Genomic DNA, 230,686 nt, shown 5'->3' with positions numbered 1-230,686 from the left:
AGAAATTAGGGGAAGGAAAAATAGTAGGTGTCTCAGCCCATACGCTTATGGAAGTAAAGAGGGCTATTGCTGATGGAGCCGATTATATCGGGGCTGGACCCATTTATCCGACATTTACAAAGACAGACGCTGAACCTGTAAAAGGAACCTCTCTGATCGAAGAAGTAAGGAAAAGCGGTTTAAGGATTCCAATTGTTGGAATTGGCGGAATTAATGAAGGCAATGCTAAAGCGGTAATAGAAGCAGGTGCAGATGGAGTATCTGTTATTACTGCAATCAGTCTTGCGGCAGATGTGTTTGAAAGTTCTTCTGTATTGAAGAAAGCAGTTGCTGGAATATCAGAGTAATAGAAAACGTGCAAATCATTCTCAAGATTTGCACGTTTTTTGTTTGTTAATTTTTTTAAACTTTGATGTTGACTAGAATGGTAAATCGTTTAAAAAGGATTAAAAGAAAAAGCATAGAATAAAGAGAGGAAGATTTTTTTAAAATATGCATCAATAATATTATTATGTAAAGTGGAGCGGATAAAATGATTAAGCACTTAAACCATAAAGAGTACAGCACAGCAGAAAAAATTCTGGGAATACAAATCCCTGCTTACCTAATTGAAGCAGAAATAATCGGGTTCAGAGATATCCCCCAGCTTAAAGAAACCTCAGATGACATTGCCGCTTCAACAGAAACCTTTATTGGCTGCATGATGGATAATGAAATTCGCGGAGTACTGTCTTATGAAAGGGAAGAAGAATCTCTCAATATTTGCAGACTAGTGGTTCATCCTGACTTTTTTCGATTAGGGATTGCTTCAACTCTGCTTGATTATCTATTAAAAAAGAATTTGAATAAAAGAGTGACAGTATCTACTGGATCAAAGAATCTCCCCGCAATAGCACTTTATCAATCTTTTGGTTTTGAAAAAACAAAAGAAATTGAAGTAGCTCCCGGAGTAAGGATAACATTGCTTCAAAACGGAAGAACAGATTAAATTCTGTTCTCTTTTTTTGTGAGAATATGTAAATAAACCATAGGTATGATGTTCTAGAATGAATGCTTTACTTTAAAGAATGCATAGGCAGGAATGACTGATTTTTCAGAAGTCATTGACATTGATAATCATTTTCAATTAAGATTCATGTGTATTCATAATAAACTAATGCAATCTAGATGATTGCTAATTTTTTTAAATGAGAATGAGAATTATTTTCAAATAAGAAAGGTGATTAATTATGCTAACGAATGAGTTTTACTTAAGCAGCCAGCGCAAGAGAGAATCGAATGCTAGGTCTTATCCGCGCAGAATTCCAATCGCGATCAGTGAGGCAGAAGGGATTTATGTGAAAGATGTTGAGAATAAAACCTACATAGATTGTTTGGCAGGGGCAGGCACTCTGGCACTTGGACACAATCATCCGGTTGTGATCGAAGCAATGGAAAATGTGATAAAAGGCAAGCGTCCGCTTCATACGCTCGATCTTACTACACCAATGAAAGAGGAGTTCGTTGAGGAACTGTTCGACGCTCTACCGAAAAAATTTGCAGAAAATGCGAAAATCCAATTTTGCGGTCCTTCAGGCTCTGATGCGATAGAAGCGGCAATGAAACTTGTAAAAACAGCAACTGGCAGAGGCGGCATGCTATCCTTCCAGGGCGGTTATCACGGAATGACAAATGGTTCGCTTAGTCTAATGGGCAATCTTGGACCGAAAAGTAAAATATCCAATTTAATGTCTGACGTTCACTTTCTGCCATATCCCTATTCGTACCGCTGTCCGTTTGGCATAGGAGGAGACGAGGGTGCAGCAATCGGTTCCACTTTTATAGACCGCACTCTGAACGATCCGGAATCGGGTATTGTGAAACCTGCGGGTATGGTCATGGAAATCGTGCAAGGGGAAGGCGGCACCATTCCAGCTCCTGATGAATGGGTAAGACAAGTACGAAAGATTTCAAATGAACAGCAAATTCCTCTCATCATCGATGAAGTCCAGACTGGCTTTGGCCGCACTGGAAAAATGTTTGCCTTTGAACATGCTGACATCAACCCTGATGTTGTTGTTCTTTCAAAAGCAATCGGAGGAACACTGCCTTTAGCGGTTGTTGTTTATCATAAAGATCTTGATCAATGGGAACCGGGAGCACATTCAGGCACTTTCCGCGGGAATCAGATTGCGATTGCTGCAGGAACAGCCACAATGAAATTTATTAAGCAGGAAAAGCTTGATGAACAGGCAGCACTGCTTGGCGATTTCTTAATGCTGCGCTTAAAACAAATGAAGCAAGAAGTATCGTCTATTGGAGATGTTCGGGGATTAGGACTGATGGTAGGCGCTGAAATTGTAGATAAAACCGCAGCTGCAGATGCCATTGGGAGTTATCCTGCGCATCCGAAGCTCGCGAAGCTTATCCAGCAAGAATGCTTTAAACGAGGGCTTATCCTTGAGCTTGGGGGGCGCTTTGGCAGTGTGGTCCGTTTCTTGCCGCCGCTGATCATTTCAAGAGAACAGCTTGACACGGTATGTGATATATTCTTCGAATCCGTTAAAGCGGCAGAAAGAACGCTCAGCCCAAGTTTAGTTTAGGATGTGGATCATATGATGTCAGCAGTCAAAGAAAAAACAGCTTTTGAACATCTATTTTTATCAAATCATCAATCAAGCTTGGAACATTATGAAAATCAAATGACGCATGCGATGAACTCCGTTAAAAGGATCATGGCATCCAAGGATCCATACAGCGGTTTGAGTCCTTTTGACATGAAGAAGGAATTAGATCAAGATTTTCCAGTCTTTCACCCTAAAACGAATCAAAATGAGCAAACGGTATATGAAAAACTTACGGATACCATCACTTCAAATACCATTCATGTCAGCCATCCATCAACTGCTGCACATCTTCACTGTCCGCCAATGATTCCGGGTTTAGCGGCTGAAGCCATTATTTCCGGCTTAAACCAATCCATGGATTCATGGGATCAAAGCGGCGCAGCTACTATGGTTGAGCAGTATGTAATGAATGGACTGTGCGGGATGTTCGGGCTTCCTGATGGAGATGGTGTGATGACAAGCGGCGGAACGCAGTCTAATTTAATGGGGCTGCTGCTTGCAAGAGAACGTGCTGCCTTAAAATTTTGGAATTGGAATAGTAAAAAGAAGGGTCTTCACCCTGAGCAGCATCGTCTGAAAATCCTCTGCTCAGAAGCAGCCCATTTTTCAGTACAGCAGGCAGCGTCAATATTAGGATTAGGTGAAGATTCTGTTGTTTTAGTAAAAGCGGATGAAAAATACCGAATGTGTATGGATGATTTAGCTTCATGCATTGACGAACTGAAACAAAAGGGCGATTTGCCTTTTGCTCTGATCGGCACAGCAGGAACAACAGACTTTGGCAGCATTGATCCGCTTGCGGAAATGAGCAGCGTCGCTATAGAACATGATCTGTGGTTTCATGCAGATGCTGCTTATGGTGGCGGACTTGTCTTAACAGATACCCATAAGCATAAACTTGCTGGTTTAGAGAAAGCAGATTCCATTACCGTAGATTTTCATAAAATGTTTTATCAGCCAATCAGCTGCGGAGCATTTCTGGTAAAGAACAGGGAGTCATTTTCATTTATCAGACATCATGCGGATTACTTGAATCCTATTGAAGACGAGGAAGATGATATCCCGAATTTAGTTTCAAAATCCATTCAGACAACAAGACGCTTTGATGCACTGAAACCGTTTCTGTCCTTTCAATTAGTTGGAAAAGAAGACTGGGAAGAGATGATTGATCACACGCTGCTTGTATCGCAGAAAACATATGAGCTGCTGAAAAAAGTGCGTGAATTCAGTGTCTATCATCAGCCTGAACTGAGCACGGTTGTTTTCAGATACATCGGGACAGGCTTTTTAACAAATGAGCAGCTCAATCAATTAAACTATCAAATCCGGGAAATTCTTCTGAAAAATGGAGAAGTGATCATAGCCCGGACGAAGGTGGACGGCAATGCTTGTCTGAAATTCACCTTTTTAAATCCATTAACAAAGATGAGTGATGTAGAAAAAATCATCAGAAGAATGAAAGAAATCGGAGAAGATGAAACAAGGAGGCTGCATGATGAACAAACTTGAAGCGATGGCTCTTGCTGAAAAAGCAACTCTGCAAAGCTATTTAAATTGCTTTCTGCGTGAAACAAACAGCGGGAATCTTAGTGAAGATGCACCTGTTGCATTAAGAAAGAAGCACAATGGAAAATGGATTCATGTTCGTTTACACAAGCAAAATTCTAACCTTTATATCCCTGCAGGCTATCTATCGGAGACAGGGCGCCACCTGTTAGAATATCCTGTTTACTGTGAAAATGAGGAAATCGATTACATAACATGCATTGTAAAAACGATGAAAGAATTGGATTTAAATTCAGCTGAAAAAAACGACGAACTGCTTTTACGAGTCAAACAAAGCTGTGAATCCATGGCTCAATTTCTAGAAGAGCGAGCTAAAGATGAGGAAGAGCTCTATCAAACCTCATTTGATTTTATTGCAGCTGAACAGTCCCTTTTGTTTGGCCATTTGCTTCATCCTACACCAAAAAGCAGACAGGGAATGACTGAATCGGATATGAAGACGTATTCACCAGAATTAAAAGGAGCATTTCCCCTGCATTATTTTAGAGCTCATGCAGAGTCCATTTATTCAAAGTCAACAATGCCAAAGTCAGCAATTGACCTTATAAAGCAGCTTGTCAAGGATGACCCGGAGATCGATGATGCGTTTAAAGAGAAGTATGCGGGCGAGGATGAGTACGCGCTTCTTCCCATCCATCCGTGGCAAGCAGAGTATTTGCTTAGAGACTCTTCTGTCCAAGAATTCATTCAAGCAGGGAAGCTTGAAAATCTTGGACAGCAGGGACGGTCATTTTATGCAACTTCATCTCTGCGAACAGTTTATCATCCGGATGTAGAGTTCATGCTCAAATTTTCACTTAACATCAAAATCACCAATTCTGTCCGGGCGAACCTGTTAAAAGAGCTTGAACGGGGAGTAGAAGTAAAAGAATTGATGGGCACACAGCTCGGAAGTGAGTTATCTGAGCATTATCCTGATTTTGAAATCATTCACGATCCTGCATTTATTACATTAAAGCTGCACGATCAAAAAGAATCAGGTTTTGAAGTCATACTCAGGGAAAATCCTTTTTATAAAAAACGGGCGGAACAAGCAACAGCTCTAGTTGCCCTTTGTCAAGACGGAATTTCGCCGCAATCATCAAGACTTGCGAGCATCATTCGGGACCAATCTAAAAAGGAAAATCGATCAACAAAAGAAATAAGCACAGACTGGCTGAAACGCTATTTGGCTATCTCCTTAAAACCGATTCTTTGGCTCTATTTTGAAAAGGGAATTGCCCTTGAAGCACATCAGCAAAACAGCGTTGTTAAGCTTGAAAATGGTTATCCATCGCGCTTTTTTTATAGAGACAATCAGGGCTTTTATTTTTGCGAATCAAAAAAGAAAGAATTGAATTCGCATCTCCCTGGAATCGGTTTGAAAAGTGAAACGGTTTGTTCTGACGCGGTAGCAGATGAACGATTGCGCTATTACTTCTTTTTCAATCATTTATTTGGACTTGTCAATGCATTTGGCACTGCAAATCTGGCAGACGAGAAGGATCTTCTTAATCTGATCAGGGAGGAATTGGAACAGCAGTCACTTCCGGCTAATCATCCATCTCTTTTGCTGAAAACCTTGCTTGAAAATGGGACTTTGCCCTGCAAAGCGAATTTATTAACGAGATTCCACGATCTAGATGAACTTGTTGGACCGCTTGAAACGCAGTCAGTTTATGTACAAGTGCGCAATCCTTTATTTACAAAAAAGGAGGCCTTTGCAACGAAATGAATCAGCTTGAGACCGGTCTATCCATAACATTTCGAAAAGCCGAATTTGAACATGACGCTGCCATGCTTCATAAGTGGCACCATGAACCTCACGTCATTCCATATTGGAATCAAGATTTCCCGTTCAGCAAATATAAGAAGCATCTAAAAAAGCTTTTGGCGGATGATCATCAAACGCTGTGGATCGGGCATCTGGACAGTGTGGCAATGAGCTATTGGGAAACGTATTGGGCAAAGGATGACATCATTGGAGATTATTATGAAGCAGAGTCTTATGATCAGGGTGTTCATTTGCTGATCGGTGATCCTTCTTATCTTGGTAAAGGTCTTTCTCTGCCAATGCTCCATGAAATCATGAAACAGATGTTTACAGACAAACGGACACAGAGGATCGTTGCTGAGCCTGACAGCCGAAATAAGAAAATGATACATGTTTTCAAGAAATGCGGATTCCTTCCGCAAAAGGAAATTCAGCTGCCTGATAAAAAAGCACTTTTCATGATTTGTGAAAGAGAAGATTTCGAACGGGGGCCAGAGAATGGTTTATGACGTAATTGGAGTAGGACTTGGACCGTTTAATCTCGGAATGGCAGCATTATTGGATGATGTTGAGGATACAGAGGCGCTCTTTTTTGATCAAAAGCCCGAATTTAATTGGCATGAAGGACTTTTGATCGAAGGGACAACCTTACAGGTGCCATTTTTGGCTGATGCGGTTTCCATGGTTAATCCGATAAGCAAATACAGCTTTCTGAATTATCTTCATCATCAAAAAAGACTTTATCATTTCTATTTTCTTGAATCGTTCCATATTCCGCGCAGAGAATATAATCACTATCTGCAGTGGGTAGCAGGCAGAGCTTGAAAGCTTGCAAATTCGGAAAACGGGTTGCAGATGTTTTGCATCATACTGAAGGATACGAAGTCCTTGTTGAAGATGTTTGCACCGGGGAAATGGAACGCTTTATTGCCCGTCATGTCGTTCTTGGAATGGGAAGTGCTCCGAATATTCCAGAATGGTCTGCAAGAGGGAAATCAGACAATCTTTTTCACTCGGCTGAATTTTTGCATAGGAAAAAAGAGAGTTTGCAGGCTGATACGATTTCCGTCATTGGTTCTGGTCAAAGTGCAGCAGAAATTTTTCTGGAGCTGCTGAAAGAACAAAATGAGTACGGCTATCAATTAAATTGGCTTACACGTACGGAAGGATTTTTCCCAATGGAGTATTCGAAGCTTGGGCTTGAGCATTTTTCGCCTGACTACACAGAATACTTTTACAAGCTTCCGCAGGAATTAAAGGATACGATCGTACCAAAACAGGATTCTCTTTATAAAGGAATCAGTGCAGATACCATTGCTGAAATCTATGATCTTTTATATGAAAGAACGATTGCGGGGCAAAAGCCCGATGTTCACTTATTGGCAAAAACAGCCGTCCTTGATATTGCGGCAACCAGTTCAGATTTAAATTTACAATGTCATCAATGGGAGCAGGGGGAAGCCTTTAACCTGCATTCAGATATCGTCATCGCAGCGACCGGCTATAAGACTGTATGGCCAAGCGCTTTTGGGAATCTATCAAACCTTTTGAAATGGGACACCAGGAACCGTCCAGTTGTCTCGAAAGATTATGAACTAGAGCTGCAAAATAAGAGGGAAAACAAAATCTTTATTCAAAACGGTGAAATGCATACTCACGGGGTAGGAGCACCCGATCTTGGATTAGGCGCTTACCGGAATGCTAAAATCATCAATCAGCTTGCATGCAGAGAAGTGTTTGATCTGCCCGAAAAAAATGTCTTTCAGCATTTTGGTCCAGGCCATCTTGTACGCAGCAAACAAACAGTATAGGAGAGTGAGAGAGATGTCAGCTGAACAAAAGTGGAATGCAGAAGATTGGAAGCAAGCGAGCAGACGGCTGCTTGCTAAAATGATATCTGAGTTTTTATACGAAGAAATGATCCAGGCGGAAAAAAAGGACGGCATATATATTGTGAACTTTGAGAGCGGAATATCCTACCGCTTTCTAGCTGAAAAAAGGCTGATGGACAGCTATTGGGTTAATGCTCATTCTATTGAAACAAATAAACAGGGTTCATGGGAAGAAGCTGTGAATCCCATAGAGTTTTTACTGGACCTGCAAAAGGAAATAAACATAAAACCTTTTACCGCTGCCTATTTAATAGAAGAATATAAACGCACTCTGCTTGCTGATGCCCACATTATCGCCAATCAGCAAGACCGTTCGACTGCAGATTTAACGGATCTGGACTATGCAGAGCTTGAAGGGGAGATGACAGGCCATCCCTGGATTACTTATAATAAAGGGCGCATCGGGTTTTCCTATTCAGATTACCTGCAATATGCCCCTGAACAAAAGCAGCAGACAACACTTGACTGGATTGCCGTCTCAAAGGAGTGGGGGACGTTCCATTCAACAAAAGAAGTTGAGTATGACAGGTTAATAGAAAGCGAGATCGGGCAATCTGCAATAAGAGAATTTAATGAGAAGCTAATTAATAAAGGACTGCAGCCTGAAAGATTTTTCTTTATGCCTGTCCATGAGTGGCAGTGGAATCACGTCATTGTTCCGTTGTTCTCAGAAGAGCTTTTTGAAAAGCGGATCATCTACCTTGGCAGAGGAGAAGATCAATACCTGCCGCAGCAGTCCATTCGGACATTTGTCAATATGGATCATAAAAAGAAGCATCACGTAAAGCTGCCAATGAGTATTTTAAATACATTAGTGTATAGGGGATTGCCGTCTGAACGTGTGGTGCTGGCACCAGAAATTACTGCTCATATTCAAGGGATCCGGGACAATGATTCATTTTTGAGAGATAAATGCAGGGTTATTCTCCCTGGAGAAGTGGCGAGCATGAATTACCATCATCCTGATTACGTAAAACTAGAAGGAGCTCCGTATCAATTTTTGGAGATGCTTGGAGTCATTTGGCGCGAAAGCATCTACTCATTCTTAGACGCGGGAGAACAGGCCATTACTCTTGCCGCCCTTTTATATGAAGGGGAGGACGGGAAATCATATACACTGGAATTGATAGAAAAGTCCGGCCTCAGCGTGGAAGAATGGACAGAGCAGCTGTTTGAAGTTCTCCTGCCGCCGCTTCTGCAGTACCTTTATCAATACGGAACGGTCTTTTCACCGCATGGACAAAATACGGTTGTCATTTTAAAAGACTATAAACCTCACAGACTAGCTGTAAAGGATTTTGTGGATGATGTCAATATCACTGATCAGCCGCTTCCTGAGCTTAATACCATTTCGGGAGAGCTTAAAACCGTCCTGAGGAGTGAAGCGCCTGAAGGATTGTGCCAATTCATTTTCACTGGATTATTTGTCTGCCATTTCAGGTATTTAGCCGATATCCTTCACAGAAGAACTGACTTTGATGAAAAGAGATTCTGGAATAAGCTGAGAGAATCAATCCTTTCCTATCAAGCTGACTTTCCGGAGCTGAAAGAACGCTTCGAACTCTTTGATCTCCTGAGGCCGACATTTAAAAAGCTTTGTCTCAACCGCAACCGGATGATCGAGTATGGCTATGGAGATGGCGATGACCGGCCTCATGCTTCAGAGTTTGGACAAGTGAAAAACCCGCTGGCAATTGAAGAACGTGTCATGGTATAGAAGAGACCATAATGGGTCTCTTCTTTTTTTATGCATAACACTTACAAAATTGCATATATTACTTACATATCATTATAAAAACTTGAATAATAGAATGATATCGATTATAATCACTTAAAAGAACTTATAATCTTTGTTATTGTAGAAACATTTCTGAAAGTTAGGTGGGCATTATGTACCAAGAAGAAAGGCTAATCTCCATTCTTGACTATTTAAAAGAAAATAAACGAATAACGGCCGATCAAATATGTTCGCTTTATGATGTTTCCAAAGACACCGCGAGGCGCGATCTCGTCAAACTGGAAGAGCAGAAACTGATTATCCGGACAAGAGGCGGGGCTATTTTGCCAAGCTCGCACACTGAAATTAAAGACTATCAAAACCGACTGCAGACAGTTTCTTATGAAAAAGAATTAATTGGAAGAAAAGCAGCAAGTCTGATTAGTGAAGGCGACAGAATCATTTTAGATGCCTCTACTACTGTCCAGGCATGTGCAGAATTTATTGATGTGAAACATGCGGCCATTATTACGAATTCCATTAATCAGGCCGATATATTATCAACAAAACCAGGCATTCAGATTCACCTTCTTGGAGGAGAACTTCAGAAAGAACACCGATTCTTATATGGATCCTCAGTGGTGGAAAAACTTTCAAAATATCAGGTTGATAAAGTATTTATAGGGGTTGTGGGCATTTCTGAGAGAGGGCTGTCCATTGCGCATGAAGAAGACGGAATGGTCAAACGGAAAATGATCAATCAGGCAAATCAGGTTATTGCGCTTGCAGATCATTCAAAGCTCGGTGTTACTGATTTTTTCCTTTATGCAGATCTTCACGAAATCGATTTGCTTATTACAGATAAAGAACCGGATAAAGCATTTAGAGACTTGCTTGATAAACATAACGTGGAATTGCTTGTGGCAGAGGAGGAAATGGAATGACAAAATTAATCGCTATAGACCTGGACGGAACATTATTAAACAGTGAGAATAAAATCAGCGCAGAAAATCTGAAAGCAATAAAAGCTGCACAAAAAGAGGGAATTGAAGTGGTTGTAGCTACTGGCAGAGCCCATTTTGATGTGAAGGAAATTTTTAAGGATACAGGCGTAAAAACATGGGTTATTGCTGCTAATGGAGCGACGATTCACAATCCAGAAGGGGCTTTGTTTCATTCACAGCCTATGGAAAAGGATACAGCTGCTGCGGCCCTTCAATTTTTGGAACACAATCATTATTATTATGAAGTGTTCGGCCGGGATGCTATTTATACTCCTCAAAGCGGAAGAGAGCTTTTGAATATTGAAATTGACCGGGTTGAAAGTGCCAATCCTGATACGGACCGCTCCCAGCTTCTTCAGGCGGCTGAAAAACAATACAGCCAGACAGGCTTTAGGTTTGTTGAATCGTACATGGACATTCTGAGTCAAACAGAGGAAATCTATAACATTCTCGCTTTTTCTTTTCACCAGGAAAAGCTGGATGCAGGCTGGGAGAAATTTAAAGACACAGAAAATATCACATTGGTTACATCAGCCGCGCATAACTTTGAAATAGAGCATAAGCTTGCTTCTAAAGGAATTGCCCTTCAAAAATTGTCTGCTCATCTTGCCATTGAACTGAAAGACACTGCAGCCATTGGTGACAGCATGAATGACAAATCAATGCTTGAAATAGCGGGGAAGAGCATTGCAATGGGTAATGCCCGCCCGGAAATTAAAGCGATCTGCAGGGATATTACTTTAACAAATGATCAGGACGGGGTAGAGCTCGCTATAAAAAGAATGATGGATGCTAAGCAGAAAGTCTGAAAGAAAAGGCCGGCCTCTTTATCAAGAGGCCGGCCTTTTCTAAACGTTGTAATGATCATTATTTATATAATAAACAAGATGATCTGTCCATTGGTTATTTTCATACAGAAACCCTTGGCGGATACACTCAAACTTCATCCCCACACTCTCGGCAAGCTTAACAGAAGGGTGGTTATCAAGATTGATATGAGCTTCAAGACGGTGGTATTTCAACTGGTCAAACGCAAGCTCGATAGCCGCTCTAACAGCTTCTTTGCCATAGCCCATTCTCCAAAATTGATTATGGATGGTATATCCCATCCGGGCCCATTGGAAGTCATCACGAATCAGGGTAGAGAAATCTACATACCCGACATGCATCCCGTCTGCTGCCCTGAAAATACCGAAGACATACGCTTTATCTTTATTCATGAGCTGATGGTGTTTCTCCGCGAATGCAGCAAACCACTCTGGGGTGCACACGCTCATATCCAGTCTGCCTTCATCATATTTGTGCTGTTTTGGTTTTCTATTTATATATGCTGATAGCCAAGTTAAATAGTCAGATGACTGATAAGGCCTTATGACTAGGCGGCTGGAATTTGTAGAATAATTTGCCAAAGCATATCCCTCTTTCTATTTCAGACAAAAATGTGTTAAATATGGATTGTTTTTCTGTATTAAGGGTATTAAGTACTATTAAATCTCTGAGGAGAATGGTATGAATCGTGATAATGTGCTGTTAACCCGAATACTTCAGAAAGAAGCTGCTGCCCTGGAATTATTGTACGATCAATATGAAGTCATGCTGCTGAGAGTAATTTATTCGTCCCGCAGCGACTCTATTTTTGCAGAGAAAGTTTTGAATGAGCTTTTTAGAGATATTTGGCATAATCCCCTGAAGTATACTCAAGGCAGATTTGCTGCTGCAGCCATCGTTTCTGCCTGCAAAGAGAAAGTGAAAGAACATTCTTCCCTCTGCAGGAAGTCAGTTGGGGAACCTACCCTTCATTTTTCAAATAAATTGGCAGAAAAATTGTGAATGAAGTACCGGCACCAGGCTCGCTATTTACATATATATGTCCCTTCATAGCTTTAACGATGCTGAAGGATACCATCATCCCAAGACCGGTTCCGTTTGATTTAGTAGAGAAATAAGGCTCCCCAAGCCTCAGCACCTGATCTTCTGTCATTCCTTTTCCGCAGTCAGAAATGACGATTTTGATGTGAGAGTGTTCCTTCGATGTCGAAACTTCGATTAATCCTCCAGCTGAATAAGACTCGATTCCATTTTTGAGAATATTAATCAGTGATTGCTTAAGTTTCAGCGGATCTCCAAGAACAAAAATGTTTTCAGAGCTGAAGCTTTCCTTAAACTGAACGTTTTCCATTTGTGCGAGAGGCGTCAATACGTTCATGCAGTTTCTGAGCTCTGAATGAATATCGATCGAATGATTATCTTCAGCTTCTGGTCTGGCGAAAGTCAAATAATCTTTGATTATGTTTGTGGCACGGTCTAACTCATTTAATGAGATTTCTATGTATTCTTCCTTTTTCTTTTGGCTGATATTTTCTTCCCGCAAAAGCTGCAGAAATCCTTTTGTTGTTGTCAGCGGATTGCGGACTTCATGAGAAATGCTTGCTGCCAGGTGACTGACTACTTCAAGTTTTTCGGCTTTAATGACTCTTTTCAGCAAATTGAAATTCTGGACAATCGTTTCAAACAGTATAGTCCCGATGATTGCGGCGAATATGTGCAGAACAAATAGTTCAGCGTACATTTGAGGCTCAAAGAATGATCCATAAACCATTTCAATATGCAGAATTGAAAATAATAAAGAAGCAAGGACAATGACAACGACAAGAATTAATTTTTTCCTCAATCTGCTTTTTAAATAATAGGATGAAAGCATCGGCACGATGAGAACCAGAATGCCTGCCATCACTAATGTCGGATAGATGCCGCTTCCCCCTAGTGCCAGCCTGGTCACGATCGTAACCGCAAATAAAAAGAAACCAAGAGGATAACCTCCGTACAACAACCCCATAACAAAGGGGATGCGCCTGAAGTCAAAGAAAAAATCATTTTTAATCATAAACGGATACAGCATGCTTAAAATGATCGCTAGTGCAGGCAATAAAGCAAAGAGCCATTTATTCATTTTTTTATTTGTTTCTTTTCTCATGTATAAGAGCTGTATAATCAGCAGCGGGGATAATACTAGTAAAAAATTCAGTAATACATCCTTCATTTCCATGCCGTCCTCACCTTATCAGCAAAAATATTAGTAAAGCTCAAGCAACTTGGCCTCGTCCGACAGTCGAATCCGTTATGACCGGTGAGTAAGGCGCTTGCGCTAGACAACTATATGCAAAATTTAATAATCTGCGAACTGAAAAACTTCTCTATTAAAATATATATCAAATTAACTAGAGAATGTTAGAATATTCTAAAAGACTTAAATTTTTTTTGTCAGGAGAAGAGAAATGAGCGATCAGCAAATGCAAATTAAATTAATAGATAAAAAAGAATACGGTCATGCAGCTGAATTTTTACGGACCGATTTCGAATTGAATGCATTGATTATCGAGGACTTGTCAGAAGAACATATGATGGTTTACGGAAGTTATCAGAATATGCATTTGAATGCCCTTTTAATGATCTATCCTGAAAAAATTTATTACTACAGTCCTATTATCAATCTCCCATTAACTGAATTTGCATCCATTATTCAGGAAACTGGCATCCGCAAAATTGTCGGGAAAAAAGAATTGATTGATGAGTTTAAACATCACTTTCAAATGGATCTTGAGAGTGATTCTTTCATGCTCAAGTATGGAGGAAGCAAAGATTTACAGCCAAGCGAGGATATAAAAGTGATTACCAGTCTCGAAGAATGCCGAAAACTTTACGATTTGTTCATGCAGGTCGATGAATATAAAATGGTTGTACCGAATGAAGACTTCTTTGCGAATGATCACTATCAAAACATAGAAGCAGGAAAATTGAAAGTTTTATACAAGGCTGAAGATGGAAAAATGGTTTCGACAGCAGGCGTATTTATTGAAAGCAGCCGCACTGCCATTATAGTTGGTGTAGCTACGCCCCCCGCGCATCGGCGGAAAGGATATGCCTCAGAAATGATACGTGCCATTTGCCATGAGCTTGCAGCTGAAGAAATGGACATTTATTTGTTTTATAACAATCCAGATGCGGGGAATCTTTATAAACAGCTTGGATTTTATGAAGCTGCCAAATGGAAAGTCCTTGGAATAGCTGCACAGACTTAATATAATACTTGCATGAAACCAAAACTTCAGCTATGCTTAAAAACAATTGTTGCTTAATTTAAAAAATTTAATATTTTTAAAAGCGATAGGTGCTAATGGCAAGAGTATTTTTCTGTCTTAGCTTAAAAGGGAAGCTCGGTGAAAATCCGACGCGGTCGCGCCACTGTAATGGGGAGAATTTTATAAAGACCCACTGTTTTTCAAATGAAAAATGGGAAGGGAATAGAATTCAATGAACCTGAGTCAGGAGACCTGCCTATTGTATGCACTTCATGCCTACGCGAAATAGGGAGGGTGATGCGATATGTTGAAACCTGTCTTGTGTCTCAACTCAAGTTAACTTTGTCCATCAAACTCTCTTTATGCAAGAGAGTTTTTTTCATGCACAGAAAGTTGAGAGATGATAAGAAACGGGGGAACAGCAATGACCATTAAAAATTCAAACTTAGGTTATCCGAGAATCGGAGAAAAAAGAGAGTGGAAAAAGACGCTGGAATCGTTTTGGAAAGGCGATATAACGGAACCGCAATTTAAACAGCAGATGAAACAGATCAGACTGTCTCATTTGCAGAAACAGCAGGAAAAAGGAATTGATCTAATACCGATTGGTGACTTCAGCTATTATGATCATATTTTGGATACAGCAGTTTTGTTTGGCCTGCTGCCGGAGAGGTTCCGGAAGCAGGATGCTAACTCCCTTCAGACCTATTTTGATATTGCAAGAGGCAGCAGAGATCAAGTGGCGGCTGAAATGACAAAATGGTTTAACACGAATTATCATTATCTTGTACCTGAACTGGGTCAAGCAGAGCCAAGACTGACTAAAAACCGGCCGTTGCATCTTTATCTTGAAGCAAAAGAAGAGCTGGGCATAAACGGCAAGCCTGTTCTTGTCGGTCCGCTTACCTTAGTTGCTTTATCAAAAGGGGAAAATAAAGACCAAGTTCTTCAGAAGTTAATTCCTTTATATGTTCAGGTCCTGCAGGAGCTTGCAGATGCAGGCGCTGAGTGGATACAGATTGATGAACCGGTGTTCGTGACATCGGATGCAGATGATGCATTATTTTTAAAGGCTCAAGAAATTTATGGAACAATCAAAAGAGAAACAGTAAATGCGAAGCTGCTGATACAAACTTATTTTGAAAGTGTTGAACAATACGATCACCTAGTCAGCCTTCCGGTTGATGGTATTGGACTAGATTTCGTATATGACAGCGGTCTATCCCTTCAAAAGCTGCAAACCGCAGGATTCCCAAAGGATAAAGTTCTCGCTGCAGGTGTCATTGATGGACGGAATGTGTGGAAGGCAAGTCTGCAAAAGACTGTAAAGCTTGTCAACACAATCCTAGAAGCTGTTGACCGGGACAGGCTGATCCTTCAGCCTTCATGCAGTCTCATTCATGTGCCGGTGACTGCAGAAAATGAAAATCAGTTAGATTCGCTTGTAAAAGGCGCACTATCTTTTGCGGATGAAAAGCTTGAAGAGCTTAGCCTGTTGACGAAATTTTTCAACTTTGAAGCTGAAGAAGGGGCGCTTAAAGAATATGATTCAGCAGCTGATCAATTATCATCTTCAAAGCTCAGAAATCAAAAAGCAGTTCACGATGCGATGAAGCAGCTGGATTCCTTTTCAACAGTGAGACCGGAAGCTGGTCTGCGGAGAAAGCTGCAAAACAAACGATTCAGCCTTCCATTGCTGCCTACAACAACCATCGGCAGCTTTCCGCAAACTAAAGAGGTTCGGGCACAGCGGCTTAAATGGAAAAAAGGCGAACTGTCAGAACAGCAATACACTTCTTATATAGAAGAAGAAATAAAAAAATGGATTGAAATCCAGGAAAGTCTGGAGCTTGATGTTCTCGTACATGGAGAATTTGAAAGAACGGACATGGTGGAATTCTTTGGGGATAAATTAACCGGAATTGCGATTACAACTTTTGGCTGGGTGCAATCCTACGGCTCGCGATGCGTCAGACCCCCGGTTATTTATGGAGATGTATTGCTTGAGCAACCAATGACAGTAAAAGAAACAGTTTTTGCCCAAAGTCTTTCTAAAAAACCTGTAAAAGGAATGCTCACAGGTCCTGTTACCATTTTAAACTGGTCATTCGTTCGAAATGATCTGCCAAAATCAACTGTCCTTCATCAATTATCACTCAGCATCCGCAAAGAAGTCGAAGCACTTGAACAGGCTGGCATTGCGATGATACAAGTAGATGAACCTGCACTGAGGGAAGGTCTCCCGCTGAAATCAGAGAAATGGAATGACTATTTAGCAGATGCGGTGACAGCATTTAAGCGGTCAACTGCTTCCGTGCAGCCGGATACACAAATTCATACGCATATGTGCTATTCGAATTTTGAAGATATTATCGAGGCTATTGATGCATTGGATGCAGATGTCATTTCAATTGAAACTTCAAGAAGTCACGGTGAACTCATCCGCTCTTTTGAGAAATATGCATATGAAAAGGGGATTGGATTAGGTGTATATGACATTCACAGCCCAAGAATCCCGACAGAAGCCGAGCTCGCTCTGAACATTGAAAGAGCCCTGCAAGTATTAGATCCCGACATCTTTTGGGTCAACCCTGACTGCGGGCTGAAAACAAGAGGAGTATCTGAAACGATTGAAGCATTAAAAGTGATGGTGGCAGCGGCTAAAAGCTGCAGAGAAAAAGCACGCCAAGAGACTTCCGTATAAGGATTTCCGGTTATACAAAAAACAAGCCTGTTCCTAAAAGGGAACAGGCTTGTTCGGCGTATTAGCGGACACCTTTCATGTAACTTTGAATTTTAGGAGAAAGAATGAGCATAAGAACTCCTAAAAGAACGGCAATACCGCCAATGATGCCAAAATAGAGAATTTCAGTTTCTGGTTTATAGAATCGGACAATTTGAGCATTGATTGCTTGAGCAGATGCACTTGTCAGGAACCAAAGACTCATGGTCTGGGCTGAGAATGCAGCTGGAGCAAGCTTTGTTGTTGTCGATAAACCGACAGGCGACAGGCAAAGCTCTCCAAGTACAACAAGGAAGAAGCTAAGGATCAGCCAAATCGGATTAGCAAGTGAATCCGTTCCATTTACGTAAGCAGGAATAATCATAATCAGGAATGATAAACCGGCAAAGAACAAACCAAATGCGAATTTTTTTGATGTAGATGGCTGTCTGTTGCCAAGTTTGACCCAAAGCCATGCAAACACAGGCGCCAAGAAGACAACAAATAATGGATTTAACGATTGAAATAATGATGAGGGAATTTCAAAACCGCCAAATGTCAGGTCTGTTCGTTTATCTGCATAAGCTCCAAGGATGGTCGCACCCTGTTCCTGGATTGCCCAGAAAACCATTGCCGCAATGAAAAGCGGAATATAGGCAATCAGTCGTGAACGTTCAACATCAGTTGACTTGGGACTGCGGTACATCACGGTGAAGTAAACAATTGGAATTAAGATACCTAAAATACTGATTAAGAAAGTAAATCTTGCAATCGTCAGATAGCCTGTTGTGATTGAAATAGCTCCTAATATTCCGATAACAGCTAAACCAATAGCCAATCTTCCGAAAACTTTATTTCTTTCAGCTGGAGTAAGAGGGTTTGGGACTGCTGTTCCCGCTAATCCAAGATTTTTCTTTTTTGTCAGTACGAAGACGATTAATCCTAAAGCCATACCGATTGCAGCAAGACCAAAACCTAAATGGAAATTGTATTTTTGACCTACAGTACCAACGATAATTGGTGCAAGCAAACCGCCTAAGTTGATTCCCATATAGAAAATACTGAATCCTGAATCACGGCGATTATCTTCTTTGCTGTATAGATCACCCACAATATTCGAAATATTTGGCTTGAGCAATCCAGTACCGATTACAATGAAGAACATCGATACGAAAAACGCTGCAATGCTTCCAGGGAAAGCAAGAATAATATGACCGAGCATAATAAGGACTCCGCCATAAAAAACGGTCCGTGCATTTCCAAGCAATCTGTCGGAAATCCAGCCTCCGATGATTCCGGACATATAAACGAGGGAACCATAGATGGACATAATGGAAAGAGCAGTAGTCTGATCAAGGCCAAGTCCGCCATCTTTCATGGAATAATACATATAATACAGAAGAATAGCTCTCATCCCATAATAAGAAAAACGCTCCCAGAATTCTGTGAAGAACAGGGTGAATAATCCTTTAGGATGACCGAAAAAACCGTGTTGCGGTACACTTTGTACAATTTTGTCTTTGTCAATTGATGACATGATACAAGAAGCCTCCTTTTTACCATGTATAATAATACTACTATTAAAATTGAATTGTCAAAAAAAAACGGAAAAAATACTATGTAAATTATTTTTTTAATATAATTTTACAAAAATGACATTAAAAAACAGATCTTGTGTTCAGCTCTGTTTTCCAGCATATTTCCTTAAATTCATAATAGGGAAATGCCATGCTTTTAATCGGTTAAGAAATCTGAAGTTAATAAACCGCTTCAATTTTACCGTTTTCGCTATTTTTAATAGGCTGTATTCGTATCCTTTGTTGCTATTAGACCCAGATGTTTAACATTATAAGTGGATTGGAGCGGAAGGAACGGACAATATTTATCAACAACACACAACAATCTATGTGAAAACAGCCTTTTAATAGATGTAGCTACGGTCCTCTGAAAGTTTTATTCAGACTTCTATCCACAAAAAAAGACATAAATCTACTTTACAAACCATCGGTCTGTTTTTAATATGTAGAAAGGAGGAGTCGAATGATGAAGCAATTTGAAAGAAGAGTGCGTTCAGAGAAAGCATTGCTTGAGGCTGCATCTGCATTGATAAAAGAAGTGGGCTGCGGCAAAACCACACTTGCGGAAATCATGGAGAGGACAGGTCTTTCAAAAGGGGCCATCTATCACTATATTAAAAGCAAGGATGAACTATTCGCTAAAGTACTTGAAGCGAGAATTCATCAAACAAATGATAAATTCTTTGAAAAAATGGGGCAGACCAAAGACGGCATGAAGGACCCGATCGATGTATTAACAGAGAGTTTCGAAGAAATTAATCATCCAAAAGATGTAGTCAATCAAATCCTGCTGTACTTTATTGGCAGGAATGAACAAAAAAATGCAAAGGAAGCTCTTCGTGAATTTGATCAATGGATGTTTGAGTTTTCAAAGCTATGGATTGTATCAGGTCAAAAAAACGGAGTGATCAGCGAGAAGATTGATGCCAATCAAACAGCTGAGCTTTTTGTTCTGATGTCTTCAGGGTTTAGAATGAGAAACGTTCACAGCGGATCAGATTATGAATTTCAAACCTCTCAGTTTACAAATTTGATGAAGAGTTTGTTCAGGGAAGACCCTGTACTTTTGAAATAGTCTTTATATTGAAATTATTTTTCCCTTTTGGAATGTAATAATCTGTTTGTCTATTTATTCTTTTAAAATCAAAAAAAGAGACCTAAAGTCTCTTTTTTTGATTCTATTAATCTAATACTTCGACTTTTACCGTTTTGCGGCCCCATTTTCTTGCTTCTGCGCTATTAGGCATCAAAACATCGATTTTATGATTTTTGATTGCTCCGCCTGTATCACCGGCAATCGCAACTCCATATCCTTCAACCCAGACTTTCTTGCCAAGTGGAATGATTTTTGGATCAACCGCAATTAATTTCATGTTAGCATTTTCTTTAATATTTATGCCAATGGCCGTAAAGTCACTGGCTGTATCTTCATGACTGTAAGCTGTCGCTGTTACATAAAAAATTTTGCTTTCATCTTTTTCTTCTTTTGGCGGTTCTTTAGCAGCTGGTTTTTCTGCAGAGACAGGTTTGGCCGGTGCAGCAGCTGCTGCTTTTACTGCTTTCTTTTCCGCAGCTGCAGCTTTGGCTTTTGCTGCTTCCTTAGCTCTTTCAGCTTCTGCACGGGCGTTAGTTTCAGCGAGAAGGGCAGCCTGCTCTTTCTTTTTCGCGGCGGCAATAGTTGCTGCGCGGGCTTTCGCTGCTTCCTGTTCTTTTATAATGGTTGCTTCGATCGATTTCATTTGAGCCTGAAGGGCTGATTTTTCCTGTTCAGCAAGCGTCACTTCAGTTGAAATCTTTTGATATTCAGCTTGAAGCGAAGTCATTTTCTGTTGTCTGTTCAGCATTGCTTCCTCGAGCCTCGCGCCGCTTTCAGCTAATGTTTGCTGCTGTTCAGTCAGAAGAACCTCTTGTCTGTCAATCTCTTTTTTATCTTCTTCAATTTTCTTCAAATCAGCCTGCTGCTGTTCAAGGATGTCATTATCTGCATTTAATAGAGTAGCAACAGCTCCGATTCTCTCAAAGAAGTTTGAAAAACTTTCTGCATTAACTAAAGTGTGAATGACAATATCAGCGTGATCATTCTCCTGAAGAGCGGTTAGCCTTGCATACATGATTTCCTCGCGGCTTAACACTTTGTCCTGAAGCGCTACAATTTCTATTTTCTTTTCCTCGATTAATTGCTTCGTCTTTTTTATCTCTGCTTGAATGGAAGCATATTCTTGTTCATTTTTTGCTACAAGAGCTTCCATGTTCTGAAGTTCGTTTTCCATTTTCTGAACTGCGGTATGTACTGCCTGCTTTTGTTTTTCTTTTAGATTCAGCACTTCCTGATTTTGGTCAAGCTGCTTCTCAGCTTTATGTAAGGTGTCCTGATTCGTTTCTGCTAAGACGGTATTATAGCTTGATAGAGCAACAAAACCGACAGAAAGCGCGGTAATCATACGCATTGAAAATCTCATAAAACAACCCCTCTCTTGTATTTCAGTTATACCACAAAAAAGGGGCCTTTTAGATTACAAATCTGTTAAATCATTCAATATGCGACAAATTAATGAAAAAACCCTCCGAAAAACCGCCAAATACTGTCGGTTATTGCTGCCACTCTTTTAAAGTCTGATCTGCAGGCAGGAGAAAAGCCAGGATTCCCAAAATTGGCAGCAAAGCAATGCCTGTCATAACAGCTGTTAATCCAAAAGCATCAATTAATGAGCCTAAAGCAACAGAACCAATTGCCCCCATTCCAAATGCCAGACCAACTGTCAGTCCCGACATTGTTCCAATCTTTCCGGGAATAAGCTCTTGGGCGTACACAACTGTGACCGAAAAGCTTGAACTTAATATAAAACCGATTGCTGCAATGAGCGGGTAAGCTGCAATGGGACCTGCGAACGGCAGAATAAGGGCAAAAGGAGCTGTAGCGAGCAGAGAATAAAGGATAATCGTGCGTTTGCCGAACCTGTCTGCCAAAGGTCCCCCTGCAAAGGTTCCAAGAGCCCCCATAACAAGGAAGATGAAGATATACACCTGTGACTGGGCAATACTTAAATGATATTTCTCAATCACATAGAACGTATAAGAGTTTGATATGGCACTTCCATACCATGAACGTGCAAAAACGAGAAAGACGATCACTGCCAATGCAGAGTAAATGGCTTTTGTCAGTTTGACTTCTTTTTTTATTTTGCCATTTTTCTTTTCTTCCTTTCGGATGGCTGAAAGTTTCAGAGTATACCAGTTTGCTATATAGATAAGGAACATGACAGCAAGCGCTGCCGCAATGGTGAACCAAATAGCCCCAAACTGTCCGAATGGAACGAGAATAAGCGCTGTAATCAGCGGTGCAGAAGATGATCCGGTATTGCCGCCAACTTGATAGATAGATTGCGCAAGGCCACGTCTTTCTCCGGCCGCTAAATAGGCTACTCTTGACCCTTCAGGATGAAAGACCGCTGAACCGAGTCCGATGAAAAAGACACTCAGTAAAATCAATGAAAAAGAAGGAGCGAACGAGAGACCCACAATCCCTGCTAAGCTGCTCGTAAGTCCGATTGGAAGGGCGTAGGGCATCGGTCTTTTATCCGTATACCAGCCGACAACCGGCTGAAGAACAGAAGACACCATATTCAGCGTAAAAGCAATGAAGCCAAGCTGTGTAAACGTAAGCCCCATCGTTTTTTCAAGAATCGGAAACATCGCAGGGATCACAGATTGTATCGAATCGTTTAATAAATGACATAAACCTATGATAAAAAGGATGTTGTACATTGTCGGAGACGGTTTTGAAACCGACTTTTTTAATGAAGCTGCATTTTCCATTTTATGAGTCCTTTCCCAGCATAATATTTCGATAGACGAAATGTATTTTACCACAAAATATGAGGTGCGAAATCGAAAAATTCAAATAAAAAAAGCTTTTGGGGAAGAAACCCTTGAATGTTCATGTAAAAAGAGTAAAATAGATTTTAAAATTTACCTGAAAATTTAAACATTAGGGGATGTTCGCATGAAAGTGGTGAAATTTGGAGGCAGTTCGTTAGCATCAGGAGATCAGGTCAAGAAGGTATTTGATATCGTCACATCTGATCCTGATCGAAAAGTGGTGGTTGTATCAGCGCCAGGCAAACGGTATCCGGAAGATCGCAAGGTGACAGATCTTTTAATTGAACTTGGCGAAAGAACACTGCGCGGGGAAGAAGCCCCCGAATATTTGTCAGCTGTTATTGACAGATATAGTCAAGTGGCAGAAGAACTGAAATTGCCAGCTGAAATCGTTTCCAAGATTGAAAAGAATTTGATTCAGCTGCTTAATGCAGATAAAACCCGGCAAGCCCGTTACATAGATGCAATAAAGGCAAGCGGTGAAGACAACAACGCAAGGCTGATTGCGGAATATTTCAAGAGCAGAGGCATTGAGGCCACTTATATAAATCCTAAAGAAGCAGGTCTCCTTGTTGAGGACAATGGCGGAACAGCACTAGTTCTGAAAAAATCGTACGAAAATCTCAAATCTCTGAGGAAACGTTCCGGCGTTCTCATTTTTCCTGGCTTCTTCGGCTACAATGAAGCTTCCGAAGTTGTTACGTTTTCCAGGAGCGGGTCAGATATTACAGGATCCATTCTTGCAAATGGCATCGAAGCAGACCTTTACGAAAATTTCACGGATGTGGATGCGGTTTATTCCGTTAATCCGAACGTTGTTTCAAATCCAAAAGAAATCCGCGAGCTTACATACCGTGAAATGCGTGAGCTTTCTTATGCGGGATTCTCTGTGTTTCACGATGAAGCGCTGATTCCTGCATTTGAAGCCGGCATTCCGGTTCATATTAAAAATACAAATAATCCTGAAGCGGCTGGCACAAGGATTGTGAACGAACGAAAAAATACGAATGGACCTGTGATCGGCATTGCCAGCGATGATGATTTCTGCAGTATTTATGTGAATAAATATTTAATGAATAAAGAAATCGGTTTCGGACGAAAATTGCTTTCTATATTAGAGGATTTCGGGTTAACCTATGAGCACAGTCCATCAGGAATCGATGATCTGAGCATTATTTTAAGGCAAAAACAAATGAATGCCGAGACTGAGGAGCTTATTTTAGAGCGAATCCGCACAGACCTGAAGCCTGATGAGGTGACCGTTGAACATAATCTGTCACTTATTATGATGGTAGGGGAAGGCATGCGGCATAATATCGGCACCGCAGCCCGTGCTTCCAAAGCTTTGGCAGAGGCGCGCGTCAATATTGAAATGATCAATCAGGGATCATCAGAGGTCAGCATGATGTTCGGCGTAAAAGAAGCACAGGAAAAAAAAGCCGTCCAGGCACTTTATGAAGAGTTTTTTGTTGGAGTTTATGTTTAATATTGGATAGAGAGGCTGGGAGAAAAGGTTTTCAGCTAAAGAAAAATCCGAACTAATATGTGAAATTCCAACTTGAATTTCGTTTTAGTTCGGATTTTTTTCTTTGGCTCTTTTCATAAATATTGTTGCTGCAGGCTAAATGATAGAAACCTTAAGTGGAGCGGAAAGGAACGGACATTATTTATCATGAAAAACAACAATCTATGCGAAAATAACCTTTTCACACTATTCAATGTTCGGCTTTAATTCAGGAGATGATCGTTACGTCCCATCCTCTTTTTTTATTTTCAGCTGAACCTCTCTCCCTGACTTTGTGAACTGAGCTTTGTTACCTGAATCTAAAAAGATCCTATCACTTATACCCTGACAATTATCCTGAAATTAGTCTATAATGATAGAATATATAGATAATTCAGAAATAAGGAGGAAGCTAAGTTTGATAAAGAAGGTTGCGGTTATTGGTTCTGGAACGATGGGGCACGGCATAGCCCAGGTGTTTGCTGCTGCTCAATGTCAGGTGAAAATTTATGATTTAAGAGAAGACCTATTATTGAAGGCTGAGCGAATGATCATTCAGAATTTAGAGATGATGAAAAAAGAATCCTACATAAACTGCGGTGAACAAAAAGAAACGCTTGCAATGCTCTCGTATTCAACGGACCTTTTTGAAACGGTTCATGACGCAGATCTGATCATAGAAGCAATTCCTGAGGTGCTGGAATTTAAGCACCAGTTATTTCAATTGCTTGAAACAATGATACGTTCAACTGCAATTATTGCATCCAATACTTCTACATTTCCGATTTCAAAGCTCGCTGAAGCATGCGCGTTTTCCGAGCGCTTGCTCATTACGCATTTTTTCAATCCTGCCCATTTAGTCAAATTGGTTGAAGTAGTCAAACATGAGGATACTCTTCCATGGGCAGTAGAAGAGGTTATCAATCTACTAAAAGCTGCCGGCAAAAAAGTTGTCATGCTGAATAAGGACATTCCCGGTTTTATCGCAAACCGTCTGCAGGCTGCTGTAGTCAGGGAGGCATTTTATCTGCTTGAAGAGGGTGTCGCAAATGCAGATGACATTGATCAGGTTATGTCTGAAGGACCTGGCATGAGATGGGCTCTAAACGGACCGCTCCGGATTGCGGACATGGGAGGACTTGATATATGGGAAAAGGTAACAGGAAATTTGTTCCCAGAACTCGACTGCAGCACAGAAGCTCCCCGGTTTATTGTGGAAAGCGTCAAACAGGGAAATTTGGGAGCAAAAACCGGCAAAGGCATATATGAATATAGCGGTACAGGAGACGGAGCTTCAGACATCAGGGATAAACAGCTGATTCACCTGCTTAAAATGTAAGCGTTTTATACAAAGGGGAGGAAGATCTGATTGAATTCATTTGCTGTCTTTAGAAGTCCGAAAACGTGTTTTTATGGAAATCACTCATTTCAGAAGCTGGGATCAATTACGGCTCAATATGGGAAGAACGCACTCATTATCAGTGATCGCGTGATGATGGATCTTGGGTATATAGAAAAGGCGCAGCATTTGATTACTGAGTGCGGCGGCAAAAGCAGTATTTACCTTGGCGTAGCCTCTGAACCGACGGATATTTATGTACAGGAAGCACTCCATCAGCTGCAATCAGAAAAATGCGATGTTGTGATCGCTCTTGGAGGTGGGAGCTGTATTGATACGGCTAAGGCAGTTGCGGTTCTTGCAGTAAACGGCGGGTATATAGGTGATTATATGGGAGGCAAAAAAATCGCAGCAAATCTTCCTGTGCCTCTGATTGCGATTCCGACAACGGCAGGTACAGGCTCTGAAGCAACAGATGTCACCATCATCACGAATACGAAAAATGATGTGAAAATGATGATTAAGCAGCCGGCATTCATGCCTGAAGCAGCAATCGTTGATCCTGTTTTATCCTACTCTTCGCCAAAAGAAATAACAGCGGCAACAGGAATAGATGCACTCAGCCATGCGCTTGAGGCATATCTGTCAAGAAAAGCCCAGCCAATGACAGATATGCTTGCTTTATCTTCCATGAATCATATTGTGCCAAACATCAGGAGTGTGTATGAAGATGGTTCAGACAGTGAAGCCAGAGAAGCGATGTCTTTAGGGTCTCTTCAAGGAGGCATGGCCTTCTCCAATGCATCTGTTTGTCTTGTTCATGGCATGTCACGTCCGATCGGCGCCCTGTTTCACGTTCCGCATGGTTTATCAAACGCCATGCTGCTGCCTGCTGTTCTTGAATTCAGCAAGGATTATTGTACAGGCAGGCTCGCGGATGTAGGACGGATTTTTTCAAAAGAGAAGATGTCAGACAGTGAAGCAGCACAACTTGCGATTGATGAAATAAAAGCTCTTTGCAGGGATTTACATATCCCGAATTTAAAGGGGTGGGGAATTGATCCGCAAGCGTTCGAAAAGGCCATTCCGAAAATGGCGGCAGATGCCCTGGAAAGCGGCAGCCCCGGTCATAATCCGAGAGTGCCTTCAATGGATGAAATAGCAGAGCTTTACCGATATTCTTATACCTATTCATATCAGTCTGACAAACAAACAGCGGGAGGGGAAAAATGATGAAAACAATTGAAAATTATCTAAACGGAAAATGGGTGCCTGCAAAAACCGGCAAATTTGATGAGGTGCCTAACCCTGCAACAGGAGAAATACTTGCGAAGGTTGCGATTTCTGGAAAAGAAGACGTAGATGCAGCGGTTGCTTCAGCCAAAGAAGCATTTGAATCCTGGAGCAAAACACCTGTCCCAAAACGGGCAAGAATTCTTTTCAGCTATCAGCAGCTTCTGATCAAGCACGCCGAGGAACTCGCTTCCTTGATTACAACGGAAAACGGCAAAAGTTTAGAAGAAGCACGCGGTGAGGTGCAAAGAGGAATTGAATGTGTGGAATTTGCTGCAGGAGCGCCAACTTTAATGATGGGGTCTGTCCTCCCGGATATTGCCACAGACATTGAGTCGGCTATGTACCGCTATCCTGTTGGAGTCGTAGGAGGAATCACTCCGTTTAACTTTCCGATGATGGTGCCTTGCTGGATGTTTCCACTGGCGATCGCGTGCGGGAATACGTTTGTATTGAAGCCTTCAGAACGTACGCCTATATTAGCTTCCAGATTGGCAGAGCTCTTTTCAGAAGCAGGACTGCCTGCAGGGGTGCTCAATATCGTCAATGGAGCGCACGATGTTGTGAACGGTCTGCTTGAACATAAAGGCATCAAAGCCATTTCATTTGTAGGGTCTCAGCCTGTTGCTGAATATATTTACAAAACAGCAGCTTCACACGGAAAAAGAGTACAGGCCCTTGCCGGTGCAAAAAATCATTCCATCGTGCTGTCTGACTGTGATATTGAAAAAGCGGTCACAGGAATAATCGGTGCTGCGTTTGGCAGTGCAGGCGAGAGATGCATGGCATGTTCTGTGGTCGCCGTGGTTGATGAAATTGCTGATGAATTTGTTGAAAAACTCGTTCAATCAGCTAACGCCATCTCAATGGGCAACGGCCTCGATGAGGGAGTGTTTCTTGGACCCGTAATCAGAAGTTCTCATCTTGATAAAGTCCTGAATTATATTGATCTTGGGGAAAAAGAAAAAGCAAAGCTTGTTAAAGACGGCAGAATCGATGCTCGGAAACATGATAAAGGATATTATATTGGGGCTACCATTTTTGACAATGTCACAAAAGAAATGACCATCTGGAAGGATGAGATTTTCGCACCGGTTTTAAGTGTTGTTCGTGTGAAAAATCTGCAGGAGGCAATTGAACTGACGAATGAATCTGATTTTGCCAATGGAGCTGTTCTATATACAGCAAGCGGAAAAGCAGTCCGTGAATTTCGTGAAAAAATTGAAGCAGGCATGCTTGGAGTTAACGTGAATGTCCCGGCTCCGATGGCCTTCTTCCCATTCTCAGGCTGGAAAAATTCCTTTTACGGTGATCTGCACGCAAACGGCAAGGATGGCGTTGAATTTTACACGAGGAAAAAAGTGGTGACTCAGCGGTGGTTTAATTAACATGACGTTAAAGTGAAAATATTGTATAGTTAAAAGTTCAGACAGGCAGGCTCAAGGTTACACGGGCTTGCCTCTTTCATTGAACGGAGCAGATTAACATGACTACAACAAAGACATATCTAAAAGAATGGCAGCAGGCCATTCAAATTGAAATCGGCTATTTAAAAAAATATGGGAGCACGAAATACCGTGTTGCAAATGGACATCTATTATCAACAGGGGATGCTTACACTTACTATTTTGAAAGCAGCGGCTTTTTGAAAATCCCTGTTGGAGCCTCCATCAAATTAGAATGGGACGGCGTGAAGCACAATGGAAGAGTCCTGTCCTCAGAAGGGAAAAGCATCATTCTCTCATTTGATAGATCGTTCGGTGATCTCATTCATGAGGCCTTTCTTTTCCACGATCCGTGGGAACTGCTTGAGGAACTCATTGCAAGGCTCGATGACATAAAAAAAAGCAAAATCAAGCGGGCCAGAATCAAAAAGCTGATGGATCCCTCGATGCCTCCGAAGCATCCTGCAGCGGATGGCAAAAGCTCTCTCCATGAATTGTATGTAAGGTCCAAATACAATCCAGTCACTTTCGTCTGGGGACCGCCCGGCACTGGGAAGACCTACACGCTTGCAAGAACAGCAGCCAATCATTATTTTAAAGGAAAACGTGTGCTGATTTTGTCTCACAGCAACAGTGCTGTGGATGTATTAATGAAAGAACTCGCCATCTTTATTCACAAAAAGCAGAAATTTAAAGAAGGTGAGCTTCTGCGCTATGGGACTGGGAGCGGCGAAACAGCCTTTCCTGTGCCCCTTACAACAAGTGAACTTCTCATGCAGAAAGATCCTTTGCTGTCAAAGGACAGACAGCAGCTTCTCGATGAACGAAAACTTATTAAAAAGGATTTATCAGATTCATTCAGCAAGCGGGATTCTAATCAGCTCCTTGATCTTGAAACCAAAATCAGCAGAGTCCTTGAGAAAATACGCAAGCAGGAATCTGAATTTGTGAAAGAAGCATTTATTGTGGGAACAACCCTTGCAAAAGCAGCGAGCGATGTAAACATATACGAAGACGAATTTGACGTCGTGATTGTCGATGAAACAAGCATGGCCTATGTGCCTCAGGCTGCGTTTGCAGCATCGCTTGGCAGACGGGTCATTTTGTGCGGAGACTTTAAACAGCTGCCGCCAATAGCCTCTTCCCGGCACGAACTTGTTGAAAAATGGCTGAAAGAAGATATTTTCATCCGCTCGGGTGCTGCTGCCATCAAACAAGAATTGCACCCGCACATGCTTTTATTGAAAGAACAGCGGAGAATGCATCCGGAAATCTCTGCATTTACCAACCAATATGTTTATCAAAATCAGGTAGGCGACCATGAAAGTGTCAAAAAAAGCAGAAATCAGCTCGTTTTAAATGCTCCTTTTCCAGGCAGAGCATCCATCCTGCTTGATGCAAGTCATACAGGCGAGCATTGCATGAAAGAGAGGACGTCGCACTCCAAGTTTAATTTGTGGCAGCTGCTGCTTTCGTTCCAGACCATTCACGAAGCCTATTTATCGGGAGTAAGATCAATCGGATATGTGACACCATACCGTGCGCAGGCATCTCTTATGCAGCAGCTTTTAGGAGATTTATATGAAGAAGAACTCCTGAATGCCGATATTCTTGCCGCAACCGTGCATAAATTTCAGGGCAGCGAGCGGGATGTGATGATTTTTGACAGTGTTGACAGCTTTCCAGAGAACCGTGCCGGAATGCTGACTACTGGCAAAGACAGTGCGAGGCTTATCAATGTAGCCATTACAAGGACTAAGGGAAAGTTCATACATGTCAGCAATTCAGACTTTATCCGTCAAAATGTCTACCGTAGCAAAGCGCTCAGACAGCTTGTGGACCATCAGGAGAAGCATCAGCAGATTGTCAGTCATCAGCAAATAGGGACATGGGTTAAGGACCATCACCCTAGATTGAAATGGATGCATGCTCTAAAACAAGAACCTTTATTTGCAGACATTCGTTCCGCCAAGCACCGGATCATTCTTTCCCTGCCAAAATCGATCAGTCTTCAAAAGGATTTGACAGATGTGCTGAAAACTGTTCAGCATTCCCTTACAGTCATTTCTGAAATAAAGCCAGAGATTCCATGCAGGTGGATTCAAGAAAATCTGCCGTTCCCATTTGTTATCATTGATGATCAACTTTTATGGCTCGGACAGCCATTTGAGGGAGCAAATAGATTGCAGCCCCCTTATGTAGCAGCGAGACTGAATTCGGAAAAAACTGTTAAGCATTTTCTCACGCAGATCTCCTTTTCATAAAAAGAGGAACATGAATTTTTTTCGCGAATTAATACCCTTTATAACAAATGAAAAGGGTGGAAAGAATGGAATACAGTTTAAAGCCCGCTGGATATTCGGAAAAGTCCATTATTGAAAACTTGCTTCAATATTACTTTTACGACTTTACTGAATTTAACGGCGCTGATGTCAATGATCAAGGAAGATTCAATGATTATCCTTATTTCGAAAACTACTGGAATGAAGAAGGGCGATTTCCCTATCTGATCAAAGTAAAGGAAGAGAATGCCGGTTTTGTCCTGGTAAGGTACGATGCATTTGAAGATTATTTTTCGGTCACAGAGTTTTTCATCATGAAAAAATTCCGGCGATCGGGACTCGGCAAACAAATTGCTCACAGTGTTTTCCGGATGCACAGCGGAAAGTGGGAAGTCGTACAGATCGAAAAGAATAAACCGGCACAAAGCTTTTGGAGAAAGGTCATTGAAGATTATGCATCTGGAAATTATTCTGAACGAGTGGAAAGTGGCCGCGTCATTCAAACTTTTTGTTCTGAAAGGGAGGGAGCACTGTGAAAACATTTAGATCTCCTAATAAAATCGTAACGGGTGAAGGGTCTGTACAAAACTTGCTTCACCTTATAAAAGACTATCAAGCTGCTAAAATCTTTCTTTTTGCCGACCCGATTTTAATCAAGCTCGGAGTTCTTTCTTCAATCGAACAAACGCTTGACGAAAATCAAATTCAATTTGAACGCTATACAGACATTCAGCCTGAACCTCAAGTTTTTATTGGTGATGGTGCAGTCAAAGCACTCAGGAAATCAGGAGCTGACCTTGTCATAGGAATTGGCGGAGGCAGCTGTCTGGATATTGCTAAAGCAGCAGCGGTTCTTGCAAAAAATGAGGGGTCAATTGCAGATTATTTAAATTTATCCGGATCAAAAAAACTGACAGAGCAGGGACTGCCTAAAATCATGATTCCCACAACTTCAGGCACCGGTGCAGAAATGACCGATATCGCCGTCTTTTCATTGGAAGAAACAAAGGATGTCATCACGCATGATTATTTGCTTGCAGATGCTGTCATCATAGATCCGGAGTTAACCTATTCTCTACCTCCAAGAGTAACGGCTGCGAGCGGGATTGATGCGCTCACGCATGCCATTGAATCCTATTTATCTATTAACGCTACTGTACTCACTGACACCCTTGCTTTAGAAGCGGTGGAGAAAATTGCCTCAAGTATCCGCACAGCAGTCTGGCAGGGCGGAGACCGCGAAGCCCGCAGCAGCATGTCATGGGGAAGTATGCTTGCCGGACTCAGTTTCTTTAATGCGGGAGTAGCAGGGGTACATGCTTTAGCTTATCCGCTCGGAGGACTGTTCAAAGTGTCACATGGTGAGTCAAATGCGGTGCTCCTGCCATATGTCCTGGACTACATTTGGCCGTCCTGTGTACATAAAATGACGATTCTTGCTTCAGCGCTTGGTATTCAAAGAAACGGGAAACATGATCGCGAGCTTGCTCAGTCTGTCGTTTTGGAGATTAGAAATCTGATGGAAGATGTTGGGCTGCCAAACAGCCTACAAGCTTATGGCATTACGGAAGAGGATCTTGAAAAATTAGCGGCGGGAGGCATCAAGCAAACACGGCTGCTTGCAAGAAGTCCGAGAGCCTTTAAGCGTGAAGATGTCAAACAAGTCTACTATGCAGCATTAAATGGAACGTTAAAGACAGAAGGAGTGACGAATCATGTTCCATACAACCATTGAGCCGCGTGTATCCGAAACAGATGGCGTCGGTCACATTAACAACACAACAGTCCCGGTCTGGTTTGAAGCAGGAAGAAATCAGCTGTTTGCTTTATTCAATCCTGATCTGTCTTTTAAAGACTGGAAAATGATCATTTTAAACATGAATGTTGATTTCATCAGTCAAATTTATTACGGTAAAAATGTGGAAGTGTATTCCTGGGTGAAAAGAATCGGAAATTCAAGTCTGGAGCTTTATGAAGAAATTCATCAGGACGGGGAATTATGCGCAAAAGGAACCGTCATTTACGTAAATTACAATGTGCCTTTAAAAAAATCAGAACCCATCCCCGGCGCCATTAGACTGGAATTGCAGAAACACCTTTATAAAAACATGTCAGATTTCTAAATTAAAGCTTGTTTTTTCTGAAATTTCAAAATACACTAGTAACATACCAACTGGTTAGTATTTTAATAGGATGGAGTGAATGTTATGCATTTGCGATTAACAGATGAGCAGAGAATGGTTCAAAAAACAATCCGTAAATTTGTTGAAAATGAATTAATGCCTCTTGAAAATACCGTTCTTAGAAATGAACTTGAAGGAAAGCCAAGTCTATCAAAAGAAAAAATGCACGAGCTTCAGCAAAAGGCGAAGCAGTCCGGCTTCTGGGGCATTAATACGCCAGAAGAATACGGCGGTGCAGACATCGGTCAAATGATGCTTGCCATCGTGCAGATGGAAGTGTCAAAAACATTCGTTCCGTTCCGTTTTGGCGGCTCGGCAGACAACATTCTTTATTATGCGAATGAAGAACAAAAAGAAAAGTATTTAATTCCTACGATTAATGGCGACAAAAAATCGTGTTTTGCGATGACAGAACCGGCAGCAGGATCTGATACAAGAAACATTCAGATGACTGCCGTAAAAGACGGCAATGAATGGGTCCTAAACGGTGAAAAAACGTTTATTACAGGAGGAAACGAAGCTGATTTCGTTATGGTAATTGCGATAACAGACAAAGAACAGCACCGTGCAACAGGCCGTGACGGCGTCACATGTTTTATCGTTGACCGCGATATGGGCTGGACTTCAGAGTATATTCACACTATGGGCGAATGGGGACCGGCAAGCTTATTTTTCGATGGCGTCCGCGTACCTGAAGAAAACATACTCGGCGAATTGCACGGGGGCTATAAACTAGGGCTCGAATGGATTGGCTTTGCCAGATGGATTGTTGGGGCCACAGCTGTCGGAGCTGCAGAACGCCTGCTGCAGATGGCCATCGACTATTCCAAAGAACGGGAGACATTTGGAAGACCGATCGCTGACCGGCAAGCCATTCAATGGCAAATTGCAGACTCAGCCACTGAAATTGAAGCTGCAAAATGGCTTGTGCTGAATGCTGCGTTCACGCTTGATCAAGGCGAAGATAACCGTCACTTGGCATCGATGGCTAAATTATACGGCTCTAATATGGGGAATCGCGTTGTCGACCGCGTGCTTCAAATACATGGCGGTATGGGCTATACAAGAGAACTCCCGATTGAACGCTGGTATCGCGAGGCCCGCCTCTGGAGAATTTATGACGGAACAGATGAAATTCAGCGCTTAATTCTGTCCCGCAATCTTTTAAAAGGAAATGTCAAAATCGGACAATTCATCTAAAAAGGAGGCGGAATCCATGTTTAAACACTTAATTGGAAGCGCTTCCGAAAAGGTGAAGAATTCAATTGAGCCTGGAGCAGTCAGGAAATTTGCTGAAGCCATAGGAGATCCAAATCCGCTTTTTATCGACGAAGAAACCGGGTTGCGTTCAAGATACAAGCGGAATCTGGCACCCCCTACATTTCCCGTTACCTTGAACTACGGCACAATCGGGGGATTGAAGCTGCCATCTAAAGGCCTGATTCATGGTGAACAGTCGTTTCATTATGAAAAACCTCTGTTAGTTGGGGAGACAATCTATTGCTCTTCTAAACTCGTGAACTACAGGGAGAGAACAGGGAGCGGGGGAAGCATGGGCATGCTGACGATTGAGAGAATGGGAGAAACAAAAGACGGAGAACTCCTATTCACAATGAAACAAGTCGTGATTATTACGGAAGCAGTCAGAAAGGTGATGAGTGTATGACAATCGCTGACTTTCGGCTTGGTGAGCACTTATTGGACCTCACACTTCCGCCTGTTTCAAGGCTCGACCTCATCAAATATTCCGGAGCTTCAGGCGACTACAATCCGATACACACCATTGACGAAGAAGCAGAAAAAGCTGGCCTTCCAGGCATCATTGCACATGGGATGTGGACGATGGGCAGCCTGTCTAAGCTCTTCTCTCCATTCTATGAAGAAGGCTATATAGAAGACTATTCCATCCGTTTTAAAGGAATGGTGTTCCTGGGTGATGTGATTACACTGCAGGCAGATCTTTATGAGATGAATGACACATCTGCAAAGTTCCATGTAAGGGCTGTGAATCAGGATGGGGGAGAGGTTGTTAAGGGTGATGTTGTGTTTAGAAAGTTATAATAAATAAGCCTCTTATCCTAAGGATGAGAGGTCTTCTTAATTTATACATGTTTTTACTTAGAACCAGGCGTCTTATCATCAATGACAAATTCAGAGATTTGTTTTCTGCCGTTTTTCCACTTTTTGAATTTTGCGTATTCCTGAAAATCTTTAAATTCTTCTTTACTAAGTCCATCTTCTATTGCTTTATTCAATAATTCCCGCCATTCCATATCAATGTTATCATTAGAATACTCTTTTTCGTAACCTACAAGATATTCTAAATCCACTTCAAGAGTCATTGAAATTTTTTGCAGAAACTGCAGAGATGGATTTTTTTGAATATTTCGTTCGATATAACTTAAATAAGATTTTGAAACCCCAGCTAACTCAGCAAGCTCGCTAATTGAATAGCCTTTTTCCTGTCTTAACTCCCTTAAGCGATCACCAACCATTTCTTATCTCCTTAATCAGCCAATTCTGATAAAATAGTAACTTGCTCTTTCATTATAAGGAACTTATCGTTCTTTATAAAATATTAAAATTGTACGATTAAACGAGTATTAGCGAGAAATCAAGAGTTTTATGTTCTTTTTAGCGAAAAAACAAAGAATTTTGACAGTTTTTATAATTAGGTAAAATAGCATACATTAAGAACAGCTCAAATTATTGAAAACAAGAGAATTGTCACTAATAGAAGAATATAAATATAGAAAAATAGAATGTAATTGAGAAATTCATAATAATATGGAACTATCTGCTTGACACGTTCTTTATAAAGAACTAAAATTAAAACATATTAGGGAATCAAATCTCTCTATTTTTTACCGTCAATGTTCTTTATGAAGAACTATCCCTTGAAAGGTGGAACCTATGAAAAATCCTAATTTTCATGATGAACCTCTGATTTCCGGGAAAGAAAAGGAAATCGATCTTAAAGAAATTTTCACAGTTATTAAGAGGCGTTTTTGGATAATTGCGGTGATTACACTGTTTACAACTTTTTTAGCTGGATTTTACAGTTACTTTTATACAAACCCTTTATACGCCACTTCTACCCGCATCACAATCAATACGACGGCTGAAACAATCAACACACTGAACGTAATTATTAAGGATCCGGCTGTGCTTGAAAAAGTAGCTGCAAAACTGAATTTGAACCGTTCAGGAGAAGCTCTCAGCGGTCAGATTAATGCTGAGACGATAGGAAGCTCTCAAGTTATTAATATTTCAGTGATAGACTCAGATCCAGTACGGGCAGCTGAAATAGCTAATACAACAGCTGAAATTTTTAAAGATGAAATTCCAGGGTTTATTGTCATTGACGGCATGGAGATATTAGCTAAAGCCAAGCCAAACTATTACCCTATCAATGAAAATCATTCCAGGTACATTATGATGGGGGTGATTGCAGGAATTATCATAGGAGTCGGCCTTGTCTTCCTGCTGGATTCACTGGATGACAGTATCCGCACCAAGAGAGAAGTGGAAGATATATTTGATGCCCCAATTCTGGGTGCTGTTTCAAAGATGTCAAAACGGAATACAACAAAAGGAAATGTAAAAAAGAAACAGCCTTTAAGGAGTGAAACCTTTGGTTCAAAATCCATTTAACACCGTTCCGCCGAGAAAAAAAAGCTTAATCGCTTATTTTAACCCCAACAGCATGATCTCAGATCAGTATCGTACGATTCTTACAAATCTGCAATTTGCATCTATTGAACAAAAGTATCGTTCTCTTCTCATTACCTCTCCAGGATATGGGGAAGGGAAGTCTACGACTGTCACAAATCTTGCAGTGTCGTTTGCCCTTCAAGGAGAAAAAGTCCTGCTGGTTGACGGTGACTTAAGAAAACCAACCATACATAATGCCTTTAAGCTTGAAAATAACGTTGGACTTACTAATGTTTTAATAGGAAATGCCGTTTTAAGCGAAGCGATTCACCAAACAGAAATTGGCAGGCTGGCTATATTAACAAGCGGATCGATTCCGCATAATCCTTCCGAAATCATAGCATCTCAAGCAATGAAAGTATTAATGGCCAAACTGCTTGATCAATATGATTTGATCTTGTTTGACTGTCCGCCCGTTCTTGACGTAGTTGATACGAAAATCCTGGCAAATGAATGTGATGGAGTTGTGTTGGTCGTCAATAACGGCAAGACAGATAAAGAAGAAGCGTTTGAGGCAAACAAAATTCTCTCTGCTGCAAAAGCCTCGCTGCTTGGAATTGTCCTTAACGAATACAAATGAAAAAATTTGCACGATTCGTTCTTGATTAAGAATATATGGTGATGTCTCCTATCCACTATCAATGGAGGCACTCGATCATGCTGTGGGCCTTAAAGCCTTAGACGCGAGTCGTCGGTAGTGTGATGTGAGGGGGGGTTAAATGCCCCAATTTATATAAATTTTACCTTTATGTTTTTCTGAAGAATCTAAAGGTAAGATTTATATTCATTAAATAGAAGGGAGTACCAAGAATGAATTCATTTGATCGATATCCAAAGTCATTGAAAAAAATGGTCCGCTATATTAAGCAAGATGCAAACTTGGAGCAGCTAAATGAGATCAAAAAGATCATCGATGTTTCCGTTTATAAAAGATCGCAGTTTCTATCAAAAGGAACCGAAAGAAAAAAAGAGTACGCAGGAGGTTGAGCTGATGACCTATCATCGAAGGCTGTCATTATTAATTTTAGTTGATTCGATTATTGTTCTTTCCGCCATCTTCTTCAGCCGTTTTCTTCTAGAGGCAGATCTTCATGTCCTTACAATCCCATTAGTTATCAGCTCTTTGACCTTGTTAATCAGTCATCATATTTTTTCCTTCATTTATAAGCTCTATAAGAAGGCTTGGGAATATGCGAGCATTGGCGAATTGCTTATTATCTTTAAAGCTATAACATACTCAATCGCAGCTACCGCTGTAATGCAGCAGCTGATTGAAACTGAAATTCATTTCAGACTGCTTGCTGTGACTTGGATGATTCATATGCTTTTGATAGGCGGATCACGTTTTTGCTGGAGAATGGTCCGTGATACATACATAAGCAAATCAAGCAGCAAGAAAAGAACATTAATAATCGGTGCAGGTTCAGCAGGAACTATGGTCGCAAGGCAACTGAAAAAGAGTGCCGATACCGATATGTATCCAGTTGCTTTTATTGATGATAATATCCACAAACAGAAACTTGATATTCTTGGCATTCCGGTTATCGGCGGTGTAAGTATAATAGAAGAGAAAGTCATTGAGCTTGAAATTGAAAATATTATCATTGCTATACCTTCTTTAAGTAAAAAAGGACTCCAGAAAATTTTCAATGAATGCTTAAAAACAAAAGCAAAAACACAAATCATTCCCATGCTTGAAGATTTAATCACCGGTAAAGTTTCTGTCAATCAAATCCGCGAAGTCCGAGTAGAAGATCTTTTAGGACGCAAACCGGTTGAACTCGACATAGAAAGCATTTCTGAAAACATTTCAGGAAAAGTCGTCCTCGTTACAGGAGCTGGCGGATCAATTGGATCTGAAATTTGCAGACAGATTACAAAGTTTAAACCAAGCAAACTAGTGCTTTTGGGTCACGGAGAAAACAGCATATACTCCATCGAAATGGAACTTAGAGCAGAAGCGGAAGATCATCAAATTGAACTTGTCACCGAAATAGCAGATCTTCAAGATGAGAAAAAAATGTTTGATGTCATGGGCAGGCATCAGCCATATATTGTGTACCATGCAGCCGCCCATAAACATGTTCCGCTTATGGAACGGAATCCAGAAGAAGCTGTTAAAAATAACATTATAGGAACACGCAATGCTGCAAGTGCAGCAAGATGGGCGGGCGTTGAAGTTTTTGTCATGGTTTCAACGGATAAAGCTGTAAATCCCACTAGCGTCATGGGTGCAACTAAAAAACTTGCTGAAATGCTGGTCCAGCACTTTGACCAGATTAGTAAGACGAAGTTTGTAGCCGTCCGCTTTGGAAATGTTTTAGGAAGCAGAGGCAGCGTTATACCGCTTTTTAAGAAGCAAATAGAAAAAGGCGGTCCAGTTACGATCACGCATCCTGATATGGTCCGTTATTTTATGACCATTCCAGAAGCTTCACGGCTTGTCTTACAGGCAGGAGCTCTCGCACAGGGCGGAGAAATCTTTGTTCTTGATATGGGTGAGCCTGTGAAAATTATTGATCTTGCTAAAAACCTCATCAAAATGTCAGGTCATTCAATGGATGACATTGGAATTGAGGTCACCGGTATGAGGCCTGGAGAAAAGCTGTTTGAAGAATTGCTCAAAGATGACGAAGTGCATGAACAGCAAGTGTATCCGAAGATTTATGTAGGGAAAACAGTTACTCTTTATGTAGAAGAAATCCAACAAATTATTGATAATTTTTCGGAAATGGAGAAAAACGAATTGCGCGAACAGCTGTTAGATCTCGCCAATCATCGTGTTCCAGAAAAAGAACTTTTATCGATTCCTAGTTAAAAGGAGATTACTTATGAAAGTTAAAAAAGCCATTATTCCGGCAGCAGGACTTGGCACAAGATTTCTGCCGGCAACAAAAGCGATGCCGAAAGAAATGCTGCCAATCGTTGATAAGCCGACCATTCAATACATTGTCGAAGAAGCAGTAGAATCAGGGATTGAAGATATTATCATTGTAACCGGTAAAGGAAAAAGAGCGATTGAAGATCACTTCGATAACTCATTTGAACTTGAACAAAACTTATTAGAGAAGGGCAAACTAGAGCTGCTGAATGAAGTCCAAAAATCTTCCAAACTTGTTGATATTCATTATATACGTCAAAAAGAACCAAAAGGACTCGGGCATGCGATCTGGTGCGCACGTAAATTCATTGGAAATGAACCATTTGCTGTCTTACTCGGTGATGATATTGTTGCAGCTGAAAAACCTTGTCTAAAACAAATGATTGAACAATACGAACGCTATAATGCCTCAATTATTGGCGTGCAGCATGTTACAAATGAAGAGGTTTCCAGGTATGGAATTGTTGATGGCTCTAAAATCAGCGACCGTTTTTACAATGTGAACCATTTAGTAGAAAAGCCGAAGATGGAAAAAGCACCTTCAAATTTAGCCATCTTAGGCAGATATATTTTAAGCCCGAAAATCTTTGATCTATTAAACAATCAAAAGCCAGGAGCCGGCGGAGAAATCCAGCTTACAGATGCCATCGCCGCTCTTAATCAGATTGAAGCCGTGTATGCTTATGACTTTGAAGGCATCCGCTATGACGTTGGTGAAAAACTCGGCTTCATCAAGACAACCATTGAATTTGCACTTAAACACTGCGAATTGAAATACGATCTTCTTCATTACTTATCAGACCTAATGGAAAAAGAGTTCTCAAAAAAATAATAAAACAAAAACATTCGTGCTGACGAGTGTTTTTTGTTTGAGCAGGGTGATAAAAATGCCTGACAAAGTGCTTTTTACGGCAACGGTCGATTACCACTTTAAAAGCTTTCATCTTCCAATCCTAAAATGGTTCAAAGAACAAGGCTGGGAAGTTCATGTAGCTGCACTCGGTAATATTGAACTTCCATACATTGACCAGAAATACAACCTGCCCATTCAACGGTCTCCTTTTAATAGTAGAAACTCGGTTGCATACAGTCGATTAAAGGACATCATTAATGAAAATAACTACAGTATCATTCACTGCCATACACCTGTTGGAGGTGTCCTCACTAGACTGGCTGCAAGAGAAGCACGGAAAAAAGGAACAAAAGTTATCTACACGGCACACGGCTTTCACTTTTGCAAAGGTGCGCCGCTTCAAAATTGGCTGACTTTTTACCCAATCGAAAAATGGCTTTCAGCTTATACGGATTGTCTGATTACGATTAATGAAGAAGATTACCTTCTGGCAATGGAAAGGCGATTTGCAGCGGGAAAAGTTGAACACGTTCATGGAGTAGGGGTAGACACTGAAAAGTTCAAACCGATTTCGGAAAATGAAAAAATGATAAGAAGAAAAACATTCGGAATGGAGCAAGATGACTTCATTCTGTTCTACGCAGCAGAGTTTAACAAGAATAAGAACCAGCAATTTTTGCTGCATGCCATGTCTAGATTAAAAGATAACCTCCTAAACGCTAAACTACTCTTGGCTGGCGAAGGAGCTCTTTTAGAAGAATGTAAACAGCTTGCTAAAACGCTCAGAATCGAGGAAGTGGTTCATTTCTTAGGATTCAGAAAAGATATTGATTCCATCTTGCCAATGTGTGATTTAGCAGTAGGATCAAGTCTTCGTGAAGGACTGCCGGTCAATATTATGGAGGCTATGGCCTGTGGACTACCTGTTGTTGCAACGGAGAATCGGGGGCATGGGGAGCTGGTGGAGGATGGGGTGAATGGATATCTTATAAAGAATCAAGATGTTCAGCTGTTTTCCAATAGAATCACTGAAATCGCACATTCAAAAATGTTACATCGAAATTTAGGGTTGATGAGCATAAAGAGATTAAACCAATATGACTTGTCTAGTGTCAGTTATGAACTTTCAGAAATCTACTCCAGATACATGTTGAGGGATACCGATGAAACCAAAGATCAGTATAATCGTGCCTATATATAATGTTGAAAAATATTTATCCAGATGCTTGGATAGTCTTCTTTTACAGACATTTAAAGATTTTGAGATTATAGCCATCAATGATGGTTCAACAGATTCAAGCGGAAGTATTTTAGATGATTATGCTAAAAAACATAATGAAATTGTTGCTATACACAAAAAAAATAATGGAGTATCTTCAGCACGTAATGATGGATTGCAAAAAGCAATGGGAACATATATTGGATTTGTTGATCCGGATGATTGGATTGAAGAAAGAATGTACGAAGCCCTTTATCTAACTGCAGAACAAGAACAAGCTGATATCGTCATGTGTTCGTACATTCGTGAATTTGGTACCCATTCAAAAGAAAAGATTTTCGAAGAAGCTCACTATAGAAAATATGTTCATATGGAATTGAAAACGAAAATGCTAAGAAGGCTTATTGGTCCGATTGAAAAAGAAGTATCCAATCCAGAATATTTAGATGCATGGGGTACTGTTTGGTCGAAGCTTTATAAAGCGGAACTGATTAAACAAAATAAACTTGAATTTGTTGATCTTAAAGAAATAGGAAGTAATGAAGACACATTGTTTAATATTCAAGCTTTTTATCATGCAAATTCTTTTGTATTCTTAAATCAGCCTTTATATCATTACTGGCGCGTGAACGAGACATCTGTTACATCAACATATAATAAGAAATTGGTTCATCAATTTGGAACACTCTATACTAAAATGGAAGATTTCCTTCAAGAAAAAAAACTCAGCGGAGAGTTTCAAACAGCATTAACGAACAGAATCAGCATAAATACACTTGGATTAGGATTGAATACCATTAGCAGAGGAAACTCAAACTCAATCATAAAAAAAACAATCGAATTAAATCAAGTTTTAAAAAGCAAGCATATAAAACGTTCATTGGACCAATTCGACATGCAGCACTGTCCAATTGTTTGGAAAACGTTTTTTTTCTTTGCAAAAAACCGCATTGTATTAGGATTATTTATGATGTTAACATCCATAGAATTTCTAAGAAAAACGGTGCGTTAGGAGGGATTAAGATGAAACCGATGCGTGTTTTGCAGGTAGTTACTATCATGAATCGCGGTGGTCTTGAAACGATGCTGATGAACTATTACAGGAAGATGGATAGGAGCAAGATTCAATTTGATTTTATGGTTCACCGTATGGAAAGAGGCCATTATGATGATGAGATTGAAAGATTAGGCGGACATATATATCGAATGCCTCAAATACGGCCTGGGAATTACAGAAAATACTTTCATTCATTAAAAGATTTCTTTTCAAAGAATAGAGAGTATAGAGTTGTCCATGCTCATAACAATGAAAACAGCAGTTTTGTTTTAAGAGCAGCAAAGAAGGCAGGGGTACCGAGCAGAATTGCTCATAGTCATTTAAGTGATTTAGGAATTGATCTGAAACTGCCATTTCGCCTTTATGCCCGATATTATATGAAAGATAATCCAACACAATTCTTTGCCTGCTCTAAAAAAGCGGGTCAATGGCTTTTCGGAGAGAGGAAAGATATTACGGTTCTCAATAATGCAGTAAACGTGACTGACTTTCAGTTTAATCAAGAAGTAGAATCTGAATTACGAAAGGAACTGAACATTGGAAATCAATTAGTAATAGGTCATATAGGAAGATTCAATAAACAAAAGAATCATGAATTTTTAATCGATGTGTTTAAATCTATTCACGATAGAATGCCAAACTCTTTTCTGCTTTTAGCAGGTGAAGGCCATTTGCGTCAATCCATAGAAGAAAAAGTGAAAAGACTGGGCCTTTCACAGAATGTTCATTTCCTTGGAGTTCGTAAAGATATACAAAAACTTATGCAGGCAATGGACGTATTTCTTTTTCCATCACTATTCGAAGGATTGCCGGTTGTTTTAGTAGAAGCACAAGCAGCAGGCTTAAAGTCGTTTGTTTCAAATACGATTACAGAAGAAACAAATGTTACTGGGCAGCTAGAGTTTTTAAGTCTTAAAGATCCATCTGAAAGCTGGGCAAAAAAGATTTTATCAGCCACATATGAACATAAAAACACTTTAAAAGTCTTGCGTGAAAAGGGTTATGATACATCAACCATGTCACATTGGCTAACAGAATTCTACTTTAATCAATCTAGTTAAGAAGTGGGGGTATAATACTTGAAACCAAGCTTAACAGTCTTTACACCTACTTATAACCGGGCCTACACTCTGCATCTATGTTATGAAAGTCTAATGAGACAAACAAGCAAAGATTTTGTTTGGCTCATTATTGACGATGGATCTTCAGATGGCACAAAGGAATTAATAAAAAAGTGGAAAAATGAAAACGCAGTTCCAATTATATATCACTACCAAGAAAATCAAGGCATGCATGGTGCACATAATGCAGCATACGAAAGAATCGAAACAGAATTAAACGTGTGCATTGATTCTGATGATTACATGGCTGACGATGCAGTAGAAAAAATCGTTCAATTGTGGAAAAAACATGGTAGTGAAAAATTTGCAGGTATTGTCGGTCTTGATGCCACTCCAGATGGAAAAATAATTGGTACAAAGATGCCTGATGATTTGAATGAGTCTACTCTTTCTGGATTATATGGAAAGCATAAGGTAAGAGGTGACAAGAAATTAGTATACAGGACGGAACTTACAACAAAAACACCGCCATATCCAATCTTTTCAGGTGAAAAATATTGTCCATTAAGTTATAAATATCTGCTTATTGACCAGATGTGTCCCTTACTTATCTTAAATGAAATTTTGTGTCATGTGGAGTACTTACCTGATGGGTCGAGTTTGAATATGATTAATCAGTATAAAAAAAATCCTAATGGATTTGCTTTTTTTAGAAAAACTGGTATTCAATTTTCACCAACTTGGAAAGATAGGTTCAGAGAATCAGTACATTATGTTTCCAGCAGTCTGATGATTAAGAATAAACGGTTTTTATTTGAGTCTCCTAGAAAATTTGTAACATTACTTGCAACACCATTAGGAATACTCCTCTATTTTTATTTAACAAATACTGATAAAAAAACAGTGATTCATACAAATAGCTAGATTGAAAGGAAAGAAAGCATGACGGTTATGTGGATGAATTTAGGTTTTGTTTATTTATTTTCTTTTTTTTCGAGGTATTTTATTACTCAGCCAGTTACACAGTTTAATTATGTAAAACCAAATAAATTCTTCATTACTTTAGTGATAGCATCGCTTGTAATGGTGGCAGGGCTGCAAAAAAATATTGGTGATACTTATTTTTACATGCATTCTTTTGCTGTGAATGAGTTAACGTGGGGAAACATAGATTATACCGGAGATTTTGGATTTAATATCTATCAAATGATTTTGCAGGGTTTTTCTAATGATCCGCAGATCTTAATTTTTACAACCGCACTTATAACAAATTTATTAATCGTCATCGTTCTATATAAGTATTCAAGAATTATTGAACTTAGTATATACGTCTATATTGCTTCAGGAATGTTTACTACATCTATGAATGGGATTAGACAGTATCTGGCAGCAGCTATTGTTTTTACAGCTACAAAATATCTTTTAAGTGGTAATTTTAAGAAATATTTCTTAGTCATTCTTTTTGCTTCTAGCATTCATAAAAGCGCATTAGTCCTGCTTCCAATCTACTTTATTGTAAGAAGAGAAGCGTGGACACAAGTGACGTTTGCTTTACTGGGTTTTGCAATTTTAATTGTTATTGGTTTTAATGAATTTTCTCAGATCCTTTTTTCTGCTATAAGTGATTCACAGTATGGACAATACAGCGAATTTGCAGAGGGTGGTGCAAGCAAAATACGAGTCTTTGTAAATGCTGTGCCAGTTATTATCGCTTTCCTTGGCAGAGAGAAATTAAGGCAGCTTTGGCCAAAGAGTGATTACATTGTTAATTTATCCATTATCAGTGTCATTTTTATGATTATCGCTTCTCAAAACTGGATCTTTGCAAGGTTTAACATTTACTTTGGGTTATATAATTTAATTTTACTCTCATGGGTAGTAAAGCTCTTTCACAAAAAACATGAAAGAGTTATTTATTATGGAATACTGGTTTGTTACTTTCTGTATTTTTATTATGAACATGTTATTGGTTTTGGCTTGATATATGAAAGTGATTACCTGAATTTCTAAAAGTACCAATTAAGAAATATTTCTTTAGCAGAAAGGAGCTAAGCGATGGAAAGAGATGAAATTATAATTGATGCTCCTATTATTCCAAAAGTGATCCATTATTGCTGGTTCGGTAAGAAAGATAAACCCGCCATCATAAAAAAATGCATTCAAAGCTGGAGAAAGAAACTAGTTGGCTATGAAATTATTGAATGGAACGAAGATAACTTTGATATTCAATTTATCTCATACGTTAAAGAAGCGTATGATGCAGGAAAATATGCCTTCGTAAGTGATTACGTGAGAGTATACGCACTGTATCACCATGGAGGCATATATTTAGATACAGATGTGGAGGTTTTTAAACCATTTGATGATAAAATGCTCTGTCATGAATCTTTTTGGGGTTTTGAGCAGGAGAACTTTATAGCAACCAGTACAATAGGAGCTGTAAAAGGAAACAGGTTTATTAAAAATTTTCTTGATTCATATGAAAATAAAAGATTTCTTAAAGAAGACGGTTCTTATGATAGTTTAACAAATGTTGCTGTCGTTACTAAATTATTGGAAAGCAAAAAATTAATGTTGAATGGAGAATATCAAGTGATAAATGGGATAGGTGCATTTTATCCTCAGACATACTTTTCTCCATATGATTATATTAATAGCAGAAAATTTATAAGTGAGAATACCTTTACGATCCACTATTTTTATAAGAGCTGGCTTCCACTTAGGGCTAAGGTAAAAGGATACATTAAGTTCAGTGCTGCACGAATAATAGGCGGAAACAATATTGCTAAATTAAGAAAAATATTTTCTTAAGGAGTATTTAAAATGCTTCAAATTGTAAAAAAAGTATTTAAAGAGGTCAAAACACAGTCAAAAAGTCGTGGACCATTTATTAGCTTTTTAATGAATGTATCTCATTTTAACGGCGTAGTTAGGGGCTCTTTCTACAAAATCATTTACTTTAAAAATATCAAAAGTTCGCTTTTCTCACTTCAACAAAACAGTAAAATTGAAATCTTTAATAAAAACTCTCAACTAAGAATTGGAAAGTTTGTATTTATTAGAAAAAATGCCAGTATACGTATGGATTTTAATGGGAGTCTGGACATTGGAGATAAAGTATTTATTAATGATAATTGTAATATTAATTGCATTAATAAAATCACAATTGGCAGAAAGACTAAAATTGCTCCAAACGTCTGCATTAACGATCATGATCATAATTATAAAAATTCCGATAACCAGCACCTGCTGAAGGGTGAGGTAATAATTGGAGAGAACGTTTGGATTGGAGCAAATGTCGTGATCTTAAAAGATACCTGGATTGGAGACAATTCGGTAATTGCTGCAGGCAGCGTAGTTAAAGGAGTTGTCCCTGAAAATACACTCTTCTTAAATGAAAGAACGAATAAATTTAAGAGCTTTAAGCAAAAAGTCGTTGCTACATAAATCTGTATTTACAAAGAGGATGCCATGAAAAAAGATATTATTATTTGCTTGTATGATATGGAGATAGGCGGGATAGAAAGAAGCTTAATTAATATGCTCGAAAATTTTGATTATGAACAATTTAATGTCGACCTTCATATTTTTGAACACAAAGGCGACTTTATGAAACTCATACCAAAACAGGTTAACGTATTGCCCCAAATAGATAAATATGCTGTTTTTCGAAAGCCGATTGTTCAATGTTTGAGAGAAGGACACATTATTACTTCTTCAATCAGAATTCTCAGCAAATCTGTTTCTAAAATTAAAGCTAAAGTTAGTAAATTAGATGAAGGCTCTGCATACATCCAAATGCAATTGGCTATTAAATTTTCTTCACACATCTTGCCTAAATTAAAGAAACAATACGATTTGGCCATAAGCTACGCATGGCCTCATGATATAGTTGCAAACAGAATTACAGCAAATAAAAAAATTGCCTGGATCCACACAGATTATAGCAGCATAGAGATAGACAATAATATTGATTTAAAAACTTGGTTAAAATTTGATAATATTGCTTCAATCTCTAAAGATTGCACAAGTGCTTTTCTAAAAATGTATCCTTCTTTAAAGGAGAAAATTGTTTTAATCGAGAACATCACTTCACCAGAATTTATCAACCGTATGTCTAAATCCCCTGGTATAGAACAATTCGAATTAAAAGAACATCATTTTAATTTATTATCTGTCGGCAGATATTCTTATGTTAAAGGATTTGACATGGCTATAAAGGCACTAAAAAGACTTCATGATAAGGGGTATACCAATATTAAGTGGTACGTTATTGGTTATGGGGGAAGTGAAGCGGAATTATTACAGCTTATAAAAGAAAATGGACTAGAGAAAAGCTTTAAATTGCTTGGAAAAAAAGATAATCCTTACCCTTATATAAAAGCATGTGATCTTTATGTTCAGCCATCAAGATATGAAGGTAAATCGGTTACGGTAACAGAGGCGAAAATTTTGGGGAAGCCAATTCTTATTACTCGTTATCCAACGGCAAGCAGCCAGATAGAGCACGGGGTTGAGGGCTTCATATGTGAATTGAGTGTTGAAGGATTAGTAAAAGATATAGAAGTATTATATCTTGATACAAATATGAGATTAACTTTAAAAAATAACCTTTTGAAGATAAATCTTAGTAATGCAGATCAGTTAGATAAGCTTTACAAAATTGTAAACATATAATAGGTGATAAGATTATGAGTTTAAAAGTTAGTGTCATTGTGCCTGTATATAACTCAGAAGAATATTTACTTGAATGTATAGAATCACTCTTAAGTCAAACTCTTAAAGAGTGTGAATTTATTTTTGTGAATGATGGATCGAATGACAAAAGCAAAGAGATAATTGAGAAATATTCAATTAATGATCATAGGATAAAATTACTTAATCAAACAAACAAAGGTGTTAGTAAAGCGAGAAATTTAGGGTTAAGTGTTGCCAAAGGTGAGTATGTGGGGTTTGTAGATGCTGATGATTTTGTGAAAAAAGATTCTTTTGAAGTTTTATATAATAATGCGATTAAAAAAAATTATGATGTAATAATCTCAAACTTTGAAAGTATAAGCAATTCAGGAAAATTTACAGTATCTAGCCCACTTAAATTAAATACTACTTATTCTAGGAATGATATTCTCAATGAAATAATACCTCTTTTAATTGAATCGGATCATCTAAACTCCGTTTGGAATAAAATATACAAAAGGGAAATTATTTCAAATAACAACATTCTATTTCCAGACCATCTTTCACTTGGAGAAGATGGGATTTTTAATTTACTTTTTTTTAAAAGTGCTAGAAGTGGAAAGTATATAAATTATAGTGGTTATTATTATAGAGAAGTACATGGTAGTGCCACTCGAAATATAATAAAAAAGGATTATTTTAAGAGAGAAATTGATTTATTTATAATGGATTTGCCGTTTAAAGAAATTATACAAGATGAAGATAGAGTTACATCACTTAAATGTAAAAAGCTAATTAATAATACGATTTCTCTCATACATGTATACCTATCTCCTAATAATGAATTAAGTCCTATAAAGAGATATAAATATGTTAGAAGAATGGTTAATAACTCTGCAATAAAGGAGGCTCTTTCTACTTATTCACTAAAATATTCCAGAGAACTAGGAAGATATAATAAATCGATATTAACCATGATTAAACTTAAGTCCATTATAGGTTTATTTTTTTTGGTTTTTTACAGCAATTATCGAAATAGATAAGAGGGTGTTAATATGAATATTTTTATGTACGCTCACGCAGGCAGTCCAAACAGAGGATGCGAAGCAATTGTCCGCTCTTCTGCAACAATTATTAAAGAAAAGCTGGACGGTTCTAAAGTTTATTTAGCTTCATACAGACCTGAGACAGATCAAATAATCAGCAACTTAGACGGAATTTATGATGGATCAAATACTGAAATAAAAAAATTTTCAATAGCCTGGGCTGTATCTTCTTTAAGAGTGAAGTTATTTAAAGATGAATCCTATGCTTTCGGTAAGATACATGAAAAGGTAATAAAGCAAATTAAGAATAAGGACATTTGTCTTTCTATTGGCGGAGATAATTATTGTTATGGTGAACAGCCAGGATGGTATGAGGTTAATAAAAGAGTGAAAGCTCAAGGTAAAAAACTTGTCTTATGGGGATGTTCAATTGGAGAAGAAGATATGTCTCCAAGGAAATTGGAAGATCTGAGATTATTTGATCTTATTTTGGCAAGGGAGTCTTTAACATACAATATGCTGCTTGGAAAAGGTCTTCATAACGTAAGATTAGTTGCTGATCCCGCATTTACAATGGAAAAAGAGGAATTAGAGCTTCCAAAAGGCTGGCAGGAAGGTAATACGGTTGGTCTGAATTTTAGTCCTCTTGTTTGGAAGCGGAATAAACAATCTCTGCATGCCGTTAAAGATCTTATTAATCATATTCTTGCTGAAACTACTATGACCATTGCTTTAACACCTCATGTGATAGACGAAGGAAACAATGATCATGAAATTTTATTAAAATATTTTGAGGAATACAAACACACTGGTAGAGTTATTATTTTACCTGATAATCTAAATGCCATTCAATACAAAGGCTATATTGCCAGAATGCGGTTCTTTATAGGGGCAAGGACTCATGCAACAATAGCAGCTTATTCAAACTGTGTTCCTACTATGGTCTTAGGATACTCTGTTAAATCTAAAGGAATTGCAAAGGACATATTCGGAGAAGAAAAGCTGGTACTGAACATAAATGAAATCTCAGATTCCAGTAAGCTATTAAATTCTTTCAACGAAATGCTGTCAAATGAAAAAGAACTGATTGATAAGTTAAAAGAGTCTGTTCCAATAATTAAAAAAATGTCATATAAAGCAGTAGGTTATTTAAATGAGATTTCTGGAAATTAGGGGTTGCTTATGAAGAAGAACTTATTATTTGTTATTCCCGGCTTGGGTGCGGGGGGTGGAGAAAAAAGTTTAGTTAACCTGTTGTCTCTAATTGATTTTAACAAGTTTAATGTAGAAATTTATTTACTAAGTAATGAGAAAGGTTTAAATTACCATTTCCTCCCAAAAGAAGTTGTGCATTTAGCATTATTAAATGAGCATAGAATTTTCACTTCACGATTATTGATTTCAATTGTTGGTTTTATTAAAGCTAAAAAATATAAATTAGCTTTAAAAAGAATTATGTTTTCCGTTCAAAATAGGTTAATTAAGAATAATGCTTTTGCTGAACAACAAAGTTGGAAATATGTAAGTTCTTCAATTCAACCATTAACAAAAAAATACGATGTAGCTATAGGCTATCTTGAAAAATCCTCTGTCTATTTTATCGTTGATAAGGTATGTGCGGATAAAAAAATAGGATGGATCCATACAAATTACGATGATTCTGGGATGAATAAAAACTATGATTATCCTTACTTTAAGCAACTTAATTATATTGTAACAGTTTCTGAAGAATGTGCAGCTTCACTAATAAATAATTTTAATAATCTTAAAACTAAAATAAAAGTGATTTATAACATTGTCTCCCCGAGTAACGTTCTATTTCTAGCTCAAAAAAAAACGAACACAACTCCCTTTAAATCTGATCACATAAACATTCTCACCGTAGCAAGATTAAGTTTTGAAAAAGGTGTAGATATGGCAATAGAATCTTGCAATATTTTGGTTAAAAAAGGCTATAAAATAGTTTGGACAGTTTTAGGTGAAGGGCGTGAGCGAAAAAAATTACAGGAACTCATTGATAATTATGGACTGGGAGAAAACTTTTATCTTTTAGGAACTAAAGAAAATCCATATCCGTACTTTTCTGATGCAGATATTTATGTCCAGCCATCAAGGTACGAAGGTAAGTCAATTGCTATAGATGAAGCAAAAATCTTAAAGAAACCAATTGTTGTAACGAACTATAATAGCGCTAAAGATCAGATAAAGCATGGGAAAAATGGATTGATAGTTGATGTTTGTAAAGATGGTATTGCGAAAGGGATTGAAAATATGATAAGTGATAATAAAAAAAGAGACTTATTTATCAATAACCTAAGTCAAGAATCCTTAGGTACGGAAACCGAGATAACAAAACTTTATCAATTAATTGATAAGAGTAATGTTCAATGAAAACAAAAGTACTTTTAATTCAAAACAATCTTAATTGTGGTGGTGCAGAAAAGTCTTTAGTAACATTATTAAATACAATAAATTATAACAAATATCAAGTTGATCTATTTCTTTTTAAACACGAGGGTATTTTTTTGAAAAGTGTCCCTTCAGAAGTTAATTTACTTCCCGAATTAGAATATTACAAATATTTTGATATGAATTTTAAATTGTCTATAAAAAATTTATTGAAGAAAAAAAATTTTAATATAGCTTATTATCGAGTTATATTATCAATCTTACTTAAAATCAATGTTAACTCAGCAATTGTTGAACAGAAAATGTGGAAATATATTAGTAAAACTATACCAGAGTTTACAAATCAATATGATGTAGCAATTGGTTATCAAGAGAAAAATCCAGTTTACCTGTGTGTAGATAAAGTAAATGCAAAAAAGAAAATAGGCTGGATTCACACTGATATTAATAAACTTCAGATCGATAAAAAGAAAGAACTTGAATTTTTTCAAAAATTGGATTACATAGTGACCGTTTCTGAGGAATGCGCAAAATCTATTAAAGAAATATCACCTAAGTTATTTGATAAAATTAAGGTTATATACAACATTTTGTCACCTAAATTAATTAGTAATTTATCTAAGCTTGAGGTATTTGATGGTCCACAAAATAATGAAAATAGAGTCAATATCATAACAGTAGCTAGATTAGGAAATGAAAAAGGTATAGACTTAGCAATTAACTCTTGTAAAATATTGGTGGACAGAGGGTATCGTATCTATTGGTATGTGATTGGAGAAGGTAAGGAAAGAGATAATCTTAATTCGTTGATTAATAAACTAAATCTTAAGGAGAATTTCAAACTATTAGGGATAAGAGAAAATCCATATCCTTACATTGGAAAAGCAGATATTTATGTTCAACCTTCAAGATACGAAGGTAAATCAATTGCTTTGGATGAGGCAAAGATTCTCAGCAAACCTATTATTGTTACAAATTACACATCTTCTAAAGACCAAATAGATAATGAATGTGATGGACTTATTGTTGATATGAATGCATTAGCTATAGCTGAAGGAATTGAAAAATTGATAAACGATAACTCATTAAGAAATTCTTTATCAATTAACCTATTAAAGCAAAATCTTGGAACTGAAAACGAAATCAACAAACTCTATAATCTTTTGAGTATTTAACGACACAAATCAATTTATCTTGGAGGTAAATATGATTAGAAGTATATTCAATACTATTAGGAAAAGGATTGGAGGTATATCCCCTGGACAATTAACCATTGGAGCTTGCATCCAACAAGGAATGAAGGTAGGAGAAAATTGTCATGGGTTAGTTGCAAGTACCATTGACTATGCTCACTGCTGATTAATTGAAATTGGAAATAATGTTACGTTTGCACCTCAAGTTTACCTATTAGCCCGCGATGAAAGTACTAAAAGATATTTGTACTACACAAAAATTGCAAAGATTAAGATAGAAGATAATGTATTTCTTGGAGCAAGAGCATTAATCATGCCAGGGGTTACAATAGGTAAAGATTTAATTATCGCTGCAGGAAGTGTTGTGACGAAATCTGTTCCTATAGATTCTGTTGTTTGTAGTAATCCTGCAAAGATAATGCAAAATACAGAAAATTATATCGCTAAGTATAAAAATATTATTAGGAATTCTATCTTATATAATACAAACTGGACTATTGGCGGAAAAAATTCGAATGAAATGTATGAAAAAATGAATCAAGAAATGGGAGACCAATGGGCTTATAAATAAGAAATGAGAGGAATTGCAGGACTTATGGAATTGTTTCTATTAAGCATACTTTTAATTTGTTTAATTATAATATTGTTTGACTTAATTCCGGCTCTTCATACTTGGAGCCAAAGAATCCACATTGGCAGATATAGAAATGTACATGAATGGAATCAAGCAATATCTAAAAAAGGAATAGAGTGGCTAAAGAATACACCAAAAATTAAAGTGACCGATCAAACCAGATTTATTTTACTAGACATGCTAAAAGGGAACTATTCTAAAGATGCAATTCAGAATTGGCAAGAAGCTTCGCTACTCCTTGGATTTTCAGAAGATATTGAAGCGAAAAATGTTCAGGTTAAAAGAAAAGCAATCATTCAATACCTAAATCAAAAAATTAATAGTGATGGGTCTTGGATTAAGAAGCCACAATATGTAGATGCTGCGATACTCTCGTATGCGGTTATGAAACTTGATTTTATGGACACAGATAAATATAAACCTGCTTTTGACGAAACTTTGAATTTAATACTTTCTCATGTTGGTGAAGATGGTACAGTAGCTTACAGAAAATCTATGATTAAATACAGATATGTTGATACGATTGGGTTTATCTGTCCGTTTTTAATAAAATATGGAATTAAGTATAAAAATGATGAATGTATAAAGTTAGCAGTGAAACAGCTCAATAAATTTAGCGAATTTGGAATAAATAATACTCATAAGCTCCCTTTTCACGTATATCATGTTGATAATAAGGTACCTCTTGGACTTATGGGTTGGGGCAGAGGGCTCGGGTGGTATGCGATTGGACTGATTGATGCTTGGGATGAACTGCCTGATGATCATTTCTTAAAGCCTGGATTAGAAGTTCAAATTGTTTCCTTTGCAAGAGAAGCACTAAAATATCAAAACAGCAATGGAAGCTGGACTTGGACTGTAACTCGAACAGAAACAAGAGCAGATTCTTCTGCGACAGCAACATTAGGCTGGTTTATGCGAAAAGCAACGAAAATTAATATAATATCAGATGAATGTTCAGCAAGTGCAGAAAAAGCTATTTCGTATCTCATGCAAGTTACGAGAAAAAGTGGAGCTGTAGATTTTTCTCAAGGTGATACAAAAGATATAGGCGTGTATTCTACACTGTTTGATATCTTACCCTTTACTCAAGGTTTTGCCATACGGCTTGTTAATTACAATAATACTAACGTGAAAACAGAGGTTAATTTACATTAAAATTACAGTGTTTAAGAACAGCAGCCAAATTCTTAGATACTAATCCAGAGGTGCTTTTTTTCGCTGTTGTATTTACTAAATTAAAAAACGCTTATTAGGTAACAACATTTCACGTTACGTCGCACATTAAAACGGAGATCAGATATGAGGGTAAAAAATTCATTAATAAATATATCCGCAGGCTTAGGCAACCAAGTCATTATAACTCTTCTAAGCTTTGTTTCAAGAACAGTTTTTATCTATAGCTTAGGAATAGAGTACCTCGGTTTAAATGGCTTACTAACTAATGTTCTTGGAATGCTAACGCTGGTCGAAGCTGGATTTGGAGCCAGTATTATGTACAGTTTATATAAGCCTGTTGCAGACAATGATCATAAAAAAATAAGTGCATTAATGAATTTATACAAAAGAGTTTATTTGGTGATTGCTTTTGTAGTTCTTGCTCTGGGTTTGCTGCTTCTTCCGTTTTTAAGTTTTATTATTAAAGATACAAAAATTGAAAACGTTACGTTAATCTATCTTATTTTTCTATTGAATACTGTTCTGCCTTATCTATATGTACATAAAAGTTCTTTTTTGAATGTTTGCCAAAAAAATTATATTGTTACTGGCTTTTATACAGTTTCAGCCATTATATCAACTTTGCTCAAAATTTTTATTTTGCATTACACTCAAAATTATTTGTTGTTTTTAGCAATAGAAAGTTTCATTACATTTGTTACCTCGGTATCATTAGCTTTAGTAGTAAATAGGATGTATCCTTTCCTGAAAAGTAAATCTAGCCAGAAAATTGACAAGGATACAAAGGATCATATTATTAAAAATGTGAAAGCTATTATACTCCAGAATATTGGTGTTTTTCTTATTTTCGGTACAGATAATATCATTATTTCTTCTTTTGTGAGTGTAGCTGCTGTAGGATTGTACTCGAATTATCATATGCTCATTGAAATTTTTAGAACCTTTACCTATCAAATCTTTAACAATCTATATCACAGTATTGGAAACTTGGTGGCAAATGAAAGCAAGGAAAAAGTTTATCAAATCTTTAAAGTTACTATGTTTTTGAATTTTTGGCTGTATTCATTTTTTTCAATTGTAATATTTATCCTCATAGAGCCCTTTATTTCTTTGTGGATAGGATCTGATTATTTGTTAGGAACCGGGGTTCTAGTTGTTCTCATTATCCTTTTTTACGAAAGAGGGATGAGAAACTCAATAACTACTGTGAAGACAACAGCAGGGATTTTTCATGAAGATCGCTTTGTACCGCTTATTCAGGCTTTTATAAATCTATTCTTTTCAATTTTGCTGGTTAAACAATTAGGCCTAATTGGGGTTTTTATAGGAACCTTAATCAGTACAGTGCTTGTTCCTTTCTGGACTACTCCTTACTTTGTTTATAAAAGGTTTTTTAAAATATCTTTATGGAATTATTATAAGAGTTACACTTATTTCACTTTAATTGCAATCGCTGCTTGCTTATTAACCTACATTTTATCTAGCTTTATTCAAGCAGATACATTTTTAATGCTTGTTTTAAAAGGGTTTGTTTGTTTTATAGTACCAAATGGCTTATACATTTTATTTTTTAGAAAAACTGATGAATATATCTATCTGGCTAATATCTTAACAAGTTTGCTGAACAACCTTTCGAGAAAAATAAAAGGTAATCTGAAAAATTCTCAAATCAGCCGATATGACAGATGCATAGGAGGACGGGATGAAAAAAATCTTTGATGTAACCTTGGCATTTATTGCACTTATCATTCTTTTTATAGCAATTATCGTCATTGCTATATTGGTGAAGTACAAAATTGGTTCTCCAGTTATCTTTAAACAAGTTAGACCAGGATTAAATAAAAAACCATTTTCTCTTTACAAATTCCGCACGATGACGGATGAAAAAGATGAAAATGGTTTTTTATTATCTGATGAAGAAAGAATTACTTCATTTGGGCTGTTCCTGAGAAAATATAGTCTGGATGAATTACCTCAATTATTTAACGTTTTAAAAGGAGAACTAAGTTTAGTTGGTCCCAGACCATTACTGATGGAGTATCTGCCCTTGTATACGGAGGAACAGGCAAAAAGACATCTAGTTAGGCCGGGTATTACAGGCTGGGCTCAAATTAATGGCAGAAACGCTATATCATGGGAAGAAAAATTCGATTTGGATGTTTGGTATGTAAACAATCAAACCGTATTGCTGGATATGAAGATTTTACTTTTAACGATAATGAAAGTAATTAAGTCTGATGGTATCAATCAAGCTGGTTTTGCCACAATAGAAAGGTTTAAGGGAGCAGGACATGAGTGAAAAAGTGAAAATTGCTGTTATTGGGCAAGGGGGACACAGTAAAGTTGTTTGTGACATGATAATGGAGCAAAATAGTTACCAGATTACAGCAGTTCTTGATGATAAGTTTGAAGCAACTGAAGAATTTGAAGGCGTTATTTATGGTCAGGTCAAAATCTATCATGAACTTTTAAGTAAGTACCCTGATATTAAGTTTATTGTTGCTATTGGAGACAACAATATTCGTATGAAGATAGTAGAAGAGTTGAATCTGAGCCCAAATCAATTTGCCACTATCATTCATCCTGCGGCAATCGTAAGTCATTCTGCAAAAATAGGAGTAGGTACTGTATTAATGCCCGGCTGTATTGTAAATGCAAACACAAAAATTGGTGACCATTCCATAATAAACACAGGTTCTATTATAGAGCATGATAATTGTATTAAGGATTTCGTGCACATTTCTCCGAATGCAACTTTGACAGGAAGTGTGACTGCAGGTACTGGTTCTCATATTGGAGCTTCAGCTACCATTATTCCTAATAAAACAATCGGGGAATGGGCTATAGTTGGAGCCGGTTCAGTAGTGATTCATAATATCTCCAATCGCAGAACAGCTGTAGGGATTCCAGCGAGGTATCTAGATAAAAAGGACAGGAAGGAGAATTTAAATGAACAAAAGAATCTACTTGTCTCCTCCGCACATGAGCGGAAATGAACAGAAGTACATCAATCAGGCTTTTGAAAGCAATTGGATCGCTCCTCTAGGTCCTAATGTAAATGCATTTGAAAAAGAAATGGCAGACTATGTGGGAGCTCAAGGTGCTGTAGCACTGAGTTCAGGAACAGCAGCCATTCATTTAGCCATGAAACTATTGGAAGTAAAGAAGGAGGATTATGTTTTCTGCTCTACACTAACTTTTGTAGCGAGTGCAAATCCAATTCTTTATGAAAGGGCAATCCCTGTTTTTATAGATTCTGAACCCGACACGTGGAATATGTCTCCAGAAGCATTAAAACAAGCATTTCTTGATGCAGAAAAAAGAAATCAACTACCTAAGGCTGTCATTGTGGTAAACCTTTACGGTCAAATTGCTAAAATGGATGAAATTACAGCCATTTGTGACCTTTACGGTGTCCCAATTATCGAAGATGCAGCAGAATCACTTGGTTCCACATATAAAGGGAAAAACAGCGGGACTTTTGGTAAATTCGGTATTTTTTCCTTTAATGGAAATAAAATTATTACTACATCAGGTGGGGGAATGCTTGTTTCTGATGAAACAGAATTACTTGAAGAAGCCAGATTTCTTGCTGCACAAGCTAGAGACACAGCTCCTTATTATGAGCATAGTCAGACAGGTTACAATTATCGATTGAGTAACATCCTGGCAGGTATTGGGAGAGGTCAATTAGAGGTATTAGATGATCGAGTGAGGTCAAGAAGAGAAATCTTTGAATTGTACAAAGAACAATTTTCTGACCTTCCAGGAGTTCATTTAATGCCAGAGTTAGCTGAAACAAAATCTAATAGATGGCTTACAGCTTTAACTATAAATAAAGCAGAATTTGGAATGAATGCAGCTTCACTAATTCAATTGCTTGAAAAAGAGAACATTGAAGCGAGGCATGTTTGGAAACCATTGCATCTGCAGCCATTATTCAAAGAATCATTATTCTATCCTCACAGTGAAAAACATAGAATCTCGGAAGAATTATTTAATAAGGGTCTTTGTCTTCCATCAGGATCGGGAATGTCGAGAGATGATCAATTGATCATTATTAACTGTATTAAATCAGCCATAGTTACAAGTTCTATTGCCGGTTAAAATATGAAATCGTATAAATATTTATCAAACATCTCATATCTAATGAGATGTTTATTTTCAATTGAGAGAAGGAGCGGAGAATATTGAAAATTTTAGTGACAGGCGGAGCTGGATATATCGGAACTCATATTTGTGTGGAATTGCTCGATGCTGGGTTTGACATAGTTGTAGTTGACAATTTCTGCAATAGTCATCCTGAGGCCCTTGATCGTGTAAAGTTGATTACTGGCAAAGATTTTGTAAGTTATGATTGTGATTTAGGTCATAAGGAGGAAGTAGAAAAAGTTTTTTCTGAGAATGATATAACTGCTGTAATCCATCTTGCAGGGCTAAAAGCAGTTGGTGAATCCGTTACAATACCTTTAAGGTATTACCAGAATAACCTGATAAGCACGCTTAATCTTTGTGAAGTGATGGAAAAATATGAAGTCTATAATCTGGTTTTCAGTTCTTCTGCAACTGTTTATGGTACAAATGTTAGTATGCCACTTAAAGAGGAATTACCTTTGCAAGCAACTAATCCATACGGACGAACAAAATTGATGTCAGAAGAAATTCTAAGAGATTTGGGAACTTCAAATAGTAGATGGAGTATTTCAATTTTAAGGTACTTCAATCCTGTTGGTGCACACATCAGCGGCCTAATAGGCGAGGACCCGAATGGTATACCAAATAATCTTGTTCCATATATCACACAAGTAGCAGTTGGAAAGCTGAAAGAATTAAGCGTATTCGGCAACAATTATCCAACCCCAGATGGCACTGGCATTAGAGACTATATCCATGTTGTTGACTTAGCTGAAGGTCACTTAAAAGCTTTAGAGAAAACATTAATAACTAACGGTGTTGAGTCCTATAATCTTGGTACTGGAAGCGGATCAAGCGTTTTAGAAGTAATTAATGTATTTGAGAACGTATCCCAAAAGAAGATCCCTTTTACTGTTACAGATCGCAGAAAAGGAGATATTGCCATTAGTTATGCAAATTCAGAAAAAGCAGAAGCAGAGTTAAACTGGAAAGCAGCTAAATCTCTCCATGATATGATTGAAGATTCTTGGAGGTGGCAAATAAGGAATCCCAATGGATACTCAGACCCAGTAAAAGTATTACAGCCTTAATAGCTGTGCAAAATTATTGCTTATTAACCATCTTTCTACAAAAAAACGTTGTGTTCTTTTTAAAAGTATAGTATCGTTCTTAATATAGAATGTAATTAATATTCGAGTCTTTAGTACTATGTGAAATAGTTAGTCTGTTGTCTCAAATGAAAGTAATTAAAATCTTTTCGTTCTTTATTGAGAATGAATTAAGGGTGTAATAATGAGCGCTATCACAGGAATTTACCAGTTTAATAATGCTCCGATAAAACATGATCATGTGAGAGTAATGATGGCTGGATTCAATAATTTTCCGTCTGATGATATCCAAATATGGATAAATCAGCATATATTTTTGGGATGTCATGCTCAATGGATAACTCCAGAGTCGATCTGTGAAGTTTTACCTTATTATGATTCAACAAGAAAACTGGCGATAACAGCTGATGCGATCATTGATAATCGTGAGGATTTATTTAATAGGCTTGGAGTAAAGCAAGACCAAAGAAAAACGATGACAGATAGCGAATTAATCTTACTTTCCTATGAGAAATGGAAGGAGGATTCGCCAAAATATTTGGCAGGTGATTTTGCCTTTGTCATTTGGGATGAAAAACAGGAAATGATTTTTGGCGCAAGGGATTTCTCAGGAAGCAGAACTCTTTATTATTCTCACAGTAGTAATGAATTTTGCTTTAGCAGTACCATTAAACCTTTAATAAAAATAAGCCAAAATAAAAAGGAACTTAACGAGCAATGGATAGCTGAGTTTTTGGCTATTTCAGGCATGGTTGATACAGTAGACACTTCAATCACTCCCTACCATAATATTAATCAATTGCAGCCATCGCACAGTTTCATAGTTAAGAATGGAAAGGTATATACTCATCAATTTTGCACTTTGAGTGATTTTAAAACCATTCGCTATAAAAATGACAAAGATTACATTGAATCATTTAAGGAAGTTTTTCAAGAAGCGGTTTCATCACGTTTAAGATCACATAAGGAAATTGGCGCTCAATTAAGCGGTGGATTAGATTCTGGAGCAATTGTAGGATTTGCTTCTAGAGATTTAAAAAGGACTGGTAAAAAACTTTATACATATAGTTATGTACCTCCTGAAGATTTTGTTGACTTTACACCGAGAAACCTAATGCCAGATGAAACGCCTTTAATCAAATCAACTGTAAATTTTGTAGGCAATATTAAAGACAACTATCTTTCTTTTGAAGGAAGGGATCCCTACTCAGAGATAGATCCTTTTTTAGATGTTATGGAAATGCCTTATAAATTTTTCGAAAATTCATTTTGGCTTAAAGGAATGTTTGAAGAAGCTGCAAAAAATAATGTTGGAATTCTTTTAAATGGGGGAAGAGGGAATTTAACCATTTCATGGGGTTCTGCAATGGATTACTATTCCAGCCTTTTTAAGAAGTTAAAATGGATTAAATTAATGCGGGAACTTCATTTATATAGTCTAAACGTAGGGGGCAGCAGGTATAAAAGAATTCCCAGTATTGCTCAAACTGCATTTCCTGCACTTAATAAAATCTTACCAAGTAGATCACCTTATGAAATTCCTAATCCTTTGAATGATGACTTAGCCATTAAAACAAAAGTATATGAAAAACTTAAACATTATGGATTTGGAGATAATGGCTGGTTTCTTGATGATAATATTTTTAATCAAAGAAAAAGCCACTTTAAAGAGGTTTTTCACTGGAATGCCAGCAACACGCTTGCTTCTAAGTTATCTATGCATTACTCATTGTGGAAGCGGGATCCATCAAATGATTTGCGAGTAGTTCGCTATTGTTTATCTCTGCCGGAAGAGCAGTATGTACAAAACGGTTTAGATAGAGCTTTGATCAGAAATGCTACAAAAAACTATTTGCCAAATAATATCCGATTAAATCAAAAAGTAAGAGGTGTACAAGGGGCAGATTGGGTACACCGCATGAATAGTCAATGGAAGAAACTAAGAATTGAAATAGATGAAATGGTAAATGACCATAGTACAGAACACATTTTCAATGTTCCTGTTCTTAAAGAAGCCTCTGAGAATTTGAATTTTGGACCAATTCCAGAAAAGGCAATTGATCCAAATTATAAATCTTTAATGAGATGCTTAGTTGTATACCGGTTTATTAAAAATTTTATTTGAAGGGAGGTGAGAAAATGAAAAAAGAGTGGCAAGCTCCGGAATTAGAAGTTCTTGATGTGAAAATGACTATGGCTTCTACAGTGTGGGGACCTTATACTGATGAGGCTTATGTTCCAGGTGAAGAAGTGGATCCTAATAACCCAGGAACATGGAAGAGATTCACTAGCTAATACATGCATTTAAAATACTTATAACTTGCAATAATATGTTTGAAAGTCCCCTGCAACTTAACAGGGGACTTCATTCACAAGATTAATATAAGGATATTGGAGTGAGACATTTGAGTGAAGTAACAAGATATTTAGCTTTCGGATATACAATCTTTAGTGATATTAAATTTGAGGAGCTTCCATTTCATAAAGATCAAATTGCCTACCCTAAACTAAATATCTTATTAGTTGACTTAAGATGTGAGATGAAAAGATTTATTGAGAATGAAGAAGTTCAGTTTCTTATAACGGAGGAACAAGTGTGGCTTTTCATTCCAAACATAGCCGTTTTTTACATAGCGGGTGCCTGTACAATAAAAGTCCATATCTTAGATGAACAGAGAATGGATGTTGTAAAGATGTTTATTTTGGGAACTTGTATAGGCATCTGTCTGCTTCAAAACAAAATCCTGCCTCTACATGGAAGTGCCATTGAAATAAATGGAAAAGCCTATGCGTTTATTGGCCATTCCGGAGCTGGTAAGTCAACTCTTGCTTCTGCTTTTATTCAAAAGGGCTACAAACTTATCTCGGATGATGTAATACCTGTTAAATTAGATGACAGAAATATACCTGTTGTAATTCCAGCATATCCGCAACAAAAACTCTGGAAAGAAAGCTTAGATCAATTTGGAATTGATTCAATGCGCTTAACTCCTCTCTTTGAAAGGGAAACAAAGTTTGCAATTCCTGCAGGTGATCATTTTATAAACAAAGAGGTTCCATTAGGCGGGATTTTTGAGCTAACCAAAACAGCAGAAAATAATGTAATAGGAATTAATTCAATAACTAAATTGCTTGCATTTAAAACACTTTATTTGCATACGTATAGGAATTTCCTACTCAACGACATGTGTCTGTTAGATTGGCACTTTAAGTTTACTGCAAACATAATAGAGAGAACTTTTGTTTATCAGAATCATCAGACCGATTTCAAGGTTCACACCAAATGAACTAGTGAAGCAAGTTTTAGCAAATATACCTAAGGAGGAAATGCAAGTTGCAAACATTTAATCTTGAACTGCAAAGCATTGTCTGTCAAAAGCCTGGTTTTATAGTAAGTGATATGGATGGAGATAAAGTCATGATGAGTGTTGAAAACGGAAAATATTATAGTCTCGGATATGTAGGCGGAGAAATTTGGGATATTATTTCTGAACCAATCGTAATAGAAACACTTATTGAAAAACTTACTTCAAGTTATAAAGTTGAAGCTGCTCAGTGTAAAGAGCAAGTCGTTTCCTTTTTATCTTCTCTGCATAACGAGCATCTAATTATTATAAAAAATTAGGGGATATAAATGAATCGAGTTAAAAACATATTAACACTTAATAGACAAATGAAATTATTAATAGTGGAAGCTTTTATTTTTTTAGCGTTTGCCAGAGTAATTAAATGCCTGCCATTCTACAAAACTTCTAAATACCTAGGTGAAAGGAATAAAGAAACTTCAATAACATATTATGAGGCGAATTTAGATACTTTGAAAAATATATCTAGTGCCATCCATGTAGCTTCTAAGTATGCTCCATGGGAAACCATGTGCTTAGTAAGGGCAATTGCTTCGATGAAAATGCTTCAGCGCAGAGGGATTGAAAGTACATTATATTTGGGAACTTCTAGAAACAATTTAAAGGAACTAACGGCTCATGCTTGGCTTCGGAGCGGAAATTACTATGTTACAGGGGCAGATGAAAGGCATCTTTTTACTATTACATGTACATTTGCAAAACGATTTGGCTGAAATTAGGTGAAAATATGGAGAAAATAAAATTAAATACTGATCAACTATCCTATGAACTGACATTAATTCTTCAAATCATAAAAAATAAAAATGATGTGCTGAGAATTGACCCTGCCAAAAATATTGACTGGGACCTATTCGTCGAACTGGCTCTGCACCATCGTGTTTATACACTTCTTTATCCAAAGTTGAAATTAATTGACGGAGTTCCTACTAATATTTTGAATACCTTAGCATTTTTCTTCAAACAAAATTCAATTAATATGCTGCATCTTAGTGGACAAATGAAAAAAATCAGTCAATATCTTCTTGAAGAAAGTGTGGATGTGCTTTTTTTGAAGGGACCTGTATTGTCAGTAGATCTATATGGAGATCTTTCCCTTAGGACATCCAGCGATATTGATATACTTATCCCAATAGGTGATTTGCAAAAAGTTGACATGTTACTTACTAAAATAGGTTTTATAAAAGATGAATATATTACTAGTATTCTTGATGATTGGAAATGGAGACACCATCATGTCAATTATGAACACCCAGACACTGGAGTGAAATTAGAAGTGCACTGGAGACTCAATCCTGGCCCGGCTAAAGAGCCTCCTTTCATCAATTTATGGGAAAGGAAAAGAAAAAGCAGTTTAACAGATTATCCTATTTATTATCTGGGCAGAGAAGATCTTTTTATGTTTCTTTTAACTCATGGTGCAAGACATGGCTGGTCGAGGTTAAGATGGTTAATTGATATTGACAGGCTTTTAAAACAAAACGTGGACTGGATATTATTATTGAAGTTGTTAAGAAAGTACCAATATTCACATATTTACGGTAAAGCGATAATTTTAGCAAACTCTCTTCTTCAAACTCCTGTACCTAATCAATCTAAACAATTAATCACTAAACACACATTGAAATTAGCTGATCTTACTATATTCTATCTAGAGAGAATGGTTAACCTCCATTCACCGCCTTTACCTGAGGCTGTAGAAAAGTACCATGCCAGGTATCTATTTTTAATTAAGTCTCTCAGTCACAAAGCTCTTTATTTAGTAAGCTGTCTGTTTCCATATCCTAAGGATAAGGAAGTAATCAAGCTGCCATCCTGCATGCACTTCTTGTATATTCCCTTGAGACCTATAATATGGGCTATGAGAAAAAGCAGAAAAATTGCTTGAAGAGGGGAGGGGATTTTTATGGAGTCTGTGTCTTACTTTATGAAACAGCTTCACAAATTTGCAGGCAGATCACTCTATTACAGTTTTTTCGGAATGATTGTCATAGGCTTTTTAGATAGTATAGGAATTTTTTTACTAATTCCTTTATTATCAATAACAGGAATTTTTAACATAGAAACAAATCAGTCATTTCCCTTGTCAGATTTTTTTACCTTCTTCCAAACTTTTCCGCCAAAGTATAGTTTAATCATTGTATTGGGATTATACATATCTATTATCCTTGCGCAAAATATTTTTCAGCGTCAGCTGTCTTTGCTAAGCACATGTATACAACAGGGTTACCTAAGGCATTTAAAAGAAGAGGTTTATAGAGGACTATTACAGGCTAGCTGGAAATATTTTCTTTATAAGAGAAAATCCGATTTGAATAATATTATGACCTCAGAAATCAATAGAGTAGCTGGGGGGACTCATTTTTTTCTTCAGTTCATTGCTTCGCTTCTATTTACAGCAGTACAAGTAGCTATAGCCTTGTGGTTATCGCCTTTATTAACTGGGCTTGTCATATTTTTTGGAATTATATTAAGCTTCTTTTCCCGAAAATTGATTAAACAGTCCAAAAATCTTGGCGGGGAAACATATGAGTTATCAAAAGCATATTTCGCAGGTATATCTGATCATATGAATGGAATCAAAGATATTAAAAGCAATAACCTTGAAGGATTTCATTACAATTGGTTTAGAAATATATCAATTAAAATGGAATCAAATGTTAATGAATTGGCAAAAGTCAGGGCAAATTCACACTTTCTTTATAAAGTGTCATCTGGCATATTGATAGCAATATTTATGTACTTTGCTATCACACTGTTTTATGCAAAAACAGCAGAATTGATGCTTATTGTTCTAATCTTCTCAAGGCTATGGCCAAGATTTACTGGAATTCAGTCTGATTTAGAGCAAATTGCTGCCACTATTCCTTCGTTTAAAGCTCTTATTTCACTTTTAAATACCTGTGAAGAAGAAAGAGAAATCTTAAATTGGGATCAGAATTCAGAACATTCCTTAGAAGTTAATAAAGAAATAAAATGCACAAACGTAAGTTTCAGATATCATGAAAATGATTCTGAATACGCATTACGTAATATTAATCTGTCGATTCCGTCTAATCAAATGACAGCTATTGTAGGTCGTTCCGGTGCTGGGAAAAGTACACTTATCGATATCTTAATGGGATTAATGACGCCGAAAGAAGGGCTGGTGAGCATCGATGATACACCTTTAAGCGATAAAAACTTGTTGATGTTAAGGAGAACCATAAGTTATGTACCTCAAGATCCTTTCTTATTTAATACAACAATCAGGGAAAACCTGCTGCTCATTCGACAAGATGCTACAGATGAAGATATGTGGGAATCGCTGGAATTCTCTTCTGCAGCTGAGTTCGTAAAAAAACTGCCTAATGGGTTAGATACAATGATAGGTGATCGAGGTATCAGGCTTTCAGGAGGAGAGAGACAAAGAATCGTTTTAGCCAGGGCCATATTAAAAAAGCCTTCCATTTTAGTTTTAGATGAAGCAACGAGTGCTCTTGACACTGTCAATGAAGCTAAAATACAACAAGCTCTTACAAGAATAAAAGGAAAGATGACAATTATTGTAATCGCCCATCGAATGTCCACCATTAGAAATGCGGACCAAGTTATAGTTTTGGAGAACGGACAAGTTATACAGACCGGGGGATATAACCAGCTTACTCTGGATAAAAAAGGTATGTTCCGTCAGCTTCTAGGTGATCAGTTAAAGGCTAATTCTTAAGGCACTCAATCAAGAGTGCCTTTCACTGTGCGCCTGGCATGGGTGCAATCTATAGGGTGTGAGTCCCGAACTGCGAAGGCAGAAGTAGCAGTTAGCTTAACGCAAGGGTGTCCATGGTGACGTGGAATCTGAAGGAAGCGAGCGGCAAACCTCCGGTCTGAGGAACACGAACTTCATATGAGGCTATGGTATCGTTGGATGAGTTTGCAGTACAAAACAAAGTCCATTCTGCCGAAGGCGATATCTAGTAAATGAAGCAGATAGGTGGAGGGAAAGATTGCATTCTTACCCAGGGAGGTCTGACTGAAAAGCCGAGCACACTCGGTAACCTATTTAGCGATAAATAGCTGAACAGTCAGAAGTCAGCAGAAGTCATAGTACCAGTGGTATCTAGAGCCACTGGGAAGGACTGAATCAATTAAGAAGAATCAGCGCTTGGCGTACGTGTTGCTTGATGAAGCAGAAACATTATCCTTCCTAATGGAGGAAGTGGTGAATCCACGGGGGACATTAGAAGGGCTGAAAGCAACCCCACACAAGAAGAATGACTGATTCACGTAGGAGTTTGAAATCTATGATGGAACAAATCTTATCATATCAGAACGTTACGAGTGCACTCGAAAGAGTGGAACGAAATAAAGGAAGCCATGGGGTAGATGGGATGAGCGTACAAACCCTACGGCTTCATCTCATGGAACACTGGAATACTTTAAGAACCGAACTGATGAAAGGTACCTACCTTCCTCAACCCGTCCGTCGAGTCGAAATCCCGAAACCGAACGGCGGAGTAAGGAAGCTAGGAATCCCGACAGTGATAGATCGTTTCATCCAGCAGGCTATTGCGCAAGTACTCAACAAGGAGTTCGACCCTTCGTTCTCTAATCAAAGTTACGGTTTTAGACCCAATAAGCGTGGTCATGATGCAGTCCGACAAGCAAAACGCTATATCAAAGAAGGGTATAGATGGGTAGTGGACATCGATTTGGAGAAATTCTTCGACAAAGTGAATCATGACCGTCTTATGAGGATATTAAGTCACCGTATAAACGACCCAAAAGTTCTCCAACTAATACGCAGATATTTACAGTCAGGGGTCATGGAAAAAGGACTTGTCAGTCCTAACACGGAAGGTACTCCTCAAGGTGGGCCATTAAGCCCTCTCTTATCAAATATCGTTTTAGATGAACTTGATAAGGAACTTGAGATAAGAGGACTCCGGTTTGTCCGTTACGCGGATGACTGTAATATCTACGTTCGTTCGAAGAGAGCAGGAGAACGGATCATGAAAAGTATCACAACTTTCATTGAGAGGAAGCTCAAACTAAAAGTTAATCATGAGAAAAGTGCAGTAGACCGACCATGGAAACGTAAGTTTCTGGGTTTTACTTTCACCTTTCATCGAAAGAAACCAAAGATTCGAATCGCTAAACAGAGTATTCAACGTTTCAAACAGAGAATAAAAGAAATCACATCGAGAAAATGGTCTATCAGTATGAAAGACAGGTTGGAGAAGCTAAACCGTTATTTGGTGGGCTGGCTGGGGTACTATCAATTAGCGGATACCCCCTCGGTTCTAGCCAAGTTAGATGGATGGATTCGAAGAAGATTACGGATGATTCGATGGAAAGAATGGAAGAAAGTTAAAACAAAACATAGAAACTTAACGAAGTTAGGCATCAAACCTAATAAGGCATGGGAATGGGCTAATACTAGGGTCGGTTATTGGCGTATCGCTAAAAGTCCGATACTAGATAGAGCCCTTGATAACCACTACTGGTCAAATCAAGGGCTCAAAAGTCTGCTTACAAGGTATGAAACTTTACGTTCGACTTAATTGAAACCGCCGTATACCGAACGGTACGTACGGTGGTGTGAGAGGTCGGGGGTTAGTCACCCCCTCCTACTCGATTTAAAAAATATCTTTAGTCCAATCAACTTATTATTAAATTCATATTTTATATAAACTACTTTAATAAGAATTGATATGTTAACTATTCTTATTATGAAAGGGAAATTTGTATGTATTTAATAGAATTGGTGAGATGGAACATTACACAAGGAATTCCTAACAAACCTTATGCTAATACAGACTATATAAAAGCAGATGCTAATATACAAGGCATTAACAGCGCTATTCAGTATGCAAAAAACAACGGTTACTCTGGTGTTATCCTGCCAAAAGGCACATATGCAATTTGCTATCCTAAAGTAATAAAGATGGTAAGTAACTTTACATTTGATCTTAATGGATCTATATTAAAAGTTATTTACGATTCAGATAGAAAATCTCCGTTTGATACAAGAACAACTTCTGATTACTATAATTTTAGAGGTAATAGTATCGAATTCGACAATGTCAGTGATGCCCATTTGACTGGAGGGACTATCATTGGCTGCAGAGATGATAGAAGCTTCTCAAATGCTGCTCAGGAGCGGCGTATGGAACACACATATGGTGTGGTCTTTACAAAAAGCACAAGATATTGTTCTATAAAAAATTGTATTGTAAGAGATTATATGGGGGACAATGTTACATTTACTAGTTCATCTATAAGAGAACTTGCGGAATTTAATCTAGGCTTAACTTTAAATAACTTAGACTATACCTCTGGACAACCGATTTCTTCCTCGACCACTTTAGCCTCTTCTTTTATCACTATCCCAACTGATGCAGTATTTTCATCGTTCCTTATAGCTGGAGCTGGATATACGAGATTGACTGCTTTAACAACAAAAGATGTGGATGTCTTTTTTTACAAATCAGACAATTCTTTTATTGGAGTTTTGAAAAAAAGAAAAATCTACAATGATATCTCAATCCCACTAGGTGCTGCTAAAATGAGATTTGTCTTCTTCAATGAAACGAATCCCCTCAAAAACATGCAAATTACTCTTAAATTTGGTTTAATCCCACATCATAACGTTGTAGAGTACAATGAAATCTTTAACGGTCACCGTGGAGGAATCTCTCTTGGAGGCAGTTACAATATTGTTCAGCACAATACGATTCGTGATAATGGGAAGGGAACCAACAGTTTCTTGGATGGAAAACCGATCTTTAGTGATCCTACAAGGTACGGAATTAATCAGGAAGACTCATTTGGGGATAACTGTGTTATTAGAAATAATTTAATTTATGGCAGTAATCATGGTATTTTAGCAGGGTGCTATTCTATACAGATTGAAAACAATCACATATACAATATGGATGGAATTGGGATTAATCTTTATAGCTTATTGTTCGCAAGTGTTAAAGGAAATGTAATCTATAATTGTACAACCAATATAGGACTAATGAGTTCGAATTTTGGAAATGCATATGTAAACATTCAGGGTAACAGTTTTACAGGAGGAAACTTATCATTTTTTGGCAACACTTCTTATCAAGTAAATTTTACAGACAACAATCTAGTAGACATCACTAATTTAAATATGGGGACAAATAATGTTAACAATGTGTTTAGAAATAACCGATTAAAGTTTTCAAATGTTTCTGGAACTCCTTCGATTACTGCTAATGTGATAGAAGATTGTATCTTTGACTCAACTGTTCCTAGAGATTTTCTATTGCGTGTGTACAAGTATAAAAATTGTATATTTAATAATTTCAGAATGACTGTTCAAACGGTTAATGGTACAACAGTTAGTGAGAAGGTGAAAATTAGCGACTGCGAATTCTTAAATTGCACTCTTACTAATTTAGTGTTTGGGACGAAAGATCGAGAAATGTATATATTCAACTCAAAACTTACTAATACAATTGTTAAAGTTGGAAATATAAATACTCAGGGATTTCCAGCACAGACATTTCTAGAAAAATGTGAAATCATTTCAAACTCACTGACATATCTATTTGCAACAGATTTTAACCAGCCAAATGGATTGATAAAATTAGTTGATTGTAATATTACCATCTCAAATTCATCTTTTTCTTATTTTATTCATCATGATAAACCAAGTGTATGGTCAGTGTTCACCTTTTTCATGAAAGATTCAACAGTTAAATATACAGGTTTAAATGCTATAAATCCAAATTATTACAATAACTCAAGGCCAATGATTAATTTTATTTCTGCTAACAACAACTACAAGAATATAAATCTACCACCAGGAGAAGCTGGTATCTTTATAGGATATGATGTGGACGACACATATAAATCAACTATTTCATTACTGCCGGATGGTAATGGGTTTTCGGCAACCGCAAATCATAATCTTGGTTCATCCGAATTGTATGTTATATGTTTGTCATCGACTAATGAAATCGTTTATCCTGCTATCACTATCTTAAATTTGAACTCCTTATTAATTAAATCCACTACAAATAACCCTTTAAATCTAACAGTAAAAAAATTATAAATTTTTCGTCCATTTCACTCGCTTGATGAAAATGAGTGAATTCTTTTTGTATAATACTCTTTAACAGCTCTAAATTTATGTTTGCCATTTTCATAACTCAGATATTCAAAGTCAAAAAAGTCCACATAAACCCTCAAACTCCGATACTCCCGATCCCTGATTTTTTCATATTCCCACCACTTACCGTAATTCTTTGGTAACGATAGTAGTTCTGGATATTTTATTTCACCAAACACCCTATAAACGATTCTCAACGTTCTCTGAACTCTTTTCAATGTCTTATCTTTCTTTGCTTGTATAAACAGAGCTTCAAAGCAAATCTTATTATCTAAAACATACACCATTTGGATTACATCAATAAAATGCCGTAAAGAATCCAAATTATGACGCCATGAATGAAGCACAATCATATAATAAGCATGCTGGTGAGAGAGTTCTTTAATATGTTGATAAGCCATTATAGGAACCGCATCATTCCAAAACTCAATAATGTCCAGATCTGAGGTATTTTCTTTTAGTAGGTTCCAATGTATTTCGACTCTTAATGGAATGGAGGAACCAGGCAAATCCAATCTGTAGCTGCAATGAAAGTGATCTTTAGGACCTTCATCTTCATAGATGAATCCTAGATTTCTTAGTAATTCATCAACCGATTGTCTGTCCTTTTGATGGATCAATAAGTCAATATCAGAAGTAGATCTTGCAGCGATATGTCCAAAGTATTTTTCCGCAAAATAGACACCTTTCAAAGGGATGGTGTCTATTTTGCTGGTTTCAAATAATTTTAATATCTTTTCCATTTGTACTTTAATAAAAAGGTTTTGATGCAGGATTTGATCTGTTGCTTTTTTTAAGTATTCAGTGACAAAAGCAGGTGTTTCGTTCAGACGGTCTTGTTGTCTTAATAGATGATAAACTTGAGGTTCAATCGAGAAATGCTTAATGTCTTCTATTAAGTTCTTATAATCGTTTTTCTCTTCTGGTAATTTTGTTTGATTATATAATGATTGTAAAAAGTGAATGATCATCTTTCATCCGTCCTTCATAATTAATGAGAGATTGCATGTAAAGAAGGCATCTTTTCATTTGCATTTAATTGCAGGTGGGATAATTTCTTATATAGACCATCTTGTGTTACCAACTCCTCATGTCTCCCCTTCTGAACAATTTTCCCTTCATCCATAACAACAATAAGATCCGCATGCTGGATCGTTGATAATCGGTGGGCGATAATGAGGATCGTTTTGTTTTTGATTGCGGTTAATGCTTCTTTGACAAATTGTTCACTCTCACTGTCCAAAGCAGATGTTGCTTCATCTAATAATAGGATAGGAGCCTTTTTTAGGATGGCTCTAGCGATGGAGAGCCTTTGTTTTTGCCCGCCTGATAGGCGAACGCCTCTTTCGCCGACTTCTGTGTCATACTGATTTGGCAATGTCATGATAAAATCGTGAATGTTTGCTTGTTTTGCTGCAGTGACGAGCTCTGGATTTGAAATGTTTGGCCGTGCGAGCAGGAGGTTATCTTTGATTGTACCAGAGAAAAGAAAGGTTTCTTGCGCAACATATGCGAAAGAACTTCTTACAACAGATGGGGGAAGGAGTTCTGCTGGATTGTGATCCAGTGTAACCATTCCGCTGTCTGGCTGATAGAAGCCTTGGATGAGGTGAAAGAGTGTTGATTTTCCTGCACCGCTTGGCCCGACAATCGCAACTGTATCGCCTGCTGGTATATCTAATGTCATGTTATCTATCGAATTTTTTTGCTGATCGTAACTAAAGGTCATGTTCTTCAGTTGAATAGAGCCTTTGATTTTTGATGGAACGTATTCAGGAAGATGGTTTCCCTCAACTTCTTCATTTAATACATTTGATAGTCTTTCAACTGCTGCTGCTGAACTTTGGAAGCTGCCCCAAATTCCTGCTAAACCTGTAAGCGGTGAGATCAGATGCTGCATCAGAGTAACGAAAGTGAGCAGGGAACCAACTGTAATCATAGATTTAGAGACAAAATAAGCTCCCAGGCAAAGTCCCGTTATAAAAGTGATAGAAGTAATGGCTTCTCCGCCAATATAAAAAAAGCCCCGGAGCTTAGTATTTTTCATTTCCAATGTAAAGAGATCCTGGTTTTGATTGCTTTGCTTTTGGGCCATTTTTTTCTCCAAAAGGAAAGATCGAATGACGGATAAACCTTGAAAAATTTCATTAAGCGTACTATTTATGTCACTGATTTTAGTGAACATTTTTCTGTTGTTGTTTCTGAGCAAAATGCCAAAAACAGCCCCAATAACAACGGCAAGAGGGATCACAGTAAAGCCTATTAAAGCCATCTGCCAGTTGATCATAAACATGTAAACAGAAACAGCAGCAAATGTTAAAGGGAGCTGAATGAGATAAAGCAAATTGCTGCCGATGACCCCTTCGATGCAATTGATATCGTTTGTGAAATGAGTCATTAAATCTCCAGTTCGCATATTTGATGTTTTTTTCACTGGCAGAAGAAGAAGATGCTTTAACACGTGGTCTTTAAGTTCGAGTTTAACTTTGTTGATTGTTAAGGACTCTAAATATGTGTAAAAGTACGTTGATGCCAAACTTATGATTAGTAAGCCGAGGCCAAGAGGGAGCAGCCGTTTAAGTTTTTCCGTTTCACTTTGAACGGCAGCATCTGTGATCGTTCCAAAGAACCAGGCAAATCCTATCGTTAAAAATATTTGTAAGAGCATAATTAAAAAAAGAGAAATGTAGGAATTTTTGTATTTTAATAGATAAGGACCCAGTAAATTGAATGTCCTGCGGATATCTTCTATTAGAAACATATTTTTGAACGCGATCCATTTCTTTTTAATCATGATGCTGCACCGTGTTTTCTATTTAAAAATAAGCGGAACAGCCTTGCAGAAAAGGGAGTTGAAACGACAACTTTACTATATAGGAATGCAAAAGGATTATGCATATGGATCATTCCTTTATTTTTTTGAACAGATTCGAGACATCCAATAACTTGAGGAGGCGAAACTGGCTCATCCAGGCGTACGTTTGTATCGCCTTTTAAAAAGAAATGCCCATTTTCGTACCGGTATAAGCGGTGGGCAATCATTTTTCCTGATTTTGAATAGAAAAGAAGAATATCGCCTTTTTTGAATTTTTTGTCACTGAATTTAGTGAATCTGCAAATGTCACCTTTTTGGATAAAGGGATACATACTGAAGCCCTCAGCAGGCAAGTCGATCCACCCGTGCTTTTCAATGGTCGCTTTCAAAAGATTAATTGTTTTGTAATCAAACCGCATGTTCGATCAATCCGCATTTTTTCAGTTCTTTAAGAAAGCACTGTAGCTCATTTTCAACATTGGGGTTTTTAAACTCAGCTTCATAAGACAGAATTAGTTCATCCAAAGTGTGTGCATCTTTTAGTAATGACCAGCAGAAACCGCCTGTTTCATTTAATTTTGTAATAGTGTATTGCCCGGAGTGCAGAATCATCCATTCTCCATCAATTTCAACAGTTTCGCAATCCGGTGCTTGTTTATAAAAAGTCGTCATGAAATCAGCTCCCAAAATCGATTGTTTTTCTGAAAATAAAGATCATAAATGTCAACTTGTTCTACGAGTAATCTAAGCATCGGAAGAATTCGCTTTGTTTCATCTTTTTTGCTGGGCCAATAGAATACTTTATCCAACAATGTTAAAAGTGCAGATGATTTATCAATCCGGCTTCTTTCTATTGAAAGAGATTGATGAAGGAGGTCAATGCTAAGCAGTTTTGTATTAAAAACAGGAGCCTGTCCATGCAATTCACTTCTGAATGGTGAGTCATAGGCCAGAATTCCGTCTTTATTTATTTTTATGATTGTTGCTTCGTCTGATAATAGCGGGCGGGGTGAAGATAGTTTGGCTGCTGTTGATTTACCTGCTCCAGAATGTCCTGTGAAAATGTGTGCTCCATTTGTCTCAAGAACACAAGACGAATGAAGAAGTAACCCCCAATTTTTATGAACAATAAAAGAACTGTAAAGATTCATTAAAGCGTGTTTTAGTGCAAGTTCCTTGTGAACGTGCACTTCAGCCTGCGTGTATTTTGGGTCAACTGTAATTTTGTAATCTGCTCTTTTAAAAGAGATGGAATTATGGGTTTCAGAAACCTCGACATCATAATTTAAAAAGGACTGGCCGTATCCTACCGCAATAAATATCGATAAATCTATTTTTCTGCCATTATCTATAAAAAGGAATTGGTGAGTTAAAAATTCAACTAGTTTCTTATTTTCACAATGCAGTCTTATGTTATGCTCACCAATTTTAGTATCTATTAAGGTCATATAGTTCTCCTCAATCATCATATAAAGAAGGCCATAATATTTATGGACCTTCCTAATTTAGTTTTTATTTTCCTTTACCATTGCCATTTCCAGGTGCCCCAGCCCCGCCAGGAGTAGGATTAGGATTTCCAGGAGGGAAATTAATGCCGCCATTACCATTTCCAGGATGATTCTGATTTCCTTTACCTGGATTCCAGCTCTGAGCTGTCTCAAACCGAATCGGCTGATGACTTAAAACCATTGGACGTGATACATTACCTTCATGTTCATTCTTCATATTAGGCCTCTTTTCTTATTGGTATTCTTTATAAAGAACGAAAAGGTTGCAAAATCATTTCAATTCAGAATAGAATAATAGATTTTTGTTCTTTATAAAATAATTATAGTTCTTATTAACTTGCATTGAAAGTTTTAATTTTCGACAAACAGTACTATTTTCACATATTATAAGAAAAAATATATATTCGTTTAAAAAGGCGTACATTATAAAAGTTTGACTATATAATCGAATTCCTGATATATTTGCTTATATAATCGAATTTGCAGGAGGTTCTTTAAATGCCCAAACACCCAGCCTCAATCTTCATCATGGACATCCAAAATTCTTCAGCAGAAGGAATGGGTGAAGAATTATCAGCCTATTTAGAAAAAATGGTAAAATGGATTAAGACATGGACAAATGAAGAAGTGATTGTGAAGCATCGCAGGGGAGATGAAATGATTTTGATCGCAAAGGGATATTCCACTGCCTATGCTATTGCCCATTTCATCAGTGTTATTTGGAAGCTGCGGGACAATCCTCCATATTTTGGAGTTTCTTTTGGGGACATCAATAGAGAACTAAAAGAGATTGATATAGAAACGTGGATTCATCCGATGATAAAGCTTGCAAGAGAAGCGAATGAATCTTTGAAAAAAGAGGGAGCAGACAAATCACAGTTCAGATTCCATCTGAAAGAGAACCACTATGAAATGCAAGTGTTAATCAATTCGCTCTTAATTTTACGGCAAAAAATAATGAATGAACAAACAGACATCCAGAGAGTGGTGTTTTCATTATATGAGATTTTCCGTCAGCAAAGAAAAATTTCCGGCATTCTCAGCAAATCACCATCAACGATTTCAAGTCATTTTAAAAAAGGCAGCGGCGAGGAATTAGAAATGATTTTCGCTAATTTGACAGCTGTCACAAACTCGCTTCAGCAAAAAGAATTCCCTGATTCACATCAAGCTCTTACAGAACTGCAGCAATCCATCCGCACCCATTTACAGATGAACATCAGCGAATGGTATGGAAACGAGGAGGGAAAGGGGAACCTATGATTTTATTAAGTCTCATTCTGGCTCATTTAATTGCTGATTTTTTTCTCCAATCGGATGAGATGGTGAGAGAAAAGCTGAAGAATTTGAAAAAGCATATGCTGCATCACTTATTGGTGCTTTTACCGGTCATCCTGTTGTTCTGGGCGTTGTCCTATGATTTTGCTAAACCGCTGCAAAATGCAGTTTTACCAATTTTGTTTTTATTGGGCACTCATTTTCTGATCGATTTTCTGAAAATTAAACTGCTGGACAGGACAACCGACCATCAAAACATAAAAAAACTGTTCTATTTTATCGCTGATCAGATCATCCATTTGGCCATGCTTATTACTGCATGTCATTTTTTCTTTCAAGTGACGATTACTGGATTGCAGGAAAAAGGAATTGAGCTTTTAACAGAGAATTCTTCTTTGAGCATAGCGAATGCAGTTCTTTTTATTATCATTATTGTGATTTTGGTGACTAGTGTGAGCGGGCATATTATTCGGATCCTGCTTGGGACGCTGCCGGTTCAGCTGCTTTCGTTTGAGGGAAGGTATGCTTTTAAGAATGAGCGGAAAGAGGAGCACATGAATGGTGCGGGCGGACTTGTTGAAGAGTACAATTATTATACGTTTAATAAGCATGATCTTTCCCGCGGAAAGCTGATCGGTTACATAGAGAGGCTGCTTGTCATTATTTTAACTTTTTATAGTGCATATCCTGCGATCGCTTTTATTGTGACGGCTAAGTCGATCGCGCGATTTAAGCAGATGGACGACCGGAATTGGGCTGAGTATTTTCTTCTTGGGACTTTAACATCCATGCTTCTTGGCATTTTCTTTGGCTTGCTGCTGAGGGAAGTTTTAATTTAACTGCAGGAGATGATGTGTGTGAGGCAGATTATAGCGATGGGAGGCGGCGGTTTTAGAATGGAACCTGAAAATCCGCTGCTTGATCAATACATATTGAAACAAAGTATGAAGGATCTTCCGAAAATATGTTTTGTGGCGACTGCTAGCGGGGATCAGAATCAATATATCGAGCGGTTTTATGACGCCTTTCAAACCCAGCCGTGTGTGCCTGATCATTTGGCTTTATTCGATCCTCATTTTCATGATCTGGAGGATTTTGTCCTGTCGCAGGACATCCTTTATGTTGGAGGCGGCAGTACGAGAAACTTGCTGGTTTTATGGAAAGAATGGGGATTAGATTCAATCATTAGAAAGGCGTATAGGAACGGGACGATTCTTGCCGGCTTGAGTGCGGGAGCCATTTGCTGGTTTGAAGAGGGGCTGACAGATCCAATGAATGCTCCGCTGTATAAATTGGACGGACTTGGCCTTCTGCATGGAAGCTGCTGCCCTCATTATGATGGGGAGGAAAAACGCAGACCTGCTTATCAAGAGCATATTTTGTCCGGAAAAATGAAAGCGGGATACGGCCTTGATGATGGTGCTGCCATTCACTATATAGATGAAAAAACTTATAAATTTGTCAGTTCAAGACAAGATGCTAAAGCGTTTTTTATCGAAAAATCAGAAGATTCCATATACGCAGAAGAAAAAATTCCATTTTATCTGGGTGAAAAATAATGGAGCTGTTTTTTAAATACAATTGGCAGGTAAGAGAAGAGTGGTTTGAATGGTGCAAAGATTTGTCTGAAGATGAATTGCGGAAAAAACGGACAGGAGGGGTTGGCACGATTATCGGAACATTGCTTCATATTATTGATGTGGAATACAGCTGGATCAATGTCCTTAAAGTTGATGAGGTCATCGACTTTACAATCAGGGAATACGACTCACTTGAAAAGATTAACCGATTATCAAGAGAGCTGCAGCCAGAAATGATCTCTTATCTTCAAAAGTGGACCATTGCATGTGAACATGAAAAAGTAACTCCCTCATGGATGGATGGCACCTATAAAAAAGGGGAAATTATCCGCCATGTGATTGCCCATGAAATCCACCACATTGGACAGCTATCTGTCTGGGCAAGAGAAACAGGAAGAGAACCTGTCGGAGCCAGTTTCATAGGCAGAGGATTTTTATAATAAAAAAAGCTGGATACCCAGCCTTTTAAAATGATTCATTCACTTCCCAAGATTCGACTAATTGATAAGCAGCATTGTAATCATATCCTTTTCCGAGCAGATAGGACATGGCGGCTACTTCCATTAGTGCATGCTGGTAAGAAGTGAAATGTGCTTCTTTTAAACCATGCTGTACAATAGGCTGAACTGCACTTAATGTTGACATTTTTAGTTGCTGCATGACTGGTTTAGGATATCGTGCATATGAATATGGCATGTAAGGATACATGTTAAACCTCCTCAATATGGTCATCATTAGCATATGCAGGCTATATAGCTAAGTTCCTGTATTATTTTTTTGATAAAAGCAGATACTATCAAAAAAAGTAAGGATGTTGAAAATGGAAAAAACGATGATCAAAGGCCTGTTTGCTCTTTGTGCGGTCATGTTCCCTTTTGTAATACGGAAACCTAATGTAAAGGAAATGCTGATTGTCTTTTTTGCAAAGGGGATATTGTCTACCCTGATAGATGCTTATGTGGTCAATACAAAAAGAGTCGAATACCCTGTAAGGCCATTTCCAAAAATTTTTAAAACAAATATTTTGTATGATATGGTGTTTTTTCCGTTATTAAGTGTGATTTGGGTCCGTCAATCCTACAAAGATAATTTGCCGGGGATCTTGCTGAAAAGTTTAACTTGGAGTGTGCCGATGTCCATTGCGCAATGGTATATGGAAAAAAGGACCCGCTTATTTAAATGGAAAAAGTGGTCAGTCTTTCATACTTTTGCAAGCGTCAGCTTTACGCTTTTTACGATAAGAGCACTTGCTGATTTAGTGAAAAGGACAGATAAAAATGCATATACATATCAGGACTATTAATTAGAAATGGGATCTTAGGCAGATCCCATTTCTTCTTTTCGGTCAATTTTCAAATTAAAGACGAGGCCAACTAATACAAGCAGTCCCCCAAGTATTTTCCCTTGAGACAATTCACCAAGTGTAAAGTAGTCAATCATGATTCCCGTAAATAACTGTCCAATGAATATAAATAGTGTTAAATAAAAAGCAGAAACTTTCGGCGTGAGATAGCTTGAGAGAAAGATGACGATGACACCTGCTGCACCGCCTAAAAAAGCCCATATTGGAACATGATCCAAGTTTAAAGACGAAAGGGAAACAGCTTCACTGCTGAATAAAAGAAAAATAATCGATAACATCAGACCAGTCACAAAATTAATGAGCGTTCCTTCAAACAAGCCGATTTTGTCTGCAAGGTTGGAATTGATGATTCTTGCGATCACAATAGAAACACCAGCTAAAATAGAAATGATCAAGTAACCCATTGTTAATACCTCCTTAATAAAACGTCATTACGGCACTGCCAAACAGAATAAAGGCAAGACCGATGCATTTTGTTTTGTTGAATTTTACAGTTTTCATGCCAAGCAGACCATAGTGATCAATGATAATGGCAGCCAGCGACTGACCCAAGAGACCAAGTGCAATCGTGACCGATACCCCAAGAGACATGACACTAATGTTTGAAAAAAGAACAGTAACCACTCCAATGGCACCGGCGCTGTACAAATAAAGAGGCAGCCCTTTTTGCAAACGAATCTGTTTTTTTATAAATAAGAAAACGGCGGAAATAGAAAGAAGCCCGACGAGATGAATAGCAACACTTGAAGTGTAATTTCCTATGCCATTTGATAGTTCTCCGTTAAATACAATCATGATGGCAATAAAAGCGCCAACAGCAGCAGAGGTCAGGTTGTACAAAAATATTCACTCCTTCTATAGATATCTTGTTTCATTATCCACATATAAAAGAGGTATAATGATGACATATGTCACATAATTAGAGGTTTATATGAAAAAAATAATCAATCAGCCATTGTTTGAAGAGTACCTGTCCATAAACAAAATTGCCGGCTACTTTTCCTCAGATATGAAAGAATGGATGGAACTCTATCTTTTTTCAAAAAATGAATACCTATGCCGGGAAGGTTCAGATATGGATTATCTCTATTTTTTTGTAGATGGTCGAGCGAAGGTTTACACGACATTAAGCAACGGGAAATCACTGCTGCTTTCATTCTATGAGGGATTTAAAGTGCTTGTAGATGTAGAACTGTTCCAAATTCGCGGAGCGGCATCAAGTGTTCAGGCGATTGACGATACATATTGCACTGGCATCTATTTGCCGCCGGTTAGGGAGAAACTGCTGCGGGATCCTGTATTTTTAACCTTTATGGGCTTTTCTTTATCCGACAAGCTGAACAAGCTTTCAAAAAACAGCTCCATAAATTTGTACTATCCGCTTGAACACAGGCTTTCAAGCTATATTTTGGCTACCGGGGTGAAAAAGGAACGCATCCTTTTTAAAGAAAACCTTACGTACCTCTCTGAAATGCTCGGCACAAGCTATCGGCATCTCCTGCGGACGCTTGATATGCTTTGTAAAAGAGGAACAATCCGAAAAAGAGAAAATACTTATGAAGTAATGAATGAAAGCGAACTGCGTAGCCTTGCAGGGGATATTTATCGATAGAGAAGACTTAAAAAAGAGTTGAGTTTGCTTTCAATAAAAATGCAGAGGCTGTCCTCTGCATTTTACTTTTTCTCAGGATAAAGCAAATAATTTAATACACTATTTAAAAGTAAAATTAAAACGATAAATGCTATTCCAGGACCTAATACAATCCACGGTGCTGTCATCAAATCAAATTTGCTTTGGCCGATCATGCCAGCCCATTCACCTGACTGAGAAAGAAAGCGTTCTTCATCCCCAAAGATTCCGCCAGGTTTATCTCCGCCAATATAAATTTCAAATACCCCTAAATAAATGAGCAGCAAAAGGGTTTGAATAACCTGCTGGAAAAAGATAATCAGAATTCGTTTTCTCAGCACGGGTAATATGTGTTTGAAAATAACATGTCTATTGCTGGCACCCAAATGATAGGAAACTTCAATATACGGTTCTTTAAGGGATTGCTTAATTTCGCCGGAAAACAGGAGCATGACCGGTGCAATTCCAACGATGACAATAACTGAAAACTGAAAGGCAACCAAAGATGTATATCCAATTTCATCTCTAATAAAATTCACAGGCCAGATCAGGACAAACACCAAAATGAACGCAGGTATGTACTGAAAAGGGATCAAAAAGCACTTTACAAATGATTGGATGGCTCTTGGCAAAAACACAAAAATAGATCCCGCCGCCACAGCAGCAAATGTTCTAAGAATGGAGACTCCAAGAGCTAAAATGATTGTGTATTTTGCTCCTTGTAATAATCTGAGGCCTAAATCATTTCCATTTCTGTCTGTGCCAAATGGCTGCTGAAGAGATGGGGGAAAAGGAGCTTTTCCTGTTAAATCGCCATTTTTATCGTATTTGATGATCACAGAGCTTGTCTCGGTTTTAAATTCAAACTCATAAATAAAACTGGAAAGGAGAAGCAGGCCAATAAGCACACATGGAAAAAAGACAAATAATCCTTTCTTTTTATTCATATTGAGTACCTCTCAATAACAAAGAGACCCATTTTTCAACCATCCACTTCAGAAAACCGAATGGAATCAGGATAAGCAGAATGCCAATTGCGATTACTTCCTGTTCCTTGTATCCAAATAAAAAGCCGGTGATTCCATTCATTTGGAATAGATATTCAACCGCCACTAAACTAGATAGCATAAACCAATAAATAGAGGAAATGTGATGATACAAAGAAATAAATACATTGCGTAAAACATGCGCAAAGAGAATACGAAGATTAGAGACTCCTTTAGCTTTTGCAAACTGGACGTATAGTTTTTCTTGCTCCTCTTCCAAAATGATGATAAGTGAGCGGATCATCAGTGCGATTGGAACAAAACTCAGACACAGAATCGGAAACAGGTAGACCTTATCTTCTAAGCCATAAATCTGAAGCATCTTGATTCCCGTGCTTTTGAAGAATGAGATAACGGCGTATTGCAGAGCCAAAATCAAGATTACATCCGGAATAGATTCAAAGACCATCAGGATGCCGCGGGCGATTTTGCGGGCATGAGATGAAGAAAGGATATACATGATAGAAAATAGAAATGCTGCAGTCAGCGAAATCAAAAATGAAAGGAATAAGATGCTGATCGAATAAAAATATGCATTAAAAATAAAAGGAAACAATTCCAGCTCTTCTCCGGAGCTTACAAACGTTAAATCAAATGGAGTAAGAATCTCAGCGGTTATCCGTCCAATGGCATTTAGATAAGTTAATGGGAAAAATCCAAATTCAACAGGGAAACCATCTTTTTCTAAGAAGACTAAAGAGGGTAACGCTGCAATACTGCAGATGCCCAGCAGTATTGGGATTAATTTAAATAAGAGGTTAACGAATTTTTCAAGTCTAATAATTAACATATATGGCAGACACATCCTTCGGCACATTCTATTGTACCAAAAGTAAAAAGGTAAATACCGAAAAAATTCATATTATGATAGAATGTAAATTGTATAGTTTAGCAGGAATATTCCAAACTTTAGCCCTATTAATTGTTCCACATCTAAACAGAGATAGAAATACATATGATTTTTTTGCAAGAATTAGGGGTGCTTTTACTAATGACAGCTTCAGACGAATTAATTCGGTTTTTAGATGATAATATTTCAACCTTTATCGCTGCATGGCGCCAGAAAATTACGATTTCAGAAGACGATCTTCATCAGGAAGAAGTAGAGAAAAACGGGATGAGGATGTATGACTTGGTGAAAAAAACGATTCAGTGTCCGTTAAAATCAGATGAAATTGATTTTCTGGCAAGCAAAGTAGCTCTGGAACGAGTAGAAGCAAATGTTAACATCGGCGATTTCATAAATAATGTGAACCTTGGAAGACGGGAAGTCATCCGGTATATTGTCAGTTCCGGAATACCGCGAAGCGACCTGCAGCCGTATATTGAAGAAATAAATGTTCTTTTTGATCAGTTTTCTTACTTTGCTGTGAAGAAATACACGGCGGTTAAAGAAGAGATTCTCCAGGAGAAAATTTCATTCATCGATCAAAGCCATAAAGAGAGGCTGACCATTCTGGGTCAAATGTCATCAAGCTTTGTTCATGAATTCAGAAATCCGCTTACTGCTGTAAAAGGCTTCATTAAACTCATGCAAAATGAAAATCCTGATTTAAAGTACTTGGACATTATCAGTCATGAGGTTGATCAGCTGAATTTTAGGGTATCTCAATTTCTCCACGCCTCCAAAAAAGAGACAATCGAAAGTAAACGGGAACTGCTTGATCTCAGTGAATTACTTGATGAGGTTCTGGCATTTATGTATCCAAGTCTTCTTGACGGAAGCGTTAAAGTTCAGGAAATTTCAAAAAGACAAACCAGGGTTATTGCGAGCAAGGATGAACTAAGGCAAGTCTTTTTAAACCTGTTGCTCAATTCGATTGATGCGCTTCAAAAAATTGAGACTGACCGTACGATTACGATTGAATTTGAAATGATAGATGATAAAACATTCGTACATATAGGAAACAACGGACCTATGATTCCGCCTAAGCAAATTCAGTCGATCTTTGAACCTTTTTTCACAACAAAAGAATTAGGAACGGGGATAGGCTTATACATCTGCAGGAAAATAATCGAAAGTCATCAAGGGACGATTTGCTGCTCGTCTGATGAGAAATCCACCCGTTTTTCATTATCCCTTCCGCATATTACCGCATAGCAATAGACCTGGATCCTGATCCAGGTCTATTTTAAATTTTTGATAAGCTTTGATGTGATTATGGCCATAAATAAAGTACTGATAATAAATCCGATCAGCATTTCAGAAGCGGCTATCATATTAGAGATCACACCAATTGATGTAATGTCCCCGAAACCGGTTGTGGTGAATGTTGTAATACTATAGTATAAGAAATCATCACCTGAAAGTTCTTTTCCTGAGAACTTAAAGGATTTTTCTCCTTTAATTCGGTATATTTGCAAGTAGAGATTTGCATAGGTTGTAATGATAAAGCTAAGGAGAAGACCAGAACCAGTAAAGATACTTTGAAGGTTTTCCTCTGTTTTTGGAATAGAGATAATAAATTCAATTAGAAAATACAAACAAATGAGCAGCATCACTAATAAAGCTGCAAAAAGTATGTTATGAGGTATATCATGTGTTAAAAATGTTTCTGCAAGAAGCAGGGTTACCATGAATATGTTTAGAGCAAGGTAGATATAAAGCTTTTTTTTATTAAATTCTCGTTTTGCCAGCATAGTTCCCTCGAAAAAATGTATTTTTCTTATTTTCTCCTTCCATGAAAATCTCATACAGTATACTTTTTTTCACTATCTATCACAAAAGTGCGTACTTGTTAAATATGTCGATTTATCTAATAATGTTTTTATCACGAAAAGAGAAAGAGAGGGGTAACATGCAGCTTAGAGTATCAGCTGTTCAATATGATCTCCATACAATCAGTTCTTTTAAAGAATTTGCAGATCAAGTAGAGCATTATATGAAAACAGCAGAAGAATTCGGGTCTGACTTTGTGCTTTTTCCGGAGTTTTTCACAACTCAGCTTATGTCAATTGGAGATAAAGAGGGAAAAGCATTAACTATAAATGATTTACCTGATTTTACAGATCAGTACTTGGAATTGTTTACGTATTTATCCAGAAAAATGGGAATGCATATAATTGGCGGAACGCATGTTATTAAAAGAGAGGGCCGTCTGTATAATGTAGCGCATTTATTTTATCCGGATGGACGGATTGCAGAGCAGGCGAAACTTCATATCACTCCAACAGAAGTGCATGAGTGGGATATGACGCCTGGAGACGAACTTGAAGTATTTGAAACAGAAAAAGGAACCATCGCCATGCTGACTTGCTATGACATTGAGTTTCCTGAGATTGTGCGCATCGCTAAAGCAAAAGGAGCCGATGTCATATTCTGCCCGTCATGTACGGATGACCGCCACGGTTTCCACAGAGTGCGATATACAAGTCATGCACGCGCAATTGAAAATCAAGTCTATGTCGTCACAACAGGTACTGTAGGATCACTTCCAACTGTTGACTTTATGAGAGGAAATTTTGGACAAGCAGCTGTGATTACGCCGAATGATGTACCGTTTCCTCCTAAAGGAATAGCGGCAGAAGGCGAAATCAATCAGCCTATGCTTGTAACAGCAGATCTTGATCTTGAGCTTCTTTATAAGGTCCGTGCGAGCGGTTCTGTTACCACATGGCGTGATCGACGCACTGATTTATACCCTGATTGGGAAGCGAAGCAGGGGGATCGGACTCTGCTATAAGGAGGAGTTCTCTTGTATGTAAAAGAATTTTTTGTTTTTGATGGAGATAAGCCTGTAAAAGCAGTCGTTCGAAACTACACGGAAAAGGATTTTGATGCATTGATCCGCATTCAGCAGGAAAGCTTTCCGCCGCCATTTCCATCTGAATTATGGTGGAATGAGGAGCAGCTGAAAAATCATGTATCGCTCTTTCCAGAGGGTGCACTTTGCATTGAAATTAACGGAGAAGTTGCCGGTTCCATGACAGGATTACTTGTACAGTTTGATTCAGATCATCCTGAACATACATGGGAAGAGATCACAGACAATGGGTATATTCGCAATCATGATCCAAATGGCAATACCCTTTATGTCGTTGATATTGGTGTTCGCCCAGCATACAGAAAGTTAGGACTTGGAAAATGGCTTATGTTTTCCATGTATGATGTGGTTGTACACAAGGGGTTGGACAGGCTGCTTGGCGGGGCAAGAATGCCAGGCTATAAGAAGCATTCAGACAAATTAACGGCTTTGCAATATGTCGATCAAGTGGTTAAAGGCGATTTAAAAGATCCCGTTCTATCATTTTTGCTCAGATGCGGAAGAACTCCTCTCCATGTCGCACCAAATTACTTAGAAGATGAAGATTCCTGCAATTACGCCACTTTGATGGAATGGAAAAATCCTTTTAAGAATTAAGGGAGCAGACATTTCAGTTGAAAAAGTTTAGAAGTATAAAAGCGGGAAGACCCACATGGTCTTCCCGCTTTTGCATCAAATTTGATAAATAATATCACATTCACCCTGCGGCCTGAAATACCATAAGCTGAATTTGGCAGGCAAAATTCATAGAGGCTTGGGGAATGACGTGATATTTCCAATTTTTAAATCTCATACGATAATGATTCAATTTTTTGAAATTGAGCATCTCCATTTACAAATCCTTGGAGACAATGTATGGTTAATAGATAAATATATTCCGACTAAATTTATAGGAAAAGGAGTTTATCAGAATGGCAGAAACAACTATAAATAGATCTCCATCATTTAAACAAAGAACAACAGTTGTGTCAGAGTTAAATCCAGTGCAAAAGCCGCTCGTTGCAGCAGGGGTTCTTGCAGCGGTTATTCTGCTCATTGCGATTTTAACTGCAGCGAATGCAACTCAGGGAGTCTTATATATAATCGGCATCCTGCTTGGAGTCACATTGCTTCATGCCAGATTTGGCTTTACATCTGCTTTCCGCCGTCTCATGTCTGTTGGCAACGTTCAGGGACTTCAGGCTCATATGCTGATGCTTGCCATCGCTTCTGTGTTATTTGCCATTATTTTAAGCACAGGCTTCAGCTTTACAGGTACAGCACCTGCAGGGTATGTATCTCCAGTTGGAGTGAGCGTCATTTTCGGTTCTTTTATTTTCGGAATTGGGATGCAGCTTGGAAACGGGTGTGCATCTGGTACACTTTACTCTGTTGGAGGCGGCTCGTCATCCATGATTTTGACCTTGATTTCATTTATCGCAGGCTCTGTAATTGGAGCGTATCATTTTACATTCTGGATGGAAGATATGCCAGCATTGCCGCCGATTTCACTGGCAACTTCAACAGGACTCGGTTATTTCGGGGCACTGCTTGTTCAGCTGGCCGCTTTTGCCCTCATTTATTGGATTACCGTTCAAATTGCCAAAAAGAAAAATCCGCCGATGATGAAGCCTCTGCCAACAACAAATGGCTGGAAAAAAGTCATTCGCGGATCATGGCCATTATTTGCTGCAGCCATCATTTTAGCCCTGTTAAATGCATTAACCCTCTCAATTAGAGGAAATCCATGGGGAATCACGTCTGCGTTTGCTCTTTGGGGCGGGAAGGCATTAATGGCTGCAGGCGTTGATGTTTCAAGCTGGGGCTATTTTGCTGGAGCTAACGGAGCTGCACTTACAAAAACAGTGCTCGCTGATTCAACCAGTGTCATGAACTTTGGGATTATCCTTGGTGCCTTTATTTCAGCGGCAGCACAAGGAACTTTCAAACCGGGAAAGATCAAACCAGGTGTAGCAGGAGCCTCTATCATCGGAGGACTCCTGATGGGATATGGCGCCCGATTGGCATTTGGATGCAACATCGGTGCTTATTTTGGCGGAATAGCATCATTCAGTCTTCATGGCTGGGTATGGATGATCATGGCCATGCTTGGTACATTCCTTGCCCTGTTTATCCGTCCGCTGTTCGGTCTGAAAAACCCTAAATCTACAGACTCTATTTGCTGAGAACTCTCTTATGAGGGTTCTTTCTTTTTAATAGTTCAAAAAGACTAATTATTTAAAAAATAAGACAGATTCATTTACGAAATCGCTTTCTTCAACTACTATACAAAAGAAAGTGATAAAGGGAGGAATCTAAATGACATACAAAGCAAGTTCAGAACGATATCAATCTATGAAGTACAACCGCTGCGGAAATTCAGGTTTGCTGCTGCCGGCCATTTCACTTGGGCTATGGCACAATTTCGGAGGAGTCGATTCGTTTGAAAACGGCCGCGCCATGCTTCGCCGCGCTTTTGATCTGGGGATTACTCATTTTGATCTGGCAAACAACTACGGCCCGCCTCCGGGATCTGCCGAAGAAATGTTTGGACAAGTGCTGAAAACAGATTTTGCTCCATACCGGGATGAATTAATCATTTCTTCAAAAGCAGGCTATCACATGTGGGACGGCCCTTATGGCGAATGGGGCTCTAAAAAATATTTGATTGCAAGCTTGGATCAAAGCTTAAAACGCATGGGGCTGGACTATGTAGATATTTTTTACTCCCACCGTCCCGATCCTAATACACCACTTGAAGAAACAATGGGAGCATTAGATCAAATCGTCCGTCAGGGAAAAGCTTTATACGTTGGTATTTCAAGCTATACGGCTGAACAAACGGAAGAAGCTGTAAAAATATTAAACCGTCTCGGCACACCGCTTCTTATTCATCAGCCAAGTTATTCGATGCTCAACCGCTGGATTGAAAACGGTCTGCAGGAAGTCCTTCAGGAAAATCGTGTTGGCTCAATCGCTTTTTGTCCTCTGGAACAGGGCTTGCTCACAAGCAAATACCTATCTGGGGTTCCTGCTGATTCACGAGCGGCGAAATCAACCGGAGCCCTCAGTGAAGACCGTGTGACAGAAGAAATGGTACATAAAATCAAGCAGCTTAATGAAATTGCAGCAAACCGCGGTCAAAACCTTGCCCAAATGGCATTGGCATGGGTTTTGCGAGAAGGACGCGTGACATCTGCACTTATTGGCGCAAGCAGAGTAAGCCAGATTGAAGAGAACGTTGCTGCATTGAACCATCTTGAATTCAATAAAGCTGAGCTTGATAGAATAGAAAATATTCTGGCCGATAAATAATGGAAAAGCCTTGCTTTTAAGCAAGGCTTTTCTTTATGAAATCTAGTATATTAGATTCAAATAAAAAAATTATAACGGAGAAAAAGAGGATATTTCTATTTTAAGACTAATTAGTGATTATAATGACCGCAATTTTTATAACAACCAATATATGAAAGCTGGTGATCTGTTATGAAAGAAATACGAGTTGGAATGGTAGGATATAAGTTTATGGGAAAAGCACACAGTCTGGCTTATCGGAATGTTCCATTTTTCTTTCCAGGCTCAGCAACGCCGGTACTCAAAGCAATTGCCGGCCGTAGTGAAAAAGGTGTTAAGCAGGCAGCTGAAGAACTCGGCTTTGAAACCTATGAAACAGATTGGCGAAAATTAATAGAAAGAGATGATATTGACTTAATCGATATTGTCACTCCAAACAATTCTCATGCAGAAATCGCGATTGCTGCAGCAGAAGCCGGAAAACATGTGATATGTGAAAAGCCCTTAGCATTAGATGTGGAGCAGGCGGAAAGGATGCTTGAGGCAGTGACCAGAAATAAAGTTATTCATATGATCTCGCATAATTACCGCTTCGCTCCTGCCGTTCAATATGCGAAAAAGCTGATTCAGCAAGGAAGGCTGGGCCGGATCTATCATGTCCGGGCAACATATCTTCAGGACTGGATTATGGATCCTGATTTCCCGATTGCATGGAGATTGAAAAAAGAAGTTACCGGTTCTGGAGCTTTGGGAGATATAGGGGCACATATCATTGATCTTACGAGATTTCTGGTTGGTGAAATATCAGAGGTAGTTGGAGCCATGGAGACATTTATTAAAGAGCGGCCGATAGAAGGAGAAGCCGGGAAAAAAGGGCAGGTTGATGTCGACGATGCTGCTTCATTCATTGCAAAATTTGAAAATGGGGCAATGGGTGTTTTTGAAGCAACTCGTTTTGCAGCAGGAAATAGAAATCGCAATAGTTTTGAAATCAATGCTGAGTTTGGTTCCATCAAATGGGATCTTGAAAACATGAACAATTTGCACGTGTACTTAACAGAGGATGACAAAGGTCTTCAGGGTTTTCGGGTCATTAACTGTACAGAAGAAGAGCATCCCTATGCCCATGCATACTGGCCAGCAGGACATATTATCGGGTATGAACATACATTTGTGAACTTAATATCCGAATTGATGAAAGCGATTACAAATAATGAACATAAACAGCCGAATTTCCATGATGGCTTGCAGAATCAGCTCATTCTTGAAGCAATCGAACGTTCGTCTAAAGAAAAGAAATGGATTTCCATTGCAAAAAAAATTGAACAATTGAGTTAAAGCGGGAGGAATCCTGCTTTTTATTATGTATTGTTGAGGTTTTTCAGTTTTTCTATTAGATAGATACTATAAATCTATATAAATAAAGTATGAATATTCCTAGTTTTCTTACAAAATGCTTTTCTAGTGAAGAAATAGTTGTTATATTGAATATATCAACCGTTGAAAGGTGACGCTATGACAACTTTTAATCCTCTTTACCTGAAAGTATATAATTTACTATTAAACCAAATTCAAAGCGGAAAATTAAAACTTGGCGATAAGGTTCCTTCTGAAAAAGAGCTTGCAGATCAATTCGAAGTAAGCCGCATAACCACCAAAAAAGCACTAGATCTTCTCTCTGAAGAAAACTATATTGAAAGAATTCAGGGGAAGGGTTCATTTGTTATTCATTCAGATGCGGCTAATGGAACTACTCTTGCAGCTAAGCCGGAGCGATTAAAACGTCATTTAATCGGATTTATTCTGCCGAGTTTTGATGAAAGCTATGGGATGGGACTTGTAAAGGGAATTGAAAAGAGGTGCAGCGAACTTGGGTTTACGATTCTCTTGAAACTCAGCTACGGAAAGAAAGAAATTGAAGAACAGGCCGTGAATGACTTTCTTGATATGGGCGCAGAAGGTTTAATTGTCTTTCCTGTTCACGGAGAGCATGTAAATAATAAACTTCTTGAACTGGTTTCAAAAAATTTCCCCGTCGTTTTGATTGACCGATTCATCAAAGGGATACCTGCCTCGTTTGTATGTACGGATCACCGAAAAGCAGCGGCAGAGTTAACGAATCATTTATTTGAAATGGGACACAGAGAAATCGGGTTCATTTCTCCGCCTTCAGAGGGAACGACAGCTATTGAAGAAAGAGTGATGGGTTTTCATATTGCCCATTCTGAACAAGGCGTGAAGCTGAATAGGGACTATATCTTGGCTGAAATTAAAAACAGCATGCCATTACACGAAATGACGGATTCTTACGTTTTTAAAGAGGACACCATGAAATTAGACAATTTCCTGGACAAACATCGCAGGATAACAGCCATAGTAGCCTGTGAACATTCCATCGGAGAACAAGTAGCTGCAGGTTTATCAAGGATTGGAAGGCGAATTCCAGATGAAGTGTCAGTCGTTTGTTTTGATTCTCCTGGAAATTCCAGAACTCAGTTTACTCATATTAAACAGGATGAACAGAGTATCGCTATAGAAGCGGTGAATCTTCTTAAAGAAAAAATGCTGGATTCAGATTTTGCCGTTCAGCAGATATATATTCCGCACACGATCGTTGAAGGTAAAACAACTAAAGCTTTTTCTATGAAATAGGTCTGAATAATCAGGCCTTTTTTATTTTATTTTTAAATATTCTGAAAAATATATTGACTTATAATTTCAAAAGCTATTAATATAGGAACTATAAAACATAACAACATGACATATCATTATATTATTTGAAAGCGCTTTATTTAACGAGAGGAAGGAGGATTTGTAATAACAACCGTTTTTCCATTAAAAGAATAGAGGGGGATTTTTCGTGAGGCATTTGAAAAGTATTTTTTTAGTAGCTGTTTCATTCTTACTCCTTTTGTCCGGCTGCAGTTCTGATTCAGCATCAACCAAGGAAAGTGCTGATGGCAAGACGACGATAACATTTTGGCATCCAATGACAGATATTACTGGTGATGCGGTTAAAGAAGTTGTAAAAGCTTTTGAAAAAGAAAATCCTGATATTAAAGTGAAATCGGTATATATTGCAAACCAAGGTGAAGGCTCAAACGAAAAACTGCTTTCATCCATTGCCGGCGGAAACCCTCCAGATGTCGCCTACTTCGACAGATTCGAGATTGCATCCTGGGCCGCACAAGGATCGCTGGAAGATTTAAGTGATCTCGCCAAGAAAGATAAGATTTCCAAAGAAAATTTCTACCCATTCGCATGGGAAGAAGCAACCTTCGAAGATAAACTTTACGGATTACCCACAACGACAGATTCCCGCTTAGTTTACTACAACAAAAAACATTTCGAAAAAGCTGGACTCGATCCAGAAAACCCTCCTAAGACCATTGCAGAACTTGAAGAAGCAGCAGAAAAATTAACGATCAAAAAAGGAAAAAGATTCTCTCAGATCGGCTTTATTCCATGGCTTGACCAAGGCTGGTTCTACGGCTGGGGCTGGGCATTCGGAGGAGATTTTTATAATCCTGACACACAGGAAGTAACGGCTGATGATCCTAAAAATGTTGAAGCATTGAAGTGGATCGCAGATTACGCTAAAAAATACAATATCGAGGACATTACAGCTTTCACAAATTCTCAAGGCACTGGTGCAATGGATCCATTCTTAACAGAACAAATCAGCATGAAAGTAAGCGGTCCTTGGACTGTGTCTGCCATCAATAAATTCAAGCCGGATTTAGAGTATGGGGTTTTCCCTATTCCGACTCCTACTGGAGATAATTACTCAACCTGGTCTGGCGGCTGGTCCGTTGTCATTCCTAAAGGTGCGAAAGAAAAAGAAGCTGCCTGGGAATTCCTTAAGTTCTTCAGCGGAGAAGAAGGACAAAAAATCTTCAGCGGAATTGCTAAAGATTTTTCAATTATTGATTCTGTAAATGAGGAATTAGGGTACAAGGATGATCCGATCCTTAAAGAATTTGTTGAGATCTTGCCTTCGAGCAATCACAGACCTGTTATGACACAGGGAAGCTTATATTGGAATGAACTTGCAAGTGCTGTTGAAAATGCTACTAGAGGCAACGGAACTCCTGAGGAACTTCTGAAAAAAGTGAATGAAAAAGTAGAGAAAGCTTTAAAGTAGGGCTGCAAGGGGATTCTCCAATTGGGGAATCCCTGAAACAAAACTGAAGGAGGTATGTTTTCATGCAGCAGCCAGTTATAAAGAACTCAGCCACAATAAAAGAGGTTCCTGTCACAAAAAAGAAAGTTTGGAGAAACAAAACTTCCTTATACGGTTTGTTATTTGTAACACCTTGGATTATAGGACTTATTATTTTTTATGCCTTTCCATTAATTTCATCCATCTATTTCAGCTTCACAACATACAGCATTCTTCAGCCCGGAGAGTTTGTGGGAATGCAGAATTATAAAGAGCTGATGAGTGATGATCTTTTTTGGAAGTCTGTTTCAAATACCATCTATTTCGCAGTCTTTTATGTTCCGCTCAGCATCATATTTGGTGTATGTCTGGCGATGATTTTGAACTTAAAGGTAAAAGGGATGACAGTTTACCGTACGATTTTCTTCTTGCCGACACTCGTGCCTCAGGTTGCGCTTGCCGTACTTTGGATGTGGCTCTTAAACCCGCAGTTTGGGTTAGTCAATGGAATGCTGGATCTTCTGGAAATTCAAGGTCCCGCATGGTTAGGCAGTGAAACATGGTCTAAGCCATCTATCGTGATGATGTCGCTTTGGGGCATCGGACAGGCAGTTGTTATCTATTTGGCAGGTCTTACGGATATATCTGAAGATTACTATGATGCTGCTGAAGTGGACGGGGCAAATTGGCTGCAGAAAACGATACATATTACCTTGCCATTGTTAACACCTGTTATCTTTTTTAACCTCGTAATGGGTGTCATTGGCGCATTTCAGCAGTTTGCCTTGCCGTACGCGCTTACAGGCGGACAGGGTACTCCGGCAAATTCCTTAACGTTTTATGTGATGTATTTATATGACAATGGATTCAAATTCTTCAAAATGGGCTATGCTTCAGCAATGGCTTGGATCCTTTTTGCCATCATTATGATCTTAACAGCCGTTATCTTTTCAACATCTAAAAGGTGGGTTCACTATCAAGGAAAATAAGGAGGGATACGATGAAAACAAAAACTTCAAACCGTATTTTTGCCCATGCATTTCTGATTCTGATTTCGATTCTCTTTTTAGTTCCGTTTTTCTGGATGCTGTCTACTTCGCTAAAAGATCAAACGCAAATTTTTTCGTTTCCTCCTGAATGGATTCCAACCCCTTTTAAATGGAGCAATTATCAGGAGGCTGTAGAATATATTCCTTTTTTCAGTTATTTGAAAAATACAGTTGTGATAACCGTGTTCAGCACAATTGGTGCAGTTATCACGTGCCCTTTAGTAGCTTACGGTTTTGCGAAATTAAAATTTAAAGGCAGCAATGCTTTATTCATAGTGACCATTGCCGTCATGATGATCCCGGGACAAGTTACAATGATTCCCCTGTTCATTCTGTTTGAAAAACTTGGCTGGGTTGGCAGCCCTCTGCCGCTGATTGTACCTGTTTTTTTCGGAGTTCCTTTCTACATCTTTTTACTGCGGCAATTCTTTCTGGGATTGCCTGATACGTTAATGGATGCAGCGAGAATTGATGGAGCAGGAGAATTCCGCATTTACTGGCAAATTATGCTTCCGCTTGCAAAACCGGCAGTGCTTGCAGTAGGTCTGTTTCAATTTATGGGAAGCTGGACCGACTTTTTAGGACCTCTGCTTTATCTGACTGACGAAACATCCTACACTCTTTCCTTAGGCCTGCAGCAATTCCAGAGCCAAAGAGGAACGGAATGGGGATTGATGATGGCGGTCTCAACATTGATGACGCTTCCTATCATTATCTTATTCTTTTTCCTGCAAAAAACATTTATTAAAGGCATTACGTTCAGCGGTATAAAAGGATGACAGGAGATGAATCCGCGTGGAAAAGATCAGAATTGGTTTTATAGGCTCCGGAGGAATTGCCCATTATCATGCCTCACATTTAAAAGAATTAGAGAATGTCCTTATCACGGCAATTGCCGACCCGAATCCTGAAAGCAGACGCAGTTTCCTGCAAACACATGAACTTGAAGCTTTGGAATTTGATGATTTTGAAGAAATGCTGAGCAGGTCAGAGGTAGAAGGCGTAATTATTTGCTCTCCGCATACGCTTCATTACAAGCATGCCAAAGCTGCTCTTTTAAAAGGCTGTCATGTATTGCTTGAGAAACCAATGGTATGTTCTGTCGATGAAGCGGAAGAATTAATTGAACTATCAAAAGAGAGAAAGTGCGTTCTGCAAATCTCGTACCAGCGTCATTATCAGCCTGAATTTCTTCATATAAAAAAGCTGATCGAAGAAAATCAAATCGGCACACTTACTAGTGTAAATGCATCTCTTTATCAGGATTGGATCTACTTGTCAGCCGGTACATGGAGACAGAACCCAGCCTTGTCAGGCGGCGGAATGCTGTTTGATTCAGGCAGTCATATTTTAGATTCTATTCTTTGGATTACTGGGCTTACACCGGTTGAAACAAAATCATTTATTCATCAGCGCGGAACAGAAGTAGATATTGATTCATTTACAACAGTCAAGTACACACAAAACGTGATGGGAACGATCACGATCGCTGGAATGTCACCATGCTGGCATGAAACATATTCATTTTTGGGCGATAAAGGAGCCATCTTCTGCGAGAATGGACAGGTTTCACTAGTCAGAAACGGGGAAGCCCCGGAAATACAAAGCATTGACGCTGCGAAAACAAACACTGATAAAAGCTTCATCAGGGCCATTACTGGAAATGAAGAGGTTCAAGTTCCCGGCGAATTTGCTGTTCAGGTTTTGCATTTTACAAAAGCCATTTATGAAGGTGCCAGTGAAAAATCACAAATTGCCTGCCAATCTAAGAGACTGTGAGGGAAAAATATGAACAATAAAATCGGCATGAGGATACCACCGTATTTCGGAAAAGAAGGAATTGAATACACAGCGAAATGGGCGAATGAAAATGGGATTAAGGTACTTGACCTTCCCAATCTTGACGAGTCAGTTAAACAGATATTAGAAAGCTATCAAATCGACATTGGTTCAATTGATGGAAAAGGATGTGTTGGGAACACGGATCTTTTAAGTGAGGATGAGGGGAAACGCTGGAATGCAGTTCTATCTTTAAAGGAACAGTTTGAACATGTTTCAGCATTGGGAGGCAAGGTGATTTTCATGTGTCTTGTGCCGGAAAACAGCCTGATTCCTAAAAAAAGAAGCTTAGAAATATGGAAAGAAACATTTCCTGAGGTGGTCGGGCTTGCCGAGAAAAACAATCTTTTTCTGGCACTTGAAGGATGGCCTGGTCCTGCACCTGCGTATCCAACTCTTGGAACGACTCCAGAGGTGCTCAGATATATGTTTGGTGAGGTACCGTCCAAGCATTTCGGTGTCAATTATGATCCCTCTCATTTAGTGAGACTTGGCATTGATTATCTTCGGTTTCTTGATGAGTTTGGTGAAAAAATTCTTTACTGTCATGGAAAAGATACAGCGCTGCTTAAAGAGGAACAATATGATTTAGGCCATTTGCCTGGCGTATTCGATTCTAAGTATGACTTTTCCGAAGGAGCATGGCGCTATACAATTCCGGGTCATGGGGAGGTTGACTGGAAAAAGGTTGCAGTCAGATTAGATGCGCTCGGGTATAAAGGTCCAATCAGCATTGAACTTGAGGATCATCATTATTGGGGCGCACTTTCTTCTGAACAAGAAGGCATTAAGCGTGCTAAAGATTTTCTTCAGTCGGTTTTTCATAATAAGAAATCAGGAGGAATGGCGGATGTCAAACATTAAAATTGGAATTATTGGAAGCGGAGGAATTGCTGCAGTACATGCTAAAGCCTATCTGCAAATGAAGGATGTCACGATTGCTGCGGTCGCAGACGTCATTCCCGGAAAAGCAAAGGAATTTATCGAACAGCTGGGAATCCACGATGCCCAGGCATTCGACAGTCATCTGGAATTGCTTGAACTTGATTTAGATGGTGTAAGTGTCTGTACGCCAAATGTCACTCACCACAGAACCAGTATTGATTCATTGCTTGCAGATAAACATGTACTAGTTGAAAAACCGCTGGCAGTTACTCTAGAACAAGCGGTTGAAATGGTTGAGACATCACGCCGCACAGGAAAAATGCTGACGGTCGGATTTCAGCCAAGATATGATCCAAATATGAAAACAATTAAAGAAATTGTTCAATCCGGACAGCTTGGAGATGTCTATTATATTCAAACCGGCGGAGGCAGAAGAAGGGGGATGCCAGGGGGGACTTTCATAAATAAGGAGCTGGCAGGAGCTGGTGCAATGGCGGATATTGGCTGTTATTCCCTGGACTTGGCTTTAAATGCACTGAATTATCCTAAGCCTTTAACCGTTTCAGCCTATACATCCAGTCATTTTGGCAAGAATCCTCTGTATCATCATGAAGCGGCCAGGTTTGAAGTAGAAGACTTTGGAGTGGCGATGGTTCGATTAGAAGGAGGAAAGGTGCTTAATTTTAAAATTTCATGGGCGATGCACATGGATTCCTTAGGACCTACCATTTTTCTCGGTACAGACGCAGGACTAAAGCTGACACCTGCAGGACACGGACCTTGGAGCGGGGTCTGGGACGGCGGCATTGGAAGCATTTCACTCTTTCACGATATTGTCGGACAGCATTCAGAAACTCAGATTCCCGTCATTGATCATAAAATTGATATTTTTCATGAAAAAGTAAGAGATTTTGTGGCAGCCATAAAAGAAAATCGGCCAGCTCCAATTCCGGCAGAGCAAATCTTACTTAATCAGGCGATTATTGATGGGGTACTTCGTTCCTCTGCGCTGGGTAAAGAAGTTGATATTAAGGTTCCGGTATTTGTTTGAGTAAATCAGTTTGCAAAAACGCCTATGATTTTAGGCGTTTTTGTTATTTTAACCAAGTTGATTTAATTGATTTATTCGATTATTCTCCCCATACTAAATAATAGAATTAGATGGGGAGGAATCATTGATGAAAGCAATCGGACTGCATAAATACTTGCCAATCGAAGATGAAGAAAGCTTGCTCGACATTGAAATGGAAAAACCAGCGGCTGCAGGAAAAGATCTGCTGGTCCAAGTTAAAGCCATTTCCATTAATCCTGTTGATACAAAAGTACGTGCACCTAAAGAGAAAATAGAGGAAGAGCCAAAAATTCTCGGCTGGGATGCAAGCGGCACAGTGGTGGAAACCGGTGAGAATTGTACAGATTTTAGACCAGGCGATGAAGTGTTTTATGCCGGCAGCATCACGAGGCAAGGCACTTACAGCGAATATCATCTGGTAGATGAAAGAATTGTTGGGAAAAAGCCTAAAACCATATCTCATGCAGAAGCAGCTGCTCTTCCGCTGACGGCGATTACAGCATATGAAGGGCTGTTCGATCGATTAAAGATTGATCCTGCTGACAAAGAGCGAAACAAAAGGAATCAGATTTTGATCATCGGCGGAGCAGGAGGAGTGGGATCTATTGCGATACAGCTTGCTAAATGGGCAGGTTTGAACGTGATTGCAACAGCATCACGACCTGAAACGATAGCATGGTCAGAGAAGTATGGCGCCGATCATATCATAAACCATCATAAATCTTTGAAAGAAGAGCTTGAAAAACGGCAAATCACAGAAGTGGACTATATCTTTTGTCTGAATAACACAGATCAGCACTGGAATGGCATGAGCGAAGTGATTAAGCCTCAGGGCAAAATTTGTTCAATCGTTGAAAACAAGGAACCTCTTGATTTGAATGTGTTAAAAAGCAAGAGTGTCACATTCGTCTGGGAATTTATGTTCACAAGAGCCATGTATCAAACAGACGACATGCAAGAACAGCAGATACTGCTGAACAAAATCAGTGAACTAATAGATGAAGGTGTTTTAAAAACAACCTTAAATCAAACCCTATCACCGATCAATGCCGAGAATATTAAGAAAGCCCATCAAACATTAGAAGGCGGAAAAACGATCGGGAAAATTGTGCTGGAACCATTTAAATAGAAACAAATATTTAGCGGTCTGACAGCCGCTATTTTTATTTTGTTTTCAGAATTATTTAATAAATTGTGAAAATGATTTGAAAAATGAAGTTCATCATGTTTAAATGAAACTATAACAGATTACTTGTCAGATATGTGATGTCTGAAAAGAAAGGCTGTGAATAGGTGCTAATTGAAAAAATTTCAACGAAGAAAGTTTCAGATACGGTCAGCGAGCAGATTGAGAACATGATTTTGGACGGCTCCATTCGTGCTGGCGAAAAGCTTCCATCGGTAAGAGAGCTATGCGAGAAATTTGGAGTAGGGCGATCTGCTGTACGTGATGCCATCACTGTTTTAAAAGGAAAAGGTCTTGTAATCGTGAAACAGGGAGAGGGCACGTATGTGAGCAAGTTTGACTCCGCGAAGATTTTCAGCAAAGCCGCCATGCTTCCTAATGCAAATGATATTACCGAACTTTTTCAAGTTAGAAAAATCGTCGAAACCGGCATGGCTGAAATGGCTGCATGCAATCGCTCCGAAAACGATCTTAAGCGAATGAAAATGATCTTATCAACCCATACTGATGCCCCCTGGGAAGATGATTATCAGTTTCATTTATCGATTGCCAAAGCAACCGGCAATGCACTGCTGATTCAGTTTGTACAAGTTATATCCACCACAATTAAACATGCAATGATTGATTTTCACCAGTTTATCAAAAGTGATTATGAAGCGGTAAAAACCATTGCAGAACATCATGAGCGCATCTTCGAAAGCATTTCTTCCGGTAGACCTAATCAATCAAACGAATACATGCTGCAGCATTTAACGTTTGTAGAATCCATTCTTCACAAGAGTCTTCAGCAGAATAACTGAATTTTTTTGAAAATAAAACAAAACGGTGTTTGGTATTACAAAACAATTGGAGGTGGAGTTTTGATCCTGACAGAATTAATCTCACTTTTCCCTGAAGATAAAGTTAAAACGGAGGGTCAGATAAATCACTTGCTCGGAAATAATGGCGAAATGACTGTGTTCCCGACTACAGAAGAGGAAATCACACAAGTTCTTAAATTTGCTGATCAAAATGACAAAAAAGTTTCCATCATCGGCGGCGGGACAAAGCGCGGATTTGGAGGATTATCAGAATATGCAGATATCCAATTATCCTTGGCACATTACAAAGGAGTAACAGAGCATACTCCCGGAGATATGACTGTAACCGTTAAAGCAGGAACAACATTTAAAGAGCTTCAGGATTATTTAGCAAAGCATCAGCAAAAAGTTTCCCTTGATCCGGCCTGGCCAGATTATTCTACAATAGGAGGAATCATCGCTTCAAATGAAAGCGGTCCCAAAAGGCTTGGTTACGGATCATCAAGAGATTCAGTTATTGGACTCAGAATGGTTTATCCTGACGGACAGGTCATCCGCTCAGGGGGGAAAGTAGTTAAAAACGTTGCCGGCTATGATATGAATAAGCTTTTTATAGGATGTATGGGCACACTTGGAGTTGTGACAGAAATCACGTTGAAACTCAGGCCAATTCCAAAATATGAAAGTCTCACTCTATTAACTTTTCCAATTGAACTTCAGGAAGAAATGAGTTTGTTCGTTATAAATCTGCTGGATTCCATGATGGAGCCAATCACGTTAGAACTTTTGAGTCCGGCCTTATCTAAACGGTTAACAAACAGAGAAATGTATACGCTTGCAATCAGTTTTGAGGATTTCGAACCTTCAGTCCGCTATCAGGAAGAGTTTATTAAAAGCATCATCCCGGAGGGTACGCTGTATGCACTGCTGCCTCAGGCGGAAGCAGAATTATTTTGGGATGCTTTTTACAAGACTGCGCCAAGCGGTGTCAGCTCAAAGCCTGGTTCAGTTACCGAAGCTGTCTTGAAAATCGGCGTAAAAAACTTGGATGTTTTCCAAATTGTGAAGGAATGTGCCGGTATGCATAAGGCGGTGTCGATTGAAGCTCATGGAGGATTGGGACACGGCTTATGCCAAGTTATTCTGAGGGGAAGCAGCAATGACGTAATGAATGCAATTGAGCGTATTCAGCAAATCACGGCTCAGTTAGGCGGTTATACAATCATCAAGCACCTGCCATACGCCTTGAGGCACAAAACGGAAGTATGGGGAGAAAAGCCATCTTATTTCTTTCTGATTCAAGGAATTAAAGCGGCAATCGATCCAAAATCAGTCCTGAACTACAAACGTTACCTGGGAGGGATCTAAGTGAGCATAAGAGAAAGCGACTTAAAGCAGGCATCCCCGGCATGCAAGGAAACAAGTCTCAGCAATTATTTATGGAAGGATCATCCGGATGAGAGCAAATGGGCAGATTGCGTCCACTGCGGCATGTGTCTGGAGTCCTGTCCAACTTATGAGATAACAGGCCAGGAGCAGCATTCACCGCGGGGGCGGGTGCATTTGATCAAATCAGTCGCAGATGGAAAGCTTCAGGTGAATGAACAATTCATGGATCCGGTTTTCGCGTGTCTAGATTGCCGTGCCTGCACGACGGCATGTCCTGCAGATGTGGATGTCGGCGGTCTTATTGAAGAAGCCCGGGGCCAGATCCGCCAGGCAATGCCTTTAACCGGAGTAAAAGGAACCGTAAGCAAATTTTTCTTAAAAGGTCTGTTTCCTCATCAAAATCGATTGAATACTGTGGGAAGCCTGCTTAAATTTTATCAAAAAAGCGGAATGCAAAAAGCAGTGAGAAAAACCGGAATGCTGAAGGTCATGCCAAAGCACCTGGCAGAAATGGAAGCCATTATGCCTGAGATCAAGCAGCCCGTGCGCAAAAAGTACAAAAATCAAACGGTCATACCTGCACAGGGCGCGGCAAAGACTGGAGTATCCTTCCTGACAGGCTGTGTGATGGACGTTATGTTCAGTGATATTAATGAATCCACAATAAATGTATTAACGAAGAACGGAAATGACGTGACCATTCCGCAAAACCAGACATGCTGCGGAGCCCTTCATGTTCATGCAGGTGACAGAGATACAGGCCGCAAGCTTGCAAAACAGAACATTGAGGCTTTTAAAGATTCGGATAAAGTCATTGTTAATGCAGCAGGATGCGGATGCATGCTGAAGGAGTATGGTGAATTGTTCAGAGAAGTAGATACAGAATGGCATGAAAGAGCAGAAGAATTTGCCGAAAAAGTAGTTGATGTTTCAAAATACCTCCATGACACCGGCTATGAAAAACCTAAAGCTGAATTGAACACAAGAATTACCTATCATGATGCATGCCACTTAGCACATGGACAGGGTGTGCGCCAGGAGCCGCGAGATATCTTACTTGATATTCCAGGCGTGGAAATGGTCCATATGCCTAATGCTGACAGATGCTGCGGAAGTGCGGGCATATACAACATAACCAACCCTGAAATGGCAGGCGCTGTACTTGAAAGCAAAATGGAAAATGTTCCGGATGACGTTGAGATGATCTCAATGGGGAATCCAGGCTGTATGCTCCAAATGGCTATGGGTGTCCAAAAATACGGCAGAAATCAGAAGGTTGTTCATACGGTACAGCTCCTTGATTGGGCCTATCAAATGGAGGAGAAAAGAAAGGAGGAGCTTTAATGGCTGTTAAAGGACTTAAAACGAAAGATAAACATATTCATAGTCTTGCAAAACTGACAGGCGGTCCATCAAACATTCTCTATCATAAAGAAGATTTAATTGCCTATGATTGTGACGGCTTTACCATTCACAAACATTTGCCAAAAGCGGTTGTATTTCCGAAAAATACAGAAGAAGTCGCAGCACTCGTCAAATATTGTTCAGAAAACCAGCTGCCATTCCTGGCAAGAGGTGCCGGAACAGGCTTAAGCGGAGGCGCTATTCCTATTAACGGCGAGGTCATTATCAGTCTGGTAAAAATGAAAAAACTGATCAGTGTAGATCTTGAAAATAGACGGGCTGTCGTTGAACCCGGATTCGTCAATCTTAAATTAACCAACTCCATTGCAGATAAAGGGTATTACTATGCGCCGGATCCATCCAGTCAATATTGCTGTACCATAGGGGGAAACGTTGCTGAAAATGCAGGCGGCGCCCATTGCCTCAAATATGGCGTAACAACAAACCATATCCTTGGTCTGGAGGTTGTCCTGCCAAATGGTGAGATTATTGAAATTGGAAAAAATGGTATTCCAGATTCGCCGGGCTATGATCTGCTTGGATTAATCACCGGATCAGAAGGAACGCTTGGAATCGTCACAAAGATCACCGTAAGAATCTTAAAAAACCCTGAATCTAAGCAGACTGTCCTTGCTTACTTTGATAGTGTGTCAGATGGCAGCGGCGCTGTTTCAGACATTATTTCAGCTGGCATTGTCCCTGCAGCTCTTGAAATGATGGATAAAACCGCAATTGAAGGCGTTGAGGCGGCAGCTTTTCCCGTAGGACATCCAAAGGACATTGAAGCTGTCTTATTAATAGAAGTAGACGGCATTTCTGCCGGCATCGATGAACAGATCACTCAAATTCTTGAGGTATGCACCAAATGGAATGTCCGTGAGGTAAAGGCTGCTGAAAGTGAAGCAGAGCGTGCAAGATGGTGGGCAAACAGAAAAACAGGCTTTGGAGCGATGGGAGCAATTTCACCTGATTATCTTGTACAGGATGGAGTCATTCCTCGGAGCAGACTGCCCGAAGTTCTTGAAAAAATCAATCAGATCAGCAAAGAATCTGGTCTCCGGATCGCCAATATCTTTCATGCAGGAGACGGCAATCTGCATCCGCTTGTCTTGTTTGATTCAAGAATTCCGGGTCAGACTGAGGCAGCTTTAAAAGTCGGCAGCGCATGTCTGCAGGTTTGTGCCGAAGTTGGCGGAACGATTACAGGTGAACATGGGGTAGGCATTGAAAAGAGAGAAGAAATGCGGTTTGTCTTCACAGATGAAGAGATTTTGGCTCAAACAAAAGTCCGGGAAGTCTTTAACCCTGATAATCTATTAAATGCAGGTAAATTATTTCCAAGTCCGGGACGCTGTGCGGAAGTAAAAAAAGAAATGAAAGCAGCAGCCCTTTAAATTAAATTGGTAAAATGTTCTGAAAATGATTGTAAACGCTTAGATTTTCATGCTATTATTTTTTTAACAAAAATAAAAACATCGTTTTTTAATAACAAACACAAGGAGGAATGAATGATGAAAGGCTATATTCAATCAGGTAATCTTCAAGTAGCAGACGTACTCTATGAATTTATTAATTCAGAAGCACTCCCGCAGACAGGTTTAGACCAGGAGGCATTCTGGTCAGGTTTTGAAGCCATAGTTAAGGAATTGACTCCTCACAACAAAGAACTGCTGGCAGTCCGCGATGAAATTCAGAGCAAAATAAATTCATGGCACAGGGAAAACAGCGGAACATTTAATTTTGAAGCTTATAAAGCATTTTTACATGAAATTGGATACTTAGAGCCTGAAGCAGAGGAGTTTAAGATTACAACTCAAAATGTTGATGATGAAATTGCTGTTCAGGCTGGTCCTCAATTAGTCGTGCCGGTCAACAATGCGCGCTATGCCATCAATGCAGCAAATGCACGCTGGGGAAGCTTATATGATGCCTTATACGGGACTGATGCCATCAGTGAAGAGGACGGTGCACACCGAGAGGGCTCATATAATCCTGTCCGAGGAGAAAAAGTCATTGAATTTGCGCGCAATTTCCTTGACGAAACAGTGCCTCTAAAAGATGGATCACATAAAGATGCTGCAGAATATGCGATTCTTGATGGAGAGTTATCGGTCACATTAAGCAGCGGTCATAAAACAGGTCTTAAAGACAATGAAAAATTAGCTGGATACCAGGGGGATGCAGCTTCGCCGGCTGCCATTCTTCTTAAAAACAACGGGCTCCATTTTGAAATTCAAATCGACCGAAGCCATTCTATCGGCAAAACAGATTTAGCTGGCGTGAAAGATATTTTGCTGGAAGCAGCGCTGACAACTATTATGGATTGCGAAGATTCAGTTACAGCTGTAGATGCGGAAGACAAAGTGATCGTGTACCGCAATTGGCTCGGCTTAATGACAGGAAATCTGGCGTCTACATTCAAAAAAGGCAAACAAACAATGACACGCACCTTGAATCCTGACCGAAAGTATGCAAGCGTTAACGGTGAAGAGTTTACTCTATCGGGAAGATCGCTCATGTTTGTTAGAAACGTAGGTCATCTTATGACAAACAATGCCATTCTTGATGAAAACGGAGAGGAAATTAGGGAAGGCATTTTGGATTGTGTGATGACTGCACTGCTTGCAAAACACTCCTTGCTCGGAACCGGACAATATCAAAACTCTTCAAAAGGATCTGTCTATATCGTTAAACCGAAAATGCACGGATCTAAAGAAGTTGCCTTTGCCAACACTCTGTTTAATAGAGTCGAGGATTTGCTTGGGCTTGAACGCAATACCATTAAAATCGGGGTAATGGATGAAGAAAGACGGACGTCTCTGAACTTGAAAGCAGTAATACGTGAAGTAAAAGACCGTATCGCATTCATTAATACCGGATTCCTGGACCGTACCGGTGATGAAATTCATACTTCTATGGAAGCTGGTCCGATGATTCCTAAAAATGATATGAAATCTTCCGCTTGGCTTTTGGGCTATGAAAAATCAAATGTTTATGCAGGTCTTGAAAGCGGCTTCCAGGGCCGTGCTCAAATCGGCAAAGGCATGTGGGCTATGCCTGACATGATGGCAGAGATGCTCAAACAAAAATCCGGTCATCTAAAAGCAGGTGCAAATACAGCATGGGTTCCTTCGCCTACAGCAGCAACACTTCATGCACTGCACTATCACCAGGTAGATGTAACAGAAGTCCAAAATCAGCTTAAGAAGGAAGTAAAGGATTTAAGAGATGACATTCTCACCATTCCTGCTGCTGAAAATACGAATTGGAGCAAGGAAGATATTCAGCAGGAGCTTGATAACAATGCACAAGGAATTCTTGGATATGTTGTGCGCTGGGTCGAGCAGGGTGTCGGATGTTCTAAGGTGCCGGATTACTATAATGTTGGCTTGATGGAAGACCGTGCTACGCTGAGAATTTCAAGTCAGCATCTGGCAAACTGGCTGCACCATGGCATCTGCACAAAAGAACAGGTGCAAGAAACGCTTGAACGCATGGCAAAAGTGGTTGACAAACAGAATGAAGGGGATCCGCTTTATATGCCGATGGCCCCTAATTACGAAAATTCGGTTGCCTTCCAGGCAGCATGCGATCTTGTTTTTGAAGGCTATGATCAGCCAAATGGCTACACAGAACCAATCCTGCACCGCCGCCGTTTGGAAGCTAAAGCTAAATTTGCAGTTAAGCAATAATCTAATCACATATTTTAAGGAGATGAGGCAATGCAGCACCTTCGGGAAAAATCGCTGGAACTTCACAAGCGTTCACATGGGAAATTAAGTGTTACGGTTAAAGTCTCCGTAGAAAATTCGCATGATTTAAGTCTGGTTTATTCCCCAGGGGTGGCAGAGCCTTGCAGAGAAATCCATCAAGACCCTGAAAAGATATACGATTATACGATGAAAGGCAATTTGGTTGCCGTTATTTCAGACGGCTCAGCTGTATTAGGCTTAGGCAATATAGGAGCAGCCGCTTCTATGCCTGTAATGGAGGGAAAAGCCGCTTTGTTTAAAGCATTTGCCGACATTGATGCTTTTCCGCTTTGTCTGAATACGAATGAGCCTGAAGAGATTATTGCCATTGTGAAAGCGCTGGAGCCGACTTTTGGCGGTGTAAATTTAGAGGATATTTCAGCTCCAAATTGCTTTATCGTTGAAGAACGATTAAAACAGGAAATGAACATCCCTGTTTTTCACGATGATCAGCACGGTACAGCCATTGTAACAGCCGCCGGCCTGATAAATGCGTTAAAGATGGTCAATAAACGACTTGAAAATGTGAAGATTGTCATAAATGGCGCCGGTGCTGCCGGGATTGCGATTACAAAGCTGCTCCTTGAAATGGGAGCAGAAAATGTCATCATGTGCGATACAAAAGGCGCGATTTACAAAGGACGAACAGCAGGAATGAATCCGATGAAGGAATTGATCTCAGAGCTGACAAATAAAAGCTTATTCCAAGGGACACTTGGTGACGCTTTAAGGGAAGCAGATGTTTTTATTGGCGTTTCAGCTGCAGGAGCTGTTTCTGGTGAAATGGTTCAAGAAATGAATAAGGATGCGATTATTTTTGCCATGGCTAATCCAGATCCGGAAATCATGCCCGAAGCTGCAAAAGCCGCAGGAGCGGTAATTGTGGGAACAGGAAGATCGGATTTGCCAAATCAAGTCAATAATGTCCTGGCCTTTCCAGGGATTTTTAAAGGAGCCCTGCAAGTGCACGCGACTGAAATCAATGAGGAAATGAAAATGGCTGCTGTTTATGCCATTGCTGATTTAATTACACCATCAGAGCTTGAATATGAGTATGTCATTCCGCATGCTTTTGATAAAAGAGTAGCTGCAGCTGTATCAGAAGCTGTAGCAAAAGCAGCCGTCAGATCAGGAGCTGCTCGCAAAACTACGTTTTTGAAAGGGGTACAGCCATGAAATTTGTCCGATTTAAAGATCAGTCAGCTGTCTATAGCGGAGTTTTAAACGAGTCTGAAATCAACGAAATACAAGGTGATATCTTTAAAGACTGGGAGTATACCGGCCGTTCTTTTCAAAAAGAGCAGGTTCAGCTGCTTGCACCCTTACTGCCAAATCAGATCATCGGAATTGGCGCAAACTACGTATCAAATAAGCAGGATATACCTGAGGTGCTGCCTGAAATTCCGGTATTTTTCTTCAAGCCGACCTCATCCGTTATTGGCCCTGAAGAGAATATTGTCATACCTGCCGGCGCAAAACAGGTGAAATTCGAATCAGAACTTGCCATTATCATAGGGAAAGAGGCAAAAAACGTCCCTGAATCAGAGGTTCTGGATTATGTGTTTGGCTACACAATAGGAAATGACGTAACAGCTCCAGCCTTTTTCCATGGAGACGGACACTGGACAATCGGCAAATCATTTGACACATTCACGCCTCTTGGTCCAGTAATTGAAACAGAGCTTGATCCATTCAATGTGAATGTGGAAGCGAGTTTAAACGGGGCTTTGAAACAGGATAGCCCGACAGATCTCATGATTATTCCGATTCGAAAAATGATTTCCTATTTAACCAGCGTCATGACCCTGAGAGAAGGGGACGTCATTTTAACAGGAAGTCCTGTTGGGGCAGAATTAGTCAATACAGGTGATGTCATCGAATGCGAAATCAAAGAAATCGGCATTCTAAGGAATTCATTCGCTGAAGCAAGAGAAAGCGTTAAAAGCTAGAGGATCCTTTCTTTACCCGGTATCAGGCATGATATACTAGAGTTAAAGTCAATTTGCACCAGAGGTGAGAGGGTTGGATCGAGAAAATATGGTGAAGTCCGTCAGCCGGGCACTGGATATCATCACGCTCGTAAGTTTGAAAAAAGGCGGACTTGGGGTTACCGAAATAGCGAATCAAATCGACATAAATAAAAGCTCCGTTTACAGGATTTTGTCTACACTTGTGCAATACGGCTATGTAGAACAGGATGCTGAAACGGGAAAGTACAAGCTTGGCTATAAATTCCTGGAAATCAGTTCAAAGCTGCTTGAATCCATTGATCTAAGAGCTGAAGCGAGAATGTATTTACAAGAGCTTGAAAATGAAACAAACGAGGTTATCCATTTAGTCGTGTATGATCAGGGTGAAGTGGTGTATATAGAAAAGCTGGACGGCAGTGAAACGCTGCGAATGCATTCAAAAGTGGGCAAGCGCGCCCCCATGCACTGTACATCAGTTGGAAAAGCCATACTGGCTCATCTTCCATCAAGCGTTGTGTTGGATATTCTAGAGCGAAAAGGGCTTCCGATGCATACTGACAAAACGATTACAAATAAAGAAGACTTCCTTCTGGAGCTGAGTTCCGTCAGACAAAAGGGATATGCTCTTGACCTGGAAGAGAATGAAAATGGAATCACATGCATCGCCGTGCCTATTTTTGATCATATGGGGAATGCTATTGCAGCTGTGAGCATTTCAGGTCCAACGATTCGCATGACAAAAGAAAGACTTGAACAGCTCCAGTCCCGTATGCGAAATATAGGCAGGCAAATATCCTTAAGACTTGGCTTTGAAAAATAGAATAAGCTTCCATTTTAAAATTTGTTCGGAGTTCACTTTTCAAAAGGTATACCGGACAAATTTTTTTTGGAGAAAAATAAGTGATTAAATTTTCTAAATATTGTTGAAATTATAATCATAGTTTGTATAATTGATTTGAGGCACCTCGTGTTATACAACAATATTAAGTATTGTTGTATAACATGTTTCTTCATTAGAAACAAACAGAAATGATGTTGCGCATTACGAAACAAAAAGGGGGAATTGTTTGTGAGTACGGGGATGTTAGGATTTTTATCACTGCTGCCGATTTTAGTTGTTGGTATCTTCTTGGTAGGTCTCAGGTGGCCAGCCAGCAAAGCCATGCCAATTTCGTATCTAACTGCGATCGGACTTGCGCTGTTTGTATGGAAAGTACCCGGAACAACTGTTGCAGCAGCATCTGTCAATGGATTAGTGGTTGCAGCCACGCTTCTGTACATTATTTTCGGGGCGATCCTTCTGTTAAACACCTTGCAGGAGAGCGGCGGAATTAAAACCATTCGCCAGGGCTTTACAGATATTTCTGTAGACAGACGCATACAGGTTATTATCATCGCCTGGCTGTTCGGCTCATTTATCGAAGGAGCATCAGGCTTTGGAACACCGGCAGCAGTTGCTGTACCGCTGATGGTCGGACTTGGATTCCCGGCTATGGCTGCTGTAATCGCCGGAATGGTCATTCAAAGTACTCCTGTTTCATTTGGTGCAGTGGGAACACCGATGCTTGTCGGCGTGCAAACAGGCTTATCTGCAGATGCAGGTATTACTGATGATTTCCTTGCACTTGTTACAGAAATTGGAGGCCAGGTTGCGATTTTACATATGATTGCCGGAACACTGATTCCGCTGTTTGTAGTCGCATTGATGACAAGATATTTCGGAAAAAACAAATCATTTTCTGAGGGGTTGAAGGTTTGGAAATTCGCCTTATTTTCTGCCTTTGCTATGACCATTCCATATGTGATTGTTGCAAATACTTTAGGACCGGAATTTCCGTCCATGGTCGGCGGTTTAACAGGTCTTGCAATCGTAGTGTTCGCAGCTAAAAAAGGATTCCTGATGCCGCCAAAAGAAGAATCATGGGATTTTGAAGAAAAGTCAAAATGGGATCCAGAATGGATGGGTTCACTTGAAATAAAAGATATCAGCCATAAAAGCGGAAATATGAGTATGATTAAGGCGTGGGCACCATATATTCTTGTTGGAGTGTTCTTGGTGATTTCAAGATTGAAAACGCTTCCTGTATTAGGGTGGCTCCAATCATGGGTTGTATCATTCCCAAACATGTTTGGTTCAGAAGTCAGTGCAAGCTTTCAGCCTCTCTATTTGCCGGGAACGATCTTTATCTTAGTTTCACTTATCACTTTCTTTTTGCACGGCATGAATGGAAGCGCATACAAAAATGCCTGGTCACAGTCAGCAAAAACGACCGTTGCCGCTTCTACCGCACTTGTATTTACCGTCCCGATGGTACAGGTTTTCATTAACTCAGGAGGCGGAGCAGCAGGTTTTGATAAAATGCCGATTGAACTCGCTAACGGAGCAGCATCCATTGCCGGAGAATTCTGGCCGTTCTTCGCTACTTTCATCGGCGGCATCGGAGCTTTTATCGCGGGAAGCAACACAGTAAGCAACATGATGTTCAGTTTATTCCAATATGATGTCGGTTCACAAATCGGTGTAAATCCTACTTGGATTGTAGCTCTCCAAGCAGTAGGAGGGGCTGCAGGAAACATGATTTGTGTTCATAATGTCGTTGCGGCATCAGCAGTTGTAGGACTTATCGGAAAAGAAGGACTTGTAATCCGAAAAACATTATTTCCATTTACTTATTACGCATTATTATCAGGTGCAGTCGGCTATTCCATCGTTTGGTATTCGCAAAAAGGAATCTTCAACCTTGGTTCGTATGTTGCTGTAGCCATTGCGATGGCCGCCATTTATATTGTGGCGACTAATCAGAAGCGTTCAGAAATGATTGTGAGCAACGATAAGAGTATGAAATTATAAATTGGTTTTTGAGTCTTTAAACTGAAGCAGGCAGGAAAACAAATGTGTTTTCCTGCTTTTTTCTGCAGGCTCTTTTCGTAAACTTTGTTGTTATTAGACTCCATGTTATAAACTTTAAGTGGATTGCAGCGGAAGGAACTTGACTCCTGCGGGAAAATAGAGGGAAATGGGAGACCCCGCAGGCAGGCCGAGGAGGCTCCCGCCCTCCCCGCGGAAAGCAAGTTCCTGGAGCGGAAAGGAACGGACAACATTTGTCACCTAGAACAATAACAAAAGGTTGAAAGAAATTGTAAAAAAACTGTAATGAAAAAAAGAATAGCGCACAATGCTATACTAGTTTTAGAATCATTCTATATATCTGAAGTCATCTCACCAAAGAACAAACTCACGTACCCTGCTTTGAAATCATAATGAAGGAAGGTAGAAAAATGAGTAAAAATGTTCTGATTCTGACTGGAGATGCCGTTGAAGCCCTGGAGGTATTTTATCCTTATTACCGATGTCTGGAAGAAAATATTTCGTGTACGATTGCTTCACCTGTAAAGAAGAAACTGCAGACAGTTGTCCATGATTTCCTCCCGGAAATGGATACATTTACAGAGAAATTAGGCTATAAAATTGATTCGCATGCATCTGTAGATGAAATTGATCCTGCTGATTTTGACGGACTAATTATTCCCGGAGGACGAGCACCTGAGTACATTCGCATGAATTCAAAAGTTCAGGAAATTGCTGCTCATTTTTTAAAAGAGGATAAGCCTCTGGGTGTTATCTGCCATGGACAGCTTGTCCTTACAACTGTCCGGGAATATATAAAAGGGCGTGAAGTCACAGCATACAGTGCATGCAGACCTGAAGTTGAAGCAGCAGGTGCCACATACATTGAAGAAATGCTTCACGTTGATGGAAACCTTGTAACAGGGCACGCCTGGCCTGATTTGCCGGGATTTATGAGAGAATTTTTTAAAGTGCTTCATGTGAAGCAGAAAACGGGTGTGTAATGAATAAAAACGCTTGAGCCAGACTACAAAGCGGAAAAATAATCATCTCTTAAAACGAGACTGCGAGATCATTCCGCAGTCTTTTAATTTGGCTCTTAAAGTTAATATTGTTGAACCCTAAGTGGATTGCAGCGGAAGGAACTTGACTCCTGCGGGACATAGAGCAAAGTGGGAGACCCCACAGGCAACGCCGAGGAGGCTCCCATGCTCCCCGCGGAAAGCAAGTTCCTGGAGCGGAAAGGAGCGGCCAATATTTATAATGAAAAACAACAATCTATGCGAAAACAGCCTTTAATTATATGATTCTATTCTTCCTGCATACAAAATCATTACATAGATAGTGTATAATAAAAAGTAAGAATATTTCGATAAGAGGAGGAGAGTTCGTGAAAGTTTCCCTGTTCATCACTTGTTTAGCAGATGTTTTTTATTCCAATGTCGGGAAAAGCACGGTGGAACTGCTTGAAAAGCTGGGCTGTGAGGTTGATTTTCCAAAATCCCAGACCTGCTGCGGACAGCCTGCCTATAATAGCGGGTATCACAAAGAAACGAGAGAAGTGGCAAAACATATGATTAAAGCATTTGAACAATCTGATTATGTTGTAGGGCCATCAGGTTCTTGTGTGGCTATGCTGCATGAATATGAGGAACTGTTTGCAAATGATCCTGACTGGAGAGAAAAAGCTCATCAGCTTGCTGGAAAATCATATGAGCTTACACAATTTATAGTGGAAGTACTGAAAGTTGAAAATGTAAATGCAGCTCTGCCTGCCCATGCAACGTATCATAAATCCTGTCATATGACGAGACTGCTCGGGGTCAAGGATGCCCCTGAAACATTGCTTCGAAATGTAAGCGGTTTAAACGTAACACCGCTGCCAAACAGTCATGATTGCTGCGGATTCGGCGGAACGTTTTCTGTTAAAATGGTCCCGATTTCAGAGCAGATGGTCGACGAGAAGGTAAAGCATATTCAAGATACAGATGCCGAACTTTTAATAGGGGCAGACTGCGGCTGTCTGATGAACATCGGCGGCAGAATCAACCGCAAAGGGATTCCGATTAAAGTGATGCATATTGCAGAAGTGCTAAGCAGCGGGGTGAAATGACATGCCAATGAAAATAGGAAATGAAGCTTTTTTCGACAGGGTTGAAAAAGGGGTAAATAATCCGTTCATGAGAAACGCTGTTGCCTCTGCACAAGAACGGATGCAGGGAAGGCGCCTGCAGGCAGCGGAAGAGCTTGGCAATTGGGAAGAGTGGCGGAAACTTGGGGAAGAAATCCGCACACATACGATGGAAAATCTTGATTATTATTTGGAACAGCTGAGTGAAAATGTATCAAAACGGGGAGGCCATGTCTTTTTTGCCTCAACAAAAGAAGAAGCCAACAAATACATAACTGATATTGCGATACAGAAACAAGCTAAAAAGGTCGTTAAATCAAAGTCGATGGTCACAGAAGAAATCCATTTGAATGATGCTTTAGAAAAAGCAGGCTGTGAAGTCATTGAGACAGATCTTGGGGAGTATATTCTTCAGCTTGATGACCATGATCCGCCATCGCATATTGTCGTTCCTGCTCTCCATAAAAACAAGGAACAAATTCGTGATACATTTAAAGAAAAACGCGGTTACAACAAATCAGAAATGCCTGAAGAGCTCGCCTTATTTGCGAGGGAGCAGCTTCGCAAGGATTTTCTGAGTGCAGACCTTGGAATTACAGGATGTAACTTTGCAGTAGCAGAATCCGGTTCAATCAGTTTGGTCACGAATGAAGGAAATGCAGGCCTTGTAACAGCATTGCCGAAAACCCAAATTACGGTGATGGGGATGGAGCGCATCGTTCCAACTTGGGAAGAGCTGGATGTTTTAGTCAGTTTGCTGTGCAGAAGCGCAGTAGGACAAAAACTGACTAGCTACATCACAGGAATAACGGGTCCAAGAGACGATGGGGATGCAGACGGTCCAGAAGAATTTCATCTCGTTATCGTAGACAATGGCCGTTCGAATATATTAGGCACTGAGTTTCAAAGCGCGCTTCATTGCATACGGTGTGCAGCATGTGTCAATGTATGTCCTGTTTACCGTCATATTGGAGGTCATTCCTACGGATCGATTTATGCGGGTCCAATTGGTGCCGTCCTTTCGCCATTGCTTGGAGGCTATGAAGATTACAAAGAGCTTCCGTATGCATCATCACTATGTGCAGCGTGTACAGATGCCTGTCCTGTGAAAATCCCTTTGCATGAACTATTAATAAAGCACCGCCGGAGAATTGTTGAAGATGAAGGAAAATCAACATTTGGAGAAAAGCTTGCGATGAAAGGCTATCAGCTGGCTGCAAGCTCGCCAAATTTATACGGAGCAGGAACAAAATCAGCATCAGCGGTGATGTCGCCATTTACAAGTTCAGGCAGCATAAAAAAAGGACCGGGTCCCATCAAGCCATGGACAGATGTAAGGGACTTTCCTGCTCCAAGTAAAGAGAGATTCAGAGATTGGATGAAGGGAAGGGAGGAGAGCAGAGATGATGAAAGGTAACATACAATATCGTGATCCTTTTCTTGAAACAGTAGCTGCAAAACTCGGCCGGGGGAGAAGAAAAGCAGTGACTAAACCCAACTGGTCGATCTCTCCGCAATGGGAAGTATTAAAAAATGCGGATGCAGATGAGCTAGTGGAAGTTTTAAAAAAGCAGTGCCTGTTAATCCATACACAGTTTATTGAAACAACTGCTGCTCAGCTTTCTGATAAAATGATGCATGTTTTTGACGAGTATGAAGTGAAATCAGCGGTCATCGCTAAAGACAAACGCTTTCAAGAATTTGGTTTGGATAATGAAATCACCAAAGCATGGCCAATGGCCGGCATACATATACACGAATGGGATCCCCTTTTAAAAGAGAAAAATATTGAAGCCTCGGAAAGAGCTGATATCGGAATCATATTCAGTGACATGACCCTTGCTGAATCAGGAACCGTTGTAGTGTTCAGCGATAAAAACAAAGGAAGGTCCATTAATCTTCTTCCTAAAACCTGTCTTTGCATCATCCCAAAAAGCACGATTGTGCCGAGATTGACTCAAGCTGCAGAACACATAAGCAGCCAAATCAAAAAGGGCAGCCATTTATCATCCTGTGTTGACTTTATTACTGGGCCAAGCAACAGTGCCGACATAGAACTTAATCTGATCGTTGGCGTCCACGGGCCGATTAAAGCAACATATATTGTCGTACAGGATAAATAAATATTATAAAAAAGCACTCTTTTATAAGAGTGCTTTTTTCGTTCAAAAGGGAGATTAAGAATAGATCTTAATCCCACCCTTGAAGTTCTTCATTCATTTAGATCTTTTCGTAAACTTTGTTGCTTTTAGACTAGTTGTTAAAAACCTAAAGTGGATTGTAGCGGATAAACTTGACTCCTGCGGGAAATAGAGGGAAATGGGAGACCCCACAAGCAAGCCGAGGAGGCTCCCACCCTCCCGCGGAAAGGAACGGTAAACATTTATAATCAATAACAACAATCGAGGCAAAACAGCCTTCATTTTTAAGCTTACTTAAATAATTGCGGCAGACCATTAATTAAAGAATATCCGCCCATAATTGCCATTGCAATGACGATAAAGACTCCAAAGATTGTCATCCACATTGGATGCTTATAATCGCCTACGATTTTAACTTTATGAGCGGCAATCAGCATAACTCCAAGTGCAATCGGCAGGATAAGTCCGTTTAGGGAACCGGCCAAGATCAGAATTTTTACAGGCTGTCCAATCGATACAAAAACAGCAGTTGAAACAGCAATAAATCCAACGATGAACCACTTATGATATTTCTCTATCGCAGGGCTGAACGTTCGAATAAAGGAAACGGAAGTATAGGCAGCTCCAACAACTGAAGTAACGGCAGCAGCCCACATGATGACACCAAACATTTTATATCCGACGTTTCCAGCTGCATGCTTGAAAACAGAAGCAGGAGGATTTGCAGGATCAAGCTGCAGTCCTTGAGAGACAATACCAAGTGCGGCTAAAAATAAGAAAATCCGCATGATGGAAGCAATACCAATTGCTGAAATAGAGCTTTTTGTCACTTGAGGCAAAGCAGCTTTTCCTTTAATTCCCGCTTCAAGAAGTCTGTGACCTCCAGCAAATGTGATATATCCTCCAACTGTACCTCCAACAAGAGTAACGATGGCAAGAAAATCGATTTTGTCAGGGATGACTGTTTTAACAGCAGCTTCACCAATAGGCGGCTGCGCAGAAAACATGACATAAATGGTTAAAGCAATCATGACAAAGCCCATAATTTGAGCGAAACGGTCCATAACTTTCCCAGCTTCGCGCACCAAAAAGATCCCAATTGCAACAATTCCGCTTAAAAGTGCTCCAAGCTGAGGGGAAACGCCAAAGATCACATTTGTTCCGAGACCTGCACCGCCTATATTTCCTATATTAAAAGCAAGACCTCCAAGAACGATTAAAACAGAGAGGAAATACCCCAGGCCAGGAAGAACAGCGTTAGCAATATCTTGTGCAGGTTTTTCAGATACGGCAATAATTCGCCATATGTTTAATTGTGCTCCAATATCGATGAGAATGGACATTAGAATGACAAACCCGAAGCTTGCAGCTAAAAGCTGGGTAAAATGTGTGGTTTGGGTTAAAAATCCAGGACCGATGGCTGAAGTTGCCATCAAAAAGGCTGCGCCAAGCAGCAGGCTAAAGTTTGATTGTTTTTTCATGATGAGACCTCCTGAATTTTGTTAAGCATGAACACTTCCTGCTTTTTCAATGCTTATTCCTGCATGCTGCAGGGCTTCTGATATGTATTTAGCGAATTGAAGGGCATGAGCGCCGTCTCCATGTATGCAGATAGTATCTGCTTTAATGGACACGTTTTTCCCGGAAAGGGATGTGACCTTCCCATCTTTCACCATTCTTATTACTTGTTTTATAGCCATTTCTTGATCCTCAATCAAAGCGCGGGGGTCCCGCCTTGAGGTTAACGTGCCATTGTCCTGATAGGTTCTGTCAGAAAAAACCTCATTTGCAGTTTTTAGACCCAATTTCTCCCCAGCTTTAATTAACTCACTGCCGGCCAGTCCGAATAAAATGAAATTGGAATCAACTTTGTAGACAGCTTCAGCAATGGCTTCTGAAATTTGACTGTTGACTGAGGCCATATTATAGAGTGCACCATGAGGTTTTACGTGCTGAAGAGAACCTCCTTCAGAGGACGCAAAGCCTGATAAAGCTCCGATTTGATAGACAACAAGATCATATACTTCTCTCGGAGTGAGGTCCATATTTCTTCTTCCAAATCCGGTTAAGTCATGAAAACCGGGATGTGCTCCGATTCCAACGCCTTTTTCAACCGCAAGTTTAACTGTTTTTCTCATAGTAGAAGGATCGCCTGCATGAAATCCGCAGGCAATATTGGCAGAAGAAACGAAATTCAATATGTCTTCATCGTTTCCCATTACATAAGCTCCAAAGCTTTCTCCCATATCACAGTTTAAATCAACCTTAAGCATGTCTTTCAGCTCCCTATTTCAATTTCAGCAGCATGCCCTGTTTTAATAGCTGCAATCTTCTTTCTCTGTCTATCAGCAGTTCCTGAGCTTCCTCAAGCGATATTTCCTTGAACCGGACAGATTCACCTGGTTTAAATTGGGCAAGGTAGGGCAAATCGACAGAAGCGACCTGTGCGATTTTCGGATATCCGCCGGTAGTCTGCCTGTCAGCCAGCAGGATAATCGGGTTGCCGTCAGCAGGAACTTGAATCGTTCCAAAGCTGACAGCTTCGGAAATCATTTCTGTTTTATCTTCTAATGTAAGCTGCGGGCCTTCCATTCGGTAACCCATACGGTCAGAATTAGGTGTTATTTTAAACGTTTCAGAGAAAATCATGGATTTGCTTTCCTCTGAAAAGTCTTCAAATTGCCTTCCTTTTATGACACGCACGCTTTCATCTTCTCGCAGGAAAGGAATAAATTCGGGAGATGCAGACCATTCGATTTCTGAATGAGGAGCCGAGTCAAGAAGAGCTTCATGCAGTTTAATGGACTGTTCAGACATCTTTCCAACAGATAGTATGTCCCCATTCTCGATGGCTCTTCCTTCATATCCGCCAATTCCCGCTCTAATGTAAGTTGATTTGCTTCCCATTACCTCAGGGACTTCAATTCCGCCAGCTACTGCAAGATAGGCTCTGCATCCTTTTTTAGCTCCGCCAAATGAAAGCCGGCTGCCTTTTTCACAAATAATGGCCTCCACATCTTTGCAGGCCTGTCATTCAGAATGGGAGATAAATCTCCGCCACAAATAGAAATCATGGAATCTGACTGAAATTCAAAGTGTGCTCCGAGCATCGTCATTTCAACCGCTGCCTCGTTCTCTGAATTTCCGACAAGCATATTTGCGATTCTATGGGAGAGAGTATCCATTGCACCGCTTGCGATCACTCCGTACTTTTGAGAACCATATCTGCCAAGATCTTGAATAGACGTCAGAAGGCCTGATTTATTGACTTTTATCGTCATATCATTTTCTCCTTTTCTTCAAGAAATTGATCATATGAGATCGGTTTGAACCTAATAACATCACCGGCTTTTAATAGACTTGGAGATTTCCTTTCAGGCTGAAAAAGCTTTAAAGGAGTCTGTCCTATTAACTGCCACCCGCCAGGTGTCTCAATTGGATAGATCCCTGTCTGACTTCCTGCAATACCTACTGATCCAGCAGGTATTTTTAATCTCGGAGAACTTCTTCTTGGAGCCGCAATCTTTTCAGACATTCCTCCAATGTAAGGAAAGCCGGGAGCGAAGCCAATCATATACACTAAATATTCATTGTCTGAATGAATGCTGATGACCTCTTCGGGCGATAACTTGTTATGTTGTGCTACAAATTCCAGATCCGGACCAAGCTCTCCGCCGTAGCATACAGGGATCAGAACGGTTCTTCCTGACTCAGATTGTACTTTATCCAGCGTTTTCATTGTTTCTGATATGTATTCTGAAACAATCTGATAAGGATAGGAATCCTGATTCACTCTGCTCGCTTTTATCGGATCATAAATAAGCGTCACCGTTGTAAATGCAGGAATGCATTCGATCAGCCAGTCTGGTGAATGCTGGTCAAAATAGGAGAAGACATGCTGAACGTTTTCATGAGTATTATTTTCAATCATCTTTCCAAGTTCAATAATAATAGCGGCATCACCTAAGGGACTTAGGGTAAATTCCATTTCAGCACCTCCTAAAATTGATGTATAAATATGAATAATCAATTCATATTAGATGTAGTTCATCTTATAATAAGAAAGCTCAGAATTCAAATGACTGTTTATAAAATTTGGGTTTGACAAGAAAAGGAAAGTGAAGTAAATTTGAAGTAAGCTTTTATATTCTCTATACAATCATCCTTAAAAAGGGGTTTTGTTATATGTTAGGTGTCGTTCTTAACTAATCCGTAATTTCATACGGTCATCACTGTGCCCGGCGTGCAAAAAACAGATTTTGCAATGCTTATTTAACTATGCGCAGATCGATGAGTTAAGAACAAATCATAGCATATGAGAGGTGCCTGCTCTGCTGTGTTTTTATGCACAGTTTTTTATTTGTCCAAAAAAGGATGAGAGCAGTATGGAGAAAAAGCGCTCTATAGACCATTTCAGCCGCAATGAACGTTTGTTCATTGCGGCTTTTTTTCGTTACTAAAGGAGGAATATTTATATGAACAACCATACTTTGAACGTTTTAGATTACCTTACTATAAAAGAAACAATCAGCACTTTTGCGATGACAGATTCAGGCAAGCAGCGGGTATTATCCATTATGCCGCTTACTCATGTTAAACAGATTCAGGCACTATTGTCAGAAACAGACGAAGCTGCTGCCATTTTGGAGAAAAGTTCAAGTGTTCCAATTTCAGGTCTTGAAGGCATTGAAATTATTGTAAAGCAGTTCAATAAAGGTGTTGCTTTAAGACCGCATCACTTTTCACAGCTGCTGGCATTTATAGAAGACGGCTTGAAAATGAAACGGTTCATGAAAGATAAAGAAATGCTGGCACCTCGTGTGTCCTCATATGTACATGGAATTGAAGAGCTTCCTGAGATCGCTGCAGAAATCACCAGATGCATTCGAAACGGCAGAGTTGACGACATGGCGGGGAAAGAGCTGTCAAAAGTAAGAAAACAGCTGGCCATTGCAAATGACCGTTTGAAAGAAAAACTGAATTCCATTGTCAAGTCTCCGAAATATAAGAGCTACTTGCAGGACGCCATTATAAGTGAGCGCGGCGGCCGCTTATGTGTATCTGTTAAAAGAGAATATAAAGGGAAAATTAGAGGTACGGTCATGGATGCATCAGCATCTGGCTCAACACTTTATGTTGAACCTGAAGAGGCAGCGTCCATTCAGGATCAGATCAATCTATTATTGTCACAGGAAGAACTGGAGGCGGAAAAGATTTTAAGTTATTTAACTGGCTTGGCAGAGTCTCATGAAAAACAGCTTCTTCAATCAATAGAAGTGATGGTGCATTATGATGTTTTATTTGCAAAAGCAAAATACAGCCGTGTCATTGACGGCAGGGCACCAGCAGTTCATGATCAAAAAATGATCAGCCTGAAAAATGCCAGGCATCCGCTTTTAGGAAGCAAAGCCGTTCCTCTGACCATTGAAATAGGGAAGGATTTTCAGGCCCTCGTCATAACCGGGCCGAATACAGGCGGTAAAACAGTAGTTTTAAAAACGGTAGGTCTTCTTGTTCTGATGGCACAATCCGGGTTTCATATCCCTGCTGATAAGGAAAGCTCAATTGGCATTTACCAGCAGATTCTGCTTGATATCGGTGATGGGCAAAGCATTGAACAAAACTTGAGCACGTTCAGTTCACACATGACGAATATTATTTCAATTTTAAAGAAAACAAATGAATATAGCCTTGTGTTGCTTGATGAGTTAGGATCAGGAACAGATCCGGGAGAAGGTATGGGGCTTGCAAGTGTTATTCTTCAAAAAATTCATCAAAAAGGTGCTACCTTGCTTGCCACGACACATTACAGTGAAATAAAGGACTTCGCTGAAAAAGAAGAAGGGTTCATAAATGGATCGATGGATTTTGATATAGAGACCCTTCAGCCAACCTATAAACTTAAGATAGGCGTAGGCGGGGAGAGTCAGGCGTTTTCCATTGCCCTCCGTTTAGGCATGCATCCGGAATTAATTGAGAAAGCACATGCCATCACGTATAAAGAAACAAAAAAGTACGGAAAAGAGCAATATGATCTATATGAAAAAAAAGAACTTGATAAACAAATTTCTGTCAATCGTTACAAAAAGAAGCAGACAAAAGCAAAAGAGGCAGAGGTGCAGACTTTTATAAAAGGAGACAATGTGCTTTTAAAAGCAACAAATGAGCACGGAATTGTATACAGCGGTCCAGATAAGGGCGGAAACTACACGGTCTTTGTTAAAGGGACAAAACAATCAATCAATCATAAACGAATTCAGCTTCATATTTCAGCTGAAGAGCTTTATCCGGAAGATTACGACTTTGATATCATTTTTGAATCAGCAGAAAATCGAAAAAAAGCAGCACAAATGCAAAAAAGACATACTGATTTGACGATTGAACGAGAACATTAAAAAAAGGGGACTTCATTGTCCCTCTTTTTCCATTTCCTGTTTATCTTCATCTATTACATCGCCATCTGTTTCTTCTTCTACTTCTTGTTCCATATCATCGTTCATTTCATCCTGTTCGCCATCACCGCATGCGGTCAGGGCACCAAGCATGATAGCAAGTGTCATTCCGCCTGTTAGGCATTTCTTTTTCCAGGTCATTCATTTGGCCTCCTAATCATTTTATATTATTTTAATAGTTAAATACCCCGTGAGTCGTTGTTTAAACGAAAGAATGGAAAGTTTGTAAATAAAAGGGGAATGATTGAGATGGGAAATACTGATAAAAGAAATAGATTATGTGAAGAAAGATATAGTTATCAAGTAACAAAGGATATTGGCGTATTTATTTATTGGTCTGGAATACAAATAAAAGTATTGAAGGGGAAGAAAGCAGTTAAATTCCTTGCAGCTGCTGACAGCGCTGAAACAGAGAAAGATATACAGCTTCTTTTAGCTAAAGCAACAGGCAATTTTAAGAGAGGAAACGAAAAGAGAAACCTGCATTGACAGGCTTCTCTTTTTTTAAATGAAAAATTTTGTCCTCATTTATTTGGACATTCACAAGTTATGGCATCAGCTGCAAGCAGCGCACCTACTGCCTGAAGATAGGCGCCAAACCAGCCAAGGGCTTTACCCTTTTGAATCATTCTGTTTAAAAAATAGATTCCGCTCACACCATCAACAGCAGCGCCGCCTGCAATTAAGAGGTAGCCTGCAGTTAACTGCTCACGGTAAATCCGCTGCTTTTGGCCGGATGCTCCAATTGCTTCTGCGGTCGCCCCGAGTGTCTGAACGGTATTTCCAATCACATCTATATATAAGCCTTCTTCCAATTGTCCGTTAAGAATCAATAGTCTCGAAACAGCATTGACTGAATTGCCTGCAGCTTGAAGCCAGCTTCCATATACACTTACTTTGTTCTCTGGATTAGCTGATCTACCCGCTGCCTGCAGCGAATTTCCTGCTGCTTCAATGGCATTTCCTGAGCCGGACAGTTTGTTAGAAATCTCTTCATTATCAATGAGATTGATGGTTTCTCCCGAAGCATTGATTAGGGTGCCGGCGACAATAATCCAGGCACCGATTACATCCAGAGCATATTCCTTCTCATCCATGCCGGGCACCTCGCTTAATTATTGTAACTTTTACATCATATGAGGTTAACTTGATTTTGTTTAAATAGCCGTTAAAAATCAGCTTCCGCACGTAAACAGCATTTTTAGTTTCATTACTTTATACATCAGAGCAGCATTCCGCCCTTTTTGAGTATGGGTGTTTATTTTAGGACGAAGGCATTCAATAAAGGCCTGATCACATTTGCAGGATGATACCCCGCGGTCTAAACAGAGGTCATGCCTTTGACAGCAGGCATCCACATCATTTATGGGAAGACCTGGCCCGCTGCACCCTGGCCCGCACCATCTGTATTCAGGGAAAATACAGCGGGACTTTCTTTTCCTGTTCTTTGTACCTGACATATGGAAATCTCCTTTTTAATTCACATACTCTATTTATATGAATGTCCTGGGATAAAGGAATTGGCGAAATCCCATGCTGTTTTAAAAAATCAATCCTGTTTATACAGGAAATGTTTTTCTAAAATCAGTGCGTTCTGTTTCTTCCTTTCTAAAGTGGGTAATATAGTAACAACATGACTAGTAAAATCTAAGCATCTTAAGAGAGATTTTTTCTAAACCGAAGGGAGAACAAAACCTTGAAATTCACTTCAGAACAAAGGATTCAGCTGCATGAATTCAATAATCTTACGAAATCGCTCAGCTTCAATATGTATGATGTTTGCTACACAAAGACAAAAGAAGAGCGTGAAGCTTATATACAGTATATTGATGAGCAGTACAATGCGGAGCGTTTAACCAAAATTTTAAAAAATGTCACGGATATCATCGGTGCACACGTACTGAATGTTGCTCAGCAAAACTATGTTCCCCAGGGAGCAAGCGTGACCATTCTCGTATCTGAGGGACCAGTTGTAGAAGTACCTAATGAATCATACGAAGAATCACCAGGTCCGCTTCCTGACTCAGTTGTGATGCAGCTTGATAAAAGCCATATTACCGTCCATACATATCCGGAATACCATCCTAATGAAGGAATCAGCACCTTCAGAGCTGATATTGATGTGTCAACCTGCGGGGAAATCTCACCCCTGAAAGCACTCAATTATTTAATCCATTCTTTTGATACAGATATTATGACTATGGATTACCGCGTAAGAGGGTTCACAAGGGATATAAACGGCGAGAAGCTCTTTATTGACCATGACATCAATTCTATTCAAAATTACATACCGGAAAATGTGAAGGACGCATATGACATGATCGATGTAAATGTGTACCCCCAGAATATCTTCCATACGAAATGCAAGCTGAAGGAATTTGATTTGAATAATTATTTATTTGGCTATACAAAGGACAAGCTCAGTAAAAATGAGAGAAATGAAATTACAGACCGGTTAAAAATCGAAATGGATGAAATTTTTTACGGAAAGAATATGAAGCCATTTTCAGGATGAAGCAAAGAGGGCTTTCTCACTATAAGTGGGAAGGCCCTTAGCTTTGAAGCTTTCAAAAAAACGGAAGTTGGATTATCATAATGTAAATATGAGAGAAAAAAGAGGCAAAGGAGCAGCCATTTTGAAACAAGTCGAGATAAAACGGAAGATCCTCCGTATTTCAAACGGCAACGCAACCAAGGAAGAGGATTCAATCGTAACAGAATATCCGGTAACGATTAAGGTTAATGGTGAAGAATTTGTAACGATGGTCTGCTCGCCTGAATTTATTGAGGACATGGTAATCGGGTATCTTGCCTCAGAAGGAATCATTCAAAGCTGCAGGGATATAAAAGAGCTCTGGATGCAGGAGAAAGAAGGGTTTGTTCATGTGAAAACAGTAAAAGACAATCCTTACTTTCAACATTTTCAAAATAAACGATATGTCACTTCCTGCTGCGGGATGAGCCGGCAAGGCTTTGTTTTTGCAAGTGATGCAAGGACAGCGAAAAAAATGCACGGCATTCATGTGAAAATAACCCCTGATACTTGTTTTTTACTAATGAAAGAGATGCAAAGTCAGGCTGATGTTTTTCATCAAACAGGAGGCGTGCACAATGCGGCTCTATGTGATGAAAATGGCGTGATACTAAGCCGAATGGATATTGGGAGACATAATGCCCTGGATAAGATATATGGACACTGTTTAAAAAACAAGATTTCCGTTCGTGATAAAATCCTTGTATTCAGCGGGAGAATCTCTTCAGAAATTCTAATGAAAACAGCTAAAATCGGTTGTGAAATCGTTTTATCTAAATCAGCCCCAACAGAGTTAGCATTGAATCTGGCTGAAGAACTAGGAATTACGGTCGTTGGTTTTATAAGAGATTCTTCTTTGAATGTCTATACACATCCGCAAAGAATCATTCCCGCACAAGATAACTGATTGTTTCATTTAGTTCGCATATTCTGAAGCTTGCATGTAAAATACATAACAGAAGAGAGGCGAGGAATATGAAAAATTCTATACTGGATTCATGGAACCGGCCGCTCAGGGATTTACGAATCTCTGTCACAGACCGGTGTAATTTCCGCTGCCGCTACTGTATGCCGGAGGAGATATTCGGACCGGATTATTCATTCTTGTCATCTGAGAAAATCTTGTCTTTTGAGGAGATTGAGAGATTAGCAGTCATTTTTTCATCTTTAGGTGTTAAAAAACTCCGCCTTACAGGAGGAGAGCCTCTGCTCAGAAAAGAGCTGCCTGTGTTAATAAGGATGCTTAAGACAGTTGATGGAATTGAAGACATCGGGTTAACGACAAATGGATCCCTTTTAAAAACGTTTGCTGGTGACTTGTATGATGCAGGTTTAAGACGAGTCACGGTCAGTCTGGATTCTTTGAATGAAGAGCGCTTTGCTGAAATGAATGGACACCGCAGCAAGTTGAAAACGATTCTTGACGGGATTGAAGCAGCAGCTGCAGCCGGCTTACAGGTTAAGATAAATATGGTCGTTCAAAAAGGGATTAATGAAGTGGACATTCTGCCGATGGCCGAGTATTTCAAAGGGAAAGGACATACCCTAAGATTCATTGAGTATATGGATGTGGGAAATTCAAATGGATGGAAGCTTGATCATGTTGTTTCAAAGAGGGAAATTTTGAGTTTGATAGGAGAACGTCATCCTTTAAGTAAGATTTCGCCGAACTATCCGGGAGAAGTCGCGGAAAGATATGAGTATCAAGATCAATCTGCAGAGATCGGAATCATCTCATCTGTGACAGATTCTTTTTGCTCCACTTGTTCACGTGCCCGAATATCGGCTGAAGGCAAGCTTTATACCTGTCTTTTTGCCTCAAAAGGTTCAGATCTAAGAGAACTGATCCGTTCAGGAAAAAGCAAGATGGAGCTGACACATATCATTCGGGATATATGGAACAGACGAAATGACCGGTACTCTGATGAACGGACAAATGAGACTGGCAAGCAGAATAAAGTGGAGATGTCTCATATCGGGGGATAATCAGCAGAGAGGAGATTCAGTTTGATAGAAAAAAGAACACCCATTGCAGTTTCTGAAGCTGTTCAAAAAGTCATGGACTATGCCAGTAGAGGACAAGCGGAGCCAGTGCCGCTTGAAAACTCATACGGACGTTTTTTAGCTGAAGATTTAATCGCAGATCATGATGTGCCGTCTTTTGACCGGTCCCCTTATGATGGATTTGCCGTTCGTGCTGCTGATACTGCTCAGATTACCAGGACTAATCCAGGAGTTTTTGAAGTAATCGGGGAGATAGGCGCAGGTTCTGTTTTTCAAGGAAGAGTTGGCCAAAATCAGGCAGTAAGGATTATGACCGGCGCCCAAATACCAGCAGGAACTGATGCGGTTGTCATGCTTGAATTGACGAAAGAGTTTAATGCTGCAGAAGGAAAAAAATTCGAATTAAAGCGCTCCTTAAAAAGCGGGGAAAACATCTCGTTTCAAGGGGAAGATACACAAAAAGGCACTACTTTGGCAGCTAAAGGAAGCGTTATTACCCCAGGAATTGCAGCATTGCTTGCGACGTTCGGATATGATGAGGTTCCGTGTGCGAAAAAGCCGGTAATCGGAGTGCTCGCGACTGGAAGTGAACTGCTTGAAGTAAATGAACCGCTTCAGCCCGGAAAAATCCGCAACAGCAACTCCTATATGATTCTTGCTCAAATCGAACGGGCAGGAGGGGAAGCAAAATATTTCGGGAAATTCAGTGATGATCTTGAACAATGTGTCATTGCCGTCCAAGATGCTCTAAGTCAAGTAGATTTATTGATTACTACAGGCGGAGTGTCTGTGGGTGATTATGATTATTTGCCGGCCATTTATGAAAAGCTTGGAGCAGATGTTCTTTTTAACAAGATTGCGATGAGGCCGGGAAGCGTTACAACCGTTGCTGCTCTGGATCAAAAATTGCTGGTAGGTCTTTCAGGAAATCCTTCCGCCTGTTTTGTAGGATTTGAATTGTTTGTCAGACCGGTCATCCGGCACCGCAATTTTCACCGATCTCCGCATGTAAGAAAAGAAAAAGCCTATTTGGGCAAGGATTTTCCTAAGGCCAATCCATTTACAAGGTTTGTCAGGGCTTTGCTTCATTATGATGATGGAAGGCTGACCGTTCTTCCTTCAGGCTTTGATAAATCAAGTGCCGTTTCCTCTTTAGCTGAAGCAAATGCCCTTATTATTCTGCCGGGCGGGACGAGAGGCTATCAAGCTGGCATGATGACAGATGTCCTATTATTGGATGATCAAAAGGGAAGTGAGTGGCCATGGGAAAACATTGTGCCGTCATACAAATAACCGGGCATCAAGACTCTGGAAAAACGACTTTGATGGAAAAACTCATAAAAAAAGCTGCAGAAAATAACCATCATGCAGGTACAATCAAACATCACGGCCATGGAGGCATCCCAGATCCGAGGCTTCCAGCTAAAGACAGTGATCGCCATTCAAAAGCAGGAGCTGTTCTTGCAGGGGTTGAAGGGGATGGTCTCCTGCAGCTGAAATTGGCCAATCAAAAATGGCCGCTTGCAAAGCTCGTTGAAATCTATCAATCTATGTCAATTGATACAATTTTCATAGAGGGATATAAAAGAGAACAATTTCCAAAAGTCATATTAATCAAAATTGAAAATGATCTTTCTCTCTTAAAACTAAGCAGCATCATCTGCATCATTACTTGGATTGATATTCATCACTTAGATATACAAGTTCCAATTTTTCATATTGAAGACGAAAAGAACTACATACATTACATCATGGAAATGGTGAGGGTTCAGCATGAGTCAGGAATATTTTGAGATTACAAAAAATCCAATTTCAGCTGATGAAGTCACGGATAAAGTGGCAAGAAGAGAAGCTGGAGCCATTACGGCCTTTATCGGAACAGTAAGAGAATTTACAAAAGGCAAAAGAACGCTTCATTTAGAATATCAGGCTTATGAACCGATGGCTGTTAAAATGCTTGAACAAATTGGCGATGAAATAAAAGAGCGATGGCCGGATGCCATAACAGCCATTACTCACCGCATAGGAAAGCTTGAGATTTCAGATATAGCTGTTGTGATTGCCGTGTCTTCCCCACACAGGAAAACAGCTTATGAAGCAAATGAATATGCGATTGAACGGATCAAACAGATTGTTCCCATCTGGAAAAAAGAACATTGGGAGGATGGAACAATGTGGATCGGCGATCAGCTTGAACAAACACCATACCTTGAGGGGAAACCCAGGAAAGAGGGCTGAACAAATGATTAAAATCTTATTTTTTGCCCATTTGCAGGATGAGGCCGGTACCGCTGCAATGGAAATTGACAAAAGCGGCCTTACGGTGGGCGAATTAAAATTGTGGGTACAGGAAAACCACGGTCTTCAAGGATTAAACAGCGTGATGACAGCCGTTAATGAAAGCTTTGCAAATGAAAGTGATTTAATTAAAGACGGAGACACTATAGCCTTTATTCCTCCGGTAAGCGGAGGCTAGGATAAGGAAGGGGCTGTCCAATAAGTCTATAACATAAAGCAGGGAGGAAAAGCGAATGTTATTTATTTCCTTCCTGCTTTTTTTATAGACTCTTTTCGTATGTTGTAATTAGTCTACATGTTAAAAATCTTAAGTGAATTGCAGCGGAAGGAACTTGTCTCCTGCGGGAAGTAGAGGGAAATGGGAGACCCCGGAGGCAGAGCTGAGGAGGCTCCCACCCTCCCCGCGGAAAGCAAGTTCCTGGAGCGGAAAGAAACGAACAACATTTATCCTGCAATACAACAATCTATGCGAAAACAGACTTTCTGGACAGCTCCCTTTGTTCAATATATGACTTTCGTTGTCCTGAGGTTTATTCATTGTTGAAAAGACAGAATCTTGCTACAATTTAGGAAGCGCTTACATTTATTGCTGCTTGTTTTGTTCATGGTGATGAAGGGTAAATGAAATGCTGTACTGAAAATTGATTGAACATTTTAACTATTCGTGAAAGGGGAGGTCTTTTTGTCAGACAGTTTTAACGTAAAAATTAACGGAGCTGAAGTAAAAGCAGAAGAAAATCAGACAGCCCTTCAACTTCTTTCCGCCCAAAAGCTTGAAGTGCCAAACGTTTGTTATCATCCAAGCCTTGGTGCAATTGAAACGTGCGATACATGCATAATAAAAGTAAACGGGGAATTTGTGAGGGCCTGCTCAACAGAGATCAGGAACGGAGATGTCATTGATTCTGAGTCACCTGAAGTAAAAGAGGCCCAGCTCATCGGCATGGACCGGATTTTGCACAATCATGAGCTATATTGTACGGTCTGTGATTACAATAATGGCGGCTGTGACATACACAATACAGTGAAAGAAATGAAAATTAATCATCAAAGCATTCCGTTTGCTCCAAAGCCCTATGAAATAGACCAATCCAATCCTTTTTACCGTTATGATCCGGATCAATGCATTCTATGCGGCAGATGTGTAGAAGCATGCCAGAATGTTCAGGTAACAGAGACTCTTTCTATCGACTGGGAACGGGACCGCCCACGTGTGATTTGGGACAGCGATGTGGCAATCAATGAATCTTCCTGTGTATCCTGCGGTCATTGTTCAACAGTGTGTCCCTGCAACGCGATGATGGAAAAAGGGATGGAGGGGGAAGCGGGTTATTTAACAGGCATTGCCAAACAAACGCTGCGTCCGATGATTGAAATTACCAAAAATGTTGAGACCGGCTACGGCTCAATCCTTGCTATATCTGACATGGAATCAGCTATGCGGGACGAGAGAATCAAGAAAACAAAAACTGTCTGTACATATTGCGGTGTCGGGTGCAGCTTTGATATTTGGACTAAGGGGAGAGAAATCTTAAAAGTTGAACCTCAGGCTGAAGCTCCTGCAAACGGTATTTCAACCTGCATAAAAGGCAAATTCGGATGGGATTATGTCAATAGTGAAGAAAGACTGACAAAACCTCTGATACGGGAAGGCGATGCTTTCCGTGAAGCGGAATGGGATGAGGCGCTATCCCTTATTGAAACAAAGTTTTCTCAAATTAAAAACGAACATGGTCCTGACGCACTGACTTTTATCAGCTCTTCAAAATGCACAAATGAAGAATCTTATTTAATGCAGAAGCTTGCAAGATCAGTAATCGGAACGAATAACATTGATAATTGTTCAAGATACTGTCAGACACCTGCAACAATGGGATTATTCCGGACAGTCGGCTACGGAGGCGATTCTGGCACGATAAAGGATATGGAGATGTCGGAGCTCGTCTTGATAATCGGTTCAAACACGTCAGAATCGCATCCGGTTTTATCTACTAGAGTGAAGCGGGCTCATAAACTTCATGAACAAAAGCTGATTGTCGCTGACCTAAGAAAACACGAAATGGCCGAGCGCTCTGACTTATTCATTCAGCCTGAATCAGGAACAGACATTGTCTGGCTATCTGCCGTAACCAACTATATCATCGGCCAGGGCTGGGCAGATATGGAATTTTTAAAGAACAGAGTAAATGGATTTGAAGAGTATAAGGTCAATTTAGCGAAATTCACGCTGGAATATGCCGAAAAAACGACAGGCATATCAAAAACCGAGCTGATCAAAATAGCTAAGATGATTCATGAAGCCAAAAGCACAGTTGTACTCTGGGCAATGGGTGTCACCCAGCATTCAGGCGGCAGCGACACTAGTACAGCCATTTCAAACCTGCTGCTGGTTACAGGGAATTATGGCCGTCCCGGTACAGGCTCCTATCCTTTAAGAGGCCATAACAATGTGCAGGGAGCCAGTGATTTCGGAAGCATGCCGGACAGGCTGCCTTCCTACGAAAAAATCACTGATCCTGCAGTACGCGCTAAATATGAGAAAGGCTGGGGGGTTAAACTTCCTGAACACCCGGGATTAAACAATCACGAAATGGTAGCGGGGATTCACGCTGGAAACGTAAAAGCGATGTATTTAAAAGGAGAAGAAATGGGAATCGTCGACTCCAATATCAACTACGTCCATGCCGCTTATGAGAAATTAGACTTCTTCGTCGTTCAGGACCTCTTTTTATCCAAGACGGCAGAATATGCAGATGTTGTGCTTCCGGCAAGTCCAAGTCTTGAAAAAGAAGGAACATTTACAAATACAGAACGCAGAATTCAGCGTTTATATCAGGTTCTTGAACCTATGGGCGACTCAAAGCCGGACTGGAAGATCATTATGGAGATTGCAAATAAGCTGGGAGCTGGATGGGACTATAAACACCCAAGCGACATCATGGCAGAAGCAGCTATGCTTGCACCTCTTTTTGCAGGAGTAAACTATGAGCGGCTGGAAGGCTACAAGAGTCTTCTTTGGCCAGTAGCAGCTGATGGAACAGATACACCCGTTCTTTTCCTGGATGAATTTCCATTTCCAGACGGCAAGGCGCGCCTCTTTCCTGTCGATTGGACGAAACCGCTCCAATTTGACGCGGAATATGATATTCACGTGAATAACGGGAGGCTGCTTGAACATTTTCATGAAGGCAATATGACGTATAGATCAAAGGGCATTTCTTCAAAAACACCAAAAACATTCCTTGAGGTATCTCCTGAACTTGCCGAGGAACGAGGGATAAAAGACGGCTCTCTGGTCAGGCTGATATCCCCCTATGGGAAAGTAAAGGTGCAATGTGTGATTACCGAACGCGTGAAAGGAAAAGAAGTGTACCTGCCTATGAATGATTCTGGAGAATCAGCCATTAATCTAATCACAAGCAGCTACGCAGATAAAGACACAGATACACCTGCTTATAAAGAAGTAAAGGCTAGACTTGAAGTGCTGGAAATCGAGGGTGTCAACCCGTTGCCAAAAACAAATTTCCGGTATGGAAACCCAAATCCTCAAAGAGGTGTAGAAGTAGAAAGAAAATGGAAGCGCAAAGACTATGTATTCCCAGGTGACCTCGTTAAGAAGGAGGGAAATTAGGTTGGCAAAAGCAACTAAAACGATTACCCGGATAGATAAAACAGAAGAAGAAAAGCGAAAAGAAGATTTAAGAGAAGTGGAAGATGCCCTGATCAGGCATAAAGAAGCCATTATTGATACGCTTGAGATCTTACAGCACATGCAGGACAGAGGGGTTTTGCCTCTATTGAAGGGTTTATTCGGACAAGGCGACAAAGTGATGGACATTCTTGTAAAAACGGTGGACAAAAAAGAAACGACCAACAGTTTGAAAAATTTGCTATTAATGACAGGGGTGCTTGGCATGATCAATGTCAAACAGCTGGAACCCTTTTTATTAAAAGTGAATGCGGGAGTTGCCAGAGTGGCTGAAAATAAAGATCCGGCAGAAAAAACGAGCTACTTTGACCTTGCGTGCTCCCTGAAAGATCCTGAAGTAAACCGGGCCGTCACGATGCTGATCAGTTTCTTGAAAGGAATGGGGCAGGAGACAGAGCACATTGAAAAAACCTCTCAAAGTAAAGAAGATCAAGTGCGTCATAAAAATGAAACTCTGGAATAAGGCCATGAAGGCAGGCAAATCAGTTTCCTGCCTTCACCCTAATGCTTAGAAAAGAGGAGAAAAAATGACGAAAACAAAAAATCGCTGGCTGATTGCAGCTGCAGCGGTGGGAATTCACATTTCAATTGGGTCGGTTTATTCCTGGAGTGTTTTTACTAACCCCCTTAGAGATGAACATAATTGGGGATTAAGCGAAATCTCGCTTACATTCAGCATTGCGATTCTTTTTTTGGGATTATCGGCAGCATTTATGGGTCACTTTGTTGAAAAGTATGGACCTAGAGCTTCCGGTCTGCTCTCAACAGTATGTTTTGCGTCAGGTTTAATAGGAGCAGGTTTCGCTGAAAGCATTGGATCTTTGTATCTTTTGTATTTTTTTTACGGAGTTCTTGGAGGAATTGGGCTTGGCATCGGATATATTACACCGGTTTCCTCGTTAGTAAAATGGTTTCCTGATAGAAGAGGACTTGCGACCGGTCTTGCCATCATGGGCTTTGGATTTGCTTCTTTACTTGCAAGCCCTGTGATAGCATCGCTCATAGCAAGTGTCGGAATAGACAAGACTTTTTATATCCTTGGAACCGTCTATTTTATAATAATGATTTCATCATCCCTTTATCTTGCCCCTCCGCCTGAAGGATGGATGCCTGCAAATAGGAAAGAGAATCAAACGGAGACAGAAACGGTAAAGAGAGATTTATCCCAGCTTACAGCAAACGAAGCAGTCAAAACGCTCCGTTTTTGGGCTTTGTGGACCATGCTTTTTATTAATGTTACTTGCGGAATTGCGATTATATCCGTGGCATCCCCGATGGCTCAGGATATTGCGGGATTAAGCGCAGCTGCAGCCGCAGCGATGGTAGGAATCATGGGATTATTTAATGGATTTGGCCGAATCGGCTGGGCATCGGTTTCTGATTATATTGGCCGTCCTAATGTTTACACAGCATTCTTTGCCATTCAAACAGCTGCTTTTCTTTTGCTGCCGAATATCACAAACGCTTTCTTCTTTCAAGCTCTCATCTTTTTAATTTTAACCTGTTATGGAGGAGGATTCGCTTCAATTCCAGCTTATATTGGCGATCTCTTTGGCACCAAACAGCTGGGGGCTATTCACGGATACATTTTGACTGCATGGGCAGCGGCTGGACTTGCAGGACCGCTTGTTGTTTCTTGGATCAGAGAAACAACTAACAGCTACTCATTGACACTGTCTATATTTGGAGGTGCTTTTGCAGCAGCACTGGTTATTTCTTTACTTATTAGGATAAATATTAAAAATGTACACAAAAGAAGTCAGCAATCGGCTTCAAACTCACTGCCTTCATAATAAATGATTAGCGATTGGACATTCTATTTGTTAATAGAATGTTTTTTTATGAATAAATTGGTAAAAAAGTAATATTTTTAAGGAAATATTACCTAATAATTAGTATAATATACTTAATATGGATCGGGAGGTGAACATGTAGATGGAGCAAAAGCCATTGCACTATGACGGAAGTGTTCAAGCAGAGGGGGATAATGAGCAAACATCATCTGAACCCTTGAAAATTACTGATGAAATGAGAAAAAATTTAGGCAGCAATCCATATTTTATTGAAATATATGAATAGTTAATAGACGGCCTCTAATTTTTGGGGGCTTTTTATATGTCTGCTTTCCTTATCTTCTCTTTTTAGAACGAATAATAATAAATGTTTCTTCATCCTCCTCTTCTTCGTATTTATAGGAATCATGATATTTTGCTTTTTCAGTAACTTGTTCCTTTATCCTCTCTGGAGTGAGTCTTTTTTCCTTTTCTTGTATCACTGTTTTTTCCTGTTTTTCTTGTTTCTTTTCCTTTTTTTCTAATTCTTGTTTTTCCTTTTTATCTTCATTTGTTGCTTTATCAGGCTCTTTTTTGTCTTCTTTCAGTTCTTTAAGTGAATCTTTTTTTAATTTCTCCTCTTCCTTCAATTTTTTTTCTTTCTTGTTTTCCTTAAGAGGTTCTTCCACACACTTGATCACTTCATCCTTTTCTTCTTTTAAAACTTCATGCTCAATTTGTTCACATTCTTCATATCTGCTGGGTTCTTCATAAGAATAAAGACATTTCGCATCTTCATGTCCATCTGTACAGTAATCTTGATGCGAATGAATTTGTTCATCCACACACTTGCATTCAGTATCAAAAAAAATGACTTCACAATGATCCTTCACTTCTTCAAGCAGCATTTCTACAAGAACCTCTTTGTTCATAGCCAGTTTCAATGTATTGTTTAAATCCTTTTTTAAATGAATCAGAAATTCAGACGAAACAGCATTTTTTATTTCTTTAATAGCAATAAGCTCTTCATAGATTGCTTCAGATAAAGCATGATTTAAAGTTAAAACCGATTCAAGGAACCTATTAATGTCCCGGCATTTACAGTTGTCACAGGCTCCGGTGCAGCATTCATTTCCATTGTTATAAGAAGACACAATAATCCCCCTTCATGTAAGTTTCTCTGAAAATAGACTATGCAATGAAAATCTGATTGGATTGGATAATTAGAATTTGATGATTAAAATAGGCACGTTGCATATGAAGAGAGGAAAGTGTGAAGGTGTAATTAAAAAGGGCTCCTTATTTTTGATATTTGTTTAAAAAAGGCGAATGCACTGAATAAAATGCCGTCTCAATAAGGTCACTTTTCACATTATCTATACAAGGACGAAGTTAGAGCGAACAATTATTGACAAAATCTATGCTTTACGCTTTTTCTTTGTCTAAAAAATATTAGGAGGAATAAATAGATGTCTGTAAATCCGTTCAGAAGAACAACATCTGCAAATCATTGTGACGCTACAAACGTCACGCCGCAGCCGATTCCGGCAAACAGTCCAATTATTAAAGTTCCAGTAGTGCTTCAGGAAGTATCTGTACAAATCCCAATGCATGCTGAGATTGACTTTCCAGGGAATGAAAGAGTACTCGAGATTAAAACGATTGGTAAAAAGACTTACGTGACACAATGCAGATTGCTTAACCGGGCACCTGCTGCAGATCAAGACCCTGCCACTTTTGTTGGTAAGCTTTATCTCAGTGGCTTTGTACGCAAAAACATTCAATATGCGTCAAACCCAGCAGTTGATGCTCAAGGAGAAATTCTCTCAACTATCCGTTCATTGACTGTTGAAGTTCCTTGGAGCTGTGTAGCTGAAGTAAATGGTTTCCTAAGCCTTCCAGTTGGACCTTTCACTGATACACGTGATGAATTTGGCTACTTGATTTCTCAACCACTTCCAAATGGGCGAGATTTCGCTGCAAAGGATCGCCTAGAAGGTACTGATCTCTCTCAATTCCATCAGATCAGTACTCAATTTTACAACGAAATGCCTTTCTGTGAGCTTATCCGCGCTGATATTATTGAAATCGATGAGTCCTTAGACCGTGTCCCTTTTGAGGGCGGAACAGGAGACCAGCAAATTGTTGGAGAAGGTACGTTCAATCGTCTTTCTGAAAAAATGGTATTAGACTTAACACTAAAACTATTGCAAAGACAACAAGTTAGAGTTGAGTCTTTAGGACCAGAAACGAACGGCTAAGTTAAAAAGGAACAGGTTATAAATTTGTAAGGCTGTCGGGTATTACCCGGCAGTCTTTTTTACATGGTACATAACTAATTACACGACATATTTTATGGTGTTGAAATCAAAAAGTGTGCACCCAAAAATAGACTTGTACCTAATTTTTGAGTCCAAACAGGCGAATGCCTTTTGCATATGATAAATTGCACAAAAATTTAAGGAGGAATCACTAAATGTCTGTTGAGCCATTTCCGAGAAACACTTCCATGCAGCATTGTAAAGCAACGATCGTAGATCCATCAGCAACTCCATCAACTGGTATCATTATTAAAGTACCAGTCGTGCTGCAGGAAGTCCGAATAGAAATTCCAGTACATGCTAAAATCACTTTTCCTAAAGGAGAAAAAGTTCTTGAAATTAAAGAAATTAAAAAAAGGGTTTTCTTAACACAGTGCCGCCTTATTAACCGCGAGGGTGCAACCTCAGGCCAGCTATTTTTGAGCGGGTTCGTTCGCAAGAATATTCAATATGCCTCAAATCCAAAAGAGGAATGCAAAGGATCTGTTTCATCTGTCATTAAATCACTGACAGTTGAGGTGCCGTTTGATTGTGTTGCTGAAATTGAAAGTTTTCTTACTCCACCAGTGGGACCTGTCAGTGATACGAAAGAAGAATTCGGTTTTTTTATTGCACAACCGCTTGGAATCGGGTTTCCAGAAAAAGACCAATTATTATCCACTGACATTTCTCAATTCCACCAAATAAGTACGGAACATTTTAATGAAATGCCATTTTGTGAACTCGTAAAGGCTGACATTATTGAATTTGATGAAGCACTGAACCGCAGCATAAAGAAAGAAGAGTGCCCGTGTATTGAAAGCTGCGAAGAAAGAGAAATCATTCTTGAAATTCCGCTTGAAGATTACATGGAACTGTGCAGTGAAGAAGAAGGATGTGAATGTGAAGAATGTAAAAAAGAACATGAATTTAAGCATTCAAGCTCATCTAAACGAAAGTCGTTTAAAGAACTATCTGACAAACTCAGTATGGAAATCATGGCATATGAAGAAGATTTTGAACGGAAGGATGTCAAAAAAGATCATCGAATAAAAGACGCAAAGATTGAAACCTTTACTGAATTATCAGAGAAAATGATCTTGGATATTACACTTAAATTGCTTCAAAGGCAGCAAATTCGCCTAGGGTAAATATCACACTATAAAAGCACCTATAACAGGGTGCTTTCATTTTTTGCGTGGAAAATAGGCTATTTACATAGGATTCTATGAAAATTGGATGAATGAATCACTTCATCTAACCATACGAAAAAAGAATTTCTTAATAAGATAGTATAAGGGATCAGTCACAGATTACATGATTCTTTCTTTGCAAGATTTGAATGAGATATCCGGCAGCTATGTGTAGCGATTGTGATACGTTGTCTGATAGATCAAGACGTCTTCTTGCAAGGTTGGATTTATTAACTAATGATGACTGCACCTTTAGTATGGATTGATGAAAGAGGTGAAAATATGTGCCAGAAACATGTTGAAGTTCGTTTAATCTGCAAGCGTGTTAAACATTCGAGCGAACACTGTCCATGTGATCATTGCAAAAAACACGATGAAAAATGGATCTGTAAATGCGTTAAAGTTTGTGATGACTGGAAGAAAGAAGAAAAGCACCATTGCGAATGTGAACACTGGAAGAAAGAAGAAAAGCACCATTGCGAATGTGAACACTGGAAGAAAGAAGAAAAGCACCATTGCGAGTGTGATCACTGGAAGAAAGAAGAAAAACACCATTGCAAGTGTGAGCACTGGAAGAAAGAAGAAAAGCACTATTGCAGGTGTGAGCACTGGATGAAAGAAGAAAAACATCATTGCAAGTGTGAGCACTGGATGAAAGAAGAAAAGCACCATTGCAAATGTGAACACTGTAAGAAAGAAGAAAAGCACCATTGCAAGTGTGATAAATGCAAGAAAAAAGAGAAACACCATTGTAAGTGTGATAAATGCAAGAAAAAAGAGAAACATCACTGCAAATGTGATAAATGCAAGAAAAAGCATAACTAAACTAAAGGCTATCTAATCGCTAAGCTGCTTATTACGGATTAGGCGCATCTGGTTCTGACCTTTAACTTGCGATATTTTTTAAGACTTGTGTAAAAGCAAGTCTTTCTATTTGGATACAAAAGAAGATGGAATATTTTATAGGAAGTTGTAAAAATTAAAGGAAACACACCTGCCTTAGCCACGAGGTGAAAAGATGGAACAAAAAAGGCAATTTGATCACATTTTGATCTATTTATGTATATTGGTCATCGCTTTATATGCAGCACCGCTTTTTATCCTAAATGAAAATGCGCACATACGCGTTCATGATAATCTGGATTCTAATCTTGCCTGGTATAAAGTGCTGACGGAAAATGGTTACCTCTTAAGCGGGCTGAATGAAACTTTGCCGCAAATTATAAACGGACTGCCCCGAAATGCTCTTGGTTCTGAATGGAATCTTCAAATCTGGCTGTACAATTGGTTCCCGACTATGACAGCTTATGCATTCTCTCAATCAATCACAAGAATTTTCGCCTTTTTAGGCATGTATCTTCTCTTGAAGGACCATTTCTTAACAGAAAGGCAATATTGGTTTATTACTGCAGGAACAGCCTTAACATTTGCCCTGACCCCTTTCTGGCCCCAGGGAATGCTCAGCACTCTGGGAATGCCACTTGCTTTATGGGCATTTTTAAATATCAGAAATGGAAATCGTTATTGGCTCAGCATGGCAGTCTTAACTTTGCTCCCTTTTTACTCAAGTTTTGTTTTAGGTTTTTTCTTTTTTTTAACTGCTATATGTATTTTATGGATCATGGATGTGATGAAAAAAAGGAAGTGGAACCTGCCTTTTTTAATCTCTATAGGATACATGATATTTGTCTATTGTATAGTTGAATATCGGTTAATCTATTCCTTTTTATTTTCTTCTGAACCAAATAGCCGTGATGAGTACTTCCATGCGAGGCTGCCATTATGGCGGGTCATAAGGCTTACATTTAAGAACTTTGTATTAGGCCATACCCATGTCATGACCGTTCATGGCCTGATTATCCTGCCTGTCACTCTGTTTGCTTTATACATAATTATCCGAAAAGGAAAATGGAAAACAGAAAAACCTTTTGTTTTTTTATTCATTTTAAATTTCTGTTTATCAGCGTGGTATGCTTTCTGGTTTTATAAGGGATGGCTTCCTTTAACGGAACGTTTTCATTTCATGGATACCTTTAACTTTGCAAGATTCCACTTCTTGCGGCCGATCATTATTTATGTGGGTTTCGCTCTGGGATTAAAGATTTTATACAGTGAATTTCCCAAAAAGGGGGTAATCGGGGCGTGTATTTTAGCTCAAGTAATAGTGCTTGGCCTCTTTAATGATGAAATTATCTATCAAAAGAAACCATCTGTAAAAGAGTTTTATGCAGAGGAACAGTTTGCTGAAATTAAAAAACATATTGGTATGCCAGTTGAGGATTACAGAGTTGCAAGCCTCGGACTGCATCCTGCCATCGCTCAATACAATGGATTTTATACTCTCGATACGTATAACAACTTTTACCCGCTCTCGTATAAATACCAATTTCGGAAAATCATCGAAAAAGAACTCAGTAAAAATAAAAGACTGCGGATTTATTTTGATGAGTGGGGAGGAAGATGTTATCTTTTCACCAGTGAACATGGGAAAAAGTATATGTTTACTAAAGATTCAGCTAATCTTTTTAAAAGTCTTGACCTGAATACGAAAGCATTTAAAGAGATGGGCGGAGAGTATATTTTTTCAAGCTTGCCGATTGAGCAGCCGGAAAAGAACCATTTAATCCTGGATAAAGTATTTCATTCTGAGGAATCGGCGTGGAAAATTTATCTCTATAAGGCCAAATAAACACAACACGGGAGACTCTACATTATGAATGCACCTACTTTAACTATTGTAGTTCCATGTTATAACGAAGAAGAAATTCTTCCTCATACGATTCATAATCTCAGTCAAGTTCTTGAAAATTTGGTAACAGAAAAGAAAGTATCATTAAAAAGCAGGGTCCTGTTCATTGATGACGGCAGCAAAGACTCTACCTGGTCAATTATAAATAAAGCATGCCTGAATATGAAAAGAGTGGCGGGATTAAAATTATCAAGAAATGCAGGGCATCAAAATGCATTGCTTGCCGGGATGTTCACAGCCCATGAAGGATCTGACTGTATGATCACGATTGATGCCGATCTGCAGGATGACGTCACAGTTATTCATGACTTTATAGACACTTATCAAAAAGGCTTTGAAATCGTTTACGGAGTCAGAAAGAAAAGAGGAACCGATACTCTTTTTAAACGCAAATCGGCGGAATGGTTTTATAAAATAATGAAAAAGCTGGGAGTCGAGCTTGTCTACAATCATGCGGATTATCGGCTGATGAGCAAGCGGGCCGTACAAGAATTGAAAGGATTTGATGAGGCTAATTTGTTCTTAAGGGGCATTGTTCCGCTGATTGGATTTAAATCAGCCAAGGTCTATTATGACCGGAAAGAAAGGCTTGCAGGGCAAACCAAGTATCCATTAAGCAAAATGCTGTCATTTGCGTTTGATGGCATTACATCCTTTTCAGTGACACCAATTCGCTTTGTCTTATCAATGGGTTTGATCACTTTCCTTGTCAGCCTTCTGTTCGGCATTTATTGTCTGACGATGAAATATCTTGGCCGGACACAAACGGGGTGGACATCATTAATTGCCTCTATATGGTTAATAGGAGGATTGCAGATGATTGCCACAGGCTTAGTGGGGGAGTATATAGGAAAAGTATACAAAGAAACCAAAAGGCGTCCTAAATATATTGTCGATATTGACTTATTCAATCTTCCGATTCAAAAAAACAATATACAGGAAGAAGACTTTCGCTATGAGCTCAGAAAGTAATTTAATTCGTTTTGATCCTTTATTTATTAGATTCATTCTCGTTGGAATCATGAATACAGCTGCAGGCTTATCAGCAATCTTCCTTTTCCTTAATCTTTTTAACGCGGATTACTGGCTTTCAACTTTTTGGGGAAACATCATCGGTGCAGCTGTCAGCTATTATTTAAATCGTTCATTCACATTTTCAAGTAAAACCAGCATCAAAAAAAGTCTTCCGCGGTTTATAGCAGTAGTTATTGTGTGTTATTTTGCAGCATTTTCCTTTGGAAAGGCGGCAGCTGAATTCTTATATCTTATATTTCCACACTTTTTAATAATGACGGAGGATATGCTTGCCGTGCTTATGGGGACAGGTGTGTATACATTATTAAATTTTTTGGGACAGAAATATTTTGTATTCAGGCTATAAATATTTCTAATAGACGTCTTATTGTTTCAAATAAAATTATGTTCTAACTAATCAATTTAAAACGAAAAGAAGTGATCACTTTATGATCACTTCTTTTTGTCAATTGATAATTCCATGACCGACAATTTCCACTTCAATTTTAGGAGTAATGGTAATAGAAGGGTACTTTTCATCCCAATTGATTTTTTCCCACGTTTTTGGGTGAAAGGCAATGAGCCGTCTTCCAATTCCAAATAAATCCGAATTCGCTGCTTGTATTTTTTTTATAACCGCATTTGCCTCTTTTGTTAATTCTTCTGAAATTTTTTTATTGAGCTTTTTCACCACTTTTTCATCAGTTAATTTGTCGTTTGGGTACTCTACAACTGAAATATCAGCTTTCATATTAATTTCCACTTCAATGTTAGCTGGCGATGCCGATTTAAATTTGATTTTAGATTTTGAATTGCTGATATTATACGTAATAAAGTTAAGAACATTAAATTTCTGGTTTTCCTTAACTTGAGTCACAAATCTTGCAACCTTTCCAATCTGATTATCCAATAGAAGAAAAATAGTTGATTCCTCAGCACTGAGTGAGCCCACTAAGGATTTTTTATGAAAGATACCAGTGCCATTTAATACAATTTCGTTTTCTTGCATTTTTATCAATGGAATAGCAAAATCTTTACCCTCATCAAACATAATGGTGCAGATTGTTTGCAAGTTTTGTTTAGGGACTATTGTAGTGGATTCAGCATCTGTAATCAATTCAATGATAAATTCTGAAATTAATACATTTTTTTCCGTTGTTTTTTCTAATATTTCTGCACCTTCTCCATCAACTACAGCTATTTGAGCAGAAATTGAGCTATGAGGGTCTCGATAAAAAATATCTAAAAACTGGTAAATATCCTTCTCAGCAAGGTCTTTCCCTAAAAGAAAGACTCGATTTTTAGAAGGTTCAAATACTCCGGATATCTTATTATCCATTTGCATTCTTGTTTCACGGACCGTATTACCTGTTCCCTGTACAATGACATTTGTAGGGGCGCCATTTGTAAAGTCGCGAATGACAGCTGTTGCTTTTACTTGTTCATTCTCCACTAAATCAAATGCAGATGAATAGACAAGCCTGCCTTCTTTCAGCAGACGCTGATCCCAACATCCAGTGATGAACAGATTGATCATGAATAAGATGATAAGTCCAGACTTTTTATAATTCATTTTTCCTTTCCTCTTTCCTTCTTCTTAAGAATAAGAGAAATCCCAAGAAACAGAATGGGTATTATCAAAACAAACAAATAAGATAAATTTATAACAGCTTTATTGAACATATCCATTTCGGTCGACTTATTTGGAACAACGGCAAGAAAACAGGCTAATGACCCAAAACATATTGTGAAAAAAGAACGTTTCACCTTTTTAAATCTTTTAAAAACGAGAACACTCCCCTCAGTTGATAAAAAAAGATAACTTGTTAAGGAAGTTATTACATTTACTACCCACAAAGATAAAAATAGAAGGTCTACTCTTTCAAGAATTTGCAGATATAAAGACTTTACAAAATAAAGAACTGGCTGCGGAATAATCTTTAACTCTTCTGGACTAAATGTCATTAAGGTCACAATTGTAAGAAAAGTATAAGTTAGTGTAACAGAGATATTCGCCACAGTTACAGAAGAGTATATGGAATTATCACCATTATGCTGAAAATAGGGATACACGATGAGTATTAATTCAAATCCAAGCATGGAAAAATAGGCTTCATTCACTCCTTTTAAAATATGAATCCATCCAGATTGGCCGATTGGGAAAAGGTATTTCCATTCAACCGGATAGGCAAACAAAACAACGATGGAAATGATGATAAGTAAGATAATTAGGCTTGATACTACAGCATAAACATTGCTGATTTCTGCAACATTTTCTTTCCCCAAATATACAGCGGTACTTATTAGCATAATCATGACGATCCATTTGGGAGTAAGAGGCAATGCCCACGTTTTAATGATTGCAGCAGCAGTCATAAGGATTAAACTTGTTACCAGCAATCCATAAACCATGTAGCTTATATTAATGACAGTACCAATGACCTTGCCTGTAAGATCTGTTGAATATTGAAAGATGGATTTTCCAGGAAATCTCCTTGAAAGAATCCAGAGCAAGGTAATGATCATCTGGACGAAGACACCTGAGAGCAGGGTAGATATCCAGCCGTCTTGTATAGAAACTGAAAAAACGTTAAATGGCAACCCCAGGATTCCTACACCAATTTGTGTTTGAATGATAAAGAAAGTTAATTGAAGTGAAGTCAGATTAGTTTGATTCTTCATCTTTTTTCCATCCTTTAGAGTTTGAAGTTTTCCAGCTGTATTGTGGCTTCAAATCCTTTGGGCGGACTTTCATTGACCAAATCGGCGCTCTGAAAAGTGTATCCTTTATCGCTTTTAAATCTAAAGGAGCTAAAGGATATAAATAGGGATGTCCAAGTGATTTTAATGTGGACATATGAATAAGCACAAGCATCAAACCAATCACAATTCCGAAGATCCCAAATAGAGCAGCAAAAACCATTAGGGGAAAACCTAAAATCCTAATGGACGTACTCAATTCATTAGAAGGAATAACAAATGAAGAAATGGCAGTAATCGCGACTACAATCACCATTGTATTTGACACAAAATTAGCTTCGACAACGGCTGTTCCAATAACAAGACCTCCAACAACCCCAATAGTTTGGGATATTGGGGTTGGCAGTCTAATAGCAGCCTCTCGAAGTAATTCTAATGTAAATTGCATGATAGCAGCCTCTATTAAAGGAGGGAAAGGTACAAACTCTAGAGAGCTTTTAATAGAAAAAATAATCTCTACTGGAATCACTTCATAATTGTAAGAAATTAAAGCGATGTAAAAAGCAGGTAAACACATGGCTGTAAGAAAGCTAATAAGTCTGATAAATCGAATAAATGAACCAATAAAATACCGTTCATTATAATCTTCAGCTGTTTGAAAAAAACTAAAAAAAGAAACAGGGAAAATTAAGACAGTTGGACTTCCTTCCATAATGAGGGCTACTCTGCCTTCCATAAGATTAGCAGCGACTCGGTCAGGTCTCTCCGTATTTAAAAATTGCGGGAAGGGTGTAAACGATTGATCTTCCAGAAATTCTTCAAAATATCCAGGTGACTGTATAGAATCAGCTTTAACGTAACTTATTCTGTTTTGAATGGTTTCAATAAGTTTTGGGTTAGTCAGATGTGAAACGTATACAATGGCATATTTTGTTTTAGTAGTTTCTCCTATACTAGAGAGCTTAACCGTTAATTTAGGACTAGAGATCCTTTCGCGGATAAATTGAATATTTTCAGTGATTTTCTCACTAAATCCCTGATGTGACCCTCTAATGATTTTTTCATTAATTGGTTCATAACGTTTAACCTGCTCTTTTGGTATAGGAACTGAATAGATGAATTCATCTGTTAAAAGAATGCAGCTACTCTCAGTCATTTCCGAAATGGCAGCATTCAAATTTGATAATAGTTTGATATTCGAAGTGTTAATAACATGTTGAATAGCTCCAGAGCCGTGATCTATCAGGGGCTTAATAATGCTGGTCTGCAAAATTTTATCATTAATAATAGTATTTAAAAATAAGATAACGACTTTTGTATTATTAAAAATCAACTCTCTGGACTTCAGATCACTTGTATGAAATAGACCATCTTTTATAAATTGGACTTTTTCATTTAAGCTTAGGCAGGAAGGAGAAAATGCTTCCTGTATTGCACTCCGTTTAATCGTCATTTTTTTATTTTTCCTAGAAAAAGAACTCATAACAGCACCTTCTATAAACCATCTTTTTATTATGTTTACCAAATACCGGTCTAGTATTCATGGTTCAAAATAATCAAACTTCTCCAATGAATAGAGGTTAATCTACAATCTTCACTAATGTAATTTTTGTGTATCGATATTTATTAGGCAGCAGCTCAGGAGTTTATATTATCTAGTTAAACTATGATCTAAATTAACATAGTTAAAAAAAAATCCACAGACAAAACCAGTGAGGAACCTTTGATTATTCCCTCCAGGACATAACATTTAAATTAAACAATGTTCTAAATGAACATTTATTAATATATTTTCGCTCGGACAAAATTTATCATTATAACTCAATTATTATCACTTCAATTGTTAACAAAGGGTACAAAGACTCAATTTCCGACATAAAGCAGGGATTTTTTCTAAAAACATTGAATTATTAGAACATAATGCTATCAAAATATCTTCAGGAGGGAGATGTTTCGAATGGGTGAGAAAAGAAGTGCGAGCGGATTTTTATTAAAACAGAGAGCTTTTCTTAAGCTCTATATGATCCGAATGACGGAACAGGATAAGCTGTATGGGTTAAAGCTGCTTGATGTACTCCGTGATGAATTCAGAAGATATGGATATAGACCAAATCATTCAGAAGTATATAAATCGCTGCATGAATTAATAGAAGACGGAGTATTGAAGCAGGTCAAAAGAAAGAAAGAGGGCATGAAGCTGCAGGAGGTCGTTTATTACAAGTTCGAGGATTATGAGAAAGCAAAGCTGTATAAAAAACAGCTGAAGGCTGAGCTTGATCGGTGCCAAAAACTGCTTGATAAAGCTCTGCAGGATAATTATTCATAAAAAGACCATATGGATCGAATCTGGATACCAGATTCGATCTTTTAATATGTTTGCAGTAATTTCATGTTGGGTTATGATAGGAATAGATTTACGCAAATACAGGAGGATTGAACATGCTGCAAAAAACGATCAAAGCATATATTGAAAATCAAATAAATCATGATCCAAAAAATCAATCTATTGGCATTTACAAACAAGAGAAAGAATATGCTGAGGTGCATGGCCTTGTTCCTGAACAAGTTAAGCTAGTGGAAGAGAAAGCACAGTCTCGATTCAAGGATGCTTATTTGGAACGAGTTGATAAAGAAACAGAAGAATTGATTTCATCTGTAAACCCATCCGAGTTTCTTCAAGAAAAAGTAAATTTCTTAAAAGCGAATCAAAAAGAGTTTGTTTATTTAGAATCTGATTGGTTTGACATTATTAAAATTGACGGCTTAACGCTGGAGCATGATGATGTTTTTGGCACGTATAAAGGACTGCTCGGATTAAAACAGAAAAAGGCCGCCGGCAGCAGCATACGGAAATGGTTTAATGAAAAAGCTAATGGAGAGACAACAAAATTCCAGCTGCTTTTTAATGATAAGGACGGCTTATGGGATGTTAATTTTGACTGTGATCTCATTGAGGGCTTTCATGAAGAATTAACATTGAATACAGCATTTGAAATGATCTATGGCTTTCTTTTTGAACTAGTGAAAGACTTGGAGAGTACTGAGCAATAAGTGATATTTTGAAGCCTGCAGAAATGCAGGTTTTTATTTGTAGATTGCGGCGGGTTGATGCGGTGACGAGGGGCTATGATTCTTTTTTTTAGCGGATTTGAACTGTATTGTGGAATCATACAGGGTCTATGATTCCTCTTTTTCCGGATTTGATCTGTTTTGAGGAATCAAACAGAGTCTATGATTCCTCTTTTTCTGATTTTGCTCGATATTGAGGAAGCATACAGCTCCTATGATCCCAAAATTCATAAATTTAATAATAGGCGTTCACCCTTACTCACTTTGAACATATGTTAGAAAAAAAGAGTGAGAGGATGATTGGATGAGCGGAAAAGCTCTTCATTATTTTGCCGGCGGGAATACTGCTAAAGGTTATTATAGTCTGTATGATTCTGCATTTAAGAATTTGTCACGTGTGTTCATGCTTAAGGGTGGATCAAGAGCCTATAAATCAGAATACATGAAATCGATTAGTGAATCATTCCTTGCAGCGGGGCATTCTATTGAGTATTTACACTGTCCATCTAATAATGAGTGGCTCGACGGGTTCATAATTCCAAAAGCCGGAACAGGAATCATAGATGATTCGGTGCCAGATATTCGCAGTCACATACCGGTAGAAAACCTTGAAGTGATTGTCATGAATAATGATATGAAGCATCAATCTGCAAATCATGATGCAATCGGACAGCTCACAGCTGACATTTCTTTTAAATTTCAGCAGGCATACGAAACGTTCGCGGCTTCGCTGAAAGCACATGATGACATTGAAGATATATATATCGCAAATATGGATTTTACTAAAGCGAATCAGTTATCAGCTGATCTTATCGACCTTTTCTATGGAGAAGAGAAGGCCGGGAAACCATCTGATGTAAAACACCGCTTTCTGGGCGCAGCTACACCTGATGGAGCAGTAGACTTTATTCAAAACTTAACAGAAGATATCGAAAAACGGTATTTTATTAAAGGGAGAGCTGGGTCAGGCAAGTCCACGATGCTGAAGAAAATTGCTGCCGCCGGCGAAGAAAGTGGATATGATGTGGAAGTCTATCATTGCGGATTTGATCCAAACAGCCTCGACATGGTCATACTTCGGGAATTAGGCATTGCGATTTTTGACAGTACGGCCCCGCATGAATATGATCCCGATCGTCCAACAGATGAAATAATCGATATGTACGAAACATGCATAACGGCTGGAACAGATGAAAGATTCGAGCCTGAAATTCACAGAACAACTAAAGCTTATAAAGATAAAATGAAAGAAGCCATTTCTTATTTGGCAGAAGCAAAAGGGATGATGGATCAGCTGGAGGAATTAAAAGGCGATATGCCATCTTCATATTCAGTTGATTTATACAAAATAATCACAGAAGAATTAAAGTAGGAATGAGGAGAGCTAATGATCTTAGCTCTCTAGTTATGTCAGTTTAAAAAAACGGATAGGTGTATCCAAATTAGATTGATCCCGGTAAGACCGGTAAGCTACTACCTTATGGTCTAAAGTCCGTACATCAAGCTGTAAAATCTGAGACCCCCTGGTTTCCAGCTTGTAATGAACATCACCCTGGTCCAATGTATAAAATGAAAAGGTCAGACCTAAAAGATGCTTGGTCCTTTTTACAGAATGGGGATGGAACCGGATGTAAGCTGCTAATTGTTCAATTGTAGCTGTTTGGGTTCCTGTCAGCGAATCGATTCGCTGTTTTACATATGCAGCCGCCTGAATTAGATTCATTTTCGTTCTATTTAGCATGTTAGAAAAATGAATATCCATATGGCTTCTCCTTTCATGATTGTGATCAGGAGAATTCATCATAGTTCATTCTCCCAATCTGCTGAATTTTACTGATTTTGATCCGGCTGTGCAGAAAATTGGTTATTTGCCCCTTGGCTGCTCATTCCAGTTAATTGAGGCATCATATTCTGAAGCTGACCTCCGCGGCCTGTCATCAAACTGTATGCAGCTGCACCAATACCGATAGAAGCAATGATAGGAAGGATTTGGATATTATTTTTATTCATTTTCAATCACCCGTTTCATAATTACTTTTTTTAATGCAGTTATAGGTTCTGTCTTTTTCTAAAATCTAAAGCTAACAAATCCTTCCTGACACAGAATTTCTTTAAAGCGGCAAAATAGTGATAGCCTCTCTTTTAACAAGAGAGGCTATATTGCATTCATAAAGTAAATTTATAAAGTTTAGATGTCAGTAAACCGAAATCCTTTAAGAATTACTAACAAAGGAAAGAGAAGGGAAGGAGACACCATTGCCCCCCGGTTTCTAAATTTTTGTATTGGATTTTTTTGCTCTATTCTCAAGCTCGCTTTTAGGTTCAGATGAAAACTCAGTATCTTTACCATGGCCTTGAGGATTCACGCTGGGTGCTGCTTTACCGCGGTTTGATCCTGTAAATTTGCTGCTCATTGCACTCACCTCCACACATAATATGCCCTAAATAAAGGATTTTAAAAGCAGTTTTTGGTGACCCTCGGAAAAACGTTCTTAAAAACGAATTATCTATTAATTCAAATATAGGAGGCCTATGATGAAAACGGTTATTTCAAATAAAGAATTAGCATTGTTAGTCGATGCAGCGACAAAATCTAATGTGTCAAAAGAGGATTTCAAGATGTTCATTCAATCAAAAAAACTTGAAAGAGAAATAAAGGTCTACGTAAACGATAAATTTATGTCCTTACTTAAATAGTTGGATGTTTTTTCTGTTACTTAACAAATTAATTAAATCTCCTGTAAACTAAGTTCCATTTATTTTTTTGCATAAAGAATGAAAACCCTTACAATTCATTTGAACTGACATCTTAATTTCGTTCACATTGAAAAGGTGCCTTAAAAGTTTATCCCCGTTCTGAAGATAATTAAAAAAACAGTTCATGTCATATATGCTGCCAATAAACTCTCCATTAATTCTCATTTTCCTTCTAATTTCTGTTAACCAGCACTACGCTTAATTTTAAGCCCAAACATATGTGGTTCACATGGAAAAAGACACCTACATAGACTATAAAGAATGAATAGGAAAGAAAGGAGATAAAACGTGTTCAATAACGACAGTCATAAAAGTCAAGCAAAGGCTTATTTAACGATTCCTTCAACAGCAAGTACTTCAAACCAGGAATTTTTCCGTGTCAATTATATGCAAGACTTTCTGAAACACCAGCAGCAAGTAAATACTGAACTTTCACATGCAGCAAATACCTTGAACAGCATACTGCATGAGTCCAGAACAGAGCAAATGCAGCACTTTCATGCTGTTTACAGGCAATTAGAAAAACAGGAAGCTGCGACATCACCGCTGCTGTCAAATATAGAATCACAGCAGTCTGCATCAATAATAATGAGTGAACGATTAGAAATTCTGGAAAATTCAAACAAAGAAATGATGAGCAAATTATTAAGTGAAGGTCATGTAAGCCAGGCAATAATTGATCAGCTTACTTTGCAGGATCAGTCTATAAGAGAACTTTCAGGGAGATTTAAAACGTATGAGAGCTTGCAGGGAAAAATAATAGACCAGCTGGATTCGCATGCTGAACTTAAAGAACAGATTAAAAACAGGCTAGAACTGCAAGAGGTGTTTCATCAGAGTGTAATCGAGAGGATCAATCATCAAGAAGCTTTGACCGAGAAAATTTCAAGAGACATAGCTCACTTAAAATCGGTTATTTTTGAAAGAGTTTCTTATCTCGCTGAAAAAGCAGAAGACAATTTCAAGATAACGAAAGAGTATATATTTAATCTTTTCACAAAAAGTGAATCGTTTAAAGAATATACGATGACAAAGCCTCCAAAGAAAAAGGATCTTTCAAACCTTTAACACAAAAAAACCAACTTCTGTTGGTTTTTATCATGTCATCATTTCATCATTTATTTTTCCATTTAGCCATCTCTTCCGTTACCACAAACGCAAGATCGTCATTTCCAAACAGGGAGAGTACACCAAGAAGTGTATCGTTTGAAATTTCGCCAGCTTCCTCTTTGGACACAGTTAATTCGATTGCTTGCTTCAATTCATGATTTTCCGCCTGATTAGGATATGCGCGTACATAAAGTTCTGCAGGGTCAAGATCATGATTGATGCACCATTGGGCAAAGACAAGTATCATCATTTGCTCGTCGCGCTGATAATTGCGGATGATTTGTTCTTGTGTTTCTTTAGAATTCATATCGAAAAGCTCCTTACTATGTACATTTCTATCCCTATCATAGCACAGGATTTTACGCTTGTAATGATTAGAAAAAAGAGGCTTCATTAGGAAACCTCTTCGATTCATGAGTTTAGCTGTTAATAATAGAACGGATAAGGAATGAAAAATGGAAAGATAAACGCGTAATACGGAAAACGGCGTCTTCGGTAACGCCGGAATCTTCTTCTATATCCATATTGCCTGTTCGCATCCATTTCACTTTCTTCCACTTCTTCAGGTATCATCATTGTGACACCCTCATTATCCATATCCTCGATAATTCCTTCAACTTGCGAGCCATCTGACATTCGTGCAATGACATAAAAATTCATATGTCTTCTGCATGTGCTCATTGCATCTTCTCTAGTTTCGAAAGGTTCTTCTTGCGGCCAATTAGCAGGATAATACCCATAATGGTTATTGTTCATCATAATCCCTCCTCTGCGGTTTAGGTTATTCACCCACATCGAAACATGTGACAATGTCGATAGAAGTATTTTTTTTCATATGGATAAGATATCGGATCATAATGTTTAAAGTGATACCTGAACTTGAACGGAGGTTACTATTTTGAAGCTGATTGAAAAAGTCGAAACCATTCTTGGAAGTGTTCAAACTGAGTCGAAAATGGAATTATTGGAAGCTTTAATGAATTTGAATATACAGCTTGAAGAATTAGAACCCTTTCTTAAAAACGAACAAAATAAACCATATTACCGAATGCTGCTTTATAAAAATGATTACCTTGAGCTGCTTGTAATGAACTGGTCTAAGCTGGAATGTGTGCCACATGATCACGGGAAGTCGCATGGGTGGATTCAAGTCATAAACGGAGTTTCTGAAAACACTGTTTATGAGGTCAAAGAGAACCAGCTGCCTTCTGAACTATTCACAGAGAAAAAAGAGAGTGGGAAGATCTTTTTTGCGCCAAAAGGTGGCGTGCATAAAATGGGGGAGGCACAAGGCACAAACCTTGTAACTCTTCACCTTTACTCTCCGCCAATTAAAGGAATGAAGGTGTATGATCTGGAAAAATGTGCAGCATGTGTCGTTTCAGATGATTGTGGAGCATGGTGGCCTGATGAAGATTCTCAAAAGGTGAAAGAAATAAAACTGAAAAAAGCTGCGGAATGAATTCGCAGCTTTTTATTCTGCTGAAATTGGATATAACTATATTGAGGTGATTTCAATGAAGCGGCCGACACACCTGATCATTTTTTTTATGGCAGGACTTTTCCTTTATTATGCCTGGACAGGCTTTGTAAAAAGTGAACTCACAATTACAACACATAAAGGGTCCATTTTGGAAAAATACGAGACAGCAGACATTTTAGAATCAGGAATGAATGTTATGTCTCACCCTGTTTATCACATCAAACTTTCAACAGGTGCCCGTCTGCAGGTATCTGCATTTGTCTATAGCACCCTCAAGACAGGGGAATCAGCCGTTTTCGCAGAAAAACAAAACCATGTTTACCTTATAGCTGAAAACAAATTAATATATTGAATACTCTTTTTATAAGATTTGGTGGCATTTTCCGCTATACGTATGAGATAATACATAAGTTCATTTTTCGCACGAAATCGATAAGAACAAGTCACATAATATAGGAAGTGAATCTTAATGATTAAAATTGAAATACCTAGAGCAGATGTTGTCCTGACTAGAAATCCGGTTAAAGGCCAGCCTGTTGAAGCTCCATTAAGCAGCGAATACGGTTTTACTGATTACAACAGAATTCCCCGCGATAAAGGCGGAATTTTCATGTTTTACAATATCAATGATGAACTTTTGTTTGTAGGCAAAGCACGCAAGCTTAGACAAAGAATCAAAAAACATTTTGAAGATACTGTCTCTCCAATCAAAAACAACCGTGATGAAGTACATGAAATTGCTGTTTGCATCGTAGACAGTGCAGTAGATCGTGAAATTTACGAGACATACATTATTAATGAGCTTCAGGCAAAATATAATGTAGATAAAGTATTTTATAAATAACGAAAAATAAGCATTCGGCCCTGCTGGATGTTTTTTTATTGGCTCAATTTTAAAAATAAAAAACAGCATCGTTAAAGAATTGCTGCTGTTTAACGATAATAGGTATTTGCGGTTCAAAATGTTATAATAAATTGGTTTCAAAAGAGGATTATATTATTTGAGTTAGGGAAAATAACTAAAGCAAAGAATTCATCCGAATTTCAACTAATGGAAGGAGATTTTACGATGGATAAAATTGAAGTAGGCGAGATTTTCACAATCAGCGATGAGAACGATCAGGAGCAGGAAGTAGAAGTTCTTGGGGTATTAGAAGTAGACGGCACTGAATATGTTGCAGTTGGTTTTGTTGAAGAAATTCAGCAAGAAACAGACGAAGACATTGACATCTACTTCCTTCGTGTAGACGAAGAAGGAGATTTCACTGCCATCGAAAGCGACGATGAGTTCGATAAAGTATCCGCTGCGTTTGACGATTTGATGGAAGAAGAAGCAGAAGAAAACTGATCTACATAATTTTAAGACCAAGTGCTTTCATGCATTTGGTCTTTTTTGATGGAAAATACCTTATCCATAGTATATTGAGAGTGTAAAAAGCTAAAAAACATGTAGTGAAAATGACCTGTTTTTCAATTGAATTCATTATTTTACTATTTTTAATGAAGGTAAGTATTTCCATAATATTTCATAAAAAGGATTTCAAAAGCTTTTAATTTTTCTATATAAATTCAAATCATCTCCTTTCAATTAGGTAAATAGACATAAAAGACAGATTATTATAAACATTGACAAAGTTCACATATTTTCTTAATATTACATTATAATTCTATATTTACATAAATATGGAAAATAAAAACAAGAGGAGGATTTTATCATGAAAAAAATCAAAATCAAAAAAGTAGAAAAATTAGTGGCATTAGTAAATCATCACGCATAATTAATAAAAAGGCTTTAGGACAACCTCTTTGGGTCCCCTAAAGCCTTTTTTATCTTTGGGAGCTGATAAAATTGAATCCTCAATTCAAATATATTTTTACGCCAATTATTGAACTGGACAAGAAAATACAAATTGGAAGAGAAGACGGAAATTTAGAACTGGACGATCCCGATGGAAATGTTAAAAAGCTGCTGGAATTAATGGACGGAAAACAAAGTTTAGAAGAAATATCCCTGCAGCTTAACACGGATCCGCATGATTTTATGGACATTCTTGAAGACTTAAATGAATTCGGGTTAATAGAAGACTCCAAAGCACTTCAGAGGACCGCGCTGTCTAAAACTGAGCTTGAAAGATATCGCTCAAATCTAAATTATTTTTCTAATTTCTCAGATCTTCAGCACAGCAGATATTCTTATCAGGAAAAACTAAAGCAGGCATCTGTCGCTGTATTGGGATTAGGCGGGTTTAGTCTTACAGCTCGCAGCTCTGGCAGGTATGGGAATTGGAAAAATAGTAGGACTGGATTATGATACGGTGGAATTAAGCAATTTAAATCGCCAATTTTTATACAGCGAGGACGATATCGGCCATTTAAAAACAACCGCATCTCTTAATCGATTAAAAAAAATAAATTCTGAAATCGATGTTGAAGTACATAATCTAAAAGTCGAGAATGCTCACTGTCTCTCTGAAATTATAGAGAAAACGGACATTGTAATAAACGGTATTGATCAGCCAAGCATAGTATCAACTAGATGGGTTAATTATGCATGTGTAAAAAATGATAAACCATATTTATTGGGAGGAATCGGACATACGAGTATTCTTCTTCAAAAGTATTTGCCAGGTCATGAAAGCGGATGCTTTGATTGTTATTTATTAAAAAGCATGATGGAAAGCCCTGTTTTTGAATATCAGTTAAGAGCAGTGTATGGTGCATCTTTTCAAAAAAGGAATACAGCCTTTGCACCGAACATTGCTATGATTACAGGACTGATTACGAATGAACTAGCCAAGAAAATCGGCGGCTATGGAGAAATAGAATCCATATCTTCATCATTAGAAATCAGCAGTCTTTCATTTGAAGTTTTATCAAATACTAAATGGACTAAATTAGAAGAATGCCCTACATGCGGTATTCATTCCAATAAAGAAACTGAGCCTGTCGACTTAGAGGAACTAATCATGATAGCTAAACAGGAAAGCAGGGTAGGATAAAATGATTATTAGCCTTGATTCCATAGTTCAGGCCAAATTGTCTATTCAGGAAGATGGAGAGGAATTTACTGTAGGAGATCCTGTCAGCGGCACCTTTATTCGAGTGCCTTATGAGGCTGTTCATGTGATTAACTTGCTTGACGGAAAAAAAACGGTCAAAGAAATCAGCCATCTTTTAAATGAGGAAGCAATGGATGTTGATGTATTGGATTTTGTTGAAACTTTGCATGAACTTGAATTAATTTACTCTATTGATGAGGAAGTTTTTTTACAAAACAATGAAACTAAGGAACCTAATCCATTTCTTTCATTCTTATCAGCCGCACTTTTTCATCCTATCTTACAGGCAGGATATCTCTTGATATTTATTTTCAGTATCATCATTCTTTTTATGGCTCCTGAACTAGTTCCATCTTATGAACATTTTTGGGTTTTTGAGGCAACCGGCATGAGTCTTTTACTTCTTTTTATCACCTCATGGCCTTTAACTATTATTCATGAATTTGGTCATTATCTAGCAGCGCTTAGGCTTGGCATCCCTGTAAAATTCAGATTGAGTCTGAGGTTTTATTGGCTCGTTGTAGAAGCAGACATGACCGGACTGTGGTCTGTCTCTAAGAAAAAACGATACCTTCCGTATGCTGCAGGAATGGCATTTGATTCTGCCATCTTGTTTATAGTTCTAGTTGGACAGTTTGCTGTGTCAGGATTCTTACTAAGCCTATTTAAAATGATCACACTTTTGCTTGTACTTAGGTTTGCCTGGCAGCTGCTGATTTTCTTAAGAACAGATATTTATTTTCTGATCATGAACTCGCTTAACATGCCAAGTCTTCATGGTTTTGCAAAAGTCATCATTCGTGAAATTCTTACAAAGAAGAGGTATTCGAAAGAATCGATGGAAGATTTATCATCTAAAGAATTTTTTTATGTAAAGGTATTTACCTCTTTCTATTTAATTGGAGGGGCAGTAGCTGCCGTACTCTTGTTTTACTATTCCATTCCAGGTTTATATGTTTTGCTGAAACAAACATATGTACAAGTGATGGATAATCCTTTAGGCACATTCCTTTTCTGGGATGGAATTCTTACACTGTTTGTCCTTTCTGCGAACGCCATTATTTGGTGTATAGGCGCGCTTGGAAAGTACAGGACTATGAAGCTTGAAAGAGTAGTTAGTAAGCAGGAAGCGGATGTTACTTCATAAGACATGCAATTGCTCGTTCAATTGCATGTTTTTTGATGCGGCAGGCATTTACAGGTGGATATATATGGTATTTCAGTTAACTTCTATTAAAATATACAGATTTGTTTTTCGTTTTTCTTATCTTTATAGTACAATCAATTCTAATGGAAAAAAAGATAAGGAAGTGTAACAAATGAAAGAACGCATCATCACCGGCATCATTATCTTGATTTTATTCATGATTCCATTCTATATTGGAGCATTTTGGTTTACTTATTTAGCCATGATTTTAGCCATAATTGCCTTTCATGAATTGACAACCATCATTAAAATCAGAAAATACGGGACGAAATATTTTGTTGGCCTTGCAGGAATTGTGCTGTTATTTCTCCCGCTGCTTCCGTTTTTGAATGTAACGTTTGAGATTATCCAAATTAAAGTGCTGCTTGCACTCGTTTTATTTTTCCTGACATCCACCGTTTTTAATATTGAATATTCGATCGAAAAAGCTGGAACGCTGCTGATCGGTGTTCTCTACATTGGATTCGGCTTTGTGTTTTTGGCAGAAGCGAGAATTGATGAAGGCCTTATTTGGACACTCGCAGTATTAATTTCAATATGGGCAACTGACTCAGGAGCCTATTTTGTCGGCAGAAAGCTTGGCAGAACGAAGCTTGCTGAAAAAGTAAGCCCGAATAAAACGATTGAAGGATCAATCGGGGGAATCATCATTGCTCTTATTATTGGTCTTGTCATGCAAATGAGTTTTCAGCCATTCGACAATTATGGTGAGACAGTCCTTCTGATCTTTGTCGTTTCTATTGCCGGTCAAGTTGGAGACCTTGTAGAATCAGCTTTAAAACGCCACTTCAAAGTAAAAGATTCAGGCAAGCTGCTCCCTGGACACGGAGGCATTCTCGACAGGCTGGACAGCTGGATCTTTGTTTTCATCGGATTGAAGTTAATAGGATTAATTTAGAGGATATACGATTATCGTATATCTTTTTTTATATAAAAGGCTGTTTTCGCATAGATTGTTGTTTTTGATTATAAATGTTGTCCGTTCCTTTCCGCTGCAGGAACTTGCTTTCCGCGGGGAGCGTGGAAGCCTCCTCGGCGAGCCTGCGGGGTCTTCCATTTCGCTCTATTTTCCCGCAGGAGTCAAGTTTATCCGCCACAATCCACTAATGGTTTTAAACTTCTAGTCTATAAGCAACAATATTTACGAAAAGAGCCTTTTAAAAATATAAAATTCAAAAAGGGAGGGAGATCTTCAGTCCCCCAAAGCCCCTTCAATTTTATATAGATCGAGGTCAATCTCAAGCTCCATGCCAAGTGTAAGCTTTGCAAGCTCTCGGCCAATAAAAGGGCCCATCGTCAGCCCCGATGCTCCCAGTCCGTTTGCAGCTGCTAAGCCTCTCCAGCCCGGTACGGAACCTACTACAGGCAAAAAGCCCGGTGTAAATGGCCTAAAACCTGTTCTGGCTTCAAGAAAGGTACTTTCTTCTAGGCCTGGAGCCGTTTCTAATGCTTTATTAAAAATCTCCTGCAAACCGCCTGCTGTAATTCTGGTATCGAATCCTTTAATCTCATTTTCATGCGTTGCTCCGGCCACAATCCGCTGTTCATCAAATGCAAGTAAATATTGATCACTTGGAGGCATGACTACAGGCCAGGAATCCGTATTTGCGTCTTCTAGTTTCAAATGGGCAATCTGAGCTTTTTGATACGTGACCTTAAAAGTTATGCCAAGAGGCTTTAGTAATTCATTTGCCCAGGCTCCTGCGCAGATTATGACCTCATCTGCAGAAAAATCTTTCCCATTAACAAACACTCCTGTCACTTGGTTGCCTTCATATTGAAGTTTAGCATCCCCATGAATATAAACGGCTCCCTTTTTTCCGGCAGCTCTTAAAAGGGAGTCTCTTAAAGCACGGCCATCAACACGTGCAGCTCCTTCAATATGAACGGAAAAATAGTCATCTGACAGCGGAGGAAAGCTTTTTTTTGTTTCTATTTTGGATAATGGTGTGATTTTGCCGATTTCCGGTGCATCTTCTTTTCTTTTAATAGCCCGTTCTTCAATCTTCTTAATCTTATCTTCATCACGTTGCAGGATAATCGCGCCTACCCGCCTATAACCCGTATCTGATTCACCTTTTTTTTCAAGTTCATCAATTAATTCTGGATAGTAACGGGCTCCGCCTTTGGCAAGCTTATACCAGGCTTGATTTCTGCGCTGTGATACCCAGGGGCAGACGATTCCGGCCGCAGCATCTGTTGCTTGTCCTGCATCTTTGCGGTCTACTATGGTAACCTCAGCTCCAAATTTAGCTAAATGATAGGCAGTCGAAGCTCCTAAGATTCCTGCACCAACTACGATAATCTTTTTCATTTACATTCATCCTTTTAAAAATTCATTACTTTTACTATACACAATTGTTCTCACATCCTGCGATCTATATGATTTCATCCTAACCAAAGATAAGAGGGCATAGAATAGTGTATCAAATGTTTCAATAAAGAGGTGCAGAATGAATTCGATAAATAACAATTATTTGCCTTTGATAAAGCATTTTCTGCCGCATGAAGCTGAAGTGCTGGAAATATTGCATCCAACGAACCGCCAGGCCATTCTTGTTGGCGATATAGATGGAGACCAAATCATGGAAATAGCGGCTGCCTACAGATACAATGAGGAGCATTATGTCCTTATCTTAAAAAATGTTCATCATTCGTGGCAAAAGGCAGCAAATTTGAAAGGAAACAGTCCTTATTTTGCTGATTTTTATCTAAACTCTCCTGAGATGAGCCGTTATATTGTGACCGAGGAAAAAGGAGACGTCACTGGAGATGGCGTACCTGATACTGTCTATCTGACTGCCGATCAAACTCCTGACAGCCCATTTCTGCAGAATATTACCCTGAATATTAAAATTGGAAGAACCGGACAAGTGCAGCAAATTCCTCTAAAAGAGAATGCCGGATATGAACCATCTTTGTTTTTGGGTGATTTTACAGGCAATAAAGCAGAAGATATTTTAGTAGTCATTAACTCAGGCGGCAGCGGAGGCATTATATTCACCTATGTTTTTTCCTACATGGACAGGAATTTCAAACAGATTTTCGACTTTGAAACGTTTAATGAATCAAATAAATACGAAGTTTTCTACCTAGATCAATTCAAGGCCCAAGTAAATAGTTTAAACCCGGCTAAAACATATATTCTTGACCTTCAGTATAAAGGGGAGGAGTACCTGAACGAAATTTATAATAAAGACGGCACTTTAAAGCAACCTGTTGAGGGCTGGGTAGCTCCGCTTTCAGGACTGTACCCGGTCGACTTTGAACGGGACGGTATTTATGAACTGGATGCGTATCAGAATATCCCAGGCAGGTACAGTGCAGATGGATTAGGTTACATGATGAATGTTTTAAAGTGGAACGGACGTGAATTTGTGACGGATCGGCAGAGCATTGCGATTTTTGGGAAGGAAACTGAGCAGCAAATAACTTAATGACAAACGATTAATACAAGCTGCGATTTATGCAGCTTGTCTTTTTAAAATAATACCTTGCATTATTAGGTATTATTTTTTATATTATACTAAAGAGGTGATAAAAAATGGAAATTAATAAAGAGGTTTTAAAAGGCCACATAGATACTATTATTTTATCTCTTCTGCACAGCAGGGATATGTACGGTTATGAGCTGGCAAAATTGGTTCGTGAAAAAAGCAAAGATCAGTTTGAATTAAAAGAAGGTACTCTTTATTTATCTTTAAAGCGATTAGAAAAAAACAAGTGGATCTCTTCTTATTGGGGAGACGAGCAGGGACCTGGCGGAAGAAGAAAATATTATAACTTAACTTCCCTGGGTACGGAAGGTTTTGAAGAAAAGCGCAAAGAATGGCAATTTGTTAAAAACATGATGGATTCATTTTTAGAAGGAGGAGAAAAAGATGAAGCAAATAGATAAGTATGTAAACTCAATTTATAAAAATGTGTCAGGCAATAAGCAGGAAATTGAGGATATCATGGAGGAAATGCGCTCACATTTAATAGAAAGTGTTGAAGAGCTTAAAGCAAAGGGGAAATCAGAAGAAAATGCTATTCAGATTGCCATTGAAAATTTCGGTGGTAAACAGAACATGATTAAAGGGTTATCTGAGTTTTTTAAAGTGCAGAAAAAATTCCTTACCTACATAGGGGCAATTGCTGTATTTGCATTCGTGCTGGGTTGTATTTTTCTCATATTATCCATCATGGATCAAAAAGAGTTCAATGATGAAGCAGCACAATTGAATAAAGTGCAAGAGGAACAAGAGCTCATCATGAATGATGTATTTGATGTACTTGAGAATTCAAATGAGCTGACTCCAGCGGATGAAAAGAATCTTATCGAGGCATATGAAAAATACCAGGATAAACTAAATCTCATTGCGGTTTTTCCTGTAAAAGGTTTAGAAGATTGGCTCCAAGAAAATCAGCAAGTGTTAGATGGGCCAGACAGACATTTTCCAATTGATTATGTAAGAGCTGCATCGGTAATTGGCAAAGAGGGCGTGATTAATAATAAAGAACAAATTAAACCAAGTGATTATGATTTTGGTACTGTAGTTATGGCGAACAGCAAATGGATTATTCAATACGAATATAAAACCTCTTATGAAAAGACGATTGAAAAGTATGTTCAATTAAAATATTATGGTCCCGCTATTTGGAGCTTTTATCAGATTCCTATTTTATTTTTCACTATATTCATTGTTCTCGGTGTAGTTTGGCTGTTCTTAAAGAAACAAAACAAGCAGTTAAAAGGAGTCATCAGTTAATCCAACTTTAAGAATATTAAGCGCATTAAAGAGGGAACTTCCAGTAAAATTGGAGTTCCCTTTATATATATCTTGTCCTATTAAAAATAAACCAATCCTTAATCCACAACGATATACGCAATCATCGGCACACCTTGTCCGTGATGGGAGTGTGTATCGCAAATGAGACGATAAATTCCTTCTTTATCGAATTTTAACGGAATGACTGTTTTGGTCCCTTTTTTCACTGTACCAGTGATGTCCGTTCCTTCAATTCTGAATGGATGCTCACTGCCATTCACACCATGAATGGTTAATGTTACTTGTTTTCCTTCCGGCACATAGATCGTTCCCGGGTCCCATCTGTAGGCCTCAATCTCTTTTCCGTCATCCGTTTTTGATTTGAATTCCCCTGTGACCATATTGATTTCCAGGTTCCCGCTGTTATTTTCCATTTTCAAGGTTGGGGATGCTATTGGACTGAAATAATACCAAAGGCCAATTCCTATTAAAGCAAAAAGTGCCGCTCCAAATAAAATCCATTTCTTTTTAATTAAGACAAAGCGCATGACTGTACCTCCTATCTCTATTTTTAAATTTATATGACAGGAGGGAGGTAAACTTGTCTTATCATTTTAAGGAAAAGGACGAATAGATACGTTTCCATAAACAAACCCTTTAAGAAAAAGGAGGTTCAACCATGAAAAAAGAAAAAGATGAGTCGTTTTTGAAGCTGAAAGATGGCCAAGCACATCCAAATTTCAAGGACATATCAGGAGACTCCGTAGATGAACTCAGAAATACAGAGTCTGCCAACATCATGTTAGGCGGAGATGAAATCAAGCAGCAGAATGAAAATCTATAAACCAAAAAAGGTATGCCGCATGCGACATACCTTTTATTATTCCTCATTAAAGAACTCACTGCTGAAAAGGTTATATGAATCCTCTTCTTCCTCTTCTTTATCAACCGAGCGTACAGTGTCAGAGTAAGATTTTCTTCTTCGGTTTAAATCTTTGAATTCCGCTTCTAAAAATTCTGCCTGATCGTGTGAAAGCTTAATGGTTACTTCATTATTGTTTTCATCCGCAGCTTTTAAAAGCACATAGCTGTCTACCGAATCGCGCAGCGTCACGTTGCTGAGCGTTAAATTCATATTAATTAGTTCGTATCTTGCTTTCATTGATGAATGGACCTCCAGTGGCCGTATATATTATACATTCTATTTTATAGATATAAATAGAAAAGTACAATGAACCGGCAAAATAATTCTAAATAACCATTCGATTGGACAAAGTGTAAAAACATATTATGATTCATTTTACTTTAAGAAAAATGAAATAGAGAGAAATTTGCTATACTATTAATACAGAATATTCTATAAATTCACACGGGAGGGATACGATTGACAGAAAAAACACTGACAATAAACAAAACCCGGCTGGAAGAAAGAATACATGCTCTATCACAGATAGGGAAAATCAGTGATACAGGAGTATGCAGACTGGCTCTGTCTCCTGAAGACAAAGCCGCAGTGGAAACGGTAAAAGGCTGGATGGAAGAAGCAGGATTAACGGCAAGAATCGATGACTTTGGAAATCTGATTGGACGGCTTGAAGGAAGGAATCCTGAGGCTCCCGTATTGATGCTGGGTTCACATATTGATTCACAGCCGTATGCAGGAAGATTTGATGGAGTAATCGGTGTCATAGGTGCGTTAGAAGCTGCTCAAACATTGAAAGAGTTGAATATTACTCCAAATATGCCGATTGAGGTCGTCGCTTTTTGCGATGAAGAGGGGTGCCGTTTTAACAAAGGGTTGTTTGGAGTGCGAGGAATCCTCGGTAAGCTTGAGGAAGGCGAGTTAGACCGGACAGATAAAAATGGCATCACTCGAAAAGAGGCATTATTTGAATTTGGATGTGATCCTGAAAAATTCAAGGAATCAGAATACCCAGCCGGAAGTATTTCCGCATTTATTGAGCTGCACATAGAACAAGGGCCCATTCTTGAAGCAAAAGATATACCCGTTGGAATTGTAACAGGCATTTCAGGACCATTATGGCTGACGGTAGAATTGGAGGGCTTTGCAGGTCACGCCGGCTCTGTTCCTATGCACATGAGACAGGATGCACTGGTAGGAGCAGCCAAAATCGTTGTTGCGCTCAATGAATTAACAAGCGAGGATGTTTCGGCTCCTACAGTCGGCACAGTTGGAAGCATGAAGATCTTTCCTGACTCACGAAACATCATTCCCGAAAAAGTAAGCTTTACTATCGATTTAAGAGATATTGAGATTGAAAGACGTGATCTTATTGAACAGCAGCTGAGAAAAAAAATCCACACGATTTCAGAGCAGCATGGACTGACTTATACCATTTCAGAAGATACAAATAGCGAACCGCGCTATTGCTCTGAAAGAATTAAAAAAATGATGAGTAAAGAGAGCGCAAATATGGGGCTGAATGCGATTGAATTAATGAGCGGACCGTTTCATGATTCGCTGGCAATGTCGTATGAATGTGAGTATGGAATGATTTTTGTCCGCTGTAAAGACGGCATCAGCCATAATCCTAAAGAGTTTTCAACTATTGAGGATATCTCGCTTGGAACGGAGCTATTATACAGAACGGCTATGAAAATGGCTTTAGATTAAATAAAAAATGAATCATGGAAAACCAGATAAAGAGCGCCAAAGTGGATAATTATTCATTTTGGTGTTTTTTGATAGAAAAATATCCGTCTTCAGAAGCAACTCATTGTATATTAATACAATGTTGTCATTCATGACGGCAATTTCTTTTGACTTGCGATTTCTTTTGAATCATAATCAAAATGGAAAAAAGCAAAGCATACATAAAAAAATGAAAGCGGTGAATCGAATGAAGAAAAAGATTGCCCTATCATGGAGCGGCGGCAAAGATGGCTGTATGGCACTGCATAAGCTAATTGCCCAGGGCCATGAAATTGCCTGTCTTGTAACCACTGTACCAGTGGAGCTGGAAAGAACGTTCGGACATGGCGAGAAATTGGAAGCGATTCTAAAACAAAGTGAAGCCTTAGGTATTCCTGTGCATTTTATTAGATGCACATTTAAAGGATATACTCAAAGTTTTATAGATTCACTTAGAGAGTTGAAGGAAAACTATCATCTTACAAGTGCAGCTTTCGGAGATTTGTATCTTGATGAACACCGCAGCTGGGGAGAGAATGCAGCGAACTCTGCCGGGTTAGAAGCACTGTATCCGCTCTGGATGGAGAAGAAGGAAGCAGCGCACGCCCTTCAAGCTTTTGCAAATAGCGGATACAAAGCAGTCATCATCCGAACTCAGGATGATGTGCTTGATAAAACATGGCTTGGCAAGGAAATTGATCAGCAGCTAATTGAAAAAATGAAGTCCGAGCCTGTCTGTCCTATGGGTGAGGCAGGAGAATATCATACCTTTGTGTATGATGGCCCGTTATTTAAAAAGCGAATCCAGCTTACATTTGGCGAGAAAACACAAATGGAAACTATGACGCGTCTGGAGCTTGAAGGTTTAACCCTCATCGTGAAATAGTCTGACTGACGTTTCAGAAAAAAGATTTTGATGACATTTCCATTTTTATAGATTACAATGAACAAAAAAATATGATTCTTTAAAAGTGCCTGATGAAATCAGGATAATAGGGAAACCGGTTAAAATCCGGTGCAGCCCCCGCTACTGTAAGCGCAGATTCCATTGAGATGCCACTGACTTTTTAAGTTGGGAAGGTTCAATAGAAAATGAAGCGTGAAGCCAGGAGACCTGCTTTTAAAGATTGATTGCTTGTTTTTCGGTGGGAAAAATAAGTCAGGTACCCTTAGTGTGTAAGAATTTGCTTATTAAAGGCCTTGACTGACTTCCTATTCAGTTCAAGGTCTTTTTTATGTTTATAGACAAAAAGAGGAGATGCGGGAATGACAGGAAATGATCAAAAAGGAAGAGTGCTCATTTTTACGGGCAACGGCAAAGGAAAAACAACAGCGGCCATCGGTCTTGCTGTCAGGTCAATCGGAAGAGAAATGAAAGTCTCCATCCTTCAATTTATAAAATCACCCGAAAGAACCTATGGTGAAAAAAATGTGCTTGAAACACTCAACGGTGCAGAGATCCATCAGCTTGGCGCCGGATTCACTTGGACAAAAACACCTGATGTTCACCGCAAAGCGTTAAAATCAGCCTGGAGTATAGCTAAAGAAAAGATAGTAAGCGGCAAGTATGATGTTGTCATTCTTGATGAAATCAATAATGCGCTAGCTATTCAGAAGTTCCCGGTTGATGACGTTCTGCCAATAGAGGATGTTATACATACGATTCAAAACCGCCCGACCCACGTTCATATCGTTCTGACAGGAAGAGATGCAAAAGAAGAAATAAAAGAAATCGCGGATCTTGTGTCTGTCATCAATGTGGAAAAGCACTACTACGAAGAAGGTGTAGATGCCATTTATGGAATTGAATATTGAAGAACAAAACGCATTAAAACTCATGATTCAAGGGACACATTCTGACGCAGGAAAAAGCATGCTCGTCACAGCACTCTGCCGGATTTTCAGGCAGGACGGCTATCAAACAGCCCCGTTTAAATCGCAAAATATGGCTCTGAATTCTTATATTACGAGTGATGGCAAGGAAATCGGAAGGGCTCAGGGAATTCAGGCGGAGGCTGCCCGAATAGAAGCCACGACTGATATGAATCCCATTTTGATCAAGCCATCAAAAGACATGGAATCTCAGGTGGTTTTTCATGGGAAGCCCTATGCAAATATGAGGGCAACCGAGTATAGAGAGGATTTTTATCATTTAGGGCTTCAGGCGATCAAGGATTCGCTGATGAAGCTGTCAAACAAATACGAAGTCATTGTGATCGAAGGGGCAGGTTCTCCTGCAGAAGTGAATTTAAATGACCGTGAGCTTGTGAACATGAGAGTAGCAGCAATCGCAGAGGCTCCAGTGATTTTAATCGGAGATATTGACAAAGGAGGCGTTTTTGCCAGCCTGGTCGGGACCCTGCAGCTGCTGAGCGAGGCGGATCGGAACCGGATTATCGGGGTGATCATCAATAAATTCAGAGGCGATCTATCTCTGCTTCAGCCGGGACTGGACTGGTTTGAAGAATATACAGGGCTTCCGGTACTTGGAGTTGTTCCCTTTTTGCCGGACCTGGAAATAGCAGGGGAGGATTCTCTTGTTTTAAGCCAGTATTCAAACGGCACCAACCACGATGCAGAGCTGGATGTGGCGGTTCTTAGTTACCCAAGATTATCAAATTTTACAGATATTGATCCGTTAAGGCTTGAGCCTGATGTGAATATCCGTTTTGTTAAAAAAGCAGCGCATTTTGGAAACCCGGATCTCATCATTTTGCCTGGAACAAAAAACACGGCTGAAGACCTGATGTTTTTAAAACAGACAGGACTCGATAACAAAATCATCTCAGCTTATGAAAAAGGAACTCAACTTGCAGGGATTTGCGGAGGTTTTCAAATGCTGGGGGAAAAGGTTTTGGATCCAAACGGAGTTGAATCAGATCATCAGGAACTGACTGGACTTGGGATTTTCCCTGTATGTACAACGATCTTTTCTGAAAAGAAAACCATCCGTTCTGAGGGTTATTGCTCATTAAAAGATTTTGAAAAAATTTCTTTATCCGGATATGAAATACATATGGGACAAACAGCATCAACACAGAAAGTGAATCCTTTTTCAGTCCTTTCGGGAATTGAAGAAGGCTGTACTGCTCGAGATGGGCAGGTGTTCGGCACGTATTTGCATGATGTTTTTCATAATGATGAATTCAGAGGGATTTATTTGAACAAGCTCCGTCAGAAAAAAGGGCTCGAACCGATTGAGCGCTCGCTCCGCTTCCGTTTTTTTAAAGAAAGCGAGTATGACAGACTTGCTGCCCACGTCAGAGGCTCTGTTGATTTGAAAAAGATCTATGAATCAATGAAAACGTTTTATTTAAAGGAGGTGAAACAAAATGATTGATATTTATCAGCAGATCGATGCGATAGAACCTGTCAGCAAGCAAAAAGGGCTCGAAGCTTTAGCCTATATTCATTCCTTAACAAAGCCAGTGAACAGCCTTGGAGAAATAGAAAAAATTGCTGTGCAGCTTTCTGAAATCACATCTAAAGTAAAACCTGAAGTCTTCCCCCCAGGTGTCATCGTTTTTGCTGCAGACCATGGAGTAACAGAGGAAGGAGTCTCTGCCTATCCTCAAGAGGTAACGGCTCAGATGGTAAACAATTTTCTGTCTGGAGGAGCAGCCATAAACGTTTTTACAAAACGGGTAAATGGGCTGCTGGAAATTGTGGACACAGGCGTGAAAACAGATATTCCCGGTGTCCGCTCTGAAAAGATCGCATATGGAACAAAGAACTTTGCGGTTGAGCCTGCCATGACAAGAATGGAGGCAGTCCGCTCACTGGAAGTGGGAATGCAGCGGGCAGAAGCCATGATTAAAAATGGCGCTAAGCTCCTGATCCTCGGAGAAATGGGCATTGGCAATACAACTTCAAGCAGTGCCATTGCAGCTGCTCTGAGCGGATTAAAGCCTGAGGAGCTCACTGGCAGAGGAACAGGAATTGAGTCAAAGCAGGTTGCTTATAAAGCAGAAGTGATTCAAAAAGCTCTAAATAAGCTGAAGCCTGACGCAAATGACCCGATTGATGTTCTTGCTAAGGTAGGCGGTTTTGAGATTGGGGCGATGGCAGGCGCCATGCTTTACGCGGCATCAAAAAAAATTCCGGTTATTTTGGATGGATTCATATGTACAACGGCTGCACTCGTTGCGTCTAAATTAAATCGGCATGTGCGTAATTACATGATTGCCGGTCATTTATCGGTTGAACCGGGACATCTTCATGTATTGAATTTACTTGGGAAAAAGCCGCTTGTGTCCTTGGGAATGAGGCTCGGCGAAGGAACAGGAGCAGTCCTTGTCTACCCGCTGATTGAAGCAGCCGCTGAAATGGTGAAGGGAATGGCAACATTTGATACGGCAGGTGTATCAAAGGAACGTACATAAAAATAAAAAACAGACAATGACATAAAAGGCGGAGAAAAAAATGAAAACATCTTTCGGCATTAATTTTAATCGTATTGCCCTAATACTGCTTTTACTGGCAGGAATCCTTTCGGGATGTACACAGGGAGAACAGACTCAGCAAGCGGGCAAGAGCCAGGAACAAACACAGCAGGCTGAAAAAAAGGAAGAAGCTTTCCCGGTAACCGTTGCAGATGATTCAGGAAACGAAATAACACTAGAGGAAAAACCGGAGAAAATTGTTTCGCTGCTTCCTAGCACGACAGAAATGCTTTTTGCCCTTGGACTTGACTCGGAAATCGTCGGTGTCTCCGATTATGATAACTATCCTGAAGCAGCTTTAAAAAAGGAAAAAGTAGGAGCACAGGATTTAAATGCAGAGAAAATCATTGCCCTGCAGCCGGATGTAGCTTTTCTGCAGGATTACCATGCCCAAAATCATGGTGAAATCATCAAACAGTTCGAAGCAGCAGGCATCAAAGTGTTTATTGTCGGCTCTCAAAATTCGTTTGATCAGGTATACACTGCCATCCGCACTGTCGGGAAGGCTACAGGAACGTTAGATAAAGCAGACAGCATCATCGCAGATATGGATGCAAAAGTTAAGACCATCAAGGAAAAAGCAAAAGCTGTTAAAGACGAAAAACGCGTATGGATTGAAGTCTCACCGCAGCCGGATATTTACACAACAGGTAAAGGAACATTTATGAATGAAATGCTTGAAATGATTGGAGCTGAAAATGTTGCAGCAGCTGAAGAAGGCTGGGTAAAAATGGACGAAGAGAAAATCGTCAGCAGCAATCCGGATGTCATCATCACTACATATGGCTACTACGTCGACAATCCAGCTGATCAAGTTTTAAACAGAAGCGGCTGGAAGGAAGTAAAAGCTGTTCAGTCAAAACAGGTGTTTGACGTAAACAGCGACATGGTGACCCGTCCTGGACCCCGGTTAGCAGATGGAGTTGAAGAGCTTGGAAAACTCATTTATCCAGATGTTTTCAAAAAATAAACATCAGTTTCTTATTTTATTTGCAGCAATCTTTGCCATCATCAGCATGATATCAGGAGTCTTTGTGGGGGCGGTAAATGTTACCGTCCCTGATATTTTAACCATCATTGTAGGGAAAATGTTTCATCTTCAGCTGTTTCAGGGAGAAAAGAGCACTGAAATGATCATCTGGGAAATCCGGTTCTCAAGAGTTCTGCTCGCTTTTTTTGTTGGAGCATCATTGTCGCTTGCCGGTGCTGCGTTTCAGGGACTGCTGCAAAACCCGCTTGCTGATCCGTATACGATAGGCGTTTCATCCGGAGCTTCTCTGGGAGCGGTCATCATTATTTTTTTTCAAATTCAAATCACAATTCTGGGCAGTTTTACCCTGCCTATCATCGCAGTTCTCTTTGGAATGTTGACGCTGCTCATCGTCTTTGCTTTAACTCACTTGGCAAGCGGAAAGCTTACAAATGAAACCATTATCCTCGCAGGCATTATCATTTCTTCATTTATCAGTGCGTTTATTTCCCTGCTGATTGCCCTGATTCCGCGTGAGGATATCAGTCAGATTCTCTATTGGATCATGGGAAGCGTTGCGATGAGAGGATGGGGGCACGTTCAATTAATTGTCCCATTCTTTATACTTGGGGCTGCGATCATTCTTTTCCATTATCGTGAACTGAACAACATGGCACTGGGTGAGCAGGCCGCACAATTTTCAGGAATGAATGTAAAAAAGAAGAAAACCATTGTCTTGATTGCGGCATCCATTTTAACAGGAAGCGCTGTAGCTGTGTCAGGAGCAATCGGTTTTGTAGGACTCGTTATTCCTCATCTCGTCCGTCTCTTGGCCGGAGCGAATCACCGTCATGTTCTACCGCTTTCTATGCTGATAGGAGGAGGGTATCTTGTCCTCGCCGATCTGCTCGCAAGGTCCATTATCTCTCCTAAAGAACTTCCAATAGGAGTCGTAACGGCACTGATTGGATCGCCTATATTCACTTTATTGTTAATCAAAAATCGAAAACATAAAAAGACACATCTATAAAGGAAGGAAGGATGCAAATGCTGCAGGTCAATAATCTGACTGGAGGTTACGATGGAAAAAAAGCGGTCATCAAGGATCTCTCTTTTTCCATCGAACAAGGACGTTTTTTTGCTTTAATCGGTCCCAACGGCAGCGGAAAAACAACCATCATCCGGCTGATTATGGGGGCATTGCCCGTACATGATGGGGAAATCCTTCTAGGTGCAAAGCCGCTAGGTTCATATTCACAAAGAGAACTCGCTAAAAAAGCTGCCGTTATGACCCAGGAAAACGAAGCAGGGCTTGATTTTTCAGTTGAAGAGATTGTCATGCTCGGCAGGTATCCTTATCAAAAAGCGCTGTTTTTTAAAGAAAACACGGTGACGGACGTGCAAGCGGCAGAAACTGCCATGAAGCAGACTTCCGTCTGGGAATACCGCAAACGCCCTTATCATTCCTTAAGCGGCGGAGAAAAACAAAGAGTGCTTCTTGCAAAAGCGCTGGCTCAGGAACCGGAACTGCTTCTGCTCGATGAGCCGACAAATCATTTAGACGTAAAGCATACGAAAGAGCTTTTGGAATTACTGAAAAAATTGCAGAAAGACATGAATTTGACCATCCTCGCCATTTTGCATGATTTGAATCTGGCATCACTCTATGCAGATTCGATTGGATTGCTTAAAAACGGAGAGCTGGAAGGGAAGTATGAGGGACTTCATCTGCAAAACGAGAACACATTTTCAAATGTCTATGAAGTTAAGCTCAATTTCACTTCTCATCCATCTGTTTCAAAAACGCAAATTTCTCTCTCTCCTGAATATATGGCAGAAAAACCTGTCAATCTCCTGTCTGCTGTCCAAATTCAGCAAACAGAAAGATCAGCATACTTAAAAATGCAGAAACCTTTCAGAACACTTTCTGCAGGGGATGACGGAAAAGGTCTTCACTGGAGCAGACAGTGGATTTTTTCAAAATCAGAACTGCCAGAGAGCGGAGATTCCATCTTTTTCTCAAGCAAACAGCCTTATATTTTGTGGTCTTTAAATGAAAACTTGCCGCAAAAAGAGCTGCATCAGAATTCGTTTATCGTAAATCAGAGCGGCTTTACGTTCTGTGCCATAGTATCTCATTCTCCTTTTGAGGGAAAAGTGCACGCCGCTATCTTGACGGATGCACCTTTAGACGACGCAAATTTAATTAATTTGGCATTAAAAATAAATGCTATCAAATGGCATTCTGAGCAGAACTTTGGAAAAATCGTAGTTGGCATTCAGGAAAAACAGCAAAATGAGGCTGATCTGGAACGGATCTTTGAAGCAGCCGAAGATCTCTTTCAGACTGCTCTAAAAAGACTGGAGACTCCTCATGCAGTCTTTCGATGAGCGAACTGCCCTACTCATTTTGCTGAGTGTATTGATTGATCTTGTACTCGGAGATCCGAAATGGCTGCCGCATCCTGTCATCTTCTTCGGAAAGGTTATCAGTACAATTGAAAAAGCATGGAATAAAGGGGACAGGAAAAAGCTTAAAGGCATCATGCTTGCTGCGTTTCTGCCTTTTTCTGTTTTCATTATTTCTCTGTTTCTGCTAAAACTGCTTTATGCGATTTCTTATCTGCTTGGAATGGCTATTGAAATCTATCTTATTTCTACGACTATCGCCATTAAGGGGCTGAGGGATGCAGCAATGGAAGTCTATTATCCTCTTAAGTCAGGAGATCTTGCTGAAGCGCGAAAAAAACTTGGGTTTATTGTGGGAAGAGATACTGACAAGCTTCCCTCATCTGAAGTTGTCAGGGGAACGGTTGAAACGGTTGCAGAAAATACGGTTGATGCCATCATTTCCCCGCTGTTTTTTGCCATCATAGGCGGTGCGCCCCTAGCCCTTGCATACAGGGCAGTCAATACACTCGACTCGATGGTCGGATACAAGAATGAAAGATTTATAGACTTCGGCTTTGGATCTGCAAGACTTGATGATCTGCTTAACTTGATTCCAGCCCGTATTTGCGCAGGGTGTATGTGGAACGGCAGTTTTTTTATAAAAAAAATGAGAAGAATACATGCATTATCTGTTACGAAAAGAGATGCACCGAAGCATCCAAGTCCTAACGGCGGCTGGCCGGAAGCCATGACTGCGGGACTGCTCGGCATACAGCTGGGCGGTGTGAATGTATATGGCGGAATTGTCTCAGAACGGGCAAGGCTTGGTGATCCGCTCGAACCTTTGACTTTTATCCATATAAAAAAGGCAATTCTCATTATGAACAGTGCCTGGATTCTTTTTTTGACAGGTTATTTGATCCTTTTTGGATTAGGGAGGCAATAATATGTGGCCACAGCACGGCGGTAAAAGTGCAAGTATTAAAGCTGTTCTAAGAAAGAAGGGAATTAAAGAGAAAGAGTTCATCGATTTTAGCGCCAACTTAAATCCACTTGGAACACCACCGGCAATACTTAAAGCCATGCAAGAAAGCATCACTCATTCCAGTAATGTTTACCCTGACCCTGAGTATCCGGAAGAAAGAGCAATACTTGCAGCGTTTGAAGGGGTAAAACCTGAAAACGTTCTCCTGACAAATGGAGGAGCAGAAGCTATATTCCTTGCCGCAAGACTTTTCAAAAATGGGAAAGCAGGCATCTTTCAGCCGACATTCAGCGAATATGAGCGAGCCTGCATCAGTAATGATATTGAGGTGACCTATCTGAGCTATGAGGAGTTAGAGACGGGTTCCGGAAGGTTTAATAGCGATGTCCTGTTTTTGTGCAGACCCAACAATCCTACTGGAGAAATCATTTCTAAGAAAGTGGTGATAAAACTTTTGGATTCTGCTTGCCTGAATGATCAAGCAGTCATCATTGATGAAGCCTTCATCCATTTTACAGAAAGGGACGAAAGTCTGGAAGGACTGCTGCAGCACTATTCCAATCTCATCATCATCCGCTCCCTCACCAAAATATATGCCGTGCCGGGAATAAGATCAGGCTATCTATTGGCCAGTCATGCCATCATCAAGAAACTTGAAGCCATGTCCGTTCCATGGAGCATCAATTGCGCTGCTCTTGGCATGATTCATGCTATGCCGCATACATACGATCATTTGGCAGAAACAAAAAAATGGCTGCAAGCAGAATGGAAGCATCTAAAAAAGGAGCTTCAAGCTTTAAACTTCAGCGTTTCAGCCTCAAGTGTCAATTTTTATTTATTAAACGATCCGCTGCTTGAAAACCATGAACCCCTGCTGTTGTTTCTTGCGAATGAAGGGATTCTTGCAAGACATACGATGAATTTTCACGGCATAGAAGGGTCCTCTATCCGTCTTGCTATCAGGACAAGAGAGGAAAATGAAACATTGCTTACTGCCTTAAGGAAATGGAGAAAGCAATCATGATTACCTTCATCTCAGGCGGAGCACGGTCCGGGAAAAGCAGTTTAGCTGAAAGAATGGCATTGGATGCAGCTAAAGGTGAGAAACCCTACTATATTGCAACTGCAGCTAAAGATACGGGAGAGGAAATGGGTGAGAGGATTGCGTTACATAGAAGAGACAGGAAAGATGCATGGGTGACCATTGAAGAACCCTATTTTATTGATCAAACACTCAAACACCTGCCTAATAAAGCAGTGGTTTTAATCGATTGTTTAACCGTCTGGACGAGCAGTTTAATGTTCAGTGAAAACCTTTCATCAAACGAAATAGTGAAGCGGTTAGAAAAGACATTCTCTATTGCCCGAAAAAAGGAATATAACCTTTTCATTGTGTCAAATGATGTAAATGAAGGATTTCCCATTCAGGACAAGTTTGTTGCGAACTATATAAGCTGTCTTGAAGCTTTACATAAACGGACTGTCAAAGAAGCAGACACAGTACTTGAAGTCATCAGCGGGATACCAGTTGCCTGGAAGATCAAAGCCGTCCTGACAAAAAATGTTTCAATGATTTCATCTGGAGGACTAGAATGAAAAAAATGATGTATGGAGCGATTCTTTCTCTGCAGTTTCTGACAAGGATTCCTCTTCCGGTGAATTGCCCAATGGATCATAAAACCCTTAAATGGGCCTTGAGGTTTTATCCCTTCGCAGGCTTCGCAATAGGAGGAACATTGTATCTCGTATATTATTTATTGAACGGACTTCTTCCGCTCTATATCCTTACACTTATCCTCCTTACTCTGTGGGTTTTCCTGTCAGGAGGTCTCCATTTAGACGGTGTCATGGATGTGGCAGACGCCGTTGGTTCTAACGGAAGTCCAGAAAAAAAGATTGAGATTTTAAAAGACTCCCGTGTAGGAAGCTTTGCGGTGCTGAGCGCTGTCTTTTTGCTGCTTTGGAAAAGTGTGCTGTTATATGCAGTTTTGGAGGTTAATGAAAACAGTCTGCTTTTGCTGGCCATCCCCATGATGGCCCGGTTTCAGGCTTTATTCCAGCTTTTCTTTTTTCGTCCTTTTCAAAACAAGGGAATGGCGCATTTCTGGAAACAGCATTTATCAATGCGGGACGTAATCACCGCTGCCTGCTTGCTTCTTCCATTTGCAGCCTTCCCGGTGACTTTTGCTATTATGTTTTGCCTGCAGATCTGCTTTTCTTTTATCTTCGGAAAATGGGCTGTAAGACAGTTTCAAGGAATAAACGGAGACACAGTCGGTGCTTCAATTGAGGGGGCTGAGCTATGGAATCTTGCCGTTCTTTACAGCTTATTCTTATTCGGCATGGTATGACGGAATGGAATAAAGAAAAACGATATTTAGGCCACACGGACCTGCCTGTAATGGAAGATTCGTTTATAGAATATGATTCTCTTAAAAAATACTTGCAAAACCATCTTCCTGATGTTGTCTACTCGAGCGATTTACTCCGTTGTCAGCAGACGGCAGCTTTTTTGTTTCCTGAAGAAGCCACTATCAAAGACTCGCGTTTGCGGGAAATCAGCTTCGGGATCTGGGAAGGCAAATCATATGAGGACTTAAAAAGTGATTCCCATTATTCCAGCTGGCTCGATAACTGGGAAGTTACCTGCACGCCTGGCGGAGAAAGCGGCATCGCATTTCATGAACGGGTTTCATCTTTCTTATCGGAGTTACTCAAATCTAAACTTAGCAGCGCAGCCATCATAACTCATGGAGGGGTGATTAGAAAAATCGTATCTGACCTTGTTCCCGAAGCATCATTCTGGGACACTTCTGTATCCTTTGGAAAGGCCATCGTACTTGAGCTGAGAGCAGAAAGGGGGACATGGAAATGCATCTCATTATCGGAGGAGCCTTCAGCGGGAAAAGAGCCTTTGTGAAAAGCAAATGGGACGATGTCTTGTGGATTTCAGCATATGAAGGCCACCAAATCCTGCAATGGAAAGAAGATAATTCTTCAAAAGCACCGCTTGTTTTGGAAGGATTCGAACAATGGATCATGGAAGACAACAATGATGCTTTTAACCTTAGAGAAAACTGGCGAATTTATTTGAAGGAATTGGCCGAGCTAGAGAGAGAAGTTATTATGATCATGTTGGAAACGGGAAAAGGCATTGTTCCCATTTCAGAAAAGGAACGAAGGACGAGAGACCTTTTAGGCTGGATTCAGCAGGATGCTGCAGCATTATGCAAGGACGTTTACCATGTCTGGCATGGACTTGCGAAAAAAATTAAATAATCGATTAAAGAAGGGCAGGCAGCCCTTTTTTTGTTTAAGAAAAAAATGAATATCTCTAAGTTCCAAAAATCGTATATAATTTCTTTGTATCTTCTTAAGATCTCTTTTTTAATGAAAACCAGGAGGGGTTTATAGGGAAGGAACAGAATATAAATGACGAATGATTTTGAGAAATGACATTATATTTAGAAAGTGTGTGTTGTTTCTTGGTCTGAAATGATAGACGAAAGGGGAACATGAGGGTAAAAAGATTTTCAACCTATTCACATCACTAATGCATGAATTTTTCAAGCTGGAAAGGCATGATGAAAATGGAAAAAAACTTAACTGAAGCTTTGCCCGCACACGGGAAGACTTCAGGAAATTTATTTAAAAACAGGATCGTGCTTGCGATCATGGGCTCGAACTTTTTGCTTCAGCTTGGCATTTGGATCAGAAACTTTGCCATTTTATTGTACGTTACTGATCTTACAAACAATGATCCTGTGTATGTATCCCTTATATCCATTGCAGAGTTCGCACCGATTTTTATTTTCTCTATGATCGGAGGAACATTTGCTGACAGGTGGAAGCCTAAACTTACCATGGTATGGTGTGACGTACTTTCGGCCGTATCGATCTTTGTTGTTCTGTTAACTCTGGTTTACGGCTCATGGCATGCCATCTTCTTTGCAACATTGGTTTCAGCGATTCTTTCGCAATTCTCCATGCCATCAGCTATGAGGCTGTTAAAACAGCACGTGCCAGAAGAGCAGCTTCAATCTGCCATGGCTATTTTTCAATCCTTAATGGCTGTATTTATGGTCATCGGTCCAGTAATCGGAACTCTTGTTTACCAATCATACGGCATCTACACATCAATCATTGTGATGGGAGTTATGTTCCTTTTATCAGCTGCCGTTTTGACCTTCTTGCCGCGTGATCTTGAAAAAGTCAAAACTGAAGAAGAATCAAGTTTCAAGAAGGAACTTGCAGACGGCTTCCGATATGTCATCGGGAAAAAAGTGCTGACTACAATGGGCGGCGTTTTTGCAGCCTGCGGTCTGGCAGTCGGGTTAATCTCTCCGCTGATGATTTTTATTACGATTGAAAATCTCGGTTTGTCTAAAGATTATCTGCAGTGGCTGATCATGGCGAACGGAATTGGAATGCTTGCCGGCGGCGGTATTGTCATTGCTTTTTCTAAAAAAATCTCGCCTCAAAAGCTTCTTGCAATCGGCATTTTCTCAAGCATGATCTTTACCATCAGCATCGGATGGTCAACGAGCTTTCCGCTCACCATCGGTTTACAGCTGTTAAACGGCATGTTTTTCCCATGCATCCACATCGGAATCAATACGCTGATTCTAAAAAATACAGATGAATCATTTGTGGGCCGCGTTAACGGTGTTCTTAACCCGCTGTTTATGGGGATGATGGTTGCCGGCATGTCCTTATCAGGTCTCCTTAAGACACCGCTGACATTATCAGGCGTTTACACGGTTTCAGGCGTACTGTTCTTACTTGGAACACTGCTGATTCTCCCGTTATTTAAAATAAAAGAAGATACTATGGTTTCTAATCAAGTTGTGCAAGTTGGCGAAGACAGATAATAATGTAGTAGAAAAGTGCTTCCATCAGATGGGAGCATTTTTTATGTATACTTATACTTCATGCAGGAATTATTGAACAGCAGGCAGAATGACATAGGGAAAAATCAATTTCTGGGAGGAACCTGATATGTCATCAAACAAAGGGATTGTCAACATGACTTCACGTGTTAAGGGCAAAGAATTGATTATGGAGAGAACCTTTCATGCACCAAGAGACCTTGTATTTAAAGCATTCTCAGACTCGGAGCAGCTGGAAAGCTGGTGGGGGCCGCAAGGATGGAAAACAGAAAACAAAACGTTTGAATTTAAACAAGAGGGTGTTTGGCACTATTGCATGCGCTGCGAGGATAAAAACCAAGGAGAATTTTATGGGATGGAATCATGGGGCAAAGCTATCTATAAAGAAATTGTCGCACCTGAAAAAATTGTCTATGTCGATGCATTCTCTGATAAAGACGGCAGCATATCAGATCAAATGCCTGAAATGATTATTACTATGAATTTTGACGATTCGGGCGAAAATACAAAACTCACAGTCCGTTCCCGATTCTCATCAGAAGATGAACTGAAGAAAGTCGTTGAAATGGGCGTCGAGCAGGGTATGGCTTCTCAGTTTGACCGTTTGGATGAAGTGCTTGCGGAATGGAAATAAGAAGGTTAAGAAGAAGCTGCTGCGGCAGTTTCTTTTTCATTTTCTAAAAATCATTCAGAGGATGAAAATGGTCATGTATACTTAAAAGAAAAACCATTAGGGAGATTACAACATGAAAGATCAAATCCTGGAAGTGCTGAAAGAAATAGAAGTAAGTCATCAGGTGAAAATTCTTTATGCCTGCGAATCCGGCAGCAGAGCATGGGGCTTTCCTTCAAAAGACAGTGACTATGACGTTAGATTTATCTATATACATAAAGCGGAACATTACTTAAGCATCGATCCCGTTGGAGTCGGCTCCAATCGTGATGTGATTGAACGTCCGATCAATGACATCCTGGATGTTTCAGGCTGGGACCTGACAAAGGCGCTTAAGCTATTCCGAAAATCAAATCCGCCTCTAATGGAATGGATGAGATCTCCGATTGTTTATTATCAAGCTTTTTCAACAATTGATAAAATGGCAGCTTTGCAAACAGAGGTATTTACACCGCATTCAGCCATTTATCACTACTTGAATATGGCGGGCAATAACTACCGCGAGTATCTGCAAGGGGATACAGTGCGAATTAAAAAATACTTTTATGTACTTCGACCCATACTTGCAGCCAGATGGATTGAGCAGCTCGGCGATTTTCCTCCTATGGAATTTCAAGTGCTCTTGGATGAAATGCTGCAGGGCGGTTTGCTAAAGGATGAAATTCTGACTTTGCTTGAGCGGAAAATTAGCGGAGATGAACTAGACAGAGAACCTAAAATTGATGTTATTAATGAGTTTTTAGATTCTGAAATCATCAGACTTAAAGAGTACGCAAAACAACTGAACTTAAAGAATGAAGATCCTACTTCAAAATTAAACATGATCTTCAGGGACACGCTTAAAGAGGTTTGGTAAAGCACGTCGCTTTGGATCAGCTAAGTCCTGCAGGATAAAGGACAATTTAATAGCTGCAAATGAAAAAGGATTCCATATGAATTTATCATTGGAATCCTTTTATCTTCCTAATAATAGAACTAATTAATTCCTACAGCGTTAAAAGCATTTGTAACAGAAGTTACTTCTGCTGACGTGCTGCCATAAAGATCTTTAGCAGCTTGTATAGCTCCTGCCTTTGCCTGACTGAAATTTGTAGATGATGTATAGTACACTGTGTTGGCACGGTAGAAAATGGAGCCCATTTTGCTAGTGCCTACTCCTGATACAGTCACACCGTAATGAGTGCCTCCCTGACTCAGAAGATAAGCAGCTTTATTAATGATTCCGCTGTTAATGTGGACTCCGCCATTATCAGATGTACCAGTGTAGCGCTTAGAATAATGATCAGGGTCGCCATATTTTGTCGGATCACTCATTGAACGAAGAGCATCGCCTGCTTTTGCCGGTGTATAGATGTCTTCTCCAATTTCAAAATCCGGATTGTTATTATCGTAATACTCAGCGAGGGTTCCAAAAATATCGGAAATCGCTTCATTTAATGCTCCAGATTCATACTGATAAACAAGATCTGAACTGAAATCCGTGACGGCATGTGTCAGTTCATGCGCTACAACATCAAGACTTCCTGAAAGAGGGATGAAGGTCGTTCCGTCACCATCTCCATAAACCATTTGTGAGCCGTTCCAGAATGCATTATTGTAGCTTCTTCCGTAATGAACGGTTGAATTCAATGCTGCCCCTTTATTGTCATACGAATTGCGATTAAACGTGGTTTTATAATAATCATAGGTCAATCCTGCATAATAGTGGGCATCAACCGCTGCACGATCATAAGTTGCATGAAATTGGTTGTCAGCATCTTTCCATAGCGTGCCTGGAGTTCTCTGGCGATTTTGAGCATCGTAGGTGAAAACGCCGGATCCTCTTGTATTATCCTGCAAGTAATAATAGCCGCTGGAGAGCAGAGTGTTAAGAGTCTTCGTATCACCTAATACTCCGGTACCGGAACCGACAGCATTCGTACCGGTGACAGCAGGATTTGTTTTACCGGCTGTATCAATCGCATTGTATTTATTAATGACTGCACCTGTTTCAGCATCTATAAAATATTGATAATTGCCTGGTTCAGGGCTCAGGAAATTCAAATTCACATGATAGGCATAAACAGCAGTATCCGCCATTGGATAAATGATTAATTCTGCTGAAGGCTTCTGTTCATATACAGGAGTTAACCCTAAATCTTTCTCAGCAAGCTCGATTGCCTGTTGAAGGGACTTCTTTTTTGATAGCTGCTTCTCTAACTTTTTATCCAGATCCTTTGAAAAAGTTCCGCTGACAGCCTGAAGAACTCCGTTATCATCGACTCTTGCTGCCTGGGTTGAACCCCAAACAGGTATACCATCGTATACTTGCTGAAGTCTAATGACATCACCGCCAAGCTCATCCGATACGGAAGATTTAACAATAAATGATTCCTTAGCAGATTTCGCACCTAGACTGTATTTCGATTTATTTTTTTCAAGATAATCAAACAGCACATCTTTTGCAGCTTTTGAAGAGGGATTCGTCAGTTTTCCGGCAACAAACTCAGGAGATCCGGAGCTTTTGCTGAATTCACCCTGCTGTGAATCTGAGGATGAAGCGGCGAAACCAGTGGTGCTAAGCAGACCACTGCAGGCAAGACCGACTGATAAACCCATGGCAACAACATTCTTCTTCAAAGAAATTCCTCCTAAAATAAAATGAACGATAGACCCTGACTAATATGTAAACTATTAAATTAGTAGAGTAACATATTTATAACAGAACTTTCTGAACATTTCTACTAGTTTATTTATTTTTAGTTAAATAGAGTGCTAAAGTACTAAACACTATAAGAGTGGGCTGTGAATTTAGATATAGCCTTAAGTTTAATGTAGGAGGAAGACTGATACTTGATATAAAATAGGTAATATACATCGTTTCACATCAATGCAGTTATTTTGAAAGAAGGCAGGAAATTATGGAGATTAGCTGGAAAGAAATTACAGACAAGCATTCAAATCATTTAGATGAGGTTTTCAACCTTTATAACAGTACATTTCCATTCGAAGTAAGAGAGCCAGAATCCACTTTTTTAAGGGGATTAGCCTATACGGAAAATGAAAAGCTTAACACGTTTCGGTTTTTAGCGGGATTCGAGGGAGAGGAGATGGTTTCCTTTGCAACAGGGCATTATTTGGCCGACGTAAATTCAGGCTTTATCGTTTATATAGTTATTGATCCCTCTGTGAGAAGCAAAGGATTAGGTGCAAAAACACTATCGAAAATGGAAGAATTATTAAAAGAAGACGCTTTAGAAGCGGGGAAATTATCCCTTGAATAATGGATTATTGTTAACGTTCCAAAATTGGGATCTTCGTTCTGAAATTACGACTGAATTAAGTCAATCTAAAAATGTCATATATCGTGTTTGGGTTAAAGGAAAGTATGAACTACCTAAACTGGCAGAAATTATATATAATAACAATACTGTAATATATGATTCTTTAAAAAGAGAAAGAATGACACAGCGTCTAGATTAATTGAGCGGGAGAGAAAAAATATGTGGAAATTAGTAAACGGAAAATTAATTCAACAAACTGATACTTCAAGGGTGAAGTTTAGAACTAACGTCAGCAAATCTATCATTGATCAATTAAATACATTTGCTGCTGAATACAATACTCACCCGAATTACTTATTGGAAAGTGGATTACAAACTGTGCTGGATCAAGGTATTATTACTTATAATAAAAAACTCAGACCAAAAGACAGAATTCAATTTAAAACAACTTACGATAAGGAATTACTAACAATGGTTAAAGAATTTGCTAAGACTCATGATTTATTTGTTAACGACGTATTAGAATATAGTGTAAACTTTATAAATTTTGATAATCTAAAAAAGAGTGGCCATAAACACAGAATAGAGTAGGCTGGTTATTAACCGGTTTTAATTTATAACAACGCCCCCACCATAATATATATTATAGGTAGTTATATTATAAGGTATATAATCCGTCTCATAAGCTAAGTAAACTTAAGATAATGAGACAAAATGAAAAATTTAAGCATTTCTACGTTAGCTTCATTTAATTAGTACAATTATTTAATTCATTCATTATCACCATTCAGTTTTACGCTGATTTATTATCATAAAGTTTAATCTCAAATACTCTGGTTTGTTCCAATAGTTTGCTGCAGTTGTTAATTAAACATTTAGTTGTAAGTTTGATTCTTCATTTAATTCCTATATAACCTCTCTTGTTTAGTTTACATAATAACTCTGACATTAAAACTTTTCTTGAGTCTGGTTCTTTTTTCATTTTGTATACAGCAGTATTTCTAATTCCTGTATTTCATCTCTTTTGGTCTGAGAACAATTTTCTTTGTGATTATTTAGAACATAGTTTTATTAATTTTTTTGTTTTGTCTGCTTTCTTCTTCAAATAACAAAAAAAGGATAATTCCATTTAAGCTGAATTGTAATTACCTCAGAGTAAATGGAATTATCCAGTCTTTATAGTAGTTTACACTCGTGAAAAAGTATATACATCCTCTTCATACGAAAGCAATTCAACATCATCATTTATCAGTATCTCATCTTTTATCCTTCCAGTAACCCGATCTCCAGAGGCTAAATCGACTACAACTATATAATATGGTGTTAAATGTTTAAATTCTTCAGAAGAGATATGAACCTTTGTGAACGAATAAACCTTGCCAGTTCCTTCTGTTTGTTGCTTAATAAATTCTGCAGACTTGCATGCTGGACACACAATTCTTGCGCGGACGGATGACTTGCCGCATGATGCACATACAAACTTTTCAAAGTTCACATTGATCACCGCCTATTCTCGAAAATATGGACTGTTGAATAAGAGCCTGTTCCGCCTAAATTTTGCGCCAGTCCGATTTTTGCACCCGCTACTTGATTACATGCATTTCCTCTTAATTGACTTACGATCTGATAAATTTGCGCAATTCCGGTTGCTCCGATTGGATGTCCGCGTGAAAGCAATCCTCCGCTGGTATTAACCGGCACCTTGCCTCCGTGTTTTGTTAAACCCTGTTCTACCGCTTTCCATCCCTCCCCTTTATTTGCAAATCCCAACGCCTCAATTGCCAGAATTTCCGTCATGGTAAAACAATCATGAAGCTCGGCAACATCGATATCATCCGGACCCAGACCTGCCAGTTCATAGGCTTGTCTGGCTGATTCTTTTATTGCTGTTATGGTCAGAAGGTCTTCGATTTCCTGCGCTTGAGTAGGTCCGGAAGCTTGGGATGATGAACGTACAATGATCCCTTTTTCTCCTCTGGTTAAAATAATTGCTGCGGCTCCATCTGTTATTGGCGAACAATCAAACAATCCAAGCGGATCCGTTATCATCCTGGCATTCATCATTTCTTCCAGTGTTGCCGCTTCCCGGTATTGCGCTTTAGGGTTCTGAATAGCATAATCCCGGTTTTTCTTAGCCACCATGGCTAAATGTTTTTTTGACGCATCTGTTTCATAAAAATACCGATTTGCTAAAATACCGAAGAATCCTGGAAATGTAAGACCCGCTCTTTTCTCATTGGATTCAGTGTCCATAGCACCGTTTATTGCCTGCATAACCGTTTCAGTTGAAGCATGCTTCATTTTTTCAACTCCAGCGACCAATACCGTGTCATAGACTCCGGCCCGGATCATTTCATAAGCATGTCTGAATGCGATTCCCCCGCTTGCGCATGCACCTTCCATCTTTGCCGTTGGGATTGGTCCTAAACCTAAATCATGCGCAATGACAGAACCCAGTATTTCTTGTTCAGCAAGAACACCCGACATGAAATTTCCGGCGAATACTGCGTCTATGCGTGGAAATTCTGCTTCCTTCAGAGCATTTAAACTCGCTTCCAACAGCAGATCTTTCACTGAACGGTCTCTATGTGTGCCGAACTTGGTCATTCCTATCCCTGATACCGCTACCTGTTTCACGCATTTACACCTCCATAGAGCTGTTTTACTTCTCGTTTTAAAATTTTTCCATATGAGCTTTTTGGAAGCTGATCCAAAATCTGAATGACTTTTGGTTTTTTAAAGCTTGCCAAATGCTGCATGCACAGATTAATGAGCTCTTCTTCATCTGCTGTTTCACCGTCTTTAAGAACAACATATGCTGCGATCTTTTCACCCCATTGTTCACACGGCAGGCCGATGACACAGGTTTCTTTTACTGAAGTATGCTTATTTAACACTTCTTCTATTTCACGGGGATAAATATTCAGCCCTCCTGAAATAATGACCTCTTTTTTTCTGTCAACAAGATGGAGAAATCCATTTTCATCTGCCCATCCCAAATCACCTGTATAAAGCCAGCCATCCTTCAATGTTTCTGAAGTCGCTTCCGTATTATCCCAATAGCCTTTCATAACGAGTGATCCCTTGCATATGATTTCTCCGATTTTTCCCTGTTCAACGCTATTCCCATTGTCATCAACAATTTTCATATCCACAAATGATCCCGTTAAACCGCATGATTCCAAGTGATTTTTAAGCTCTTCTCTTGGCATAACCGTAATGGTCATCGGAGCCTCAACTTGGCCATAGGTCTCAACAAAAATATCCCCCGCTTGAGATATGGCAGCACTCAGTTTGCTTGACGCAATCGGAGAACCCGCCATATTAATGGATTTAACATACTGAAGTTTCTTAGGGTCAAATGTTGAGCTTTGAAATAATAAATTTACAATCGTAGGAACCAAAAATATAATGCTTACTTTGTCCTTATATATGTCGTCTAAAAAATCTTCTGGTTCAAATTTGTCATAAATGATTTGGGTTAAGCCAAAAATCCATGACGCATGTGAAAGAAAATTAGAACCATGCGTTAAAGGGGCAACATGGCCAATGACATCTCCCCATGTAATCTCACAAGCCATAGAAAGAGATAAGGCACTTGAGACAATATTGCGGTGTGTCAGCATCACGCCTTTAGGTTTTCCGGTTGTGCCGGAGGTGTACATAATGGCAAACACATCATCTTCATTTACTTGCTCGTGAATAACACACATTTCTGTTTCTGCAAGCAGCCCCTCATATTGGTTCCCGACACTGATTTTCCTTATGCCAGACTCTATCTGATGCAGAAGCTTATCTTCTCCAATGACAATTTTAGTCCCTGATTGCTTTAACATATACTCATGCTCTTTTGGATGCAGACGATAATTAAGCGGAACTTTGATGAAACCGCCAAATGCACACGCTAAATCAAGTTCAATATGTTCAATGCGGTTTGACATTAACGCAGCTAACCGATCACCTTTCTTCATTCCCATGTTCCTCATAATATTTACAAGTTTGTAAGCACGTTCCCCTAATTGTGTATAAGTGAATGAACGAAAACGATCTTTCACAGCCACTTTATGACCAAACTGAACAATGGCCTTTTTCGCAAAGCCAGCTATTGTTTCCATTCCGACAGCCCCTCTTTTCCATAAAAATTAAAAATACGGAAGCCCATTTCAGGATCTTTCTCTCTTTTAACAACAGCATTTGAAACAACAGCAACTGAAAATTCAATCGTAATGGCCACCATATTTCCGCCTTCAATAAAGTGTCCTCCAGATATGGCTCCTGTCTCATCTATAAAGACACCATGAAAATGGATATCTAAACTTCCATCTTCTTTGATTCCTATAAAGCCAGTTCCATTTAGCAGTTCAACAGGCCTTGCTTCATTTATTGGCTCTGTATAAGAAAGTGTGCCGTTCTCATGCTTGAGTTTCATATAGCTGACTGTTTTCAATGATCCTATACACGAAAAACTGCCTGCCTTTATGCCATGCAGTTCACACTGTCTTAAGATTCCTGTCAGCAGATCATCATCTCTTGTGAGCGCTCCTATCAGAACACCGCTCTCAGCATCATAAACTGAATGAGATTTCCGCATTTCATTCCTCCTGTTCTTATCTCTTTCCTACGCAAAGACAGCGCCGCCGCATACTCTCAGGACTTGTCCTGTCGTGTAGCTTGCTTCAGGAAGGCTGAAATAGCAGACGGCTTCAGCAATATCTTCAGGAAGTCCCATCCTTTTTACAACCTGGTTGTCGAGATTATATGCCATTCCTTTTGTGATGGCTGATTCCACTGCTCCAGGTGCAACACTATTGCATGTAATTCCAGTAGAGCCAAGCTCCTTTGCAGCCCATTTCGTAAGGGCAATGACTCCGCCTTTGCTTGCCGCATAGGCTGGACCTGATCTTCCTTTTAAACTATCAGGATCAAAGCTTGAAACATGCCCCCCATTCATCCCAGAAATCGAACTAATATTTATGATTCTTCCATAATTGCGTGAAATCATATGAGGGTAAACGACTTTTTGCATGAAGAAAAAAGTTGCTTTTAAATTTGTATTTAAATCCTGATCCCACATGTCTTCTGTCATTTCTTCCAAGTCGAACCTGCTGCATGTACCTGCATTATTTACTAAAATATCTATACGGCCAAATTCCTGAACAGTCTCGTCTACTAGAGTCTGAATAGCCGCAATGTCCCGGATATCCGCTTGATGGGATCTCACTTGTATGTCCGGAAAATCTTTCGTGACTTTATCAATCATTTCGCTTGCTTCAAGCACATCTATTATCACGATATGAGCTCCTTCTCCTGCAAGACGATAGGCTATTCCCGCTCCTATTCCTCTTGAACCTCCTGTTATTATGGCTACTTGACCTTTCAGCTTTTCCATAAGATAACCTCCTATTTAGTAATAATAATGATTTTTTAAACTCCAAATATATCCGGTAAAAATGTTGATATAGCAGGGATATACGTTATTAACAGCAGCACAATGACAGCTGCAATTAAAAATGGCAAAATAGCTTTTGAAAGATGATGAAGCTTTACATTGCCTATACCGCAGGCAACATACAGGTTTATTCCGACAGGTGGAGTAAATAACCCTATTGCTAGATTAACAGTCATAAAGATGCCAAAAACAGTTGGATCAATATTGAAATGAATAATGACTGGAATCAGGATAGGAACGAAGATGTAAAATGCTGAAATAGCATCTATAAAGGCGCCTGCGATAAGCAAAATAAGATTAATAATCAATAAGATGATAATTGGATTTGAACTGATGGATAAAAGAGAATTGGCCATATTCTCAGCTATTTGTTCTGTTGTAATGATGTAGGCAAACAAAGAGGCAGAACTTACAATTAACATGATGACTGCTGTCTGAGCGGCTGATTCATAGAGGATGCGGTAAATATTTGCTAATTTTAAATCTCTGTAAATAAAGATACCTACAAAAAATCCGTAAAATACAGCTATTACTGCTGCTTCAGTCGGAGTGAAAATCCCGCCATAAATGCCGCCAAGAATAATAACCGGCATCAGGAGACCCCAAATCGCATCCTTAAAGGCCTGAAAGGTTTCACCAGGTGTTGCTTTTGCTCTAACCTCAAGGGCTGCAGCAACTTCATTTACTTCGATATTCTGTTTCAATAAATCGCGTTTTTTCACATAGATTGCAGCAGCTATAAAACCTGCTCCTAATAAAAGACCAGGTATAACACCTGCAATGAATAATCTTCCGATTGAAACATTTAATTGATCACCTGCTACAACAGCAAAAACAATCATGGCTATACTTGGCGGAATGACAATGCCGATCGCGCCTGAACTTGCTAATAGGGCACTGGCAGATTCTTTCTTCATGCCATTCTTCACTAAAGCTGGAATCAGGATTCCCCCAATGGCTGCGACGGTAGCGGGACCTGAGCCGGAAATAGCGGCAAAAAAGATAGCTGTAATGACAGTAACCAGAATAATGCCGCTTTTATAATGCCCCACACATACATTTGCAAAATGAATTAACCTTCGGGAAATCCCTGCATACTCCATAATGACTCCTGCAAGGATGAAAAAGGGGATCGCGAGCAGTGTAAACTTGGCTATACTGGGATACAAAACATCAGGAAGCAAGGTTAAGCTTGAAGGACCCCAATTTAATAAGAGAACTGAAATAGATGATGCCGCAAGTGCAATTGCTATAGGGATTCTAATCAGGACCAATAATGCGAAGAGACCGAATAACAAAAGAGCATTCATGCTTTCATCTCTCTTTCTGATTGTTTAGTTAAAGTTGCCCATTCAATAGCGCCTGCCTCAATTGTCCGATAGAGACAGAACAGACAGCCTATAGGAAAAACAATTGAAAACATCCATTGTTTGATTCCAAGAGAAGGAGTGATTAAGTTTCTTTCCATTTGAAAACGGACCATTTCATACCCGTAGTATGCAAACAGGATGAAAACAGCTGAAATGAGAGCGGTTCCAAAAATGATCAGTATTTTTTGGCCTAATACGTTCGCTTTCTCAAACAGCAAGGAAAAGCCAAGATGAGCATTCTTTCTTAGTCCTGCAGCAGCCCCCAGGAAGGTGAGTAAGACAAAGAGGTTTATTGTGATCTCTTCTGTAAAGGATAGAGAGTAATGAAAAAAGTACCTGGTTATTACATTAGCAAACGTAATGACAGACATCGTCAGCATAGTTGCGGCAAGAAAAAAATTTTCAATGCTGCTGATCACTTTTGACATAACCAATCATCTCCTTTTTATTTTTTAAATGCATCAAGCAGTTCTTTTCCCCAAACATCTTCATACTCGTCATAAATGTTTTCAGATGCTTTTCGGAAGGCTTCAAGTTCTTCCTCTGAAGGATACACAAATTCCATTCCGGCTGCTTTTAATGCCTCAATTTGCTCTTTCTCTTTTTCTCTTGCAAGGTCAATTTGAAATTCATTTGCATGTTTCGCTGCTTCTTTTATGATTTTTTGGTCATCTGAGTGCATGCTGTCAAATTTTTCTTTGTTCATTCCGAAAATGAGAGGATCATAAGAATAGTTCCACATTGTAATATATTGTTGAACCTCTTCTAACTTTGATGAACTGATGACATCAATTGGATTTTCCTGACCATCAATTGTGCCTTGCTGCAAGGCTGAAAATACTTCTGAAAAAGCCATTGTTGTAGGATCTGCTCCTAAGCCCCTCCAAAGATCTGAATACATCTTAATTCCTGGAATTCGTATTTTCATATTTTCTATGTCTTCAGGTGTTTGAATCGGTCTGACATCATTTGTTACCTGGCGAAACCCATTTTGACCAAAGCCTAACGGTTCAATCCCATTTTCAAGCAGAATTTCATTTAATGCCCTTCCACCTTCACCGTTCATTTTTTCATCCACCTCATGTAAATCTTTAAAAAGAAAAGGCGCACTCACTACACCTAACCGCTTTTCAAAGACGGAATAAATAATCGGAGAATGATAACTGAAATCTGTTGAGCCTTTTAAAAGCATCTCTACCCCTTTTGCTGAATCACCTGCAGATAGCTGTTCGTTTGCATATACTTTTGTTTTAATGCGGCCATCTGTCTTTTCTTCCACTTCTTCGGCAAATTTTTCAGCTGCCTGGTACCAGGTGGATGAATCATTAACAGTTACTGACATTTTTAAATTATAGCTTTTCTTCTCGTTAGAGGTGATTACACTGCTGCATCCAGCTGCAGTTAAAAGAAAGATAGCGCTTACAAAAATAAACAGAATCTTTTTCATCAGATTAGAATTCCTCCTTTGCTCACATAACCCAATCTCTTTGAAATCTCTTGAGTGGCGCACAATGCAGGTTCGATAATATCCTCAATCTGTTCATCTGTAAAACGAAAAGCCAGACCGGCAATGCAAAGCGCTCCAGCCAGTTCTTTTCTTCCGTTAAATATCGGAAAAGAAATCCCTTTTAAACCCTTCTCCCATTCTTCTTGATCTGTTGCATATCCCCTTTCACAAATCTTTTTTAATTCAGGAAGCAAGGATTCTTTTTCAGTTATCGTGTTTTCTGTAAAAGACTTTAACGGGTTTTTTGATAAATACCGCTCGAGAAGCTGCGGAGATAAATGCGCCAGGTATAATTTCCCTGAAGCTACACAATGGAGAGGCGCTTGTTTTCCTACGTCAAGAACAATTCGGGCTGCCAGATTTGTTTCAACCTTTTCTACATAAAGCACCTGATCTCCAAGATACTGAGCTAATAGAACGCTTTCCTGAACCTTGTTGGCTATGCTTTCTAAGAAAGGCCGTGCCGTTTCAACAATATCAAGCTGATCTTGTGCCTGAAATGCCAGTTGAAACCATTTCTGAGATAAGATAAATTTTTCTTGGTTGTTTTTTGTGATATACCCCAGCTGCTCAAGCGAAGATAAAAATCGGTGCACAGTTGCTTTATTGCTGTCAAGCTTCTCTACTAATTCAATAAATGTCATCGGCTTCTGTGCAATCACTTCTAAAATTCCGAAGGATTTTTCTACTGTTTTAATCACCTCGCTGAAGATAAAAACCCCCTTTCAGTTTCACTATGTAAAACTTTAGTTCCAATATTAGGACAGGCTGTAAATATTGTCAATATTAAGAATATTTGCACTGAAACTCTATTGCTCTTGTTATGCAGCGTTTTATTCTTGCAAAATAAGAAATGTTAGAGTCTTCATTCTGTTGACGATAAAGTAATACAAATCATAATTACTTCGCTGATTGTGTCTGAGCAGTGATTTTATAAATGATTATTTAGAACATGGTTTAATTAAATTAAATTTAGTTTTTCTATTTCAAAAAAAGATCGATCCTCATAAAATAGGATCGATCTTTTTTTCTTATTTCGGATCTACATAATCCGGATAATCCGTAATAATTCCATCCACTTGCATCTCTAAAAGAAAATCAGCTGTTTCTTGGCTGCGGACTGTCCATGACTGAATTTTCATTCCTTCTTCATGTACTTGATTGACTAGCTCTTTAGTGACGATTGTATAACTTGGGTTGAAATAGTCTGCGTAAGAGCTGAATTCTTTTAATGCTTGCTGTGTTGTATGTAATCTGGATGATGTCAGGACTCCAATCGGTACTTTTGGAAGCAGATCATTCATTTTTTTCATAGATTCAAAATTAAACGATTGGATAATTATTTTTTCATTTTGAGGCTTGTCTAAGTTTCTTTCTTTCAGCTCAAGAGCAACGCTCTCCTCAATTCCCGGATAGAGCTCTGGTGCTTTAAGCTCGATCAATATTCCTGTTTTTCCGTGATATCGATCAAGGATTTCATCAAATGACGGGATCTTTTCACCTGCAAATTCTGTGCCTTTCCAGCTTCCGGCATCAAGATTTCTTAATTCATTGTACGTTAAACTTTGAACGGGGCCGCTGCCATCTGTGGTACGGTCTACAGTCGTATCATGTATCACAACTAATTCACCGTCTTTGCTTCTTTGAACATCAATCTCAATGTAATCAGCTTTCATTTCGACCGCTTTGTCAAAAGCTGCAATCGTGTTCTCAGGTGCATATCCTGAAGCTCCCCGATGCGCTACATTATCAATCTTTGTTTCCGCTGCTTCTGCTGAAGATGGCTGTGTGATTGGACTAATTAACAATGCGAGCGCTATACCCGCTCCCGCTGCCCACTTTTTATTCATTTTATCGTCTCCCATTCTCTATTTTTTCCAACAGCTATAGTTTACTAGATCATTGTATATGGAATGTGAAGAGGAGATATCAGAATAGTATCATTCCTGTGAATAAGTTTAGGAGAATTAGCACGCCTTTCTTTACAAACATTTATTGGAAAAATCATGCAGCCAAACTGCGCCTTCATGCATGATAGAATGGGTTCTGAGGAAGTGAATAGGTGATGAAAATGGTTCTAATACTTCTTCTCTCTTTTCCGTTTCTGCTGAGCCTGGACCCTTTGGTCTATGATTCAGACTATCAGGCAAGCTATCAATCTCCTGAAGGAATTATGTTTCTTAGCTATACAGAAGCGTGGGATGAAAAGAAACTCCAAAAGTTATACAAAGAGCTGATTCAAAATAAGCACGGAGATGAACTTGCCTTGCTTCAAGAGGTGCGGATCAGAGGCGGTTCATTAGGAAAATCTTCAACCAAAGGTAGCTTTCATGCATTAACAGACAGTATTACATTGTATCAAGGTAATAAATATACCGAAGTTTCTTCATTCAGGGATACCCTTTCCCATGAGTATGGTCATCATTTTGCTTATCATTACGTGTTTTCTCACCATCTGCCTTTTTCTCAGTGGAGTAAAATCAGGGGCATTTCTGATTCTCCTGTTCGCTGGGATGCATTTTGGCGTTATACAGAAGGTGACCACAAATGGTACCCTCAAGAAATTATTGCTGATGATTATGTTCTATTATATGGATCTTCTAGAAAAACGGATGTACAAGAGGTCAAGGAAAGCAATGAACCTTTTTATTTAAAAACACAGCACGAAAATGAACGCATTCCAAATGTGCTTAATAATAAAAAGATGTTCCGCTACTTGGAAGAAGCAAGCGGTTTGAAAATCGATGATTCCCGCTACATCAAGACTCCTGAACTGCTTCATACCAGGGATCAGGAACTGCGGTTTCGGATAGCGGATAAAGATCAAATAGCTTATAAACTCAATCTTGTATTTTATGAAAATGGCGTCAGAAAGGAATCAAAAGAGCTTTTAAAGATTTCTTCCAATGAGACAAGGGATTTAGCAGTACCGTTAGAGGATGATTTAAGAGGATCAGCATATACAGATGTTTCTCTCTCGATTGATGTCCTGGATTTAAATACTTCCAGAGGTTTTGAAACTGAAACCTATCATCTGACTGTTGACCGTAATTTGATGCTTTCTAAAAGGCAGACTTATTAAAAAATAAAACACCGATTATAAAAATCGGTGTTTTATTTTTATTTAGATTCTTCTATCTCATTGTCTCCCCAGCATTCCGTGTTTTTAAGCCCTTTAATGGTGCTTGCTCTGAATACAGGATTTTTTCCTTCTTTACGCTGGCGTCCATAATCTTTCAAAACAGCAAATGCAAGCTTTGATAAGAGCAGAATCGCAATCAGGTTCGTAACAGCCATTAGACCCATAAATAGATCAGCCATGTCCCATATCATCTGGAAACCTGACACAGAGCCGAATATCACCATGCCGATGACGGCTAATCGGTAGATGAATAACACTGATTTATTGCCGTTTAAAAATTCAATATTCGTTTCTCCATAGTAGTAATTCCCGATAACCGAACTGAATGCGAACAGGAGAATTGCAACGGCAAGGAATGTTCCTGCCCAATCACCGATATGCGATTGCAATGCAGCCTGGGTAATCTGAATACCGTCTAATGCAGAGTCAGGAGTTGTATCAAACAATAGAATAAGGAATGCAGTTGTACTGCAGATAATGATGGTGTCAAAGAAAACTCCAAGTGTCTGGATAAAGCCCTGTTTTGCCGGATGAGTTACGCTTGCCGTTGCAGCTGCATTCGGCGCACTCCCCATACCTGCTTCATTTGAAAACAAGCCTCGTTTAATTCCGTTTTCAATAGCTGCTCCAATTCCTCCGCCGACTGCCTGCTCAAAGCCAAATGCATTTGAGAAGATCACGGCGATTACAGATGGAACCTCAGTGATATTTGAGATCACAACAACAAGTGCGACACCTATGTAGATTAAAGCCATGACAGGAACAATAATTTGAGTCGCTGCAGCGATGCGCTTCAGCCCGCCGAAAATGATGATTCCTGTAAAGACGGCCAGGATGATACCCATAACCGTTTTGTTCACGTTAAACGCACTGTCAAAGGCAAGAGCGATCGTATTGGCCTGAACCGCATTGAAAATTAATCCAAAACATAATGTGATCAATACAGCAAACAGAATGCCCATCCATTTTGCATTAAGCGCTCTTTCCATGTAGTAGGCTGGTCCACCGCGGAACTGATCTCCGTCTTTTACTTTGTATACTTGTGCAAGTGTGCTTTCTACAAAGCTAGTTGCCATTCCTATTAAAGCAATAAGCCACATCCAGAAAACGGCTCCAGGTCCGCCGACTGCAATCGCAATCGCAACACCGGCAAGGTTTCCTGTGCCCACACGCGAAGCTGCGCTGATAAAGAATGCCTGCAGGGAAGAAATGCCTCTTTTCCCTTCCTTTGATGTCATGCCGGGTTCTTTTAAAAGCCTGAACATTTCTCCAAAATACCGAAATTGCACAAATTTTGAGCGAACAGTGAAATATAATCCAAGTCCTACAAGCAAATAAATCAATAAGTAAGACCATAGAATTGTATTTCCGCCCGATATGATGGCATTAATAAAATCCATAGAAAACCTCCTGAAAATAATGAATATTTCGTTTTCATGTCAGTTCATCTGTCATGACAAAGGAATATTATATCACTTTTTGTCAATTTGCAGGGAAAAAACAATAAAATTTTCTCTATGCTTAATTGGAAATGTGCGTTATGATAGTTCTATTATAAAAAAGGAGGAGTGTTATGAGACAGTATCTCTTTCTTTTTCTCATTGCCCTGCTCCTGTCAGGTTCAGTTCCGCACGTGCATCAGCATCACAATGCTGCTCCTGCTTTTGATCTTGAGGAGCATGTAAAACCATACTCTGCTGATGAAAAAGAGGATCAGAAGTTCCCTTTTTTCATAAAACACAATCTGGCAGAAATTGAATCTTCACTTTTAGCTGCTGTCTTTTCCATCGCCTTGCTGGCAGGGTGGCAGTTCAGGAAGAAATTCTTAATGGCTGTTTTTTACCAATCATCTTATTACGGCAAAACATCGCTTCCATCCTAGAGACTAAACGTAAGGAGGGCGACGCGATGTTCTGGCTGAGACTTATTATGGTGACAGGTTTTTCATTAACAGCTGTCAGTCTATTTTTGTATCAGGGAATCGAGATTATGCATGCATTCACTGATTACTTTACAAAAAACAAATAACGAAAATGAAAAGACATCCTCTATTTTCTGAGGATGTCTTTTCATTTTCGTTATTTAGTTAAGCGCCATACTTCTTTTACAGATCCCGAATCTCCTTCATCTATGAAAAATGAACCGTTGCTGTAACGATCATTTGCTCTTAAGGTTTGAGGTGCAATTTCTTCAATCTGACCTTTTTCTGTTTTGATCATAATCGTGTCTTCCGGCTTAATGATCTGCATGCCGACTAACCGGTGAGGGTTATTTTTAAGCTCGCGCAGCATAATCAGTCCCCGTTTTGCACGTGAGGTTTTTTCAAATTCCTTGAGTGACATTTTTTTTGCGGCCCCTCTTTGTGTCACAATGACAACTTGAGGAATTTCTCCCGCTCTGAATGCCGAGCCTCCGACTACGGAATCTCCCTCTTTTAAGTTGATGCCTTTCACACCCGCTGCTCTTGCTCCTACGATGTTCACTTCTTCCTCTGAAAACCATAAGCCGTACCCGAACTGAGTAGCAATAAAGAGATCATCTTTTCCAGATGTAACATGCACATCAATCAGGACATCATCATTTTTCAAGTTTAAAGCCATTAATGCTTTGGAATATCGCTGTGCTTTGTAAAGCTTTAACTCCGTTTTTTTGACCATGCCGTTTTTAGTGACAAACAGCAAGTATTGTTCAGTGGTAAAGTCTTTAACCGGAATGGCTTTTATCAGCTGTTCATCCCGCTCTAGATTCACGATATTGGCTATATGCTGGCCGAGGTCTTTCCAGCGGATATCAGGCAATTCATGGACAGGGCAATAGATGTAATTTCCTTTATTCGTAAAGAGAAGAACGACTTCTGTTGTGTTGACGTCATACTTGGCAAGCAAACGGTCTGTTTCCTTCATTCCAAAGTCCTGTCCGTTTGATGCTGCATAGGATCGTCCGCTTGTGCGTTTAATGTAGCCGTCTTTCGTTACTGTGACGATGACATCTTCTGAAGCAATCATCACTTCAAGATTGATTTTAATTTCCTGAATTTCATTTTCAATCACAGATCTTCTCTCATCAGCATACGTCTTTTTGATTTTTTTCAAATCCGCTTTGATGACTTGGTACAACCTTTTTTCATTGTTCAAAATTTCAAGAAGGGCTGTGATTTTTTCATCAAGCTCTTTCGCTTCATTTTGAAGGGCTGTAATATCCGTATTAGTTAATCTATAAAGCTGCAAGGATACAATGGCTTCTGCCTGAAGCTCTGTAAACTGGAATTTAGAAATTAAGTTATCTTTCGCATCCCGCTTGTCTTTTGAAGCACGGATTGTCGCAATTACTTCATCAAGAATGGATAAAGCCTTGATTAACCCTTCAACAATATGCTGTCTTTCACGCGCTTTTTGCAAGTCATAGTTAGAACGGTTTGTGATGACTTCTTTTTGGTGAGCAATGTACGCATCTAAAATTGTCGGAAGCGTCATTAATGTCGGCCTTCTGTTATGAATGGCGACCATATTGAAATTGTAAGGCACCTGCAAATCACTGTTTTTATAAAGATAGTTCAGAATGCCTTGTGCATCTGCTTCTTTCTTCAATTCAACCACGATTCGCATGCCGGTACGGTCTGTTTCGTCACGGACTTCTGCAATCCCGTCAAGCTTCCGTTCAATTCTGAACTCATCCATCCGTTTCACAAGATTCGCTTTGTTCACTTCAAAAGGGATTTCTGTGATGACGATTTGCTGCTTGCCGCCTCTTATGCTTTCTATTTCTGCTTTTCCTCTAATGATGATTTTGCCTTTTCCTGTCTCATAGGCTTTCTTTATGCCTTCGATTCCCTGAATGATTCCTCCAGTCGGAAAATCAGGTCCTTTAATCACCGTCATCAGTTCATCCACCGAACAGTTCGGCTGATCGATCCGTTTCATGACAGCGTCTATGACTTCACCGAGATGATGAGGAGGAATATCCGTCGCATAGCCTGCTGAAATCCCTGTTGAGCCGTTTACGAGCAAATTCGGGTACATCGCAGGCAGGACGAGCGGCTCCTGGCTTGTATCATCAAAGTTTGGCACAAATTCGACCGTACGTTTATCAATATCCCGCAGAAGTTCGGATGCAATCGGAGAAAGTCTTGCTTCTGTGTAACGCATCGCAGCCGGAGGATCTCCGTCATTGCTTCCGTTGTTTCCGTGCATTTCAATCAGCAGATTGCGGACCTTCCAATCCTGGCTCATCCTCACCATGGCGTCATAAACGGATGTATCACCATGAGGATGGTAGTTGCCGATTACATTACCGACTGTTTTTGCTGATTTGCGGAAGTTTTTGTCATTTGTATTTCCATCCACATGCATAGCATAAAGGATTCTGCGCTGAACAGGCTTTAGCCCGTCGCGTGCATCAGGCAATGCTCTGTCTTGAATGATGTATTTACTGTAACGCCCAAAACGGTCACCTATCACATCTTCAAGAGGGAGATCGCGAAATTTTTCTGGCTGTGTCATTTAGTTATTCCTCCTCTGCGACGGATAAGTTCTCGTTTTCTAAGATGTTTGTTTCTTCATCTAATCCAAATGCAACATTGCTTTCGATCCATTTCCGTCTTGGCTCAACCTTGTCACCCATCAATGTTGTGACACGTCTCTCAGCACGTGCGGCATCATCAATGCGGACACGGATTAACGTTCTAGTCTCGGGATCCATCGTCGTTTCCCACAGCTGGTCTGCGTTCATTTCTCCAAGGCCTTTGTAGCGCTGTATCATATAGCCTTTTCCTATTTTTTTCAAAACAACCTGCAGTTCTTCATCAGACCAGGCATATTCCACAACCGCTTTCTTTCCAGCACCTTTGCTGACTTTGTATAAAGGAGGAAGTGCAATGAAAACTTTGCCTGCTTCGATGAGCGGCTTCATATAGCGGTAAAAGAAGGTTAAAATCAGCACTTGAATATGTGCTCCGTCTGTATCAGCATCTGTCATAATAATGACTTTATCGTAATTGCAGTCTTCCACATTGAAATCGGCTCCAACACCTGCTCCAATAGCATGAATGATTGTATTAATCTCTTCATTTTTGAAGATGTCGGCAAGTTTGGCTTTTTCTGTGTTAATGACTTTACCACGCAGAGGAAGAACGGCCTGAAAGCGTCTGTCCCGGCCCTGTTTCGCTGAACCTCCGGCAGAATCACCCTCAACCAGATAGATTTCATTTCGCTGAGGATTTCTGGATTGTGCGGGGGTAAGTTTTCCGCTGAGCGTGGCCTCTGAACGTTTTCTTTTCTTTCCGGTTCTTGCTTCCTCACGGGCTTTTCGTGCTGCTTCCCTTGCTTGAAAAGCTTTAATCGCTTTTCTGACAAGAAGCGTGCTTGTCTCCGGATTTTCTTCTAAAAAGTAAGCTAGGTTTTCCGATACGACAGAATCAACAGCAGATCTTGCCTCACTTGTACCAAGCTTTCCTTTGGTCTGACCTTCAAATTGCAGGAGCTCTTCCGGGATCCGAACGGAAATGATGGCTGAAAGCCCTTCGCGTATATCCGAACCATCAAGGTTTTTATCTTTTTCTTTTAAAATGCCGACTTTTCTTGCGTATTCATTAAATGCACGGGTCATCGCTGTTTTGGAACCCGCTTCATGTGTTCCGCCGTCCTTTGTCCGCACGTTATTTACGAATGAGAGGATGTTCTCTGAATAACCGTCATTAAATTGAAAAGCAAATTCAACTTCGATGCTGTTTTGTATCCCTTCAAAGGAAACAACATTGTGCAGGGAATCTTTTTCTTCATTCAAGTATGCGACAAAGGCTTCTATCCCTGTTTCATAGTGATAAACGTCTTTTGTTTGATTCCGTTCATCAATCAGCTCAATTTTCAGGCCTTTTAAAAGAAATGCCGATTCCCGTAAGCGCTCGCTTAATGTCTCAGCGTTATAGGTTGTTGTGCTGAATATAGAAGGATCAGGTTTAAAATGAATGATTGTGCCTGTCTTGCCTGATTTTCCAAGTTTCTCAAGTGTTGTTGCAGGTTTACCGCCATTTTCAAATCGCTGTTCATAGACAAATCCATCACGGTGGATGGTAACGACAACCCATTCAGACAGTGCGTTAACGACAGAAGCGCCAACCCCATGCAGACCGCCGCTCGTTTTATATCCGCCTTGTCCAAATTTTCCTCCGGCATGCAGGACAGTCATAATGACTTCCGCTGTCGGTTTTCCGAGCTTGTGCATTCCAGTGGGCATTCCGCGCCCTTTGTCCTGAACAGAGACACTGTTATCTTTATGTATTTTTACGATTATATGATCTCCAAATCCGCCAAGTGCTTCATCAACGGAATTATCAACGATTTCATAGACGAGGTGATGCAAGCCTCTCGCATCTGTGCTGCCGATATACATACCCGGTCTTTTCCGCACTGCTTCTAATCCTTCTAATACTTGAATCGCATCATCATTGTAATCAAATTGCTGCTTACCCAAACGATTTAAGCTCCTTTCAAAAAAACAAATGTCACGTCAGAGATTGCTGCACATTAAGAACGTATGTTTCTATATCATATCTTACCATCAGGCAACGTGACAAGTCCTGCACCTTTACTCTCTTTTAAGTTTACCATTGTTTAGAAAAAGTGACGTATAAAAAATAAATATCCAAGCTATATTTTATCTGTTGCTAAGGATTTCGCAAACTAAATCTTAGCAGATGCAAGCTGAAATTGAAAATATTTTGGAAAAATGTTGAAAATGCAGTTGTTGGGATATATCATAATGATATATCAGTTTGATACATTAATCCATAAGGAGGCATCTCATTGTCGATTGAACACTCTATTTTAGCAGTGATCAGTTTTAATCCCGCTACAGGATACGATATTAAAAGTGAATTTGAGACCAAAGCTTCAAGTCTTTTTTGGGGAATGAGCTATGGGAGCATCTATCCCAAGCTTAAAAACCTGGAGGAGAATGGCTACATTTATTCTTTATTAAAAGAACAGGGCGGCCGGCAGAAAAAGCAATATGAACTGACGAAAAAAGGCTGGATTAAACTTGAAAACTGGCTGTCTGAAGCCCCGGCCTATCCTTCTGTCAAAGATGAATTATTTATGAAATTGGCAGCATGGCATACAGAAATGGATGAAACTATTCTACTTTCACATCTGGAGAAAAGAAAAGCTGAAAGTACGGAGCTTCTTCAATACGTCCGTCATTGGCAGCAAAACGGCACTTCATTTATTTCAAGTATCGGAATGATTGGCATCCGCTATGCAGAAATGAAATTGGAAACTGAAATCCGCTGGATAAATGAATCTGCAGAACAATTAAAAACGGGTGCCCTTCCGCCGTCACAAGACCCCCGCAGCATGGAAGAAAAGCTTCTTGACAGGCGCAGCAGCAAGTTAAATTCTTGATTTTACAGAAGGTTATGCTGTGAAGGCAGGTCTATTTAAACCTTTAAAAAACCCCGCTTACTGCACGCTTGCTATGCTTTCCGCTCCAACAGCGGGAGCATTTCTCCCCATGGATTAGGCTCAGCAGGTGTACTTGTTTATAAAGGTGCTGCGACGGTTGTTTTAGGAGCGATTGCTGCATTTTCCAAACCATCATCTTCTCTCAAGAATCAGAACATAGGAAAATCACAGGGTCATCCCCTGTGATTTCATTTTGTTAAAGCGTGTTCTACTTTAATGCAGCGGTCCATAATAACCGTGAAGCCTTTATCTTTTAACAAATGATAGGCATCCTCATTTACTAGACCTAATTGAGCCCAGAAAACGTCGGCATCAATTTCTAAGAACTCCTCTGCAACAGGAAGTAAATGCTCTGACCTGCGAAAAACATTCACAATGTCAATATGACCGTCTATTTCTTTCAATGAACCAACTGCCTTCACACCTAAAGCTTCCTTTATCGTTGGATTCACTGGAATGATTTCATACCCTGCATCCTGCATAGCTTGACTGACCATGTAAGAAGTGCGGTCTGGCTGATCTGACAGCCCAACGACAGCAATTCGTTTGCTCTTTTTTAATATTTTTCCAATTTCTTCTCTGGGTGGGATGGATATACTCATAGTAAAAACTCCTTTTGCATAATTTTTTTCGTTTCTTTTTTATGACGTAGTCTTAAGTGCTAGTTACATGATAAAATAGTTTTATTCAATTATAGATTAAGGAGAGCGGATCCATTGATTATTGCAGCCATTATTATTTTAGCTTATTTACTCGGTTCCATTCCTTCAGGCCTTATTGTCGGGAAAGTGGGATACGGAATTGATATCCGTGAACATGGAAGCGGAAATCTGGGAGGAACGAATACATTCCGTACTCTTGGTGTAAAAGCAGGACTGCTTGTGACCATTGCGGATATTTTAAAAGGAACGCTTGCAGCATCTCTCCCATTCTTTTTTGGCCTGGAAAACGTGCATCCGCTGCTGATCGGAATCTTCGCTGTCATCGGCCATACGTACCCGCTGTTCGCCAATTTCAAAGGCGGCAAGGCAGTTGCTACTTCAGGAGGAATTCTTTTGTTCTCGGCACCGCTTATGTTCGTGACGATGCTTGCTGTCTTTTTCCTCCTCTTATACTTAACAAAGTATGTATCGCTGTCATCCATGCTTACTGGCATCTATGCCATTATTTTCAGCATTTTCATCGGTGATCCGGTATTAATTGCAGTCGTCAGCATTCTGGCCCTGTTTGTTATATACCGTCATCGTGCCAATATTAAACGTATCAGAGAGAAAACAGAACCTAAAGTAAAATGGATTTAAAGCTGCCCCCGGGCAGCTTTTTTTAAATTTTCTACAGCATAAATAGGATTTCCTTTTTTTATCCTATCGTTTATGATAAGGAAAAAGAATCATTATAGGAGAAAACAACATGATGAAGAAATGGATCCTCTCAGCTGTCGTTCTGCTGGCCTTAATCGGAGCGGCATTCTTTCTTTTGGCTGAACCAAAGGAAGATAAGGAATACCCTGTGAAAGCGCATTCTGGAATGAATGTGAATCAGCCGCCCAAATCCTTCAAATCAACCGTAACACTCTCGGCAATCGGAGATATTTTAATTCACGGGCGCGTATACAATGATGCTAAAACAGGCAGCACTTATGATTTTAAACCAATGATAAATGAGGTAAAACCTTTGATAGGCAAGAGTGATATCACATTCGCCAATCAGGAAACAATGATTGGCGGCATTGAAATTGGTTTATCCACTTATCCGTCATTTAACAGCCCATTTGAGGTAGTAGATGCATTTCAGGATGCAGGTGTAGATATAGCCGGGATTGCAAATAATCACACGCTTGACCGCGGCGAGAAGGCCATATTGAATGCCACAGACCGCTATGATGAAATCGGGATGCCTTATGTGGGCGGCTACCGCAACAGTCAAGATGCAGATACTCCACGGGTCATCAATAAAAATGGCGTGAAATTAGGGTTTCTGGCTTATACATACGGCACGAACGGGATTCCAGTTCCAGAAGGAAAACCTCATCTCGTTAACTTAATTGATAAGCCCAAAATGATGAAAGATATTGAAGAAATGAAGAAGCTTTCAGATGCCGTCATTGTAAGCATGCACTGGGGAGTGGAATATATCCGTCTTCCTAATGAGGAGCAGCAGGAGCTTGCACAGTTTCTGGCCGATCAGGGCGTTCATTTAGTTATCGGGCATCATCCCCATGTCCTTCAGCCGATGGAATGGGTAAAAGGAAAAAATGGAAATAAAACATTTGTCGTGTATTCTTTAGGAAATTTCTTATCAGGTCAAGTTGGCGAATACAAAGAAATCGGCGGAATTTTCTCCATAAATCTGACGAAAGCACTTACTAATGGAACTAAAACAGTGGAGCTGACGGACCCAGGCTTCGTTCCTACAATTGTCGTCAGTCAAAACAATCAGACTTACCGTGTAAAAGAGCTGAAAAATGTAGATCAGACGCAAAATAAAGAGATTCAAGAGCACATGTTTCAGCATTTAAATGAAGAAAAATAAAAGTAATTTGCATCATTCTGTTTTTGAATTGTCTTTTCGTGGTATCGTATGAGAGAAGGAGTGATACTCATTGAATATACATATTAGTGACAAAGCTGCAGAGTGGTATCAGAAGGAAATGAATGTAGCAAGCGGAGATTCGTTTCGATTTTTTGTCCGTTACGGAGGAAGCAGCACCATTCAAAAGGGTTTTTCTTTAGGTGTAGTGAAAGATCAGCCAAAGGAAGCCGGCGCAAAAACAGAAAAAAACGGGATCATCTTTTTTATTGAAGAAAGTGACATATGGTATTTCGATCAAAATGACTTGGTCATTGACTTTGACGAAAAAAAAGGGGAACCCGTTTTTGATTATAAAAAAACCGCAGATAAATAATCTGCGGTTTTTTAACGTAAACGGAAACGCTTGATATGTTCAACAAGGTTATGTGCTTCTAATACTCGAATTTGCACATCTCCCATAAGGTCAAAATGCGGAAAATCCTTGTCATGATGAATCCACTCTTTCCTTAATCCAAATGTTTCTCCCCACTTGATGAGTTTAGGCAAATCAGAACAGCCTGCTTTTGTAACTGCGTGAGAGGCAGGAAATCTTGGATCTGTCCAAAAATGGGTCAGAAATGCAAGCTCTCCTTTTGCTACCTGACCTTTCCAAAGAGCAAGTTCCTTGCGTTTAATTCCAAATGCCACAGAAATCCCTACTTTTTCGCTTTTTCATATGCCGCGTGCCATTCCGGATATTTTTTGCGGATCTGAATCGGTTTGAAATTTTCTTTTTTGACGCACACATGGTTTGAAACGGCCTGAAGAGCCAGTTCTCCCTCAGGTGTGTACATTTCGTAGCCGTATGCCACTTTGAAGCCGTTATATTCTTCTATCCAAGTATGTACTCTGACTGTCTCGCCGTATTTCATCGGTTTTTTATATTGAACCTGCAGATCAATAACTGGTGAGATAATTCCTTCTTTCTCCATATCTGCATATGAAAAGCCCAGATCAGAAATCAACTGCGTTCTGCCCACTTCCATCCATACTAAATAATTCGCATGATAAACGACACCCATCTGATCGGTTTCTGCATACCTTACTTCTATCTCTTTTTTTGAAACATGCATATGTGTTCCCTCTCCTTATGAAGCACCAAAATTTAGGTCAATGAATAAATATTATCATACCATACGCTCTCTTTTTCATACAAAAGATAAAGGATGTCCCTGTTTTAGGACATCCCTTGTTTTTAGTTATTAATAGCCATTCTCGCGTGCAGAGGCCTCATCCCTGATTTCAGCACGGAAACCTTCAAGACTTTCTTCACGGCGGTGGTTTTTAGCTTCAATGCGTGCTTTTTCTTCGCCGCTTGAAAACTCTGCCGTCTCTTGTGCCTTTTCAATATTTTCGATTGTATTTTGGACCATATCCTGCAGCTTTTCAACATTATCTGAACGATCGTCTGGATTTGCTTTATAACCCATGTGAACACATCCTTTTTTAAATTTGATTAAAATAAGAAGAAATGCAAACAGTCGGTAAGTTTACATAATAATTTTATGGAAACATCTTCTTTGCTTACTCACCTTTTGTTTGCATTACCTGTGCATGTTCATGTGATTTATTTTGCATTTTTTTCCCTTTATTCCCGCCAAAACCTCTTGATTTTGTTCCAATGTGGTTTGGAGTGAAATGGCTTTGTTTATCATTCGAGTTTGTCATGATCTTTCGCCTCCTCACTATTATCTTCACCAGTTGAGCGGCAATCATAACAGCCAAGTGTTGGGGATTTAGCTGAGCTTATCAAGCAGCCTTTGCTCTACTCTCTCCTCGAGCCGGTTTAAAGCTTCCTGGTCCTTCAGCAATTCCTTCTTATTTTCAAGAACTAATTCCTCAAATGTCATTTTTTTAATTTTTCTCAAGCGGGACACCTCCATACGTATTATATTCAGTTTTGCCATAATCAAGAAAAATAGTACAAGTTTTTAGAAAAAACAAAAAAAGACTGTTCAAATAAGATGAGCAGTCTCTTACAGTTACAGTTCCAGCAGCTTTTCCATTGTTTCCTTTGTCATAGCACCGCGGGAAATATTCATAATGTTTCCTTCTTCATCAAGAAAATAAGTTGTAGGATACGAATAAACTTCATATTGAACACTTACTCTTCCATCCTTATCCAAGGCTACAGGAAAGGTAAGTTTTCGTTTTGAGATGAATGACTCAACATCTTCTCTGCTTTTTTCAGCATTCGTCATATTTACAGCAAGAACAACCAGATCATCCGGATGCTCATTCTGCAGCTTTTGCATTTCAGGCATCTCCGCTTCGCACGGAGGACACCAAGTAGCCCAGAAATTCACCATCACTTTTTTGCCTTTTACGTCATCTAAGTGAACGTTTTCTCCATTTAGCATTTCAAGTTCGAATTGGGGCGGCTTATTTCCAACCTCCAGCCCTTCTTTAGGTTCTTTAGGCAAGATGGCAAACCAGACTGCATAGCCCGCTAAAAATACCAGCAGACCAATGGCAAGTATTCGTTTCAATTTCATTTCCCCCTTGCTGCTTATCCCTTATAACTCAATAATATGTAAGGATGATGATAGTAGGACAACCACCTATATACGTTCTATTTTATTAAATCATCTCTTTTTAAAAAGGACAATAAATCCACGAAAAAAAAGGACGGAAACTCCGTCCTTTTCATCATTTAGCCTTTAATTTTTTCGCGCAATACCATTTGAAGGATGCCGCCGTGACGGTAGTAGTCAACTTCAACATCACTGTCGAAACGGACAAGCACTTCAAATTCTTTTACGCTGCCTTCTTCATCAGTTGCTCTTACTTGAACATGGTCGCGAGGTTTAACTGTCTCATCAATCAGAACTTCGATTGTTTCTTTACCAGTTAAGCCAAGCACTTCAGCACTTTCACCCTGCTTGAACTGAAGCGGCAGAACACCCATGAAAACAAGGTTGCTTCTGTGAATACGCTCAAAGCTTTCAGCAATAACTGTTTTAATGCCCAAAAGGTTTGTGCCTTTTGCTGCCCAGTCACGTGAGCTTCCCATACCATAATCTTTGCCGGCAAGAACGACAAGACCTGTTCCGTCTTGTTTGTACTTCATGCAAGCGTCATAGATAGAAGTCACTTCGCCTGTTGGCCAGTAAGTTGTGTAGCCGCCCTCTGTTCCAGGTGCTACTTGGTTTTTGATGCGGATATTAGCAAATGTTCCGCGCATCATCACTTCATGATTTCCGCGGCGAGATCCGTATGAGTTAAATTCTCTCGGGCTGACGCCTTTTTCCTGAAGGTAACGGCCTGCAGGAGTATCTTTTCCGATTGAACCGGCTGGCGAGATATGATCAGTTGTAACTGAATCTCCGAATTTTGCAACAACGCGCAAGTTCGTAAGCGGCTCAACTAGACCCGGCTCTGGATTTAAGTTTTCAAAGAAAGGAGGATTTTGAATGTAAGTGGAATCCTGATCCCATTGATACAATGCCTCATCTGTCGTCTGAATCGCATTCCAGCGCTCGTTATCATCAAATACTCTGCCATATTCCTGACGGAAGAGCTCCGGTGTTACCGTTTGTTTTACAATCTCATTGATTTCGTCCATTGAAGGCCAGATATCGTTGAAGAAAACATCATTGCCATCCTTGTCTTTACCCAATGAATCATTTTTAAGATCAATATTTACTGTTCCAGCTAAAGCGTAAGCTACAACTAACGGAGGTGAAGCCAAATAGTTCCCTTTTACAAGCGGGTGAATTCTTCCTTCAAAGTTACGGTTTCCTGAAAGAACGGAAGTCACAAGCAAGTCATTTTCAGCAACTGCTTTTTCAATCTCTTCTGCAAGCGGACCAGAGTTCCCGATGCATGTTGTACATCCATAACCGACAACATTGAAGCCCAATTGGTTCATATATGGAAGCAAACCTGAGTTCTCAAGGTAGCCTGTTACAACTTTTGAGCCTGGAGCTAGAGAAGTTTTCACATAAGCAGGAACCTTCATGCCTTTTTCGATTGCTTTTTTAGCTACTAAACCAGCTCCAACCAATACATATGGATTAGAAGTGTTTGTGCAGCTTGTAATCGCAGCAATAGCAATTGCCCCAGTTTTCATTTTTGTTTCTTCACCGTTTGCAAGCGTTACGCTGATTTCCTTATTTGCTTCTGCTGCTTCTAAACCGAATCCCTGGTTGCCTGCTGGAGCAGCAAGAGCTGTCTGGAACGATTTCTGCATAGCTGATAGAGGAATTAAATCTTGAGGACGCTTAGGACCTGAAAGATTTGCTTCAATCTCAGAAAGGTCAATTTCAACAACAGATGTGTAGACTGGCTCTACATCTGGTGAGAAGAACAATTCATTTTCTTTGCAGTATGCTTCAACAACATCGACAAGCTCCTTGTCACGGCCAGTTAACTTCATGTATTCAAGTGATTCATCATCTACCGGGAAGAAACCGCAAGTTGCGCCGTATTCAGGTGCCATGTTGGCAATTGTTGCACGGTCTGCAAGCGGAAGCTGAGGTACACCAGGTCCGAAGAATTCAACAAACTTGCCTACAACGCCTTTTTGACGAAGGACTTGAGTTACTTTAAGCGCTAGGTCAGTAGCCGTAGTGCCATTTGGCATTTGGCCAGTCAATTTTACTCCGATTACTTCAGGAACAGGGAAATATGATGGCTGTCCAAGCATTCCAGCTTCAGCCTCAATGCCGCCGACACCCCATCCTAATACGCCGATGCCGTTGATCATTGTAGTATGTGAATCCGTTCCTACTAATGAATCTGGATATGTTTCAAATGTACCGTCTTCGCCTTCAACTGCATGAACAACGTTTGCCAGGTACTCAAGGTTTACTTGGTGAACGATTCCAGTTGCAGGAGGTACAGCTCGGTAATTATTAAACGCTTTCTTTGCCCAGCTCAAAAATTTATAGCGCTCAGCGTTGCGTTCGAATTCAAGTTCCATATTGAATTGCAGGGAGTCCATTGTTCCCGCTTTATCAACCTGTACAGAGTGGTCGATGACCAAGTCCACTGTAATTTCAGGATTAATAACGTCAGGGTTGCCGCCAATGTCTGCCATTGCCTTACGAAGTGAAGCAAGGTCTACTACAGCCGGAACGCCTGTGAAATCCTGCAGAATAACACGTGATGGCTTAAATGGCACATCAAGCTCTTTTTGCTCTGCAGTTCCCCATTTCGCTAAATTTTCAACATGCTCTTTTGTGATGACTCTTCCGTCTACTTGTCTTAATACAGACTCAAGCAGAACCTTAATGGAGTATGGCAATTTCGAAATATTACCGACTCCTGCATCTTCTAATGCTTTTAATGAGTAATAGTTGTATGTTTTTCCGCCTACTGTAAAACTTTTACGCGCTTGGAAAACATCGTGATGTGATAATTGCTGTTGTTTCGTCATATGTTTTCTCCCCTTTTAAATCAAAATCGACGTGTGTCGAAACCTCGGTCTCTCCCACCAAATTATTCGCACAATTTCATCTTAATACATGTTTTAACATAAGTAAATAACAATGCTGTTATCAAACTACATAAGTAGTTCTTATAGTTGTAAACTTCAGTACTTTTTTAATATAAAGAATTGTAAACGTGCACATCATTTCCTCTAAGAAACAAACACTATATCCATGGGGGTGAAAGACAATGGCAAAACGTAAAGCAAACCATGTTATAGAAGGCATGAATGCTGCTTCTGCACAAGGAAAAGGGACTGGATATAATGAGGAATTTTCGAATGAGCCTCTGACTGCAGCTCAGAAGCATAATAATAAAAAACGCAAAAAAAATCAGTAATCAAAAAACGACGGATTTCCCGTCGTTTTTTAACTTATTGTTCCTCAATATTCACTTCTGCGACAATTCTTGAGAGATCTTTCCTGTATTGCTCTAAAGTTGCACGCTGTGTTTCTGAAGCCACTTCAAGTGCATTGTTAATTTGTTCATATGCTTCATTCACTTCTTCTCTTAAGTGGCTGAGCTGAATGCCGTAATCTGAACTGTCTTCTGAAAGCTGCTGATACATATTTTCCGCCTGGGCGGTTCCTTGCTGAGCAGCCTGAAAAGCCTGCTGTTTATTCTTATGATAAGGCATATAATTCCCTCCTGTAGTAATGCTGATATGTAGCTTATTGTTGGACATAAATGGTCATATTATACAGGCTTTAACTTGTATGTTTGCACCGTAAAAGTTTCATCCTATTTAGAAAGGATGGTGAAAAAACATGGCCAATAAAAATGACAGCAAAGATATGCACAAAAATGCACCTAAAGGCGATAATCCGGGTCAGCCTGAACCTTTAAGCGGATCTAAAAAAGTGAAGAACCGCAACCATACCCGCCAAAAACATAATTCTCATCACGATATGTAAATACAGCAAAATGAACGGCTCTGCATAAGGCATCCGTTCACCTATTTTTATTTTTACGGCCAAGCATGAACGCTCCTCACTAATAATAAAATATTTTATATAGCCCCCTCCAATTTTAGATTAAGTATGAAAACTCTTCTGCTGATAACTGTAAACCCTTTCACTGCCTTTACTCTTCTATATTTGTTTTACTTCCATTCACGCAATGTCTATGAACTGAATAAGATTTAAGTAGTATGGTTTTTGGAGGTCAATATGAGATGGATAAAAAAAAGCGTTCTAAGCCATCTGATCTAAGCTGTATTGAAGACTGGATGAATCAATTTTTCACAGATCCATTCTCAGCTCTGCTTGATTACCATTCTTTTCGTGTGGATTTATTTGAAACAAGTGATGAATATATCGTAGAAGCAGAATTCACAAATGTTAATCCAGAAGATATAAAAATAGTAACCAATCAAGAAACGCTAATCATTTCTGCCCATCCTTCTCTATCTGCAAATGAAGACAAAGATCAGCTGGAAAGATCCATTCTTCTTCCTTTTTCACTTGAGAAAAAAATGATAGAAGCCTTTTTTTCAAATGATATTCTGGAAGTTAAAATATGTAAAGAAGGCAGCTGTGACCGTTCCGGGTGTCACATCCCTGTCCAATTTACAAATTAAAGCAAGATATTGTCTTGCTTTTTGTTTTGAGTAAATCATATTTTAAGAAGGCTGTTTTCGCATAGATTGTTGTTTTTGATTATAAAGTTGTCTGTTCCTTTCCGCTCCAGGAACTTGCTTTCCGCGGGGAGCGTGGAAGCCTCCTCGGCGAGCCTGCGAGGTCTTCCATTTCGCTCTATTTTCCCGCAGGAGTCAAGTTTATCCGCCACAATCCACTAATGGTTTTAAACTTCTAGTCTAAAAGCAACAATATTTACGAACAGAGCCTTTAAGAAAGACCATTTTTCAGTTTCATGTAGGTGATGGTTTAGACAAGTCCTTTTTAATTCGCATATTAGTATTGAAAAGGAGCGTGAAAGGTTTGGGTATGTATATTAAAAGTCTCGTCATTCATCAAATTACAGGCGGAGTAGTGAATTTCGGAAATTCCATTCATACAGGATCTAATGAAACAAACAAGACCGTTCAGGATTCAGAGCAGGCAACGAGCGAAACGGCACCTGAAAAGATGCCGCCGTTAATAGTCCGATTCCTTTTTTAATCCAGAATTTTTCGGGATATGGGTTTGAACATTTATTTCAATTTTTTTTATCTCATTGTGCCCGCAGCGAGTGCATTGTTGGTTATCGTTTAAAAGCAGCATACAATTTGTACAATAATACTTCTCCATGTCTGAGCCTCCTATAGAGCAATATATGTTGGGGAGGCTTGAAAGTTTCTTTATAATGGACTGTCCTTGTTCTGAAAAACTCCTTTTCATCATATTTTCTTCTAACTATATAAAAAGGGGTTTTCTTATGGCTTATTACGGATCAAAAGGATGGTATGTGAAAAAACTGAGAGAGATGGGGATCACCAAACATCCCATTGAAAGACGGAAATTGAAATTATACAAAACCTTCGTTCTCCGCAACCTCTATTTTCAGTTCACTCAAGAAACGGATGAAACTTCCTGAGATCAGGGAGTTTCTTTTTATGAGTAAATAGAACTAAAAAATTTAAGTTGTTTCATCAAATTTTTACAATAATAAGGAAAATAATTCTTTTTTATAGTCGTTTTTAATCATATAATGAATAAGAAACTGCTGATTAGGAGGAGCGTTTATGTCGTTACTGTATGAAATTCTGTACCTTCCCACAAATTCCGGCACAATTCGCATTGACCTGTCTTACAAGCGCTCTTTTTATATTGCACATGCAGAGCTGCTCGGACATATCTCATCAGGCAAAGACCGAAATAAACGCAATGCAATAAAAAAATCCCTGCTGGAGCTCTCAAAACAGGTTCAGTCGGGTTAAGACAACTTTCCAACCCCTTTTTCGTGGTGTATAATAAAGGCAGATTGCAGGATGGATCGGGGGTTTGAAAGATGTTAGACGGCTGGTTTTTATGGTTTATCCTTTTTTGGGTCGTTTTCCTGGCAGGGATGCTCGGAATAGGCGGATTTTTTATGTTCCGCAAATTCTTAAAGCGTTTACCTAAAGAGGATGGCAAATCAGACCTTGATTGGGAAGATTACTATATACAGCAAACAAGGCACCTCTGGGATGCAAGGCAAAAAGAACTTTTAGAAGATCTTGTTGAACCAGTGCCTGAATTATTCAGAGATGTCGCAAGAGCTAAAATTGCAGGCAAAATCGGGGAAATAGCATTAAAGGAAAACGCAGATCAAATCACTCAGGACTTGGTCATTCGCGGATACATTACAGCAACACCTAAACGAGATCATAAATTCCTGCTAAAAAGACTTAAAGAAAAAGAAATCGATCATACACCTTACAGAGCATTATTTTAAGAAAAACACAAAATTCTACTTAATCAATGAAAAAAACCCGCCGGAATCCTCTGGCGGGTTTTTCAAGTAGCCTGGATATTTGGCGGGTTGAGCTGATTTTCGAGTTTCCGGTAAGAAAGATACATGGCAATGCGCCAGGGCACAATCATTCCGAACGCCAGAATCCAGAACATACCGCTCAGTTCACCAACGTCAATCGTATTGCTCAAGTAAAATTTCAATGCGATTCTAATGATCAGCAGACCGATTAATATAAACGCAAAAGCTTTAGATCTTTTTAAATAAATTTTGTCTTCTTTCACTTCAAATGTTGATGTTTTAATTAAAAAAATAGAGAAAATACATCCAAGCGTGATCGCTTCCAAAAATTCAAGCGGAGTCACTCTGAACATAGGATGCAAAAACATCAATGCACCAGTGCTCATAAAGATAGGCGGCAAAATAATCTTTCTGGCACTTGCAGGCTTTTTAGAAGCTCTCATGCGTATCATCATGACACCTAATGCCATAACTACTGCAATAATTGTTGAGTAAATGACCAACATGATCAATCCTTTTCACGGAGTTCCTTATATTATAATATACATTAGTCAAAAATAAAAAACCATCTCGTCAAATTTCCGATGGTTCTTCGATATAAATAGAGTTTGAATTTAACCCAGAACACGATTAATGGCGTCGTACACTCTCGTTTCATCAAATGGCTTAATGATGAAATCCTTCGCTCCAGCTTCAATTGCTTCAACGACCATTTTCTGCTGCCCCATCGCTGAACACATGATAATCTTCGATTCAGGAAATTCTTTTTTAATTTCTTTTAATGCTTCAATCCCGTTCATTTCCGGCATTGTGATATCCATCGTAACCAGATCCGGCTGCAATATTTGATAAAGACGAACGGCTTCTGCTCCATTTTCAGCTTCTCCAGCAATTTCATGTCCATTGCTTGTCAGTATTTTAGATAATGTCACTCTCATAAACTTGGCATCATCTACTATCAGCACTTTAGCCATACAAGCTCCTCCTCACAGTGTTACCGAAAGAAATACTATTATTCTATGAGTTATTATATCAAAAAAAGGAGCAGAAGATAGTAAAAACGACCTAAAAAAAGAAAAAAATTAGGTCTAAAATCCTGTAAACCCTCCAAACATTCTGCTGAAGACGATAATAATCTGTGTCATCCAGTTAAAAAAGAGCATGATTCCGATCACAATCATCAGCCAGCCCCCGAATTTCATGATTTTCAAATTGTGTTTACGTATCCATCCAAGTCTGCCAATAAAAAACGCCAAAATTAGAAAAGGGATGGCAAAACCAAGCACATAAGCAAGCATGTAGAGCATAGCAGATCCAGGGTTGCTTAATGTAAGAGCGAATACGGCTGTTAGGATCGGTCCGGTGCAAGGAGTCCATCCAGCAGCAAAAGCAAGACCTATAAGAACAGAACCAAAATAACCCGATGGTCTGTTTTTCAATTCAAAACGGTGTTCTTTCATTAAGAACTTTGGCTGGAAAACACCAACTATCACTAACCCAAAGAAAATAATGAGAATCGCGCCAATCTGTCTGATTAAATCCTTATATTCAAAAAAGAATTCCCCGATAAATGAACTGCCAAAACCGAGCGCAATAAAAATAATGGAGAAGCCAAGCAAAAAGGATAGCGTGTGGAGAAAACTCCTTTTTTGCAGCATAGCATTTTCTGTTTTGATTTCACCGACCGATACTCCAGTTATGTATGATAAAAAGGCAGGATATAAAGGCAGGCAGCAAGGTGAAATAAAAGATAGAAAGCCAGCTCCAAACGCTAAAAACAAGTTCAAATCTGTCATTTGTGTAATCCTCCTCTCTTAGTTGAGTCACATTTCATTCTAGCAAATACATCCAAAGAATTATATGTTTCACTATGTGACATTTTTATGTCAATTCCTTAACATCTATGCAAAAGGATTTCTTCATGGAGCTGATACCTTTATAATAGTCATATATTAATTGATAAAATCCTTATTTTTCCTTCGAATTATTTTCCAATTTAGGATATAATAGAAATTATTAGCAAGAGGATCGGTTAGAACTTACATACAGAAAGGACAAGTTTTCGTGTCAAAACAAGAATTATTGAAACTTATTGAAAAAAAACGGGCGGAAATGATCGATATCGCAACGAAAAATGGAATTAATTCAAACGTGTCCATTCAATACAGTCAGGAACTCGATCACTTGCTGAATGAATACAATCGGTATAGCTACAGTTCAATGAAACGAATGACTTATTCTTAAAAACCATACAAAAAAGCACGCTCAGGGCGTGCTTTTTATCATATAAAAACCCCGCATCATACGGAATTTTTATTTTGCTTGATTGTTCATCATTTTCATCATTTGATTGATTTTCTTTTGGGATGGTTTCATACCCATTTGCATCATCATCATTTTTAACATTTGCTCGTTAATTGGCGGATTTTTCTTCAAGTAACTCATCATATACTGGCGAGCAATGAAAAATCCTAGTGCTACTCCAGCAATTAATGCCAGAACGCCTACTAGAATGACTACCCACAGATCCATCGTATTTCCTCCTTCATGTTGTCTATTTTACAGTGTACTAAACCATAGGATATTATACAACAAATACTCCATAATTTCTGCCTTTTTAGACAAATTTTCTTTCTTTTATCGGTTTTAGCCAGCCGTATCGTTTTGCTTCGAAATCCATAGCCAAAAAACAGGAGTCAATTTTCCTGAGTATTTCAAAAAAGATGGCTTCCATATCAAAGCTTCCAATAGAAGTGACTTCTATATATTGATCCCTTACTTGAAGCAAGGCATTCCCCTGCTTGGATTCACTGTCGATGCGGTGATGCCCTTCAATATGAGCATAATTGTATCTGTTCGTTAAACTTGATTCAATCATGTGATCTATAGATTCAGCCGAAATGGACTTCGTTACGTATCTGATTTGCTTATATAGGTGATTAAATTCCAGCTGCTCAGGGCTTGTCCGGAGATATTCCTGAAAAAGATGGAACAGTTTCGCTTCTCGGCCAAAAAAGTGGTTCGCAAATTCCTCTTCTATTAAATAGACATAATAGTGCCTCATTCTTCCACCCCTCCGAAATGACTGTTATCGTCAATTATAAGGGAATGAAGTATTAGAAATTTGTCTAAATAACAGAGGGATGCATCACTTTTTTTGTCGAAAAAGAGAGAACGATCAAAATCGTTCTCTCTCAGAGGTGATTATTGTTCAAGCAGTGCTTTTACTCTTGCCATTACGTTATCAACAGTAAAGCCGTATTCTTTCATAATTTTATCTCCAGGTGCAGATGCACCGAACTGGTTGATGGCAAGAACATCGCCTTCATCGCCTGTATAGCGTTCCCAGCCAAGCGGAGCTGCCATTTCAATCGCAAGACGTTTTTTAACCGTCTTAGGAAGAACGGAATCACGGTACTCTTTTGATTGACTTTCAAATCGGTTCCATGATGGCATGCTGACAACAGCAACATCAATACCTTCTTTAAGAAGCGCATCCTGTGCTTCAACAGCAAGGCCTACTTCAGATCCTGTAGCTAATAACAGGGCATCCGCTGTTTCCTTTTTACTTGGTGAGATTGTATATGCTCCTTTAGAAACACCATCATAGGCAGTTTCAGAGGTGCCTTTAATTGTTTTTAAGTTTTGTCTAGTAAGAACAAGTGCAGTTGGAGACATTTCTGACTCCATTGCAATACGCCATGCTGCAGCAGTTTCATTACCATCTGCAGGACGAATAACGGATAAGTTAGGCATTGCACGTAGAGAAGGAAGCTGTTCAATCGGCTCATGAGTTGGTCCATCTTCCCCAACGGCAATACTGTCATGTGTGAATACATACGTAACAGGAAGTCCCATAAGAGCTGCTAATCTGATTGCCGGACGGAGGTAATCAGAGAATACGAAGAATGTACCTCCATATACTCGCAGGCCGCCATGCAAAGCCATGCCATTTAACGCAGCACCCATTGCAAATTCACGTACACCAAACCAGATATTTCGTCCGCTGTAATCCTCAGCTGTGAAATCTGCCGCACCTTTTATCGATGTGTTGTTAGAACCCGCTAAATCAGCTGATCCTCCAAAGATATAAGGAATGTTTTTAGCAAGACCATTTAATACCTCACCTGAAGATGCACGTGATGCAAGTGCTTTTCCTTCTTCATATACAGGCACCGCTGCATCCCAGTTTTCAAGCAATTCGCCTTTAATGCCGGCGTTCAGCTGTTTAGCAAGCTCTGGATATTCTTTTTGGTAGCTATCGAATAGAGAATTCCATTCCTGCTCTTTTTTAGATCCGAATTGTTCGGCAGATTCCTTGAAATGAGCATAAACTTCATCTGGAACGTAGAAGTCTTCTTCAAATGTCCAAGCGTAAGCTTCTTTTGTCAATTTAATTTCGTCAATTCCAAGCGGCTTGCCATGTACGTCAGACTTACCTGACATATTTGGAGATCCGTACCCGATTGTTGTTTTCACTTCAATTAATGTTGGACGTGTTTCATCTTGTTTAGCGGCTTCAATAGCTTTAGAAATCTCTTCTAAATTATTGCCGTCTTCAACACGGATAACCTGCCATCCAATTGACTTAAAACGATCTTCAACATTTTCAGAGAATGAGCGGTCTAAGTCGCCATCAAGCGAAATATCATTTGAATCGTATAAAACGACTAATTTGCCAAGCTTCAGGTGTCCTGCAAGAGATGCTGCTTCGGAAGAAATACCCTCCATCAAGTCTCCATCTCCGCAAATAGCGTATGTGTAGTGATCTACTACAGGATAAGATTCTTTATTGTATGTATGTGCCAGATGACGTTCTGCCATGGCCATTCCTACGGCCATGCCGATACCTTGTCCTAATGGCCCCGTAGTTGCATCTACACCTGCAGTGTGATGGAATTCAGGGTGGCCTGGAGTTTTACTTCCCCATTGTCTGAAAGATTTAATATCTTCCATTGAAAGATCATAGCCTGATAAATGAAGCAGACTATATAAAAGCATTGAGCCATGACCTGCTGATAAGACAAAACGGTCACGGTTAAACCACTCCGGGTTTTTAGGATTATGATTCATATATTGTGTCCAAAGTGCGTAAGCCATTGGAGCTGCCCCCATAGGCATTCCAGGATGTCCTGAATTTGCTTTCTCGATTGCATCGATCGATAATGTTCGGATCGTAGCAATAGATAAGTCTTGAATTGAATGTGACATAATTTGATCATCCTTTCAGAAATAACATTCTACTTTCTTATCATAGCTGTACACTCTTTATCATACAACCATTATGCATGAAATGTAATAGTGCATTAAGATGTGTAAGAAACTATTCTAATGTATTATGTGCAAATTGAAAAGGAATACATCATAAATTGACGTATTCCTTTTGTTAATGAAGGTTTCGCTTCTTCTCATCTTTTAATTTTTGAGGTGTGACATCCGTTCCGTTTGGATCGAGGATTGTAACGCCTTTTAATGTATTTTTCATAGAACCGCGAAACACCTGCAGGTATTCCTGTCTAAGGCTTTGCTGTTCTTTTAGTTCTTCAGCTGATAATGCGGCTGATTTAGCCTTTTTGGAAAGTTCATTAATTCTGGCCATTTTTTCTTTTGAAAGCATGTTGGTAACTCCTTTTTGTAGATTCACTATGCTATCGTACTAAAAATGACCTTAAAAGACAACTTATTGGTCTCCTGACTGTTTCATATATTCCTGATATCTTCTATGTACCGTGGCCTTTGAAACATCGTGGCCGAAGCCTCTTAACGTTGCGGCGATTTCGGCAAAGGTCAGTTTGTTTTGCTTTAATCGGACAATCTCTGAAATAGGAAGCTCTTTTTTGTCTTTGCCGGGGCTTTGTTGGATATTAGAAAGGTTGTTTTGAGGCTTAAAGCCATTTTTGACTGCCCGCTGCATGCCTCTTTTGATTTTCAGATTGTGAATCTTCCTTTGGTATTCTTCTACAATGCTCACAATTTCAAGCACCATGGAATCAGCCTCTGATAGCAGAAGTCTGCCGTTATGAGTAACTGAATAAAGGGTTATCCCCTCTTTAAGCAGAAAATGAATGAGTGCAATTCTGGCATTCCCTCTTCCAAGCCTTGTTTCATCCTGGATCAGGACTGCATCCACCTGCTGATTTTTGATGCAGTCGAACAGTTCAAATATCCCGTCTCTTTCTATATCATAGCCGCTGGCCTGTTCTTCAATCACTTTTAGTATATTCATGCTGTTCTGCTCAGAAAGCTTGATTAATTCTTCCTTCTGCCTTAAAAGTGATGTTTCCTGTTCTTCTTTCACTGTGCTGACTCTGCAATAGATGATGGCGTTCAGTGTTCTCACTTCCCTATTTCTTGCTTGCTATTTGATTTACCTCATAATAAGCTGTTTTTTCAATTGGTATAAAGACTTGTTCTCCAGGTTTAATGACTGCTGTTTCCATGCCGTTTTTTTCCTGAACCCACTCGACAAAATCTGTTTTAGAGAGATTATGATGTTCTTGAAATTTGTCTGCAATGCTCCAGATGCTGTCCCCTTCAGTAACTTCTATATTTACGTAGTGATCCATGCTGTCTTTTTCACCAGTATAAGATAAAGCAAAGACAGCGACAATAACGACGATAAAAAATGAGAGTAAATAAGAAAATGATTCTTTCAACATAATCCCCACCTCGAAATAGAATGTTTGTTCGTACTTTTGATATTTTTAGTATAATGCGAACAAACGTTTCTGTCAACGGATTTTTTCGAACTTATGTTTGTATGCGCAGGAAAAACATGCTATAATCAACATAAATTACAGGACGCGAGGTGCAAAAGATGACAAAATTATCAAAAAGACAGCAGGATATCTTAAACTTCATCAAATTAGAAGTTCAAAAAAAAGGTTATCCGCCTTCTGTACGCGAAATTGGCGAAGCTGTCGGCCTTGCTTCTAGTTCAACTGTACACGGTCACCTGGCAAGGCTTGAGAGCAAGGGCCTTATCAGACGCGATCCAACTAAGCCGAGAGCTATTGAAATCCTTGAAGAAGAGACTTCACATATTCCGAGAGCAAGCGTCATTAATGTTCCGATTATCGGTAAAGTTACAGCAGGTTCACCTATCACAGCCATTGAAAACGTCGAGGAATATTTTCCGCTACCAGATACATTTGCAGCGTCAGATGATCAAGTATTCATGCTTGAAATTATGGGAGACAGTATGATAGAAGCTGGAATTCTGGACGGGGATATGGTTATTGTCAAGCAGCAGAAGACCGCAAATAACGGTGATATCGTAGTTGCCATGACAGAAGATGATGAAGCAACTGTTAAACGCTTCTTTAAAGAAAAAGACTTCATTCGCCTTCAGCCTGAAAATTCAACAATGGAACCTATTATTCTGCGAAATGTAACGATTCTCGGAAAAGTCATCGGGGTGTACCGTAATATCCATTAAAAAATCTTTGCTGCTCAGCAAAGATTTTTTATTTTGGGTTTTATGCGGTTCCACAAGGGGAAGATAATAGTTGATAAAATTTAGAAGAGGTAGCCTATGATATCTGAACTTAAACATAATGAAATGATCGTTCAGCGAACGAATTCCCAATTTGTTTTTCCTTTTTCGTGGGCTAAGGACTCCATAAAGCCTTTGACTAATGAGCTGGAAACAAACGGCTTCGAATTTTTTTCAATTGAAGATAGCAGCCAGCAGACTAAATATTACGGCGGGAGTATTGATATCCCGCATAAACGCTTAAATCATTATTTTATGCCCTACATCGAACAAATATTATTTCCGGATAAATATAAAGAGAAAGCCATAAACCGCTATTCCAAACAGTTAAATTTGGATTGCAGTCTTGAGACGGCCCGAAATTTAATTTCCATGAAGGTCCTTTCGATTGATATTTATCTTTGTCCATTCTCCATCGGCATGGTTACGATTCGAACAGAACCATATAGCAGCGGTACTGAAATTACATTAAGCGATGCACTTGATTTTATGGATCATTTCAGAGTTCTCGAACCTGCAATAACGGAGGAAAAAGGGACTGTTCTTTATTCAGGTGAAAAGCGGTTTGATAGAATTCAGGATTTTATTTTCCAGGAACTTTGCCCTTATATTGTACCCTTCATTGAAAAAAACGAAAATGATCAATCGGCCTATTTGGGCAGCCTTCCCTATTTTATTGATGAAAGAATGTTTGTATCCAGTTTTTTAATGACTGCTCCTGATGTAGAAATAACAAACAACGATTTATTTCGAATCGGCCATATGAATGGATATAATCACAATAATCAACCATATATTTCAGCAAGTAATCAAAAGTATATTGATAAATACGTGAGTGACCATGTTTATGACAGATGGTCCCCCGACAGTTTTCATATAATCAGCGACCATACCTTTACTTGTATTAGCAGAGACAGCGAAAATGAAAAACTGATAGCTGAAGAAATGTACGGCCAGCTTTATTACAATATGATTCTGCATTTATTTTATAAAATTGTCCTTTTAAAGCTTTCATACAGCTATTCACAGCTGTATATTGACCAAAAACAAGATAAAATGGACAAATTGATCAGATCGATTACGAATTTCACCGCGAAATATATTTTTTCTGAAATCAGCAGCCGTTCTGAAGGTCAAGAGCTTTCTGTCATGATGAAAGATCGCTTCAAAATTAAAACCCTTTACAAAGAAGTAAAAAACACGATGGACAGTCTCTATCAAAATCAGGAAAAGCTTGCAAGCAAGCGTCATAATGCATTATTGTTGATCTTAACGACCTATACCGTTATTTCAGGGATTTACGGAATGAATCTGGTGATTGAAGACTGGCGTGGAAAAATTGAGTGGAGTAAGCTTGCTGGATATTCTATCTTTGAATATATTTCCCTCGTTGTAGCTTTATCTGGTATTGCGGTAGGAAGTGTGCTTGCGGGACTTGCAATCATGAGACTGCTTAAAGACTATCTTGATAAGCGAAAATCGGAAAACCTCGACTGATTTATTCCGAATTTTCAACTGAATGAATGAATAAAACCCCTCAGCATCTGCTGAGGGGTTTTAGCGGTATTAATATTGAGACATATACTGTTCTCTTTCCCAAGGGTGAACTTGAGTTCTGAACATATCCCATTCAATTTCTTTTGCTTCCATGAAGTGTTCGAACAAATGCTCTCCAAGTGCATTGATGATGACTTCATCTGTTTTTAATAGGTCAAGAGCTTGAGCAAGTGTAGCAGGAAGATCAACGATTCCGTTTTCTACGCGCTCTTCTTTTGTCATTACATAGATGTTGCGGTCGATCGGTTTTGGAGCGGCAAGCTTGTTTTTGATTCCGTCAAGACCTGCTGCAAGCAATACAGACATTGCTAAGTATGGGTTTGCAGAAGGGTCAACGCTTCGTACTTCTACACGAGTGCTTAGACCGCGTGAAGCTGGAATACGAATTAACGGACTTCTGTTTTGTGCTGACCATGCAACGTAGCAAGGTGCCTCGTAGCCTGGAACTAAACGCTTGTAAGAGTTAACTGTCGGGTTAGTAACAGCCGTAAAGTTCGGTGCATGCTTAATGATGCCGGCGATGAAGTGTTTAGCTGTATCGCTTAATTCAAGGTCGCTGTTTTTGTCATAAAACGCATTTACGCCGTCAGTGAACAATGATAAGTTCATGTGCATTCCGGATCCGTTTACACCAAACAATGGTTTTGGCATGAATGTAGCATGCAGACCGTGTTTGCGGGCAATTGTTTTAACAACAAGTTTAAACGTTTGGATGTCATCACATGCTCTTACTGCACCGGCATATTTGAAATCAATTTCATGCTGTCCAGGAGCTACCTCATGGTGAGATGCTTCGATTTCAAAGCCCATCTCTTCAAGTTCAAGCACGATGTCGCGTCGGCAATTTTCCCCAAGGTCAGTAGGAGCTAAGTCAAAGTAGCCGCCATGATCATTTAATTCAAGAGTAGGTTCGCCTTTTTCATCAAGTTTGAATAAGAAGAATTCAGGCTCTGGTCCAAGATTGAAATCCGTGAATCCAAGGTCTTCCATTTCTTTCAGCATACGTCTTAAATTGTTACGAGGGTCTCCGTCAAATGGAGTTCCATCCGGGCTGTAAATATCACAGATAAAACGAGCTACTTTTCCTTTTTCAGAAGTCCATGGGAAGATAACGAATGTATCGATATCAGGGAAAAGATACATATCAGACTCCTCAATGCGGACGAAGCCTTCGATTGAAGATCCATCAAACATACATTTGTTGTCTAAAGCTTTTTCAAGCTGACTTACCGGGATCTCAACATTTTTAATTGTTCCCAGAATGTCCGTAAACTGCAAACGGATATATTTTACGTTTTCTTCTTGTACTAATCGTACAATATCTTCTCTCGTATACTTTGCCATTTTGAAAAATCCTCTCCTAACAATACCAAGATATATTTATTTTAATTTAAGTGAAGCTTACGTTCATCAGTGAAAAAATCTCGACATATCACCCTGTCTGAGAGATGATCTTTGAAAACGCCCTGCCTGCATAAGCTCAGCTTTCAGCAATTTTCGCAGTTCAGCATCAGAAAGATCCGGTTTTTCCACTTTCTTAGGTTGTTCATCATTCGGCAATTCAAATCGTTCATCTTTTTTAGAAAAGATTTGCTTTATGCCTGCCATATTGACGCCTTGTTCAATAAGACTTCTGATTTCAAGTAGTGTGTCTACATCATTAAATGAAAATAATCGTCTGTTTCCTTCTGTTCTTGCAGGAAAAATCAGGCCATTTTCTTCATAATATCGGATTTGTCTGGCAGAGAGATCTGTCAGCTGCATGACAATTCCGATCGGGAATAAGGGCATCGTGCGTCGAATTGTATCACCCATTGTATTCCCTCCTTTTCTTAACTTATTCTTATTATATTCCATGTCATATAATGTGTCAACAACATGTTAGGAAAAATGACATTGAATTTAAATATGGATTAGTTCTTTTTGCAGTAGATGGTCTATAGCTGAACATATGGCAATTTTCACATGGGAATAAGTTAATCCTCCCTGCACATAGGCTGTAAAGGGCGCCCGCAGCGGTCCGTCTGCTGATAGTTCAATGCTTGCACCCTGAATAAATGTACCTGCAGCCATTATGACGTCATTCTCATAGCCCGGCATATAACTTGGGTATGGCGTGACATGTGAGTTAATTGGGGATGCGTACTGAATGGCCTGACAAAAAGCAACCATTAAATCCGCCTGATTAAATTGAACCGATTGAATTAAATCAGTCCTGACAGCATCCCAGGAAGGATTAGTATTGAGCCCAGCCATTTCAAGGATTGCCGCGGTAAATACTGCCCCTTTAAGAGCTTGTGCGACTACATGAGGCGCAAGGAAGAAGCCCTGATACATTTCCTGAAGACTGTATAATGAAGCACCCGCTTCTGCTCCGATGCCCGGTGATGTCATTCTGTATGAGCATGCCTCAATTAAATCCGTTCTTCCTACTAAATAACCTCCTGTCTTAGCGAGTCCGCCGCCGGGATTTTTAATTAAAGAACCCGCCATTAAGTCCGCACCTGCATGACACGGTTCAAGCTCCTCCACAAATTCCCCGTAGCAATTATCAACGAAAACAACAATATCTTTCTTAATTGATTTGACAAAATCAATCATTTCTTTAATTTCAGCAATTGTGTATGACGGCCTAGTTGCATAACCTTTTGAACGCTGAATGCCGATCATTTTTGTTTTGTCTGTTATTGATGCTCTGACTGCTTCGAAATCAACGCTTCCGTCGCCTTTTAGATCCACTGCCTTATAGCCAATTTTAAATTCACTGAGCGAACCGACTCCGCTCCCGCGAATTCCAACAATCTCTTCAAGGGTATCATATGGTTTTCCAGTTATGTAAAGGAGCTCATCAAATGGACGAAGAACTCCAAACAAGGCGATTGAGATTGCATGTGTGCCAGAAATAATTTGAGGACGCACAAGCCCCGCTTCTCCCCCAAAAACATCAGCGTATATTTTTTCAAGAGTGTCCCGCCCGTGATCATCATACCCGTAGCCTGTTGAGGGAATAAAGTGCGAATCACTGACTCTGTGATCTCTGTAGCTTTTTAGAACACGATATTGATTGATCTCCATTTTTTCGTCGATTTCTTTATGAACCTGAGCGATTTTTTCTTCTGCCTGTTTAGATAGCTGTGATATTTTCTCACCAAATTTTAGTTGTTTAAACATTGCTGCTGCCCTTTCTATTGTACATCTGAATATGCCCGGCAACTGAGTGTGCGGTCAAATAATGTCCTTGTATTTCGTAGTGATTTGTTTCTTCATTAAATATGAAATGCCCGACCATCGTTTCAGTCTTTATAAGCGACAGCAGTCTGCCTTCACTTGCAGGAACTTCAATGCTGAATGGCTCCATTTGTTCGACTGAAACAGATTGTATCTTCTTTTTAAGAAGACTTATGTCACTCTCACTGAAAGCACTGATTTGAACATGTTCAGCTTTTGGCGATGGAACGAACTCAACTGACTGCTTATCTTTTTTATTGTATACAGTCAGAACCGGTATGGCTGAAACCTTCAATTCATCAAGCAGCTTGTATACCGTTTTTTCATGATTTTGATAGTCATCGTTTGAACTGTCAACGATATGCAGAATCAGATCTGCTTCCTTCACTTCTTCTAAAGTAGAACGGAATGCTGCAACTAACGTAGTCGGCAAATCCTGAATAAACCCAACGGTATCTGTAAGCAAGGCTTGATACCCCGAAGGCAGCGTCATTTTTCTTGTCATTGGATCTAATGTAGCAAACAGTAAATCCTCTTCAAATGTGCCTGCGTCTGTAATTCTGTTAAAAAGAGTGGATTTGCCTGCATTGGTATAGCCTACGAGAGCAATTTGGAATGCCTGATTCTTTTTTCGTCTTTCGCGGTACCGATTGCGGTGGCTCACTATAGCAGAAAGCTGCAGTTTGATTTCATGTATCCGGCTTCTAATATGTCTTCTGTCTGTTTCAAGCTGAGTTTCACCTGGTCCTCTAGTACCGATTCCTCCGCCTTGACGGGATAGATTTATACCTTGTCCGCTCAGTCTCGGCAATAAGTATTGAAGCTGGGCAAGTTCAACCTGCAGCTTGCCTTCTCTTGATTTGGCACGAGTCGCAAAAATATCAAGAATTAATTGCGTCCGGTCGATTATTTTTATATCAAGTGCAGCTGTCAAATTTCGCTGCTGGCTTGGGGAAAGCTCATCGTTAAAAATAATTAAATCCGGTTCAAGTTCTTCTGATAGAGCAATCAGCTCCTCAACTTTGCCTTTTCCTATGTATGTAGCCGGATGTATTCTTTCTCTCTTTTGAGACAGCTGAATCATCACTTCACCATTTGCTGTTTTCGTTAATGAAGCAAGCTCGCTCATCGTATATTGAAAGGCCTCGTCATCTAATTTAGGAAGCTGACAGCCAACCAGAATGACTTTTTCGATTTCAGAATATATGTTCTCTTTCAAACGTGTATCATCCTTTTCAGCAATAATTTTGCACTACCATCATAACAAAAAAAACAGGAATTCACTAATTGTTTCCTATATAGAAAGGTTTATGAAAGAAAATGGTTGCATTTCTCCATAACGCCATATAAAATCAAGACGGTTACATCTTGAGAGCGTATTAGCAAAGGGGATTCAGGCCATGACTTGGGAAGTATTAAGCATCATTGGAACGATTGCATTTGCTGTCAGCGGAGCGATTGTTGCGATGGAAGAAGAATATGATATTTTAGGGGTATATATATTAGGAATCGTTACCGCATTTGGAGGCGGTGCAATCAGAAATTTGCTGATCGGGGTTCCGGTATCTGCGCTTTGGGAACAGGGAATGCTTTTTCAAATTGCTTTGATTGCAATGACAACCGTTTTTTTATTTCCAAATAACTTACTTAAACACTGGCAGAAATGGGGAAATCTTACGGATGCCATTGGATTATCCGCATTTGCCATTCAAGGTGCCCTATATGCGACACAAATGAATCACCCTATAAGTGCAGTTGTTGTAGCCGCTGTCTTAACGGGCAGCGGAGGCGGAATCATCCGTGACCTTTTGGCAGGACGCAAACCGCTTGTGTTAAAATCAGAAATTTACGCAGTTTGGGCAATCCTTGCCGGTCTTGTCATCGGATTTGACCTTGCCGAGTCTGCCATACAACTATACACCTTATTTGTATTGCTTGTGGTATGCAGAGTGCTCTCTTATACGAATAAATGGAGTCTGCCGAATAAATCCCTGCATCATTAAGATAAGAAGCATGTCCTTGATCATTTCTAATCAGAATAAATAAATGCTTACACGATAATAAAGCCGCAATATGCGGCTTTATTCTTTTATGACGAGATCCTGGCTTTTGATTGTCACCAGGTCATCCCGCTGATATTGATCTGATGAAAGCAGTCTCATTGCCTGGGATCTGATTGATTTCTCAATGACATTTCGGACATATCTTCCGTTTGAAAACTTAGCAGGCGCCATGTTTGTTTTAATCATATTTAAATGATCACGAAGCTTCCACTCTGCTTCTTTGCTGAATGTGTATTCCCTTTCATTCATCATTCTTTTCGATATCTCCATCAGCTGTTCTACAGAATAATCCGGAAAATCCACGACAAGGGGAAATCTTGAATGAAGTCCTGGATTAAGGGACAGGAAATGATCCATTTCTTTCGAATAGCCCGCTAATATCAGGACAAATTCATGCTGCTTATCCTCCATATGCTTAACAAGCGTATCAATCGCTTCTTTGCCGAAATCCTTTTCTCCTCCGCGTGCAAGTGAATATGCTTCATCTATAAAAAGAATCCCGCCCAGCGATTTTTTTATCAGATCTCTTGTTTTTTGTGCTGTATGTCCAATGTATTCTCCGACTAAATCTGCCCTTTCAGCTTCAATCAAATGTCCTTTTGAGAGCACATTCATTTGAAAAAACAATTTGCCTATCAGCCTGGCAACTGTTGTTTTGCCTGTTCCGGGATTTCCTTTGAACATCATATGAAGGGATTGCTTTCCAGCCTTTAAGCCTTGTTCCTCACGCTTCTTGTTGATATAAATCCATGCATAAATTTCTTTTAGCATCCGTTTCATTTCTTCCATGCCCACAAGAGTGTTTAATTCAGCTTCCATTTCATTAAGAATGACATGCTGAAGCTGTGTTTTCGGAATTTTTATTTCATAAGTTGATGTTTCGCTGATTTTCTCTTGGTACGTCTTTTTTTGCCCATTCAAAATCACATTAATTTGACCATTGTTTTTAAATGTGACTGCTTGATCCAAAGATGTTCACCTCACATTCTTTTACTACTATACGTCGCACCGGGCAAAATCGTGACAAATGCCTATATAAAAATATGAAAATAATTTTACTAATTGAAAAAAATGTTGATACATGCGATGTTTTGTAGTATTATGCGCTTTCCCGAGAAATATTTCCGCTTATTTGCTAATGCAATATAGATGTATTTGAATTTAAAATCAGGGCTGTTTTCGCATTGATTGTTGTTTTCGATGAGGGTGGGAAGCCTCCTCGGCATGTATTTCCGGCAGGAGTCAAAATCCTGCAGCGTAGATACACTAATGGTTTTAAACATATCTAGTCTAAATAGCAACAAAGTTTACGAAAGGAGCCAAAATCAAAAATAAAAGCAGCCTCCAATGTGCTGAAGACTGCTTTCATTTCTCTATTCTAATTCAAGTGATACATTTTTCTGAGGTGCAAATGTTGAGATCGCATGCTTATAAATAAGCTGCTGCTTTCCTTCTGTTTCTAAAAGAACCGTAAAGTTATCAAATCCTTTGACAAGCCCTCTTAATTGAAAGCCGTTCAGCAGGAATACCGTTACAAAGGTACCGTCTCTACGGATATTATTTAATACTTGATCTTGAATATTTACTGTTGTTTTCATGTTTCGTCCTCCTCTTTTCTCTATGTGTTATGTATTCGCGCTTAAATTAAGCTTTCCTGCTATATATGTAAAAATTTCATTGAATCTCATTTCCATATCCAGCGGCTGACTCATATCGAACCATTTCACATCCATTTTATTGCGGAACCAGGTAAGCTGGCGTTTGGCATATCTTCTGGAATTTTGTTTAAGCTGCTCTTTTGCATCTTCAAGGGAAACAGCACCGTCAAAATAGGCATACAATTCTTTATAGCCTATCGCCTGAATGGATTGGCAATCCCTCAGCCCAAGATTATAGAGATTTTTCACTTCATCAATCAGGCCCTGATCCATCATGAGATCTACTCTTAAATTAATTCTATCGTAGAGCTGTTCTCTTTCCATTGTAAGACCTACGACCACAACATCGTACAGCAGAACCTTCTCCTGTTCTGCAAGAAAATCTGTCATTGTTTTGCCTGTACAATGAAAAATCTCCAACGCCCTGATAACCCGCCTTACATTATTGGGATGAATTCTTCCGGCAGACACAGAATCAATTTCAGCGAGTTTTTCATGTATCACTTCGTTGCCAAATTCAGCCGCTTCAGCTTCAAGCTGTTTCCTGAAGGCTAGATCAGAGGCTATTTCAGTGAACTGATAGTCGTATATGACAGATTGTATATATAATCCAGTTCCGCCGACGATGATAGGCATTTTGTTTCTTGCGTGAATGTCTGAAATTAATGGACGGGCCATTTCCTGAAATTCAGCAGATGAAAAATCTTCTTCTGGATTCTTTATATCAATAAGATGATGCTGTATTCCATCCATTTCATCTGGAGTTATTTTTGCAGTGCCTATATCAAGACCGCGGTATACCTGCATGCTGTCACCGCTGATAATTTCGCCGTTAAGTTTTTTTGCGAGCTGTATACTCAAATTGGTTTTACCAACAGCTGTCGGTCCAATAATTACGACCAGCTTCTCTTTCTTCAACTTGCAACCACTCTTTCATTCCTTATAGTCCGCTTTTCAACATCTTATCACTTTAAATCAGTGAATACCAGTTTATTATTTCCAGTTTTCTGTTCAGCCAAACGATTGATAGTCAATAACCGATTGGTCCGCTTGTTCGGCCATTAAATAAATGCTGATGAACAGGCTTCTGCTGTTCAGAATAGACAACACCGCCAAACTCGACAGGCTCCGCTTCTGTATAGTTCCTGTACGTTTTCCCGGAAAATAGGTGATAATGGGTTCCATCCAGCATTGGAATAGGAGGGCCTGTTTTTACGTAAAAACGGTGATAATGCTGATTATCAAACGTTGTTAATCCTTCAACATAATGAAAATGCTTATCATAAGAATTTCCGTTCAGAGGTTTTGAAAACCCACGTACATAATGATAATGATTTTCCTTCCATTCAGTGACTCCATGATAAAAATGAGCATGCGGAACCGGAAGCTGCTGCCGGTAACAGTCCATTTGAAAACACTCCTTTTCTCTTTATCATTCAGACTATGAAAGGATAAGGAATTAGGCGCATGAATCAGGAAAATAAATGCAGTAGCCTAGGCAATAAAGGTTAATTTTTATTTTTCAGTTTTAATCCGAAAT

The 230,686-nt window shown here is 39.3% G+C and carries 237 protein-coding genes, 3 pseudogenes and 2 riboswitches (1 of these 242 only partly in view); of the genes and pseudogenes, 163 read left to right on the top strand and 77 right to left on the bottom strand.

Features of this window, described 5'->3' with window-relative positions:
• The 10 genes and pseudogenes from thiE to AC3ISE_RS11280 form a co-directional block, all read left to right on the top strand.
• On the top strand, nucleotides 1–347 hold the 3' portion of the coding sequence (thiE, locus tag AC3ISE_RS11325) for a thiamine phosphate synthase (RefSeq protein ID WP_489221032.1). It extends 310 nt beyond the left edge of the window; only the last 347 of its 657 coding nucleotides appear in the window; the start codon falls outside the window, past its left edge; it ends in the stop codon at nucleotides 345–347.
• 185 nt (nucleotides 348–532) lie between these two features.
• The gene (locus AC3ISE_RS11320; RefSeq protein ID WP_489221031.1) at nucleotides 533–988 is read left to right on the top strand and encodes a GNAT family N-acetyltransferase; all 456 of its coding nucleotides are present in this window, start codon (nucleotides 533–535) and stop codon (nucleotides 986–988) included.
• Nucleotides 989–1,229: 241 nt separating this feature from the next.
• Nucleotides 1,230–2,582 (top strand): aspartate aminotransferase family protein, encoded by a 1,353-nt coding sequence (locus tag AC3ISE_RS11315; protein WP_489221030.1) that lies wholly within the window; start codon nucleotides 1,230–1,232, stop codon nucleotides 2,580–2,582.
• Between the two features lie 12 nt (nucleotides 2,583–2,594).
• Nucleotides 2,595–4,115 (top strand): pyridoxal phosphate-dependent decarboxylase family protein, encoded by a 1,521-nt coding sequence (locus AC3ISE_RS11310; RefSeq protein WP_489221029.1) that lies wholly within the window; start codon nucleotides 2,595–2,597, stop codon nucleotides 4,113–4,115.
• Nucleotides 4,102–5,886: an IucA/IucC family protein gene (locus AC3ISE_RS11305; protein WP_489224318.1), complete on the top strand. Its 1,785-nt coding sequence runs from the start codon at nucleotides 4,102–4,104 to the stop codon at nucleotides 5,884–5,886. The genes AC3ISE_RS11310 and AC3ISE_RS11305 overlap by 14 nt, the downstream gene beginning before the upstream one ends.
• Nucleotides 5,883–6,434, top strand: coding sequence for a GNAT family N-acetyltransferase (locus AC3ISE_RS11300; RefSeq protein ID WP_489221028.1), 552 nt, complete (start codon nucleotides 5,883–5,885; stop codon nucleotides 6,432–6,434). The genes AC3ISE_RS11305 and AC3ISE_RS11300 overlap by 4 nt, the downstream gene beginning before the upstream one ends.
• Nucleotides 6,424–7,736 (top strand): annotated as a pseudogene (locus AC3ISE_RS11295) (lysine N(6)-hydroxylase/L-ornithine N(5)-oxygenase family protein). The gene AC3ISE_RS11300 and the pseudogene AC3ISE_RS11295 overlap by 11 nt, the downstream one beginning before the upstream one ends.
• A 13-nt stretch (nucleotides 7,737–7,749) precedes the next feature.
• On the top strand, nucleotides 7,750–9,534 hold the full coding sequence (locus AC3ISE_RS11290; RefSeq protein WP_489221027.1) for an IucA/IucC family protein: 1,785 nt from the start codon (nucleotides 7,750–7,752) through the stop codon (nucleotides 9,532–9,534).
• Nucleotides 9,535–9,707: 173 nt separating this feature from the next.
• A complete protein-coding gene (gene glcR, locus AC3ISE_RS11285; protein WP_489221026.1) occupies nucleotides 9,708–10,478 on the top strand; it encodes a transcriptional regulator GlcR in 771 nt (256 codons plus the stop codon).
• Nucleotides 10,475–11,347, top strand: a complete 873-nt coding sequence (locus AC3ISE_RS11280) for a Cof-type HAD-IIB family hydrolase (protein WP_489221025.1) — start codon at nucleotides 10,475–10,477, stop codon at nucleotides 11,345–11,347. The genes glcR and AC3ISE_RS11280 overlap by 4 nt, the downstream gene beginning before the upstream one ends.
• Nucleotides 11,348–11,386: 39 nt before the next feature.
• On the opposite strand, the gene AC3ISE_RS11275 is transcribed toward AC3ISE_RS11280, so the two are convergent.
• Nucleotides 11,387–11,947 (bottom strand): GNAT family N-acetyltransferase, encoded by a 561-nt coding sequence (locus tag AC3ISE_RS11275; protein WP_489221024.1) that lies wholly within the window; start codon nucleotides 11,945–11,947, stop codon nucleotides 11,387–11,389.
• Nucleotides 11,948–12,047: 100 nt separating this feature from the next.
• Between AC3ISE_RS11275 and AC3ISE_RS11270 the strand changes: the two genes are divergently transcribed.
• Nucleotides 12,048–12,368: a hypothetical protein gene (locus AC3ISE_RS11270; RefSeq protein WP_489221023.1), complete on the top strand. Its 321-nt coding sequence runs from the start codon at nucleotides 12,048–12,050 to the stop codon at nucleotides 12,366–12,368.
• Here the strand turns inward: AC3ISE_RS11270 and AC3ISE_RS11265 are convergent.
• A complete protein-coding gene (locus AC3ISE_RS11265; RefSeq protein ID WP_489221022.1) occupies nucleotides 12,328–13,578 on the bottom strand; it encodes an ATP-binding protein in 1,251 nt (416 codons plus the stop codon). The two genes, AC3ISE_RS11270 and AC3ISE_RS11265, sit on opposite strands and share 41 nt — an antisense overlap.
• A 235-nt stretch (nucleotides 13,579–13,813) precedes the next feature.
• Here AC3ISE_RS11265 and AC3ISE_RS11260 point away from each other — a divergent pair, with 235 nt between their 5' ends.
• Nucleotides 13,814–14,617, top strand: coding sequence for a GNAT family N-acetyltransferase (locus AC3ISE_RS11260; RefSeq protein ID WP_489221021.1), 804 nt, complete (start codon nucleotides 13,814–13,816; stop codon nucleotides 14,615–14,617).
• Nucleotides 14,618–14,687: 70 nt separating this feature from the next.
• A riboswitch (cobalamin riboswitch) is annotated at nucleotides 14,688–14,891 on the top strand.
• Nucleotides 14,892–15,041: 150 nt separating this feature from the next.
• A complete protein-coding gene (metE, locus tag AC3ISE_RS11255) occupies nucleotides 15,042–17,321 on the top strand; it encodes a 5-methyltetrahydropteroyltriglutamate--homocysteine S-methyltransferase (RefSeq protein WP_489221020.1) in 2,280 nt (759 codons plus the stop codon).
• A gap of 61 nt (nucleotides 17,322–17,382) precedes the next feature.
• Here the strand turns inward: metE and AC3ISE_RS11250 are convergent, their stop codons facing one another.
• Nucleotides 17,383–18,876: a peptide MFS transporter gene (locus AC3ISE_RS11250; RefSeq protein ID WP_489221019.1), complete on the bottom strand. Its 1,494-nt coding sequence runs from the start codon at nucleotides 18,874–18,876 to the stop codon at nucleotides 17,383–17,385.
• A 503-nt stretch (nucleotides 18,877–19,379) separates the two neighbouring features.
• Between AC3ISE_RS11250 and AC3ISE_RS11245 the strand changes: the two genes are divergently transcribed.
• A complete protein-coding gene (locus AC3ISE_RS11245; protein WP_489221018.1) occupies nucleotides 19,380–19,991 on the top strand; it encodes a TetR/AcrR family transcriptional regulator in 612 nt (203 codons plus the stop codon).
• Nucleotides 19,992–20,097: 106 nt separating this feature from the next.
• Here AC3ISE_RS11245 and AC3ISE_RS11240 read toward each other — a convergent pair whose 3' ends face one another.
• Together AC3ISE_RS11240 and AC3ISE_RS11235 are read right to left on the bottom strand one after the other, a co-directional pair.
• Nucleotides 20,098–21,375 (bottom strand): 3D domain-containing protein, encoded by a 1,278-nt coding sequence (locus AC3ISE_RS11240; RefSeq protein ID WP_489221017.1) that lies wholly within the window; start codon nucleotides 21,373–21,375, stop codon nucleotides 20,098–20,100.
• A 130-nt stretch (nucleotides 21,376–21,505) separates the two neighbouring features.
• Nucleotides 21,506–22,732, bottom strand: a complete 1,227-nt coding sequence (locus AC3ISE_RS11235) for an MFS transporter (RefSeq protein WP_489221016.1) — start codon at nucleotides 22,730–22,732, stop codon at nucleotides 21,506–21,508.
• Nucleotides 22,733–22,919: 187 nt separating this feature from the next.
• On the opposite strand from AC3ISE_RS11235, the gene AC3ISE_RS11230 reads away from it, so the two are divergent.
• The 11 genes from AC3ISE_RS11230 to AC3ISE_RS11180 all read left to right on the top strand — a co-directional run bounded on the left by AC3ISE_RS11230 (nucleotide 22,920) and on the right by AC3ISE_RS11180 (nucleotide 34,902).
• Nucleotides 22,920–24,281: an aspartate kinase gene (locus AC3ISE_RS11230; RefSeq protein ID WP_489221015.1), complete on the top strand. Its 1,362-nt coding sequence runs from the start codon at nucleotides 22,920–22,922 to the stop codon at nucleotides 24,279–24,281.
• A 436-nt stretch (nucleotides 24,282–24,717) separates the two neighbouring features.
• Complete coding sequence (locus AC3ISE_RS11225) at nucleotides 24,718–25,638, top strand: 3-hydroxyacyl-CoA dehydrogenase family protein (RefSeq protein ID WP_489221014.1); 921 nt, start codon at nucleotides 24,718–24,720, stop codon at nucleotides 25,636–25,638.
• A gap of 30 nt (nucleotides 25,639–25,668) precedes the next feature.
• Nucleotides 25,669–26,871 carry an iron-containing alcohol dehydrogenase gene (locus AC3ISE_RS11220; protein WP_489221013.1) on the top strand — a complete coding sequence of 401 codons (1,203 nt, stop codon included), beginning with the start codon at nucleotides 25,669–25,671 and terminating at the stop codon, nucleotides 26,869–26,871.
• A complete protein-coding gene (locus AC3ISE_RS11215; protein WP_489221012.1) occupies nucleotides 26,868–28,319 on the top strand; it encodes a CoA-acylating methylmalonate-semialdehyde dehydrogenase in 1,452 nt (483 codons plus the stop codon). The genes AC3ISE_RS11220 and AC3ISE_RS11215 overlap by 4 nt, the downstream gene beginning before the upstream one ends.
• A 98-nt stretch (nucleotides 28,320–28,417) precedes the next feature.
• Nucleotides 28,418–30,640: an AAA domain-containing protein gene (locus AC3ISE_RS11210; protein WP_489221011.1), complete on the top strand. Its 2,223-nt coding sequence runs from the start codon at nucleotides 28,418–28,420 to the stop codon at nucleotides 30,638–30,640.
• Between the two features lie 65 nt (nucleotides 30,641–30,705).
• A complete protein-coding gene (locus AC3ISE_RS11205; RefSeq protein WP_489221010.1) occupies nucleotides 30,706–31,194 on the top strand; it encodes a GNAT family N-acetyltransferase in 489 nt (162 codons plus the stop codon).
• On the top strand, nucleotides 31,191–32,393 hold the full coding sequence (locus AC3ISE_RS11200) for an iron-containing alcohol dehydrogenase (protein WP_489221009.1): 1,203 nt from the start codon (nucleotides 31,191–31,193) through the stop codon (nucleotides 32,391–32,393). Before AC3ISE_RS11205 ends, AC3ISE_RS11200 begins: the two co-directional genes overlap by 4 nt.
• Complete coding sequence (locus tag AC3ISE_RS11195; RefSeq protein WP_489221008.1) at nucleotides 32,374–32,781, top strand: acyl-CoA thioesterase; 408 nt, start codon at nucleotides 32,374–32,376, stop codon at nucleotides 32,779–32,781. Before AC3ISE_RS11200 ends, AC3ISE_RS11195 begins: the two co-directional genes overlap by 20 nt.
• Before the next feature lie 84 nt (nucleotides 32,782–32,865).
• Nucleotides 32,866–34,041 (top strand): acyl-CoA dehydrogenase family protein, encoded by a 1,176-nt coding sequence (locus AC3ISE_RS11190; protein WP_489221007.1) that lies wholly within the window; start codon nucleotides 32,866–32,868, stop codon nucleotides 34,039–34,041.
• A gap of 16 nt (nucleotides 34,042–34,057) precedes the next feature.
• The gene (locus AC3ISE_RS11185) at nucleotides 34,058–34,507 is read left to right on the top strand and encodes a MaoC family dehydratase N-terminal domain-containing protein (RefSeq protein ID WP_489221006.1); all 450 of its coding nucleotides are present in this window, start codon (nucleotides 34,058–34,060) and stop codon (nucleotides 34,505–34,507) included.
• Complete coding sequence (locus AC3ISE_RS11180; RefSeq protein ID WP_489221005.1) at nucleotides 34,504–34,902, top strand: MaoC/PaaZ C-terminal domain-containing protein; 399 nt, start codon at nucleotides 34,504–34,506, stop codon at nucleotides 34,900–34,902. Before AC3ISE_RS11185 ends, AC3ISE_RS11180 begins: the two co-directional genes overlap by 4 nt.
• A 53-nt stretch (nucleotides 34,903–34,955) precedes the next feature.
• On the opposite strand, the gene AC3ISE_RS11175 is transcribed toward AC3ISE_RS11180, so the two are convergent.
• Nucleotides 34,956–35,336, bottom strand: a complete 381-nt coding sequence (locus AC3ISE_RS11175; protein ID WP_489221004.1) for a helix-turn-helix domain-containing protein — start codon at nucleotides 35,334–35,336, stop codon at nucleotides 34,956–34,958.
• 418 nt (nucleotides 35,337–35,754) lie between these two features.
• Here AC3ISE_RS11175 and AC3ISE_RS11170 point away from each other — a divergent pair, with 418 nt between their 5' ends.
• The 33 genes from AC3ISE_RS11170 to AC3ISE_RS11010 all read left to right on the top strand — a co-directional run bounded on the left by AC3ISE_RS11170 (nucleotide 35,755) and on the right by AC3ISE_RS11010 (nucleotide 71,434).
• A complete protein-coding gene (locus AC3ISE_RS11170; RefSeq protein WP_489221003.1) occupies nucleotides 35,755–36,495 on the top strand; it encodes a YveK family protein in 741 nt (246 codons plus the stop codon).
• Nucleotides 36,467–37,135 carry a CpsD/CapB family tyrosine-protein kinase gene (locus AC3ISE_RS11165; protein ID WP_489221002.1) on the top strand — a complete coding sequence of 223 codons (669 nt, stop codon included), beginning with the start codon at nucleotides 36,467–36,469 and terminating at the stop codon, nucleotides 37,133–37,135. Before AC3ISE_RS11170 ends, AC3ISE_RS11165 begins: the two co-directional genes overlap by 29 nt.
• Nucleotides 37,136–37,365: 230 nt before the next feature.
• On the top strand, nucleotides 37,366–37,542 hold the full coding sequence (locus AC3ISE_RS11160; RefSeq protein ID WP_489221001.1) for a hypothetical protein: 177 nt from the start codon (nucleotides 37,366–37,368) through the stop codon (nucleotides 37,540–37,542).
• Between the two features lie 4 nt (nucleotides 37,543–37,546).
• Nucleotides 37,547–39,373: a polysaccharide biosynthesis protein gene (locus tag AC3ISE_RS11155; protein ID WP_489221000.1), complete on the top strand. Its 1,827-nt coding sequence runs from the start codon at nucleotides 37,547–37,549 to the stop codon at nucleotides 39,371–39,373.
• A 13-nt stretch (nucleotides 39,374–39,386) separates the two neighbouring features.
• Nucleotides 39,387–40,268, top strand: a complete 882-nt coding sequence (galU, locus tag AC3ISE_RS11150; protein ID WP_489220999.1) for a UTP--glucose-1-phosphate uridylyltransferase GalU — start codon at nucleotides 39,387–39,389, stop codon at nucleotides 40,266–40,268.
• A 55-nt stretch (nucleotides 40,269–40,323) separates the two neighbouring features.
• The gene (locus AC3ISE_RS11145; protein ID WP_489220998.1) at nucleotides 40,324–41,490 is read left to right on the top strand and encodes a glycosyltransferase family 4 protein; all 1,167 of its coding nucleotides are present in this window, start codon (nucleotides 40,324–40,326) and stop codon (nucleotides 41,488–41,490) included.
• Nucleotides 41,453–42,520 carry a glycosyltransferase gene (locus AC3ISE_RS11140; protein WP_489220997.1) on the top strand — a complete coding sequence of 356 codons (1,068 nt, stop codon included), beginning with the start codon at nucleotides 41,453–41,455 and terminating at the stop codon, nucleotides 42,518–42,520. Before AC3ISE_RS11145 ends, AC3ISE_RS11140 begins: the two co-directional genes overlap by 38 nt.
• 11 nt (nucleotides 42,521–42,531) lie before the next feature.
• Nucleotides 42,532–43,626 carry a glycosyltransferase family 1 protein gene (locus AC3ISE_RS11135; protein WP_489220996.1) on the top strand — a complete coding sequence of 365 codons (1,095 nt, stop codon included), beginning with the start codon at nucleotides 42,532–42,534 and terminating at the stop codon, nucleotides 43,624–43,626.
• Between the two features lie 18 nt (nucleotides 43,627–43,644).
• On the top strand, nucleotides 43,645–44,550 hold the full coding sequence (locus AC3ISE_RS11130; protein WP_489220995.1) for a glycosyltransferase family 2 protein: 906 nt from the start codon (nucleotides 43,645–43,647) through the stop codon (nucleotides 44,548–44,550).
• Nucleotides 44,551–44,568: 18 nt separating this feature from the next.
• Entirely contained in the window at nucleotides 44,569–45,636 is a 1,068-nt protein-coding gene (locus AC3ISE_RS11125; RefSeq protein WP_489220994.1) for an EpsG family protein, read from the top strand.
• Nucleotides 45,637–45,681: 45 nt separating this feature from the next.
• Nucleotides 45,682–46,437 (top strand): glycosyltransferase family 32 protein, encoded by a 756-nt coding sequence (locus tag AC3ISE_RS11120; RefSeq protein WP_489220993.1) that lies wholly within the window; start codon nucleotides 45,682–45,684, stop codon nucleotides 46,435–46,437.
• A gap of 12 nt (nucleotides 46,438–46,449) precedes the next feature.
• Nucleotides 46,450–47,073 carry an acyltransferase gene (locus AC3ISE_RS11115; protein ID WP_489220992.1) on the top strand — a complete coding sequence of 208 codons (624 nt, stop codon included), beginning with the start codon at nucleotides 46,450–46,452 and terminating at the stop codon, nucleotides 47,071–47,073.
• Between the two features lie 24 nt (nucleotides 47,074–47,097).
• A complete protein-coding gene (locus AC3ISE_RS11110) occupies nucleotides 47,098–48,303 on the top strand; it encodes a glycosyltransferase (RefSeq protein WP_489220991.1) in 1,206 nt (401 codons plus the stop codon).
• Nucleotides 48,304–48,317: 14 nt separating this feature from the next.
• Nucleotides 48,318–49,346, top strand: a complete 1,029-nt coding sequence (locus AC3ISE_RS11105; protein ID WP_489220990.1) for a glycosyltransferase — start codon at nucleotides 48,318–48,320, stop codon at nucleotides 49,344–49,346.
• 12 nt (nucleotides 49,347–49,358) lie between these two features.
• Nucleotides 49,359–50,522: a polysaccharide pyruvyl transferase family protein gene (locus AC3ISE_RS11100; protein ID WP_489220989.1), complete on the top strand. Its 1,164-nt coding sequence runs from the start codon at nucleotides 49,359–49,361 to the stop codon at nucleotides 50,520–50,522.
• Between the two features lie 9 nt (nucleotides 50,523–50,531).
• Nucleotides 50,532–51,740: a glycosyltransferase gene (locus tag AC3ISE_RS11095; RefSeq protein ID WP_489220988.1), complete on the top strand. Its 1,209-nt coding sequence runs from the start codon at nucleotides 50,532–50,534 to the stop codon at nucleotides 51,738–51,740.
• Nucleotides 51,737–52,933 (top strand): glycosyltransferase, encoded by a 1,197-nt coding sequence (locus tag AC3ISE_RS11090; protein ID WP_489220987.1) that lies wholly within the window; start codon nucleotides 51,737–51,739, stop codon nucleotides 52,931–52,933. Before AC3ISE_RS11095 ends, AC3ISE_RS11090 begins: the two co-directional genes overlap by 4 nt.
• Nucleotides 52,934–53,195: 262 nt before the next feature.
• Complete coding sequence (locus AC3ISE_RS11085) at nucleotides 53,196–53,522, top strand: DapH/DapD/GlmU-related protein (protein WP_489220986.1); 327 nt, start codon at nucleotides 53,196–53,198, stop codon at nucleotides 53,520–53,522.
• A 3-nt stretch (nucleotides 53,523–53,525) separates the two neighbouring features.
• Entirely contained in the window at nucleotides 53,526–54,743 is a 1,218-nt protein-coding gene (locus AC3ISE_RS11080) for a glycoside hydrolase family 88 protein (protein ID WP_489220985.1), read from the top strand.
• 144 nt (nucleotides 54,744–54,887) lie between these two features.
• Nucleotides 54,888–56,483, top strand: a complete 1,596-nt coding sequence (locus tag AC3ISE_RS11075) for a lipopolysaccharide biosynthesis protein (RefSeq protein ID WP_489220984.1) — start codon at nucleotides 54,888–54,890, stop codon at nucleotides 56,481–56,483.
• A complete protein-coding gene (locus AC3ISE_RS11070) occupies nucleotides 56,467–57,063 on the top strand; it encodes a sugar transferase (RefSeq protein ID WP_191556868.1) in 597 nt (198 codons plus the stop codon). The genes AC3ISE_RS11075 and AC3ISE_RS11070 overlap by 17 nt, the downstream gene beginning before the upstream one ends.
• A 4-nt stretch (nucleotides 57,064–57,067) precedes the next feature.
• A complete protein-coding gene (locus tag AC3ISE_RS11065) occupies nucleotides 57,068–57,760 on the top strand; it encodes an acetyltransferase (RefSeq protein WP_489224317.1) in 693 nt (230 codons plus the stop codon).
• Nucleotides 57,747–58,871, top strand: a complete 1,125-nt coding sequence (locus AC3ISE_RS11060) for a DegT/DnrJ/EryC1/StrS family aminotransferase (protein ID WP_489220983.1) — start codon at nucleotides 57,747–57,749, stop codon at nucleotides 58,869–58,871. Before AC3ISE_RS11065 ends, AC3ISE_RS11060 begins: the two co-directional genes overlap by 14 nt.
• A gap of 83 nt (nucleotides 58,872–58,954) precedes the next feature.
• Complete coding sequence (gene galE / locus AC3ISE_RS11055; protein ID WP_489220982.1) at nucleotides 58,955–59,989, top strand: UDP-glucose 4-epimerase GalE; 1,035 nt, start codon at nucleotides 58,955–58,957, stop codon at nucleotides 59,987–59,989.
• A 202-nt stretch (nucleotides 59,990–60,191) separates the two neighbouring features.
• Nucleotides 60,192–62,132 carry an asparagine synthase-related protein gene (locus AC3ISE_RS11050; RefSeq protein WP_489220981.1) on the top strand — a complete coding sequence of 647 codons (1,941 nt, stop codon included), beginning with the start codon at nucleotides 60,192–60,194 and terminating at the stop codon, nucleotides 62,130–62,132.
• A 14-nt stretch (nucleotides 62,133–62,146) separates the two neighbouring features.
• Nucleotides 62,147–62,302 carry a paeninodin family lasso peptide gene (locus AC3ISE_RS11045; protein ID WP_489220980.1) on the top strand — a complete coding sequence of 52 codons (156 nt, stop codon included), beginning with the start codon at nucleotides 62,147–62,149 and terminating at the stop codon, nucleotides 62,300–62,302.
• A gap of 110 nt (nucleotides 62,303–62,412) precedes the next feature.
• The gene (locus AC3ISE_RS11040; RefSeq protein ID WP_489220979.1) at nucleotides 62,413–63,294 is read left to right on the top strand and encodes an aldolase; all 882 of its coding nucleotides are present in this window, start codon (nucleotides 62,413–62,415) and stop codon (nucleotides 63,292–63,294) included.
• 47 nt (nucleotides 63,295–63,341) lie between these two features.
• The gene (locus tag AC3ISE_RS11035) at nucleotides 63,342–63,632 is read left to right on the top strand and encodes a lasso peptide biosynthesis PqqD family chaperone (RefSeq protein ID WP_489220978.1); all 291 of its coding nucleotides are present in this window, start codon (nucleotides 63,342–63,344) and stop codon (nucleotides 63,630–63,632) included.
• Between the two features lie 9 nt (nucleotides 63,633–63,641).
• Nucleotides 63,642–64,085, top strand: a complete 444-nt coding sequence (locus tag AC3ISE_RS11030; RefSeq protein WP_489220977.1) for a lasso peptide biosynthesis B2 protein — start codon at nucleotides 63,642–63,644, stop codon at nucleotides 64,083–64,085.
• 14 nt (nucleotides 64,086–64,099) lie between these two features.
• Complete coding sequence (locus tag AC3ISE_RS11025) at nucleotides 64,100–65,257, top strand: nucleotidyltransferase domain-containing protein (RefSeq protein ID WP_489220976.1); 1,158 nt, start codon at nucleotides 64,100–64,102, stop codon at nucleotides 65,255–65,257.
• Between the two features lie 18 nt (nucleotides 65,258–65,275).
• Nucleotides 65,276–67,075: an ABC transporter ATP-binding protein gene (locus AC3ISE_RS11020; protein WP_489220975.1), complete on the top strand. Its 1,800-nt coding sequence runs from the start codon at nucleotides 65,276–65,278 to the stop codon at nucleotides 67,073–67,075.
• A 574-nt stretch (nucleotides 67,076–67,649) separates the two neighbouring features.
• Nucleotides 67,650–68,909 (top strand): group II intron reverse transcriptase/maturase, encoded by a 1,260-nt coding sequence (gene ltrA, locus AC3ISE_RS11015; RefSeq protein WP_489220974.1) that lies wholly within the window; start codon nucleotides 67,650–67,652, stop codon nucleotides 68,907–68,909.
• 185 nt (nucleotides 68,910–69,094) lie between these two features.
• Nucleotides 69,095–71,434 carry a right-handed parallel beta-helix repeat-containing protein gene (locus AC3ISE_RS11010; protein WP_489224224.1) on the top strand — a complete coding sequence of 780 codons (2,340 nt, stop codon included), beginning with the start codon at nucleotides 69,095–69,097 and terminating at the stop codon, nucleotides 71,432–71,434.
• Between the two features lie 14 nt (nucleotides 71,435–71,448).
• Here the strand turns inward: AC3ISE_RS11010 and AC3ISE_RS11005 are convergent, their stop codons facing one another.
• The 6 genes from AC3ISE_RS11005 to AC3ISE_RS10980 form a co-directional block, all read right to left on the bottom strand.
• Nucleotides 71,449–72,462: a nucleotidyltransferase family protein gene (locus tag AC3ISE_RS11005; RefSeq protein ID WP_489224223.1), complete on the bottom strand. Its 1,014-nt coding sequence runs from the start codon at nucleotides 72,460–72,462 to the stop codon at nucleotides 71,449–71,451.
• Nucleotides 72,463–72,482: 20 nt separating this feature from the next.
• Complete coding sequence (locus tag AC3ISE_RS11000; RefSeq protein WP_489224222.1) at nucleotides 72,483–74,285, bottom strand: ABC transporter ATP-binding protein; 1,803 nt, start codon at nucleotides 74,283–74,285, stop codon at nucleotides 72,483–72,485.
• Nucleotides 74,282–74,725 carry a S24/S26 family peptidase gene (locus AC3ISE_RS10995; RefSeq protein WP_489224221.1) on the bottom strand — a complete coding sequence of 148 codons (444 nt, stop codon included), beginning with the start codon at nucleotides 74,723–74,725 and terminating at the stop codon, nucleotides 74,282–74,284. The genes AC3ISE_RS11000 and AC3ISE_RS10995 overlap by 4 nt, the downstream gene beginning before the upstream one ends.
• The gene (locus tag AC3ISE_RS10990; protein WP_489224220.1) at nucleotides 74,715–74,978 is read right to left on the bottom strand and encodes a PqqD family protein; all 264 of its coding nucleotides are present in this window, start codon (nucleotides 74,976–74,978) and stop codon (nucleotides 74,715–74,717) included. Before AC3ISE_RS10990 ends, AC3ISE_RS10995 begins: the two co-directional genes overlap by 11 nt.
• Nucleotides 74,975–75,754, bottom strand: coding sequence for a hypothetical protein (locus AC3ISE_RS10985; RefSeq protein WP_489224219.1), 780 nt, complete (start codon nucleotides 75,752–75,754; stop codon nucleotides 74,975–74,977). The genes AC3ISE_RS10990 and AC3ISE_RS10985 overlap by 4 nt, the downstream gene beginning before the upstream one ends.
• Nucleotides 75,755–75,818: 64 nt before the next feature.
• Nucleotides 75,819–76,031 carry a hypothetical protein gene (locus AC3ISE_RS10980; RefSeq protein WP_489224218.1) on the bottom strand — a complete coding sequence of 71 codons (213 nt, stop codon included), beginning with the start codon at nucleotides 76,029–76,031 and terminating at the stop codon, nucleotides 75,819–75,821.
• A gap of 281 nt (nucleotides 76,032–76,312) precedes the next feature.
• Between AC3ISE_RS10980 and AC3ISE_RS10975 the strand changes: the two genes are divergently transcribed.
• Genes AC3ISE_RS10975 through AC3ISE_RS10960 form a run of 4 tightly spaced genes read left to right on the top strand, consistent with a single transcriptional unit; the run spans nucleotide 76,313 to nucleotide 79,112 of the window.
• The gene (locus AC3ISE_RS10975; RefSeq protein ID WP_489224217.1) at nucleotides 76,313–77,077 is read left to right on the top strand and encodes a hypothetical protein; all 765 of its coding nucleotides are present in this window, start codon (nucleotides 76,313–76,315) and stop codon (nucleotides 77,075–77,077) included.
• A complete protein-coding gene (locus AC3ISE_RS10970; protein WP_489224216.1) occupies nucleotides 77,074–77,931 on the top strand; it encodes a DUF3307 domain-containing protein in 858 nt (285 codons plus the stop codon). Before AC3ISE_RS10975 ends, AC3ISE_RS10970 begins: the two co-directional genes overlap by 4 nt.
• Before the next feature lie 18 nt (nucleotides 77,932–77,949).
• Nucleotides 77,950–78,651 (top strand): Type 1 glutamine amidotransferase-like domain-containing protein, encoded by a 702-nt coding sequence (locus tag AC3ISE_RS10965; protein WP_489224215.1) that lies wholly within the window; start codon nucleotides 77,950–77,952, stop codon nucleotides 78,649–78,651.
• Nucleotides 78,651–79,112 carry a DinB family protein gene (locus AC3ISE_RS10960; protein WP_489224214.1) on the top strand — a complete coding sequence of 154 codons (462 nt, stop codon included), beginning with the start codon at nucleotides 78,651–78,653 and terminating at the stop codon, nucleotides 79,110–79,112. The genes AC3ISE_RS10965 and AC3ISE_RS10960 overlap by 1 nt, the downstream gene beginning before the upstream one ends.
• Before the next feature lie 25 nt (nucleotides 79,113–79,137).
• Here AC3ISE_RS10960 and AC3ISE_RS10955 read toward each other — a convergent pair whose 3' ends face one another.
• Nucleotides 79,138–79,380: a hypothetical protein gene (locus AC3ISE_RS10955; RefSeq protein WP_489224213.1), complete on the bottom strand. Its 243-nt coding sequence runs from the start codon at nucleotides 79,378–79,380 to the stop codon at nucleotides 79,138–79,140.
• 112 nt (nucleotides 79,381–79,492) lie between these two features.
• Here AC3ISE_RS10955 and AC3ISE_RS10950 point away from each other — a divergent pair, with 112 nt between their 5' ends.
• The gene (locus AC3ISE_RS10950) at nucleotides 79,493–79,975 is read left to right on the top strand and encodes a CBO0543 family protein (RefSeq protein ID WP_489224212.1); all 483 of its coding nucleotides are present in this window, start codon (nucleotides 79,493–79,495) and stop codon (nucleotides 79,973–79,975) included.
• Between the two features lie 14 nt (nucleotides 79,976–79,989).
• On the opposite strand, the gene AC3ISE_RS10945 is transcribed toward AC3ISE_RS10950, so the two are convergent.
• Both AC3ISE_RS10945 and AC3ISE_RS10940 read right to left on the bottom strand, forming a co-directional pair.
• Nucleotides 79,990–80,439, bottom strand: coding sequence for a DMT family transporter (locus tag AC3ISE_RS10945; protein ID WP_489224211.1), 450 nt, complete (start codon nucleotides 80,437–80,439; stop codon nucleotides 79,990–79,992).
• A gap of 13 nt (nucleotides 80,440–80,452) precedes the next feature.
• Nucleotides 80,453–80,875, bottom strand: coding sequence for a DMT family transporter (locus AC3ISE_RS10940; RefSeq protein WP_489224210.1), 423 nt, complete (start codon nucleotides 80,873–80,875; stop codon nucleotides 80,453–80,455).
• Between the two features lie 91 nt (nucleotides 80,876–80,966).
• On the opposite strand from AC3ISE_RS10940, the gene AC3ISE_RS10935 reads away from it, so the two are divergent.
• On the top strand, nucleotides 80,967–81,647 hold the full coding sequence (locus AC3ISE_RS10935) for a cyclic nucleotide-binding domain-containing protein (protein ID WP_489224209.1): 681 nt from the start codon (nucleotides 80,967–80,969) through the stop codon (nucleotides 81,645–81,647).
• Nucleotides 81,648–81,709: 62 nt separating this feature from the next.
• On the opposite strand, the gene AC3ISE_RS10930 is transcribed toward AC3ISE_RS10935, so the two are convergent.
• Nucleotides 81,710–82,612, bottom strand: coding sequence for an ABC transporter permease subunit (locus tag AC3ISE_RS10930; protein WP_489224208.1), 903 nt, complete (start codon nucleotides 82,610–82,612; stop codon nucleotides 81,710–81,712).
• Nucleotides 82,605–83,501, bottom strand: a complete 897-nt coding sequence (locus AC3ISE_RS10925; RefSeq protein WP_489224207.1) for an ABC transporter permease subunit — start codon at nucleotides 83,499–83,501, stop codon at nucleotides 82,605–82,607. The genes AC3ISE_RS10930 and AC3ISE_RS10925 overlap by 8 nt, the downstream gene beginning before the upstream one ends.
• Before the next feature lie 201 nt (nucleotides 83,502–83,702).
• Here AC3ISE_RS10925 and AC3ISE_RS10920 point away from each other — a divergent pair, with 201 nt between their 5' ends.
• Nucleotides 83,703–84,812, top strand: coding sequence for a histidine kinase N-terminal domain-containing protein (locus tag AC3ISE_RS10920; protein ID WP_489224206.1), 1,110 nt, complete (start codon nucleotides 83,703–83,705; stop codon nucleotides 84,810–84,812).
• A 26-nt stretch (nucleotides 84,813–84,838) separates the two neighbouring features.
• Here the strand turns inward: AC3ISE_RS10920 and AC3ISE_RS10915 are convergent, their stop codons facing one another.
• Nucleotides 84,839–85,351 carry an ion channel gene (locus tag AC3ISE_RS10915; protein ID WP_489224205.1) on the bottom strand — a complete coding sequence of 171 codons (513 nt, stop codon included), beginning with the start codon at nucleotides 85,349–85,351 and terminating at the stop codon, nucleotides 84,839–84,841.
• A gap of 158 nt (nucleotides 85,352–85,509) precedes the next feature.
• On the opposite strand from AC3ISE_RS10915, the gene AC3ISE_RS10910 reads away from it, so the two are divergent.
• From AC3ISE_RS10910 to AC3ISE_RS10785, 26 genes are all read left to right on the top strand, one after another.
• The gene (locus tag AC3ISE_RS10910; protein ID WP_489224204.1) at nucleotides 85,510–86,394 is read left to right on the top strand and encodes a carbon-nitrogen hydrolase family protein; all 885 of its coding nucleotides are present in this window, start codon (nucleotides 85,510–85,512) and stop codon (nucleotides 86,392–86,394) included.
• A 12-nt stretch (nucleotides 86,395–86,406) separates the two neighbouring features.
• On the top strand, nucleotides 86,407–87,072 hold the full coding sequence (locus AC3ISE_RS10905; protein WP_489224203.1) for a GNAT family N-acetyltransferase: 666 nt from the start codon (nucleotides 86,407–86,409) through the stop codon (nucleotides 87,070–87,072).
• Nucleotides 87,073–87,386: 314 nt separating this feature from the next.
• A complete protein-coding gene (locus tag AC3ISE_RS10900; RefSeq protein ID WP_489224202.1) occupies nucleotides 87,387–88,640 on the top strand; it encodes a YeeE/YedE family protein in 1,254 nt (417 codons plus the stop codon).
• Between the two features lie 133 nt (nucleotides 88,641–88,773).
• The gene (gene mgrA, locus AC3ISE_RS10895; protein WP_489224201.1) at nucleotides 88,774–89,769 is read left to right on the top strand and encodes an L-glyceraldehyde 3-phosphate reductase; all 996 of its coding nucleotides are present in this window, start codon (nucleotides 88,774–88,776) and stop codon (nucleotides 89,767–89,769) included.
• Nucleotides 89,770–89,940: 171 nt separating this feature from the next.
• Nucleotides 89,941–91,086, top strand: coding sequence for a Gfo/Idh/MocA family protein (locus AC3ISE_RS10890; RefSeq protein WP_489224200.1), 1,146 nt, complete (start codon nucleotides 89,941–89,943; stop codon nucleotides 91,084–91,086).
• A 177-nt stretch (nucleotides 91,087–91,263) separates the two neighbouring features.
• Nucleotides 91,264–92,400 carry a GntR family transcriptional regulator gene (locus AC3ISE_RS10885; protein WP_489224199.1) on the top strand — a complete coding sequence of 379 codons (1,137 nt, stop codon included), beginning with the start codon at nucleotides 91,264–91,266 and terminating at the stop codon, nucleotides 92,398–92,400.
• Nucleotides 92,401–92,608: 208 nt separating this feature from the next.
• A complete protein-coding gene (locus AC3ISE_RS10880) occupies nucleotides 92,609–93,892 on the top strand; it encodes an ABC transporter substrate-binding protein (RefSeq protein ID WP_489224198.1) in 1,284 nt (427 codons plus the stop codon).
• Between the two features lie 62 nt (nucleotides 93,893–93,954).
• Nucleotides 93,955–94,899, top strand: coding sequence for a carbohydrate ABC transporter permease (locus tag AC3ISE_RS10875; protein WP_489224197.1), 945 nt, complete (start codon nucleotides 93,955–93,957; stop codon nucleotides 94,897–94,899).
• 11 nt (nucleotides 94,900–94,910) lie between these two features.
• On the top strand, nucleotides 94,911–95,738 hold the full coding sequence (locus AC3ISE_RS10870) for a carbohydrate ABC transporter permease (RefSeq protein ID WP_070877461.1): 828 nt from the start codon (nucleotides 94,911–94,913) through the stop codon (nucleotides 95,736–95,738).
• Between the two features lie 16 nt (nucleotides 95,739–95,754).
• Complete coding sequence (locus AC3ISE_RS10865) at nucleotides 95,755–96,738, top strand: Gfo/Idh/MocA family protein (RefSeq protein WP_489224196.1); 984 nt, start codon at nucleotides 95,755–95,757, stop codon at nucleotides 96,736–96,738.
• Nucleotides 96,739–96,747: 9 nt separating this feature from the next.
• Nucleotides 96,748–97,662: a sugar phosphate isomerase/epimerase family protein gene (locus tag AC3ISE_RS10860; protein ID WP_489224195.1), complete on the top strand. Its 915-nt coding sequence runs from the start codon at nucleotides 96,748–96,750 to the stop codon at nucleotides 97,660–97,662.
• Nucleotides 97,649–98,734, top strand: coding sequence for a Gfo/Idh/MocA family protein (locus AC3ISE_RS10855; RefSeq protein WP_489224194.1), 1,086 nt, complete (start codon nucleotides 97,649–97,651; stop codon nucleotides 98,732–98,734). The genes AC3ISE_RS10860 and AC3ISE_RS10855 overlap by 14 nt, the downstream gene beginning before the upstream one ends.
• Before the next feature lie 127 nt (nucleotides 98,735–98,861).
• Nucleotides 98,862–99,884, top strand: coding sequence for a zinc-binding alcohol dehydrogenase family protein (locus AC3ISE_RS10850; protein ID WP_489224193.1), 1,023 nt, complete (start codon nucleotides 98,862–98,864; stop codon nucleotides 99,882–99,884).
• 164 nt (nucleotides 99,885–100,048) lie between these two features.
• The gene (locus tag AC3ISE_RS10845; RefSeq protein WP_489224192.1) at nucleotides 100,049–100,741 is read left to right on the top strand and encodes a FadR/GntR family transcriptional regulator; all 693 of its coding nucleotides are present in this window, start codon (nucleotides 100,049–100,051) and stop codon (nucleotides 100,739–100,741) included.
• 60 nt (nucleotides 100,742–100,801) lie between these two features.
• Nucleotides 100,802–102,109, top strand: a complete 1,308-nt coding sequence (locus tag AC3ISE_RS10840) for an FAD-binding oxidoreductase (protein ID WP_489224191.1) — start codon at nucleotides 100,802–100,804, stop codon at nucleotides 102,107–102,109.
• Nucleotides 102,110–103,474: a (Fe-S)-binding protein gene (locus tag AC3ISE_RS10835; RefSeq protein ID WP_489224190.1), complete on the top strand. Its 1,365-nt coding sequence runs from the start codon at nucleotides 102,110–102,112 to the stop codon at nucleotides 103,472–103,474.
• On the top strand, nucleotides 103,474–104,928 hold the full coding sequence (locus AC3ISE_RS10830; RefSeq protein WP_489224189.1) for an FAD-binding oxidoreductase: 1,455 nt from the start codon (nucleotides 103,474–103,476) through the stop codon (nucleotides 104,926–104,928). The genes AC3ISE_RS10835 and AC3ISE_RS10830 overlap by 1 nt, the downstream gene beginning before the upstream one ends.
• A 117-nt stretch (nucleotides 104,929–105,045) precedes the next feature.
• Entirely contained in the window at nucleotides 105,046–107,226 is a 2,181-nt protein-coding gene (locus AC3ISE_RS10825; protein WP_489224316.1) for a malate synthase G, read from the top strand.
• Nucleotides 107,227–107,256: 30 nt separating this feature from the next.
• Entirely contained in the window at nucleotides 107,257–108,462 is a 1,206-nt protein-coding gene (locus AC3ISE_RS10820) for an NAD(P)-dependent malic enzyme (RefSeq protein WP_489224188.1), read from the top strand.
• Nucleotides 108,459–109,235, top strand: coding sequence for a fumarylacetoacetate hydrolase family protein (locus AC3ISE_RS10815; RefSeq protein ID WP_489224187.1), 777 nt, complete (start codon nucleotides 108,459–108,461; stop codon nucleotides 109,233–109,235). Before AC3ISE_RS10820 ends, AC3ISE_RS10815 begins: the two co-directional genes overlap by 4 nt.
• Nucleotides 109,236–109,308: 73 nt before the next feature.
• Nucleotides 109,309–110,076, top strand: coding sequence for an IclR family transcriptional regulator (locus AC3ISE_RS10810; protein WP_489224186.1), 768 nt, complete (start codon nucleotides 109,309–109,311; stop codon nucleotides 110,074–110,076).
• A gap of 249 nt (nucleotides 110,077–110,325) precedes the next feature.
• Entirely contained in the window at nucleotides 110,326–112,107 is a 1,782-nt protein-coding gene (locus AC3ISE_RS10805; protein ID WP_489224185.1) for an L-lactate permease, read from the top strand.
• Between the two features lie 428 nt (nucleotides 112,108–112,535).
• Nucleotides 112,536–113,108 (top strand): DJ-1/PfpI family protein, encoded by a 573-nt coding sequence (locus AC3ISE_RS10800; protein WP_309191847.1) that lies wholly within the window; start codon nucleotides 112,536–112,538, stop codon nucleotides 113,106–113,108.
• A gap of 386 nt (nucleotides 113,109–113,494) precedes the next feature.
• Nucleotides 113,495–114,217: a (Fe-S)-binding protein gene (locus tag AC3ISE_RS10795; protein ID WP_489224184.1), complete on the top strand. Its 723-nt coding sequence runs from the start codon at nucleotides 113,495–113,497 to the stop codon at nucleotides 114,215–114,217.
• A 1-nt stretch (nucleotide 114,218) separates the two neighbouring features.
• Nucleotides 114,219–115,652, top strand: coding sequence for a LutB/LldF family L-lactate oxidation iron-sulfur protein (locus AC3ISE_RS10790; RefSeq protein WP_489224183.1), 1,434 nt, complete (start codon nucleotides 114,219–114,221; stop codon nucleotides 115,650–115,652).
• Nucleotides 115,639–116,358 carry a LutC/YkgG family protein gene (locus tag AC3ISE_RS10785; protein WP_489224182.1) on the top strand — a complete coding sequence of 240 codons (720 nt, stop codon included), beginning with the start codon at nucleotides 115,639–115,641 and terminating at the stop codon, nucleotides 116,356–116,358. The genes AC3ISE_RS10790 and AC3ISE_RS10785 overlap by 14 nt, the downstream gene beginning before the upstream one ends.
• 308 nt (nucleotides 116,359–116,666) lie before the next feature.
• On the opposite strand, the gene AC3ISE_RS10780 is transcribed toward AC3ISE_RS10785, so the two are convergent.
• From AC3ISE_RS10780 to pxpB, 4 genes and pseudogenes are all read right to left on the bottom strand, one after another.
• Nucleotides 116,667–117,857, bottom strand: a complete 1,191-nt coding sequence (locus AC3ISE_RS10780; RefSeq protein WP_070877443.1) for an NRAMP family divalent metal transporter — start codon at nucleotides 117,855–117,857, stop codon at nucleotides 116,667–116,669.
• A 21-nt stretch (nucleotides 117,858–117,878) separates the two neighbouring features.
• Nucleotides 117,879–118,649 (bottom strand): LamB/YcsF family protein, encoded by a 771-nt coding sequence (locus AC3ISE_RS10775; protein ID WP_489224181.1) that lies wholly within the window; start codon nucleotides 118,647–118,649, stop codon nucleotides 117,879–117,881.
• Between the two features lie 13 nt (nucleotides 118,650–118,662).
• Nucleotides 118,663–119,657: pseudogene (locus AC3ISE_RS10770) on the bottom strand (5-oxoprolinase subunit C family protein).
• On the bottom strand, nucleotides 119,654–120,364 hold the full coding sequence (pxpB, locus tag AC3ISE_RS10765; protein ID WP_489224180.1) for a 5-oxoprolinase subunit PxpB: 711 nt from the start codon (nucleotides 120,362–120,364) through the stop codon (nucleotides 119,654–119,656). The pseudogene AC3ISE_RS10770 and the gene pxpB overlap by 4 nt, the downstream one beginning before the upstream one ends.
• Nucleotides 120,365–120,851: 487 nt before the next feature.
• Between pxpB and AC3ISE_RS10760 the strand changes: the two genes are divergently transcribed.
• Nucleotides 120,852–122,771 carry an endonuclease MutS2 gene (locus tag AC3ISE_RS10760; RefSeq protein ID WP_489224179.1) on the top strand — a complete coding sequence of 640 codons (1,920 nt, stop codon included), beginning with the start codon at nucleotides 120,852–120,854 and terminating at the stop codon, nucleotides 122,769–122,771.
• Between the two features lie 12 nt (nucleotides 122,772–122,783).
• Here the strand turns inward: AC3ISE_RS10760 and AC3ISE_RS10755 are convergent, their stop codons facing one another.
• Nucleotides 122,784–122,969, bottom strand: a complete 186-nt coding sequence (locus AC3ISE_RS10755; RefSeq protein WP_489224178.1) for a hypothetical protein — start codon at nucleotides 122,967–122,969, stop codon at nucleotides 122,784–122,786.
• Between the two features lie 99 nt (nucleotides 122,970–123,068).
• Here AC3ISE_RS10755 and AC3ISE_RS10750 point away from each other — a divergent pair, with 99 nt between their 5' ends.
• Nucleotides 123,069–123,317, top strand: a complete 249-nt coding sequence (locus tag AC3ISE_RS10750; RefSeq protein ID WP_489224177.1) for a hypothetical protein — start codon at nucleotides 123,069–123,071, stop codon at nucleotides 123,315–123,317.
• 35 nt (nucleotides 123,318–123,352) lie between these two features.
• Here the strand turns inward: AC3ISE_RS10750 and AC3ISE_RS10745 are convergent, their stop codons facing one another.
• On the bottom strand, nucleotides 123,353–123,925 hold the full coding sequence (locus AC3ISE_RS10745; RefSeq protein WP_489224176.1) for a DUF6944 family repetitive protein: 573 nt from the start codon (nucleotides 123,923–123,925) through the stop codon (nucleotides 123,353–123,355).
• A 599-nt stretch (nucleotides 123,926–124,524) separates the two neighbouring features.
• Here AC3ISE_RS10745 and speD point away from each other — a divergent pair.
• The 11 genes from speD (at nucleotide 124,525) to AC3ISE_RS10690 (ending at nucleotide 135,451) form a co-directional block, all read left to right on the top strand.
• Nucleotides 124,525–125,343 carry an adenosylmethionine decarboxylase gene (speD, locus tag AC3ISE_RS10740; protein ID WP_133310873.1) on the top strand — a complete coding sequence of 273 codons (819 nt, stop codon included), beginning with the start codon at nucleotides 124,525–124,527 and terminating at the stop codon, nucleotides 125,341–125,343.
• A gap of 121 nt (nucleotides 125,344–125,464) precedes the next feature.
• On the top strand, nucleotides 125,465–126,268 hold the full coding sequence (gene fdhD, locus AC3ISE_RS10735) for a formate dehydrogenase accessory sulfurtransferase FdhD (RefSeq protein WP_489224315.1): 804 nt from the start codon (nucleotides 125,465–125,467) through the stop codon (nucleotides 126,266–126,268).
• Between the two features lie 68 nt (nucleotides 126,269–126,336).
• Complete coding sequence (gene moaA / locus AC3ISE_RS10730) at nucleotides 126,337–127,347, top strand: GTP 3',8-cyclase MoaA (RefSeq protein ID WP_489224175.1); 1,011 nt, start codon at nucleotides 126,337–126,339, stop codon at nucleotides 127,345–127,347.
• A gap of 24 nt (nucleotides 127,348–127,371) precedes the next feature.
• Nucleotides 127,372–128,658: a molybdopterin molybdotransferase MoeA gene (locus AC3ISE_RS10725; RefSeq protein ID WP_489224314.1), complete on the top strand. Its 1,287-nt coding sequence runs from the start codon at nucleotides 127,372–127,374 to the stop codon at nucleotides 128,656–128,658.
• The gene (mobB, locus tag AC3ISE_RS10720; protein ID WP_489224174.1) at nucleotides 128,628–129,158 is read left to right on the top strand and encodes a molybdopterin-guanine dinucleotide biosynthesis protein B; all 531 of its coding nucleotides are present in this window, start codon (nucleotides 128,628–128,630) and stop codon (nucleotides 129,156–129,158) included. Before AC3ISE_RS10725 ends, mobB begins: the two co-directional genes overlap by 31 nt.
• On the top strand, nucleotides 129,139–129,603 hold the full coding sequence (locus AC3ISE_RS10715; RefSeq protein WP_489224173.1) for a molybdenum cofactor biosynthesis protein MoaE: 465 nt from the start codon (nucleotides 129,139–129,141) through the stop codon (nucleotides 129,601–129,603). Before mobB ends, AC3ISE_RS10715 begins: the two co-directional genes overlap by 20 nt.
• A gap of 4 nt (nucleotides 129,604–129,607) precedes the next feature.
• Nucleotides 129,608–129,841, top strand: a complete 234-nt coding sequence (gene moaD, locus AC3ISE_RS10710) for a molybdopterin converting factor subunit 1 (RefSeq protein ID WP_489224172.1) — start codon at nucleotides 129,608–129,610, stop codon at nucleotides 129,839–129,841.
• A gap of 504 nt (nucleotides 129,842–130,345) precedes the next feature.
• Nucleotides 130,346–133,294: a formate dehydrogenase subunit alpha gene (gene fdhF, locus AC3ISE_RS10705; protein WP_489224171.1), complete on the top strand. Its 2,949-nt coding sequence runs from the start codon at nucleotides 130,346–130,348 to the stop codon at nucleotides 133,292–133,294.
• A 1-nt stretch (nucleotide 133,295) separates the two neighbouring features.
• Nucleotides 133,296–133,835: a helical membrane plugin domain-containing protein gene (locus AC3ISE_RS10700; protein WP_489224170.1), complete on the top strand. Its 540-nt coding sequence runs from the start codon at nucleotides 133,296–133,298 to the stop codon at nucleotides 133,833–133,835.
• A gap of 64 nt (nucleotides 133,836–133,899) precedes the next feature.
• Nucleotides 133,900–135,165 carry an L-lactate MFS transporter gene (locus tag AC3ISE_RS10695; RefSeq protein WP_489224169.1) on the top strand — a complete coding sequence of 422 codons (1,266 nt, stop codon included), beginning with the start codon at nucleotides 133,900–133,902 and terminating at the stop codon, nucleotides 135,163–135,165.
• A 142-nt stretch (nucleotides 135,166–135,307) separates the two neighbouring features.
• Nucleotides 135,308–135,451 carry a hypothetical protein gene (locus tag AC3ISE_RS10690; RefSeq protein WP_489224168.1) on the top strand — a complete coding sequence of 48 codons (144 nt, stop codon included), beginning with the start codon at nucleotides 135,308–135,310 and terminating at the stop codon, nucleotides 135,449–135,451.
• A 49-nt stretch (nucleotides 135,452–135,500) separates the two neighbouring features.
• Here AC3ISE_RS10690 and AC3ISE_RS10685 read toward each other — a convergent pair whose 3' ends face one another.
• Nucleotides 135,501–136,298, bottom strand: coding sequence for a hypothetical protein (locus tag AC3ISE_RS10685; RefSeq protein ID WP_489224167.1), 798 nt, complete (start codon nucleotides 136,296–136,298; stop codon nucleotides 135,501–135,503).
• A 315-nt stretch (nucleotides 136,299–136,613) separates the two neighbouring features.
• Here AC3ISE_RS10685 and AC3ISE_RS10680 point away from each other — a divergent pair, with 315 nt between their 5' ends.
• Both AC3ISE_RS10680 and AC3ISE_RS10675 read left to right on the top strand, forming a co-directional pair.
• Entirely contained in the window at nucleotides 136,614–137,405 is a 792-nt protein-coding gene (locus tag AC3ISE_RS10680; RefSeq protein ID WP_489224166.1) for a CsxC family protein, read from the top strand.
• 215 nt (nucleotides 137,406–137,620) lie between these two features.
• Entirely contained in the window at nucleotides 137,621–138,595 is a 975-nt protein-coding gene (locus tag AC3ISE_RS10675) for a CsxC family protein (protein WP_489224165.1), read from the top strand.
• A 351-nt stretch (nucleotides 138,596–138,946) separates the two neighbouring features.
• Here AC3ISE_RS10675 and AC3ISE_RS10670 read toward each other — a convergent pair whose 3' ends face one another.
• A complete protein-coding gene (locus AC3ISE_RS10670; RefSeq protein ID WP_489224164.1) occupies nucleotides 138,947–139,456 on the bottom strand; it encodes a hypothetical protein in 510 nt (169 codons plus the stop codon).
• A 199-nt stretch (nucleotides 139,457–139,655) separates the two neighbouring features.
• Here AC3ISE_RS10670 and AC3ISE_RS10665 point away from each other — a divergent pair, with 199 nt between their 5' ends.
• Genes AC3ISE_RS10665 through AC3ISE_RS10655 form a run of 3 tightly spaced genes read left to right on the top strand, consistent with a single transcriptional unit; the run spans nucleotide 139,656 to nucleotide 142,767 of the window.
• Nucleotides 139,656–141,326: a DUF6044 family protein gene (locus AC3ISE_RS10665; protein WP_489224163.1), complete on the top strand. Its 1,671-nt coding sequence runs from the start codon at nucleotides 139,656–139,658 to the stop codon at nucleotides 141,324–141,326.
• 24 nt (nucleotides 141,327–141,350) lie between these two features.
• Complete coding sequence (locus AC3ISE_RS10660) at nucleotides 141,351–142,358, top strand: glycosyltransferase family 2 protein (RefSeq protein WP_489224162.1); 1,008 nt, start codon at nucleotides 141,351–141,353, stop codon at nucleotides 142,356–142,358.
• Nucleotides 142,342–142,767: a GtrA family protein gene (locus AC3ISE_RS10655; protein ID WP_489224161.1), complete on the top strand. Its 426-nt coding sequence runs from the start codon at nucleotides 142,342–142,344 to the stop codon at nucleotides 142,765–142,767. Before AC3ISE_RS10660 ends, AC3ISE_RS10655 begins: the two co-directional genes overlap by 17 nt.
• Before the next feature lie 99 nt (nucleotides 142,768–142,866).
• Here AC3ISE_RS10655 and AC3ISE_RS10650 read toward each other — a convergent pair whose 3' ends face one another.
• Genes AC3ISE_RS10650 through AC3ISE_RS10640 form a run of 3 tightly spaced genes read right to left on the bottom strand, consistent with a single transcriptional unit; the run spans nucleotide 142,867 to nucleotide 146,583 of the window.
• Nucleotides 142,867–143,973: a Ger(x)C family spore germination protein gene (locus tag AC3ISE_RS10650; protein ID WP_489224160.1), complete on the bottom strand. Its 1,107-nt coding sequence runs from the start codon at nucleotides 143,971–143,973 to the stop codon at nucleotides 142,867–142,869.
• A complete protein-coding gene (locus tag AC3ISE_RS10645; protein WP_489224159.1) occupies nucleotides 143,970–145,082 on the bottom strand; it encodes a GerAB/ArcD/ProY family transporter in 1,113 nt (370 codons plus the stop codon). The genes AC3ISE_RS10650 and AC3ISE_RS10645 overlap by 4 nt, the downstream gene beginning before the upstream one ends.
• Nucleotides 145,066–146,583: a spore germination protein gene (locus AC3ISE_RS10640; protein ID WP_489224158.1), complete on the bottom strand. Its 1,518-nt coding sequence runs from the start codon at nucleotides 146,581–146,583 to the stop codon at nucleotides 145,066–145,068. Before AC3ISE_RS10640 ends, AC3ISE_RS10645 begins: the two co-directional genes overlap by 17 nt.
• Before the next feature lie 474 nt (nucleotides 146,584–147,057).
• Between AC3ISE_RS10640 and AC3ISE_RS10635 the strand changes: the two genes are divergently transcribed.
• From AC3ISE_RS10635 to AC3ISE_RS10625, 3 genes are all read left to right on the top strand, one after another.
• Complete coding sequence (locus tag AC3ISE_RS10635) at nucleotides 147,058–147,426, top strand: replication termination protein (RefSeq protein ID WP_070877428.1); 369 nt, start codon at nucleotides 147,058–147,060, stop codon at nucleotides 147,424–147,426.
• 113 nt (nucleotides 147,427–147,539) lie between these two features.
• Nucleotides 147,540–148,151: a hypothetical protein gene (locus AC3ISE_RS10630; protein ID WP_489224157.1), complete on the top strand. Its 612-nt coding sequence runs from the start codon at nucleotides 147,540–147,542 to the stop codon at nucleotides 148,149–148,151.
• Between the two features lie 322 nt (nucleotides 148,152–148,473).
• Nucleotides 148,474–149,541, top strand: a complete 1,068-nt coding sequence (locus AC3ISE_RS10625; protein ID WP_489224156.1) for a PRK06851 family protein — start codon at nucleotides 148,474–148,476, stop codon at nucleotides 149,539–149,541.
• A 33-nt stretch (nucleotides 149,542–149,574) separates the two neighbouring features.
• On the opposite strand, the gene AC3ISE_RS10620 is transcribed toward AC3ISE_RS10625, so the two are convergent.
• The 3 genes from AC3ISE_RS10620 to sspL all read right to left on the bottom strand — a co-directional run bounded on the left by AC3ISE_RS10620 (nucleotide 149,575) and on the right by sspL (nucleotide 150,583).
• Nucleotides 149,575–149,931 (bottom strand): hypothetical protein, encoded by a 357-nt coding sequence (locus AC3ISE_RS10620; protein ID WP_489224155.1) that lies wholly within the window; start codon nucleotides 149,929–149,931, stop codon nucleotides 149,575–149,577.
• A 68-nt stretch (nucleotides 149,932–149,999) separates the two neighbouring features.
• Nucleotides 150,000–150,179, bottom strand: coding sequence for a hypothetical protein (locus AC3ISE_RS10615; protein ID WP_070877424.1), 180 nt, complete (start codon nucleotides 150,177–150,179; stop codon nucleotides 150,000–150,002).
• Between the two features lie 260 nt (nucleotides 150,180–150,439).
• Nucleotides 150,440–150,583, bottom strand: a complete 144-nt coding sequence (gene sspL / locus AC3ISE_RS10610; protein WP_070877423.1) for a small, acid-soluble spore protein L — start codon at nucleotides 150,581–150,583, stop codon at nucleotides 150,440–150,442.
• Nucleotides 150,584–150,701: 118 nt separating this feature from the next.
• Here sspL and AC3ISE_RS10605 point away from each other — a divergent pair, with 118 nt between their 5' ends.
• Entirely contained in the window at nucleotides 150,702–150,866 is a 165-nt protein-coding gene (locus tag AC3ISE_RS10605) for a hypothetical protein (RefSeq protein WP_489224154.1), read from the top strand.
• A 348-nt stretch (nucleotides 150,867–151,214) separates the two neighbouring features.
• The gene (locus AC3ISE_RS10600) at nucleotides 151,215–151,994 is read left to right on the top strand and encodes a hypothetical protein (protein ID WP_489224153.1); all 780 of its coding nucleotides are present in this window, start codon (nucleotides 151,215–151,217) and stop codon (nucleotides 151,992–151,994) included.
• 46 nt (nucleotides 151,995–152,040) lie between these two features.
• On the opposite strand, the gene AC3ISE_RS10595 is transcribed toward AC3ISE_RS10600, so the two are convergent.
• The gene (locus AC3ISE_RS10595; RefSeq protein ID WP_489224152.1) at nucleotides 152,041–152,343 is read right to left on the bottom strand and encodes a hypothetical protein; all 303 of its coding nucleotides are present in this window, start codon (nucleotides 152,341–152,343) and stop codon (nucleotides 152,041–152,043) included.
• A 119-nt stretch (nucleotides 152,344–152,462) separates the two neighbouring features.
• A complete protein-coding gene (locus tag AC3ISE_RS10590) occupies nucleotides 152,463–152,795 on the bottom strand; it encodes a hypothetical protein (protein WP_489224151.1) in 333 nt (110 codons plus the stop codon).
• A 139-nt stretch (nucleotides 152,796–152,934) separates the two neighbouring features.
• Here AC3ISE_RS10590 and AC3ISE_RS10585 point away from each other — a divergent pair, with 139 nt between their 5' ends.
• The 8 genes from AC3ISE_RS10585 to AC3ISE_RS10550 all read left to right on the top strand — a co-directional run bounded on the left by AC3ISE_RS10585 (nucleotide 152,935) and on the right by AC3ISE_RS10550 (nucleotide 158,683).
• Entirely contained in the window at nucleotides 152,935–153,498 is a 564-nt protein-coding gene (locus AC3ISE_RS10585; protein ID WP_489224150.1) for a cysteine dioxygenase, read from the top strand.
• Nucleotides 153,499–153,553: 55 nt separating this feature from the next.
• On the top strand, nucleotides 153,554–153,871 hold the full coding sequence (locus AC3ISE_RS10580; RefSeq protein WP_489224149.1) for a hypothetical protein: 318 nt from the start codon (nucleotides 153,554–153,556) through the stop codon (nucleotides 153,869–153,871).
• 117 nt (nucleotides 153,872–153,988) lie between these two features.
• On the top strand, nucleotides 153,989–154,363 hold the full coding sequence (locus AC3ISE_RS10575; RefSeq protein ID WP_191556919.1) for a nucleotide excision repair endonuclease: 375 nt from the start codon (nucleotides 153,989–153,991) through the stop codon (nucleotides 154,361–154,363).
• Between the two features lie 225 nt (nucleotides 154,364–154,588).
• The gene (locus tag AC3ISE_RS10570; RefSeq protein WP_489224148.1) at nucleotides 154,589–154,867 is read left to right on the top strand and encodes a DUF1292 domain-containing protein; all 279 of its coding nucleotides are present in this window, start codon (nucleotides 154,589–154,591) and stop codon (nucleotides 154,865–154,867) included.
• 501 nt (nucleotides 154,868–155,368) lie between these two features.
• Entirely contained in the window at nucleotides 155,369–155,830 is a 462-nt protein-coding gene (locus tag AC3ISE_RS10565) for a hypothetical protein (RefSeq protein ID WP_489224147.1), read from the top strand.
• Nucleotides 155,796–156,518: a ThiF family adenylyltransferase gene (locus AC3ISE_RS10560; RefSeq protein ID WP_489224146.1), complete on the top strand. Its 723-nt coding sequence runs from the start codon at nucleotides 155,796–155,798 to the stop codon at nucleotides 156,516–156,518. The genes AC3ISE_RS10565 and AC3ISE_RS10560 overlap by 35 nt, the downstream gene beginning before the upstream one ends.
• A gap of 1 nt (nucleotide 156,519) precedes the next feature.
• On the top strand, nucleotides 156,520–157,725 hold the full coding sequence (locus tag AC3ISE_RS10555; protein ID WP_489224145.1) for a hypothetical protein: 1,206 nt from the start codon (nucleotides 156,520–156,522) through the stop codon (nucleotides 157,723–157,725).
• A 172-nt stretch (nucleotides 157,726–157,897) separates the two neighbouring features.
• Nucleotides 157,898–158,683 carry a phosphatidate cytidylyltransferase gene (locus AC3ISE_RS10550; RefSeq protein WP_489224144.1) on the top strand — a complete coding sequence of 262 codons (786 nt, stop codon included), beginning with the start codon at nucleotides 157,898–157,900 and terminating at the stop codon, nucleotides 158,681–158,683.
• A gap of 294 nt (nucleotides 158,684–158,977) precedes the next feature.
• Here the strand turns inward: AC3ISE_RS10550 and AC3ISE_RS10545 are convergent, their stop codons facing one another.
• Nucleotides 158,978–160,099, bottom strand: coding sequence for an NAD(P)/FAD-dependent oxidoreductase (locus AC3ISE_RS10545; RefSeq protein ID WP_489224143.1), 1,122 nt, complete (start codon nucleotides 160,097–160,099; stop codon nucleotides 158,978–158,980).
• Nucleotides 160,100–160,238: 139 nt separating this feature from the next.
• Between AC3ISE_RS10545 and AC3ISE_RS10540 the strand changes: the two genes are divergently transcribed.
• From AC3ISE_RS10540 to AC3ISE_RS10530, 3 genes are all read left to right on the top strand, one after another.
• Entirely contained in the window at nucleotides 160,239–161,222 is a 984-nt protein-coding gene (locus tag AC3ISE_RS10540) for a hypothetical protein (protein ID WP_489224142.1), read from the top strand.
• A gap of 107 nt (nucleotides 161,223–161,329) precedes the next feature.
• Complete coding sequence (locus AC3ISE_RS10535; protein WP_489224141.1) at nucleotides 161,330–161,683, top strand: PadR family transcriptional regulator; 354 nt, start codon at nucleotides 161,330–161,332, stop codon at nucleotides 161,681–161,683.
• Complete coding sequence (locus AC3ISE_RS10530) at nucleotides 161,667–162,536, top strand: permease prefix domain 1-containing protein (RefSeq protein ID WP_489224140.1); 870 nt, start codon at nucleotides 161,667–161,669, stop codon at nucleotides 162,534–162,536. The genes AC3ISE_RS10535 and AC3ISE_RS10530 overlap by 17 nt, the downstream gene beginning before the upstream one ends.
• A gap of 98 nt (nucleotides 162,537–162,634) precedes the next feature.
• Here the strand turns inward: AC3ISE_RS10530 and AC3ISE_RS10525 are convergent, their stop codons facing one another.
• On the bottom strand, nucleotides 162,635–163,084 hold the full coding sequence (locus AC3ISE_RS10525; RefSeq protein ID WP_489224139.1) for a cupredoxin domain-containing protein: 450 nt from the start codon (nucleotides 163,082–163,084) through the stop codon (nucleotides 162,635–162,637).
• 131 nt (nucleotides 163,085–163,215) lie between these two features.
• Between AC3ISE_RS10525 and AC3ISE_RS10520 the strand changes: the two genes are divergently transcribed.
• Nucleotides 163,216–163,380 (top strand): hypothetical protein, encoded by a 165-nt coding sequence (locus AC3ISE_RS10520; RefSeq protein ID WP_154318221.1) that lies wholly within the window; start codon nucleotides 163,216–163,218, stop codon nucleotides 163,378–163,380.
• Between the two features lie 36 nt (nucleotides 163,381–163,416).
• Here the strand turns inward: AC3ISE_RS10520 and AC3ISE_RS10515 are convergent, their stop codons facing one another.
• Complete coding sequence (locus AC3ISE_RS10515; RefSeq protein ID WP_489224138.1) at nucleotides 163,417–163,698, bottom strand: hypothetical protein; 282 nt, start codon at nucleotides 163,696–163,698, stop codon at nucleotides 163,417–163,419.
• Nucleotides 163,699–163,914: 216 nt separating this feature from the next.
• On the opposite strand from AC3ISE_RS10515, the gene AC3ISE_RS10510 reads away from it, so the two are divergent.
• The 17 genes from AC3ISE_RS10510 to AC3ISE_RS10430 all read left to right on the top strand — a co-directional run bounded on the left by AC3ISE_RS10510 (nucleotide 163,915) and on the right by AC3ISE_RS10430 (nucleotide 180,395).
• Complete coding sequence (locus AC3ISE_RS10510) at nucleotides 163,915–165,171, top strand: M20 family metallo-hydrolase (RefSeq protein WP_489224313.1); 1,257 nt, start codon at nucleotides 163,915–163,917, stop codon at nucleotides 165,169–165,171.
• Between the two features lie 226 nt (nucleotides 165,172–165,397).
• Nucleotides 165,398–166,075 (top strand): Dph6-related ATP pyrophosphatase, encoded by a 678-nt coding sequence (locus tag AC3ISE_RS10505; RefSeq protein WP_489224137.1) that lies wholly within the window; start codon nucleotides 165,398–165,400, stop codon nucleotides 166,073–166,075.
• Between the two features lie 66 nt (nucleotides 166,076–166,141).
• A riboswitch (cobalamin riboswitch) is annotated at nucleotides 166,142–166,325 on the top strand.
• A 130-nt stretch (nucleotides 166,326–166,455) separates the two neighbouring features.
• On the top strand, nucleotides 166,456–167,004 hold the full coding sequence (locus tag AC3ISE_RS10500) for a cob(I)yrinic acid a,c-diamide adenosyltransferase (RefSeq protein ID WP_489224136.1): 549 nt from the start codon (nucleotides 166,456–166,458) through the stop codon (nucleotides 167,002–167,004).
• Nucleotides 166,988–168,529, top strand: a complete 1,542-nt coding sequence (locus AC3ISE_RS10495) for a cobyric acid synthase (RefSeq protein WP_489224135.1) — start codon at nucleotides 166,988–166,990, stop codon at nucleotides 168,527–168,529. Before AC3ISE_RS10500 ends, AC3ISE_RS10495 begins: the two co-directional genes overlap by 17 nt.
• On the top strand, nucleotides 168,522–169,571 hold the full coding sequence (gene cobT / locus AC3ISE_RS10490) for a nicotinate-nucleotide--dimethylbenzimidazole phosphoribosyltransferase (protein ID WP_489224134.1): 1,050 nt from the start codon (nucleotides 168,522–168,524) through the stop codon (nucleotides 169,569–169,571). The genes AC3ISE_RS10495 and cobT overlap by 8 nt, the downstream gene beginning before the upstream one ends.
• Nucleotides 169,572–169,611: 40 nt before the next feature.
• Entirely contained in the window at nucleotides 169,612–170,601 is a 990-nt protein-coding gene (locus AC3ISE_RS10485; protein WP_489224133.1) for an ABC transporter substrate-binding protein, read from the top strand.
• A complete protein-coding gene (locus AC3ISE_RS10480; RefSeq protein ID WP_489224132.1) occupies nucleotides 170,564–171,631 on the top strand; it encodes a FecCD family ABC transporter permease in 1,068 nt (355 codons plus the stop codon). The genes AC3ISE_RS10485 and AC3ISE_RS10480 overlap by 38 nt, the downstream gene beginning before the upstream one ends.
• A 17-nt stretch (nucleotides 171,632–171,648) precedes the next feature.
• Nucleotides 171,649–172,992: an ABC transporter ATP-binding protein gene (locus AC3ISE_RS10475; RefSeq protein WP_489224131.1), complete on the top strand. Its 1,344-nt coding sequence runs from the start codon at nucleotides 171,649–171,651 to the stop codon at nucleotides 172,990–172,992.
• Nucleotides 172,976–173,938, top strand: a complete 963-nt coding sequence (gene cbiB / locus AC3ISE_RS10470; protein ID WP_489224130.1) for an adenosylcobinamide-phosphate synthase CbiB — start codon at nucleotides 172,976–172,978, stop codon at nucleotides 173,936–173,938. Before AC3ISE_RS10475 ends, cbiB begins: the two co-directional genes overlap by 17 nt.
• Before the next feature lies 1 nt (nucleotide 173,939).
• Complete coding sequence (locus AC3ISE_RS10465; RefSeq protein ID WP_489224129.1) at nucleotides 173,940–175,001, top strand: pyridoxal phosphate-dependent aminotransferase; 1,062 nt, start codon at nucleotides 173,940–173,942, stop codon at nucleotides 174,999–175,001.
• Nucleotides 174,998–175,573, top strand: coding sequence for a bifunctional adenosylcobinamide kinase/adenosylcobinamide-phosphate guanylyltransferase (locus tag AC3ISE_RS10460; protein WP_489224128.1), 576 nt, complete (start codon nucleotides 174,998–175,000; stop codon nucleotides 175,571–175,573). Before AC3ISE_RS10465 ends, AC3ISE_RS10460 begins: the two co-directional genes overlap by 4 nt.
• The gene (gene cobS / locus AC3ISE_RS10455; protein WP_489224127.1) at nucleotides 175,570–176,328 is read left to right on the top strand and encodes an adenosylcobinamide-GDP ribazoletransferase; all 759 of its coding nucleotides are present in this window, start codon (nucleotides 175,570–175,572) and stop codon (nucleotides 176,326–176,328) included. The genes AC3ISE_RS10460 and cobS overlap by 4 nt, the downstream gene beginning before the upstream one ends.
• On the top strand, nucleotides 176,280–176,897 hold the full coding sequence (locus AC3ISE_RS10450) for a histidine phosphatase family protein (RefSeq protein WP_489224126.1): 618 nt from the start codon (nucleotides 176,280–176,282) through the stop codon (nucleotides 176,895–176,897). The genes cobS and AC3ISE_RS10450 overlap by 49 nt, the downstream gene beginning before the upstream one ends.
• The gene (locus AC3ISE_RS10445; protein ID WP_489224125.1) at nucleotides 176,849–177,256 is read left to right on the top strand and encodes a bifunctional adenosylcobinamide kinase/adenosylcobinamide-phosphate guanylyltransferase; all 408 of its coding nucleotides are present in this window, start codon (nucleotides 176,849–176,851) and stop codon (nucleotides 177,254–177,256) included. Before AC3ISE_RS10450 ends, AC3ISE_RS10445 begins: the two co-directional genes overlap by 49 nt.
• 311 nt (nucleotides 177,257–177,567) lie before the next feature.
• A complete protein-coding gene (locus AC3ISE_RS10440; RefSeq protein WP_489224312.1) occupies nucleotides 177,568–178,848 on the top strand; it encodes an MFS transporter in 1,281 nt (426 codons plus the stop codon).
• A gap of 127 nt (nucleotides 178,849–178,975) precedes the next feature.
• On the top strand, nucleotides 178,976–179,500 hold the full coding sequence (locus tag AC3ISE_RS10435) for an SRPBCC family protein (RefSeq protein ID WP_489224124.1): 525 nt from the start codon (nucleotides 178,976–178,978) through the stop codon (nucleotides 179,498–179,500).
• Nucleotides 179,501–179,612: 112 nt separating this feature from the next.
• Nucleotides 179,613–180,395, top strand: coding sequence for a nucleotidyltransferase domain-containing protein (locus tag AC3ISE_RS10430; protein ID WP_489224123.1), 783 nt, complete (start codon nucleotides 179,613–179,615; stop codon nucleotides 180,393–180,395).
• Nucleotides 180,396–180,514: 119 nt separating this feature from the next.
• On the opposite strand, the gene AC3ISE_RS10425 is transcribed toward AC3ISE_RS10430, so the two are convergent.
• Nucleotides 180,515–182,158 carry a M4 family metallopeptidase gene (locus tag AC3ISE_RS10425; RefSeq protein WP_489224122.1) on the bottom strand — a complete coding sequence of 548 codons (1,644 nt, stop codon included), beginning with the start codon at nucleotides 182,156–182,158 and terminating at the stop codon, nucleotides 180,515–180,517.
• Between the two features lie 281 nt (nucleotides 182,159–182,439).
• Between AC3ISE_RS10425 and AC3ISE_RS10420 the strand changes: the two genes are divergently transcribed.
• From AC3ISE_RS10420 to AC3ISE_RS10410, 3 genes are read left to right on the top strand one after another with little or no spacing between them, the layout of a single operon-like run.
• On the top strand, nucleotides 182,440–182,802 hold the full coding sequence (locus AC3ISE_RS10420; protein WP_489224121.1) for a GNAT family N-acetyltransferase: 363 nt from the start codon (nucleotides 182,440–182,442) through the stop codon (nucleotides 182,800–182,802).
• Nucleotides 182,795–183,001, top strand: coding sequence for a hypothetical protein (locus tag AC3ISE_RS10415; protein WP_489224120.1), 207 nt, complete (start codon nucleotides 182,795–182,797; stop codon nucleotides 182,999–183,001). Before AC3ISE_RS10420 ends, AC3ISE_RS10415 begins: the two co-directional genes overlap by 8 nt.
• Before the next feature lie 20 nt (nucleotides 183,002–183,021).
• A complete protein-coding gene (locus AC3ISE_RS10410; RefSeq protein ID WP_489224119.1) occupies nucleotides 183,022–183,393 on the top strand; it encodes an rRNA methyltransferase in 372 nt (123 codons plus the stop codon).
• A 595-nt stretch (nucleotides 183,394–183,988) separates the two neighbouring features.
• Here the strand turns inward: AC3ISE_RS10410 and AC3ISE_RS10405 are convergent.
• From AC3ISE_RS10405 to AC3ISE_RS10360, 10 genes are all read right to left on the bottom strand, one after another.
• Complete coding sequence (locus AC3ISE_RS10405; RefSeq protein ID WP_489224118.1) at nucleotides 183,989–184,297, bottom strand: Zn-ribbon domain-containing OB-fold protein; 309 nt, start codon at nucleotides 184,295–184,297, stop codon at nucleotides 183,989–183,991.
• Between the two features lie 5 nt (nucleotides 184,298–184,302).
• Entirely contained in the window at nucleotides 184,303–185,439 is a 1,137-nt protein-coding gene (locus AC3ISE_RS10400) for a thiolase domain-containing protein (RefSeq protein ID WP_489224117.1), read from the bottom strand.
• On the bottom strand, nucleotides 185,436–186,917 hold the full coding sequence (locus tag AC3ISE_RS10395) for a class I adenylate-forming enzyme family protein (RefSeq protein ID WP_489224116.1): 1,482 nt from the start codon (nucleotides 186,915–186,917) through the stop codon (nucleotides 185,436–185,438). Before AC3ISE_RS10395 ends, AC3ISE_RS10400 begins: the two co-directional genes overlap by 4 nt.
• Entirely contained in the window at nucleotides 186,905–187,393 is a 489-nt protein-coding gene (locus tag AC3ISE_RS10390) for a PCC domain-containing protein (RefSeq protein ID WP_489224115.1), read from the bottom strand. The genes AC3ISE_RS10395 and AC3ISE_RS10390 overlap by 13 nt, the downstream gene beginning before the upstream one ends.
• Nucleotides 187,394–187,420: 27 nt before the next feature.
• Nucleotides 187,421–188,191: an SDR family NAD(P)-dependent oxidoreductase gene (locus tag AC3ISE_RS10385; protein WP_489224114.1), complete on the bottom strand. Its 771-nt coding sequence runs from the start codon at nucleotides 188,189–188,191 to the stop codon at nucleotides 187,421–187,423.
• Nucleotides 188,192–188,226: 35 nt separating this feature from the next.
• Nucleotides 188,227–189,561, bottom strand: coding sequence for a TRAP transporter large permease (locus AC3ISE_RS10380; protein ID WP_489224113.1), 1,335 nt, complete (start codon nucleotides 189,559–189,561; stop codon nucleotides 188,227–188,229).
• Entirely contained in the window at nucleotides 189,558–190,049 is a 492-nt protein-coding gene (locus tag AC3ISE_RS10375) for a TRAP transporter small permease (RefSeq protein WP_489224112.1), read from the bottom strand. Before AC3ISE_RS10375 ends, AC3ISE_RS10380 begins: the two co-directional genes overlap by 4 nt.
• Nucleotides 190,050–190,066: 17 nt before the next feature.
• Nucleotides 190,067–191,068, bottom strand: coding sequence for a DctP family TRAP transporter solute-binding subunit (locus AC3ISE_RS10370; RefSeq protein WP_489224111.1), 1,002 nt, complete (start codon nucleotides 191,066–191,068; stop codon nucleotides 190,067–190,069).
• On the bottom strand, nucleotides 191,068–191,829 hold the full coding sequence (locus AC3ISE_RS10365; RefSeq protein WP_489224110.1) for an IclR family transcriptional regulator: 762 nt from the start codon (nucleotides 191,827–191,829) through the stop codon (nucleotides 191,068–191,070). The genes AC3ISE_RS10370 and AC3ISE_RS10365 overlap by 1 nt, the downstream gene beginning before the upstream one ends.
• Before the next feature lie 330 nt (nucleotides 191,830–192,159).
• Nucleotides 192,160–192,978 carry a glycerophosphodiester phosphodiesterase gene (locus AC3ISE_RS10360; protein ID WP_489224109.1) on the bottom strand — a complete coding sequence of 273 codons (819 nt, stop codon included), beginning with the start codon at nucleotides 192,976–192,978 and terminating at the stop codon, nucleotides 192,160–192,162.
• A 212-nt stretch (nucleotides 192,979–193,190) separates the two neighbouring features.
• Between AC3ISE_RS10360 and AC3ISE_RS10355 the strand changes: the two genes are divergently transcribed.
• Complete coding sequence (locus tag AC3ISE_RS10355; RefSeq protein WP_489224108.1) at nucleotides 193,191–194,210, top strand: hypothetical protein; 1,020 nt, start codon at nucleotides 193,191–193,193, stop codon at nucleotides 194,208–194,210.
• A 38-nt stretch (nucleotides 194,211–194,248) separates the two neighbouring features.
• Here AC3ISE_RS10355 and AC3ISE_RS10350 read toward each other — a convergent pair whose 3' ends face one another.
• Nucleotides 194,249–195,670, bottom strand: a complete 1,422-nt coding sequence (locus tag AC3ISE_RS10350; RefSeq protein WP_489224107.1) for an alanine/glycine:cation symporter family protein — start codon at nucleotides 195,668–195,670, stop codon at nucleotides 194,249–194,251.
• 173 nt (nucleotides 195,671–195,843) lie between these two features.
• On the opposite strand from AC3ISE_RS10350, the gene AC3ISE_RS10345 reads away from it, so the two are divergent.
• Entirely contained in the window at nucleotides 195,844–196,152 is a 309-nt protein-coding gene (locus AC3ISE_RS10345) for a hypothetical protein (protein WP_489224106.1), read from the top strand.
• 196 nt (nucleotides 196,153–196,348) lie between these two features.
• On the opposite strand, the gene parC is transcribed toward AC3ISE_RS10345, so the two are convergent.
• Nucleotides 196,349–198,769 (bottom strand): DNA topoisomerase IV subunit A, encoded by a 2,421-nt coding sequence (parC, locus tag AC3ISE_RS10340; protein ID WP_489224105.1) that lies wholly within the window; start codon nucleotides 198,767–198,769, stop codon nucleotides 196,349–196,351.
• Between the two features lie 4 nt (nucleotides 198,770–198,773).
• Nucleotides 198,774–200,738: a DNA topoisomerase IV subunit B gene (parE, locus tag AC3ISE_RS10335; protein WP_489224104.1), complete on the bottom strand. Its 1,965-nt coding sequence runs from the start codon at nucleotides 200,736–200,738 to the stop codon at nucleotides 198,774–198,776.
• 332 nt (nucleotides 200,739–201,070) lie between these two features.
• On the opposite strand from parE, the gene AC3ISE_RS10330 reads away from it, so the two are divergent.
• Nucleotides 201,071–201,667 carry a helix-turn-helix transcriptional regulator gene (locus AC3ISE_RS10330; protein ID WP_489224103.1) on the top strand — a complete coding sequence of 199 codons (597 nt, stop codon included), beginning with the start codon at nucleotides 201,071–201,073 and terminating at the stop codon, nucleotides 201,665–201,667.
• 248 nt (nucleotides 201,668–201,915) lie between these two features.
• Here the strand turns inward: AC3ISE_RS10330 and AC3ISE_RS10325 are convergent, their stop codons facing one another.
• Nucleotides 201,916–202,329: a CoA-binding protein gene (locus AC3ISE_RS10325; protein ID WP_489224102.1), complete on the bottom strand. Its 414-nt coding sequence runs from the start codon at nucleotides 202,327–202,329 to the stop codon at nucleotides 201,916–201,918.
• Nucleotides 202,330–202,443: 114 nt separating this feature from the next.
• Here AC3ISE_RS10325 and plsY point away from each other — a divergent pair, with 114 nt between their 5' ends.
• The 3 genes from plsY to AC3ISE_RS10310 all read left to right on the top strand — a co-directional run bounded on the left by plsY (nucleotide 202,444) and on the right by AC3ISE_RS10310 (nucleotide 204,632).
• Nucleotides 202,444–203,028 (top strand): glycerol-3-phosphate 1-O-acyltransferase PlsY, encoded by a 585-nt coding sequence (gene plsY / locus AC3ISE_RS10320; RefSeq protein ID WP_489224101.1) that lies wholly within the window; start codon nucleotides 202,444–202,446, stop codon nucleotides 203,026–203,028.
• Nucleotides 203,029–203,140: 112 nt separating this feature from the next.
• Nucleotides 203,141–204,259, top strand: coding sequence for a CapA family protein (locus AC3ISE_RS10315; protein WP_489224311.1), 1,119 nt, complete (start codon nucleotides 203,141–203,143; stop codon nucleotides 204,257–204,259).
• Between the two features lie 70 nt (nucleotides 204,260–204,329).
• Nucleotides 204,330–204,632 (top strand): HesB/YadR/YfhF family protein, encoded by a 303-nt coding sequence (locus tag AC3ISE_RS10310; RefSeq protein ID WP_489224100.1) that lies wholly within the window; start codon nucleotides 204,330–204,332, stop codon nucleotides 204,630–204,632.
• An 11-nt stretch (nucleotides 204,633–204,643) separates the two neighbouring features.
• On the opposite strand, the gene AC3ISE_RS10305 is transcribed toward AC3ISE_RS10310, so the two are convergent.
• The 7 genes from AC3ISE_RS10305 to acnA form a co-directional block, all read right to left on the bottom strand.
• On the bottom strand, nucleotides 204,644–204,946 hold the full coding sequence (locus AC3ISE_RS10305) for a hypothetical protein (RefSeq protein WP_489224099.1): 303 nt from the start codon (nucleotides 204,944–204,946) through the stop codon (nucleotides 204,644–204,646).
• Between the two features lie 8 nt (nucleotides 204,947–204,954).
• A complete protein-coding gene (locus AC3ISE_RS10300; protein ID WP_191556956.1) occupies nucleotides 204,955–205,371 on the bottom strand; it encodes an acyl-CoA thioesterase in 417 nt (138 codons plus the stop codon).
• Nucleotides 205,372–205,500: 129 nt separating this feature from the next.
• Complete coding sequence (tlp, locus tag AC3ISE_RS10295) at nucleotides 205,501–205,728, bottom strand: small acid-soluble spore protein Tlp (RefSeq protein WP_489224098.1); 228 nt, start codon at nucleotides 205,726–205,728, stop codon at nucleotides 205,501–205,503.
• Nucleotides 205,729–205,822: 94 nt separating this feature from the next.
• Nucleotides 205,823–205,966, bottom strand: coding sequence for an acid-soluble spore protein N (locus AC3ISE_RS10290; RefSeq protein WP_070877360.1), 144 nt, complete (start codon nucleotides 205,964–205,966; stop codon nucleotides 205,823–205,825).
• A gap of 68 nt (nucleotides 205,967–206,034) precedes the next feature.
• A complete protein-coding gene (locus AC3ISE_RS10285; protein ID WP_375142520.1) occupies nucleotides 206,035–206,175 on the bottom strand; it encodes an FbpB family small basic protein in 141 nt (46 codons plus the stop codon).
• Nucleotides 206,176–206,280: 105 nt separating this feature from the next.
• The gene (locus AC3ISE_RS10280) at nucleotides 206,281–206,793 is read right to left on the bottom strand and encodes a TlpA family protein disulfide reductase (protein ID WP_489224097.1); all 513 of its coding nucleotides are present in this window, start codon (nucleotides 206,791–206,793) and stop codon (nucleotides 206,281–206,283) included.
• A 158-nt stretch (nucleotides 206,794–206,951) separates the two neighbouring features.
• Nucleotides 206,952–209,678, bottom strand: a complete 2,727-nt coding sequence (gene acnA / locus AC3ISE_RS10275; RefSeq protein WP_489224096.1) for an aconitate hydratase AcnA — start codon at nucleotides 209,676–209,678, stop codon at nucleotides 206,952–206,954.
• Nucleotides 209,679–209,920: 242 nt separating this feature from the next.
• On the opposite strand from acnA, the gene sspO reads away from it, so the two are divergent.
• Nucleotides 209,921–210,070, top strand: a complete 150-nt coding sequence (gene sspO, locus AC3ISE_RS10270) for a small acid-soluble spore protein SspO (RefSeq protein WP_489224095.1) — start codon at nucleotides 209,921–209,923, stop codon at nucleotides 210,068–210,070.
• A gap of 34 nt (nucleotides 210,071–210,104) precedes the next feature.
• Here sspO and AC3ISE_RS10265 read toward each other — a convergent pair whose 3' ends face one another.
• The gene (locus tag AC3ISE_RS10265; protein ID WP_191556957.1) at nucleotides 210,105–210,368 is read right to left on the bottom strand and encodes a hypothetical protein; all 264 of its coding nucleotides are present in this window, start codon (nucleotides 210,366–210,368) and stop codon (nucleotides 210,105–210,107) included.
• A 130-nt stretch (nucleotides 210,369–210,498) separates the two neighbouring features.
• Between AC3ISE_RS10265 and AC3ISE_RS10260 the strand changes: the two genes are divergently transcribed.
• The 6 genes from AC3ISE_RS10260 to AC3ISE_RS10235 all read left to right on the top strand — a co-directional run bounded on the left by AC3ISE_RS10260 (nucleotide 210,499) and on the right by AC3ISE_RS10235 (nucleotide 213,106).
• Nucleotides 210,499–210,645, top strand: a complete 147-nt coding sequence (locus AC3ISE_RS10260; protein ID WP_070877355.1) for a small acid-soluble spore protein P — start codon at nucleotides 210,499–210,501, stop codon at nucleotides 210,643–210,645.
• Nucleotides 210,646–210,905: 260 nt separating this feature from the next.
• Nucleotides 210,906–211,310 (top strand): Hsp20/alpha crystallin family protein, encoded by a 405-nt coding sequence (locus tag AC3ISE_RS10255; protein ID WP_489224094.1) that lies wholly within the window; start codon nucleotides 210,906–210,908, stop codon nucleotides 211,308–211,310.
• Between the two features lie 361 nt (nucleotides 211,311–211,671).
• On the top strand, nucleotides 211,672–211,851 hold the full coding sequence (locus AC3ISE_RS10250; RefSeq protein ID WP_489224093.1) for a hypothetical protein: 180 nt from the start codon (nucleotides 211,672–211,674) through the stop codon (nucleotides 211,849–211,851).
• A 256-nt stretch (nucleotides 211,852–212,107) separates the two neighbouring features.
• Nucleotides 212,108–212,266 carry a YflJ family protein gene (locus tag AC3ISE_RS10245; protein WP_489224092.1) on the top strand — a complete coding sequence of 53 codons (159 nt, stop codon included), beginning with the start codon at nucleotides 212,108–212,110 and terminating at the stop codon, nucleotides 212,264–212,266.
• Between the two features lie 148 nt (nucleotides 212,267–212,414).
• Entirely contained in the window at nucleotides 212,415–212,609 is a 195-nt protein-coding gene (locus AC3ISE_RS10240; RefSeq protein ID WP_489224091.1) for a hypothetical protein, read from the top strand.
• Between the two features lie 71 nt (nucleotides 212,610–212,680).
• The gene (locus AC3ISE_RS10235) at nucleotides 212,681–213,106 is read left to right on the top strand and encodes a DUF2621 domain-containing protein (RefSeq protein ID WP_070877351.1); all 426 of its coding nucleotides are present in this window, start codon (nucleotides 212,681–212,683) and stop codon (nucleotides 213,104–213,106) included.
• A gap of 62 nt (nucleotides 213,107–213,168) precedes the next feature.
• Here the strand turns inward: AC3ISE_RS10235 and AC3ISE_RS10230 are convergent, their stop codons facing one another.
• The 3 genes from AC3ISE_RS10230 to AC3ISE_RS10220 all read right to left on the bottom strand — a co-directional run bounded on the left by AC3ISE_RS10230 (nucleotide 213,169) and on the right by AC3ISE_RS10220 (nucleotide 214,941).
• Nucleotides 213,169–213,651, bottom strand: a complete 483-nt coding sequence (locus AC3ISE_RS10230) for a CcdC family protein (RefSeq protein WP_489224090.1) — start codon at nucleotides 213,649–213,651, stop codon at nucleotides 213,169–213,171.
• Nucleotides 213,652–213,759: 108 nt separating this feature from the next.
• Nucleotides 213,760–214,119, bottom strand: coding sequence for a response regulator (locus AC3ISE_RS10225; protein ID WP_489224089.1), 360 nt, complete (start codon nucleotides 214,117–214,119; stop codon nucleotides 213,760–213,762).
• Nucleotides 214,120–214,233: 114 nt separating this feature from the next.
• The gene (locus AC3ISE_RS10220) at nucleotides 214,234–214,941 is read right to left on the bottom strand and encodes a cytochrome c biogenesis CcdA family protein (RefSeq protein WP_489224088.1); all 708 of its coding nucleotides are present in this window, start codon (nucleotides 214,939–214,941) and stop codon (nucleotides 214,234–214,236) included.
• Nucleotides 214,942–215,209: 268 nt separating this feature from the next.
• On the opposite strand from AC3ISE_RS10220, the gene AC3ISE_RS10215 reads away from it, so the two are divergent.
• Nucleotides 215,210–215,389 carry an aspartyl-phosphate phosphatase Spo0E family protein gene (locus AC3ISE_RS10215; RefSeq protein WP_133310952.1) on the top strand — a complete coding sequence of 60 codons (180 nt, stop codon included), beginning with the start codon at nucleotides 215,210–215,212 and terminating at the stop codon, nucleotides 215,387–215,389.
• Between the two features lie 69 nt (nucleotides 215,390–215,458).
• Here AC3ISE_RS10215 and AC3ISE_RS10210 read toward each other — a convergent pair whose 3' ends face one another.
• The 6 genes from AC3ISE_RS10210 to yneA form a co-directional block, all read right to left on the bottom strand.
• The gene (locus AC3ISE_RS10210) at nucleotides 215,459–215,677 is read right to left on the bottom strand and encodes a YneF family protein (protein WP_070877347.1); all 219 of its coding nucleotides are present in this window, start codon (nucleotides 215,675–215,677) and stop codon (nucleotides 215,459–215,461) included.
• A gap of 85 nt (nucleotides 215,678–215,762) precedes the next feature.
• Entirely contained in the window at nucleotides 215,763–216,209 is a 447-nt protein-coding gene (gene sirA / locus AC3ISE_RS10205; RefSeq protein WP_070877346.1) for a sporulation inhibitor of replication protein SirA, read from the bottom strand.
• 140 nt (nucleotides 216,210–216,349) lie between these two features.
• Entirely contained in the window at nucleotides 216,350–218,356 is a 2,007-nt protein-coding gene (tkt, locus tag AC3ISE_RS10200; RefSeq protein WP_489224087.1) for a transketolase, read from the bottom strand.
• A gap of 175 nt (nucleotides 218,357–218,531) precedes the next feature.
• Entirely contained in the window at nucleotides 218,532–218,762 is a 231-nt protein-coding gene (locus AC3ISE_RS10195) for a DUF896 domain-containing protein (protein ID WP_070877344.1), read from the bottom strand.
• Nucleotides 218,763–218,825: 63 nt separating this feature from the next.
• Entirely contained in the window at nucleotides 218,826–219,476 is a 651-nt protein-coding gene (locus tag AC3ISE_RS10190) for a YneB family resolvase-like protein (protein WP_489224310.1), read from the bottom strand.
• A gap of 13 nt (nucleotides 219,477–219,489) precedes the next feature.
• Nucleotides 219,490–219,804 (bottom strand): cell division suppressor protein YneA, encoded by a 315-nt coding sequence (gene yneA, locus AC3ISE_RS10185; RefSeq protein WP_489224086.1) that lies wholly within the window; start codon nucleotides 219,802–219,804, stop codon nucleotides 219,490–219,492.
• Nucleotides 219,805–219,962: 158 nt separating this feature from the next.
• On the opposite strand from yneA, the gene lexA reads away from it, so the two are divergent.
• Both lexA and AC3ISE_RS10175 read left to right on the top strand, forming a co-directional pair.
• Nucleotides 219,963–220,583, top strand: coding sequence for a transcriptional repressor LexA (gene lexA / locus AC3ISE_RS10180; RefSeq protein ID WP_070877342.1), 621 nt, complete (start codon nucleotides 219,963–219,965; stop codon nucleotides 220,581–220,583).
• A 96-nt stretch (nucleotides 220,584–220,679) separates the two neighbouring features.
• Nucleotides 220,680–222,137, top strand: coding sequence for a hypothetical protein (locus AC3ISE_RS10175; protein WP_489224085.1), 1,458 nt, complete (start codon nucleotides 220,680–220,682; stop codon nucleotides 222,135–222,137).
• A 69-nt stretch (nucleotides 222,138–222,206) separates the two neighbouring features.
• Here the strand turns inward: AC3ISE_RS10175 and glnA are convergent, their stop codons facing one another.
• From glnA to hflX, 4 genes are all read right to left on the bottom strand, one after another.
• Nucleotides 222,207–223,541, bottom strand: coding sequence for a type I glutamate--ammonia ligase (glnA, locus tag AC3ISE_RS10170; RefSeq protein ID WP_489224084.1), 1,335 nt, complete (start codon nucleotides 223,539–223,541; stop codon nucleotides 222,207–222,209).
• 66 nt (nucleotides 223,542–223,607) lie between these two features.
• Nucleotides 223,608–224,012, bottom strand: coding sequence for a MerR family transcriptional regulator (locus tag AC3ISE_RS10165; RefSeq protein WP_489224083.1), 405 nt, complete (start codon nucleotides 224,010–224,012; stop codon nucleotides 223,608–223,610).
• Nucleotides 224,013–224,099: 87 nt separating this feature from the next.
• Nucleotides 224,100–225,368 carry a methionine gamma-lyase family protein gene (locus tag AC3ISE_RS10160; protein ID WP_489224082.1) on the bottom strand — a complete coding sequence of 423 codons (1,269 nt, stop codon included), beginning with the start codon at nucleotides 225,366–225,368 and terminating at the stop codon, nucleotides 224,100–224,102.
• Nucleotides 225,361–226,644: a GTPase HflX gene (gene hflX, locus AC3ISE_RS10155; protein WP_489224081.1), complete on the bottom strand. Its 1,284-nt coding sequence runs from the start codon at nucleotides 226,642–226,644 to the stop codon at nucleotides 225,361–225,363. The genes AC3ISE_RS10160 and hflX overlap by 8 nt, the downstream gene beginning before the upstream one ends.
• Before the next feature lie 181 nt (nucleotides 226,645–226,825).
• Between hflX and AC3ISE_RS10150 the strand changes: the two genes are divergently transcribed.
• Nucleotides 226,826–227,428, top strand: a complete 603-nt coding sequence (locus AC3ISE_RS10150; protein WP_070877337.1) for a trimeric intracellular cation channel family protein — start codon at nucleotides 226,826–226,828, stop codon at nucleotides 227,426–227,428.
• Between the two features lie 78 nt (nucleotides 227,429–227,506).
• On the opposite strand, the pseudogene spoVK reads toward AC3ISE_RS10150, so the two are convergent.
• From spoVK to AC3ISE_RS10130, 4 genes and pseudogenes are all read right to left on the bottom strand, one after another.
• Nucleotides 227,507–228,325, bottom strand: a pseudogene (gene spoVK, locus AC3ISE_RS10145) (stage V sporulation protein K); the annotation flags it as partial.
• Nucleotides 228,326–228,861: 536 nt separating this feature from the next.
• Entirely contained in the window at nucleotides 228,862–229,086 is a 225-nt protein-coding gene (gene hfq / locus AC3ISE_RS10140) for an RNA chaperone Hfq (protein WP_070877335.1), read from the bottom strand.
• Nucleotides 229,087–229,113: 27 nt separating this feature from the next.
• Entirely contained in the window at nucleotides 229,114–230,064 is a 951-nt protein-coding gene (gene miaA / locus AC3ISE_RS10135; RefSeq protein ID WP_489224080.1) for a tRNA (adenosine(37)-N6)-dimethylallyltransferase MiaA, read from the bottom strand.
• 112 nt (nucleotides 230,065–230,176) lie between these two features.
• Nucleotides 230,177–230,554: a YmaF family protein gene (locus AC3ISE_RS10130; RefSeq protein WP_489224079.1), complete on the bottom strand. Its 378-nt coding sequence runs from the start codon at nucleotides 230,552–230,554 to the stop codon at nucleotides 230,177–230,179.
• Nucleotides 230,555–230,686 lie beyond the last annotated feature (132 nt).

It is taken from the genome of Metabacillus sp. KH_069 (assembly GCF_057838075.1).
The sequence above is the reverse complement of the archived record's forward strand: the minus strand, read 5'-3'. Positions and strand labels throughout refer to the sequence as shown.

Coding starts and splice junctions, on each gene's coding strand:
- AC3ISE_RS10395 (WP_489224116.1), bottom strand. CDS start 186,917: ATGGAAACAATAGCTGGCTTTGCGAAAAAGGCCATTGTTCAGTTTGGT.
- cbiB (WP_489224130.1), top strand. CDS start 172,976: ATGCAGTCTTTCGATGAGCGAACTGCCCTACTCATTTTGCTGAGTGTA.
- AC3ISE_RS10500 (WP_489224136.1), top strand. CDS start 166,456: ATGACAGGAAATGATCAAAAAGGAAGAGTGCTCATTTTTACGGGCAAC.
- yneA (WP_489224086.1), bottom strand. CDS start 219,804: ATGTTGAAAGAATCATTTTCTTATTTACTCTCATTTTTTATCGTCGTT.
- AC3ISE_RS11120 (WP_489220993.1), top strand. CDS start 45,682: ATGGAAAGAGATGAAATTATAATTGATGCTCCTATTATTCCAAAAGTG.
- AC3ISE_RS11020 (WP_489220975.1), top strand. CDS start 65,276: ATGGAGTCTGTGTCTTACTTTATGAAACAGCTTCACAAATTTGCAGGC.
- AC3ISE_RS10715 (WP_489224173.1), top strand. CDS start 129,139: ATGAGTCAGGAATATTTTGAGATTACAAAAAATCCAATTTCAGCTGAT.
- acnA (WP_489224096.1), bottom strand. CDS start 209,678: ATGACGAAACAACAGCAATTATCACATCACGATGTTTTCCAAGCGCGT.
- AC3ISE_RS10635 (WP_070877428.1), top strand. CDS start 147,058: ATGGGTGAGAAAAGAAGTGCGAGCGGATTTTTATTAAAACAGAGAGCT.
- AC3ISE_RS10870 (WP_070877461.1), top strand. CDS start 94,911: ATGAAAACAAAAACTTCAAACCGTATTTTTGCCCATGCATTTCTGATT.
- AC3ISE_RS10995 (WP_489224221.1), bottom strand. CDS start 74,725: ATGCGGTTTGATTACAAAACAATTAATCTTTTGAAAGCGACCATTGAA.
- AC3ISE_RS10640 (WP_489224158.1), bottom strand. CDS start 146,583: ATGAGTTCTTTTTCTAGGAAAAATAAAAAAATGACGATTAAACGGAGT.
- AC3ISE_RS10220 (WP_489224088.1), bottom strand. CDS start 214,941: ATGACAGATTTGAACTTGTTTTTAGCGTTTGGAGCTGGCTTTCTATCT.
- AC3ISE_RS10525 (WP_489224139.1), bottom strand. CDS start 163,084: ATGCGCTTTGTCTTAATTAAAAAGAAATGGATTTTATTTGGAGCGGCA.
- AC3ISE_RS11145 (WP_489220998.1), top strand. CDS start 40,324: ATGCCTGACAAAGTGCTTTTTACGGCAACGGTCGATTACCACTTTAAA.
- ltrA (WP_489220974.1), top strand. CDS start 67,650: ATGATGGAACAAATCTTATCATATCAGAACGTTACGAGTGCACTCGAA.
- AC3ISE_RS10920 (WP_489224206.1), top strand. CDS start 83,703: ATGACAGCTTCAGACGAATTAATTCGGTTTTTAGATGATAATATTTCA.
- AC3ISE_RS11000 (WP_489224222.1), bottom strand. CDS start 74,285: ATGATTAAAAAGAAATGGATCGCGTTCAAAAATATGTTTCTAATAGAA.
- AC3ISE_RS11320 (WP_489221031.1), top strand. CDS start 533: ATGATTAAGCACTTAAACCATAAAGAGTACAGCACAGCAGAAAAAATT.
- AC3ISE_RS10280 (WP_489224097.1), bottom strand. CDS start 206,793: ATGAAATTGAAACGAATACTTGCCATTGGTCTGCTGGTATTTTTAGCG.
- sirA (WP_070877346.1), bottom strand. CDS start 216,209: ATGAGGCACTATTATGTCTATTTAATAGAAGAGGAATTTGCGAACCAC.
- AC3ISE_RS10255 (WP_489224094.1), top strand. CDS start 210,906: ATGGATAAAAAAAAGCGTTCTAAGCCATCTGATCTAAGCTGTATTGAA.
- AC3ISE_RS10970 (WP_489224216.1), top strand. CDS start 77,074: ATGATTTTATTAAGTCTCATTCTGGCTCATTTAATTGCTGATTTTTTT.
- AC3ISE_RS10590 (WP_489224151.1), bottom strand. CDS start 152,795: ATGATGAACAATAACCATTATGGGTATTATCCTGCTAATTGGCCGCAA.
- AC3ISE_RS10485 (WP_489224133.1), top strand. CDS start 169,612: ATGAAAACATCTTTCGGCATTAATTTTAATCGTATTGCCCTAATACTG.
- AC3ISE_RS10950 (WP_489224212.1), top strand. CDS start 79,493: ATGGAAAAAACGATGATCAAAGGCCTGTTTGCTCTTTGTGCGGTCATG.
- AC3ISE_RS10150 (WP_070877337.1), top strand. CDS start 226,826: ATGACTTGGGAAGTATTAAGCATCATTGGAACGATTGCATTTGCTGTC.
- AC3ISE_RS10985 (WP_489224219.1), bottom strand. CDS start 75,754: ATGACCTTAATAGATACTAAAATTGGTGAGCATAACATAAGACTGCAT.
- AC3ISE_RS11260 (WP_489221021.1), top strand. CDS start 13,814: ATGAGCGATCAGCAAATGCAAATTAAATTAATAGATAAAAAAGAATAC.
- AC3ISE_RS10745 (WP_489224176.1), bottom strand. CDS start 123,925: ATGGATGAGAAGGAATATGCTCTGGATGTAATCGGTGCCTGGATTATT.
- AC3ISE_RS11105 (WP_489220990.1), top strand. CDS start 48,318: ATGAGTTTAAAAGTTAGTGTCATTGTGCCTGTATATAACTCAGAAGAA.
- pxpB (WP_489224180.1), bottom strand. CDS start 120,364: ATGGAATTTACCCTAAGTCCCTTAGGTGATGCCGCTATTATTATTGAA.
- lexA (WP_070877342.1), top strand. CDS start 219,963: ATGACAAAATTATCAAAAAGACAGCAGGATATCTTAAACTTCATCAAA.
- AC3ISE_RS10750 (WP_489224177.1), top strand. CDS start 123,069: ATGATTGAGATGGGAAATACTGATAAAAGAAATAGATTATGTGAAGAA.
- AC3ISE_RS10910 (WP_489224204.1), top strand. CDS start 85,510: ATGCAGCTTAGAGTATCAGCTGTTCAATATGATCTCCATACAATCAGT.
- AC3ISE_RS10160 (WP_489224082.1), bottom strand. CDS start 225,368: ATGTTTAAACAACTAAAATTTGGTGAGAAAATATCACAGCTATCTAAA.
- AC3ISE_RS10175 (WP_489224085.1), top strand. CDS start 220,680: ATGATATCTGAACTTAAACATAATGAAATGATCGTTCAGCGAACGAAT.
- hfq (WP_070877335.1), bottom strand. CDS start 229,086: ATGAAAACAACAGTAAATATTCAAGATCAAGTATTAAATAATATCCGT.
- AC3ISE_RS10980 (WP_489224218.1), bottom strand. CDS start 76,031: ATGAAGAATGAACATGAAGGTAATGTATCACGTCCAATGGTTTTAAGT.
- AC3ISE_RS10530 (WP_489224140.1), top strand. CDS start 161,667: ATGAAGCAAATAGATAAGTATGTAAACTCAATTTATAAAAATGTGTCA.
- AC3ISE_RS11135 (WP_489220996.1), top strand. CDS start 42,532: ATGAAACCGATGCGTGTTTTGCAGGTAGTTACTATCATGAATCGCGGT.
- AC3ISE_RS10570 (WP_489224148.1), top strand. CDS start 154,589: ATGGATAAAATTGAAGTAGGCGAGATTTTCACAATCAGCGATGAGAAC.
- AC3ISE_RS10435 (WP_489224124.1), top strand. CDS start 178,976: ATGTCATCAAACAAAGGGATTGTCAACATGACTTCACGTGTTAAGGGC.
- AC3ISE_RS10260 (WP_070877355.1), top strand. CDS start 210,499: ATGGCCAATAAAAATGACAGCAAAGATATGCACAAAAATGCACCTAAA.
- AC3ISE_RS11010 (WP_489224224.1), top strand. CDS start 69,095: ATGTATTTAATAGAATTGGTGAGATGGAACATTACACAAGGAATTCCT.
- AC3ISE_RS10130 (WP_489224079.1), bottom strand. CDS start 230,554: ATGGACTGTTACCGGCAGCAGCTTCCGGTTCCGCATGCTCATTTTTAT.
- AC3ISE_RS11155 (WP_489221000.1), top strand. CDS start 37,547: ATGACCTATCATCGAAGGCTGTCATTATTAATTTTAGTTGATTCGATT.
- AC3ISE_RS10665 (WP_489224163.1), top strand. CDS start 139,656: ATGGAACAAAAAAGGCAATTTGATCACATTTTGATCTATTTATGTATA.
- AC3ISE_RS11185 (WP_489221006.1), top strand. CDS start 34,058: ATGTTTAAACACTTAATTGGAAGCGCTTCCGAAAAGGTGAAGAATTCA.
- AC3ISE_RS10495 (WP_489224135.1), top strand. CDS start 166,988: ATGGAATTGAATATTGAAGAACAAAACGCATTAAAACTCATGATTCAA.
- AC3ISE_RS10450 (WP_489224126.1), top strand. CDS start 176,280: ATGGAATCTTGCCGTTCTTTACAGCTTATTCTTATTCGGCATGGTATG.
- AC3ISE_RS10990 (WP_489224220.1), bottom strand. CDS start 74,978: ATGACGACTTTTTATAAACAAGCACCGGATTGCGAAACTGTTGAAATT.
- AC3ISE_RS11310 (WP_489221029.1), top strand. CDS start 2,595: ATGATGTCAGCAGTCAAAGAAAAAACAGCTTTTGAACATCTATTTTTA.
- AC3ISE_RS10580 (WP_489224149.1), top strand. CDS start 153,554: ATGAAGCGGCCGACACACCTGATCATTTTTTTTATGGCAGGACTTTTC.
- AC3ISE_RS10560 (WP_489224146.1), top strand. CDS start 155,796: ATGGGAATTGGAAAAATAGTAGGACTGGATTATGATACGGTGGAATTA.
- AC3ISE_RS11240 (WP_489221017.1), bottom strand. CDS start 21,375: ATGAGATTTTCAATGCGTATGATTACCGCGCTTTCTGTCGGTTTTGTT.
- AC3ISE_RS11270 (WP_489221023.1), top strand. CDS start 12,048: ATGAATCGTGATAATGTGCTGTTAACCCGAATACTTCAGAAAGAAGCT.
- AC3ISE_RS10420 (WP_489224121.1), top strand. CDS start 182,440: ATGGAGATTAGCTGGAAAGAAATTACAGACAAGCATTCAAATCATTTA.
- AC3ISE_RS10535 (WP_489224141.1), top strand. CDS start 161,330: ATGGAAATTAATAAAGAGGTTTTAAAAGGCCACATAGATACTATTATT.
- AC3ISE_RS11230 (WP_489221015.1), top strand. CDS start 22,920: ATGAAAGTGGTGAAATTTGGAGGCAGTTCGTTAGCATCAGGAGATCAG.
- AC3ISE_RS11115 (WP_489220992.1), top strand. CDS start 46,450: ATGCTTCAAATTGTAAAAAAAGTATTTAAAGAGGTCAAAACACAGTCA.
- metE (WP_489221020.1), top strand. CDS start 15,042: ATGACCATTAAAAATTCAAACTTAGGTTATCCGAGAATCGGAGAAAAA.
- AC3ISE_RS10785 (WP_489224182.1), top strand. CDS start 115,639: ATGATGAAAGGTAACATACAATATCGTGATCCTTTTCTTGAAACAGTA.
- glcR (WP_489221026.1), top strand. CDS start 9,708: ATGTACCAAGAAGAAAGGCTAATCTCCATTCTTGACTATTTAAAAGAA.
- AC3ISE_RS11170 (WP_489221003.1), top strand. CDS start 35,755: ATGAAAAATCCTAATTTTCATGATGAACCTCTGATTTCCGGGAAAGAA.
- AC3ISE_RS10855 (WP_489224194.1), top strand. CDS start 97,649: ATGTCAAACATTAAAATTGGAATTATTGGAAGCGGAGGAATTGCTGCA.
- AC3ISE_RS10605 (WP_489224154.1), top strand. CDS start 150,702: ATGATGAAAACGGTTATTTCAAATAAAGAATTAGCATTGTTAGTCGAT.
- AC3ISE_RS11005 (WP_489224223.1), bottom strand. CDS start 72,462: ATGATCATTCACTTTTTACAATCATTATATAATCAAACAAAATTACCA.
- AC3ISE_RS10800 (WP_309191847.1), top strand. CDS start 112,536: ATGAGTAAAAATGTTCTGATTCTGACTGGAGATGCCGTTGAAGCCCTG.
- AC3ISE_RS11305 (WP_489224318.1), top strand. CDS start 4,102: ATGAACAAACTTGAAGCGATGGCTCTTGCTGAAAAAGCAACTCTGCAA.
- AC3ISE_RS10660 (WP_489224162.1), top strand. CDS start 141,351: ATGAATGCACCTACTTTAACTATTGTAGTTCCATGTTATAACGAAGAA.
- AC3ISE_RS10615 (WP_070877424.1), bottom strand. CDS start 150,179: ATGAATAAAAATAATATCCAAATCCTTCCTATCATTGCTTCTATCGGT.
- AC3ISE_RS11090 (WP_489220987.1), top strand. CDS start 51,737: ATGAAAACAAAAGTACTTTTAATTCAAAACAATCTTAATTGTGGTGGT.
- AC3ISE_RS10650 (WP_489224160.1), bottom strand. CDS start 143,973: ATGAATTATAAAAAGTCTGGACTTATCATCTTATTCATGATCAATCTG.
- AC3ISE_RS10265 (WP_191556957.1), bottom strand. CDS start 210,368: ATGCCTTATCATAAGAATAAACAGCAGGCTTTTCAGGCTGCTCAGCAA.
- AC3ISE_RS10300 (WP_191556956.1), bottom strand. CDS start 205,371: ATGCATGTTTCAAAAAAAGAGATAGAAGTAAGGTATGCAGAAACCGAT.
- mgrA (WP_489224201.1), top strand. CDS start 88,774: ATGACATACAAAGCAAGTTCAGAACGATATCAATCTATGAAGTACAAC.
- mobB (WP_489224174.1), top strand. CDS start 128,628: ATGGGAAAACATTGTGCCGTCATACAAATAACCGGGCATCAAGACTCT.
- AC3ISE_RS10820 (WP_489224188.1), top strand. CDS start 107,257: ATGCAGCACCTTCGGGAAAAATCGCTGGAACTTCACAAGCGTTCACAT.
- AC3ISE_RS11110 (WP_489220991.1), top strand. CDS start 47,098: ATGAAAAAAGATATTATTATTTGCTTGTATGATATGGAGATAGGCGGG.
- AC3ISE_RS10210 (WP_070877347.1), bottom strand. CDS start 215,677: ATGGATCTGTGGGTAGTCATTCTAGTAGGCGTTCTGGCATTAATTGCT.
- sspO (WP_489224095.1), top strand. CDS start 209,921: ATGGCAAAACGTAAAGCAAACCATGTTATAGAAGGCATGAATGCTGCT.
- AC3ISE_RS10775 (WP_489224181.1), bottom strand. CDS start 118,649: ATGCTTAAGGTTGATTTAAACTGTGATATGGGAGAAAGCTTTGGAGCT.
- AC3ISE_RS10540 (WP_489224142.1), top strand. CDS start 160,239: ATGAATTCGATAAATAACAATTATTTGCCTTTGATAAAGCATTTTCTG.
- AC3ISE_RS10475 (WP_489224131.1), top strand. CDS start 171,649: ATGCTGCAGGTCAATAATCTGACTGGAGGTTACGATGGAAAAAAAGCG.
- AC3ISE_RS10680 (WP_489224166.1), top strand. CDS start 136,614: ATGTCTGTAAATCCGTTCAGAAGAACAACATCTGCAAATCATTGTGAC.
- AC3ISE_RS11315 (WP_489221030.1), top strand. CDS start 1,230: ATGCTAACGAATGAGTTTTACTTAAGCAGCCAGCGCAAGAGAGAATCG.
- AC3ISE_RS10230 (WP_489224090.1), bottom strand. CDS start 213,651: ATGTTGGTCATTTACTCAACAATTATTGCAGTAGTTATGGCATTAGGT.
- AC3ISE_RS11095 (WP_489220988.1), top strand. CDS start 50,532: ATGAAGAAGAACTTATTATTTGTTATTCCCGGCTTGGGTGCGGGGGGT.
- AC3ISE_RS10645 (WP_489224159.1), bottom strand. CDS start 145,082: ATGAAGAATCAAACTAATCTGACTTCACTTCAATTAACTTTCTTTATC.
- AC3ISE_RS10195 (WP_070877344.1), bottom strand. CDS start 218,762: ATGCTTTCAAAAGAAAAAATGGCCAGAATTAATGAACTTTCCAAAAAG.
- AC3ISE_RS11050 (WP_489220981.1), top strand. CDS start 60,192: ATGAGCGCTATCACAGGAATTTACCAGTTTAATAATGCTCCGATAAAA.
- AC3ISE_RS11080 (WP_489220985.1), top strand. CDS start 53,526: ATGAGAGGAATTGCAGGACTTATGGAATTGTTTCTATTAAGCATACTT.
- AC3ISE_RS10350 (WP_489224107.1), bottom strand. CDS start 195,670: ATGGATTTTATTAATGCCATCATATCGGGCGGAAATACAATTCTATGG.
- AC3ISE_RS11300 (WP_489221028.1), top strand. CDS start 5,883: ATGAATCAGCTTGAGACCGGTCTATCCATAACATTTCGAAAAGCCGAA.
- AC3ISE_RS10960 (WP_489224214.1), top strand. CDS start 78,651: ATGGAGCTGTTTTTTAAATACAATTGGCAGGTAAGAGAAGAGTGGTTT.
- AC3ISE_RS11250 (WP_489221019.1), bottom strand. CDS start 18,876: ATGTCATCAATTGACAAAGACAAAATTGTACAAAGTGTACCGCAACAC.
- tlp (WP_489224098.1), bottom strand. CDS start 205,728: ATGGGTTATAAAGCAAATCCAGACGATCGTTCAGATAATGTTGAAAAG.
- AC3ISE_RS11100 (WP_489220989.1), top strand. CDS start 49,359: ATGAATATTTTTATGTACGCTCACGCAGGCAGTCCAAACAGAGGATGC.
- AC3ISE_RS10550 (WP_489224144.1), top strand. CDS start 157,898: ATGAAAGAACGCATCATCACCGGCATCATTATCTTGATTTTATTCATG.
- AC3ISE_RS10290 (WP_070877360.1), bottom strand. CDS start 205,966: ATGACAAACTCGAATGATAAACAAAGCCATTTCACTCCAAACCACATT.
- galU (WP_489220999.1), top strand. CDS start 39,387: ATGAAAGTTAAAAAAGCCATTATTCCGGCAGCAGGACTTGGCACAAGA.
- AC3ISE_RS10655 (WP_489224161.1), top strand. CDS start 142,342: ATGAGCTCAGAAAGTAATTTAATTCGTTTTGATCCTTTATTTATTAGA.
- AC3ISE_RS11125 (WP_489220994.1), top strand. CDS start 44,569: ATGACGGTTATGTGGATGAATTTAGGTTTTGTTTATTTATTTTCTTTT.
- AC3ISE_RS10695 (WP_489224169.1), top strand. CDS start 133,900: ATGACGAAAACAAAAAATCGCTGGCTGATTGCAGCTGCAGCGGTGGGA.
- AC3ISE_RS10890 (WP_489224200.1), top strand. CDS start 89,941: ATGAAAGAAATACGAGTTGGAATGGTAGGATATAAGTTTATGGGAAAA.
- AC3ISE_RS10360 (WP_489224109.1), bottom strand. CDS start 192,978: ATGAATAAAAAGTGGGCAGCGGGAGCGGGTATAGCGCTCGCATTGTTA.
- AC3ISE_RS11280 (WP_489221025.1), top strand. CDS start 10,475: ATGACAAAATTAATCGCTATAGACCTGGACGGAACATTATTAAACAGT.
- sspL (WP_070877423.1), bottom strand. CDS start 150,583: ATGAGCAGCAAATTTACAGGATCAAACCGCGGTAAAGCAGCACCCAGC.
- AC3ISE_RS10675 (WP_489224165.1), top strand. CDS start 137,621: ATGTCTGTTGAGCCATTTCCGAGAAACACTTCCATGCAGCATTGTAAA.
- AC3ISE_RS10670 (WP_489224164.1), bottom strand. CDS start 139,456: ATGCTTTTTCTTGCATTTATCACATTTGCAGTGATGTTTCTCTTTTTT.
- AC3ISE_RS10915 (WP_489224205.1), bottom strand. CDS start 85,351: ATGCTGGCAAAACGAGAATTTAATAAAAAAAAGCTTTATATCTACCTT.
- AC3ISE_RS11235 (WP_489221016.1), bottom strand. CDS start 22,732: ATGGAAAATGCAGCTTCATTAAAAAAGTCGGTTTCAAAACCGTCTCCG.
- AC3ISE_RS11290 (WP_489221027.1), top strand. CDS start 7,750: ATGTCAGCTGAACAAAAGTGGAATGCAGAAGATTGGAAGCAAGCGAGC.
- AC3ISE_RS10760 (WP_489224179.1), top strand. CDS start 120,852: ATGAACAACCATACTTTGAACGTTTTAGATTACCTTACTATAAAAGAA.
- AC3ISE_RS10630 (WP_489224157.1), top strand. CDS start 147,540: ATGCTGCAAAAAACGATCAAAGCATATATTGAAAATCAAATAAATCAT.
- AC3ISE_RS11210 (WP_489221011.1), top strand. CDS start 28,418: ATGACTACAACAAAGACATATCTAAAAGAATGGCAGCAGGCCATTCAA.
- AC3ISE_RS11205 (WP_489221010.1), top strand. CDS start 30,706: ATGGAATACAGTTTAAAGCCCGCTGGATATTCGGAAAAGTCCATTATT.
- AC3ISE_RS10465 (WP_489224129.1), top strand. CDS start 173,940: ATGTGGCCACAGCACGGCGGTAAAAGTGCAAGTATTAAAGCTGTTCTA.
- AC3ISE_RS10410 (WP_489224119.1), top strand. CDS start 183,022: ATGTGGAAATTAGTAAACGGAAAATTAATTCAACAAACTGATACTTCA.
- moaD (WP_489224172.1), top strand. CDS start 129,608: ATGATTAAAATCTTATTTTTTGCCCATTTGCAGGATGAGGCCGGTACC.
- AC3ISE_RS10875 (WP_489224197.1), top strand. CDS start 93,955: ATGCAGCAGCCAGTTATAAAGAACTCAGCCACAATAAAAGAGGTTCCT.
- AC3ISE_RS10625 (WP_489224156.1), top strand. CDS start 148,474: ATGAGCGGAAAAGCTCTTCATTATTTTGCCGGCGGGAATACTGCTAAA.
- AC3ISE_RS10245 (WP_489224092.1), top strand. CDS start 212,108: ATGGCTTATTACGGATCAAAAGGATGGTATGTGAAAAAACTGAGAGAG.
- AC3ISE_RS10315 (WP_489224311.1), top strand. CDS start 203,141: ATGAAGAAATGGATCCTCTCAGCTGTCGTTCTGCTGGCCTTAATCGGA.
- AC3ISE_RS10505 (WP_489224137.1), top strand. CDS start 165,398: ATGAAGAAAAAGATTGCCCTATCATGGAGCGGCGGCAAAGATGGCTGT.
- AC3ISE_RS10345 (WP_489224106.1), top strand. CDS start 195,844: ATGAGACAGTATCTCTTTCTTTTTCTCATTGCCCTGCTCCTGTCAGGT.
- AC3ISE_RS11045 (WP_489220980.1), top strand. CDS start 62,147: ATGAAAAAAGAGTGGCAAGCTCCGGAATTAGAAGTTCTTGATGTGAAA.
- AC3ISE_RS10380 (WP_489224113.1), bottom strand. CDS start 189,561: ATGAATGCTCTTTTGTTATTCGGTCTCTTCGCATTATTGGTCCTGATT.
- AC3ISE_RS10595 (WP_489224152.1), bottom strand. CDS start 152,343: ATGAATTCTAAAGAAACACAAGAACAAATCATCCGCAATTATCAGCGC.
- cobT (WP_489224134.1), top strand. CDS start 168,522: ATGATTGATATTTATCAGCAGATCGATGCGATAGAACCTGTCAGCAAG.
- AC3ISE_RS10325 (WP_489224102.1), bottom strand. CDS start 202,329: ATGAGTATATCCATCCCACCCAGAGAAGAAATTGGAAAAATATTAAAA.
- AC3ISE_RS10755 (WP_489224178.1), bottom strand. CDS start 122,969: ATGACCTGGAAAAAGAAATGCCTAACAGGCGGAATGACACTTGCTATC.
- AC3ISE_RS10390 (WP_489224115.1), bottom strand. CDS start 187,393: ATGCGGAAATCTCATTCAGTTTATGATGCTGAGAGCGGTGTTCTGATA.
- AC3ISE_RS11215 (WP_489221012.1), top strand. CDS start 26,868: ATGATGAAAACAATTGAAAATTATCTAAACGGAAAATGGGTGCCTGCA.
- AC3ISE_RS10235 (WP_070877351.1), top strand. CDS start 212,681: ATGTTAGACGGCTGGTTTTTATGGTTTATCCTTTTTTGGGTCGTTTTC.
- AC3ISE_RS10520 (WP_154318221.1), top strand. CDS start 163,216: ATGAAAAAAGAAAAAGATGAGTCGTTTTTGAAGCTGAAAGATGGCCAA.
- AC3ISE_RS10815 (WP_489224187.1), top strand. CDS start 108,459: ATGAAATTTGTCCGATTTAAAGATCAGTCAGCTGTCTATAGCGGAGTT.
- AC3ISE_RS10780 (WP_070877443.1), bottom strand. CDS start 117,857: ATGAAAAAACAATCAAACTTTAGCCTGCTGCTTGGCGCAGCCTTTTTG.
- AC3ISE_RS10900 (WP_489224202.1), top strand. CDS start 87,387: ATGGCAGAAACAACTATAAATAGATCTCCATCATTTAAACAAAGAACA.
- AC3ISE_RS10930 (WP_489224208.1), bottom strand. CDS start 82,612: ATGAATAAAAAGAAAGGATTATTTGTCTTTTTTCCATGTGTGCTTATT.
- moaA (WP_489224175.1), top strand. CDS start 126,337: ATGAAAAATTCTATACTGGATTCATGGAACCGGCCGCTCAGGGATTTA.
- AC3ISE_RS10165 (WP_489224083.1), bottom strand. CDS start 224,012: ATGGGTGATACAATTCGACGCACGATGCCCTTATTCCCGATCGGAATT.
- AC3ISE_RS11265 (WP_489221022.1), bottom strand. CDS start 13,578: ATGAAGGATGTATTACTGAATTTTTTACTAGTATTATCCCCGCTGCTG.
- AC3ISE_RS11030 (WP_489220977.1), top strand. CDS start 63,642: ATGAATCGAGTTAAAAACATATTAACACTTAATAGACAAATGAAATTA.
- AC3ISE_RS10620 (WP_489224155.1), bottom strand. CDS start 149,931: ATGGATATTCATTTTTCTAACATGCTAAATAGAACGAAAATGAATCTA.
- AC3ISE_RS10825 (WP_489224316.1), top strand. CDS start 105,046: ATGAAAGGCTATATTCAATCAGGTAATCTTCAAGTAGCAGACGTACTC.
- AC3ISE_RS11245 (WP_489221018.1), top strand. CDS start 19,380: ATGATGAAGCAATTTGAAAGAAGAGTGCGTTCAGAGAAAGCATTGCTT.
- AC3ISE_RS10925 (WP_489224207.1), bottom strand. CDS start 83,501: ATGTTAATTATTAGACTTGAAAAATTCGTTAACCTCTTATTTAAATTA.
- AC3ISE_RS10545 (WP_489224143.1), bottom strand. CDS start 160,099: ATGAAAAAGATTATCGTAGTTGGTGCAGGAATCTTAGGAGCTTCGACT.
- AC3ISE_RS10955 (WP_489224213.1), bottom strand. CDS start 79,380: ATGTATCCTTACATGCCATATTCATATGCACGATATCCTAAACCAGTC.
- AC3ISE_RS11195 (WP_489221008.1), top strand. CDS start 32,374: ATGTTCCATACAACCATTGAGCCGCGTGTATCCGAAACAGATGGCGTC.
- AC3ISE_RS10690 (WP_489224168.1), top strand. CDS start 135,308: ATGGAGCAAAAGCCATTGCACTATGACGGAAGTGTTCAAGCAGAGGGG.
- AC3ISE_RS10385 (WP_489224114.1), bottom strand. CDS start 188,191: ATGGAAAAGCTGAAAGGTCAAGTAGCCATAATAACAGGAGGTTCAAGA.
- AC3ISE_RS11075 (WP_489220984.1), top strand. CDS start 54,888: ATGAGGGTAAAAAATTCATTAATAAATATATCCGCAGGCTTAGGCAAC.
- cobS (WP_489224127.1), top strand. CDS start 175,570: ATGAAAAAAATGATGTATGGAGCGATTCTTTCTCTGCAGTTTCTGACA.
- AC3ISE_RS11140 (WP_489220997.1), top strand. CDS start 41,453: ATGAAACCAAAGATCAGTATAATCGTGCCTATATATAATGTTGAAAAA.
- AC3ISE_RS10445 (WP_489224125.1), top strand. CDS start 176,849: ATGCATCTCATTATCGGAGGAGCCTTCAGCGGGAAAAGAGCCTTTGTG.
- AC3ISE_RS11025 (WP_489220976.1), top strand. CDS start 64,100: ATGGAGAAAATAAAATTAAATACTGATCAACTATCCTATGAACTGACA.
- AC3ISE_RS10575 (WP_191556919.1), top strand. CDS start 153,989: ATGATTAAAATTGAAATACCTAGAGCAGATGTTGTCCTGACTAGAAAT.
- AC3ISE_RS11175 (WP_489221004.1), bottom strand. CDS start 35,336: ATGGTTGGTGATCGCTTAAGGGAGTTAAGACAGGAAAAAGGCTATTCA.
- AC3ISE_RS11060 (WP_489220983.1), top strand. CDS start 57,747: ATGAGCGGAAATGAACAGAAGTACATCAATCAGGCTTTTGAAAGCAAT.
- AC3ISE_RS10370 (WP_489224111.1), bottom strand. CDS start 191,068: ATGAAAAAGATTCTGTTTATTTTTGTAAGCGCTATCTTTCTTTTAACT.
- AC3ISE_RS10975 (WP_489224217.1), top strand. CDS start 76,313: ATGCCCAAACACCCAGCCTCAATCTTCATCATGGACATCCAAAATTCT.
- AC3ISE_RS10790 (WP_489224183.1), top strand. CDS start 114,219: ATGCCAATGAAAATAGGAAATGAAGCTTTTTTCGACAGGGTTGAAAAA.
- tkt (WP_489224087.1), bottom strand. CDS start 218,356: ATGTCACATTCAATTCAAGACTTATCTATTGCTACGATCCGAACATTA.
- AC3ISE_RS10850 (WP_489224193.1), top strand. CDS start 98,862: ATGAAAGCAATCGGACTGCATAAATACTTGCCAATCGAAGATGAAGAA.
- AC3ISE_RS11180 (WP_489221005.1), top strand. CDS start 34,504: ATGACAATCGCTGACTTTCGGCTTGGTGAGCACTTATTGGACCTCACA.
- AC3ISE_RS10460 (WP_489224128.1), top strand. CDS start 174,998: ATGATTACCTTCATCTCAGGCGGAGCACGGTCCGGGAAAAGCAGTTTA.
- AC3ISE_RS10830 (WP_489224189.1), top strand. CDS start 103,474: ATGGCTGTTAAAGGACTTAAAACGAAAGATAAACATATTCATAGTCTT.
- AC3ISE_RS11160 (WP_489221001.1), top strand. CDS start 37,366: ATGAATTCATTTGATCGATATCCAAAGTCATTGAAAAAAATGGTCCGC.
- AC3ISE_RS10885 (WP_489224199.1), top strand. CDS start 91,264: ATGACAACTTTTAATCCTCTTTACCTGAAAGTATATAATTTACTATTA.
- AC3ISE_RS10375 (WP_489224112.1), bottom strand. CDS start 190,049: ATGTCAAAAGTGATCAGCAGCATTGAAAATTTTTTTCTTGCCGCAACT.
- AC3ISE_RS11070 (WP_191556868.1), top strand. CDS start 56,467: ATGAAAAAAATCTTTGATGTAACCTTGGCATTTATTGCACTTATCATT.
- AC3ISE_RS10225 (WP_489224089.1), bottom strand. CDS start 214,119: ATGGCTAAAGTGCTGATAGTAGATGATGCCAAGTTTATGAGAGTGACA.
- AC3ISE_RS10240 (WP_489224091.1), top strand. CDS start 212,415: ATGTCGTTACTGTATGAAATTCTGTACCTTCCCACAAATTCCGGCACA.
- AC3ISE_RS10860 (WP_489224195.1), top strand. CDS start 96,748: ATGAACAATAAAATCGGCATGAGGATACCACCGTATTTCGGAAAAGAA.
- AC3ISE_RS10935 (WP_489224209.1), top strand. CDS start 80,967: ATGAAAAAAATAATCAATCAGCCATTGTTTGAAGAGTACCTGTCCATA.
- parC (WP_489224105.1), bottom strand. CDS start 198,769: ATGACACAGCCAGAAAAATTTCGCGATCTCCCTCTTGAAGATGTGATA.
- AC3ISE_RS10515 (WP_489224138.1), bottom strand. CDS start 163,698: ATGAAAGCAAGATACGAACTAATTAATATGAATTTAACGCTCAGCAAC.
- AC3ISE_RS10430 (WP_489224123.1), top strand. CDS start 179,613: ATGAAAGATCAAATCCTGGAAGTGCTGAAAGAAATAGAAGTAAGTCAT.
- AC3ISE_RS10440 (WP_489224312.1), top strand. CDS start 177,568: ATGGAAAAAAACTTAACTGAAGCTTTGCCCGCACACGGGAAGACTTCA.
- glnA (WP_489224084.1), bottom strand. CDS start 223,541: ATGGCAAAGTATACGAGAGAAGATATTGTACGATTAGTACAAGAAGAA.
- AC3ISE_RS10555 (WP_489224145.1), top strand. CDS start 156,520: ATGATTATTAGCCTTGATTCCATAGTTCAGGCCAAATTGTCTATTCAG.
- AC3ISE_RS10945 (WP_489224211.1), bottom strand. CDS start 80,439: ATGGGTTACTTGATCATTTCTATTTTAGCTGGTGTTTCTATTGTGATC.
- AC3ISE_RS11190 (WP_489221007.1), top strand. CDS start 32,866: ATGCATTTGCGATTAACAGATGAGCAGAGAATGGTTCAAAAAACAATC.